This window comes from Salinibacterium sp. NYA9b (assembly GCF_976973725.1).
Genome location: NZ_OZ333476.1, coordinates 797,342 through 1,028,027, shown reverse-complemented (window position 1 = coordinate 1,028,027; position 230,686 = coordinate 797,342). Strand labels below are relative to the sequence as shown.

Annotated in this window: 204 protein-coding genes, 2 tRNA genes, 3 rRNA genes, 1 other RNA gene and 1 riboswitch (2 of these 211 cut by a window edge); of the genes, 106 read left to right on the top strand and 104 right to left on the bottom strand. The window is 61.5% G+C overall.

Annotated features, from left to right (window positions below):
• From ACWFSR_RS04860 to ACWFSR_RS04835, 6 genes are all read left to right on the top strand, one after another.
• A protein-coding gene (locus tag ACWFSR_RS04860) for an acyltransferase family protein (protein WP_197108982.1) crosses the window boundary here: on the top strand, positions 1–502 show its end. 593 nt of this gene lie to the left of the window's left edge; the window shows 502 of its 1,095 coding nt (coding positions 594–1,095); the start codon falls outside the window, past its left edge; it ends in the stop codon at positions 500–502.
• Between the two features lie 100 nt (positions 503–602).
• Positions 603–1,922: a bifunctional o-acetylhomoserine/o-acetylserine sulfhydrylase gene (locus tag ACWFSR_RS04855; RefSeq protein WP_197108983.1), complete on the top strand. Its 1,320-nt coding sequence runs from the start codon at positions 603–605 to the stop codon at positions 1,920–1,922.
• 132 nt (positions 1,923–2,054) lie between these two features.
• Positions 2,055–3,260 carry a homoserine O-acetyltransferase MetX gene (gene metX, locus ACWFSR_RS04850; RefSeq protein ID WP_447523222.1) on the top strand — a complete coding sequence of 402 codons (1,206 nt, stop codon included), beginning with the start codon at positions 2,055–2,057 and terminating at the stop codon, positions 3,258–3,260.
• Positions 3,261–3,376: 116 nt separating this feature from the next.
• Complete coding sequence (locus ACWFSR_RS04845; protein WP_197108985.1) at positions 3,377–4,540, top strand: sensor histidine kinase; 1,164 nt, start codon at positions 3,377–3,379, stop codon at positions 4,538–4,540.
• On the top strand, positions 4,537–5,790 hold the full coding sequence (locus ACWFSR_RS04840) for a hypothetical protein (protein ID WP_447523221.1): 1,254 nt from the start codon (positions 4,537–4,539) through the stop codon (positions 5,788–5,790). The genes ACWFSR_RS04845 and ACWFSR_RS04840 overlap by 4 nt, the downstream gene beginning before the upstream one ends.
• 38 nt (positions 5,791–5,828) lie before the next feature.
• Complete coding sequence (locus tag ACWFSR_RS04835; RefSeq protein WP_197108987.1) at positions 5,829–6,500, top strand: response regulator transcription factor; 672 nt, start codon at positions 5,829–5,831, stop codon at positions 6,498–6,500.
• Between the two features lie 173 nt (positions 6,501–6,673).
• Here ACWFSR_RS04835 and ACWFSR_RS04830 read toward each other — a convergent pair whose 3' ends face one another.
• From ACWFSR_RS04830 to guaB1, 6 genes are all read right to left on the bottom strand, one after another.
• A complete protein-coding gene (locus tag ACWFSR_RS04830; protein ID WP_100389925.1) occupies positions 6,674–6,985 on the bottom strand; it encodes a thiamine-binding protein in 312 nt (103 codons plus the stop codon).
• Complete coding sequence (locus ACWFSR_RS04825; RefSeq protein WP_447523220.1) at positions 6,982–8,280, bottom strand: glycosyltransferase 87 family protein; 1,299 nt, start codon at positions 8,278–8,280, stop codon at positions 6,982–6,984. The genes ACWFSR_RS04830 and ACWFSR_RS04825 overlap by 4 nt, the downstream gene beginning before the upstream one ends.
• Positions 8,274–9,128 carry an ADP-dependent NAD(P)H-hydrate dehydratase gene (locus ACWFSR_RS04820; RefSeq protein WP_447523219.1) on the bottom strand — a complete coding sequence of 285 codons (855 nt, stop codon included), beginning with the start codon at positions 9,126–9,128 and terminating at the stop codon, positions 8,274–8,276. Before ACWFSR_RS04820 ends, ACWFSR_RS04825 begins: the two co-directional genes overlap by 7 nt.
• Positions 9,129–9,155: 27 nt before the next feature.
• Positions 9,156–10,190: a hemolysin family protein gene (locus tag ACWFSR_RS04815; RefSeq protein WP_197108990.1), complete on the bottom strand. Its 1,035-nt coding sequence runs from the start codon at positions 10,188–10,190 to the stop codon at positions 9,156–9,158.
• A complete protein-coding gene (locus ACWFSR_RS04810) occupies positions 10,190–11,512 on the bottom strand; it encodes a hemolysin family protein (RefSeq protein WP_197108991.1) in 1,323 nt (440 codons plus the stop codon). The genes ACWFSR_RS04815 and ACWFSR_RS04810 overlap by 1 nt, the downstream gene beginning before the upstream one ends.
• Before the next feature lie 149 nt (positions 11,513–11,661).
• Complete coding sequence (guaB1, locus tag ACWFSR_RS04805) at positions 11,662–13,098, bottom strand: GMP reductase (protein WP_447523218.1); 1,437 nt, start codon at positions 13,096–13,098, stop codon at positions 11,662–11,664.
• A gap of 180 nt (positions 13,099–13,278) precedes the next feature.
• Here guaB1 and ACWFSR_RS04800 point away from each other — a divergent pair, with 180 nt between their 5' ends.
• Positions 13,279–17,163 (top strand): multifunctional oxoglutarate decarboxylase/oxoglutarate dehydrogenase thiamine pyrophosphate-binding subunit/dihydrolipoyllysine-residue succinyltransferase subunit, encoded by a 3,885-nt coding sequence (locus ACWFSR_RS04800; protein ID WP_447523217.1) that lies wholly within the window; start codon positions 13,279–13,281, stop codon positions 17,161–17,163.
• Positions 17,164–17,262: 99 nt separating this feature from the next.
• On the opposite strand, the gene ACWFSR_RS04795 is transcribed toward ACWFSR_RS04800, so the two are convergent.
• Together ACWFSR_RS04795 and ACWFSR_RS04790 are read right to left on the bottom strand one after the other, a co-directional pair.
• Positions 17,263–17,493: an anti-sigma factor family protein gene (locus ACWFSR_RS04795; RefSeq protein WP_197108994.1), complete on the bottom strand. Its 231-nt coding sequence runs from the start codon at positions 17,491–17,493 to the stop codon at positions 17,263–17,265.
• Positions 17,490–18,116: a sigma-70 family RNA polymerase sigma factor gene (locus ACWFSR_RS04790; RefSeq protein WP_231601028.1), complete on the bottom strand. Its 627-nt coding sequence runs from the start codon at positions 18,114–18,116 to the stop codon at positions 17,490–17,492. The genes ACWFSR_RS04795 and ACWFSR_RS04790 overlap by 4 nt, the downstream gene beginning before the upstream one ends.
• Positions 18,117–18,225: 109 nt before the next feature.
• Here ACWFSR_RS04790 and aroA point away from each other — a divergent pair, with 109 nt between their 5' ends.
• From aroA to ACWFSR_RS04755, 7 genes are all read left to right on the top strand, one after another.
• The gene (gene aroA / locus ACWFSR_RS04785; RefSeq protein ID WP_447523216.1) at positions 18,226–19,632 is read left to right on the top strand and encodes a 3-phosphoshikimate 1-carboxyvinyltransferase; all 1,407 of its coding nucleotides are present in this window, start codon (positions 18,226–18,228) and stop codon (positions 19,630–19,632) included.
• A 2-nt stretch (positions 19,633–19,634) separates the two neighbouring features.
• Positions 19,635–20,696 carry a ribosome small subunit-dependent GTPase A gene (gene rsgA, locus ACWFSR_RS04780; protein ID WP_197108996.1) on the top strand — a complete coding sequence of 354 codons (1,062 nt, stop codon included), beginning with the start codon at positions 19,635–19,637 and terminating at the stop codon, positions 20,694–20,696.
• Between the two features lie 2 nt (positions 20,697–20,698).
• Positions 20,699–21,490: an inositol monophosphatase family protein gene (locus tag ACWFSR_RS04775; RefSeq protein ID WP_447523215.1), complete on the top strand. Its 792-nt coding sequence runs from the start codon at positions 20,699–20,701 to the stop codon at positions 21,488–21,490.
• Between the two features lie 96 nt (positions 21,491–21,586).
• Positions 21,587–22,087: a septum formation family protein gene (locus ACWFSR_RS04770; RefSeq protein ID WP_197108998.1), complete on the top strand. Its 501-nt coding sequence runs from the start codon at positions 21,587–21,589 to the stop codon at positions 22,085–22,087.
• A gap of 144 nt (positions 22,088–22,231) precedes the next feature.
• Positions 22,232–23,503, top strand: a complete 1,272-nt coding sequence (locus ACWFSR_RS04765) for a bifunctional alpha/beta hydrolase/OsmC family protein (RefSeq protein ID WP_447523214.1) — start codon at positions 22,232–22,234, stop codon at positions 23,501–23,503.
• Between the two features lie 80 nt (positions 23,504–23,583).
• A complete protein-coding gene (locus ACWFSR_RS04760) occupies positions 23,584–24,414 on the top strand; it encodes a siderophore-interacting protein (protein WP_447523213.1) in 831 nt (276 codons plus the stop codon).
• Positions 24,415–24,547: 133 nt separating this feature from the next.
• Positions 24,548–24,643, top strand: a riboswitch (glycine riboswitch).
• Between the two features lie 147 nt (positions 24,644–24,790).
• The gene (locus ACWFSR_RS04755) at positions 24,791–26,245 is read left to right on the top strand and encodes an L-serine ammonia-lyase (protein WP_447523212.1); all 1,455 of its coding nucleotides are present in this window, start codon (positions 24,791–24,793) and stop codon (positions 26,243–26,245) included.
• Between the two features lie 30 nt (positions 26,246–26,275).
• Here ACWFSR_RS04755 and ACWFSR_RS04750 read toward each other — a convergent pair whose 3' ends face one another.
• The 3 genes from ACWFSR_RS04750 to ACWFSR_RS04740 all read right to left on the bottom strand — a co-directional run bounded on the left by ACWFSR_RS04750 (position 26,276) and on the right by ACWFSR_RS04740 (position 28,719).
• Positions 26,276–27,025: a pyrimidine reductase family protein gene (locus ACWFSR_RS04750; RefSeq protein WP_447523211.1), complete on the bottom strand. Its 750-nt coding sequence runs from the start codon at positions 27,023–27,025 to the stop codon at positions 26,276–26,278.
• Between the two features lie 5 nt (positions 27,026–27,030).
• Positions 27,031–27,936, bottom strand: a complete 906-nt coding sequence (gene folP / locus ACWFSR_RS04745; RefSeq protein WP_447523210.1) for a dihydropteroate synthase — start codon at positions 27,934–27,936, stop codon at positions 27,031–27,033.
• A gap of 150 nt (positions 27,937–28,086) precedes the next feature.
• A complete protein-coding gene (locus ACWFSR_RS04740; RefSeq protein WP_447523209.1) occupies positions 28,087–28,719 on the bottom strand; it encodes a TetR/AcrR family transcriptional regulator in 633 nt (210 codons plus the stop codon).
• 207 nt (positions 28,720–28,926) lie between these two features.
• Here ACWFSR_RS04740 and ACWFSR_RS04735 point away from each other — a divergent pair, with 207 nt between their 5' ends.
• From ACWFSR_RS04735 to ACWFSR_RS04705, 7 genes are all read left to right on the top strand, one after another.
• Positions 28,927–30,579 carry an ABC transporter substrate-binding protein gene (locus ACWFSR_RS04735; protein ID WP_447523208.1) on the top strand — a complete coding sequence of 551 codons (1,653 nt, stop codon included), beginning with the start codon at positions 28,927–28,929 and terminating at the stop codon, positions 30,577–30,579.
• Positions 30,580–30,730: 151 nt separating this feature from the next.
• Positions 30,731–31,555 (top strand): ABC transporter ATP-binding protein, encoded by an 825-nt coding sequence (locus tag ACWFSR_RS04730; RefSeq protein ID WP_447523207.1) that lies wholly within the window; start codon positions 30,731–30,733, stop codon positions 31,553–31,555.
• Positions 31,552–32,361, top strand: coding sequence for an ABC transporter ATP-binding protein (locus tag ACWFSR_RS04725; protein ID WP_197109006.1), 810 nt, complete (start codon positions 31,552–31,554; stop codon positions 32,359–32,361). Before ACWFSR_RS04730 ends, ACWFSR_RS04725 begins: the two co-directional genes overlap by 4 nt.
• On the top strand, positions 32,358–33,437 hold the full coding sequence (locus tag ACWFSR_RS04720) for an ABC transporter permease (RefSeq protein WP_197109007.1): 1,080 nt from the start codon (positions 32,358–32,360) through the stop codon (positions 33,435–33,437). Before ACWFSR_RS04725 ends, ACWFSR_RS04720 begins: the two co-directional genes overlap by 4 nt.
• Positions 33,438–33,440: 3 nt before the next feature.
• Positions 33,441–34,520: an ABC transporter permease gene (locus tag ACWFSR_RS04715; protein ID WP_374058860.1), complete on the top strand. Its 1,080-nt coding sequence runs from the start codon at positions 33,441–33,443 to the stop codon at positions 34,518–34,520.
• Positions 34,517–36,814, top strand: a complete 2,298-nt coding sequence (locus tag ACWFSR_RS04710) for an exo-beta-d-1,3/1,6-glucosidase (protein WP_307784018.1) — start codon at positions 34,517–34,519, stop codon at positions 36,812–36,814. Before ACWFSR_RS04715 ends, ACWFSR_RS04710 begins: the two co-directional genes overlap by 4 nt.
• Positions 36,815–36,992: 178 nt before the next feature.
• Complete coding sequence (locus tag ACWFSR_RS04705) at positions 36,993–37,346, top strand: DUF488 domain-containing protein (RefSeq protein WP_447523206.1); 354 nt, start codon at positions 36,993–36,995, stop codon at positions 37,344–37,346.
• 186 nt (positions 37,347–37,532) lie between these two features.
• Here the strand turns inward: ACWFSR_RS04705 and ACWFSR_RS04700 are convergent, their stop codons facing one another.
• Entirely contained in the window at positions 37,533–37,748 is a 216-nt protein-coding gene (locus ACWFSR_RS04700; protein ID WP_447523205.1) for an SCO4848 family membrane protein, read from the bottom strand.
• Between the two features lie 74 nt (positions 37,749–37,822).
• Here ACWFSR_RS04700 and ACWFSR_RS04695 point away from each other — a divergent pair, with 74 nt between their 5' ends.
• Positions 37,823–38,485, top strand: coding sequence for an IMPACT family protein (locus ACWFSR_RS04695; protein WP_447523204.1), 663 nt, complete (start codon positions 37,823–37,825; stop codon positions 38,483–38,485).
• A 135-nt stretch (positions 38,486–38,620) separates the two neighbouring features.
• On the opposite strand, the gene rrf is transcribed toward ACWFSR_RS04695, so the two are convergent.
• From rrf to ACWFSR_RS04680, 3 genes are all read right to left on the bottom strand, one after another.
• A 5S ribosomal RNA gene (gene rrf / locus ACWFSR_RS04690) occupies positions 38,621–38,737 on the bottom strand.
• 181 nt (positions 38,738–38,918) lie between these two features.
• Positions 38,919–42,036 (bottom strand): 23S ribosomal RNA (locus ACWFSR_RS04685).
• 512 nt (positions 42,037–42,548) lie between these two features.
• Positions 42,549–44,073 (bottom strand): 16S ribosomal RNA (locus ACWFSR_RS04680).
• The 16S, 23S and 5S rRNA genes sit together here, the layout of an rRNA operon.
• 795 nt (positions 44,074–44,868) lie before the next feature.
• On the opposite strand from ACWFSR_RS04680, the gene ACWFSR_RS04675 reads away from it, so the two are divergent.
• The 4 genes from ACWFSR_RS04675 to galK all read left to right on the top strand — a co-directional run bounded on the left by ACWFSR_RS04675 (position 44,869) and on the right by galK (position 48,754).
• Positions 44,869–45,354 (top strand): GNAT family N-acetyltransferase, encoded by a 486-nt coding sequence (locus tag ACWFSR_RS04675; RefSeq protein WP_197107240.1) that lies wholly within the window; start codon positions 44,869–44,871, stop codon positions 45,352–45,354.
• Positions 45,355–45,480: 126 nt separating this feature from the next.
• The gene (galE, locus tag ACWFSR_RS04670; RefSeq protein WP_447523203.1) at positions 45,481–46,473 is read left to right on the top strand and encodes a UDP-glucose 4-epimerase GalE; all 993 of its coding nucleotides are present in this window, start codon (positions 45,481–45,483) and stop codon (positions 46,471–46,473) included.
• Positions 46,470–47,579 (top strand): galactose-1-phosphate uridylyltransferase, encoded by a 1,110-nt coding sequence (galT, locus tag ACWFSR_RS04665; protein ID WP_447523202.1) that lies wholly within the window; start codon positions 46,470–46,472, stop codon positions 47,577–47,579. Before galE ends, galT begins: the two co-directional genes overlap by 4 nt.
• Positions 47,576–48,754, top strand: a complete 1,179-nt coding sequence (gene galK, locus ACWFSR_RS04660; protein WP_447523201.1) for a galactokinase — start codon at positions 47,576–47,578, stop codon at positions 48,752–48,754. The genes galT and galK overlap by 4 nt, the downstream gene beginning before the upstream one ends.
• A gap of 37 nt (positions 48,755–48,791) precedes the next feature.
• On the opposite strand, the gene ssrA is transcribed toward galK, so the two are convergent.
• Positions 48,792–49,166, bottom strand: a transfer-messenger RNA (tmRNA) gene (gene ssrA, locus ACWFSR_RS04655).
• A gap of 167 nt (positions 49,167–49,333) precedes the next feature.
• On the opposite strand from ssrA, the gene ACWFSR_RS04650 reads away from it, so the two are divergent.
• Together ACWFSR_RS04650 and ACWFSR_RS04645 are read left to right on the top strand one after the other, a co-directional pair.
• Positions 49,334–49,606: a glutaredoxin family protein gene (locus ACWFSR_RS04650; RefSeq protein WP_197107244.1), complete on the top strand. Its 273-nt coding sequence runs from the start codon at positions 49,334–49,336 to the stop codon at positions 49,604–49,606.
• 2 nt (positions 49,607–49,608) lie between these two features.
• On the top strand, positions 49,609–50,280 hold the full coding sequence (locus ACWFSR_RS04645; RefSeq protein ID WP_197107245.1) for an SIMPL domain-containing protein: 672 nt from the start codon (positions 49,609–49,611) through the stop codon (positions 50,278–50,280).
• A gap of 46 nt (positions 50,281–50,326) precedes the next feature.
• Here the strand turns inward: ACWFSR_RS04645 and smpB are convergent, their stop codons facing one another.
• The 4 genes from smpB to prfB all read right to left on the bottom strand — a co-directional run bounded on the left by smpB (position 50,327) and on the right by prfB (position 53,877).
• The gene (smpB, locus tag ACWFSR_RS04640) at positions 50,327–50,806 is read right to left on the bottom strand and encodes an SsrA-binding protein SmpB (RefSeq protein WP_009771737.1); all 480 of its coding nucleotides are present in this window, start codon (positions 50,804–50,806) and stop codon (positions 50,327–50,329) included.
• Between the two features lie 94 nt (positions 50,807–50,900).
• A complete protein-coding gene (gene ftsX, locus ACWFSR_RS04635) occupies positions 50,901–51,818 on the bottom strand; it encodes a permease-like cell division protein FtsX (RefSeq protein WP_197107246.1) in 918 nt (305 codons plus the stop codon).
• Entirely contained in the window at positions 51,815–52,630 is an 816-nt protein-coding gene (gene ftsE, locus ACWFSR_RS04630) for a cell division ATP-binding protein FtsE (protein ID WP_197107247.1), read from the bottom strand. The genes ftsX and ftsE overlap by 4 nt, the downstream gene beginning before the upstream one ends.
• A gap of 140 nt (positions 52,631–52,770) precedes the next feature.
• Positions 52,771–53,877 carry a peptide chain release factor 2 gene (gene prfB, locus ACWFSR_RS04625; RefSeq protein WP_197107248.1) on the bottom strand — a complete coding sequence of 369 codons (1,107 nt, stop codon included), beginning with the start codon at positions 53,875–53,877 and terminating at the stop codon, positions 52,771–52,773.
• 98 nt (positions 53,878–53,975) lie between these two features.
• On the opposite strand from prfB, the gene ACWFSR_RS04620 reads away from it, so the two are divergent.
• Both ACWFSR_RS04620 and ACWFSR_RS04615 read left to right on the top strand, forming a co-directional pair.
• Positions 53,976–55,232: an MFS transporter gene (locus ACWFSR_RS04620; protein WP_447523200.1), complete on the top strand. Its 1,257-nt coding sequence runs from the start codon at positions 53,976–53,978 to the stop codon at positions 55,230–55,232.
• Between the two features lie 64 nt (positions 55,233–55,296).
• Positions 55,297–55,938 carry a LysE family translocator gene (locus tag ACWFSR_RS04615; protein ID WP_447523199.1) on the top strand — a complete coding sequence of 214 codons (642 nt, stop codon included), beginning with the start codon at positions 55,297–55,299 and terminating at the stop codon, positions 55,936–55,938.
• On the opposite strand, the gene ACWFSR_RS04610 is transcribed toward ACWFSR_RS04615, so the two are convergent.
• The 4 genes from ACWFSR_RS04610 to ACWFSR_RS04595 all read right to left on the bottom strand — a co-directional run bounded on the left by ACWFSR_RS04610 (position 55,928) and on the right by ACWFSR_RS04595 (position 58,004).
• Positions 55,928–56,581 carry an SDR family oxidoreductase gene (locus tag ACWFSR_RS04610; RefSeq protein ID WP_197107251.1) on the bottom strand — a complete coding sequence of 218 codons (654 nt, stop codon included), beginning with the start codon at positions 56,579–56,581 and terminating at the stop codon, positions 55,928–55,930. The two genes, ACWFSR_RS04615 and ACWFSR_RS04610, sit on opposite strands and share 11 nt — an antisense overlap.
• Positions 56,582–56,720: 139 nt before the next feature.
• Positions 56,721–57,164 carry a Tad domain-containing protein gene (locus ACWFSR_RS04605; RefSeq protein ID WP_447523198.1) on the bottom strand — a complete coding sequence of 148 codons (444 nt, stop codon included), beginning with the start codon at positions 57,162–57,164 and terminating at the stop codon, positions 56,721–56,723.
• Positions 57,164–57,616 (bottom strand): hypothetical protein, encoded by a 453-nt coding sequence (locus ACWFSR_RS04600; protein ID WP_197107253.1) that lies wholly within the window; start codon positions 57,614–57,616, stop codon positions 57,164–57,166. The genes ACWFSR_RS04605 and ACWFSR_RS04600 overlap by 1 nt, the downstream gene beginning before the upstream one ends.
• The gene (locus ACWFSR_RS04595; RefSeq protein ID WP_447523197.1) at positions 57,591–58,004 is read right to left on the bottom strand and encodes a TadE family protein; all 414 of its coding nucleotides are present in this window, start codon (positions 58,002–58,004) and stop codon (positions 57,591–57,593) included. The genes ACWFSR_RS04600 and ACWFSR_RS04595 overlap by 26 nt, the downstream gene beginning before the upstream one ends.
• Before the next feature lie 117 nt (positions 58,005–58,121).
• Here ACWFSR_RS04595 and ACWFSR_RS04590 point away from each other — a divergent pair, with 117 nt between their 5' ends.
• The 3 genes from ACWFSR_RS04590 (at position 58,122) to ACWFSR_RS04580 (ending at position 61,270) form a co-directional block, all read left to right on the top strand.
• Positions 58,122–59,450 (top strand): recombinase family protein, encoded by a 1,329-nt coding sequence (locus ACWFSR_RS04590; protein WP_447523196.1) that lies wholly within the window; start codon positions 58,122–58,124, stop codon positions 59,448–59,450.
• A 163-nt stretch (positions 59,451–59,613) separates the two neighbouring features.
• Positions 59,614–59,808 (top strand): hypothetical protein, encoded by a 195-nt coding sequence (locus tag ACWFSR_RS04585; RefSeq protein WP_447523195.1) that lies wholly within the window; start codon positions 59,614–59,616, stop codon positions 59,806–59,808.
• Between the two features lie 82 nt (positions 59,809–59,890).
• Entirely contained in the window at positions 59,891–61,270 is a 1,380-nt protein-coding gene (locus ACWFSR_RS04580) for an AAA family ATPase (RefSeq protein WP_447523194.1), read from the top strand.
• A 216-nt stretch (positions 61,271–61,486) separates the two neighbouring features.
• Here ACWFSR_RS04580 and ACWFSR_RS04575 read toward each other — a convergent pair whose 3' ends face one another.
• A complete protein-coding gene (locus ACWFSR_RS04575) occupies positions 61,487–61,879 on the bottom strand; it encodes a hypothetical protein (RefSeq protein WP_447523193.1) in 393 nt (130 codons plus the stop codon).
• Positions 61,880–62,047: 168 nt separating this feature from the next.
• Complete coding sequence (locus ACWFSR_RS04570) at positions 62,048–62,452, bottom strand: hypothetical protein (protein ID WP_447523192.1); 405 nt, start codon at positions 62,450–62,452, stop codon at positions 62,048–62,050.
• Between ACWFSR_RS04570 and ACWFSR_RS04565 the strand changes: the two genes are divergently transcribed.
• The 13 genes from ACWFSR_RS04565 to ACWFSR_RS04505 all read left to right on the top strand — a co-directional run bounded on the left by ACWFSR_RS04565 (position 62,417) and on the right by ACWFSR_RS04505 (position 73,722).
• Positions 62,417–64,018: a hypothetical protein gene (locus ACWFSR_RS04565; protein WP_447523191.1), complete on the top strand. Its 1,602-nt coding sequence runs from the start codon at positions 62,417–62,419 to the stop codon at positions 64,016–64,018. The two genes, ACWFSR_RS04570 and ACWFSR_RS04565, sit on opposite strands and share 36 nt — an antisense overlap.
• A gap of 120 nt (positions 64,019–64,138) precedes the next feature.
• A complete protein-coding gene (locus tag ACWFSR_RS04560) occupies positions 64,139–65,134 on the top strand; it encodes a phage portal protein (protein WP_447523190.1) in 996 nt (331 codons plus the stop codon).
• Positions 65,135–65,137: 3 nt separating this feature from the next.
• Positions 65,138–66,697, top strand: coding sequence for a phage major capsid protein (locus ACWFSR_RS04555; protein WP_447523189.1), 1,560 nt, complete (start codon positions 65,138–65,140; stop codon positions 66,695–66,697).
• 18 nt (positions 66,698–66,715) lie between these two features.
• Positions 66,716–67,051 carry a hypothetical protein gene (locus ACWFSR_RS04550; RefSeq protein WP_447523188.1) on the top strand — a complete coding sequence of 112 codons (336 nt, stop codon included), beginning with the start codon at positions 66,716–66,718 and terminating at the stop codon, positions 67,049–67,051.
• Positions 67,041–67,421 carry a hypothetical protein gene (locus ACWFSR_RS04545; RefSeq protein ID WP_447523187.1) on the top strand — a complete coding sequence of 127 codons (381 nt, stop codon included), beginning with the start codon at positions 67,041–67,043 and terminating at the stop codon, positions 67,419–67,421. Before ACWFSR_RS04550 ends, ACWFSR_RS04545 begins: the two co-directional genes overlap by 11 nt.
• Positions 67,421–67,834 carry a hypothetical protein gene (locus ACWFSR_RS04540; protein WP_447523186.1) on the top strand — a complete coding sequence of 138 codons (414 nt, stop codon included), beginning with the start codon at positions 67,421–67,423 and terminating at the stop codon, positions 67,832–67,834. The genes ACWFSR_RS04545 and ACWFSR_RS04540 overlap by 1 nt, the downstream gene beginning before the upstream one ends.
• A 2-nt stretch (positions 67,835–67,836) precedes the next feature.
• A complete protein-coding gene (locus ACWFSR_RS04535; protein ID WP_447523185.1) occupies positions 67,837–68,346 on the top strand; it encodes a hypothetical protein in 510 nt (169 codons plus the stop codon).
• Positions 68,346–69,788 (top strand): hypothetical protein, encoded by a 1,443-nt coding sequence (locus ACWFSR_RS04530; protein ID WP_447523184.1) that lies wholly within the window; start codon positions 68,346–68,348, stop codon positions 69,786–69,788. Before ACWFSR_RS04535 ends, ACWFSR_RS04530 begins: the two co-directional genes overlap by 1 nt.
• Positions 69,788–70,144, top strand: coding sequence for a hypothetical protein (locus ACWFSR_RS04525; protein ID WP_447523183.1), 357 nt, complete (start codon positions 69,788–69,790; stop codon positions 70,142–70,144). Before ACWFSR_RS04530 ends, ACWFSR_RS04525 begins: the two co-directional genes overlap by 1 nt.
• Positions 70,144–72,333: a hypothetical protein gene (locus ACWFSR_RS04520; RefSeq protein WP_447523182.1), complete on the top strand. Its 2,190-nt coding sequence runs from the start codon at positions 70,144–70,146 to the stop codon at positions 72,331–72,333. The genes ACWFSR_RS04525 and ACWFSR_RS04520 overlap by 1 nt, the downstream gene beginning before the upstream one ends.
• 8 nt (positions 72,334–72,341) lie before the next feature.
• On the top strand, positions 72,342–72,569 hold the full coding sequence (locus ACWFSR_RS04515; RefSeq protein WP_447523181.1) for a hypothetical protein: 228 nt from the start codon (positions 72,342–72,344) through the stop codon (positions 72,567–72,569).
• Complete coding sequence (locus tag ACWFSR_RS04510) at positions 72,569–73,414, top strand: fibronectin type III domain-containing protein (protein WP_447523180.1); 846 nt, start codon at positions 72,569–72,571, stop codon at positions 73,412–73,414. The genes ACWFSR_RS04515 and ACWFSR_RS04510 overlap by 1 nt, the downstream gene beginning before the upstream one ends.
• A complete protein-coding gene (locus ACWFSR_RS04505; RefSeq protein ID WP_447523179.1) occupies positions 73,411–73,722 on the top strand; it encodes a hypothetical protein in 312 nt (103 codons plus the stop codon). The genes ACWFSR_RS04510 and ACWFSR_RS04505 overlap by 4 nt, the downstream gene beginning before the upstream one ends.
• Before the next feature lie 781 nt (positions 73,723–74,503).
• Here ACWFSR_RS04505 and ACWFSR_RS04500 read toward each other — a convergent pair.
• On the bottom strand, positions 74,504–76,366 hold the full coding sequence (locus ACWFSR_RS04500; RefSeq protein ID WP_447523178.1) for a BCCT family transporter: 1,863 nt from the start codon (positions 76,364–76,366) through the stop codon (positions 74,504–74,506).
• Between the two features lie 85 nt (positions 76,367–76,451).
• Positions 76,452–77,498: a Gfo/Idh/MocA family protein gene (locus ACWFSR_RS04495; protein WP_447523177.1), complete on the bottom strand. Its 1,047-nt coding sequence runs from the start codon at positions 77,496–77,498 to the stop codon at positions 76,452–76,454.
• Positions 77,499–77,717: 219 nt separating this feature from the next.
• Between ACWFSR_RS04495 and ACWFSR_RS04490 the strand changes: the two genes are divergently transcribed.
• The 5 genes from ACWFSR_RS04490 to ACWFSR_RS04470 all read left to right on the top strand — a co-directional run bounded on the left by ACWFSR_RS04490 (position 77,718) and on the right by ACWFSR_RS04470 (position 86,252).
• Complete coding sequence (locus ACWFSR_RS04490) at positions 77,718–79,451, top strand: InlB B-repeat-containing protein (RefSeq protein WP_447523176.1); 1,734 nt, start codon at positions 77,718–77,720, stop codon at positions 79,449–79,451.
• A 225-nt stretch (positions 79,452–79,676) separates the two neighbouring features.
• The gene (locus tag ACWFSR_RS04485) at positions 79,677–81,011 is read left to right on the top strand and encodes an extracellular catalytic domain type 1 short-chain-length polyhydroxyalkanoate depolymerase (RefSeq protein WP_447523175.1); all 1,335 of its coding nucleotides are present in this window, start codon (positions 79,677–79,679) and stop codon (positions 81,009–81,011) included.
• 271 nt (positions 81,012–81,282) lie between these two features.
• The gene (locus tag ACWFSR_RS04480) at positions 81,283–82,764 is read left to right on the top strand and encodes an InlB B-repeat-containing protein (protein ID WP_447523174.1); all 1,482 of its coding nucleotides are present in this window, start codon (positions 81,283–81,285) and stop codon (positions 82,762–82,764) included.
• A gap of 126 nt (positions 82,765–82,890) precedes the next feature.
• Complete coding sequence (locus ACWFSR_RS04475) at positions 82,891–84,651, top strand: dynamin family protein (RefSeq protein WP_447523173.1); 1,761 nt, start codon at positions 82,891–82,893, stop codon at positions 84,649–84,651.
• On the top strand, positions 84,648–86,252 hold the full coding sequence (locus ACWFSR_RS04470; protein WP_447523172.1) for a GTPase: 1,605 nt from the start codon (positions 84,648–84,650) through the stop codon (positions 86,250–86,252). Before ACWFSR_RS04475 ends, ACWFSR_RS04470 begins: the two co-directional genes overlap by 4 nt.
• Before the next feature lie 57 nt (positions 86,253–86,309).
• Here the strand turns inward: ACWFSR_RS04470 and ACWFSR_RS04465 are convergent, their stop codons facing one another.
• The 6 genes from ACWFSR_RS04465 to ACWFSR_RS04440 all read right to left on the bottom strand — a co-directional run bounded on the left by ACWFSR_RS04465 (position 86,310) and on the right by ACWFSR_RS04440 (position 92,491).
• Entirely contained in the window at positions 86,310–86,642 is a 333-nt protein-coding gene (locus ACWFSR_RS04465; protein WP_447523171.1) for a hypothetical protein, read from the bottom strand.
• Between the two features lie 19 nt (positions 86,643–86,661).
• Entirely contained in the window at positions 86,662–87,108 is a 447-nt protein-coding gene (locus tag ACWFSR_RS04460) for a hypothetical protein (protein WP_447523170.1), read from the bottom strand.
• A gap of 53 nt (positions 87,109–87,161) precedes the next feature.
• Positions 87,162–88,100 carry a type II secretion system F family protein gene (locus ACWFSR_RS04455; RefSeq protein ID WP_447523169.1) on the bottom strand — a complete coding sequence of 313 codons (939 nt, stop codon included), beginning with the start codon at positions 88,098–88,100 and terminating at the stop codon, positions 87,162–87,164.
• Positions 88,097–88,963: a type II secretion system F family protein gene (locus ACWFSR_RS04450; protein WP_447523168.1), complete on the bottom strand. Its 867-nt coding sequence runs from the start codon at positions 88,961–88,963 to the stop codon at positions 88,097–88,099. Before ACWFSR_RS04450 ends, ACWFSR_RS04455 begins: the two co-directional genes overlap by 4 nt.
• On the bottom strand, positions 88,960–90,192 hold the full coding sequence (locus tag ACWFSR_RS04445) for a CpaF family protein (protein ID WP_447523167.1): 1,233 nt from the start codon (positions 90,190–90,192) through the stop codon (positions 88,960–88,962). The genes ACWFSR_RS04450 and ACWFSR_RS04445 overlap by 4 nt, the downstream gene beginning before the upstream one ends.
• 142 nt (positions 90,193–90,334) lie before the next feature.
• Positions 90,335–92,491, bottom strand: a complete 2,157-nt coding sequence (locus tag ACWFSR_RS04440; RefSeq protein WP_447523166.1) for a DUF11 domain-containing protein — start codon at positions 92,489–92,491, stop codon at positions 90,335–90,337.
• Positions 92,492–93,126: 635 nt separating this feature from the next.
• Here ACWFSR_RS04440 and ACWFSR_RS04435 point away from each other — a divergent pair.
• The 3 genes from ACWFSR_RS04435 (at position 93,127) to ACWFSR_RS04425 (ending at position 97,118) form a co-directional block, all read left to right on the top strand.
• The gene (locus ACWFSR_RS04435) at positions 93,127–94,935 is read left to right on the top strand and encodes a sigma-70 family RNA polymerase sigma factor (RefSeq protein ID WP_447523165.1); all 1,809 of its coding nucleotides are present in this window, start codon (positions 93,127–93,129) and stop codon (positions 94,933–94,935) included.
• 186 nt (positions 94,936–95,121) lie between these two features.
• Complete coding sequence (locus tag ACWFSR_RS04430; RefSeq protein WP_197110212.1) at positions 95,122–95,487, top strand: ArsR/SmtB family transcription factor; 366 nt, start codon at positions 95,122–95,124, stop codon at positions 95,485–95,487.
• On the top strand, positions 95,484–97,118 hold the full coding sequence (locus ACWFSR_RS04425) for a SulP family inorganic anion transporter (RefSeq protein WP_447523164.1): 1,635 nt from the start codon (positions 95,484–95,486) through the stop codon (positions 97,116–97,118). The genes ACWFSR_RS04430 and ACWFSR_RS04425 overlap by 4 nt, the downstream gene beginning before the upstream one ends.
• A gap of 25 nt (positions 97,119–97,143) precedes the next feature.
• Here ACWFSR_RS04425 and ACWFSR_RS04420 read toward each other — a convergent pair whose 3' ends face one another.
• The 5 genes from ACWFSR_RS04420 to chvE all read right to left on the bottom strand — a co-directional run bounded on the left by ACWFSR_RS04420 (position 97,144) and on the right by chvE (position 103,790).
• Positions 97,144–98,553: a GH1 family beta-glucosidase gene (locus ACWFSR_RS04420; protein ID WP_447523163.1), complete on the bottom strand. Its 1,410-nt coding sequence runs from the start codon at positions 98,551–98,553 to the stop codon at positions 97,144–97,146.
• A gap of 66 nt (positions 98,554–98,619) precedes the next feature.
• The gene (locus tag ACWFSR_RS04415) at positions 98,620–99,822 is read right to left on the bottom strand and encodes an ROK family protein (protein ID WP_447523162.1); all 1,203 of its coding nucleotides are present in this window, start codon (positions 99,820–99,822) and stop codon (positions 98,620–98,622) included.
• Between the two features lie 42 nt (positions 99,823–99,864).
• Positions 99,865–101,064: a multiple monosaccharide ABC transporter permease gene (mmsB, locus tag ACWFSR_RS04410; protein ID WP_197107270.1), complete on the bottom strand. Its 1,200-nt coding sequence runs from the start codon at positions 101,062–101,064 to the stop codon at positions 99,865–99,867.
• 4 nt (positions 101,065–101,068) lie between these two features.
• Positions 101,069–102,598 (bottom strand): multiple monosaccharide ABC transporter ATP-binding protein, encoded by a 1,530-nt coding sequence (mmsA, locus tag ACWFSR_RS04405; protein WP_447523161.1) that lies wholly within the window; start codon positions 102,596–102,598, stop codon positions 101,069–101,071.
• An 88-nt stretch (positions 102,599–102,686) separates the two neighbouring features.
• The gene (chvE, locus tag ACWFSR_RS04400; RefSeq protein WP_447523160.1) at positions 102,687–103,790 is read right to left on the bottom strand and encodes a multiple monosaccharide ABC transporter substrate-binding protein; all 1,104 of its coding nucleotides are present in this window, start codon (positions 103,788–103,790) and stop codon (positions 102,687–102,689) included.
• Between the two features lie 360 nt (positions 103,791–104,150).
• Here chvE and xylA point away from each other — a divergent pair, with 360 nt between their 5' ends.
• Both xylA and xylB read left to right on the top strand, forming a co-directional pair.
• Entirely contained in the window at positions 104,151–105,341 is a 1,191-nt protein-coding gene (gene xylA, locus ACWFSR_RS04395; RefSeq protein ID WP_447523159.1) for a xylose isomerase, read from the top strand.
• A complete protein-coding gene (xylB, locus tag ACWFSR_RS04390) occupies positions 105,342–106,736 on the top strand; it encodes a xylulokinase (protein ID WP_447523158.1) in 1,395 nt (464 codons plus the stop codon).
• On the opposite strand, the gene ACWFSR_RS04385 is transcribed toward xylB, so the two are convergent.
• Complete coding sequence (locus ACWFSR_RS04385) at positions 106,724–107,233, bottom strand: MarR family winged helix-turn-helix transcriptional regulator (protein WP_447523157.1); 510 nt, start codon at positions 107,231–107,233, stop codon at positions 106,724–106,726. The two genes, xylB and ACWFSR_RS04385, sit on opposite strands and share 13 nt — an antisense overlap.
• A gap of 97 nt (positions 107,234–107,330) precedes the next feature.
• Between ACWFSR_RS04385 and ACWFSR_RS04380 the strand changes: the two genes are divergently transcribed.
• The 5 genes from ACWFSR_RS04380 to ACWFSR_RS04360 all read left to right on the top strand — a co-directional run bounded on the left by ACWFSR_RS04380 (position 107,331) and on the right by ACWFSR_RS04360 (position 111,573).
• Positions 107,331–108,203: an EamA family transporter gene (locus tag ACWFSR_RS04380; RefSeq protein WP_447523156.1), complete on the top strand. Its 873-nt coding sequence runs from the start codon at positions 107,331–107,333 to the stop codon at positions 108,201–108,203.
• A gap of 218 nt (positions 108,204–108,421) precedes the next feature.
• Positions 108,422–109,012 (top strand): GTP-binding protein, encoded by a 591-nt coding sequence (locus ACWFSR_RS04375; protein WP_197107277.1) that lies wholly within the window; start codon positions 108,422–108,424, stop codon positions 109,010–109,012.
• Positions 109,009–109,410: a roadblock/LC7 domain-containing protein gene (locus tag ACWFSR_RS04370; RefSeq protein ID WP_197107278.1), complete on the top strand. Its 402-nt coding sequence runs from the start codon at positions 109,009–109,011 to the stop codon at positions 109,408–109,410. Before ACWFSR_RS04375 ends, ACWFSR_RS04370 begins: the two co-directional genes overlap by 4 nt.
• 269 nt (positions 109,411–109,679) lie before the next feature.
• Positions 109,680–110,636, top strand: coding sequence for a DUF2510 domain-containing protein (locus tag ACWFSR_RS04365; RefSeq protein WP_447523155.1), 957 nt, complete (start codon positions 109,680–109,682; stop codon positions 110,634–110,636).
• A 91-nt stretch (positions 110,637–110,727) separates the two neighbouring features.
• Positions 110,728–111,573, top strand: coding sequence for a hypothetical protein (locus ACWFSR_RS04360; RefSeq protein ID WP_197107280.1), 846 nt, complete (start codon positions 110,728–110,730; stop codon positions 111,571–111,573).
• A 19-nt stretch (positions 111,574–111,592) separates the two neighbouring features.
• Here ACWFSR_RS04360 and ACWFSR_RS04355 read toward each other — a convergent pair whose 3' ends face one another.
• Entirely contained in the window at positions 111,593–112,432 is an 840-nt protein-coding gene (locus ACWFSR_RS04355) for a TauD/TfdA family dioxygenase (RefSeq protein WP_197107281.1), read from the bottom strand.
• A 369-nt stretch (positions 112,433–112,801) separates the two neighbouring features.
• Between ACWFSR_RS04355 and ACWFSR_RS04350 the strand changes: the two genes are divergently transcribed.
• Positions 112,802–112,883: transfer RNA gene (locus ACWFSR_RS04350), tRNA-Leu, on the top strand.
• Between the two features lie 69 nt (positions 112,884–112,952).
• On the opposite strand, the gene ACWFSR_RS04345 is transcribed toward ACWFSR_RS04350, so the two are convergent.
• The 10 genes from ACWFSR_RS04345 to ACWFSR_RS04300 form a co-directional block, all read right to left on the bottom strand.
• Positions 112,953–114,455, bottom strand: a complete 1,503-nt coding sequence (locus tag ACWFSR_RS04345; protein ID WP_447523154.1) for an FGGY-family carbohydrate kinase — start codon at positions 114,453–114,455, stop codon at positions 112,953–112,955.
• A 15-nt stretch (positions 114,456–114,470) separates the two neighbouring features.
• Positions 114,471–115,553: an aminopeptidase gene (locus tag ACWFSR_RS04340; RefSeq protein ID WP_447523153.1), complete on the bottom strand. Its 1,083-nt coding sequence runs from the start codon at positions 115,551–115,553 to the stop codon at positions 114,471–114,473.
• A gap of 3 nt (positions 115,554–115,556) precedes the next feature.
• Positions 115,557–116,369, bottom strand: coding sequence for a BtpA/SgcQ family protein (locus tag ACWFSR_RS04335; protein ID WP_447523152.1), 813 nt, complete (start codon positions 116,367–116,369; stop codon positions 115,557–115,559).
• A 66-nt stretch (positions 116,370–116,435) separates the two neighbouring features.
• Positions 116,436–117,236, bottom strand: coding sequence for a DeoR/GlpR family DNA-binding transcription regulator (locus tag ACWFSR_RS04330; RefSeq protein ID WP_447523151.1), 801 nt, complete (start codon positions 117,234–117,236; stop codon positions 116,436–116,438).
• Positions 117,233–118,294 carry an ABC transporter permease gene (locus ACWFSR_RS04325; RefSeq protein ID WP_447523150.1) on the bottom strand — a complete coding sequence of 354 codons (1,062 nt, stop codon included), beginning with the start codon at positions 118,292–118,294 and terminating at the stop codon, positions 117,233–117,235. Before ACWFSR_RS04325 ends, ACWFSR_RS04330 begins: the two co-directional genes overlap by 4 nt.
• 1 nt (position 118,295) lies before the next feature.
• Positions 118,296–119,345, bottom strand: a complete 1,050-nt coding sequence (locus tag ACWFSR_RS04320) for an ABC transporter permease (protein WP_447523149.1) — start codon at positions 119,343–119,345, stop codon at positions 118,296–118,298.
• A complete protein-coding gene (locus ACWFSR_RS04315) occupies positions 119,342–120,838 on the bottom strand; it encodes a sugar ABC transporter ATP-binding protein (RefSeq protein WP_447523148.1) in 1,497 nt (498 codons plus the stop codon). The genes ACWFSR_RS04320 and ACWFSR_RS04315 overlap by 4 nt, the downstream gene beginning before the upstream one ends.
• Before the next feature lie 111 nt (positions 120,839–120,949).
• Positions 120,950–121,990 carry a substrate-binding domain-containing protein gene (locus ACWFSR_RS04310; protein WP_447523147.1) on the bottom strand — a complete coding sequence of 347 codons (1,041 nt, stop codon included), beginning with the start codon at positions 121,988–121,990 and terminating at the stop codon, positions 120,950–120,952.
• 338 nt (positions 121,991–122,328) lie between these two features.
• Positions 122,329–123,378: a zinc-binding alcohol dehydrogenase family protein gene (locus ACWFSR_RS04305; RefSeq protein WP_447523146.1), complete on the bottom strand. Its 1,050-nt coding sequence runs from the start codon at positions 123,376–123,378 to the stop codon at positions 122,329–122,331.
• Positions 123,379–123,477: 99 nt separating this feature from the next.
• Positions 123,478–123,867: a winged helix-turn-helix transcriptional regulator gene (locus ACWFSR_RS04300; protein WP_447523145.1), complete on the bottom strand. Its 390-nt coding sequence runs from the start codon at positions 123,865–123,867 to the stop codon at positions 123,478–123,480.
• Positions 123,868–124,034: 167 nt separating this feature from the next.
• Between ACWFSR_RS04300 and ACWFSR_RS04295 the strand changes: the two genes are divergently transcribed.
• Positions 124,035–124,772 (top strand): DedA family protein, encoded by a 738-nt coding sequence (locus ACWFSR_RS04295; RefSeq protein WP_197107284.1) that lies wholly within the window; start codon positions 124,035–124,037, stop codon positions 124,770–124,772.
• Positions 124,773–124,783: 11 nt separating this feature from the next.
• Here the strand turns inward: ACWFSR_RS04295 and ACWFSR_RS04290 are convergent, their stop codons facing one another.
• From ACWFSR_RS04290 to murI, 4 genes are all read right to left on the bottom strand, one after another.
• A complete protein-coding gene (locus ACWFSR_RS04290; RefSeq protein ID WP_197107285.1) occupies positions 124,784–125,329 on the bottom strand; it encodes a HEAT repeat domain-containing protein in 546 nt (181 codons plus the stop codon).
• Positions 125,330–125,403: 74 nt separating this feature from the next.
• Positions 125,404–126,033, bottom strand: coding sequence for an RdgB/HAM1 family non-canonical purine NTP pyrophosphatase (gene rdgB / locus ACWFSR_RS04285; protein WP_447523144.1), 630 nt, complete (start codon positions 126,031–126,033; stop codon positions 125,404–125,406).
• 2 nt (positions 126,034–126,035) lie between these two features.
• On the bottom strand, positions 126,036–126,785 hold the full coding sequence (gene rph / locus ACWFSR_RS04280) for a ribonuclease PH (RefSeq protein WP_447523143.1): 750 nt from the start codon (positions 126,783–126,785) through the stop codon (positions 126,036–126,038).
• Positions 126,786–126,860: 75 nt separating this feature from the next.
• A complete protein-coding gene (gene murI / locus ACWFSR_RS04275; protein WP_197110229.1) occupies positions 126,861–127,697 on the bottom strand; it encodes a glutamate racemase in 837 nt (278 codons plus the stop codon).
• Positions 127,698–127,808: 111 nt separating this feature from the next.
• On the opposite strand from murI, the gene ACWFSR_RS04270 reads away from it, so the two are divergent.
• Positions 127,809–129,062 (top strand): nicotinate phosphoribosyltransferase, encoded by a 1,254-nt coding sequence (locus tag ACWFSR_RS04270; protein ID WP_197110549.1) that lies wholly within the window; start codon positions 127,809–127,811, stop codon positions 129,060–129,062.
• A gap of 30 nt (positions 129,063–129,092) precedes the next feature.
• Here the strand turns inward: ACWFSR_RS04270 and ACWFSR_RS04265 are convergent, their stop codons facing one another.
• The 3 genes from ACWFSR_RS04265 to ACWFSR_RS04255 form a co-directional block, all read right to left on the bottom strand.
• The gene (locus tag ACWFSR_RS04265) at positions 129,093–129,353 is read right to left on the bottom strand and encodes a DUF3039 domain-containing protein (protein WP_197107289.1); all 261 of its coding nucleotides are present in this window, start codon (positions 129,351–129,353) and stop codon (positions 129,093–129,095) included.
• A 71-nt stretch (positions 129,354–129,424) separates the two neighbouring features.
• Positions 129,425–130,918, bottom strand: a complete 1,494-nt coding sequence (locus ACWFSR_RS04260) for a hypothetical protein (protein WP_197107290.1) — start codon at positions 130,916–130,918, stop codon at positions 129,425–129,427.
• Between the two features lie 53 nt (positions 130,919–130,971).
• Positions 130,972–133,302, bottom strand: coding sequence for an ATP-binding cassette domain-containing protein (locus tag ACWFSR_RS04255; RefSeq protein WP_447523142.1), 2,331 nt, complete (start codon positions 133,300–133,302; stop codon positions 130,972–130,974).
• A 201-nt stretch (positions 133,303–133,503) separates the two neighbouring features.
• Between ACWFSR_RS04255 and ACWFSR_RS04250 the strand changes: the two genes are divergently transcribed.
• From ACWFSR_RS04250 to ACWFSR_RS04235, 4 genes are all read left to right on the top strand, one after another.
• The gene (locus tag ACWFSR_RS04250) at positions 133,504–134,196 is read left to right on the top strand and encodes a phosphocholine cytidylyltransferase family protein (protein ID WP_197107291.1); all 693 of its coding nucleotides are present in this window, start codon (positions 133,504–133,506) and stop codon (positions 134,194–134,196) included.
• Positions 134,197–134,342: 146 nt separating this feature from the next.
• On the top strand, positions 134,343–135,143 hold the full coding sequence (locus tag ACWFSR_RS04245; protein WP_307783908.1) for an ABC transporter permease: 801 nt from the start codon (positions 134,343–134,345) through the stop codon (positions 135,141–135,143).
• The gene (locus tag ACWFSR_RS04240; RefSeq protein WP_197107292.1) at positions 135,143–135,883 is read left to right on the top strand and encodes an ABC transporter ATP-binding protein; all 741 of its coding nucleotides are present in this window, start codon (positions 135,143–135,145) and stop codon (positions 135,881–135,883) included. The genes ACWFSR_RS04245 and ACWFSR_RS04240 overlap by 1 nt, the downstream gene beginning before the upstream one ends.
• A gap of 87 nt (positions 135,884–135,970) precedes the next feature.
• Complete coding sequence (locus tag ACWFSR_RS04235) at positions 135,971–136,813, top strand: hypothetical protein (protein ID WP_231600019.1); 843 nt, start codon at positions 135,971–135,973, stop codon at positions 136,811–136,813.
• 5 nt (positions 136,814–136,818) lie between these two features.
• Here the strand turns inward: ACWFSR_RS04235 and ACWFSR_RS04230 are convergent, their stop codons facing one another.
• The gene (locus ACWFSR_RS04230; RefSeq protein WP_197110230.1) at positions 136,819–138,111 is read right to left on the bottom strand and encodes a CDP-glycerol glycerophosphotransferase family protein; all 1,293 of its coding nucleotides are present in this window, start codon (positions 138,109–138,111) and stop codon (positions 136,819–136,821) included.
• Between the two features lie 191 nt (positions 138,112–138,302).
• On the opposite strand from ACWFSR_RS04230, the gene ACWFSR_RS04225 reads away from it, so the two are divergent.
• A complete protein-coding gene (locus ACWFSR_RS04225) occupies positions 138,303–140,237 on the top strand; it encodes a DEAD/DEAH box helicase (RefSeq protein WP_197107294.1) in 1,935 nt (644 codons plus the stop codon).
• A 68-nt stretch (positions 140,238–140,305) separates the two neighbouring features.
• Here ACWFSR_RS04225 and ACWFSR_RS04220 read toward each other — a convergent pair whose 3' ends face one another.
• The 6 genes from ACWFSR_RS04220 to ACWFSR_RS04195 form a co-directional block, all read right to left on the bottom strand.
• The gene (locus ACWFSR_RS04220; RefSeq protein WP_447523141.1) at positions 140,306–141,172 is read right to left on the bottom strand and encodes a glycosyltransferase family 2 protein; all 867 of its coding nucleotides are present in this window, start codon (positions 141,170–141,172) and stop codon (positions 140,306–140,308) included.
• Complete coding sequence (locus tag ACWFSR_RS04215) at positions 141,169–141,987, bottom strand: CDP-alcohol phosphatidyltransferase family protein (protein ID WP_447523140.1); 819 nt, start codon at positions 141,985–141,987, stop codon at positions 141,169–141,171. Before ACWFSR_RS04215 ends, ACWFSR_RS04220 begins: the two co-directional genes overlap by 4 nt.
• Before the next feature lie 4 nt (positions 141,988–141,991).
• Positions 141,992–143,020, bottom strand: a complete 1,029-nt coding sequence (locus tag ACWFSR_RS04210) for a glycosyltransferase family 2 protein (protein WP_447523139.1) — start codon at positions 143,018–143,020, stop codon at positions 141,992–141,994.
• 129 nt (positions 143,021–143,149) lie between these two features.
• Positions 143,150–144,808, bottom strand: a complete 1,659-nt coding sequence (locus tag ACWFSR_RS04205) for a S1C family serine protease (protein ID WP_447523138.1) — start codon at positions 144,806–144,808, stop codon at positions 143,150–143,152.
• Positions 144,809–144,971: 163 nt separating this feature from the next.
• Positions 144,972–145,763, bottom strand: a complete 792-nt coding sequence (locus tag ACWFSR_RS04200; protein ID WP_447523137.1) for a PKD domain-containing protein — start codon at positions 145,761–145,763, stop codon at positions 144,972–144,974.
• Positions 145,757–146,245: a hypothetical protein gene (locus tag ACWFSR_RS04195; RefSeq protein ID WP_447523136.1), complete on the bottom strand. Its 489-nt coding sequence runs from the start codon at positions 146,243–146,245 to the stop codon at positions 145,757–145,759. The genes ACWFSR_RS04200 and ACWFSR_RS04195 overlap by 7 nt, the downstream gene beginning before the upstream one ends.
• Positions 146,246–146,404: 159 nt before the next feature.
• Here ACWFSR_RS04195 and ACWFSR_RS04190 point away from each other — a divergent pair, with 159 nt between their 5' ends.
• Positions 146,405–147,607: an aminotransferase class I/II-fold pyridoxal phosphate-dependent enzyme gene (locus ACWFSR_RS04190; RefSeq protein WP_447523135.1), complete on the top strand. Its 1,203-nt coding sequence runs from the start codon at positions 146,405–146,407 to the stop codon at positions 147,605–147,607.
• Here ACWFSR_RS04190 and map read toward each other — a convergent pair.
• Positions 147,604–148,374: a type I methionyl aminopeptidase gene (map, locus tag ACWFSR_RS04185; protein WP_447523134.1), complete on the bottom strand. Its 771-nt coding sequence runs from the start codon at positions 148,372–148,374 to the stop codon at positions 147,604–147,606. The genes ACWFSR_RS04190 and map overlap by 4 nt on opposite strands.
• Positions 148,375–148,442: 68 nt before the next feature.
• Here map and ACWFSR_RS04180 point away from each other — a divergent pair, with 68 nt between their 5' ends.
• A complete protein-coding gene (locus ACWFSR_RS04180; protein WP_197107302.1) occupies positions 148,443–148,706 on the top strand; it encodes a helix-turn-helix domain-containing protein in 264 nt (87 codons plus the stop codon).
• On the opposite strand, the gene ACWFSR_RS04175 is transcribed toward ACWFSR_RS04180, so the two are convergent.
• From ACWFSR_RS04175 to ACWFSR_RS04145, 7 genes are all read right to left on the bottom strand, one after another.
• Entirely contained in the window at positions 148,703–149,518 is an 816-nt protein-coding gene (locus ACWFSR_RS04175) for a carbon-nitrogen hydrolase family protein (protein WP_447523133.1), read from the bottom strand. The two genes, ACWFSR_RS04180 and ACWFSR_RS04175, sit on opposite strands and share 4 nt — an antisense overlap.
• A 56-nt stretch (positions 149,519–149,574) precedes the next feature.
• Complete coding sequence (locus ACWFSR_RS04170) at positions 149,575–150,795, bottom strand: NAD(P)/FAD-dependent oxidoreductase (RefSeq protein ID WP_447523132.1); 1,221 nt, start codon at positions 150,793–150,795, stop codon at positions 149,575–149,577.
• Positions 150,796–150,800: 5 nt separating this feature from the next.
• Positions 150,801–150,992 (bottom strand): ferredoxin, encoded by a 192-nt coding sequence (locus tag ACWFSR_RS04165; protein WP_009774276.1) that lies wholly within the window; start codon positions 150,990–150,992, stop codon positions 150,801–150,803.
• A complete protein-coding gene (locus ACWFSR_RS04160) occupies positions 150,989–151,867 on the bottom strand; it encodes a fumarylacetoacetate hydrolase family protein (RefSeq protein WP_197107305.1) in 879 nt (292 codons plus the stop codon). Before ACWFSR_RS04160 ends, ACWFSR_RS04165 begins: the two co-directional genes overlap by 4 nt.
• A complete protein-coding gene (locus tag ACWFSR_RS04155) occupies positions 151,860–152,771 on the bottom strand; it encodes a DODA-type extradiol aromatic ring-opening family dioxygenase (protein ID WP_197107306.1) in 912 nt (303 codons plus the stop codon). The genes ACWFSR_RS04160 and ACWFSR_RS04155 overlap by 8 nt, the downstream gene beginning before the upstream one ends.
• A 2-nt stretch (positions 152,772–152,773) precedes the next feature.
• Entirely contained in the window at positions 152,774–154,237 is a 1,464-nt protein-coding gene (locus ACWFSR_RS04150; RefSeq protein WP_197110239.1) for an aldehyde dehydrogenase, read from the bottom strand.
• 120 nt (positions 154,238–154,357) lie between these two features.
• The gene (locus ACWFSR_RS04145) at positions 154,358–154,858 is read right to left on the bottom strand and encodes a MarR family winged helix-turn-helix transcriptional regulator (protein ID WP_197107308.1); all 501 of its coding nucleotides are present in this window, start codon (positions 154,856–154,858) and stop codon (positions 154,358–154,360) included.
• 147 nt (positions 154,859–155,005) lie between these two features.
• Here ACWFSR_RS04145 and ACWFSR_RS04140 point away from each other — a divergent pair, with 147 nt between their 5' ends.
• The 3 genes from ACWFSR_RS04140 to ACWFSR_RS04130 all read left to right on the top strand — a co-directional run bounded on the left by ACWFSR_RS04140 (position 155,006) and on the right by ACWFSR_RS04130 (position 158,043).
• The gene (locus ACWFSR_RS04140; RefSeq protein WP_197107309.1) at positions 155,006–156,250 is read left to right on the top strand and encodes a cytochrome P450; all 1,245 of its coding nucleotides are present in this window, start codon (positions 155,006–155,008) and stop codon (positions 156,248–156,250) included.
• Positions 156,251–156,271: 21 nt separating this feature from the next.
• A complete protein-coding gene (locus ACWFSR_RS04135; RefSeq protein WP_447523131.1) occupies positions 156,272–157,642 on the top strand; it encodes a pyridoxal phosphate-dependent decarboxylase family protein in 1,371 nt (456 codons plus the stop codon).
• 65 nt (positions 157,643–157,707) lie between these two features.
• Positions 157,708–158,043 (top strand): cupin domain-containing protein, encoded by a 336-nt coding sequence (locus ACWFSR_RS04130; RefSeq protein WP_197107310.1) that lies wholly within the window; start codon positions 157,708–157,710, stop codon positions 158,041–158,043.
• A gap of 50 nt (positions 158,044–158,093) precedes the next feature.
• Here the strand turns inward: ACWFSR_RS04130 and ACWFSR_RS04125 are convergent, their stop codons facing one another.
• Positions 158,094–158,801, bottom strand: coding sequence for a type 1 glutamine amidotransferase (locus tag ACWFSR_RS04125; protein ID WP_447523130.1), 708 nt, complete (start codon positions 158,799–158,801; stop codon positions 158,094–158,096).
• 110 nt (positions 158,802–158,911) lie between these two features.
• Between ACWFSR_RS04125 and ACWFSR_RS04120 the strand changes: the two genes are divergently transcribed.
• Positions 158,912–160,258 carry a glutamine synthetase family protein gene (locus ACWFSR_RS04120; protein ID WP_197107312.1) on the top strand — a complete coding sequence of 449 codons (1,347 nt, stop codon included), beginning with the start codon at positions 158,912–158,914 and terminating at the stop codon, positions 160,256–160,258.
• A gap of 70 nt (positions 160,259–160,328) precedes the next feature.
• Here ACWFSR_RS04120 and ACWFSR_RS04115 read toward each other — a convergent pair whose 3' ends face one another.
• Positions 160,329–161,138, bottom strand: a complete 810-nt coding sequence (locus ACWFSR_RS04115) for an acetoacetate decarboxylase family protein (RefSeq protein WP_197110244.1) — start codon at positions 161,136–161,138, stop codon at positions 160,329–160,331.
• 142 nt (positions 161,139–161,280) lie between these two features.
• On the opposite strand from ACWFSR_RS04115, the gene ACWFSR_RS04110 reads away from it, so the two are divergent.
• Complete coding sequence (locus tag ACWFSR_RS04110) at positions 161,281–162,777, top strand: APC family permease (RefSeq protein ID WP_197107315.1); 1,497 nt, start codon at positions 161,281–161,283, stop codon at positions 162,775–162,777.
• 91 nt (positions 162,778–162,868) lie between these two features.
• On the opposite strand, the gene ACWFSR_RS04105 is transcribed toward ACWFSR_RS04110, so the two are convergent.
• On the bottom strand, positions 162,869–163,729 hold the full coding sequence (locus ACWFSR_RS04105) for a sulfurtransferase (RefSeq protein ID WP_447523129.1): 861 nt from the start codon (positions 163,727–163,729) through the stop codon (positions 162,869–162,871).
• A gap of 350 nt (positions 163,730–164,079) precedes the next feature.
• Positions 164,080–165,624 (bottom strand): amino acid permease, encoded by a 1,545-nt coding sequence (locus tag ACWFSR_RS04100; RefSeq protein ID WP_197110246.1) that lies wholly within the window; start codon positions 165,622–165,624, stop codon positions 164,080–164,082.
• A gap of 218 nt (positions 165,625–165,842) precedes the next feature.
• Here ACWFSR_RS04100 and ACWFSR_RS04095 point away from each other — a divergent pair, with 218 nt between their 5' ends.
• From ACWFSR_RS04095 to ACWFSR_RS04070, 6 genes are all read left to right on the top strand, one after another.
• The gene (locus ACWFSR_RS04095) at positions 165,843–167,210 is read left to right on the top strand and encodes a glutamine synthetase family protein (protein ID WP_197107318.1); all 1,368 of its coding nucleotides are present in this window, start codon (positions 165,843–165,845) and stop codon (positions 167,208–167,210) included.
• Positions 167,197–167,940, top strand: a complete 744-nt coding sequence (locus tag ACWFSR_RS04090; protein ID WP_447523128.1) for a gamma-glutamyl-gamma-aminobutyrate hydrolase family protein — start codon at positions 167,197–167,199, stop codon at positions 167,938–167,940. The genes ACWFSR_RS04095 and ACWFSR_RS04090 overlap by 14 nt, the downstream gene beginning before the upstream one ends.
• Positions 167,937–169,298 carry an aldehyde dehydrogenase family protein gene (locus tag ACWFSR_RS04085; RefSeq protein WP_197110247.1) on the top strand — a complete coding sequence of 454 codons (1,362 nt, stop codon included), beginning with the start codon at positions 167,937–167,939 and terminating at the stop codon, positions 169,296–169,298. Before ACWFSR_RS04090 ends, ACWFSR_RS04085 begins: the two co-directional genes overlap by 4 nt.
• A gap of 33 nt (positions 169,299–169,331) precedes the next feature.
• Positions 169,332–170,120, top strand: a complete 789-nt coding sequence (locus ACWFSR_RS04080) for a 3-oxoacyl-ACP reductase (RefSeq protein WP_197107321.1) — start codon at positions 169,332–169,334, stop codon at positions 170,118–170,120.
• Positions 170,120–170,863, top strand: coding sequence for a FadR/GntR family transcriptional regulator (locus tag ACWFSR_RS04075; protein WP_447523127.1), 744 nt, complete (start codon positions 170,120–170,122; stop codon positions 170,861–170,863). Before ACWFSR_RS04080 ends, ACWFSR_RS04075 begins: the two co-directional genes overlap by 1 nt.
• Before the next feature lie 66 nt (positions 170,864–170,929).
• A complete protein-coding gene (locus ACWFSR_RS04070) occupies positions 170,930–173,158 on the top strand; it encodes a S9 family peptidase (RefSeq protein WP_447523126.1) in 2,229 nt (742 codons plus the stop codon).
• A 44-nt stretch (positions 173,159–173,202) separates the two neighbouring features.
• On the opposite strand, the gene ACWFSR_RS04065 is transcribed toward ACWFSR_RS04070, so the two are convergent.
• From ACWFSR_RS04065 to nadE, 3 genes are read right to left on the bottom strand one after another with little or no spacing between them, the layout of a single operon-like run.
• A complete protein-coding gene (locus tag ACWFSR_RS04065) occupies positions 173,203–174,717 on the bottom strand; it encodes a hypothetical protein (protein ID WP_447523125.1) in 1,515 nt (504 codons plus the stop codon).
• Positions 174,717–175,394, bottom strand: a complete 678-nt coding sequence (locus ACWFSR_RS04060; protein WP_447523124.1) for an ABC transporter ATP-binding protein — start codon at positions 175,392–175,394, stop codon at positions 174,717–174,719. Before ACWFSR_RS04060 ends, ACWFSR_RS04065 begins: the two co-directional genes overlap by 1 nt.
• Before the next feature lie 39 nt (positions 175,395–175,433).
• On the bottom strand, positions 175,434–176,258 hold the full coding sequence (gene nadE, locus ACWFSR_RS04055) for an ammonia-dependent NAD(+) synthetase (RefSeq protein ID WP_447523123.1): 825 nt from the start codon (positions 176,256–176,258) through the stop codon (positions 175,434–175,436).
• 112 nt (positions 176,259–176,370) lie between these two features.
• On the opposite strand from nadE, the gene ACWFSR_RS04050 reads away from it, so the two are divergent.
• The gene (locus ACWFSR_RS04050) at positions 176,371–176,643 is read left to right on the top strand and encodes a hypothetical protein (protein ID WP_197107327.1); all 273 of its coding nucleotides are present in this window, start codon (positions 176,371–176,373) and stop codon (positions 176,641–176,643) included.
• On the opposite strand, the gene ACWFSR_RS04045 is transcribed toward ACWFSR_RS04050, so the two are convergent.
• Positions 176,640–177,032 (bottom strand): VOC family protein, encoded by a 393-nt coding sequence (locus ACWFSR_RS04045; RefSeq protein ID WP_447523122.1) that lies wholly within the window; start codon positions 177,030–177,032, stop codon positions 176,640–176,642. The genes ACWFSR_RS04050 and ACWFSR_RS04045 overlap by 4 nt on opposite strands.
• Positions 177,033–177,136: 104 nt before the next feature.
• Here ACWFSR_RS04045 and ACWFSR_RS04040 point away from each other — a divergent pair, with 104 nt between their 5' ends.
• The 3 genes from ACWFSR_RS04040 to ACWFSR_RS04030 all read left to right on the top strand — a co-directional run bounded on the left by ACWFSR_RS04040 (position 177,137) and on the right by ACWFSR_RS04030 (position 181,546).
• Positions 177,137–177,748, top strand: coding sequence for a TetR/AcrR family transcriptional regulator (locus tag ACWFSR_RS04040; protein WP_197110251.1), 612 nt, complete (start codon positions 177,137–177,139; stop codon positions 177,746–177,748).
• A gap of 130 nt (positions 177,749–177,878) precedes the next feature.
• Entirely contained in the window at positions 177,879–179,474 is a 1,596-nt protein-coding gene (locus ACWFSR_RS04035; RefSeq protein WP_447523121.1) for a DUF7507 domain-containing protein, read from the top strand.
• A gap of 152 nt (positions 179,475–179,626) precedes the next feature.
• A complete protein-coding gene (locus ACWFSR_RS04030) occupies positions 179,627–181,546 on the top strand; it encodes a threonine/serine exporter family protein (RefSeq protein ID WP_447523120.1) in 1,920 nt (639 codons plus the stop codon).
• A gap of 10 nt (positions 181,547–181,556) precedes the next feature.
• Here ACWFSR_RS04030 and ACWFSR_RS04025 read toward each other — a convergent pair whose 3' ends face one another.
• The 4 genes from ACWFSR_RS04025 to ACWFSR_RS04010 all read right to left on the bottom strand — a co-directional run bounded on the left by ACWFSR_RS04025 (position 181,557) and on the right by ACWFSR_RS04010 (position 187,010).
• Positions 181,557–182,507 (bottom strand): SDR family NAD(P)-dependent oxidoreductase, encoded by a 951-nt coding sequence (locus ACWFSR_RS04025; RefSeq protein ID WP_447523119.1) that lies wholly within the window; start codon positions 182,505–182,507, stop codon positions 181,557–181,559.
• Between the two features lie 170 nt (positions 182,508–182,677).
• A tRNA-Met gene (locus ACWFSR_RS04020) sits at positions 182,678–182,754 on the bottom strand.
• A gap of 89 nt (positions 182,755–182,843) precedes the next feature.
• Positions 182,844–185,723 (bottom strand): UPF0182 family membrane protein, encoded by a 2,880-nt coding sequence (locus ACWFSR_RS04015; protein WP_197107333.1) that lies wholly within the window; start codon positions 185,721–185,723, stop codon positions 182,844–182,846.
• A gap of 174 nt (positions 185,724–185,897) precedes the next feature.
• Entirely contained in the window at positions 185,898–187,010 is a 1,113-nt protein-coding gene (locus tag ACWFSR_RS04010; RefSeq protein ID WP_197107334.1) for a YlbL family protein, read from the bottom strand.
• A gap of 108 nt (positions 187,011–187,118) precedes the next feature.
• On the opposite strand from ACWFSR_RS04010, the gene ACWFSR_RS04005 reads away from it, so the two are divergent.
• Both ACWFSR_RS04005 and ACWFSR_RS04000 read left to right on the top strand, forming a co-directional pair.
• Positions 187,119–188,462, top strand: coding sequence for a zinc-dependent metalloprotease (locus ACWFSR_RS04005; RefSeq protein ID WP_197107335.1), 1,344 nt, complete (start codon positions 187,119–187,121; stop codon positions 188,460–188,462).
• Between the two features lie 131 nt (positions 188,463–188,593).
• On the top strand, positions 188,594–189,484 hold the full coding sequence (locus ACWFSR_RS04000) for a hypothetical protein (RefSeq protein ID WP_447523118.1): 891 nt from the start codon (positions 188,594–188,596) through the stop codon (positions 189,482–189,484).
• Here ACWFSR_RS04000 and ACWFSR_RS03995 read toward each other — a convergent pair.
• Complete coding sequence (locus tag ACWFSR_RS03995; protein ID WP_197110258.1) at positions 189,402–191,096, bottom strand: ATP-dependent helicase; 1,695 nt, start codon at positions 191,094–191,096, stop codon at positions 189,402–189,404. The genes ACWFSR_RS04000 and ACWFSR_RS03995 overlap by 83 nt on opposite strands.
• Positions 191,093–192,019 carry an NAD(+) diphosphatase gene (gene nudC / locus ACWFSR_RS03990; RefSeq protein ID WP_197107338.1) on the bottom strand — a complete coding sequence of 309 codons (927 nt, stop codon included), beginning with the start codon at positions 192,017–192,019 and terminating at the stop codon, positions 191,093–191,095. Before nudC ends, ACWFSR_RS03995 begins: the two co-directional genes overlap by 4 nt.
• Before the next feature lie 67 nt (positions 192,020–192,086).
• On the opposite strand from nudC, the gene ACWFSR_RS03985 reads away from it, so the two are divergent.
• On the top strand, positions 192,087–193,088 hold the full coding sequence (locus ACWFSR_RS03985) for a phosphotransferase (protein WP_447523117.1): 1,002 nt from the start codon (positions 192,087–192,089) through the stop codon (positions 193,086–193,088).
• A gap of 125 nt (positions 193,089–193,213) precedes the next feature.
• On the opposite strand, the gene ACWFSR_RS03980 is transcribed toward ACWFSR_RS03985, so the two are convergent.
• Positions 193,214–194,665: an MFS transporter gene (locus ACWFSR_RS03980; RefSeq protein ID WP_447523116.1), complete on the bottom strand. Its 1,452-nt coding sequence runs from the start codon at positions 194,663–194,665 to the stop codon at positions 193,214–193,216.
• An 87-nt stretch (positions 194,666–194,752) separates the two neighbouring features.
• On the opposite strand from ACWFSR_RS03980, the gene ACWFSR_RS03975 reads away from it, so the two are divergent.
• Positions 194,753–195,607, top strand: coding sequence for a LysR family transcriptional regulator (locus ACWFSR_RS03975; protein ID WP_447523115.1), 855 nt, complete (start codon positions 194,753–194,755; stop codon positions 195,605–195,607).
• Between the two features lie 12 nt (positions 195,608–195,619).
• On the opposite strand, the gene ACWFSR_RS03970 is transcribed toward ACWFSR_RS03975, so the two are convergent.
• Both ACWFSR_RS03970 and ACWFSR_RS03965 read right to left on the bottom strand, forming a co-directional pair.
• Positions 195,620–198,886 carry an ATP-dependent helicase gene (locus ACWFSR_RS03970; protein ID WP_447523114.1) on the bottom strand — a complete coding sequence of 1,089 codons (3,267 nt, stop codon included), beginning with the start codon at positions 198,884–198,886 and terminating at the stop codon, positions 195,620–195,622.
• Positions 198,883–201,984 carry an ATP-dependent helicase gene (locus ACWFSR_RS03965; RefSeq protein WP_447523113.1) on the bottom strand — a complete coding sequence of 1,034 codons (3,102 nt, stop codon included), beginning with the start codon at positions 201,982–201,984 and terminating at the stop codon, positions 198,883–198,885. The genes ACWFSR_RS03970 and ACWFSR_RS03965 overlap by 4 nt, the downstream gene beginning before the upstream one ends.
• A 74-nt stretch (positions 201,985–202,058) precedes the next feature.
• Here ACWFSR_RS03965 and ACWFSR_RS03960 point away from each other — a divergent pair, with 74 nt between their 5' ends.
• The gene (locus ACWFSR_RS03960; RefSeq protein WP_129073342.1) at positions 202,059–202,283 is read left to right on the top strand and encodes a DUF3107 domain-containing protein; all 225 of its coding nucleotides are present in this window, start codon (positions 202,059–202,061) and stop codon (positions 202,281–202,283) included.
• A gap of 2 nt (positions 202,284–202,285) precedes the next feature.
• Positions 202,286–202,576 (top strand): hypothetical protein, encoded by a 291-nt coding sequence (locus ACWFSR_RS03955; RefSeq protein WP_197107344.1) that lies wholly within the window; start codon positions 202,286–202,288, stop codon positions 202,574–202,576.
• A gap of 14 nt (positions 202,577–202,590) precedes the next feature.
• Here the strand turns inward: ACWFSR_RS03955 and ACWFSR_RS03950 are convergent, their stop codons facing one another.
• On the bottom strand, positions 202,591–203,307 hold the full coding sequence (locus ACWFSR_RS03950; RefSeq protein ID WP_197107345.1) for a ferritin-like fold-containing protein: 717 nt from the start codon (positions 203,305–203,307) through the stop codon (positions 202,591–202,593).
• 175 nt (positions 203,308–203,482) lie between these two features.
• Between ACWFSR_RS03950 and ACWFSR_RS03945 the strand changes: the two genes are divergently transcribed.
• A complete protein-coding gene (locus ACWFSR_RS03945; protein ID WP_197107346.1) occupies positions 203,483–204,982 on the top strand; it encodes a DEAD/DEAH box helicase in 1,500 nt (499 codons plus the stop codon).
• 189 nt (positions 204,983–205,171) lie between these two features.
• Positions 205,172–205,906 carry a hypothetical protein gene (locus ACWFSR_RS03940; protein ID WP_197107354.1) on the top strand — a complete coding sequence of 245 codons (735 nt, stop codon included), beginning with the start codon at positions 205,172–205,174 and terminating at the stop codon, positions 205,904–205,906.
• On the opposite strand, the gene ACWFSR_RS03935 is transcribed toward ACWFSR_RS03940, so the two are convergent.
• Entirely contained in the window at positions 205,895–206,848 is a 954-nt protein-coding gene (locus ACWFSR_RS03935; RefSeq protein ID WP_447523112.1) for an L-lactate dehydrogenase, read from the bottom strand. The genes ACWFSR_RS03940 and ACWFSR_RS03935 overlap by 12 nt on opposite strands.
• Positions 206,849–206,904: 56 nt before the next feature.
• Positions 206,905–207,642, bottom strand: a complete 738-nt coding sequence (locus ACWFSR_RS03930; protein ID WP_447523111.1) for an NAD(P)-dependent oxidoreductase — start codon at positions 207,640–207,642, stop codon at positions 206,905–206,907.
• Positions 207,643–207,726: 84 nt separating this feature from the next.
• Between ACWFSR_RS03930 and ACWFSR_RS03925 the strand changes: the two genes are divergently transcribed.
• The gene (locus tag ACWFSR_RS03925; protein WP_447523110.1) at positions 207,727–208,431 is read left to right on the top strand and encodes a TetR/AcrR family transcriptional regulator C-terminal domain-containing protein; all 705 of its coding nucleotides are present in this window, start codon (positions 207,727–207,729) and stop codon (positions 208,429–208,431) included.
• On the opposite strand, the gene ACWFSR_RS03920 is transcribed toward ACWFSR_RS03925, so the two are convergent.
• Together ACWFSR_RS03920 and ACWFSR_RS03915 are read right to left on the bottom strand one after the other, a co-directional pair.
• Positions 208,428–209,600 (bottom strand): MalY/PatB family protein, encoded by a 1,173-nt coding sequence (locus ACWFSR_RS03920; protein WP_447523109.1) that lies wholly within the window; start codon positions 209,598–209,600, stop codon positions 208,428–208,430. The two genes, ACWFSR_RS03925 and ACWFSR_RS03920, sit on opposite strands and share 4 nt — an antisense overlap.
• A 58-nt stretch (positions 209,601–209,658) precedes the next feature.
• Positions 209,659–210,525: a PHP domain-containing protein gene (locus ACWFSR_RS03915; RefSeq protein WP_197107359.1), complete on the bottom strand. Its 867-nt coding sequence runs from the start codon at positions 210,523–210,525 to the stop codon at positions 209,659–209,661.
• Between the two features lie 33 nt (positions 210,526–210,558).
• Between ACWFSR_RS03915 and ACWFSR_RS03910 the strand changes: the two genes are divergently transcribed.
• Positions 210,559–211,572: an endonuclease/exonuclease/phosphatase family protein gene (locus ACWFSR_RS03910; RefSeq protein WP_197107360.1), complete on the top strand. Its 1,014-nt coding sequence runs from the start codon at positions 210,559–210,561 to the stop codon at positions 211,570–211,572.
• Positions 211,573–211,668: 96 nt separating this feature from the next.
• A complete protein-coding gene (locus ACWFSR_RS03905) occupies positions 211,669–213,147 on the top strand; it encodes an aminopeptidase P family protein (protein WP_197110269.1) in 1,479 nt (492 codons plus the stop codon).
• Positions 213,148–213,233: 86 nt separating this feature from the next.
• Here ACWFSR_RS03905 and ACWFSR_RS03900 read toward each other — a convergent pair whose 3' ends face one another.
• On the bottom strand, positions 213,234–213,848 hold the full coding sequence (locus ACWFSR_RS03900; RefSeq protein ID WP_197110270.1) for a general stress protein: 615 nt from the start codon (positions 213,846–213,848) through the stop codon (positions 213,234–213,236).
• Positions 213,849–213,884: 36 nt separating this feature from the next.
• On the opposite strand from ACWFSR_RS03900, the gene ACWFSR_RS03895 reads away from it, so the two are divergent.
• Genes ACWFSR_RS03895 through ACWFSR_RS03885 form a run of 3 tightly spaced genes read left to right on the top strand, consistent with a single transcriptional unit; the run spans position 213,885 to position 216,853 of the window.
• Positions 213,885–215,216 carry a magnesium transporter MgtE N-terminal domain-containing protein gene (locus tag ACWFSR_RS03895; RefSeq protein WP_197107363.1) on the top strand — a complete coding sequence of 444 codons (1,332 nt, stop codon included), beginning with the start codon at positions 213,885–213,887 and terminating at the stop codon, positions 215,214–215,216.
• Positions 215,203–215,742 carry a DUF1003 domain-containing protein gene (locus ACWFSR_RS03890; RefSeq protein WP_197107364.1) on the top strand — a complete coding sequence of 180 codons (540 nt, stop codon included), beginning with the start codon at positions 215,203–215,205 and terminating at the stop codon, positions 215,740–215,742. The genes ACWFSR_RS03895 and ACWFSR_RS03890 overlap by 14 nt, the downstream gene beginning before the upstream one ends.
• A complete protein-coding gene (locus ACWFSR_RS03885; RefSeq protein WP_447523108.1) occupies positions 215,732–216,853 on the top strand; it encodes a P-loop NTPase in 1,122 nt (373 codons plus the stop codon). The genes ACWFSR_RS03890 and ACWFSR_RS03885 overlap by 11 nt, the downstream gene beginning before the upstream one ends.
• A 94-nt stretch (positions 216,854–216,947) precedes the next feature.
• Here ACWFSR_RS03885 and ACWFSR_RS03880 read toward each other — a convergent pair whose 3' ends face one another.
• On the bottom strand, positions 216,948–217,070 hold the full coding sequence (locus ACWFSR_RS03880; protein WP_255529165.1) for a hypothetical protein: 123 nt from the start codon (positions 217,068–217,070) through the stop codon (positions 216,948–216,950).
• A gap of 72 nt (positions 217,071–217,142) precedes the next feature.
• Between ACWFSR_RS03880 and ACWFSR_RS03875 the strand changes: the two genes are divergently transcribed.
• Together ACWFSR_RS03875 and ACWFSR_RS03870 are read left to right on the top strand one after the other, a co-directional pair.
• Positions 217,143–218,057, top strand: a complete 915-nt coding sequence (locus ACWFSR_RS03875) for a LysR family transcriptional regulator (RefSeq protein WP_197107366.1) — start codon at positions 217,143–217,145, stop codon at positions 218,055–218,057.
• Between the two features lie 34 nt (positions 218,058–218,091).
• Positions 218,092–218,529: a GNAT family N-acetyltransferase gene (locus ACWFSR_RS03870; RefSeq protein ID WP_447523107.1), complete on the top strand. Its 438-nt coding sequence runs from the start codon at positions 218,092–218,094 to the stop codon at positions 218,527–218,529.
• Positions 218,530–218,548: 19 nt separating this feature from the next.
• On the opposite strand, the gene ACWFSR_RS03865 is transcribed toward ACWFSR_RS03870, so the two are convergent.
• Together ACWFSR_RS03865 and ACWFSR_RS03860 are read right to left on the bottom strand one after the other, a co-directional pair.
• Positions 218,549–220,039 carry a pyridoxal phosphate-dependent decarboxylase family protein gene (locus ACWFSR_RS03865; protein ID WP_447523106.1) on the bottom strand — a complete coding sequence of 497 codons (1,491 nt, stop codon included), beginning with the start codon at positions 220,037–220,039 and terminating at the stop codon, positions 218,549–218,551.
• Positions 220,036–221,433, bottom strand: coding sequence for an MFS transporter (locus ACWFSR_RS03860; RefSeq protein ID WP_447523105.1), 1,398 nt, complete (start codon positions 221,431–221,433; stop codon positions 220,036–220,038). The genes ACWFSR_RS03865 and ACWFSR_RS03860 overlap by 4 nt, the downstream gene beginning before the upstream one ends.
• A 60-nt stretch (positions 221,434–221,493) precedes the next feature.
• Here ACWFSR_RS03860 and ACWFSR_RS03855 point away from each other — a divergent pair, with 60 nt between their 5' ends.
• A complete protein-coding gene (locus ACWFSR_RS03855; protein ID WP_197107370.1) occupies positions 221,494–223,056 on the top strand; it encodes a succinic semialdehyde dehydrogenase in 1,563 nt (520 codons plus the stop codon).
• 29 nt (positions 223,057–223,085) lie between these two features.
• On the opposite strand, the gene ACWFSR_RS03850 is transcribed toward ACWFSR_RS03855, so the two are convergent.
• Positions 223,086–223,481, bottom strand: a complete 396-nt coding sequence (locus ACWFSR_RS03850) for a sec-independent translocase (protein WP_197107371.1) — start codon at positions 223,479–223,481, stop codon at positions 223,086–223,088.
• Positions 223,482–223,543: 62 nt separating this feature from the next.
• Between ACWFSR_RS03850 and ACWFSR_RS03845 the strand changes: the two genes are divergently transcribed.
• Together ACWFSR_RS03845 and uvrA are read left to right on the top strand one after the other, a co-directional pair.
• Positions 223,544–224,176, top strand: a complete 633-nt coding sequence (locus ACWFSR_RS03845) for an O-methyltransferase (RefSeq protein WP_197107372.1) — start codon at positions 223,544–223,546, stop codon at positions 224,174–224,176.
• Positions 224,177–224,314: 138 nt separating this feature from the next.
• Positions 224,315–226,783 (top strand): excinuclease ABC subunit UvrA, encoded by a 2,469-nt coding sequence (gene uvrA, locus ACWFSR_RS03840; protein ID WP_447523104.1) that lies wholly within the window; start codon positions 224,315–224,317, stop codon positions 226,781–226,783.
• Between the two features lie 138 nt (positions 226,784–226,921).
• On the opposite strand, the gene ACWFSR_RS03835 is transcribed toward uvrA, so the two are convergent.
• The 3 genes from ACWFSR_RS03835 to dapE form a co-directional block, all read right to left on the bottom strand.
• Positions 226,922–227,095 (bottom strand): DUF3117 domain-containing protein, encoded by a 174-nt coding sequence (locus ACWFSR_RS03835; RefSeq protein WP_197107374.1) that lies wholly within the window; start codon positions 227,093–227,095, stop codon positions 226,922–226,924.
• Between the two features lie 92 nt (positions 227,096–227,187).
• Entirely contained in the window at positions 227,188–228,435 is a 1,248-nt protein-coding gene (locus ACWFSR_RS03830) for a hypothetical protein (RefSeq protein ID WP_447523103.1), read from the bottom strand.
• The gene (dapE, locus tag ACWFSR_RS03825; protein WP_447523102.1) at positions 228,417–229,514 is read right to left on the bottom strand and encodes a succinyl-diaminopimelate desuccinylase; all 1,098 of its coding nucleotides are present in this window, start codon (positions 229,512–229,514) and stop codon (positions 228,417–228,419) included. Before dapE ends, ACWFSR_RS03830 begins: the two co-directional genes overlap by 19 nt.
• 26 nt (positions 229,515–229,540) lie before the next feature.
• Here dapE and dapD point away from each other — a divergent pair, with 26 nt between their 5' ends.
• Entirely contained in the window at positions 229,541–230,482 is a 942-nt protein-coding gene (gene dapD / locus ACWFSR_RS03820; RefSeq protein WP_197125455.1) for a 2,3,4,5-tetrahydropyridine-2,6-dicarboxylate N-succinyltransferase, read from the top strand.
• 104 nt (positions 230,483–230,586) lie between these two features.
• Here the strand turns inward: dapD and ACWFSR_RS03815 are convergent, their stop codons facing one another.
• A protein-coding gene (locus ACWFSR_RS03815) for a citrate synthase (RefSeq protein ID WP_197107378.1) crosses the window boundary here: on the bottom strand, positions 230,587–230,686 show its 3' end. It continues 1,196 nt past the right edge of the window; 100 of the gene's 1,296 nt are visible here — the last part of the coding sequence; its start codon lies off the right edge, out of view; it ends in the stop codon at positions 230,587–230,589.

Sequence of the window (230,686 nt, the reverse complement as noted above, 5' to 3'; positions counted from 1 at the left end):
GGTCTGGCTCATTCGGGCACTCGCCGTCACGATCTTCTTCGGGTGGATCGCCATCATCCTCAGCAACATTGAACTGTGGCGCACCATCAACCTGCGCTTCTGGTTCTTCTACGACGACTCCTACCAGGGCCTCGGTGAAGACCAGTGGTGGGCTGGCGCGGTCCGGCTCGGCCTCATCGCGCTCGCTATCCTGCTGAGCGCAGCGTTCTTCGCTCTCGTGCCTCGCCGCCATACGTGGATAACGGATGCCGGCCAGGCCACCATGTACGTCTACCTCCTGCACAGCTTCGTCCTCTATCCACTGCGCGAAAGCGGACTACTGATGGATGAACGGTCCTCGGCTATGTGGCTCGTGAGCATGGTGCTCGGCTCCATCGGTATCGCGCTCGTGCTGTCGACTCCGCTGATCAAGAAGATTTTCCGGCCCATTATTGAGCCCAAACCCAACTGGGTATTCGCCCCCTTACCGAAAGAGACAGATCTGTCTACTAAAAAACGGTGAGTTACGACATATTTCACGAGTGATTGACCACCCCACGGGGCCTGCTTAGGCTCACAGTGTGGCGGACATCCCGATCCACCAACCGACCTAGGAGGCCGCCGTGAGCGACTGGAACTTTGAAACCAAGCAGATCCACTCGGGCGCGCAGCCTGACCCCACGACCAACTCGCGGGCGACACCGATCTACAAGACGACCGCTTATGTGTTCAACAACGCGGATCACGCGAAGAACCTCTTCGCGCTGGCCGAATTCGGCAACATCTACACCCGCATCCAGAATCCCACCCAGGATGTCGTCGAGCAGCGCGTAGCCGCCCTCGAAGGCGGAACCGCAGCGCTGTTGCTCGCTTCCGGCCAATCGGCAACGACGTTCGCCGTGCTCAACATTGCGCAGGCTGGCGACCACATCGTCTCGTCGTCGTCCGTCTACGGCGGAACCTACAACCTCTTCAAGTACACGCTCGCGAAGCTCGGCATCGAAACCACCTTCGTTGAGAATCAGGATGACGCCGCCGAGTGGGCTGCCGCTATCCGCCCCAACACCAAGCTCCTGTTCGCGGAGACCATCGGCAACCCGCGCATCAACGTGCTCGACATCGAGCTCGTCGCCGACGTCGCCCACGCTGCTGGGGTTCCGCTGATCGTCGACAACACCATCGCTACTCCGTACCTGATTCGTCCGTTCGAGCACGGCGCCGACATCATCGTTCACTCGGCCACCAAGTTCTTGGGCGGCCACGGCACGGTTCTGGGTGGAGTCATCGTCGATGGCGGCAAGTTCGAGTGGTCGAAGAACGTCGACAAGTTCCCCGGTCTCACCGAGCCTGACCCGTCGTACCACGGCGCCAGCTACACCGGCGTTCTTGGCGATGCCATCGCGTACATCATCAAGGCCCGCGTTCAGTTGCTGCGCGACCTTGGCTCGGCCATCTCCCCCGACAGCGCTTTCTCGCTCATCCAGGGAATCGAAACACTCAGCCTGCGCATTGAGCGTCACGTGCAGAACGCTCAAGCAATCGCCGAGTGGCTCGACAGCCACGACGACGTTGACACGGTCTACTACGCCGGACTGCCCTCGAGCCCGTGGTACGCGAACGCCAACAAGTACGCGCCCAAGGGTGTCGGTGGAGTTCTCTCCTTCGAACTCAAGGGTGGAGTGGATGCTGGCCGCTCGTTCGTGAACAGTGTCGAGCTCTTCAGCCACGTCGCCAACATCGGTGACGTGCGCAGCCTCATCATTCACCCCGCATCGACGACCCACTCGCAGCTCTCCCCCGAGCAGCAGTTGACCGCCGGAGTAACACCAGGACTGGTGCGACTCTCGGTGGGCCTCGAGAACATCGAGGACATCAAGGCCGACCTGCAAACCGGTTTTGATGCCGCACGCGCTACCGCCGCAGAGGCGCGCGCCCGCGTCTAAGACTGCTGGCTTCACCAGTGGCGGCAGTGCTCTTCGGAGCGCTGCCGCCACTGCCTCGTTAACGCGGTCGGCAGCCACCGGCTCCGTAATAATTTCGTGCCACACAGAATAGTTCGCGATACTTAAGACGACATGGACTGGCAGACACCTGAAGACACTGTTCCTTCGGCATTCATCACTGACGCAAACGTGCGTTCGCTCCTCGGCAAGCCCCCGGCGACGGGCGCGTGGCGCGAGGGCGATCCGGTAGGTCACCGTCAGTTCGTCACCGTCACCGATCTCGCTTTGGAGTTCAGCCGCCGCCTTCCCTCAGCGCGTATCGCTTACGAAACGCACGGCACTCTCAACGACGACGCGTCAAACGCGATCCTCGTCGCCCACGCCCTCACCGGTGACAGCCACATTGTGGGCAACCCCGGAAACGGACACGCTACCGCCGGATGGTGGAACGATCTTGTGGGTCCAGGCAAAGCCATCGACACGGACCGCTGGTTCGTCGTCTCCCCCAATATCTTGGGCGGCTGTCAAGGCAGCACCGGTCCGGCATCCCATGCCCCCGACGGAGCCGAGTTCGGCGCCCGCTTCCCGTTCATCACGATCCGCGACCAAGTAGCCGCCCAGGTCGCCCTCAGCGATGCCCTCGGCATCGACAAGTGGGCGGCGGTAATCGGTGGCTCGATGGGCGGCATGCACGCGCTGGAATGGGCGGTCGCGCATCCCGATCGCCTCGACAAAGTAGCCATCTTGGCCGCACCGCCGGTCTCCACAGCCGACCAGATCGCTCACAACTCAGTTCAGGTCGAGTCGTTGCGTACTGACCCTGCCTTCGCCGATGGTGCTTACTACGATGCCGCCGATGGCGACGGGCCCCACCGCGGGCTCGCGCTGGCGCGTCGCCTCGCACTGCTCAACTACCGCTCTTCCGACGAGCTCAATGAACGCTTTGCCCGCACGTGGCAAAGCGACGTGAGCCCGTGGGGCAAGGGTGGCCGTTACGCCATCGAAAGCTACCTCGACTTTCACGGAAACAAATTCGCGCGCCGCTTCGATGCCAATAGCTACGTCACCCTCGTCGAAGCAATGAGCTCCCACGACATTGCGCGCGGTCGCGGCACCGTCGCTCAAGCGCTGGCTCGCGCCACGATGCCCGCGCTCGTGCTTGGCATCGACAGCGATCGACTCTTCCCCGTGTCCGGCCAAGAGATCATTGCCGAGCACCTGCCAGGCAATATCGATGGAGCGCTGCCGCATGTCATCCATTCGCCCTTCGGGCACGACGGCTTCCTGATTGAAGATGCGCTCGTGAGCGCCCAGCTAAAACGCCTGCTCGCCCTCTAAATCTCCTGAGAATCACCCCGCATCGAGCGTGTTGGGCGAAAAAATGTCGCTTTCTCATGACAAACGGCGGTGCGTCACCCCCGATGGAGGGGCGGAATGTGCAAACATTGCCACAAATGGACCTCACCACAAAAGAACGAGATCGCCTACTTCAGCGCACTGCGCGAGTAGCGAGTCTCAGTTTTCTGATCGTTTCAGTCGTGTGCCTGAGCATCCCCGACGCAGTGTCGACGACAACACTGCTGCTATGCCTCCCGTTGTACGTGGTGATGGGCGTTGTGCAGTTCCAAACCGGAAACAGCCGGTCGCTCGGCTGGGTCATCCCGTCGTTCGTGGTTGGCATCGTCGCCATCCTGCTTATCGCCGGCACACCGGGTGGACCAAGTCAGGCCGGGCTCTCCGCTGTTGCCCAGCTCTCGTCGGCTTCCCTCGCCTGCCTCGCCATCGTGCTGACAACCACCCTGCTGCGGCGCATCGTGCTGCTCGTCAGCTTTCTCGCCGTCGCGAGCGTCACGATTATTTCGCTCGCGCCGTTCCAACCGCCCGTGCGCACTCTCGCCCTCGTGATCTTCGGCTGGATCCTCGCTGCACTCATCGGCTTCTGGATTAGCTCCGGTGTTCCGCAGGCCGTGCGCCGCATCGCCAGCATCGGTCGCGCCCACCGGGCAGAACGCCAAGCAAGCGAGACTGAAGCCCAGCGCCGCCAGGGTGCTCGACTACTTCACGACACCGTTCTGGCCACCCTCACTCTGCTCGCCCACTCCGGTGTCGGCGTTTCAGCAGAGGCAATGCGTCAGCAAGCGGGCGACGATGCCCGCCTCTTGCGTCAGCTGCGTCTCGGTGCCACTCCCACGCCGCAAGCATCCGGCGACTACAACCTCAGCGCCCCGGTGAGCGAGACGGTGCTCGGCACCACGCTCGAGTCGGTCAAGCAGCGCTTCGGCCGCATGGGCCTCGAAGTGAGCTGGCACGGCACCGGCCAAGTCCTGCTCCCCAGCGACGTCCTCGACGCTTTCCTACTCGCACTCGCTGAGTGTCTCGAAAACGTTCGCCGCCATTCCGGTGTTACAGAAGCTCACGTCACGATCACCGAAGACAACACCACCGTTCGCGCCATGATCACCGACTCCGGTGTCGGCTTCATCCTCGACGATGTAGATTCGGCAAGCCTCGGCTTCAAAGAGTCCGTCGTCGCACGGTTGAAAGAAGTCGGCGGGCAAGCACGACTGTTCTCCACGCCCGGTTCCGGAACGACCGTCGTCTTGGAGGTTCCCCGATGACCTACGCTCCCCCCGAAGAAAACACTCTCGGCGTCATCGTCGGCGGCAAACCACGCCATGCCAAGAGCGCCGCTGTCCGGCGCCTCGCGGGCGACGACACTCCCCGACTCATTGGCCTCGGCACCGGTTTCGTCGGCGTCGGAGCGGCCATTCTGGTGAGCCTTCGCGCGATCTACGGTCTTGTGTGGCTCGTAATCCAATGGGACATCTACCCCAACCCCGTCACCGCAGCTATCGCGTGGGTGCTGCTGATCATCATCATCATCGGCACCATCACGGTGGTGCAGCTCACGAGCGGCCAACTTCCGCTCTGGATGTTCGTGCTCTTCCTTGGGGGTCTCGCCGCCGTCATGGCGCTCGACATCTTCGCCATCTGGGATCTGCACAACATCGGCGGCCACGCGACCTCCGCGGTTGCGGCCGGAATGGCGCTGCTTCTTGTGCTGACGGTTCGCCCCAGTGCCGACATCATCATCGCTGTCTCTGCCGTCGGCGCAGGCTTAGCCGCCGCCATCGTGGTCAATGTGCCCCTGACCAACGACAACATCGCTCCTCAGATCACGACCGTGGCGTTCGCCGTGCTCCCCACCGTGATCGGGCTCACCCTCATCGTCAACTTCCGCCAACTCGTGCAGGTCGAACTCGACCGAGTGCTCGTACAGAGCACCCTCACGGCGCCACGCTTTGCCGTCGGCATGATGGCATCCGAAGAACTTGCCCGCCTCGACCTCGCCGCTGAAAAGCTGCTCGACTCCGTGGCAAACGGTTCAACCAAATTGCCGTTGCAACCCAAAATTGCCTCGACCGCAGCATCCCTCGCCACCGAATTGCGGCTGCACCTCATTGAGGGGCGCCGCGAAACCTGGCTCTATCACGCGATCACCGAGTCTGACCTGCTCGGCAAATCCGTAACACTCACCGACAAGGGAAGCCTTGCCGGTTTGCTCGACCCCACCCAGCGAGATGGCTTGCTGTCCACTGCGTGGCTCTTTGTGACCGACACCACCAAACGCGGAGCCAAGAACTCCGTCCACATCACAATCGCGCCATCAACTACCGTTTTGGCGTCCGGTTTCGAAGACAAAGTGGCGGTCGGAATTTCGATCAGCTCAACCGGAGTGGCACGAAATCGTGTCGACGCCTCCACGTGGGAAGCGGTCGCAAAGGTCGGAACCTATACCGACTCCATCGAGAACTCCAGCGTGCGCCTCGACATTGAATGCCTCGTCGAGAACCCCGCCGACCAATAATTTTCGTAAGATAAGACGAACGACCAGAGGACCTAATCGTGACTGAACCAACAAAGCGCATCCGGCTCGCCATCGTTGACGACCACCGAATGTTGCTCGGTGCGCTCACCGAGTGGATTCGCCAGGCCGCCGCCGACATCGACATGGTTGTTGCCGTGCCGACGTGGCCCGAACTCACGATCCACCCCGAGTTCCCCGTCGACGTTGTGCTCCTCGACCTCGACCTCAAAGACAACATCCCGGTCTCGCTCAAGATCAACACCCTCAAGTCGATGAACGTGCGCGTCGTCCTCATGAGCACCTATTCCGAGCCCAACGTGGTTCGCGAAGCTCTCGCCGCTGGTGCCCTCGGCTACCTCGTCAAGAGCGAAGACGCTGACATGATCGTGGAAGCGATTCGCGCAGCGTCCAAGGGTGAATCGTTCATTTCCGCCGAACTCGACTTGGCGATCAACGCCGACGAAATCGGTGGAGCCCCCAAGCTCAGCGCCCAAGAACGTCGCGTCATGGCGCTCTATGGCGGCGGCGAGCCCGTCAAGTCGGTCGCCTACCAACTCAGCATCTCCGAAGAGACTGCCAAGAGCTACCTCAAGCGCATTCGCGAGAAGTACCGCGTCGCAGGCTTCGATGTTGGCACCAAGGTAGCGCTGCGCAAGCGCGCCCTCGAAGACGGCATCCTCATCGAGACCGACACGATGCACCACCTCTAGGCTGCACCGCCCGGCACCACGCTTAAACGCAATCGCCCTGTCCCACTGCGTGTGGGACAGGGCGATTGCGTTGCGCGGGTTGCGCGGAATGCACGGAATGCACGGAATGCGTGCTCGCACACATGCTAATGCTGGCGCTCAGCGACTAGCTCTCAGCTGCTAGCTCTCAGCTGCTAGCTCTCAGCGCGGATGATCGCTTGCTCGAGGCGCTCAACCTTGCCGGTCATCTCCCCGGTGCGACCGGGGCGGATGTCGGCCTTCAGCACGAGCGAGACACGGGAACCAAATTGCCCGACAGCTTCTGTCGCGGCCTTGACGACGGCAAAGACTTCGTCCCAGTCTCCCTCGATGGTCGTAAACATCGAGTCGGTCTGGTTCGGAAGCCCCGAGTCGCGCACCACTTTTACGGCGGCCGCTACGGCATCGTGGACCGAATCGGTTCCGTCGGAACCACCACTGGGTGCGATTGAGAATGCGACGATCATGCTGACTCCTTTGCCGTGGGGCGTTCGAGGGGCGGGTTGTAGGGGGTTGAGAAGAACGGCTGGGGCGTGTGTTCCCCGCTCGCAGACGAGCGAGAACCGAGCCGTACGAGCTGCACGATTGCCCACACCAGCAGGGCGAGAAGGAGCACGTTTCGCACTGTCAGAATGGCAACCATGATGGGGTCGGCAGCCAAGAGCTGGTCATAAAAGTACGGATACACCAGCTGGGTAAGGGCGGCAATGATGAGGGCGAGCACCGCGGGCATCCGGAACCGAAGCGACCCCTCGGCGCGAGCGGTGAGCAGCCCAAGAACGATCGGTACCGCGAGCCAGCCAACAAACTGAGGCGAACCGACCTTATTGACCACGATGAGCGCGGTCACGAGGGCGAGACTCACCATCGAAAAAACGCCGAGAGTTGAGGAGCCCGCGCGCGTTGCTCTCACGCCCAGCACAGCGATCACGAGAATGACCACTCCCAGCAGCGGTGTCATGAGGGCCGCCGCGAGTTGCACTCCAGCTCCGGTCACTTGAAAAGTGAGAATCGAGGCGTCGTAGTAGATGAAAGTGTTGGGCACGCCGGCGACGGCCTGCCAGAGCCAGAACGCGGCGACGGGAGATTCAATCTGGATGCCGCGGCCCGTCTGCTCGCTGACGAAGCTGAAGATGTTCATCCCGGAGCCTGCCAACAGCGCGAACACCACGACCGTGGCAGTCGTTCCCGCGGCAGCGATCGCAACGGCCCAGCGATGGCGCAGCGTGATGAACGCCGCGAGCAGGAGTGCTGCAGGCCACACCTTGATCCAGGTGGCACACGCCAACACGATTCCTGCCGCTCGCGGGTGCCTGCTCAGCAGCCGCACTCCGACAAGCGCGACAGCTACCGTCACCGCGTCAATGCGACCAAGCGCAATCGGGCCGAGCGCCAGCAAGAAGACCAGCCACCACCATCCGATAATCACTCCCGCGCGCGAGCGACCCCAGCGGGTGAGAAAACCAAGCGCGACGAGGTTGAGGAGCATCACGAGGGCCAGCCAGGTCGCACCAATCTGACCGATGCCGAAGGTGACAGACGCGAGAATCGGCACGATCGCGAGCAGCGGATACACCCACGGCATATCGACGCCCACCACGATGCCCGAGGCGTAGGCCTGCTGCGCCCAGCCGGCGTACACGATAGTGACGTCCCCGAAGGGGTTTCCGGGGCCCTGAAGGTTGAGCAGCCCCAGCACGAGATGCACGGCGATAAAGAGAAGCCAGAGCGCGAAGGCGCTGACGGTGTGGAGGTTCAGCACGCCGCTGCAGAAGCAGGTGCAGTGCCGCCAGCGATCGCCGCAAGTTCCGCGACGATCTGCGGAACGTGAGCACACAGGTCGAGAATGGTGAGCGGGCCGCCAGCGCTGGCGGCCTGCGCGGCGCGGCCGTGAACGTAAGACGCGGTGGCAGCGAGCCCCACGAGCTGTGCCGGATCGGCGAGCACCGCGTCACTGTGAGTTGCGACCAGAGCCCCGAGGATGCCGCCGAGAGCGTCACCGGCGCCAGCAGTAGCCAACCAAGCCGGTGCAGCCGCAACCGCGACTGTCGTTGTTCCGTCGGAGATGTACGTCGTGTGGCCCTTGAGTAGCACGGTGCAGCCGAGTGTGGTCGCGGCGGATTGCGCCCAGTCACGCGGCGCGGCAGCGATATCGTCAACGTCTGCGCCGAGCAACCTCGCGAGCTCACGGTAGTGCGGGGTGATCACCGTCGGGGTGTTCACTCGGTGCACTACGTCAAGGGCTCCCCCGTCGAGCACAATGGGCCCGTTCTGACTGATCGCCGCGGCAATGCGTTTCTCAGCATCCGGCTCACGGTCGGCATGGTCCATGCCCGACCCGATCAGCCAGGCTTGCACCCGGCCGTCAGCCATGACCGCTTCGGGGCGACGCTGCAAAATCAGGTTCTCGGCACGCTCAGCACCGAGGTAGCGGATCATGCCCACCCCGGTTCGAGCGGCAGCTTCGACACCGATAACGGCGGCCCCCGGATACTGCGCAGATCCCGTGATCAAGCCAAGCACCCCGCGGGAGTACTTGTCATCAGAGTCTCGGGGCAGAGCGATGTGACGTGCCGCCTCAGCAGCACCCCACATCGGCTCAGTCTCCATGGATGTCAACGATAGTTGAGAACGCCGCTAGCGACGCCGGGTGGCGTCTTGCACTTCGCCGACGAGCACTTCAATGATGTCTTCGAGGAACAGCACACCCGTTGTCTCGCCTGTGGCATCGAAGCTGCGAGCAACGTGCACTCCCGAACGACGCATTGTCGCCAGCGCATCTTCGAGGTCAGTCTCGCAGTACATCGAAATGAGCTGACGAATCCGCTTCGGCGGCACTGGCTCCGAGAATTCACTCTCGTCGAGGTCAATGACGTCTTTCAAATGCAGGTAGCCCGTGGGCTCCCCCGCATCGTTCAGCAGGATGTAGCGCGAGAATCCACGCTGAGCGACCGCCTTTTCGAGATCGGCAGGTGCGGCAGCTTCGGGCAGCGTGACGAGCCCCGACATCGGGATTGCGACATCCCGAACCTTTTTGGAGGTGAACTCAAACGCACCGGTGAGAGTGCCACCGGCATCCATCAGCACGCCTTCTCGCTTCGACTGGGCAACAATCGTGGCGACCTCGTCGAGAGTAAATACGCTGTTCGCTTCGTTCTTCGGCACAACCTTGAAGAGCCGCAGGATGCCGTTCGCGATCGCGTTGAGGGCAACGATGATGGGGCGGAAGACTGTCGCGATGAACACGAGCGGCGGCGCCAAGATGAGCACCGCACGATCAGGAATCGAGAACGACAAGTTCTTGGGCACCATTTCTCCGAGCACGACGTGCAAGAACGAGACAATGATCAGCGCGAGAATAAACGCCACAGTACTGATCAGTTCTTCGCTTAGCCCGGTCAGCGCCAGTGGCACTTCGAGCAAGTGGTGAATCGCCGGTTCTGACACATTCAGAATCAGCAGCGAACACACGGTGATGCCCAGTTGGCACGCCGCGAGCATGAGCGTTGCGTGTTCCATCGCCCACAGCGCGGTCTTTGCCGAACGTGAACCGGATGCCGCAAGCGGCTCAATCTGTGAGCGTCGCGCCGAAATGACGGCAAACTCTGCCCCCACGAAGAAGGCATTGATGATGAGCAGAACGAAAAGCCAGATGATTCCCCAGACGTCCATTAGCGCACCACCTCGGCATCGCTTGTGGCGTCAATCGGATCGGGGGTAAACCTCACGCGGTCGATGCGTCGACCTTCCAGTCGTTCAATGCGGAACACTCCGCCGGCGGCGGAGATGGTGTCGCCGGTGCGCGGCACACGGCCGAGTTCGCTCATGAGCCACCCCGCAACCGTTTCATATGGTCCCTCTTCGGGAACTTCAACGCCCGTGCGCTCAAGAAGCTCATCGGGGCGCAGAATTGCGGGGAACGTGAACCAGTCACGAGAACGCACCACATCCGCTTTGGAGCGGTCATGCTCGTCGGACACTTCACCGACAAGCTCTTCCACGAGGTCTTCGAGAGTAGCGACTCCGGCAGTCCCGCCGTATTCGTCAACGACTACAGCCATCTGATAGCCGCGTCCGCGCAGTTCTGAGAGCAGAGCATCCAATCGCATCGTCTCTGGCACTTGGAGCGCTTCGGTCTGCAGCGCAGAAACGGGCACGTCGGCTCGCTTCTTGTGGGGCACCGCAACGGCCTGCTTGATGTGCACAAAGCCCACAACATCGTCGATGCTGTCGTCGATCACAGGGAAGCGAGAAAAGCCGGTGCGCTTGGCGAGGTCAATGACGTCTTGCGCACTGTCGGTGCGGTCGATGCTGTCAACCCGCGGCCTCGGCGTCATCACGTCTTGCGCCGTGTGATCGGCAAAGGCGAGCGTGCGCGCGAGCAGTGTGGCAGTGTCCGCTTCCAAGCTGCCTTGGCTAGCCGAGCGGCGAACGAGGGATGTCAGCTCTTCTGCCGTGCGAGCGCCCGACAATTCTTCTTTCGGCTCGATTCCCACGGAACGGAGGATCGCGTTCGCCGTGTTGTTGAGCAGGCTCACGGCCGGCTTGAACACCGTCGTGAAAAGAACTTGGAACGGCACGACAAATTTTGCGGTGGCGCGTGGCAACGCGAGAGCAAAGTTCTTGGGAACCAGCTCGCCCACGATCATAGAGAGCAGCGTGGCAAAGGTGATCGCCAGCACGCTAGCAAGCACGACCACAACGCCCTCGGGGAGCACTTCGCCGAGCGGAACCGATAGCCAAATACTGAAGGCCGGTTCGAGGGTATAGCCAGCGAGAAGAGTCGTGAGAGTGATTCCCAGCTGGGCGCTCGACAGGTGAGTCGACGTGTGCTTGAGCGCCGCGATTACGGGGGAAAGTCGCTTTTCGCCCCGCTCTTGTCGTGACTCAAGATCGGAACGATCGAGGTTGACGAGAGCAAACTCAGAGGCGACGAAGAAGCCAGTGCCGACGGTCAGCACGAGGCCGGCGGCGAGGAGAAGCCATTCATTCATGACAGTTCACCTCCAGCCGCGGAGGTAGGTAGAGAACGGGCGAGAAACAGGTGATGGTCGCACGGAGAAGGGCCCCGGCGACAACTAGAGGGAGGGTCGTCCATTATGGGCCCAATTATAGGACAGATTCCTTAGGAACTGCCGATCTACTACCAGCTGACGGGCAGGGCTTTTCCCTCTTCGTACCCGGCAGCCGACTGGATGCCCACCAACGCCCGCTCGCGGAACTCCGTCAAAGTGGCCGCCCCGGCATAGGTGCACGAGCTGCGCACCCCCGACGTGATCATGTCGACGAGATCGTCGAGAGACGGTCGAGCGGGATCAAGATAGATCTTGGAGCCAGAAATCCCCTCAGCAAAGAGTTCTTTGCGAGCGAGATCGTAAGCATCGAGGCCACCAAAGCGAGCCCGCACTGCCTTGGTCGACGCCATCCCCCAACTGGTTTTGTAGAGCGCACCGGCATAATCGTGACGCAGTTCGCCTGGGGCTTCGATCGTGCCAGCAAACCACGAACCGATCATGACGGATGCTGCGCCAGCGGCGAGCGCGAGTGCAACGTCACGCGGGTAGCGCACCCCGCCGTCAGCCCACACGTGGGCGCCGAGTTCGCGCGCGGTTGCCGCCGTCTCAAGCACTGCGGAGAACTGCGGACGGCCGACCGCGGTCATCATGCGCGTGGTGCACATAGCGCCGGGGCCGACACCGACCTTGATGATGGTTGCTCCTGCTCCAACAAGGTCTCGCACGGCGGCGCTCGTCACCACGTTGCCTGCAACTAGCGGTACGCCGAGGTCGAGGGCGGCGACGGTTTCGATCGCGCGCACCATGCCTTCTTGGTGTCCGTGCGCGGTGTCAAGAACGAGAGCACACGCACCGGCAGCGACGAGAGCGCGCGCACGCGCCCCCACGTCGCCGTTGATGCCGAGTGCTGCAGCGACGGCAAGCTTGCCGTGGCTGTCGAGGGCTGGTGTGTAGAGCGTCGAGCGGAGCGCACTTGTCTTGCTTGTGGTTCCCACCACTGTCGCGCCCACTACGACGGGCGCGAAGGAGATTCCTCGCTCTACGAGGAGGTCGAAAAGTTCACGGGAGCTGCCAAACTCGGCCCGCTCGATCGCCTGCGTGTCAGCGCGAGCGATATCGCCGAGCGCTGCACCGGGCATTGCCGAGGCCAGCTGTTCGGCATCTACGACTCCGGCGAGTTCGCCGTCGTTCAGGAGCACAACCCCGTGCCCTGGCAGCGGAGGCACGAGCAGAAGCGCCTTCTCAACGGTGTCGTGCGGGCTCAAGAAAACTGCCGAGTCGAGGTCGCTTGGCTGATCGCGCACCCACGCGAGGGCGTCGGCCATGTCATCGTCGCTGAGGTCTTGCGGGAGCACGCCGAGTCCGCCGCGGCGTGCGAGGCTAGCGGCCAGCCGTGGCCCTGTCACGGAATTCATGTTGGATGCTACGAGCGGAATGGTCGCGGGCGTTCCGTCACCGGGTGCCAGCGAAACTGCCATCCGACTCCCCACCGCGGAGTGGCTGGGAACCAAAAACACGTCTGAGTAGGTCAAGTCGTGCGTGGGTCTGGTCTCGTAGAAATCCATGGTGACGAGCCTAATTGCCACCAGATGAAAACAATCTGCAGAAAAGTCAGGAAAATAACGGAGATCGCCGCCCCACGACCAGCAGACGCACAACAAAGCGATTAACATTGGGAGGGATGTCTGGCGCGCAGACCGCGCGCCGTTTTTGTGAACACCAGAACTGAAAGTAGGCGGTTTGACGTGTCAGGCCAAGTAACCGGAACCGCAGCGGACGGAGACTCCTCGAGCGACTTCGGGGCCAACGAATGGTTGGTCGACGAGATGTACGAAAAGTACCTCGAAGACAAGAATCTAGTAGCGGAATCCTGGTGGCCCTTTCTCGAGAGCTACCAGCCCTCGGCTGACTTGACTCCGTCAAGCGCCGTTCCCACGTCGACGACTCCGGATGCTCCGGCCGCAGCCCCGGCGACGACGCCCGCTGCACCGCAGCCCGCCGCCGCAACTCCTGAAGCTCCCGCGGCTCCCGCCTCGTCGGCCGCCACCGCAGTAGCTCCCGCCGCCGCTGCTTCTCCCGCAGCTCCCGCAGCCGACGCCAAGTCCTTCGTCGATGAGGCAAACCCCAGCACGGGCAGCCAGCCAATCGCCCGCACCACGTCGATTGAGCCGAAGCCGCAGCCGATCCCGGCCGAGGCCCCTGCAACCACTCCGATCGAGACCCTCAAGGCCGAGGCCGCTGCTAAGCCCAAGACGGTAAACGCGGTTGCTCCCCTGCGAGGCGCTGCGAAAGCCCTCGCCTCGAACATGGACTCGAGCCTCACGGTTCCGACCGCTACGAGCGTTCGCACCATTCCCGCGAAGCTCATGATCGACAACCGCATTGTCATCAACAACCACTTGAAGCGTGCTCGCGGTGGCAAGGTGTCGTTCACCCACCTCATCGCGTGGGCCATCATCGAAACTCTCAAAGAGTTCCCCAGCCAGAACGTCTTCTACGACGAGCCAAACGGCAAGCCGTCTGTTGTCACTCCGGCGCACATCAACCTCGGCATCGCCATCGACATGCCGAAGCCGGACGGCACCCGTGCGCTTGTTGTTCCCGGCATCAAGAACGCCGAGACCATGGGCTTCGGCGAGTTCCTTGCTGCCTACGAAGATGTGGTGTCCCGCGCTCGCGCGAACAAGCTGACCGGCCCCGATTACATGGGCAACACGATTTCGCTGACCAACCCGGGTGGGATCGGCACCGAGCATTCTGTGCCCCGCCTCATGCGCGGTTCGGGAACGATCGTCGGTGCAGGAGCGCTTGAGTACCCGGCCGAGTTCCAGGGTGCAAGCCTTCGTACCCTCACCGAATTGGGTATCGGCAAGACGGTTACCCTCACGAGCACCTACGACCACCGCGTTATTCAGGGTGCTGGTTCGGGTGAGTTCCTCAAGAAGATCCACGAGCGCCTCATCGGTGCCAACAACTTCTACGAAGACATCTTCGCAGCGTTGCGCATCCCCTACGACCCCATTCACTGGGCCAACGACATCAACGTCGACCTCGCCGACAACATCAACAAGACGTCGCGCGTTCAGGAACTGATTAACTCGTTCCGCGTTCGTGGTCATCTCATGGCTGACACTGACCCGCTGGAGTACCGTCAGCGCTCACACCCTGACCTCGACATCTCGAGTCACGGCCTCACTTTCTGGGATCTCGACCGTGAGTTCGTCACTGGCGGTTTCGGTGGCAAGCGCCAAGCACTCCTGCGGGAGATTCTTGGCACCCTGCGTGATGCTTACTGCCGCACCGTTGGCATCGAGTACATGCACATTCAGAACCCGGAACAGCGCCGCTGGATCCAGGATCACGTCGAGAAGCCGTACAGCAAGCCTGGCCACGACGAGCAGATGCGCATCCTGGGCAAGCTCAACGAAGCCGAAGCTTTCGAGACCTTCCTGCAGACCAAGTACGTCGGCCAGAAGCGCTTCAGCCTTGAGGGTGGAGAGTCGACAATTGCGCTGCTGGATGCTGTCATCCAGAAGGCCGCAGAAGCCAACCTTGAAGAGGTTGCCATCGGTATGGCCCACCGCGGCCGCCTGAGCGTTCTCACGAACATCGCCGGAAAAACCTACGGTCAAATCTTCCGTGAGTTCGAGGGAACCCAAGACCCCCGCACCGTTCAGGGTTCGGGTGACGTCAAGTACCACCTCGGCACCGAGGGCACCTTTACGGCAGCTGACGGTCGTCAGATCCCTGTCTATCTTGCCGCTAACCCTTCGCACCTTGAAGCGGTGGATGGCGTTCTCGAGGGAATCGTCCGCGCCAAGCAAGACCGTCGCCCGATTGGCTCCTACGCTGTTCTGCCCGTCATGGTTCACGGAGACGCGGCCATGGCCGGTCAAGGCATCGTCGTTGAGATTTTGCAGATGTCGCAGCTGCGTGCCTACCGCACGGGTGGAACCATCCACGTCAACATCAACAACCAGGTTGGCTTTACGACTCCGCCGAGCGAGGGCCGCACGTCGCAGTACTCGACGGATGTTGCCAAGACTGTTCAGGCACCGATCTTCCATGTGAACGGTGACGACCCTGAAGCTGTTGTTCGCGTTGCTGAGCTCGCCTTCGCCTATCGCCAAAAGTTCCACCGCGATGTTGTTATCGATCTAATTTGCTACCGCCGCCGCGGTCACAACGAGGGCGACGACCCCTCGATGACGCAGCCGCTGATGTACAACCTGATCGAAGCCAAGCGTTCCGTTCGTACTCTCTACACCGAGGGTCTCGTCGGTCGTGGCGACATCACTCAGGAAGAGTACGAAGCCAGCCATCAGGACTTCCAAGACCGCCTTGAGCGCGCCTTTGCCGAAACGCATGCCGCTCAGACCGGTTCGATGCCGATCCTCAGCAAGGATGGCAACGGAGTTTCTGACCTTGAGCGTCCCGGCTCGCAGCGCGACGATGCTATCGGAGAGCCCATCACGACGGGCATCGACGAGAGCGTTGTTCACCTCATTGGTGATGCTCACGCGAACCCGCCGGCGAACTTCACCGTGCACAAGAAGCTGCAGGCTCTGTTGAAGAAGCGCACTGACATGAGCCGCAAGGGCGGAATCGACTGGGCATTTGCCGAGTTGCTCGCTATCGGTTCTGTTCTCCTCGAGGGAACCCCGGTGCGCATGGCCGGTCAGGATGCTCGTCGAGGCACCTTCGTTCAGCGCCACGCTGTGCTCCACGACCGCGAAAACGGTCAAGAGTGGCTGCCGCTGCAGAACCTCTCCGAGAACCAGTCGCGCTTCTGGATCTACGATTCGCTGCTCAGCGAGTACGCCGCTCTCGGCTTCGAGTACGGCTACTCGGTAGAACGCGCCGATGCTCTGGTCATGTGGGAAGCCCAGTTCGGTGACTTCGCCAACGGTGCCCAAATCGTCGTCGATGAGTTCATTTCGAGCGCCGAGCAGAAGTGGGCTCAGCGTTCAAGCGTCGTCATGCTCCTGCCGCACGGCTATGAAGGCCAGGGTCCCGACCACTCCTCCGCCCGCATCGAGCGCTACCTGCAGATGTGTGCCGAGAACAACATGATCGTGGCTCGCCCGTCGACGCCGGCATCGTATTTCCACTTGCTACGTCGCCAGGCCTACTCGCGTCCGCGCCGTCCGCTGATCGTGTTCACCCCCAAGGCGATGCTTCGCCTGCGCGGTGCCACCAGCGACGTTGCTGACTTCACGAGTGGTCGCTTCGAGCCCGTTCTCGACGACGTGCGTCTCGACGACAAGTCAGCCGTCACCCGCGTCATCGTGACGTCAGGCAAGACCTACTACGACATTGCCGCTGAGCTCGACAAGCGCGAGATCAAGCACATTGCTGTAGTGCGCATGGAGCAGTTCTACCCGCTCCCCGTTGCCGACATGACCGAGGTTCTTGACAAGTACCCGAACGCTGACATCGTGTGGACTCAGGATGAGCCTGAGAACCAGGGTGCCTGGCCGTTCATCAGCCTGGAACTCCAGCGCCACATTCAGTCGCGTGAGATCAAGCTCGCATCGCGTCCGGCATCCGCCTCACCGGCGACCGGTTCGTCGAAGCGCAGCGCGCTCGAGCAGGCCGAACTGATCGACCACGCGATTACCCAGCCGTAACCGCAACCGCGTTAACCACGAAAGCGGGCATCCTCCGAGGAGGGTGCCCGCTTTCGTGTTCGCGGTGAGCAACCGTAGGCGCTCAGCGCTAGAGAGTGTTTAGGCGCCCGCCAGCTTCGACAAGATCGCGCTGCGCAGATCATCCGGGGCCGTCTCGCGGCAGGCCTGCTTGACCTTGAGCTTCAACGCGAGCGCCACAAGGTGTTCGCTTGAGCAGGACTCGCAGTTGTCGAGATGGTTTGAGACATCCTGAAAGTCGGCCTCGTTGAGTTCGCGGTCGAGGTATTCCTCGAGTTCGGCTTTTGCTTTTTCGCAACCGCAGTCGGTCATTTCGTGCTCCTTGATGCTGCTGGCGTGCCGGGGGTGCGGTCACGCGCGTAGTCGGCTAGTAGTTCACGCAACATGCGACGGCCACGGTGCAGTCGACTCATTACGGTGCCTACGGGGGTTTTCATGATGTCGGCGATCTCCTGATAGGAGAAGCCTTCGACGTCGGCGAAGTAGACCGCAAGGCGGAAGTCTTCGGGAATAGATTGCAGAGCATCCTTCACCGCACTGTCGGGCAAGTGATCGATAGCTTCTGCTTCAGCCGACCGTGTCGAGACAGACTGAGTGACAGATTCTGCGCCGCCCAATTGCCAGTCTTCAAGATCATCGATCGTGCCCTGATACGGGTTGCGCTGATTCTTGCGGTAAATATTGATGAAGGTGTTGGTCTGGATGCGATACAACCAGGCCTTCAAGTTCGTGCCCTGCTGGAATTGTCCGAACGCCTGGAACGCCTTGATGAAGGTCTCTTGAACGAGATCTGCAGCGTCCGTAGGGTTGCGGGTCATCCGCATTGCAGCGCCAAAAAGCTGGTCCATAAAGGGCAGCGCTTGCTCTTCAAACTGTCGTCGCTTCTCGTCAGCGGCAGCATCGGTGGCGCTGGGCTCAACTCTGTCGGTAGTCATTAGCGACAATTCTAGTTCGCTGATGACGGCATCCTGCTGAGTATTCAGTACTACGGTCATACGGGCGCCTCCTCCGTGGGGTCTTAAACGCCGATACTCTTAGTAACTGATGTTCGTATCTAAGTATTCCAACCCAGAGTTCAGCCCGTATGACGACGAGACGGTGCCAGACACCACGGTGCCCGGAAACTGGCGGGCGCCGACCGTCACTCACGCACTCTCCGCATCGCTGAGTTTGCCGGGAAGCAAGAGCCTCACGAACCGCGAATTGGTCTTGGCTGCTCTCGCCGATGGCCCATCGCGATTGCACTCGCCTCTTCATTCGCGCGATAGCGCTCTCATGATTCAAGCGTTGCGTGCGCTTGGCGTCGGGATCACGGAGATCCCGACCGGCAACGCCTTCGGTCCCGATCTGCACGTCACCCCGGGCGAACTCGAAGGTGGCACCTCAATCGATTGTGGTCTCGCAGGAACGGTCATGCGTTTCCTGCCGCCCGTTGCGGCGCTCGCCCTCGGACCGGTCGCTTTTGATGGCGACGAAGCTGCCCTTCGTCGCCCCATGCGCACCACGATTGACTCGCTGCGAGCGCTCGGCGTGGATGTGTCCGACGACGGTCGCGGAACCCTCCCCTTCAGCCTGTACGGCATGGGCACGGTTGCCGGCGGCGACGTCAGCATCGATGCCTCGGCATCCAGCCAATTCGTTTCTGGTCTTCTTCTTGCGGCAGCACGCTTTGAGAAGGGGCTGACGCTTCGTCACACCGGCGACAAGCTGCCGAGCATGCCGCACATCGAGATGACGGTCGCATGCCTAGCTGCACGTGGGGTCACGGTGGAGAGTCCGGAACCCGGGGTGTGGGTTGTTCCCGCTGGCCCGATCCGTGCGATCGACGTGGCGCTCGAGCCCGACCTCTCTAATGCCGCGCCGTTCTTGGCGGCTGCGATCGTGGCCGGCGGAACCGTCACGATCGAAGGCTGGCCAGAGTCAACCACTCAGGTCGGTGCTGACCTTGAGCAGCTGCTTCCCCTTTTCGGCGCGACGGTCACGCGCAAAGATGGTGCGCTCACTGTCGATGGCGGCGTAGGCGTCGTGGGCGGCCAGCGCTACCCCGGCATTGAGCTCGACCTCTCTACCGGTGGCGAACTCGCTCCCGCAATCGTGGCGATCGCTGCGCTGGCGTCATCCGCGAGCACCATCACAGGAATTGGTCACTTGCGCGGCCACGAAACCGACCGTCTCGCAGCGCTCCGCACCGAGATCAACGCACTCGGCGGATCCGTCACCGAACTCGACGACGGTCTTCACATTGAGCCGGCCGAACTGCACGGTGGCGTATGGCACAGCTACGAAGACCACCGGATGTCGACCGCCGGCGCCATCATCGGTCTCGCCATTGAGGGCGTAGAGATCGAGGGCATCGAGTCGACCGCCAAGACGCTCCCCCAGTTCCCGGAGCTGTGGCGCACGCTCGTCGGCGACGCACCGCTGACCACCGACACTCTCGGATTGCTCTAACGATGAGTTGGCTCACCGGCGACGACGACGATGACGACCGCAAGTACAGCGAATACGACGAGAGCTCGATTCGCATGCGGCCGAACCCCAAAGCCAACAAGCCGCGAAGCAAGATTCGCCCCGACCACGCCGACGCCATTGAGGGGCGCGTCTTCAGCGTCGATCGCGGTCGCTACGGAATTTGGGTAGACGAGGGCACGCCAGACGAACGCCAAATCATTGCCGCTCGGGCCCGCGAACTCGGTCGCAACCAGCAGGGCAAAGTGTCTGTCGTGACGGGTGACTGGGTCGATCTCGTGGGCGATACGAGCGGCACCGATGGCACTCTCGCGCGTATCGTCCGCATCCGCGAGCGCACCACGCTGCTTCGCCGCAGCGCCGACGACACGGATGCCGTTGAACGCATCATCGTCGCCAACGCCGACCAGATGCTGATTGTTGTCGCCGCCGCCGACCCGGAGCCACGGCCGCGCCTAGTTGACCGCTATCTCGTGGCGGCCTTTGATGCGGGGATTGATCCCATCCTGTGCATCACCAAGACTGACTTGCAAGATCCGGCGCCGTTCTTGGAGAACTTTGCGGGTCTCGATCTGACAGTGATCGAGAGCCGTTCAGATGAGGTTCCCCTTGACGAGCTGCGCGCGCTCTTGGAAGGCCACACTACGGTTGCGGTCGGCCACTCGGGAGTGGGCAAATCGACGCTCGTGAATGCTCTTGTACCCGACGCTAATCGCGCGGTCGGCCATGTCAATGCGGTCACCGGGCGTGGGCGTCACACGTCATCGTCGACCATTTCGTATCGCGTGGGCACCGGCTGGGTTGTCGATACTCCCGGAGTTCGATCCTTTGGCCTCGGTCACATCGACCCGAGCAAGATCTTGTCGTCCTTTACTGACTTGGCCGAGCTTGCCGAAGAATGTCCGCGCGGCTGCACTCATTTGCCCGATGCTCCCGACTGCGCGATTGCAGAAGCGGTCGCTGGCGGAGCGCTCGGCGAGGTCGGCAAGTTGCGCCTCGACTCGTTCCAGCGGCTCATCACGACACTCGGTTCCGCTAGCGTGTAGTCGTGACCGAATACACTCTCGCCGACGATCTTTCCCTCGCGCTCGCCCTCGCCGGCGATGCTGACCTCATCTCGCTCGACCGCTTCACCGCGCTGGACCTTGAGATCACGACAAAGCCCGACCGCACGCCTGTGACGGATGCCGACAAAGCTGTTGAGCGCAGCATCCGTGCCGGAATTGCTGCTGCCCGCCCCGGAGACTCGATTCTCGGAGAAGAGTATGGCGAGGCCGGAGACTCGAACCGCCAGTGGATTATCGATCCCATCGATGGCACCTCCAACTTTTTGCGCGGCGTCCCCATCTGGGGAACGCTTATCTCGCTCGTCATCGATGGTGTGCCCCAGGTTGGCGTGGTCAGTTCCCCCGCTCTGGGTAAGCGGTGGTGGGCGGCAACTGGTCACGGCGCTTTCGCTCAGGCCCGCGATGGCGAGCCCGAACAGATCTCAGTGAGCAAGGTGTCTTCGCTTGAGGCAGCATCCATCAGCTACAACAGCCTGCCGGGCTGGGATGAAGCTGGTCGCCTCGATGCGGTCGTTGCGTTGACTCGTGCCACGTGGCGTTCGCGCGCGATCGGCGATATGTGGGCGTACATGCTGCTCGCCGAAGGTGCGCTCGACGTCGTGGGCGAATTCGACTTGAAGCCGTATGACATGGCAGCGTTGATCCCCATTGTGTTGGAGGCGGGTGGTCGTTTCACTTCTGTTGAAGGCGTTCCGGGACCGTGGGAAGGTAACGCTCTGGCAACAAATGGCGTACTTCATGACGAAGTTCTGGGGTTTTTGAGCTCTCACTAGGGTTTCGCCCGCTTCTGTTAGCTGTGAATACGCTGAGTTTCACTAAGCTTGACCAGAACGAAGCGTGACTACCTCAGACGAAAGAGACCCACTTCCATGACGACAGAGAACATCTGGCGCCGGACGCTCGCCATCGCCACCATTGCTGTTGCAGCAGTGGCGCTCAGTGGCTGCAGCATCCTCGATCAAGTTACCAACCAAATTTCGGATGCCGTCGACCCCGGAGCCGGCACCACGCAAGACATCTTCAGCCTCGTTATTGGCGACTGTGAAGTCGGCAACCAAGACGGTGGCGAAGTTTCCAGCACCAAAACCGTCGACTGCGCGGAGCCGCACGATGCTGAGGTCTACGCTGCGTCCTACATGGCCGAGGGTGACTTCCCCGGTGACTCCGCAATCGAAGATCAGGCGACGGCTGACTGCTACGCAGAGTTCGGAACCTTTATCGGCGCGGACTACGAAGACTCGGTCTACGACTTCTCCTGGTACTACCCCACTGAGGGCAGCTGGTCAGAGGGCGACCGCGAAATCTTGTGCCTCGTCTATGACCCCTCAGGCAACCAGATCAGTGGTTCGCTTGCAGGTGCAGCAGAGTAATCTTCTTACCCGTTCGGCCGACCAAGACACCGTCTTTGTCGGCCGTTCTGGCGTTAACGGGAAGAACTGAGAGCATGGGGACGTTGCATCCGGTATCCGGATAAGAAACGCTGGAGCACGTCGATACGAAAGTGGTAACGGATAATGAAGATCGAATTCCCCGGCTCCAACGGTTCCATGCTGGCGGCGCGTCTCGACCTCCCCGATGGCACTCCTTCTGCTTTCGCCCTTTTCGCGCACTGCTTCACGTGCTCGAAAGACTCATTCGCTGCCTCACGCATTTCGAAAGCACTTGTTGACTACGGCATCGCCGTATTGCGTTTTGACTTCACGGGCTTGGGCGGCTCCGACGGTGATTTCTCGAATACCAACTTCAGCTCGAACATCGACGATGTCGTCGCCGCCACCGAATACCTCGGCACCAACTACCGTGCGCCTACGATTCTTATCGGGCACTCACTCGGTGGAGCCGCAGTGCTCGCTGCCGCGCACCGCGTGCCGTCGACTCGTGCTGTCGTCACACTCGGCAGCCCAAGCGATCCGGCGCACATCACGAATCTCTTCGCCCACGCCAGCGCCGAGATTGCGGCTGCGGGAGAAGCAATGGTTCAGCTGGGCGGTCGCGAGTTCCGCATCCGCAAGCAACTCCTCGACGACATCGCCGCCCAACCGCAGTCCGCTCGATTGCGCGATCTTGATGCCGCCCTGTTGGTTATGCACTCCCCCATCGACCAGACGGTGGGGGTCGACAACGCGCGAGAGATTTTCGAAACAGCGAAGCACCCCAAGTCTTTTGTGGCGCTCGATGGCGCGGATCATCTCCTGAGCAATCGGGACGATGCTGCTTTCGCGGCGAGCATGATCGCGGCGTGGTCAGCTCGCTATGCTTTCGACGGCGCGGCGGCTCCTCAGCCGACAAAGAGCGACACTGGCACAAAAACCGCTGCGGTTGTCAACCCGAGCGCGGTTATTACTGCCGACGGCAGCTCGGTGATCGTCACCGAGAGCGGTCCGGCGCGCTACGAACAGCGAGTATTCGCGTCGGGGCACGAACTGATCTCTGATGAGCCTGCACCGCTGAGCGAGAATCATGGCGCTGCACCGTATGACTTCGTCTTGGCTGGTCTCGGAAGCTGCACCTCCATCACGATCAGGATGTACGCCGACCGCAAGAAGATGCCGCTGAAGTCGGTAAGCGTGCGCCTCACTCGCGAGCGGATCGATGCGGCCACGTGCGAGCACTGCACCTCAACCGAGGGCATGGTCGAGCATTTCACTCGTGAGCTCACCTTCGAGGGTGAACTCACCGATGAGCAACGAGCTTCTCTGCTCGTCATTGCCGACAAGTGCCCTGTACACCGCTCTCTCGAGGGCGAGATCTCGATCACGACTACAGAACGCTCCTCAGTTCACTAGCCCTCTCAGCATCCGAGGGTTACAGTAGTTAGGTAAGCCTAACTTTTAGTGAAATGAGCCGGCGCCCGCGCCCATCGCCTATGACAATTGAACGTGACTCCGTCAAGCATCCCCTCGTTATCCGCCACCTGACGGTCAGCGCCTTCAGCCACCCGGCGCCGTCGATTGCGCGCATCACCCTCAGCGGTGATGAACTCGCCGGATTTGTCAGCAGCGGCCCCACCGACCACGTCAAGGTATTCTTTCCCGATCCCGCAACCGGCGTGCTCACTGCACCCACGATGACCGCCGATGGAATCAAGAAGCCCAAGGGCGAGGGCAAGGTTATTTCGCGTGACTACACCCCGCTCGGCTTCCGCAGCGATGCTGGTCGTCACGAGCTCGATATCGACTTCGTCGTCCACGGTGATGAGGGGCCTGCCTCCGCCTGGGCCGGCTCAGCCGCCGCTGGCGACAGCCTCGTCATCGCGGGCCCGCGCGGATCACGACTGCTGCCTGTTGGCGCAACCCACGTCATCCTGATCGCGGACGAGACTGCGTTTCCTGCAGCCTCGCGCTGGATCAACATGCTCCCCACCTCGGTAAACATCACCGCCCTGTTCGATGTCGCCGACGACAGCCTTGAGAGCTACTTCAGTGACGAGCAGAAGGCTCGAATGGATGCCGAGTGGTACTACCGTCGCGACGGCCTCGGCCAGCTGGAGGCTGCCCTCCGAGCGCTCGGCGAAATTGGTGAGTCGACCTTCGTGTTCCTCGCCGGCGAAGCAACCACACTCGTGCCGCTCCGCCGCTACTTGCGTCGCGAGTTGGGATTGCCCAAACAGCAGGTGACGGCCGACGGTTACTGGCGTCGTGGCGTGACGAACGCTGACCACCACGAGCCGATCGACCCCTCAGACCCCGAGGACTAAACGGTCTTTGCGAGCGTGCGTTCCTCGCCGAGATGCCGGGCACGCATGCTCGCCTGAGCACAACCCCGGCGTGAGATTGACGGGTCTGCGAGGCAGGCTCAAGTGTATGCTGATGGCACAAGTGAACAGCCGTCATTCCGCTGCGGGAGAGTCCTTCCGATCGATGGTTGGCGCCGTAGGAGCAAACCCTCTCCGGGAATCTCTCAGGCCCCAGTACCGCAGTGGATAGGCAACTCTGAAAAGTAGTCGGCCCTGCCCGACTCGCCGACGGGGCAACGCAACGCCACAAGCGTGCGGAAACTCTCAGGCCCAATACAGAGCGGAGAGGACTCAACGACGCCCGCACGACGCAGTGTGGTGAAGAAACGGAGTCACCGTGGCCATTCGCAATCTGACCCCCCGAACTGAAGTACCGACGCCCTCGCTCGAAGAAGTGCCCCTGAGCAGCTTCGATCTGTTCACTGTCGGCATCGGCCCTTCCAGCTCGCACACCGTCGGCCCCATGCGCGCCGCTGCGTCCTTCGCCGCTGATCTTTCCGAACACGGGATGCTCGACGCTGTCGCCACTCTCAGCGTTCGCCTCTACGGCTCTCTCGCCGCAACCGGTGCTGGCCACGGCACGATGAGCGCGGTGCTCATTGGCTTGGAGGGAAAGCTCCCCGACCAGGTTCTCCCCGCCGAGATGGACCAGATTCTGGCCCGCATCGAAGAATCCGGGCTGCTGCACGTGAGCGCGAGCCGCGATGTGCCGTTCCGCGAATCCGATATTGCCCTGCACCCGCTCACCGTGCTCGACGGGCATCCCAATGGCATGCGTTTTGCAGCATACGATGCGGATGGCGCCGCAATCCTTGAGGCAACGTACTTCTCGATCGGTGGCGGTTTCATCTATCGTGAGGGCGACAACCGTGATGGCAGCTCCTCTAGCGGCCCAGCCGTCGTCGCGGATCCGCTGCCGTTCCGCACTGCTGCACAATTGCTCGCGCACTGCCGCACCGAGGGGCTCAGCTTCAGCGGTGTGATGTTGCGTAACGAGTTGGCCCGCCGCCCCGAGTCTGAGGTGGTTGCTGGCCTCCTGCACCTCCGCGATGTCATGGATGAGTGCAAGAACAATAGCCTTGAACGCACCGGCAACCTGCCCGGCAATTTGAAGGTGCGTCGCCGGGCTCCCGAGTGGCACCGACGCTTGCGCGAAGAAGACCCCAACCGCGATCCGAACTTCTGGCAGGAATGGGTCAACCTCGTTGCCCTTGCCGTCAACGAAGAAAATGCGTCGGGTGGCCGGGTCGTCACTGCCCCCACTAACGGTGCTGCCGGCATCATCCCGGCTGTGCTGTTTTATGCGACCCACTATGCGCCTGGCATGAAAGATGCCGACCAAGCGACGAAGGATGACGCTACCGTGCGCTTCTTGCTGGCCAGCGCGGCCGTGGGCGTGCTCTACAAGCGCATGGCTTCGATCTCGGGCGCCGAGGTCGGCTGTCAGGGCGAGGTCGGCTCGGCCTCCTCTATGGCTGCTGCGGGGCTCGCGGAAATTCTCGGTGGAACTCCCGCACAGGTCGAGAACGCGGCCGAGATCGCGATGGAACACAACCTCGGCCTCACGTGCGATCCCATTGGCGGTCTCGTACAGATCCCGTGCATTGAACGCAATGCGATTGCTGCCTCGAAGGCGATCAACGCTGCAAAGATGGCGTTGTGGGGCGATGGCGAGCACCGTGTCTCGCTCGATGAGGTCATTATCACCATGGCCGAGACCGGCAAGGATATGAGTTCGCGCTACAAGGAAACGTCGATGGGCGGTCTCGCCGTCAACGTCGTCGAGTGCTAGCGCGCACGAAAATACCGCAGCGACAGCGCGCTAACGCGCGGCGCGGAGGTAGCGCAGCAGCAGTGTTCCGTCGGGCGCGGACAGTGCGTGCGCGAGCGACATATTCTGCGGTGTCGCATCCGCCGCATCCACAATTCGCCGAGCAGACCCGCCTTCGAGCCGCGGGCTCACGGTGAGACAGAGTTCGTCAACAACGCCCTGAGCGATCATGGTCGCGAAGAGTGTCGGACCGCCTTCGCTGTGCTGCTGCACAAGTCCGCGTTCCGCGAGAAGGTGTTTCATCTCGACGGTATCTACGGCAGCGTCTCCCGCAATGATCACGTCAGCGACCTCTTCGATTCGTTTGCGGTTCTCCGCGGGTGCGCTCTCGGTGGTCACCACGAGGGGGCGCGTGGCATAGCTGCCCAGGTCTCCCGGTTCCAGCCGCAGGGATGCCGTCACAATGGCAAACGGTGGCTGAGCAGCGAGTCCTTGCGAAGTCCGCCACCCGGCAGATTCCTCGTCGAGAGCGAGATTGCGGTAACCCTCCTGGCGCACTGTCCCTGCGCCAACGACGATGACATCCGCAAGCCGTCGAAGCAGCCCGAAGACACGACCGTCTGAGTCCGTGCCAAGCCCACCAGACACTCCCTCGTGGGTGGCAGCGCCATCGATGCTCGACACAAAGTTCGCGCGCAACCACGGCACTGATCGATCAGCCACCGCGTAGCTCGCGAGAAGTTGCTCGTCGGTGAGCGGCGCCCCAGCGCTGAGGGAGTGAATTTCGGATGCGTCGGCCACAGTGCCTACCTTTCGTTGATGTCGGACATGTTGTGCTTCAGCAGCGCGGGCTCGCGGAGCCCCAGGATCGCTTCCGTCATGCGCACGGCAGCTACCGTTTCAGCGACCTCGTGTACCCGCACGACCCGCGCGCCATTGAGGATGGATGCCACGGCGGCAGCCAGCGAACCTTCTAACCGTTCACGCTTCGGCTTATCAAGCACTTCGCCGATGAAGTCTTTATTGGAGAGAGCGACGAGGGTCGGCAACCCGAGTTCGGTGATTACATCGAGGCGGCGGGTGAGTTCGAGACTATGCACGGTGTTTTTGTTGAGGTCGTGACCGGGATCGACAAACAATCGCTCGTCGGGAACGCCCGCGGCACGAGCCTGTTCCACTCGGCTCTGAAGAAAGTCACGCACTTCTGTCGCTACATCGTCGTACTGCGGCCGAGCGAACTGGGTGCGTGGCTGCGCCCGCGAATGAACGAGAATGAGTGATGCACCGCTGGCGGCAACAACGCCGGCGAGGTCAGGGTCGCTCAAGCCCGTGGTGTCATTAATCACCGTGGCACCGGCCGCGATACTCCGGCGAGCAACCTCAGCATGGAAGGTGTCGACCGAGATCACGACGTCGGATGCTTCGCGAAGCGCCTGCACAACGGGAACGACGCGCTCGCACTCCTCCTCGACACTCAGCGGGTCGCCCGGAGCGAATGGAACGCCGCCGATGTCGATCCAATCGGCCCCTTGCTCGACAGCCCGCAGCGACGCGGCAACAGCATCCTCGAGCGCGTAGTTGGTTCCCGCATCGTAAAAGGAATCGGGCGTGCGATTCACGATCGCCATCACCGCAACGTTGCGCGAGAAATCAAAGGTTCGATCGCCAATAGTCCGTCGTGGATTCCGCAGCGGCGGGAGGTCAAAACTCATACTCCCCATACTGGGCGACGATGCTGACAAGTGCATCTCAACCTCGCCGGGCCGCGCAGAGCGGAGGGCTAGTCTCGCCGCGATAAATTGCGCGGGCTAGCGCGTGAGCTCACGAGCGCAGTGCATGGCGACGCTCACGTTCGCCGCCCCTCAGGACAGCGCTGACCGCGCCGGAGCAATCACGGAGTCGACGATCGCTTCGATAGCGAATTCCGATGCTCGGCCGAGGTCGACGGCCTTGGGGTCGAGGAGCCACTGCACTTGCAGCCCGTCCATCACCGCTAAAATGCTGGCGGACGCGAGGTCGATCTTTTCTTTCGACGTGATTCCGTGCTCGGCGCACACCATCTTAAAGGCGTCGGAGACCGCACCTCGCAGCACTTCATACCGCTTTTCGAAAAAGTCGCGCCCGGGGTGATCGTCTGTCACTGACTCCGCAGACAGCACAGCATAGGCCTGAACGATACCCGGGCGGCCCTCATTGATAAACGCCGTGCGAACTAGGTGGCGGAAAAGTGCGATCCCGTCCGGGATATGTTGCTCTTCGAGATCAGCAACGTCTGTCTCATCGCGGAGGGCAAGCACTTCGAGAAGAAGTTTGTCCTTTGAACCGAAGTGATGCAGGATTCCGGCGTGAGTCATGCCCACTTCGTCGGCAATCTCTTGCAGCGTTCCGCCGGTAAAGCCCTTGTTGCCAAAGATTTCGACCGCGGCATCGAGGATGTCACGGCGCCGAGCGAGCGTCTCAGGCCGGGAACGGGGTGGCCGCCGATTAACTGCCATGGTTCGCCTCCCCCTTTAGCTGCTTTCCGGATGAAAGTATATCTGCGCACGAGCATCGAGATCGACTAAACGGATGCTTGCTTAACTTACTTACTTGATTGTAAGGTAAAACCGCACTCAGTTCGACGCCGTCGTCGTCCTTCGGACACGCCCGGCGTCACACACTCACACGCACAGGGTCGTGCGCCCACACGAAGGAGAATAGCAATGAGGCTAAGAACATCCATCGGTGCCATCGGCATCGCGGCGGCGCTGGCGCTGACCGGCTGCGCCACGAGCGCCGGCGATAGCGTTAGCGGTAGCGGCGCGGCACTCACAATCGCAAAGCCAGACGGCGCGATCACCACCGAATCCCACAACCCCTATTTGGGCGACTCGTCAGCGTCGAAGTATGGCTACGCCAAAGTCATTTTCGAAACTCTGGCTCTCGTCAACCCGACAGGTGACCTCAGCACTACCCCGTGGCTCGCGGAGTCCGTGGAGTGGAACGACGACTACACCGAGCTGACTGTCGTGCCCCGCAGCGGCGTGACCTGGAGTGATGGCACCGCCTTTACCGGCGACGACATCGTGTTCACGTTTGACCAGTTCCTCAACGGTACGCTCGCCGACACCAGCGGCCTCAAGTACGAGGGTGCGACTGTCGACGGAGACGCCATCACGCTCACGTTCGGCGACTCGAAGTATGTCGCGCAGGCTCGCGTTCTGCACACCCCCATAGTGCCCAAGCACATCTGGGAGAACATCGAAGACCCCAACACTGACCCGCTCACCGAAGAAGGTCTCGCTGTCGGCACCGGTCCCTACGTTCTCGACAACTGGTCGACGGAATCTGTCACCCTCACGGCGAACCCGAATTACTGGGGCGGCGACCTTGCGGTGCCGGAACTGCACTACGTTTCGTACGGCGACAACGCAGCCCTCACCACCGCGCTCGTCTCTGGCGAAGCCGACTGGGCGCAGGCGTTCATCCCACAAATCGAGGCGAGCTACCTAGCCGCGGATGAGGCGAATCATTTCCTCGTGTCGCCCACCGCGGGAGCAGGCACCCTGTTCATGAACCTTCAGACGAAGCCGTTCAATGACCCGGCTCTCCGCGAAGCGTTGGCATGGACTATTGATCGTCAGGCCTACGTCGACATTGCGCGTGAAGGAGCGAGCGAGGCGATTTGGAGCGTGACCGGGCTGAGCGATCTTCTCGAGAATGAAATCCTGCCCGAGTACAGCGGCCAGAATTACAAGGTCGACGTCGATAAAGCGAAGCAAATCCTTACGGATGCCGGCTACACCTGGCAAAACGACAGTCTGATCGACCCTGATGGCGAGGCCGTCTCGTTCTCGATCTCGGTTCCTGCTGGCTGGAGCGACTGGAACACTGAGCAGGCTTTGATCGCTGAAGAACTGAGCGAAGGCCTCGGCATCAATGTCAACGTTGACCAGCCTGACTGGGGCGGCTGGGACGCCGCGCGTCAAGAAGGAACGTTCCAGGCGATCATCCATTGGCTCGAGGACACGGGCAATGCATATGGCCTGTACACCTCGACCATGGACACCAAGTGGATCGTCGATGATCGCGCTCAGTTCAACTTCGGACGATTCGACGACTCCGCGGTCACTGAAGCGTTGAACACCTACGCGAACACCGCTTCCGACGATGAGCGAACGGCTGCTCTCGAGGTTATCCAGAAAGCCTTCGTAGACAACGTTCCCGCGATTCCGCTCGGGGCGCACCCGCTCCTCGGCGAATACAACACCCGGAACTACGTTGGGTTCCCCACCGAGGACGATCAGTACGCGTCAGCGGATCCGACTCAACCGGGAATTGTGCAGATCCTTGCGAAGCTGACACCAACTAGTTAGCTAACGGGCTAACAACTCCACCGCTGGCGGGGCAGTGCGGCTATCGCACTCGCCCCGCCAGCCATTCAGCCAGTCAGCCATCAGCCATCAGGAATAAGTCGTCAGGCGCTAGACACCAAGCGCTAGGCACCAAGAAAGCGAGCATGAACCAATGGGAGAATCCCTGCTTTCCGTCAGAGACTTCTCGGTCGTCTACGACGTCGATCCGCCCGTGGAGGCCGTTACCAACGTCAACATTGACCTTCGTCGCGGCGAGATCCTCGGGCTGGCCGGCGAGAGCGGATGCGGCAAGACCACCCTTGCCTACGGAGTCCAGAGACTACTCAAAGCCCCCGCGGTAATTACCAGCGGTTCCGTCGTCTTCCACGACTCGTCGGGCGAGGACATTGAGATCAACGCGCTAGACCCCGAAGACATGCGCCGGTTTCGTTGGGACAAGATCTCTATGGTGTTCCAGGGCGCCATGAACTCTCTCAACCCCGTAGCGACGATCGGATCACAGCTCGAAGACGTTTTCGAGGTCCACCGGCCGACACACACCAAAGCGGAGCGACGCACCGCGGTTAGTGAACTGCTTGAGATCGTCAAAGTTGGCGTACAGCGGTACCGCTCCTTTCCCCACGAGCTGTCCGGCGGTATGCGCCAGCGCGTAATGATCGCTATGGCACTCGCCCTCCGCCCGCAGCTGATGGTGATGGATGAGCCGACCACAGCACTCGATGTGCTCGTGCAGCGCGAGATTCTGCGTCAAATTTCTGCTTTGCGCCATGAATTCGGCTTCTCTGTCATCTTCATCACACATGACCTCCCCCTTCTCCTCGAAATCAGCGATCGCATCGCGATCATGCGAGACGGCGAGATCGTTGAGCTCGACACGGCAGAGCAAATCTGGACTAATCCGCAAAACGATTACGCAAAGTCACTACTGGCATCCTTCCCGCGCCTCACCGGTGAGAAAGGCCTGGTTTCGCGATGAGCCTTCTCGAATTCGATGCTGTCACCAAGATTTACTCTGTACGGGGCGCCGGCCAGATTAAGGCGCTGGATGATGTGAGCTTTACGCTCCAGTCCGGCCACACAACCGGGCTTGTCGGCCAGTCAGGAAGCGGCAAGTCGACAATCGCGAAGATTCTCACTCAACTCGAAACGCCAACGACCGGCGAGGTGCGTTTGGGGGGAAAGCCGATCCCCCGTCGCGGGAAGGGTCTTCGCTCCTACCGCCAGCAGCTGCGTATGGTCTTCCAAGATCCGTTCGCCTCGCTCAACCCGTACCACTCGATCGGTTACCACATCCAGCGTCCGCTTCAGCTCGACAATGTCGTGCCGAAGGAACAGCTCGACGACGAAGTGCGACGCCTTCTCGGCCGCGTGCACCTTGAGCCAAACACCGTCATCGACCGACGGCCCCACGAACTTTCCGGAGGCCAGCGGCAGCGCGTTGCCATTGCCCGCGCGCTTGCTTCTCGGCCACAGTTCCTCGTCGCCGATGAACCAGTCTCGATGCTCGATGTGTCAATCCGTCTCGGGGTGCTCAACTTGCTCGCCGATCTTCAACGCGAAGAGGGCCTCGGGGTGCTGTACATCACCCACGATCTGGCGACCGCTCGCCACTTCAGCGACGAGATTATCGTGCTCAACCAGGGTCGGGTGGTCGAACGCGGAGCCGCCGATGACGTCATACTTCGCCCGCAAAACCCTTACACACAAAGGCTTCGTGCGGCATCCCCCGATCCCGATAGGCACTTCGGGTCGGCAACCGGCATTCTCGGAGGAACCCAGTGACCGCTATCCAGCCTCAGCCTTTCACCGACGATTCTGACAGCGTCGATGCTGACACCACCCCCACGAACGCCGTCAAGGGACACTCGCGTATCCCCTGGAGGTTCCTCGGCGGCCGCGCGCTGTTCTACCTCTTCACGCTATGGGCCGCGATCACGATCAATTTTTTCCTGCCTCGCATGATGAAGGGCGACGCGGTCACCCAATACCTCGCCCGAAACCGCAACGTCACTCCCGAGGCCGCCGAGGCGCTGCGCTCGCTCCTCGGCCTCGACACCGATAAATCACTTCTGCAACAGTATGTGGAGTACCTAGGTCTTCTGCTTCGCGGCGATCTCGGAGTCTCGCTGCTGCACGGCCTGCGCCCCGTCACTGAAGTCATCAGTCAATCCCTCCCCTGGACTCTGGGTCTCGTAGGCTTCGCGACCCTCATCTCTTTCGCGATCGGAACCATTGGCGGCGCGATTGTCGGATGGCGACGCGGGAGCAAGCTCGATGCCCTCATTCCCATCACCACATTCCTGAGCACCATCCCTTACTTCTGGCTTGGCCTACTCGCAATCGCCCTCTTCTCGGTGAACCTCGGCTGGTTCCCGATCGGCAAGGCATACGGTGTCGGGATCTCGCCGGAGCTCTCGTTCGAGTTCATCGGCCAAGTGATCCATCACGGAACCTTGCCAGCGCTCACCATCGTCATCGCGTCACTGGGCGGATGGATGCTCGGCATGCGCAACATGATGCTCACCGTGCTCGATGAGGACTATGTCATGGTGGCGCAAGCCAAGGGAATGCCGAACAGCCGAGTGCTCTGGGGATATGCGGCACGCAATGCTGTGCTCCCCCAGATTCAGAGCTTTGCCTTATCGATCGGATTCATAGTCGGCGGCACGATCGTGATGGAGGTGGTGTTCAGCTACCCGGGGCTTGGCAAACTGCTCCTCGATGCCACCAATGCGAAGGACTACGCGCTCATGCAGGGTGTCTTCCTCGTGATCACTCTCTCAGTGTTGCTGGCGAATGTGCTCGCAGACATTGCCTACGCATTCCTTGACCCGCGCACGCGTCAGACGGAGGACTGAGCCATGAAAACAAGTGTGAACGATACCTCGACCAGCCGCCCGGCGTGGACTCCAGAAACTGCGCTAATCAATACACTCCACAAGCGCCGCGGTGGCTACGGTCCCGAGAAGCCAACGTTCTGGACGAAGCTGGGTTCAGCCTTTGCGATGTTCCGTAACGGCAAATCGATCGCGGGACTGTCGATCCTCGGCTTTTTCGTACTCGTGGCAATTTTCGCTGATGTGCTGGCGCCATATTCGCCCACAGCCATCGACAACACCGCTCGCTTTCAACCCCCGTCCGCGGCGCACTGGTTGGGCACCACCCACATCGGCGAGGATGTGTTGAGTCAAGTAATCCACGGCACTCGTGGTGTCATCGTTGTGGGCTTTCTTGCTGCAATCATCGCCACCACGATCGCGATTATCGTCGGAGTTATCTCTGGCTACGTACGAGGCTGGCGCAGCGAGGGACTCTCTGCTCTCACGAATGTCTTCCTTGTGATCCCGGGGTTGCCGCTCATCATCATCGTTGCATCGATGTTCGATGATCCACCTTTGATCCTGATCGCTGCGGTACTTGGTGTCATCGGATGGGCGTGGGGCGCGCGGGTGTTGCGCGCCCAGACGATGTCTCTGCGCAATCGCGATTTCATTCAAGCAGCCCGCGCCAACGGCGAGCCGCTCCACCGAATCATCCTGGTCGAAATGCTTCCCAACCTCATGGCGCTTATCGCTGCGAGCTTCGTGGGGACCGTGACCGCGGCGATCCTCGGGCTCACGACTCTGTCGTACATCGGGGTTATCCCTGTCACAACCTACAACTGGGGCACGATTCTCAACTGGGCAGGTGCCCAAGGCGCGTTTCGCCAAGATCAGTGGTGGTGGTACATGCCTCCGGGACTCTGCATCGCGGCCATCGGCGTCGCCCTGTCGCTGATCAATTTCGGTATCGACGAATACGTCAACCCACGATTGAGGTCTGCCGGAGAACGGGCACGGGCAATGAAGAAGAAGGGCCTGAACGTCAACGACACTGTGACAGCCGTTCGGCCAGCGACAACAGCATCACCATCAGCATCACTAACGACGGAGAACTCGTGACCGGCACCAACACCACCGCCCCCCTCTACCGCGACCCGACAAGTACCGTCGACGACAGAGTCCTCGACCTCCTCTCGCGAATGACCGTTGAGGAGAAAGTCGGGCAGATGATGCAGCTCGACGCGCGCGAGGACCTACCGGAACAAGTACTGCGTCAACACGTGGGGTCGATCTTGCACGCGTCGCCTGAACGCCTCGCGATCGCGCACGAGCTTGTCGCCCAGACCCGGCTTCAGATCCCGCTCATCGTCGGCGAGGACTGCATCCATGGCCACTCGTTTTTCGAAGGCGCCACTATTTTCCCAACTCAACTCGGAATGGCGGCGTCGTGGGATCCCGACCTGCTCGAGCGTGTCGCGCGGGCTACCGCTAAAGAGGTCGCTGCCACCGGCGTGCACTGGACCTTTTCGCCTGTGTTGTGTATCGCTCGCGACCTGCGCTGGGGGCGCATCAACGAGACCTTTGGCGAGGACCCCTTCCTCATCGGAGAACTCGCTTCGGCTATGGTGCGGGGATATCAAGGCGATGGCCCCCAAGACAGCACAGCCATCCTCGCGACCGCCAAACACTTTGCCGGATACTCTGAAACTCAAGGTGGGCGCGACGCCAGCGAAGCTGACATTTCCCGGCGCAAGCTCCGCTCCTGGTTCCTTCCGCCATTCGAACGAGTGGCAAAGGAAGGCTGCCGCACTTTCATGCTGGGATATCAGACGACCGACGGCGTGCCAATTACAATCAACGATTGGCTTCTCAACGATGTACTGCGCGGCGAATGGGGCTACACCGGAACCCTCATCACCGACTGGGACAACGTCGGACGCATGGTCTGGGAACAGCAGGTTCAACCGGATTACGCACACGCCGCAGCCGCAGCAGTAAAGGCCGGCAACGACATGGTCATGACAACTCCCGGGTTCTTCCACGGTGCTCTCGAGGCCATCGAACGAGGTCTGCTCGTCGAGGAAGATCTCGACCCTGCGGTCTCGCGCATCTTGCGCCTGAAATTCGAGTTCGGGCTTTTCGAGAATCCCCGACACCCCGATGCCAGCCGGATCGACACGGTTCTCGCAAGCGAACCGCACCGTACCCTCAATCGTGAGACTGCCCGTCGCTCGCTCGTTCTCCTGCGCAACGACGGCACACTCCCCCTCCTCAACGCGACGGATGAGGATGCCCCCGCCCACACGGAGGCAACGCCGCGTCGAGTGGCGGTAGTCGGACCTCTCGCTGATGACGCGCAAACGCAGCTCGGCGACTGGGCTGGCTCATCGGGGCAGGCGGACTGGCTGCCGAACGGACACCCCCGCGACATGATCACGACCACTCTCGATGGTCTACGCCTCGCTTGCCCCGCTGATTGGACCATCGACTACGCAGAGGGGGCCAACATACTGACGCTCGACGATGATCCTGAGGGTGCATTTTTCCCTGATGGTCAGCCACGCCCGCCGTTAGTGGTGCCCTGCCCGCCAGATGAAAAGATGATCGCCGCCGCGGTCTCCGCGGCACGCCAGAGCGACGTCGCCGTAGTGGTCGTCGGGGACAGAATCGAACTAGTCGGCGAAGGCCGCTCGACCGCGACCCTTGAACTCATTGGTGGCCAGAACGCGCTCATCGATGCGATCGCGGAAACAGGGACGCCCTTTGTTCTCGTACTTCTCGCCTCGAAACCCCTCGTGCTACCACCGTCGGCTGATCGCGCGGCTGCTCTGCTGTGGGCCGCAAACCCCGGCATGGAGGGTGGTCAGGCAATCGCCGAAGTGCTCCTCGGGATCGTCGAGCCGAGCGGACGCCTTCCCATTTCTTTCGCGCGTCACGCCGGGCAACAGCCCACCTACTACAACCAGATCCGCGGGCAACATGGAAACCGTTACGCTGACCTCACCCAGAGCCCCGCATATGCATTCGGAGAGGGACTCTCCTATACGACGGTCAAATACGACAACCTTCGGATCATCGGGGACGAATACGGCCTCGACGGCACCGTTCAGGCAGAGGTGACAGTGACAAATACCGGTACCCGACCGACCCGCGAGGTTGTTCAGGTATACATCCGCGACCAAGTCACATCCGTGAGCTGGGCAGACAAGGAGCTCAAGACTTACCGCCTCGTCGACCTCAACCCAGGCGAGTCGCAGGCGGTCTCGATCGAACTCGACGTTGCCGACTGCACCCTTGTAGATGCCAACGCGACGCGTCGCGTCGAACCCGGAACCTTTGAATTGCTCGTCGGGCCCTCGTCGCGCAACGAAGTGCTCCTCGCGGCCCCGTTCTCCGTCCTCGCATCCGTATAGGAACCGGTGACGACCCCCGACTCTGGAGATACGGCGAACCAGAAGGGATTCCTCGACTTCGGCCGCTGATTGCGCGCTCCGTTCCTTCAAGGAAAACTGACCTTGTAGCCCACTATCCCTATACTGGGCGACACAACCGACCTCCCCAGCGGGATCCGCGTAGACAAGGTTCTAACCCGTGACCACATTCACGATTGCTCGAATATATGGCGTACAAGAGAATGCCGACGCCTACAGAATTCTCGTCGACAGACTCTGGCCGCGCTGCATTACACAGACAGACGCTGCGCTCGACGAATGGTGCAAAGACCTGGCGCCTACTTCGGAACTACGAAAGTGGTGGAACCACGATCCGGAATCCCTGAACGAATTCGCCGACCGCTATCGTGCGGAGCTCGACGACAACGTCCTGCTCCCCGACATCCTGAGTCGACTAACCACGCATGCGCACGTCACACTGCTCTATGGGGCTAAAGATCCTCACGTAAACCACGCTGTGATTCTAGGCGACTACCTTGCCGAGCACTCCTGAGCGGATCTGGGCCCGTGCACGGTTCTGCACTCGGCACCCCGAAACGACGGATCTCTGCGACATCATCGCCGGAACCGCACGACAAACTACTGCGGGAGAAGAAACGCCCCGCAACAATGGACGCAGCGGCTAGCGCCACAGCGATCGCCTAGAGAAGCCAGCAGCTAGCGGCTAGCGCGGAATGAGTTAGCCACGCAGCAGCAGCATGCCAGCAAGCACAGATGCTGCGGCGATAAGCAGCGAAATACCGAGCAGCACAGCGTGCACACGGTAGAACGCGGTGGCCTTTCCCGCGGTGTCGCGCGCGCGGGGGTCAGCGCTGACGCGCTTGAAGAACCGCGGCCATGCGATGACATTGAACAACGCGCTAATAAACAGAATGATTGCGGCAAACAGCTCCATGATGTTCTCAGCCTACGCCGCGCTCGAGGGCCGTTGCGCCAACCCTCCGATGAAACCTGCGAGACAATGGGTGGATGCTCGAGTACACGTTACGCGGAGGCCCCGGCGCCAACGCCGAAGCCGAACTCGAAGTCAAACGCTCACGCTTCCTCTGCCACATCGTCCGAGTCGACAACGAAGCGGATGCTCGAGACGTCATCGAACAGGCGCGTAAAACCCATTGGGACGCCCGGCACCACTGCTCGGCGTTTGTGCTCGGCTCTTCGACAGAGGCCGATCAGGTCCGCCGATCAAACGATGATGGTGAGCCGTCCGGAACCGGCGGGCGCCCCATTCTCGACGTGATCACTGGTCGCAACCTCGTTGATTGCGTTGCGGTGGTGACACGCTATTTCGGCGGCACCCTCTTGGGCACCGGTGGTCTTATTCGCGCCTACTCGGATGCCACGGCACTCGCCGTCGATGACTTACGGGCACAGAAGCGCCTTGTGCTTCGAGAACGTCGTGAGCTGTTTCAGCTGGCGCTCCCCCATGCGGATGCCGGCCGGGTTGAGTCTGAGCTGCGCCAACACGGCGTCACGGTAGTCGGCACCGAATACGGCAGCGCAGCGGTGATGACGTTGGCGGCAGACCCTGGCGACGAATCAGCTCTGGCCGAGCGGGTTGCCGGCATCACGTCGGGTGCACGATCGCTAGAGCCTGTCGGCTCCGAGTGGGTCGACGCGGAGCTCCGTTAGCCCAGCGCGGGGTGTCTGTCCGCTCGACGCCGAGCTTCGATCGAACGAAAACTGCACCCGGCGGTGGACGGAGATTGTCCGGTGGTTAACGCAAAATAGCCACACCCCGAAGGGTGTGGCTATTTTACAATTGAAGTCCGGCGGTGTCCTACTCTCCCACAAGGTCCCCCTTGCAGTACCATCGGCGCAGAGAGTCTTAGCTTCCGGGTTCGGAATGTAACCGGGCGTTTCCCTCTCGCTATGGCCGCCGAAACACTATTGATTTATGTATCAGTCTGGGCCAGTTCACATTGAAGAGCATTCCACCGAGGTGGGTGCTCAGCAGTGTGTGCTGGGCGCAGTTCCCGACCGTAAATCGGGAACCACAAAGTGGACGCGAGAATTCTTCTCAGTCACCATTCGACAACCCTAAGGTCGCCCAGTGAGGTGGGGTGTTATCAATTTATCGACTTATTAGTACTGGTCAGCTCCACAGGTCGTTAGTCCCTGCTTCCACATCCAGCCTATCAACGCAGTAGTCTAGCTGCGAGTCTCTCGGCCTAAGCCATGGAAATCTCATCTCGAAGCTGGCTTCCCGCTTAGATGCTTTCAGCGGTTATCCATTCCGAACGTAGCTAATCAGCGGTGCTCCTGGCGGAACAACTGACACACCAGAGGTTCGTCCATCCCGGTCCTCTCGTACTAGGGATAGATCTTCTCAAATTTCCTGCGCGCGCAGAGGATAGGGACCGAACTGTCTCACGACGTTCTAAACCCAGCTCGCGTACCGCTTTAATGGGCGAACAGCCCAACCCTTGGGACCTACTCCAGCCCCAGGATGCGACGAGCCGACATCGAGGTGCCAAACCATGCCGTCGATATGGACTCTTGGGCAAGATCAGCCTGTTATCCCCGAGGTACCTTTTATCCGTTGAGCGACAGCGCTTCCACAAGCCACTGCCGGATCACTAGTCCCGACTTTCGTCCCTGCTCGACTTGTCAGTCTCACAGTCAAGCTCCCTTGTGCACTTACACTCGACACCTGATTACCAACCAGGTTGAGGGAACCTTTGGGCGCCTCCGTTACTTTTTGGGAGGCAACCGCCCCAGTTAAACTACCCACCATGCACTGTCCCTGAACCGGATTACGGTTCGAAGTTAGATATCCAATATGACCAGAGTGGTATTTCAACAATGACTCCACCTGAACTAGCGTCCAAGCTTCACAGTCTCCCACCTATCCTACACAGGCCACACCGAACACCAATACAAAGCTATAGTAAAGGTCACGGGGTCTTTCCGTCCTTCTGCGCGTAACGAGCATCTTTACTCGTAGTGCAATTTCGCCGAGTTCGCGGTTGAGACAGCTGGGAAGTCGTTACGCCATTCGTGCAGGTCGGAACTTACCCGACAAGGAATTTCGCTACCTTAGGATGGTTATAGTTACCACCGCCGTTTACTGGGGCTTAAATTCACAGCTTCGCCTTACGGCTAACCGTTCCTCTTAACCTTCCAGCACCGGGCAGGCGTCAGTCCGTATACATCGTCTTGCGACTTAGCACGGACCTGTGTTTTTAGTAAACAGTCGCTTCCCACTGGTCTCTGCGGCCCTGCAGCGCTCCCGGAGCAAGTCCGTTCACGCCTTAGGCCCCCCTTATCCCGAAGTTACGGGGGCATTTTGCCGAGTTCCTTAACCACGATTCTCTCGATCTCCTTAGTATTCTCTACCTGATCACCTGAGTCGGTTTGGGGTACGGGTAACTTGAACCTCGCGTCGATGCTTTTCTTGGCAGCATAGGATCACTGATTTCGTCCGTGAGGACTACCCATCGAGTCTCAGCCGTAATGAGAGACGGATTTGCCTATCTCTCGGCCTACATTCTTAGACCGGGACAACCATCGCCCGGCTCAGCTACCTTCCTGCGTCACACCTGTTAATACGCTAACCGCACCAGAATAGGGTCGTACGCTAGGCCCCACGCCTCACCCCGAAGGGATTGGTCTAGGGGATTCAGATACTTAGCATTACTGGATTGGTTTGGGCGGTTCTTCGTCAGTACGGGAATATCAACCCGTTGTCCATCGACTACGCCTGTCGGCCTCGCCTTAGGTCCCGACTTACCCAGGGCGGATTAGCCTGGCCCTGGAACCCTTGATCATTCGGAGGACGGGTTTCTCGCCCGTCTTTCGCTACTCATGCCTGCATTCTCACTCGTGTAGCGTCCACGGCTGGTTTACACCGCCGCTTCACTCGCCACACGACGCTCTCCTACCACTCCGTACGGCTGAACCACGAAGGCTTACCTAAAATACGAAATCTACAACTTCGGTGGTGTGCTTGAGCCCCGTTACATTGTCGGCGCGGAATCACTTGACCAGTGAGCTATTACGCACTCTTTCAAGGGTGGCTGCTTCTAAGCCAACCTCCTGGTTGTCTATGCAACTCCACATCCTTTCCCACTTAGCACACGCTTGGGGACCTTAGTTGGTAGTCTGGGCTGTTACCCTCTCGACGATGAAGCTTATCCCCCACCGTCTCACTGCTGCGCTCTCACTTACCGGCATTCGGAGTTTGGCTAACGTCAGTAACCTTTTAGGGCCCATCAGCTATCCAGTAGCTCTACCTCCGGCAAGAAACACGCAACGCTGCACCTAAATGCATTTCGGAGAGAACCAGCTATCACGAAGTTTGATTGGCCTTTCACCCCTATCCACAGCTCATCCCCTCAGTTTTCAACCTAAGTGGGTTCGGTCCTCCACGTGCTCTTACACACGCTTCAACCTGGCCATGGATAGATCACTTCGCTTCGGGTCTAGAACCAGCGACTAAAACGCCCTATTAAGACTCGCTTTCGCTACGGCTGCCCCACACGGGTTAACCTCGCCACTGATCACTAACTCGCAGGCTCATTCTTCAAAAGGCACGCTGTCACAGCTACTAAGGCTGCTCCAACGGTTTGTAAGCAAACGGTTTCAGGTACTATTTCACTCCCCTCCCGGGGTACTTTTCACCTTTCCCTCACGGTACTTGTCCGCTATCGGTCATCTGGAAGTATTTAGGCTTATCAGGTGGTCCTGACAGATTCACACGGGATTTCTCGGGCCCCGTGCTACTTGGGATACTCTTCGGACCATTGCAACATTTCGACTACCGGGCTGGCACCGTCTATGGCTGGGCTTTCAATCCCATTCGTCTATATCACTTTGTAATCCTTGCTGTACGGCAGTAACAGCTGAAAAGTCCCACTACCCCGACCATGCAACGCCTGCCGGCTATCACACATGATCGGTTTGGCCTCTTCCGGTTTCGCTCGCCACTACTAACGGAATCACGGTTGTTTTCTCTTCCTGTGGGTACTGAGATGTTTCACTTCCCCACGTTCCCTCTACCCGCCCTATATATTCAGGCGGGAGTCACTGAGTCGTCTTGCAACGCCCAGCGGGGTTTCCCCATTCGGAAATCCTCGGATCAAAGCTCTATTATCAGCTCCCCGAGGCTTATCGCAGATTTATACGTCCTTCTTCGGCTCCAGATGCCAAGGCATCCACCGTTTGCTCTTAGAAAATTGATATCACATGAGTATAAGAATCGATCGCGACACCTAAGTGCCGAGATTGACCAATGAATTATTCCCCACAACCAAAGCTGTGAGGGTCATCGTTTATTTCTTGTGATCCGACCTTTCGGTCAGATCTAAGATGCTCGCGTCCACTGTGTAGTTCTCAAAATACGGGCGGTATCCTCCACCACAACCCCAAAGGGAAGCAGTACCAGGATCCGTTAGACCCAAACACCCTTGACAGGTGTTCACGGCCCTAAGGTACGAACACGAACCATCACAGTCCGTGGCCGGTCCCTCAGGACCCAACAACGTGCAAAGACCAGCACCCCTGAAACCCCTCGTTCCAACCGGCAAGCCGGCGTACTAAAGAAATAACAGTTCCTCTGATCACAATGTCAATGTTCCACCCATGAGCGCCGTCCAACCCGAACAGGCTGGTACGACTCGGCAACATAAATTCGTTCCCCACTAACTCTGTGTATACCGCAGAGACGAGAAAACGAGTTGCACGTGCTCCTTAGAAAGGAGGTGATCCAGCCGCACCTTCCGGTACGGCTACCTTGTTACGACTTAGTCCTAATTACCAATCCCACCTTCGACAGCTCCTCCCCTTGCGGGTTAGGCCACTGGCTTCGGGTGTTACCGACTTTCATGACTTGACGGGCGGTGTGTACAAGGCCCGGGAACGTATTCACCGCAGCGTTGCTGATCTGCGATTACTAGCGACTCCGACTTCATGAGGTCGAGTTGCAGACCTCAATCCGAACTGAGACCGACTTTTTGGGATTCGCTCCACCTCGCGGTATTGCAGCCCTTTGTATCGGCCATTGTAGCATGCGTGAAGCCCAAGACATAAGGGGCATGATGATTTGACGTCATCCCCACCTTCCTCCGAGTTGACCCCGGCAGTCTCCTTTGAGTTCCCACCATTACGTGCTGGCAACAAAGAACGAGGGTTGCGCTCGTTGCGGGACTTAACCCAACATCTCACGACACGAGCTGACGACAACCATGCACCACCTGTTTACGAGTGTCCAAAGAGTGAACTATTTCTAGCCCGTTCTCGTATATGTCAAGTCTTGGTAAGGTTCTTCGCGTTGCATCGAATTAATCCGCATGCTCCGCCGCTTGTGCGGGCCCCCGTCAATTCCTTTGAGTTTTAGCCTTGCGGCCGTACTCCCCAGGCGGGGAACTTAATGCGTTAGCTGCGACACAGAAACCGTGGAATGGCCCCTACATCTAGTTCCCAACGTTTACGGCATGGACTACCAGGGTATCTAATCCTGTTCGCTCCCCATGCTTTCGCTCCTCAGCGTCAGTAACGGCCCAGAGATCTGCCTTCGCCATTGGTGTTCCTCCTGATATCTGCGCATTCCACCGCTACACCAGGAATTCCAATCTCCCCTACCGCACTCTAGTCTGCCCGTACCCACTGCAGGCTGGGGGTTGAGCCCCCAGTTTTCACAGCAGACGCGACAAACCGCCTACGAGCTCTTTACGCCCAATAATTCCGGATAACGCTTGCACCCTACGTATTACCGCGGCTGCTGGCACGTAGTTAGCCGGTGCTTTTTCTGCAGGTACCGTCACTTTCGCTTCTTCCCTACTAAAAGAGGTTTACAACCCGAAGGCCGTCGTCCCTCACGCGGCGTTGCTGCATCAGGCTTGCGCCCATTGTGCAATATTCCCCACTGCTGCCTCCCGTAGGAGTCTGGACCGTGTCTCAGTTCCAGTGTGGCCGGTCACCCTCTCAGGCCGGCTACCCGTCGTAGGCTTGGTGAGCTATTACCTCACCAACTACCTGATAGGCCGCGAGTCCATCCTTGACCGAAATTCTTTCCAGCTCCTAGCCATGCGGCTGAAGCTCGTATCCGGTATTAGACGTCGTTTCCAACGCTTATTCCAGAGTCAAGGGCAGGTTACTCACGTGTTACTCACCCGTTCGCCACTAATCCACCAGAGCAAGCTCCGGCTTCATCGTTCGACTTGCATGTGTTAAGCACGCCGCCAGCGTTCATCCTGAGCCAGGATCAAACTCTCCATAAATGTTTGATTGCACCAACAAGCCGAAGCCCATCAATGCACATCTTGCGTCACCCGCACCCGGAATAGGGTGTCGAGGCAACAAGTTTGAAACTGACAGAACAAATCAATACTGACTTGCTTTGTTGTTTATATCTTTTTCCAAAGGAATCCGCTGCATAAACGAAACCGTTCTGATTAGAACAATTCCAATAAACACAGTCGGGTTTTTGGCATTTGACATTGTGCACGCTGTTGAGTTCTCAAGGATCGGACGCTCCTGACCTCCACCGCAAAACGGATTCACCCCAGGGCTTTCAAAACCTATGTTGGCAACCTCCGCTGAAAGCGAAAGGCAACCTGTCTAACTTACCAGCAATACCGCGCTTGTCAAACCAGCAGAACTGCACCAGAACGGCACACAACAACTGATCAACACGCGAATAAAGCGGGTTCTCATCCTAAGATCTGACACCGCAACCCACAAGAGGTAAACCGATGTTTGACTCGACCCAAACCTAAAAGATTTCGGAGGATGGTGGCCCCCACTTGAGGCCGGAAACCTAGCAGCAGAACTGCCCGGGACTTCCGCACCTTTGGGGTGACAAGAGGAAACATTACGTGCATTTTGCCCCCCTCGCCAACACCGCGTGCATCCCGGGCGCGTCGCACCGTTGCACCCCCTGAAACATGGGGATGTGCACCACTCACCAACCTCGTTCGCCGCGCCCTGATGCACAGGCCCTCGCCACATCCGACTCTCTCCACCTTTTTCTCGAGCCGCACCCTCGAGACGTGTGCGTACGCAAAGATGGTTTCGTGCCCAGTTTCACCACACGAGCCGCACGGCTCGACGACGCCAAAGAGCTCGCTAGCGTGCATACGCAATCTTGGAAAGAGACCTACACCGGGTTGTTTCCTGAACAAGCCTGGAGCGATGAGGCTCGGCAGCGACGCGAAGCGATGTGGAACGAGCTCCTCACCGACGCGAACACGACAACAGTGGTGGCTGAGGTTCGTTCCCACATCATCGGATTCGCTCAGGCGCACCACAATCGCGATGACCCCGATCTGCCCTCCGAAGAGCTCGCCATGATCTATGTTCTCGCCAGTGCTCATGGCACGGGCGCAGGCCAGTCGTTGATCGACGCAGTGCTGGGAGGCGCAGCCGCAAGCGTCTGGGTGCTTGAACAGAATCCGCGCGCTCGCGCCTTTTATGCCAGAAACCGCTTCATGTACGACGGCACCGTTCGCGAAATGGATTTCAATCCGAACATCCGCGAACTCCGACTCGCTCGTTCATAGCGAAGACACTCCCCCGCGGACCTCGTGGCGACTAGACGCAACACGCCAATAATCATATTATTGGACAATCACAGGGTGTAGAGCTGCATTCGCGGCCCCACCGCTGCTTCAACGCAAGGGACTGCAATGACTTGGATGGTAACGGGCGGCGCCGGCTATATCGGCGCCCACGTAGCTCGCGCGCTACTGAATTCCGGAATGAAAACAGTGATCGTTGATGACCTCTCCAGTGGGTTCACGCGATTCATTCCGCAGGACGCCGTATTCGTGCAGGCCGACATCCGAGACAAAAATGCACTCATTGAAACGATGGCCGCCCACGACGTAACCGGCGTCATCCACGTTGCTGGCTACAAGTACGCCGGCGTCTCCGTGCAGCGGCCGCTCCACACGTACGCACAGAATGTCACCGGCACACTCGCCTTACTCGAAGCAATGCAGGAATCGAAGATCGACCAAATCGTGTTCTCCTCGAGTGCCGCCGTGTACGGGACACCGGATGTCGATCTGGTGACCGAAGACACAGCGAAAGATCCCCTCTCCCCCTACGGAGAATCAAAATTGATCGGCGAATGGCTATTGCGCGACGAAGCCGTTGCCACTGGACTGCGGCACACCTCGCTTCGCTACTTCAACGTCGTCGGTTCCGGCGACCCCGTTGTCTACGACACGAGCCCCCATAATCTGTTCCCCCTTGTCTTCGAAGCACTCGTCGCGGGTAAGACACCGCGGATCAACGGCACCGACTACCCCACACCAGACGGCACCAACGTGCGCGACTACGTACACGTTGCCGACATCGCCGCCGCCCACGTCGCTGCCGCCCGCCGGCTTGACGCTCATGAATCAATCGAGCCTGCCTACAACCTCGGCAGCGGAAACGGACTCTCCGTCGCAGAGATCATGACCGCTATCGCGACCGTCACCGGAATCGACTTCACCCCGGAGATCGCACCGCGTCGGCCCGGCGACCCGCCCCGCATCGTTGCTAATGGTGATCTTGCCGCCCGCGACCTCGACTGGAAAATGCGGCACACCGCAGAAGAAATGGTTCGAAGTGCTTGGGATGCTCGCCTTCGCGCCGACAATGACAGCGCTACCCAGGGAAGTGCAGAATGACTTCGAAGATCACCAAACGACCGACAACTCTTGCCGATGGTCGCGAGCTCATCTACTTCGACGACGCCGACACCACGCTGGGCGAGGAGCGATCGGTCGACAGCCGGGTGCTCGACCCTCGACCGGCTACCGCGACGATGCGACAAGACATCCTCACGGGAGAATGGGTCTCCGTGGCCGCGGCCCGACAGAACCGAGTCTTCCTCCCGCCCGCAGATCAAGACCCGCTGGCGCCACAAACTCCCCAGAATCCGTCAGAGGTTCCCGCACTCTACGACGTGGCGGTCTTTGAAAACCGTTCGCCATCATTCGGGCCAGACCTCGCCGGAAGCGAAAACAGCCCGACCGGGCTCGACGACCTTGCCGACCTCGGCCTCGGCCGCACCCGCAGCTCCATCGGGCGTTGTGAAGTGGTGTGCTTCAGCCCCGACCACGAAGGATCGTTCGGCACTCAAACCCCGAGCCGTGCTCGCACCGTTATTGAAGCGTGGGCGGATCGGACCGAGGCGCTCTCGGCACTCGACGGCGTGCAGCAGGTTTTCCCCTTCGAGAACCGCGGAGAAGCGATCGGCGTGACACTGCTTCACCCACACGGGCAGATCTACTCGTACCCGTACATCACGCCCAAAACACAGCGAACTCTGGATGCGATTGATCGCACCAGCCCCGACATGTTTCAGCGCATCCTCGACTTCGAACGCGCGGGCGACCGCGTCGTGCTGAGCGGAGAACACTGGACTGCCTTCGTGCCGTTTGCGGCACGCTGGCCCATCGAAGTGCACATGCTGCCGCACCGCCAGATTCCTGACTTCGCTGCAACATCCACTGAAGAACGCGACGAACTCTCCACAATGTATCTGAAACTGCTCCGTGGAATCGATGCGATCTATGACACCCCCACGCCCTACATCGCGGCGTGGCATCAGGCACCCGTGAACCGTGCGCGCGACACCTTCCGCCTGCACCTCCAACTGACCTCGCCCCGACGCGCGGCAGACAAACTGAAGTACCTTGCCGGATCCGAATCGGCAATGGGCGCCTGGATCGCTGACGTCACTCCAGAGGCCGCAGCCGAGAACATCCGAAAGGCAATCGAACGAGCATGAGCGACACAGTGCAGCAGCTACGCAAACGATTCAGCGAACTAACCGGACACGAGCCGGACGGCGTCTGGTCAGCACCGGGCCGCGTCAATCTCATCGGTGAACACACCGACTACAACGAAGGCTTTGTGCTGCCGTTCGCTATCGATCGCCGCACTCGCGCCGCCGTTGGGCTGCGCGCCGACGGCGTCATCCGCGTCACCAGCACGTTCGATGACACGTCAATTGAGGTTCCGCTTTCTGGACTCGACGCAGCGCGTTCCGCGGGTGAAATCGTTGGCTGGAGCGCGTACCCGCTCGGCGTTGCCTGGGCCCTCGGCCAACACGGCGCCGACCTGAACGGTGTGCCGGGCGTTGATATCCTCATCGATTCCACCGTGCCCGTCGGCGCAGGCCTGTCGTCGTCGGCCGCAATTGAAAGCTCCGTAGCCTTAGCCCTCGACGACCTGTGGAAGCTCGGATTCTCGCGCGAGCAACTGGCGAAGGTAGGGCAGCTCGCCGAAAACGAAGTCGTCGGCGCCCCCACCGGAATCATGGACCAGTCTGCGTCTCTCTTAGGCGCTACAGATTCAGCAGTGTTTCTCGACTGCCGCTCCCTTGATGTCGAGGTCGTACCGCTCGGGCTTGCACCAGCGGAATTGAGCATTCTCGTGATGGACACACGCGTCTCGCACTCTCACGCCACCGGGGGCTACTCCGAACGCCGTGCATCCTGCGAAGCTGGCGCTGCCGCCCTGGGTGCTTCGTCGTTGCGCGATGTGAGCGTCGCCGATCTGGAACGCGCTCAAGAAATTCTTGACGATGTGACGTTCCGCCGAGTCCGTCACGTGGTCACCGAAAATCAGCGCGTGCTGGACACCGTTCGCGCCCTCAACGAAGAAGGCCCGCTCGCCATTGGTGCGCTGCTTGATGCATCGCACGTGTCGATGCGCGACGACTTCGAAATCTCCATCCCCGAACTCGATCTTGTCGTCGAAACAGCGCGCGAACACGGCGCGATCGGCGCGCGGATGACCGGAGGAGGCTTCGGCGGAGCAGCAATCGCTCTCGTTCCGCACGCCCGAGTGTCAGAAGTCGAAGTCGCGGTGAAGGAAGCCTTTGCAGCCCGCGGATTCACCGAACCCATGACGTTTACCGTGACTCCCTCTCAGGGAGCAGAACGGAACGATGCCAACTAGGCAGAGTTTCTGAAACTCACAACGCGACAACGACCGGTGGTGGAGATGGGGGGAATTGAACCCCCGTCCACTGCTGTAATTCTGTGCCTTCTACGGGTGTATCTTGTGCAGACGTTCTACTCGGCTCTGATCTTTGCCACAAGCACCTAGATCAACAAGCCCAGCCAGAGTGCAAGTCCCACGTAGCCCTCAGGCGTAACTACGCAGCAATCTCTCTAAATTGCGCCAGAATCCGGGTAGAGAGCATTCCCGGCCTGACGGACTTCTTTAGTGCGCTCGCTTAGGCAGCGAGGGCGAAGTCAGTGCGCTTTGAATTGGCACTTATAGTTTGCAGTCATCGTTAACGAGATAAGGCTGCATTCTCGACCCGCTTCTCACAGTTTTGCAGGCAATGTCGAAACCGATCATCCCCCTGTGTGGGTCGTTGTCGCGCTGTGGAGTTATCAATTGCTACCTAATGAACAGGTAGCCCTCTAGTGTAGGTCGGATTCGGCGCAGTAGCCAGCCCTGCACCCAGGCAGCGAACGCTGCCAGCGAACGCAACGCCCGCATCCAGTATCGGCGAAGTAGATTTGGTTCATGACCGATACAACTCAAGCCCTCCCCGCCAAAATCACTATGTTTGGCGCAGACTGGTGCCGCGACTGCGTGCGCTCCGAAGCACTTCTCAACTCGTTGAACATTGACTGGGAAAAAGTCGATGTGGAGAAAGATCCCACGGCAGCAGATCGCGCCCACGCCATCAGCGGCCGCCTCAACATTCCTGTCGTGCACTTCACTGACGGAACCTTCCAAGTGGAGCCCAGCGACAAGGAGCTGAAGGCCAAGCTCGAAGAACTCGGCGCCATCTAACAATGTCCCTCGTCATCACTGTTCGAGGCGAGCATGAATCGTGGCACCCTGCCGAACGCGGCATCGTGCATCTGGCGGTATCGATAGACGGTCCCGACCGGAGTGAGGTCTTCGATGCTGCACTGCAGTCGTCGAGTCGGGTGCATGCCCTCCTCGCCAAGCTCGCCTCGAACGATGGTGCAATTACGCGGTGGTCATCTGACACCGTGCGCGTCACCTCCCAACGGCCGTGGAATAACGCCGGCCAACAATTGCCGCTCGTGCACTCCGCCGCGATCGACTACATCGCGCGGTTCAAGGACTTTGACGCGCTCGCACTCTTCATCGAATACGTCAGTGCGGTCGACAACACTGCGGTGAAGTATGTCGAGTGGGAACTCACCGAAGAATCCACTCGTGCCGCACACGCACACACCCGACGCCTTGCCGTTACGGATGCCCTCACCAAGGCACACGAGTACGCAGCGAGTGTGGGGCTCACCGAGGTAACCGCTCTCGCCATTGCGGATCCAGGGATGCTCGACCACGTCGGTCCCGCAGGCGATCACGATCGCTTTGCCAGCGCTGCAGCCATGCGGATGTCAGGTGCGCCCTCGGATGGTGCCCAGCTGACGCTCAACCCCGAGAAGATCGCGATCTCGGCACGCGTCGAGGCGCGGTTCAGCGCACGCTAACGGGCGTGGAAACGGGTACAGAGACGAGAGCGGAAACGAAGTTCCGCTACTCCCCCATGTTTTTGCGGGCCGAAATCGCCCGGTCTGATTCGCGCTTGTCTTGGCGCTCACGCAGCGTCTGACGCTTGTCATACTCGCGCTTGCCCTTGGCAACAGCGAGCTCAACTTTGGCGCGGCCATCCAAGAAATAGATCGACAAGGGAACGAGCGTGTAGCCGCCCTGCTTGATCTTGTTGTGAATCTTCAGGATCTGCTCTTTGTGCAGCAACATTTTGCGCTTGCGACGCGGAGGATGATTGTTCCACGACCCCTGAAAGAACTCAGGAATATGCACGGCATCCAACCACGCCTCAGCATGGTCGTCGATATAGCCGTAGCCATCGATCAGGCTGGCGCGCCCTAACCGCAGAGACTTGACCTCAGTACCCGACAGCACAAGACCAGCCTCAAAGGTGTCTTCAATGCTGTAGTCGTGGCGCGCCTTACGGTTGCTGGCAACAACCTTTCGGTCACCTTCCTTGGGCATGGTTCACTTCTCTCTTCGATACGTTGGATGCTGCAATGCTATGGCGGATGCCGACAGTGCAGCAGACCAGTTTAGCGCGAGAGTGGCCCGGCGACTACACCTTGAGATAACGACTGATCGCGACGCCGGCGGATACCGCAGCAAGCGCGGCGCCGGAGACGATGAGAATGGGCACGACCAGCAGCGCCTCTTCCATTCCGAGCAGGCTTGTATTGAGGGGAAGCGTTGAGGCCAGATAGCCGCGAACGAAGAACTGCACGATCGCGACAATCGCACCGCCTGCGAGGACTGACCCGATCAACGAGGCGAAAACACCCTCAAGGATGAATGGCGTCTGGATGAATCTGTTGGACGCACCCACGAGTCTCATAATGCCGAGCTCTCGCCGTCGAGAGAAGGCGCTCAGCCGGATGGTCGTGGCAATCAGCAGCACCGCAGCGACCAGCATCAGACCAGCGACCCCAATCGCGGTGTAACTAGCGGCGTTCAGAATGGCAAAAATCGGTTCCAGATAGGCCCGCTGATCTTCGACACTCTCAACTCCCGCAAGCCCAGACAGACTCTCGATGAGCACATCGGCCTGCTCGGGATCGACGAGGTTCACCCGGAAGCTCTCGTTCAACGACTCCGGGGTAATGATGCCCTCGAACGTCGTGTCAGCGAACTGTTCCTTGAAGTTTTCGTAGGCCTGCTCGTGCGTCTCGAACTCGACCTCGTTGATGTACGGCGCGAGAGTCGGCGAATCGAGCTGTTGCTGCACCGACGCGATCTGATCTTCAGTCGCCTCAGCCAGGGTGCAATTGCCGGTCGTATCGATCTCGGTGCACATGTAGACCGCCACTTGCGCACGGTCGTACCAGTAGCCCTTCATCTGCCCGATTTGCATCTGCAGAAGAATGGATGCGCCCACGAACGTGAGCGAGATAAAGGTCACCAGAACGACGGAGACCACCATCGACAGGTTGCGGCGCAGTCCGCTGCCGACCTCTCCTAAGATCAGTCCGAGCCTCATGCGTCGAGCCCCTCACCCTGAGATGACGGCGAGGTCATCGGGCGCGCCGGAGACTGGGTCGCAGTCGGCGCGGCGCTCGTTGGCTTGCTCGCAGCAGGATGCGGAATACGCCCCTGAGTCGGAACAGTCTGGGTTTGATACCCACCCTGAAGTTCGTCGCGCACAATCTGACCGCCGATAAGTTCGATCACTCGGCGCTTCATCTGATCGACGATGCCGGCATCGTGGGTAGCCATCAGCACGGTCGTGCCGCCAAGGTTAATGCGCTCGAGGAGCGTCATGATTCCCGCAGCAGTAGCCGGGTCAAGGTTTCCGGTCGGCTCATCCGCAAGCATGATGGCTGGCTTGTTCACCACAGCGCGAGCGATCGCCACACGCTGCTGCTCACCACCCGAAAGTTCATGAGGAAAACGATTCGATTTACCGGCAAGACCGACCATTTTGAGAGCATCCGGAACAGCCTCTTGGATGAAACCCCGGCTCTTGCCGATGACCTGCAGCGTGAACGCCACATTGTCGAAGACCGTCTTGTTGGGCAGCAGGCGGAAGTCTTGGAAGACCACACCAAGGTTGCGACGGAAATAGGGCACCTTGCGGCTCGACAGCGTATTCAAGTGCTGACCGAGCACGTGGATGGAACCCTTCGTGGGGTTCTCCTCTTTGAGGATTAGCCGCAAAAAGCTCGACTTGCCCGAGCCAGATGCGCCAACCAAGAACACGAACTCGCCCTTAAGGATCTCAAGGTCAACAGAGTTCAGCGCCGGTCGTGTCGTGCCCGGATACGACTTCGAAACAGAATCAAAACGAATCATTTGGAGCCAGCCTAAGGAGCCTTGCCCGAGAACGCGGCAGCGACGCACCGCAGGCACGTACTCACAGGGTGGCCCAGTTCAGGGCACACCGGCACCGAAAGACGGAACAGTGGCGCCCCGGGTAGACCGGGCGGTCGCGGTTATTCGATGGTGCGCTTGCGCCACTTGATTCCGGCCGAGATGAAACCGTCAAGGTCACCGTCGAACACATTCGAAGGATTGTTGACCTCAAACTCCGTGCGGAGGTCTTTCACCATTTGATACGGCGCCAAAACGTAGCTGCGCATCTGATCGCCCCAGCTCGCCGTAATGACACCCGCGATTTCCTTCTTGGTGGCCGCTTCTTGCTCACGCTGCAGCAGCAACAGCCGCGACTGCAAAACCCGCATGGCGGCAGCACGGTTCTGAATCTGGCTCTTCTCGTTCTGACAACTCACCACAATTCCCGTGGGCAAGTGAGTGATGCGCACCGCGGAGTCCGTCGTGTTAACCGACTGGCCACCGGGGCCGGAAGACCGGAAGACATCGACACGGATGTCGTTCTCGGGAACTTCGACAACATCCGTCGTCTCAATAAGAGGAACAACTTCGACCGCGGCAAAGCTCGTCTGGCGCTTGCCTGCCGAGTTGAACGGGCTCATGCGCACCAGACGGTGCGTGCCAGCCTCGACACTGAGCGTTCCGAAAGCGAAGGGAGCGTCGACCTCGAACGTGGCCGACTTGATGCCGGCTTCTTCGGCATAGCTCGTGTCGAGCACGCGTGTGGGATACGAGTGCTGCTCGGCGTACCGCAAGTACATGCGCAACAGCATTTCGGCGAAATCGGCGGCGTCGACGCCACCGGCTCCCGCGCGAATGGTGATGACAGCGGGTCGCTGATCAAACTCACCGTTGAGAAGGGTTTGTACCTCGAGGTCACCCAGAGTCTTCTTGATGCCCCTGAGTTCGGTGCGAGCATCCGCCGCTGCCTGATCGTCACTCTCTTCGTTGGCCAACTCGACCATGATCTCGAGATCGTCAAGGCGACTCGAAATGGAATTGATCTTGGCCAGCTCAGCCTGGCGGTGGCTCAGGTCACTCGTGACCTTCTGCGCCTTATCGGTGTCATCCCACAGATCGGGGGCACCAGCCGCCTCGCTCAATCGTGCGATCTCCGACGTGAGCCGGTCGGTGTCGACCACCTGGCGAATGTCCGCAAAGGTGGAGCGAAGCGCCGCGATGTCGTCAGAAAAGTCCAGTTCATCCATGTCACCAACCAGACTACCCGCGAACCCCACGCGACACCTGTTGGCCGAGTTCCCGTTCGCACGCACCCTCTGGCCCGCACGACATATTATGGACGGCGATGAGCACAACAGGACAACCCTTTAGCTGGCGCTCGATCGGGCTTCCCGTTCTCTTGCCGACACTGCTTTTTTCGATCGGTGAAGGCGCCATCATCCCGCTGATTCCGATCGCTGCCGACAGCCTCGGAGCGACCCTCGCGATAGCTGGCCTTGTTGCTGCCGTGCTGACGATCGGCGAACTGTTCGGCAACATCCCGAGCGGATGGCTCATCTCCCGTGTTGGCGAACGCCCGGCCATGATCGGCGCGAGTGCACTCTCCATCATCGGAGTAGTGATCGCGATTCTCGCCCCCAACCCCGTCGCACTCGGATTCGGTGTGCTGCTGCTCGGCCTTGCCGCCGCCGTGTTTGCTTTGGCACGACATGCTTTTCTCACGAGCTTCGTTCCCGTTGCCTATCGCGCCCGCGCACTCTCGACACTCGGCGGAACCTTCAGGCTCGGCGTCTTCATCGGACCGTTCATCTCGGCCGGGGTCATTCACCTCACCGGTACCGTGACTGCTGCCTTCTGGATTCATGTTGTGGCAGCACTAGCCGCCGCCGCGGTGCTCCTTCTCCTTCCCGACCCAGCAACGACCTTCGGCGCGGTTCACACTTCCCGCGTCAACAACCGCACGCTGCGTGACGGTGAAGCGCTTGTAGAGCAGGAATCACACGGGCTTTTCGCTACCGTGTGCCGCAATCGTGCGCTGCTCTCACGCCTCGGCCTCGGTGCCGCCGTCATCGGAGCAATGCGTGCCAGTCGTCAGGTGATCTTGCCGCTGTGGGCCGTCAGCATTGGGCTCGCCGACACCAACACCGCCATCATCATCGGCATCGCCGGTGCTGTGGACTTCGCCCTCTTCTACACGGGCGGCCAGATCATGGACCGCTTCGGCCGACTCTGGACCGCCGTGCCTTCCCTCGTCGGCCTCGGCATCGGCCACCTTGTGCTCTCCTTCACCCACGACTCAGCGCAGAACGTGGGTTGGTTCATCTTCGCCGCCATGTTCCTGTCGCTCGCGAACGGTTTGGGAAGCGGCATCCTGATGACCCTCGGTGCCGACCTTGCTCCGCAATCCAACCCCGCCCCGTTCCTCGGAGCCTGGCGCTTTACCGGTGGCGTCGGCCAGGCATCCTCTCCCCTGCTCATCGCGGGGATTACGGCTGTGGCCTCCATCTCTTTCGCTGCGGGGGCTGTCGGGATACTCGGTCTCATCGGCGCCGGAATCATGGTGCGGTACGTGCCGCGTTACATCACGAAACCGCAGCGCTAGGCACCGAGATCTAGCCGGTGCCAGCCGGTCTTCTCCGGCGAGCCCGGAGCCCTAGACTGGCGAAATGATCCCGAACAGCAACCTGATTGCCTTCGTGCTCATCGCGCTGCCGATCATCCTGATTCCCGGGCCTAGTGTGCTGTTCTTGATCGGGCGTTCGCTTTCGCTCGGAAAGCTCGGCGGCATCATCAGCTCGCTGGGAAATGCCACCGGCGGCGTCACTCTCGTCTTCGCCGTCGCCTTTGGCGTCGGCACGATCATCGCGCAATCCGTTATTGCGTTCACCGTCGTGAAATACCTCGGTGCCGCCTACCTGATTTACCTCGGTATTCAAGCGATTCGTCACCGCAACGATCACACGACAGCGGATGACGCAGCTCCCCGCCCACAGTCACGCTGGCGCATCTTCGGCCAAGGTTTCATTGTCGGCATCACGAATCCCAAAGCGACCGTGTTTTTCGTCGCTGTTTTGCCGCAGTTCGTGAGCTTCGGAGCCGGGAACGTGCAACTGCAATTGCTCGTTTTGGGGCTGCTGTTTATGGCGATTGCTGTGGTGACAGACACGTCGTGGGCGATCGCTGCCGGTTTTGCGCGCGACTGGTTCGCGCGCTCACCGCAGAGAATCACCACCCTCAGCGCAACCGGTGGGGTGGCGTTGATTGCGCTGGGAGTGGGATCTCTATTTATCCCGCATGCTAAGCAATAGCGGCAATAACATCCGGAATCGGGGTCGACCCATCAGTGAACTCGATGGTCTGACCGATGGTGTTGTCGGCATCAATCACTTCGGCGAGAACCCGGGCCACGTTGTCGCGACTCGTGTGCTCGTCGGTGGCGTCATCGCCGACGCCGATCATGCCCGATGCTGGTTCACTCGAGAGTGAACCCGGGCCGACAATGGTGTACTCAAGGGGGCCCGTGCGGAGGTGTTCATCGGCAGCAGCCTTTGCTTCTGCATACGCGAAGAAAGCGTTGTCTTCGGGAACACCGTGGTCAAAACCGGCACCCTTGTACGAGACCATGACGTAGCGCTTGACGCCCGCGTGGGCAGCAGCATCCATGGTGCGGATGGCCGCGTCACGGTCAACTGAATAGGTGCGTTCGGGGCTTCCCCCACCAGCGCCCGCCGAGAACACGACGACATCGTGTCCCGTAAAGACTTCAGAGAGCTCTTCGGCACTGAGTGCCTCAATGTCTGCAATGACGGGCATGGCGCCCGTGGCGCTGATGTCAGCCTCCTGCTCAGGCTTGCGGACCAACGAGTGCACGTGGTGACCGCGAGAGGTGAGAAGCTCGGCCAGACTCAGGGCAATCTTGCCGTGGCCCCCGACGATAGCGATTCGTTTCATGGCTAACTCCTTTGCTTCGGTGATGCGCCTGCGAGAAGCGCACCATCCACGCTACGGATCGAAACTCCCTGTTCGCTGGGTGGAGTGTGATCGCGGGCTGGAGGATTGCGGTGTGCTCGCGACCGACCTCCAGACAACGCTACGAAAAGACCGAGCGAGCGTTAGCCGTAACTTCGATACGCAGGCCCTCCGGGACCAAGAGCGAGACGAACGGTGGCTTCCAATAGGCAGACAGCGAGACCGTCGCGCTGGAACTGTCGACGCTCGTCGCCTGCTCGATGGCGAGACCGTCGAACTCTGCGGTCGGGGCGGCAGCGACATACTCCCCCACCGCGTCCGCGACCTTGGTGGGCGTCAATTGCGGGCGAAACCCCTGGGGCGTTCGCAGCACATCGTCGAGATCGTAGGATTCTGCTCCGACGAGAGCAGCGCCATCCGCCAGTGTGAAGAGTCGTTTGCGTTCCAGATAGAGCGAGGTTGCCGCGACCACCAGAAAGATGAGCACGAGAGAGAGGAAGCCATAGAAGATGGTGAGCAGGAGTGCAGAACCATCGTCGTCGCGCAGCCCATCGCGCCGGCTCACTAGCGCGACCCCGCAAACTGAGAAACCTGCTGCGTTGCGGCCGCATCGAGCGGCACCTCTAGAGGAAATGACCCAGTCAAGACCGGCGGCGCCAGCGGGAGCGGCACAGCAATTGCCACCTGTACGGTGACGAAGTTGTGGCGGGAAAGACAATCGCTGGGATCGGGCGCGCACGAGATTGTGACCGCCGCGCTTGCGGCATCCACGTTGTGATTGTCGAGGGCGAACTCGACCGCGCGCGACGCCGCCGCGTTTGCCTCGCTGAGAGTGTCAGCCTGAACGAACACACGCGCCGCCTGGCGGGCAGCGCCCTCAGCGGCAAGAGCTGCGGACTGAATCGCGGACATCGTGAGCACCAGATACACGAGCGGGATGAGCATCACCATGCCGACCGTAATGAACTCCAGGGATGACGAACCCCGTTCATCAGCGAACCTGCTCGATTGCCGCATGGGCCGACACCTCCAAGCCATCGCTAATACCGATAAGGCCAAAGAGCGGGAGCGGAGCTCGTACGGTGATGAGCACGGCGGGTTGCCCGAGGTGGGATGTGGTGCTCGCACTCACATCCGAGGCATAGCCGGGCGACAGCGCCGTTGAGATGAGGTCACGAGTGCGAGTGACGCCATCACCCAACGAGGTGTCGGCAAGGGAGGCATAGCGTGCACCCTCGGCCGCGGCATCCAACACCGTATTGCGGATGTGCAGGGCAAGAGCCAGCTGGATGACGCTGAGCGTCAACACCGTCAACAGAGCGGAGACGAGAACGAACTCCACCACGGCGGACCCGGATTCGTCAGCGCGCAGCCGCCTGCCGCGTTCGCGCCAGCGCGCACGCATTAGAAGCCGGTGACGCGATCAATGGCCTGTTCAAAAACCGAGCTGAGTGCTGGACCCGCAAGACCCCAAATAATGACCACAAGGACGGTGTGTACGTCATAGGGGTATTATGTTCCCATGAGATCAGTCATCTATTGCCGCATCAGCCAAGACCGCGACGGGGACTCCCTCGGCGTTGAGCGTCAAGAGGCTGAGTGCCGCGCTCTCGCGGAGCGCCTAGGGCACGAGATCGACCACGTCTACGTCGACAACGACATCAGCGCGACGAACGGCAAGGTGCGACCGGAGTTCGAGGCCATGCTCAACGCTCGCCCGGAGTCGATCATTGCGTGGCATCAAGACCGCTTGCTTCGACTGACCTCTGATCTGGAGAAGGTCATCAGCCTCAACGTGCCGGTCTACACGGTGACCGCTGGCACCCTCGACCTGTCGACTCCTGCCGGTCGTGCCGTCGCGCGTACCGTAGCCGCGTGGTCGACCTACGAAGGAGAGCAGAAGGCAGTCCGTCAGAAGTCGGCCAACGTGCAACGTGCCGCTGCCGGTGTCTGGCAATTCTCGCGACGGCCTTACGGCTACGAGCGGGTGAACGGTGAAGTCGTCATCGTGCCGGACGAGGCCGAGATCGTGCGCGAGGGTTACCGGCGCTACCTCGACGGCGAGACCTACTACGCGCTGGCGAAGGACTGGACAGAGCGCGAGGTTCCCGGTTCATGGTCAATGGCACGAGTGCGCTCGATGCTCCGCAATCCGGCCTACGCGGGAGAGCGCCACTACAAGGGCGAGTATGCCGGTGAGGGCAACTGGGAACCGGTGATCGACAAGGCGACGTGGAGTGCCTACGTTCGGATGCGGTCGCGCCGCAAGCGCGCGGGTGACTGGAGTACCGCGACGAAACACCTCTTGTCTGGGATAGCCAAGTGCGGAGTGTGCGGGAACAATCTCACGGCACGAGCTGACCGCTCCTATATGTCGCTGGCGTGTACGGCGAACTGGTGCACCTCGCGGAAGATGGAACACGTCGAGGACTTCGTGGTCGAGGTTCTGCTGGCGCGCTTAGCTGACCCGCAAGTCGTGGCCGGACTCAGCACCACGCCAGACTCCGCGCCGCTGGAGGAGGAGCTGACCACCTTGCGCGAACGTCGTGACGACCTCGCCGCGTTGCTGGCTGACGGCCTGTTGAGCCGTGACGTGGTGCGCGAGAAAGCGGAAGACATGACGCACCGCATCAAGGTGCTGGAGGCACGGCTCGACTTCATGAGGACGGCCTCGCCGCTGACTGACCTCGTGCTGGCCGAGAGCGTCCCGGCGCGGTGGGAGGCGCTGCCGCTGCCGATGAAGCGCCGAGTGCTGTCGGAGCTAATGGTCGTGACGGTGAACCGTGCCCCTAGTGGTCGACACGCGTTCGACCCGTCGACCGTGAACATCGAGTGGGTTTCCAGAAACTAGCCGTTACTCATTCGTGACCTATTCCATTTTGGTCTCCGCTGGAACTCGCTTAATCTTGGTTACACACCAAGGCGCAACGAACCAGTGAATCAGTAAAACAGACAAAGCCGCGAAACAGTAAAGCAGCGAACACGCCTCCAATTATTCAACTTGGAGACACTTCATGTCACTACTTTCACTCGGAGCCAAGGTTGCTCGGCAACACAAGCTCAAGGGCGCAACGCACCCTGACACCCTCGCCGCTCGCGCTGAGCTAACCGCCGCGCACATCAAGCGCATCATGGATGACGCACCGCCACTGGACGAGGAACAACTCGACCGCATCCTCGGCATCCTCAAGTCGGGAGGCAACCGATGAACCGCTACGAAGCACTCCCCTTCTATGGCATCGGCTTCGGCCTCGTGTTCATCGGCATCGTCTTCACGATTGCAGGTATCTAATGAGCGACCAGCTATTCGCCGCACGAGCGGCGTTCGGTATCAGCCACATCACCATGATGACCGAGGAGCAGATCGCCGCGTACAACGCCGACCGTCCTGTTCCGTGGGGCCACGGTAAGACCGAGACCGAGATTCACGCTGAGGTCGACCGCCGCGTTGCAGTTTGGGAAACTGAACGCGCGAAAGACCGACCAGCACGAGAGGCGAAGTGGGAGGAGTACGTTGACGCGCTCAGCGCCTCCGTGGTTGCTGAGGCCGAACTCGCCAAGACCGAAGACGAGGACGACCCATTCGCGGAGGTGCTTGCTGCGAATATGACGGGACAAGAGATCATGTTCGAGCGTGATGTCGCGAACCGAGTCGCAAGCCTCGAAATCGACCAAGAAGCACGACGACGCGTTGCTGCCAAGAACTACGACGGCCTCGGCGGTCTCCTCTCGTGGGACGACTTGGAGGACGTGGGCGCGCTCAATTGGCTCGTGCCCGGTTGGATTCCGATGGGAGAGACAGCGTTCCTCGTTGCCAAGCGCAACCTCGGCAAGTCGATGTTCTCGTTCGCACTCGGTTTCAGCGTCGCGCTCGGTATGCCGTTCCTCGACGAGCCGACCACGCAAGGCAAGGTGTTGTTCGTTCTCGGTGAAGGTAGCCGTGGCTTCATGAAGCGCCTCAAGGCGTGGGCGCTGGCGAACGGGGTGAACCCGAACGACCTCCGCGATCAGGTGGCGGTCTACAAGGGCGGCAAGATCAACAACGACGAGAGCCTTGCCGACATGCAACGCGCAATCGACGCTCTCGACCCCGCGCTGGTCGTGTTCGACACCTACTCCAGCCTCTCCGGCGTAGTGAACGAGATCGACGCAGCCGAGAACGCCGAAGTGCTGAATCGCATCAAGCGCGCCGCGCCGGATGCCGCCGTGCTTGTCCTCGCACACCCGAACGCCGAGAGCGAGAACACGACCGCACCGCGCCTTCGTGGCTCCTCGGTGCTGTCCTCCAACGTCGACACGGTGATCACCATGTTCAAGGACAAGGGTCGAGTGGTGCCGGGAATGCCGTTCGACGACTGGCTGGCGATCTCGACCGCCGAGCCTCACGCTGGCAAGCAGAAGGACGAGTCGAACAAGACGCTGCATGGTCTGTCGGTGTTGGCGAACGTGGAGGGTGCGTACCTCGACTACGTCAGCGCCACACCGATGTCGGCATCTGACCGGTGGGTTTCTGGAAACCTCACGCTGGGTGCAATGGTCACCGTCAAGGCGCTCCTGGCAGAGTCAGGAGCATCCCCTAACACCGTGCGCAATCACCTGAAAGACTCGACGCTGGTGACCGCATGGCCGTCAACAAGTGGTGGGCCGACGGAGTACCGCCGAGACCGCTGAGGTTACCAAGGTTGCCAAGGTTACCAATTGGTAGGCTCCCCCGAATTGGTAACCTCACCCCTTATATTTACTGGCATCGGAGGGTGGTTACCAATGCGCGCAGGGTGAGTAGAGGTACTCGTAGAGCTACTTTTGCGCTTGGTAACCTCCACAAAAGAACAACGAAAGGAGGGGTCGGAATTAGGCGATTCCGGCTCCTCGTTCGTGACTATGGAGTTACGGCTTGAGTGCGAAGAACGACAACCGCAGCCAGTCGAAGAAAAGCTTGGATCGTCTCTTGAGAGCGAAGACCCCCCGCAATTCGCCCAACTCGCCCGACTTCTGACTTAGTCTGAGCGTTTTGGTTCGCTTTCGGGACAACGTCGGCGCTTCACGCCATGTCAGAACGAAGTCCCACTCAAAGTCCGGGAAGTCTCCGGAAGGAAAGTTCCTACCGTGCTCACGTTCGGAACTTCCCGTCACCCTACTCACGCTGTAGACCGTCGGCTCTGAAGGTTTCAACTCAGTGAGGTAGTCGAGATGCTCAAAATCGGATTGCCCCCGATGCTTGACCGAAAGCAAAACGTCGTGGGCGGAAGCTTTCCCCATGTTCGTCAGCTCAAAGGTCACGGTGGAACTCTGAGACCCGTCTCCTGAGATTCGCCTGATCAGCCTTCCCACGTGGAAAGGCTTCGGGAACTGACGCAACGCTAAGAACGACGCGACGACTGAAAGAGCCGAGAAGGCTAGCGCCACGATTGCAATGATCAACGATGCTGAGATATCCACATCGACAACCTATCGTGAACCCAAACCTCGACTTGATACAATGGCTGGTACAATGAGCGCATGACCGAAGCGCATCGAACGCCAGAGTATTTCAAGAACTCTCGGATAGTTCGGCGCATGGTGTCGGCTCGGCTCAAGCGTGGCGATCAGGTCAACTGCATCGGCTGTGGCTGGCCCATTGCCGCAGACCAACTCTTCGACGTTGGACATCGGCGTGACGCGCATCGAGGTGGAAGCAACAGCCTCGACAACCTCGGCCCACAACACCGCAAAGAGAATCGAGCGGCAGGCGGAAGAGCCGGAGCATTGGCAACCAATCAAGCGTCCCGCCGCGCAAAGAGATTGCCGTCGTGGTGATGAAGACGAAAGATGTTTTTTTTGAGAAACGATGATGCTATCCCCGCCAAGGCTCACAAAGCAGCCTCTCTCCCTAAGTCACTACTCGACAAGCTGCCGGAGGAGGTTCGAGACCACCCGCTTCTGAAAGAGAAGGCGTGGGTGAAGTTCCGCGACGAGGGGCTGTCGGCACTGGTCGAAACCGAGATGGTCACCACGCCACAGTCTCGCGCTGAGTTTCTAATGGGCGCATACCTCCTCGACGCAACGGTGAAAGTCGGCGGTCTCCTGAACAGCGTCAAGCCTCAGATGCTTCGCGTCGTCGACATCCTCGGCGCTGGCAAGTTCAAGAACGCCGTCCTCATGCCGCGTCGATCTTCCAAGACCACGACGCTCTTCTGCATCCTCCTCGGACGGTGTGCGCTCGACGACCTCCACCTCGCTGGCTTCACCCTCGCGACGACGCAGAAGAAGACAGCGGAGCGTTACCGGGTCGACGTGTACGGGCCAATCACCCGCCGCTGGCCTGACCCTGACACTCGACCGGTGAAGCTCTACAAGGGCAACGGCACGGAGCGCGTGGAGTTCCCGAACGGCTCGGTGCTGTCCGTGCTGTCCCCAGACGGTGACGCGTTCCGCTCCGGCGCATACGACACGCTTCTCGTGGACGAGGGCGGCGAGGCTTCGGACGAGATGGGTGACGACATCGTCTCCTCGGTTCTGCCAGCGTTCGACACTCGACCCAATGGACAGTTCGTCGTGGCCGGTACTGCCGCCGACTTCCGCGAGGGCAACATCTTGTGGGACATGCTGCACGACCCTCGCTCCGGCAAGCTGAGCTTCACCGTTGCCGACAGCGTGACCGACGAACAGCTTGCCGCATGGGAACCCTCGGACGATCACCCCGAAGCGTGTGTGCGCGATCTCGTAGTGGCCATGCACCCCGGCGTTGATAGCGGCCTGACGACTCTCGACAAGATTGAGGACAACGCCTCGACGCTCTCGGTTGGTCAGTTCGCGCGGGAATACCTCGGAGTGTTCGGCACCGTCGGCACGAAGAGCGGAATCGTGAACCTCACGAAGTGGACGAACGGAGGCTCTGGTGCCGCTCTGCCGACTCCACCTGAGCGCTTCGGCTTGGCGTACGCTCCGCATCCCGATCAGCGCTGTGGCTCCATCCTCGCCGCGTGGAGGGACGAGAGCGGTCGTACTGTCCTCCTCCAGCTCGAACACAAGACCGGCATCGAGTGGATGGCTACGGCAGCGGCGCGGTTCGCGCGTAAGTACGGCGAGGAGATCACGTTCGACGCTGGTCAGCAAGTGGCCTCCCTCATTCAAGAACGACTCCACCGCTCGAAGCCGCGACCGAAACTGCACCCCCTGGCCTTCGCCGACATCAAGAAGGCAGCGGCGCTGCTGATCGACGAGATCGACCGAGACAACGTGACGCACTTCCGTCAGCCGGAACTCGACAACGCGGCGCTCCTCGCGGTGAAGCGCAAGGCTGGCATCAACGGCTGGGCGCTTGGCCGTGGTGACGCTGAGGACGACATCACTGGACTCGAAGCCGCAAGCCTCGCGCTCTACGCCTACGACCAGCAGAAACCGAAGACTCCCCGACGAAAGCCAACAATCCGAACTTAGTGGTACAAAGAGTAATACAAAGTCCCCTTCACCTGATACAATGGCTAATACAAAGCCACGATCAGGAGGTCTCCATTGGGACTGTTGGACATCTTTAGAAGTCCTGTCACTCTGACCTCCTTGGCTACGCCGGTTGCGTTGTCCCTTGAGTCTCCCAACCAAACCTCCTCCCTCGCCAAGGTCGTCTACGCGGAGTACTTCGCTGGCGAACTTGGCGAGGTTTCCCGGCTCTCAGCTCTCCAGATTCCCGCGCTCAAGAAGGCACGAACACTTCTGATCTCCACCATCGCCAGCCTCCCGCTCCGCGAGTACAAGGACGGCGTGGAGGTCGAGCAGAAATGGCTCCGCAACTCCGCCTCCGGCATCAGCCCTTGGCACCGTGCCGCTGGCATCGTCGACGATCTCCTCTTCTACGACTGGAGTCTCCTCGCTGTCGAGCGTGACAAAGACGGCCAGATCATTGACGCGGTTCGCGTTCCCCAAGAGCGCTGGAGCATCGACTCTAAGGGCACGATCAGCGTCGACGGTCATGGACTCCCGGCCTCTCAGGTCATCCTCATTCCCGGCTCAGGTGATGGCGGGATTCTCGCCGCTGGCGCTTCGACCATCAAGGGCGCTCGCGCCGTGGAGCGCGCGTGGGTAAGCCGCGCACAGGCTCCAATCCCAATGGTCGAGCTTCATCAGATCACCGACGACGAGATGGAAGACGAAGAGATCGACGAACTGGTCGAGTCGTGGAACATCGCTCGCTCCAGCGCCACCGGCGCTACCGGCTTCACCGACAAGCGCATCGAGGTTCGCACTCACGGCGACAAGAGCGGCGGTGAGTCCCACCTCGAAGACCAGCGCAACGCTGTCGTCCTCGACGTAGCTCGCCTCACCGGAGTTCCGGCATCGGTGCTGGACGGCTCTCAGTCGGAGGCATCACTGACCTACTCCACCTCGGAGGGGAACCGCAACGACTTCATCGACTACTCCCTCCAGTACCTCCTCGCGCCGATTGAGGCTCGCCTCTCCCTGGACGACGTGTCCGGCGCTGGCAGTGTCATTCGCTTCGACAAGACGGCACTGGTCACGCGGGAGCAGCCAGCAGTCAACTCACCGACGAAGGACTAATCCATGACCAACGCACTATTCGCAGACATCGAGAACCGGACGCTCCGCGGTCTCTTGCTCCCATACAACGAACTCTCCAGCCCCTCGGTTTCTGAAACCGCGCCGGTGATGTTCGCCAAGGGCACCGTCGAGATTCCGGCTGACGTATCGGCGCTCAACGCCAACCGACTCCACAGCCAGTTCGCGCCGGTCGCTCGCTTCACGAAGGTCGAAGAGACCGAGGCCGGCATCGTCGCTCACTTCGCCGTGGCCAAGACCGAGGACGGCGACAACCTCCTCCTCGAAGCCGCTGACGACGACGTGACGAAGCGACCGCGCCTCAGCGCTGAAATCCGTGGCCTCGTGCGCGACGGTGCCAACGCAGTCAAGGCCGCACTCACCGGTGCCGCGTTCGTACCTCAAGGAGCGTTCGCCTCAGCCGCTCTCTTCTCCATTGCCGACGAACTCGACGACGGCCTCGAAGAGCGCATCAAAGCAGTAGTGAAGGCCGCAATGGCCGAACACTCCCCCAATACCAACGACACCCCGTCCGAGGACTCTCCAATCCAGCAGGAAGAAGAAGCTATGACTGCATCAGCAGCAGCAGCAGTACCGGACGGGCTTACCGCTCCGGCTGAACCCACCTCCACGAGCGTGAACACCCTGTTCTCCGCTCTGATTGCTCCTCGCGACAGCGTCGACACCCTCCAGAAGATTGGCCGCGAGACCGGCGACCTCTTCGCAATCAGCCCTGTTCAGCACTCCGGCCCTTCCACGGTGACCATCGGTGCCGACGTTCAGGTTCCGCAGGTTCTCGGTGAACTCTGGAAGCGTCGTGCGTATCAGCGCAAGTTCACTCCCCTGTTCAACCAGAGCGCACTCACGAGCATGAAGGCTCGCGGCTGGCGCTTCGTCGAGGGCAAGGAACCCGTCGTCGGTGACTACACCGGCAACACCGCCGAGATTCCCTCGAACGCAATCGACACCGAAGAGGTCACGGTCGACGCGCTCCGCATTGCCGGTGGCCACAAGCTCGACCGTCGTTTCGCTGACTTCGGTGACACGTCGATCATTGCGTCGTACTTCGACCACATGACCGACGACTACAGCCGCAAGACCGACGCAAAGGCTCTCGCCGCTGCACTCGCTGGCGCGACCACGATGACCTCCACGGTCGCTGGCACCGGCATTGCGACTGGTCTCTCGGCAATCGTTGACGGCGCTCTTGCCGTGATCGCATCCGAGAACACTCCCTCGTTCGCAATCGTGTCTCCTGAACTCTGGCGCGACATCGTCCTCACCCCGAACGAGTCGGTGCTGGGTTACCTCAGCGCCTCGCTCGGCCTCGAAGAGGGCAGCACCGCTGGCTTCCGCGTCATCCCCGGCAACGTCGGAACCGGCAAGGTTCTCGTCGGTGCCAAGGAGGCCATGACCACGTTCGAGCTTCCCGGTGTCCCGATTCGCGTTGAGGGCATCGACCCTCACCACGGCGCAATCGACCCGGCACTGTTCGGGTACTACGCCAACCTCGTGAACGCGACGAAGGCTCTCCAGCTCGTCACCGCGTACACCGCTGGCGAATAGCGAATAGGGGCATAGGCAATGGCTACATGGCACGACATCGAATCAGTACGAGAGGAGTGGCTTGACGCTCCCGAAAGTGATGACCTCCTCGAAGAACTTGTCGAAGTCGCGCAGCAGAGCGTCGTTGCCTATGCCCCGAAACTCGTCGAGCCGGAGGACGAGGAGACCGAACAGGTCATCCCCACGAACTACCGGTACGCGCAACTCCAGCAGGTCAAGAACTTGTGGAACGCGGGACGAGTTGATTCATCGGGAGGTGTGGGTGACGACGGCTTCGTGTTCCGTCCCCACCCTCTCGACTGGGTAATCAAACAGATTCTTCGACCTCGACGGGCGGTGCCTCGTGTCCGGTAACTCAGTGCGCGATTGGCTCGTCACCGAGCTAACTCCGCTCCTGCCACCTAAGTGGAAGATCAGCGCCAATCAAGTCGGCGTGGAGACCATCAGCAACGTCACCGTCGTCATCAAACATCTGGGAATCCAGAAGCTCGCTGAGGCTCCCGTCCATCACCTCGCGAACGACGTGACCATCACGATCATCGACCCGCACACAGACCAAATACGAGCCGAGAACGCACTCGACGACCTCGTGCTTGAACTCGTCACGGCGCTCGACTCACTGCCCGGTCTCACCCTCGTGAGGGCCAAGAAAGTCTTCGTCTCGGAGACCTACCTCGGCTGGGACATCGAAACATCAATCTTCTCCCGAAAGGAGAAAAAGTAATGGCTGAAATCGCAGTAGTACCAATCGTCATGAAGGACGTGGTTCTCGAAATCGAGGACGACGACTTCGCCGCCGCCGTTAGCTCGGCAATGCTCACCCCGTCGTCTTCGTCGGTCGTGTTCAAGGGTCTCAAGGCCGATGCAGTCTTCACCGACGTAACCGCCGCAACGTGGACTCTCGCGCTCACCTTCGCTCAGGACTGGGCAACGGCTGGCTCGCTCTCGCTCTACCTGTTCAACAACGAAGGCGCTGTCGTGGATGCGGTTCTCAAGCCTCAGTCCGGCATCGGCCCGTCGTTCGCGGTCGAGATCGTGATCACTCCTGGCGCAATCGGTGGAGCAGTCGACACGACCGCAACCGCCACCGTGACGCTTGGCGTTCAGGGCAAGCCGACTCTCGTTCCCGCCGTCTAACAATGGCATCGAACGGACGCATCTCGATTCTGCTGTCGAAAGACTTGCAGACGCTCTTGAGCGCCGTCCGTCAGATTCCGAAGGAGGTGGCGGCTGAGGTTCGCAAGCAGACCAAAGCCGCCGCCTTCCCCATCTGGGGCGAAGAGGTACGAGGCCGCACCGTAAGCCGCCAGCAGGTTTCAGTCCTGTCGGACACGGCGCGCGTTGCGGTCAGTGACTCGAACGTCCTCCTCCGCTCTGCCGCTGTCGGCAAGCTCTCGGACGGAACACCGAAGTCCGTGCTGGCGTTCGGAACCGAGTTCGGCGGAAACCCGAACAAGATCATCCATTCCAAGACGAAGAAGGGCAAGCCGTACACGCGCAAGCAAGGACGGCAGTTCCCGCTTCCACGTCGCGGCGGCTATGTCGTGTATCCAGCGGCGCGTGAGTCCATTCCGCGTCTGGCATCTCTTTGGGTGCAGACCACCATCAGAACAATTCATGAAGCATTCGAGAAAGGCGGGGCGCGCTAATGGCTAAGGGCATTGAAATTGGTATCGGCTCCGAGACCAAAGCTTTCAAGCAAGGCATCGAGTCTGGCGTAATCGAACCGATCGAGGATGCGGTCGACGCACTCGACGACCTCGGACGCAACAAGGGCACCGACAAGCTGGAGGACGGCTTCGAGGATGCGCAGCGCGCTTCCAAGGAACTCAAGAAGGAAGTTTCAGAAACCGCCGACAACATCGAGAAGGACTTCAAGAAGTCCTACGCGAAGATGAAGCAGGACTCCGAGTCCGGCACGACGAAGGCGAAGGCTGACCTCAAAGAGCTAGGCAACGAAGCGCGTCAGAACGCCGCTGAGACCTTCTCCAGCTTCGATGGCTCGGCTGAGTCGTTCGCTGACGGCATCCAAGGAACCCTCGGTGGCATCGTGTCCAGCCTTGGCCCTATCGGTGCCGCCGCTGGTGCCGCTGGCGCTCTCGGCATCGGTCTGATCATCGCTGGCATCGAAGACGCTGAGGACGAGTCTGAGGAGTTCCGCGAGAAGGTCGCTGATCTCACGAAAGACTTCATCGACTTTGGCATCGTAGGCAAGCGCTCCACCGCCTCGATTCTCGACCAGCTCGAAGACATGGCGACCGAGACCGACGACAACAGGGACAGCCTGGACGACCTCCGCAAGATCGCGGAACGCCTCTCAATCCCGTTCGACGACCTGACGAAGATTTACCTCGAAGGCGGTGACGCGCTCGGAGACCAGATCACCGTCACCGAAAAGTTGATCGAAAAAGAGCAGGAGATGGTCGAAGAGCAGGAGCGCTCCATTGCCCTCCAGCAGGGCCGAGGCAACGCGAACCGCGACCACCTGAACGACCTCACCGCACAGCGCGACATGCTCCAAGAGCAGAAGGACGCAATCGACGCAGCGCAGGAAGCGGAACTCACCTACCTCGCTTCGGGTGCTTCCGAGTTCGAGGTCAAGGTTGGACTGATCAAGTCCATCGACGCTGCCTACGACGACGCAGCCGCCAGCGTTCAGGACTTCATCAACGACGAAACCGGGATGCTCGACGTGGCCGCGTATATCGCGGCGATGGAAGCGAAGTCCGGAGCGCTCAAGAACTATCAGGACGACCTCGCGAACTCCGGTCTCTCGGATGACGCGAAGAGCTTCCTGAATGAACAGGGTGCCGAGTCTGCCGCGCTCATGGTGCAGGGCTACAAGGATGCTTCCCCGGCGCAGCAAGCGGAACTCATGCGCATCTGGTCTGAGGCTGGCCGAGAGAACTCCGGCGAGTACGTCAAGACCGGTCAGCAGGGATTCGACGGGGCGAAGCTCAAGGCTCCCGAAGTCCTCATGAAGACACCCGATGTCAGCAGCACCGTGAACGGCATCCAGCGTCAACTCAACAACCGCGCCGTGACCGTGCGCGTCAAGACGGTCGACCAGTACGGACGGGAACTCTTCTAATGGCATCCACGATTTCCGCGTTCGGGTACTCGATTACCCCGGAGCTGGTCGACGGCTACAAGTCGTCGCGCGAGAGCCGCAACGTGATTCACACCATCCTCGGTACGAACACTCCAGCGGTAACTCTTCGCACGGCTGGCCTTCGCACCGGCACACTCACGGCGTTGTTCAAGACGTTGGCTGAGGCACAAGTGCTGGAGAACGCTCTGCTGGCCGGAGCGGTCTTGACGTTCGCTGACACCGACAACGACGGACTCCTCATGGACTTTGTTGTCGACGGTGAGATCAGCGTCGAGTTGGAAGACGACGGCCGCGCACTGTGGCTTGTCGAGTTCGACTATCAGGAGGTCTCGTAGTGAGTGCCATGCCGATCAACACGAGCAGCTACACCGCCAAGGTGATGGGCATCGTCGTCGAGGCCGCACACGACGTTGAGATTCCCGCAGGAGATTCCTACTCGCAGGGTTTCGAGTCGAGCGTCGACGGCTGGACGGCTGATGCTTTTTCGTCAGTCAGCACCAGTACCAGCTACAAGCGAAGCGGCTCTCGCTCGCTAAAAGTTCTGTCTCTCAGCGACAATTTCGCGACAGTTACGCGCACACTTACCGGCCTTGTGGTTGGCGTCGAGTACACGCTCGCTTGTTTAGCGAACGGAGGCGGCTCTGGCCCAGCGCCGGTAGACATTGGCATCACTGGCAAGGGCAACAGCGGCACAAGCAGTTCCGCACCTTCCGGTTTCGAGCTTCGATCTTTCACATTTACAGCATCGGCGACGAGTCACGAAGCGGTTCTCGACATCTCGTTCGGTACTGCATGGTGGACTTCGGGAGATGCGGTGTGGTTCGACGACATCACGCTCTCCCACGGCGGTTACACCGAACACCTCGAAGAGATCACCGAGGACTTCTCGCTCGAAGTGAAGTCGGCTGAGGTCACCCTCGACGAGACTCGCGCGCCTTACGTTCAGGCCGAGATCACTTGTGCGCTGCCTCCGTTCGACGCGCTGGAGTCCATCGACCCGCGACTGAACCTCCGCGTGGAGGTCACCGCGACTCAAGAGTGGATTCAGCCGGTGCGCGACCCGCAGACTCGCACCTTCGATCTCCTCCTCCACGAGCGCACAATCGACCACGACGAGGCCGAACTCACGCTCCGTCTGGTCAGTGACGAAGCGCTCCTTATCGACGCTGGAAACGACAGCACGAGCCCCACGCGCATCTACGGCCTCTCGGTCAAGGACGCGGTCGACTCAACACTCACCGGCCACGGCTTCGCGCTGGAGGCCGGAGCGCTCGACGCCGACCTCGAAGCGCTACCGCCGACGCTGCCGGTCATCACGAACTACGCGACCACACCCATCCCCACACTCTCGAACAACTGGACTGGGCACTCAAGCACGAACAAGACCATCCTCAGTGGCGGATACATGGGACGGGACGTGTTCCGCACCACCCGCACGAGTTCATCAGGCAACTACGCAATCTACCTTGGGGAAGACAACGCAATCCCCCTGACAACAGGAGTCGATTACGTGGTGAGAGTGAAGACCCGCTCAAGCGTAGGAGCCACCCGCACACTCCGGCTCAAGGCCAGCAGTGGGGCGATCCTCAAGACCGTAGACATCGACATGGCGGCTAACGAGTGGACAGACGCTCGGCTGACCTTCACTGTGCAAAGCGGCGATTCCCCATACGGTTTTTCACTGCTGAGCTTGCCTGACCCCAGCGGCACAACGCTGGACATGACCGATCTCACGGTCTTCACTGCCGACGACGACACCGCTCAGGACGGTGTGTACTTCAACGGCTCGACTACAGATGACGAGTTCGACACGTTCGCATGGACAGGCACCACTAACGCTTCGACCTCGACTCGAACGAACCTCCTCAACTCCGACGCGTTCATCCAGACACCCGGCACCCTCGACTGGGACTACGTCGCGCCGCTCGTGCAAGCCGGTGGCCTTCGACTGTTCTGCGACGAGAAGCGAGACTGGCGACTCGTCGACCCGCTCAGCTACTCCGTGCCGGGACAGATCAACGTGGCCGCTGGCACGAACGCCACCTCTGGCCGGGACACGATCTCGCGCCAGCAGGAGGCATGGTTCGACTCAATCGTGATCGAGTACCGCTGGACTGACGCTGAGGGACTTCCGCAGGTCGCTTATGACGCAGCAAGCAACGGCGGAACGAAGATGCTCAAGAAGGTCATCGAGCGTCCGTTCCCCGGTGCCGGTGCTGCCGCTTCCATCCTCGCCTTGTACTCCGGTCGCGGTCGAACGCTTGACGTTGAGGCGCTGACCGACTTGAACGCGACTCCCGGCATGGCGCTCGTTATGACGCTACCGGGAACGCCGGCGCAGGTCGGCGTGGTCTCCAGCGTGACGTGGAAGTGGAGCGCCGAGGGCGACTCCGACGAGATGCGCATCGGCTCACGCGGCCTCCTCGACACACCCTCAACCGCATGGCTTCTCCAGCCGGACGGTTACGCATGGAACGAAGTACCAGTCGGTCAGGACTGGACAGAATACGAAACCCCTAGTTAGGACACATCATGGCAAACGGAGATGCAGCAGGAGCGAAGGGCTGGGACGTAGTTCCCAACACCGACGACGTGAAGGTCGGCTACGACGAGATCAACTACTCACGCGACCTCGTGGCCGCCGAGCAGGACGCTCGCGTGGCCGCTGACGCGCTCAAGCTCAACGCGTCCAGGATCATCATTAGCAGCACCACGCCAGCAGTCGTGAACGGTGCGCTCCTCTTCAAGTACACCGCGTAATGACTGACGTAGGTTTCGGCGGCAACAACGGCTCCGCCAACGATGGTTCAGGTGAGTGGGTTCGCTCGAAGATCAGCCTCCCCTCTGGCCGCGACATGTTCAACGGGTCTAACGCTGTCCTCGTTACCGCAATGGGACTCTACGTCGGCGGCTACTTTAGTTCGCCCTCAATCTCGGTGCAGCTCAACTCTTCACGCTCGTCCGCGTTCACAGTGGCATCAGACAGTCCACCAGTAGCGTTCACCGGGTACAAGTCAATCCCGAACACCCTCGTGAACGGTGGCACCGGATACGTGTACGCGATCACCGGCGGCGGACGTATCTACTTCGGGCGCTCCTCGACCTCCGGCACGAACGCAGTGTTCAACTCGAACGGCTACGGCTGGTCTGGCACCCTCGGCGGCGCGCTTCGCTACGTGGAAGCACCCTCGGCTCCACGTTCGGTGTCAGTCGTGTCGAGCGTTGCCGGTCAAGCGACCGTGTCGTGGAGCGCACCCTCCAGCGACGGCGGAACGAGCGTGACGGGCTACGTCATTCAGTACTCGACCTCGTCGTCGTTCACTGGCGCTTCCAGCACGACCTCGACCAGCACGTCGAAGACGCTGACCGGCCTTCTACCGGGACGCAAATACTACTTCCGAGTCATGGCGACCAACGCCGTGACCTCGGCGGCTGGCACTTGGGGAACTGCCAGTAGCTCGACCAACACTCTCGTCCTCTCCGGCGCAAAGTACGGAGTCGACGGCGAGTGGAAGGACTGCGAGGTCTACTACGGCCTCAACGGGGTATGGGTGCCGGTCTCGGTGGGTTTCGGCGAAGACGATCAATGGAAGTCGATGGAATGAACGACAGCAATATGAACAAGACAGCAATCACACTTGGCTACTTCGGACTGGGAGTCGTGGCGGTGATCGGAGTTATCACGACGGTCATCTTCGCGCCCGATGCCAAGGACGACGTAATCCAGTTTGTCGGCACGATCATGGCCGTGGCCTCGACCGGCGCGGTGACGTTCTACATGCTGGGCAAACAGAACGAGAAGGTCGAGAAGATTCAGCATCAGACCAACGGGACGCTGTCGGCATTGCGCGAAGAGAACACTCGACTCCAGCAGGAGAAGATCGAGTGGCTTCTCAAGGAGAACGAGAAGTAGCGCCATCCATGGTGGACATCTAGAGTAGAAAGTAGGAAAGCCGCCCGTAGCTCCAACTACGGGCGACCGGCCCTACTGGGGTCACCATCTTGCTATCGCCATCTTTCACATGGCATCTATTCGAATAGAGACTCAAGCCTTCGCTTTCGCGGGGGCTTGAGCTGCTTTAACTCTAAGGGCGAATCCGCTACTCACAGGCATAAGGGTTTTACACAAGCGGCTCCGCGAGTGCGAACGAGTAGTAGTGGAACGTCAAAAAATGCCCCTATCGGTCCACATCTGCTCTCATAGACTCATTTATCGGTCACGTCACGATTCAGTAACGGAACTACATGCCTGTAGTTCTCCACAGAAATCGACTCGATTATGCACACGTTGAGTGCGAAACACCGGCCAGATCAGGACTTATCCCCAACTTGCTCACAACCCAATTCGGCACCAAAGCGCCTAAAAACGCTTTTTCAGCATGTTTCATGCTTCGTCAATCGGTGCCACTCGCGTTCGATTGAAACCGAGCGAGGCGCTAAATACCCCTATGACGATATGACCGCTAGACCTGCGGTCATGAGAGTAATCAGCACCCAGCCCGGTACGTCTCCTCGCTCTGAGGTGAGCGCTCGGGTGCCTCGGGTAAGCCCGCTCTTCAGTAGCAATTGAGATGATTTCACTCTGTAATCATTGAGCGAAACACAATTGTGCGTAAAGATTTTCCACAACGAGCGAGAGCGACTAACCAGAGACGACGCGGCGCGACTCCCCGCGCGGGCCACTCCCCCGTTCGCTATTCTTCGGGCGCGTCTCGCTTTGCCTTGTCCTGCAACTCGGCTTGCAGCGCCTGCAACCGCTCGACCTCGTCTTCGACGATGGCGTCTGCCTGCGCGATGTTGTCAGGCGATACCAATCCGGTGTCGGCAAGAATCGCGTCTTCGGTGACCTGCGAGATTCCGCCGCCAGACTGCGCGGCTTTCTTGCGGAGGCGATCGAGTGCCGCGCGAAGGGGGTGCACGGGTTCGCGAAGCAGCGGTTCTTCGACCTCGAGGCCATAGAACGTGCCAATCTGGTCCACGAACTGAGCGCGTTGCGCGCGATCGTAGGCACGCCGCTCTCGGCTGAACGCCGTCACCGTGGCTGCACACATCATGAGCATCACGACACTGAAGGGCAATGCAGACAGAATTGCCGCCGTTTGCAAAGTCTGCAGCCCCCCTGTCACCAGGAGAGCGATTGCCAAGAATGAGGCAAGCAGCGCGAAGAAGATCCGGATGCGCTTGGGTGGTTCTGCCGAGCCACCGGTTGCGATCATCGACATCACGAGGGCACCAGAATCCGCCGAGGTGACAAAGAAGATGCCGATAAGCAGGATCGCTCCGAATGTGAGAGCGGTTCCCGCTGGCAACCCCGCGAGAAGATCGAATAACGCCGAATCGGCATCCACCGATCCATCTGCGGCGACGAGCCCGCCCTGACCGTAGAGCTCACGGTAGATGGCATTTCCGCCGAGAACGCTGAACCAGAGGAAGGTGAGCACGGTCGGGACGAGCATGACGCCGCCCACGAACTCGCGCACGGTGCGACCTTTTGACACCCGCGCAATGAAGACGCCAACGAACGGTGCCCACGACATCCACCAGCCCCAGTAGAAGGTGGTCCAGCCGGCCTGCCACTGTTCGCCAGCATCGCCCTGGTAGGCGCTGACGTTAAAAGCGAGGCCGATGAAGCCTTGGAGATAGTTACCCATGGACTGAACGAACTCGCGGAACAGGAACGCCGTGGGACCGACGATCAGGAGGAATACCAAAAGCACCGCAGCGAGCAGGAGATTAGTAGTGGAGAGCCACTTCATGCCGCGGCCGATACCCGACACCAGCGACAGGATGGTGAACGCGATGATGACGACGATGACGGAGATCTGGGTGGTGAGGTTCGATTCGGCGATGCCAGTCTTTTCGAGACCGGCAGAGATCTGAAGTACGCCGAGACCGAGAGACGTAGCAACACCGAACACGGTGCCGACGAGCGCGATGACGTCGATGAGGTTGCCCCAGCCGCCCCGAACGCGCTTGCCGAGCAGCGGCTCAAGAGTCCAGCGAATCGAGATGGGGCGACCGCGACGATGAATGGCGTACGCGAGCGCGAGGCCGACCACTACGTAAATAGCCCAGGCGTGCACACCCCAGTGCAGGAACGTTTGACTCATGGCTTGCTGGGCGAGCTGAATCTCCGTGCCCGAAACACCAGGACGCGGGTTCGCGAAATGGCTGAGCGGTTCGGCAACACCATAGAAAACGAGGCCGATGCCCATGCCCGCGGCAAACAGGAAGGAGATCCAGGCGATCATCGAGAACTCAGGCTCGTCGTCATCCTTTCCCAATTTAATATCGCCGTAGCGACTAAACCCCAGATACAGCGCGAAGGCCACAAAGAAGGCCGCGATGAGCACGTAATACCAACTGAAAGAGTTGATAACGCTCGACTGCAGGGTGGAAAAAACGGCGTTAGCGAGGTTCGGCGCAATGATCGCGAACGCCGTGATCGCGATGATCAGCCCTGCTGCTGGCCAGAAAACCCAGGGGGCGAGCATCCGCGTCGCTATAGGTCTCTGCGGCAGATCAGTCTCTGTGGGGGTTGTCGATTCTGCGGTCATGAGATCTCCGATCGCGTGGCAATTGCTGCATCAACAGTACAGAGCGATTGCGCGTAAATCACACTGCGACGAGGGTTCTTTCGCGCTACTGCTCCGATTGGAAGCGGTAACCGAGCTGCCAGCGGGCGCTGTCAATAGTGTCGAGAATCGCGACAGTTTCATCAAGGGTGTGCACGGGTGATTCGGTGAGGCCCTGAGCAACAAAACTCGCGAGCGCCGTTGCCTGGTAGCTGAGACCGCGGTGGCCAACTACGCCGGTCTCGTCTTTCCAGTGAATTGATTCGCCGTTGAAGCCCGGCTTTGAGAGCGTCAGCGAAGTGGGCGTGAAGAAGCCGTTGCCGACCTCCAGCAGCGCCTCGGTGCCGGCGACGGATGCCGTGATGGGGGTGCGCGCGAGCAACGTGGTGTTGAGCTGGGCCTGAGCCGCGCTCGCATAGCTGAGGGTAAGGAGAGATTGAGCATCCACCCCACTCTCGATGAGCGACCCCACATTGTGCACGGCAGAAGGTGCGCCCAGAATCTGTGATGCGAAGGCGATCGGGTAAATGCCGAGGTCGAGCAGGGCTCCTCCCCCGCCGTCGAGCGAGCGAACCCGGTGCCCCTCAGGAATGTGCTGGCCGTGGTCGGCGGTGACGAGGTGAATATCGCCCAAGGTTCCGTCAGCAACAAGTTGGTTGATGATTGAGGTTTGGGGCAGGTAGCGAGTCCACATCGCTTCCATCGCGAACACCCCGGCGGCCCGGGCTGCGGCCACAATCTCGCGCGCTTCGGCACCGGTCATGGCGAACGGCTTCTCCACCAGAATGTGCTTGCCCGCGGCGATCGACTGCAGCGCTAGATCGCGGTGAACGTGCTGCTGCGCGGCGATGTAAATCACGTCGACGTCGGGGTTGGCCAACAGCTCGGCATAGTCGCCGTAGGCCTTCTCGATGCCCCAGGTGTTCGCAAAGTCTTGGGCACGATCAAGGCTGCGGGATGCCACGGCCACGAGCTTCTGCTCAGTGTGCGCTTGCACCGCCTCCGCGAACGTCGCGGCGATTCCACCGGGCGCCATGATGCCCCAGCGCAGTGCCGGAACGGAGTCTGCTGCGGGAATGATCGGGGCCGGGAACGTGGTGGGGAACACAAGCATCCTTCTCGTTGGGGAGGACTGCGGCGGCGCAGGCCTCGACCAGTCTAAGTCGCGAACAGGCGTTGGCCTCCGTGCGCAGTTGGCCTCCGAAGTGGGCGCCCAGAAGAGCGATCTCCGCCCGAACGACCCGGGGCTAGGACTGCTTCTGCTAGCGTCAGCCCTTTGTGCTTGGGATTACCTCTCCTGCAGCTCCTCCACCCGACCAACCGGAGAACTATCGTGATTCCTCGCCCTAAAATCTTGCCCAGCATTACCGCTGTCGCCCTTGCGCTTGCCTTGACTTTCGCCGGCGCACTGCCAGCGAACGCCGCCGCAACGTACCTCGTCAACAGTTGGGGCGGCATGCCAGACGCGTTCGCTTACGCGTCCGATGGCGGCACCGTGAAACTCATTGCCGATATCGTTGCTCCGGCAGGCAGGTCAATAACGGTCAAACCGGGCGAATCGATCACGCTTGACCTCAACGGGCATGACCTCACCGTCAACAATGACGTCCCTGACTCTCTGGCGGCGATTGAGGTTCCCAGCACCTCCACGCTCACCATCATTGCCCCCGGCGGCGGAACGCTCACAGTAACCGGAGGCCGGTACAGTGCGGGCATCGGCGGCAATGAAGGCAACGCTGGCGGCTCCGTCATCGTTAACAGTGGCACCATCACCGCACAAGGCGGCCGCTTCGGCGCGGGCATCGGCGGCGGAGACGGCGGTGACGGCGGCACCACCACCGTCAACGGCGGCACCATCACCGCAACCGGCGGCTACCACGGCGCAGGCATCGGCGGCGGCCAGGAAGGCGACGGCGGCTCCGTCATCGTCAACAGCGGCACAATCCTCGCAACCGGCGGCTACCACGGCGCAGGCATCGGCGGCGGCCTTAACGGCAACGGCGGCACCACCACCAACAGCGGCACCATCACCGCAACCGGCGGCAACAGAAGCGCAGGCATCGGCGGCGGCCTTAACGGCAACGGCGGCACCACCTCTCAGAGCGGCGGCACCATCAGCGCGATCGGAGGCTTCGCGGCCGCAGGCATCGGCGGCGGCCAGGAAGGCGACGGCGGCACCACGACCGTTAGCGGTGGCACGCTAGACGCAACCGGAGGCGGCAGTGGCGCGGGCATCGGCGGCGGATATCAGGGCAACGGCGGCACCACCATCCTCACCGGAGGCACCACCACCGCTACCGGCGACAACTCAGGCGCAGGCATCGGCGGCGGCCAGAACAGCTCCTCCTCTGGAGTACTCGACATTCATGGCATCGGCGCACCAGGGGCAGCAACTAATGGTGGAGACCCGAACGGTGCCCTCATCACCAATTCCACGACTCCGGCAGGGATCGGCTATACGGCCGCTACCGCCACTGTTGGCTCCGGCGGTCAGATCAGTGTCGAATTCGTGCGCATCGCGACCTTCGACGCGGCCGGCGGAACGGCAACCGACACCGCATTTGTTGCCATCGGCGACACTCTCACCGAACCCACCGACCCCACCCGCACCGGCTACACCTTCGCCGGCTGGACAGTCAGCGGCGCCGCCTACGACTTCACCACCCCGGTGACCACGCCACTGACGCTAACCGCGACGTGGACAGAGGTTCCCGCCAACTACATCATTAGCTTCGATGCCGCTGACGGAACAACCACAGCAGACGTGTCAGTCTCCGATGGCGACACCCTCAGCGCACCCACCGACCCCACCCGCACCGGCTACACCTTCGCCGGCTGGATGGTCAGCGGCGCCGCCTACGACTTCACCAATCCGGTGACCGCACCGCTGACGCTGACCGCTACGTGGACAGAGGTGCCCGCGACCGGTGGCACCCCCACCGCTGACGTCACGCTCGCTGCTACAGGTTTTGCGTTAGCGCCCCACCTCTCCGTAGGTGCAACATTGCTCGTGGCCGGCTTCGCCCTCCTCGTGCTTCGCCGACGCGTCACCGCCCGGCAGCGATAGCGCAACACGAGTCCCCCGCGAACCCGCGCTGCGTTCCCCATAACGCGACTTGTGGAAAACCTGAGACATGATTCAGGTTTCACTGTACGGTGATTCTGACGGTGCGTCGCTCGACGGCGGCTGCCGTCAGCGTCGCGCTTGTGTCGCGGCGCGCAATGCGGCCGGGACATCCGCGCAATGACGCACGGAGCGAAGACCGCATTGCGACGTGCGGAGGTATTCCGAATGTCCACTGTTAAACGCCGGCTCACCATCCCGGCAGTACTCGCCTCTCTCGCCCTCGTCAGCGCCACGCTGGCCGGAGCGCCACTCGCGGCCCAAGCGATCACGTGTCCACCCGGTTTCGAGATGCTGCCGGGGTGCAGCAACTCGTCCGACCCCGGCGGCTCCGACACCGTTCCGGGCACGTGGAGCACCGAAACGGTTGCCGGGATGAGCACTCGTATCTACGCGCCATCCACCGCAGCCGAACTGCCGGCCGGACGCGCCCTCATGATCAGCCTCCACGGCTGCGCGCAGAAAGCGAGCGACTTCCAAGCGAACGCCAACTGGGTGGCCGCCGCCGAAGACTACGGAATGATCGTCGCCCTCCCCGATGCGCCCAACGGTGGCGTCGTGTTCGGCTGCTGGGATTACTACGACTCCAACCATTCCCGCAGCAACCCCGCGCGGCATGACGACAATCTGTTGAACCTCGCCACAACGTTGAGCGCGCGTGCTTCTCTCGGCATCGATGCCGACCAGGTCTATATTTCTGGGTTGTCATCCGGTGGTGGAGAAACCATGGTGATGGGATGCCTCGCCCCCGACGTTTTTGCGGGAATGGGTATCAATGCCGGCCCCACGGTGGGCACCACGTCGGGCCAGATCTCAAGTGTGGCCGTATCGAAGGCGCAGGGCACGAATACCTGCACCACCTTCGGCAGCGGCAATACCGCGGCTTTCTCCACACAACTCACCTCGGTGATCTACGGCAGCAATGACTCCACCGTCTCGACCGGCTACAACACCTTGAACGGCCAGATCATGGCCGGCATTTATGGGGCATCCAGCACGTCAACGTTTAGTTTGAGCGGCTTCGCTGGCAACAACACTGCTGGCTCGGGCACGCTTTATTCAGATGCCGCGGGGCCACGGGTTTCGGTGATTCAGAACTCGAACCTCGGCCACAACTGGCCAGCGGGCGCAGGCACGGGAGGAACGTACATCAACGCGAACAGCCTTGACTACCCGGCGTATGTGACCGGGTTCTTCTTCGACAACAACCGTCGCGTCGACCGGACTGGGACGCCAGGGCCGACGCCGACGCCCACGCCGACTCCCACCTCGACGCCAACGCCAACGCCAACGCCAACGCCGGATCCTGAACCTGTGACGTGCTTCACTGCGACCAATTTCCAGCATGCGGCGGCGGGGCGAGCCTTCGCCTACGGGGTCAATCCTTACAACCCGTATTACGCGAAGGGATCGCTGAGCTACCTCGGTCAAGGCGATGCAACGATCACGAGTCTCTCGCAGGTCTCAGCGACAAGCTGGGCGAAGGCGGCGAGCTGCGGCTAGCCGTCGGCACGGCCGACTAATGCTCTCGAAGGGCGTCTCCGGGACTCCTACTGCTCCGGAGACGCTCGACAGCGGTACCGCGCAGCGAGAAAGTTGAGCGAACTGGCGCCGCCCCAGCGTGCTCGGTTCGTGAGCACCACCCTGCGCCGACGCGAAACCGCACACCATAAATGGGGTCACTCGCGCGCTCCCAGCCGAGCATCAACCTGCTAACTTCTAGATAACCACTGCGGAATGAATGATGTTCCGAACGATCACCCGGAGATCAGTCATGCTCGCACGCCCTTTCGTTAAGACCGCTGCGCTCGCCACCGCGCTGGCGCTCCCCCTAGCTCTCGCTGTGGCGGATCCCGCAACAGCGGCAACCGTCACCGTCACCGCTTGGGGTGATTTGAAAGCCGCGTTCTTGATCGACGGCGACACCGTCGTCCTCGGCGCCGACATCACCGCCCCCAGCGCAGAATCGCTAGCAATCGACCTAGGTGAAGCCATCACCCTCGATCTGAATGGCCACACCCTCAGCATCACCACTCCGCCCACCACTGCAGCCGCGGTCGGAGTGCCGGACACCTCGACACTCACCATCAACGCCACCGGCGGCGGCACACTCACCGCAACCGGCGGCCAGGCCGGTGCAGGCATCGGCGGCGACTACAACCGCGCCGGCGGCACCACCATCATCAACGGCGGCACCATCACCGCAACCGGCGGCCAGGCCGGTGCAGGCATCGGCGGCGGCTACTACGGCGCCGGGGGAACCACCACCATCAACGGCGGCACCACCACCGCAACCGGCGGCCAGGGAGGTGCAGGCATCGGCGGCGGCTACAACCGCGCCGGCGGCACCACCATCATCAACGGCACCACCATCATCAACGGCGGCACCATCACCGCAACCGGCGGCGAGAACGGTGCAGGTATCGGCGGCGGCCACCTCGGTGTTGGCGGCACAACCACCATCAACGGCGGCACCATCACCGCAAACGGCGGCATCGGCAGCGCCGGCATCGGCGGCGGCAACGGCGATGGTGGCGCTGGTGGCGGCGGCAGCGACGGAGGTGGCGGTGGCAGCGACGGCGGCATCACCACCATTAACGGCGGCACCACCAGCGCAACCGGCGGCGTCAGCGGTGCCGGCATCGGCGGCGGTAATTTGAGCGCCAGCGGCGGTTTCACCGCCCTCACCGGCGGCACTACTACCGCAACCGGAGGCGCCTCCGCCTCCGGTATTGGCAGCGGCGACGGCGGCGGCGGGAACTCCGGTGCCCTAGATATTCACGGCTTCCCGAATACTGGCGCCGCACTCGATGGTGGAGGCCCGCAAGCCTCCCTAATCACCAACACGGTCGCACCGACCGGGATCGGCTACTCGGCCGTCTCTTCCCTAGTTGGCGAAGGCGGAAAGATCATCGTCGGGTTCAATTACCTCGTCACCTTGGATGCGGCCGGCGGCATCAGCGCCCCCGCTGCAGCAATCAACGCTGGCGACACCATCACCGCACCCGCCGACCCTGCCCGTGACGGCTACACCTTCACCGGGTGGACCCTCAACGGCGTTACCTACAACTTCGCCGCCCCTGTCACCGAACCAATCACACTGACTGCAACCTGGGCCATCGTGGTTGCCGCTCCCGGAGAACTCGCGGCCACAGGTATCGATCCGGTGCCGGGTCTGAGCGCGGCGGCGCTTCTGCTGTTGGCTGGCCTCGCTCTCATCGCGCTCCGTCGACGCACCAGCGCCCGCCGAGGTTAACGATGGCGCGGTGGCTCGAACCGTGGGAGCCTCCGCGCGATACCTTCGCGCCACGAAAGCTGAAAACACGGCGGCTGTGCGCAACAAAAGTTAGCGAACTGGCCCGGCACCCGGCATGCTTAAGCGGTGACCGATAACAGTGCGCCCGCGATCCTCTCGCTTGAGCGCCTGCGGGCCTCTCTTGCGGATGCTGGATTGACCCTAGAACTCGACGGTGTTGTGACGCAGCGCGAAGCTGCCGCAGCCGCCGTCCGCCAGATTGACGACTACATTCGCCCCCGCTTGGCCGATCTCGATGCACCGCTGCTGGCGGTGGTGGGTGGCTCCACTGGCTCGGGTAAGTCGACAATCGTGAACGCGCTGCTCGGCGTCGCGACGACTCGGGCCGGCGTCATCCGCCCCACAACGCGTCAACCGATTCTGGTGCACGCTCCCGTGGATGCGGGATGGTTCGCGAGCGACCGCATCCTTCCGGGGCTTGCGCGCGTGCGCGGCCGCATCAGCGCAGCAGGAACGCCTGCCTCTAGTGCGGGAGATGCTCCGGAGGAGTCGCGCATCGGGGAACTCATGCTTCTCGAACACGAAAGTGTTCCGCGGTCGCTCGCGATCATCGACGCTCCGGATATCGACTCTGTCGCGGATGAAAACCGGGCGCTGGCGACTCAGTTGCTCGCGGCCGCCGATCTGTGGCTGTTCGTCACGACCGCCAACCGCTACGCCGACGCCGTGCCGTGGCGGCTGCTCGAGAGCGCTGCCGCCCGCTCAATCACCGTCGGCATCGTGCTCAACCGGGTGCCGCCGGGCGCGCTTGACGAAGTTCTCCCCGACCTGCAAACCATGCTGCGCGAGCGCGGCCTCAGCGACGCCCCCATCTTCTCGATCGACGAACAGCCTCTCGACGAACTGGGAATGTTGCCTGCCAGCGCAGTCGAACGCCCGCGCGAATGGCTGACCTCAATAGCCGGCGACCGCGCCGAGCGATCGCGCATCGCCGCCCGCACCCTCAGCGGAGCCATCGTCGAACTCGACCGCCACGTTGCCGTGATTGCGGATGCCCGCCAGCAGCAACTCGACTGGATCGACGCCGCACGCGCCGCCGCCGCCGCACACTACGAAACTGCGCTCGAAGCCGTAGATGCCGCCACCCAGAACGGCGCCCTCATGCGCGGTGAAGTACTCGCCCGCTGGCAAGATTTTGTGGGAACCTCCGACTTCTTCAGAAAAGTTGACTCGTGGTTCTCGGCAGCCCGCGACCGCGCCACAGCATGGATCACCGGCAAACCCAGCCCCGTCGTGGAAGTCGAAACCCAGATCGAAACCGGACTGCAGACCGTAATCGTTGACCAAGCGGGGCGCGCTGCTGCAGCAGCGTGGGCCGGGCTAGAACGAACCGCAGCGGGCAAGGCCATCGCTGAACGGCATCCGGAACTTGCTCGCGAAAGCGCTGAGCTGCCTCAGGCCGCGACCGCGATGATTCGTGAATGGCAGGGCGCGCTCATGCAGCTCATTCACGACAACGCGGGAGATAAGCGCATCCGGGCTCGCATTCTGTCGCTCGGACTGAACGTTGTGACAGTCGCCCTCATGATCGTGGTGTTCGCCTCGACCGGTGGACTCACCGGGGGCGAGATTGCCATTGCGGGTGGTTCGGCCGTGCTCGGCCAAAAGCTGCTCGAAACGATCTTTGGCGAGGATGCCGTGCGCCGGCTCGCAAGCGAGGCCCGCGACGACCTGCATGCGCGCGTTCGTGTTCTGTTCGATGCGGAGATCGCTCGCTTGAGTGTCGCGTTGGAGCCGCTGCGTTTCGGTGCAACTCCCGATTCGCTGCGACGTGAATCGCAAGCCCTGCTCGACGATGTCGCGCGTGCGGCGGAGGACAACTCGTGAGCGCCGCCAAGCCCAGCCTCGACGAGCGGATTGCCGCGCTGCGCACGGTCACTGAGGCGGGCGGCGGTCGCATCCCGGCCGAGTTGCTCGACAATGCCCGTGCCCTGCTGACACAGACGGAAGCGCGCCGTTCCCGCTCCCCCGAACACACCGTGGTTGGCGTCTTCGGCGCTACCGGATCGGGCAAGTCGAGTCTGGTCAACGCTCTTGTGGGCGACGAGGTTGCGGTGGCGCATGTTCGCCGCCCGACTACTTCGCAGGCTCTCGCGGTGACGTGGGAGGCTGCCGGCGCGAGTGAACTGCTCGACTGGCTTGAGGTTCGTGAGCGGGTCGAGCGGTCGACACCCTTTGATTCTCGCGCCAGCAAGCTCGTGCTTGTCGACCTGCCCGACGTCGATTCTGTGGAGGCCAGCAATCGTGCTGTCGCCGAACGTCTTGCCGGTCAAGTGGATGCTCTGATCTGGGTTGTGGACCCGCAAAAGTATGCCGACGATGTGTTGCACGCGCAGTTCATCGCGCCGCACGCCAAGCACGCCGCCGTGACTCTGGTCGTGCTCAACCAGGTCGACCTGTTGAGCGCGGATGATCGTGCCGCCGTCGTGACGTCGCTGCAGGCCATTGTGGAACGCGACGGTCTTCCGCGCGCCCGCGTGCTGCCTGTGAGCGCCCGCACTGGTGAGGGTGTTGATGCGTTGCGTCAGGCAATTGGCGACCTTGCCGCGTCAAAGACGGTGCGGGATGCGCGGCTCAGCGCTGACGTGCAGACCATCGCTGCGCGCATCGACGATCCGGGTTTCCCGCAGAAGGTCAGCGCGAAGAGCACCGCTCGATTGCGCGATGAGGTGGGCACAGCCGCGGGCGTCGACATCGTGGCATCCGCTGTTGCCCGCTCGTACCGCAAGCGTTCCGGGCAAGCCACCGGCTGGCCGCTCGTCTCCTGGATCGGTCGCTTGCGCGCCGACCCCCTCACCCGCTTGGGCCTCGGGCCGAAGCGTCGTGGCGACGACCCTGACGTGCATCGCACGAGCATGCCACTGCTCAGCGCCGGCGCCCAGGCTCGGATGTCGATGGCCGTGCGCACCTTCACTGACGAAGCCGGCGCGGGAGTTTCTGCCCCGTGGCGGGCTGCCGCGCGCACCACAGCCGAGCAGGCTCTAGACACTCTGCCGGCCACTCTCGATCTCGCCATCGCCCGCACGCCTCTGCCCGCGAAGGGTTCCTGGTGGTGGGTGCTCGTGGGCATCGTGCAGTGGATCGCCACGATCGCCGGCTTGGGCGGAGCGCTCTGGTTAGTGGGCACCGCGCTGCTGCCGACGTTCGGCTTGCCCGCGTTCCCGCTCCCCGCCGTGGAGGAAGGTCCGCTCACTGGATGGGCGATACCGACGCTGCTACTGCTTGCGGCCGTGCTCGTGGGCATCGTGCTCGGTCTGTTATCGGCAGCGCTCAGCGCGTTGACCGCCGTTGGCCGCCGCCGCCGTGCCCGCCGCCGTCTTCTCACCGCGGTGACCGAGGTTGTGCAGCGGGATGTCGTGACTCCCGTCGCGACCGCGCTCGAGCAGGCGCGGGCGGTGTCGGCCGCGCTGCAGGTTGCGCGGCGCTAGAGCGATCCTCGGGTCCCTGCGTCGCTAACGGCGGCTGGGATGCAGGGTCGTCACGCCCTAGTAATCCGGGCAGTGCCAGCCGTAGCCACCGACACCCATCACGACGCCGAAAAGCGCGAGGAAGGGCGAGGAAACTACCGCAACGATTCCCATAGCAATGCCGTGGCTGTTCTTGGCGATCACAGAGACTACGAGTGCCACTAGCGATCCTCCGATGAGAATCGCGTAGGAGATCAGCACCGGAAACGCGAAGGGGTTATCGACGCTTGTCGCGCAAGGATCAACTTCTAAGGCCAGCTGAGTAGCTCTCATCCCGCCTAACGAGAACAGTAGTCCGAGGCACGCAGCAGCGATCGGGATCGCCCAGAGGAGGCTCCAGTTGATCCGCATTCGGCGGCCCGTGGTTTCCCTAGCGCGCACTATCTTCGTTGAGCGCACAGTGCTCCACATCTACGGTGCCAATAAAGATGGCCGTTTGGTTCCACACCCAGTCTCCTGAGGCGAGGTCACCAGCACCAAAATACCCGGCGATGTTTCCCTCGCCAGGAAGACCTTCGCTGCGTACGGAAACGGATTCCCACTCTGCTGTGGGCGTGTGGGCATCGAGGTGGAACACATCGCCGGTCGTGACGTTTCCTACGACAGAGGCGCTCGTGGGGTCTCCGACAGGTTCACCATCTGGGCCGATCCATTCAACGTCGAAGGAGTCGGTGTTGCGGGCATCACAGGTGGCGAAGTCGAGACTGCCCTCGGCATTGAGCCGCGCGGCAACACGATTCACGTAGGAACAGCCCGCAAGCAGCACTGCAATCGCCAACACTGAGACAGCGGCGGCTGATCGTTGAAAACGCCTCATGTCCACACCTTAGGGCAATGCAGGAAGCGATCCGATATCGATCTGATTACTCGCTAGAACCCCACCTGCAGCACGAAGATGCCGGGGAAGATCGCGAAAGCAATCGTGATGGGCAGGATAAGGAACACGAGCGGGAAGAGCATCGCGACCTCCTTCTTGCCGGCGAGCTCGAGCAGTTCACGCTTGGACTCTTCACGAGCATCCTGAGCTTGAGCTTGCAGCACTTCAGACAGCGGACTACCGCGATCGAGGGCTCCCAAGATTTGGTCGACACAGCGCGAGAACGGGGCGAGTTCCAACTCGCGGGCGAGCACTCCCAGAGTCTCGCCAAAAGGAAGGCCCGTATTGACCGATGAGACCACGCGAGCGAGTTCTCGCGACAGCTCACCGCCGCCGACGTGCGAGACGCGACGCACGGCATCCAAGATTCCTTCGCCAGCCGACAGGCTGAGCGCCAAGAACTCGAGCACGACGGGCAACTCTGCAGTGAGACGACGGATGCGGTTCTTGGCTGCGCGTTGCAGCAGATAGTCACGAAGCGTGATGCCCGCAACACCGCCGACGACCACCAGCACTGCTTGGGCCGCGAATGGCACCTGTTGCCGATTGGCGACGGCAATATCGAAAACGACGCCCGCCATCGCACCGCCGAGAACGGCGACGAGTTGTTGCGACCGGTAGGCCTCGAGGGTCAGTTCGGAGCCAGACTGGCGGAGCCGTCGCAGAATCTGGTCGCTGCCGCCCACCACCGACGCGAGCGTCTCGCGCAACCAGCGCGCAACAGGAACGAGCAGTACGCCCAACACCGGCAGCGGCCCGACCGAGCGCGGGGCCAAATGTTCCCGTGCGCCGGCGGAGACGTCAATCACATACGGGGCAACTCTCGTCGCCAAGGTGGGTCGACTCAGCCGCGGGATGAGGCTCAGAATCGACCACAGGCCGAGCCCTCCGGCGATTCCGGCGACAAGTGCCCAGGCCAGCGCGTCACTCATGCGAACCACCGCGGCTGATCGGGAAGGCGACCAATGCCCGCCATGATTCGATACGCAACAACAGAGAGAACCAGCCCGGCGACAATCAGGGCAGCACCGCCCGCTGAGTTGTAAGCGAGTGCGGCTTCAGGCCGTGTGGTGAGCAAGAACAGCACCACCCACGGTGCGGCCAGACCGAGCCGCGCCGCATTCATCACCCATGATTGGCGCGCTTCGATCTCCGAACGAATAGCTGCCTCCTGGCGTAAGTAGACGCTGAGGCTGCGAAGAACGTTCGTGAGTTCGCTTCCGCCCACTTCGCGCGACATCCGCAAGGTTTCAAGGATGCGGTCGGCGACCGGGTCGGCGAGCGCCACCTTAAGTTCGTCGACGGCTACCGAGAAGTTTCCTGTTCCCCGATAACGCACAGCGAAGGCGACGAAGGCGGCGCGCGTTACCGCTGGCCCCGTCTGAGCGAGTGTCATGAGGCTGTCGGGAAGAGCAAGCCCTGACCGCACGGCGGACACCAACTGGTCAACGACATCGGGCCACACCACGCGAGTGGCCCGGCGACGCATGCGAGCGCGCCAGCTGATCCCGAGCGTCGGCAACACAAGGGCGGCCGCGGCAGCACACAGCACGACGGCGATCACCGATGTCAGCACAAAGGTGATGGCTGCTACAGCGAAGCTCAATGCGAGCGACACAATCACCACAACCACCGGACTAGTGGTCGGGAGCCCCGCCTGCACGAGTCGTTCGCTCAGCCGGAGCGAGAACGCGGAACGGCCACGCACCCGGCGTTCGCCCGTAGCCGGCCAGAGAAAGGTAGCCGCGATAAGGACGACACCGACCGCGAGCACGATGCCCAACATCAGGCTCATGCGACAACCTTCAACAAGTGTGAGACCGCGTCGATGCCTGTGGCCTGAAATTTGGAGAGCCGCGCGGGCACGGCACCCGTGTGGGCGAGTGTGCCGTCCACGATGCGGAAGAGCAGACTGCTGTCGATAACCCCGTCACTGACCTCACCGGTGAGCGAGGAGATTTCGACCACGCGTCTCGTGCCGTCGGCGGTCAGTTCGCAATGCACCACGACATCCACTGAACTGGCCACCGTTGGCACCACAAAGCTGGAGTCGATGTTGCGGCCAGCAAGCAGCGGAAGCGTGCACAGCTTCACGAGAGCCTCGCGCGCACTGTTGGCGTGAATGCTCGACATGCCCGGCAAACCGCTATTGAGCGCAATAAGGAGGTCGAGCGATTCGGCATCGCGCACTTCGCCCACGACCAGTCGTTCGGGGCGCATGCGCAACGCTTCTTTGATGAGGCGACGCAGGCTGATCTCGCCCGTGCCTTCGAGGCTGGGTTGGCGACACTGCATGCCGACGTGGTCGTGACTGGCAACGCTCAGCTCGAAGGTTTCCTCGACCGTAACGACTCGCTCGTTCGGTCGGGCCGCCGCCAGCAAGGCGTTGAGCATGGTGGTCTTGCCGCTCTGCGTTGCGCCCGAAACCACAATGTTCTGCCCCGACAGCACGCACAGCCGCAAATAGTCGGCCGCGTGCCGGGTGAGACTGCCGAGTTCGACAAGGCGATCAAGATCGCGGATGCTCCGGCTGAACTTGCGCACGTTCACGGCCCAGTGGCGCCGGGTGACATCCGGAATCACGACGTGCAGTCGCGAACCATCGGGCAGCGAAGCGTCGACGAACGGTGAACTCAAGTCGACGCGGCGGCCCGAGGTTTGCAGCATGCGCTCCACCAGATCACGAACCTGACCATCAGTGAGGCGGATGCCGGTGAACTCGGGAACCCCGTTGCGGGCCACAAATATCTGCTCAGGCCCGTTAATCCACAGCTCCTCAACGGTGTCATCGTCGAAGAACGGCTGGAGCGGACCGTACCCGGTCAGCGCCGCCACCACCTCGCGGGCGGCCTGAGCTTCATCCGCCAGCAACGGCACCGAGCCACCCAGCGCACGCTCGCTGTAGCGACGCACCTCATCACGCACATACCGCGAGGCAAGTTCGCTGTCCCGCGACAGATCAACGCCGTCACGGCGAACCCTCTGGCGAACCTGATCGGCGATGGTCGTCAGAGCGTTAGACATGCTCATATTGTGCGGAGTGAGCGGCCAGCGCTTCGGCCGTTGTCCACAGGAACCACGCTGCGGCAGGTTCGATCCCGGCCCAAAGGCTGAGGGCGGTGCAGCATTACGCCACACCGCCTCGAGCGTCTGTTCTCAATCCTCCCTAGCTGAGGAGCTTCGCGTTCTCACGAATGATGGCGCTTCGACGCTGTGCAAAATGTGCGGTCATCAGTAGCAAACCAGCCAAGAGCAACACAAGCGCAGAAGCAGTAGTGGAGTTCGTTGCACTGCTTCCCGTCCAAGCAAGACGACTCGTGGTCGTGCCCGGTCCGCCTACTGCGGTTGTGCAGAGCGGGTCGCCCTCGACGCATTCCGTCGAAACCGTCTCGGTGGAGACGAAGAGGAAGTTACTCAGCTGACTATCGCCACGATCCGCGGGAGCTCGAACGATAACCGTGTAGGTCACATCCGCACTTTCTCCCGGCGAGAGAACGCCTGTGATTGTGAAGCGGCCGTTCGCAATCGCAGACACGGTAAGGCGCTGCGATGTTGCTGTTGGGCTCTGGCCTAGGTCGGCGTCATCGAGCACGCCGCTCATGTCATCCGTGTAAGCGACGGGCGCATCGAATGCGGAGTTATTAGAGAACGTGAGCGTGTAGCTGATGGTCTCTCCGGGGTTCACCAATGACGCGAATGCACGGTCCGAAGTCTTGACCGCAATGATCGTGCCGACAGGCACTTCTTCGGTCAAGTGCTGAGTACACAACGCATCGCCAGCGTTACATTCCGCAGGAATCGGATCGCCCGTTGCCATCAGGTAGTTGGTGAGGATGCTGTCGTTTCGATCAGCGAAATCGCTGACCGTCACTTGGTAGGTGACCGTTGCTACGCTGTTTGCCGGCAGAAGGCCATTGATAGTGAACTCATCGTTGGTGACCGCCGATGCCACCACTCCGGCAAAGTTCGATACGGGTGCCGAAGTGAGCGTCGCGTCGTCGAGCACTGCGGCCAGGCTGTCGTAGTAATCGACGGTCGACTCGAAGTTGGTGTTGTTTTCAAACGTCAAGGTGTAGTTGATCGTGTCGCCCGGATGCACGACCGAGTTGTAAGCCCGGTCCGACGTTTTCTCGGGGGTCGTTGATCCAACGCACGAAATCGCGTCGTCGGTGTTGTTGTCCGTGACAGGATCCGTTTCGTTGCCGACCACGTTCGCGACATTGGTGATGCAGTCGCCGGACGTACTCGGTACCGCAGCGACAACGGTGTACGTGACAGATTCCCCGGCCAAAAGCTGACCACCGGGGCAGGTCACGGTGTTTCCGGACACAGCACAGCCGTAAGCGGAGACCGCAGTCAACGGCCCGGGCACGACATCAACCACTTGGTGACCCGTCGAAGTTCCCGGACCGTTATTGGTAACGGTCAGGTCGTACTGAATCGTTGATGCCGGGGTGTAAATTGCCGGGCCAGTCTTAACAATGCTCAAGTCTGCAATACCGCCAAGATAGGTTGCATCATTGTCGTAGGAGGACGGCGCCGAACTCGTCGAGACTAGCGTGAAGGTCGGGGCTGTTGCGCCCGGATCTGACACGGCGATCTGGTAGATGATTCCGGAGGCGTTATGAATTATACCGAGGTTGCCGTTGCCGTAAGTCCAAGCGCCACCAAAACCTCCGCCGGCCCCTACTTGCTGCCATAGCGGCGGGAATAAAGACACGGAGCCGTCCAATGCGATACGGACGATTTGGCGTGAAGCATCAACGCCCCACATAAAGCCGTCTGCGTAGGTGATGTCACTCACGCCGGCATTGTCATAGGGAGCACCATTGAGGGTCATCGTAAGGGGCGTCGTCTGGAGCGTCGCAAGATCGACGACTTGCCACTCGCTCGACAGACCGTGGTTTACCCAGAAACGACCAGCCGCATCGATTGCCGCAGAGTTGTAGGCAAAGGGGTCACCGTTCGCGTTAATGCCGGGAATCGCGGGAAGCACCAAGGACGTTGGCGTGACATACCCACCTTCACCGACTCTTACCACTGTATTCGCGACAATTACGGTAACGCCGTCCGATGCGAGACCGCCACGAGTCGCAACTGCGTAAACGAAATTGTCCGCGGTATTGAATGCAATCGCGTTGTAGTTAATTTGAGCGACGCCCACTTGCTGAAATGTGGACCCGGCGGGACCCGCGACTATGGCGTTAAGGGTAGTGACCGCACCACCACCACTAGGGCCTTGCGCAAGGAACACCGTAGACAGGTTCGGGTCGAAAGGATCGCCTGGTGCTGCAGCAGCCGGCGTAGCTACTGCGACAGCCATAGCGAGGCTAAGGGTAAGGGTTGTGATCGTGGAAACCACTCTCGAGAAAGCATTCCGACTTCCTCTTCGCGGTGTGGCACTTGTCGTGTGCATGGTGGCCTTTCTGGGTGCGTTAATCGGGTTCGCGCTAAAACTGGGGACTACAGCGGGGTCAGACTTCGTCGGGATCTTTCTCGGGGCTTCGAGGATGTCGGCTAGGGCGCGGCGACAAACGCCAGGGAAACAGCTGAGCACTCCCCGGCGACGACGTCGGGTCCAACGCTGAATCCTGAACTAGCGGCGAGAGATCCATTGCCTCCGTCACCAGCGTGTGAGAGCCCGTGCCCTGTCTAGGAAGATCACTCGGATCGACGCGAACCACCGCGAGACTGCTACCAACCACAATGTCCTCCATCCGACCGATAACACCAACGCTTGAAACCCGCGCCGACGTAGTCGTTTCGTTAGCCAGCCCGAAGATGGTTATTCTTCGCTGGCTTTTCTTTTGTCGTACGGTGAGAGTCGAAAAGTGGCCGGGGGTAACGAAGAAATGCCAAAATCTGCTAGAAATGGATCAATCCGAACAAGACCGAGGGATTTCCCGACCCTCCTGTTATAGGCATGTGCACCACGGGGACGAGTCTGCGGGGGCAGCATTGTCTGAAGCACCAACCATCGAAACTGACAGCTCTGATGCTGACCTCATCACAAGTGTGCGTCGAGGCGAATTAGAGGCTTTCGGCACTCTTTTCGCCCGCCATCACGAGTGCGCTCTGCACTATGCACGCCGGCTCTCGTCAAGCACGACGCTAGACGCCGACGATCTCGTCGCCGAAGCATTCGAACAAATACTCGGCGTTCTTCAGCGCGGGAAAGGCCCAGAGGAGTTCTTCCGCGCCTACCTCTACACCGTCATCCGCAATAGCTTTCACGCGCATGCGAAGGCTGATGCGAACTCAGTCTTGGTGGATGATTTCGAGCCTGTCGAGCGCGAAGTCATCACACGTCAACACGGCGAGACCGATCCCACGATCGAACATTTCGAGAGCAGAGTCGTAGTCCGCGCTTTCGGCGCCCTTTCAGAGAACTGGCAAGCAGTGCTCTGGTATCTCGACGTCGAAGGGCTTACCCCCACGGCGGTTGCCTCCATCATGGGGATGAAGCCGAAGGCGGTATCGATGCTTCGGCTTCGAGCACGCGAGGGGCTTCGCGAGTTGTATCTGCAATCGCATCTCAACGAACTCGAGCCACTGGTGGCAAGCGGCGCCGCCCGCGACTGCCAAGAGATCGCCAAAAAGTTGGGGTCATTTACCCGCCAGACGCTCCGCCGCAGAGAAAGCGAAGTGGTCCTTGCACACGTTGCGGGCTGCGAGAACTGTGCCGCCATTTGTGCTGAGCTGCGCGACGTCAACCGCGGCCTCTTGGGAGTAATCGCGGTGCTCATTCTGGGTGGCTCCGCCTTCGATTTTGTTCGAGCAGCTCCCGTTCACGCGGTCACCGCAAGCTCCGATTCTGACGTGTTGGCGGGTTCCCAAGCCACTGGCTTTAATGCCGCGGTTGGTGCGCCCGCGGCGGCTGCGACCGCAGCGCGCGCGATTCCTTATATCTCGCGACTAGCGGCGACAGTGGCTGCAGCAAGCGCCGCGGTTCTAGCGACCGCCGTGATCATCTCCGGCGCCGGAGCCGGCTGGACTGAGACAGTGCTAGCGGGCAACTCCGTTGACGACGGAATGACTCAGAGCCAACTCGACGAGGGTAGGCGCGAAGGCCGGGAAACCGGCATCGATCTCGCGGGCGATGCTGCGTCGGGTGATGGGACTAATGCGGTGACTACTCCCGCTCCCTCGACGCCATCGGCCGTGGCCACGAACACCCCCGAACCACAATCAGGAGCAGGTTCTTCCAGCACGCCCCCGTCACAGACCCCCACGGATCCAGCCCCGATAGTGGCTCTGCCCGATCCGGTCAGCAACGGCACTTTCGATTCCAGCGGATACGCCAACGCGGGCGGCCAGTTTCACCCCGGCGACAACTTCGGCGGCTGGCTAGTGATCAGCCGCTTTGGCCCCCCGGGCGACGTTGCGATGCAAATCTGGTCACCGGAGCTCGGGTCGTCATTCGCCGCACCATTCACGAATGGCCCCTGGGCCAGCATCGCTGGGGTGATCCACCAGGAGGTTCCGACCGTGATCGGTCAGAGCTACGTGCTGACGTACGACACACGAGCCTCCGGAGCACCGACGGCGGATGGACAGGCAGGATGGCCTGGCGGCGATGGCGGCCGTTTCTATATCGAAGGGGAGCTAGTCGACACCTTTGTGACCTTGAGCGACTCCGCCATTGACCACCGATCACTCAACTTCACAGCAACCGGCCACACCACCCGAGTGTCAATCGCAAGCTCCAACGCTTCGCCAGTCGGAATCGACAACGTTAGCGTGAGTGCGAGTTCGGCTCAGCCGTAACTCAAGAAGAGTTGAGGCAAGCGCAATCCCTCTGAAGCAGAGGAGGTTGCTTCACGGCGACTCCCCGATAGCCGTTCTCCTGATATGATGATTACATCAATTCAGCAAGTGGGCGATTACTCGCTGTCACAACTACAGCGCAACCACATCGCCCGCACAGCGCACGCACCGATCAGGAGCACATGAATGGCCGTTCTCGATGAGCGCAGGCCGCTCTACGAAATCAAGGCGAACCTCTTCAAGGGGCTCGCGCATCCTCACCGCATCCGGGTGCTCGAAATCTTGTCAGCGGCCGACGAAGCCTCTGTCGCCGAGATGCTGACCGCGACAGGCCTCGAAGCCTCCCACCTCTCGCAACACCTCGCCGTGCTGCGCCGCTACGGGCTCGTCGTCTCCGAACGTCGCGCGAGCGTCGTCTACTACCGCCTCGCTCACCCCCAAATTTCTGAACTCCTCCGTGTCGCGCGCGTGCTGCTCGGCGAAATCCTTGCCGACACCGACAGCCAACGCGATCTCGTTGCCGGACTACCCACGATTCCGGATGCCCGATGAAACGTTCCTGGAAAGAGCTCCTGCCGAGCGCGAAAGACTACCGCCTGCTGCGCACCAGCTGGCGGGGCGATCTGATCGCGGGAATCACCGTCGGAATCGTCGCCCTCCCCCTCGCCCTTGCCTTTGGCGTGAGCTCAGGAGTTGGCGCTGAAGCGGGGCTCATCACCGCCATCGTCGCCGGCATCGTCGCGGCCGTCTTCGGTGGCTCGAACGTGCAGGTCTCGGGCCCCACCGGTGCCATGGTCGTGGTGCTTGCCCCCATCGTGGTTAGTTCTGGCGTTGAAGCGGTGGCGATCGTCACCCTGCTGGCGGGCATCATCGTTGTCATTGCCGGAGTGCTGCGCCTCGGCCGCACCGTCAGCTACATTCCCTGGCCAGTGATCGAAGGCTTCACCGTCGGCATCGGCATCATCATCTTCCTGCAGCAAGTGCCCTCCGCGCTCGGCACCGAAGGCACCGAACACCCCACCAACGCCGTGCTCGCCGCCATCGCCTTCATCACTGCCGCCCAGTGGCCCGCCGCCCTGCTGCCCCTCGCCGTTGTTGCCGCCGTGATTGCCATCATGTTGTTGCTCTCGCGCATCAGCGGGCGCCTTCCGGCATCCTTCATCGCCATTGCGATCGTCACCATCCTTGCCCAGGCGCTGAACCTTCCGCTGGCCACCATCGGCGAGCTTCCCGCATCCTTGCCCTCACCGACCGTGCCGTCATTCGACTTCGATCTGCTCACCCTCATCGGGCCGGCGTTCGCCGTCGCCGCCCTCGCCGCCATCGAATCCCTGCTCTCCGCGCGCGTCGCCGCTGGCATGTCAGACACGGGCCCCTACAACGCCGATCGCGAACTTGTGGGCCAAGGGTTGGCATCCGTCGCCTCCAGCTTCTTTGGCGGGATGCCGGCCACCGGCGCCATCGCCCGCACCGCCGTGAACGTGCGGTCTGGCGGTCGCACTCGCCTCTCGGCAGTCGTGCATGCCCTCGCGCTACTGACCGTCGTCTACCTGGCCGCTCAGGTTGTCGCCGTCATCCCGCTGGCAGCACTCTCGGGCGTTCTCATGGCCACCGCGGCCCGCATGATGTCGCCGACCCTAATCAAGACAATGCTGCGCACCGGCAAATCTGAAGCCGCCGTGTTCGTGATCACGGGCATCATCACCGTGAGTTTCGACCTCATCATTGCGGTCGGCATCGGAATCGCGGCCGCAGCCTTCTTCGCTCTCCGCACGATGAGCAAAGCCAGCGGCGTTCACCGCGAAGAGCTTCCGGGCTCCCCCGAACCCGGCGACGAACGCATCGCGCTGTTCCGTATCGATGGGTCCCTGTTCTTTGGAGCAGCGGAACGCCTCATCGACCGCATCAACGAACACGAAGGCCTCGAAGTCGTGATCGTGCGGCTGTCGCAACTGCACCTCGTTGATGCCACAGGTGCCCACACCCTCACCGAACTCATCACTGCTCTCGAGAAGCGCGGCGTGACCGTGATCATCAAGGGCATCCGCCCCGAACATTTGGATGTGCTGAAACGGCTCGGAGTGATCAGCTCGCTGCGGCACCCCAACCATTTGTTCGCCGACCTCGAGCCCGCGATCGAGCACGCACGTTCGCACATTCGTCGAGCAGAGCTGGCGCGCTAACCCAGCGCGCCGCTCACGAACTCGGCTAGCTCAGAGTGGGCGTCACCTTGTTCTTGGCGACCCCAGAAACCCACAACCCGCTGTCTTTCACGATGCGTTCTTGAGTGTCGTAGTCGACCCGCACGATGCCGAAGCGCTTCGAATAGCCGTAGCCCCACTCGAAGTTGTCGAGCAGTGACCACACGAGATACCCCTGCAGGTTCACCCCGCGCTGCATCGCTCGATGCGCGGCCGTGAAGTGCCGGTTGAGATAGTCGACCCGGTCGACATCGTGCACCCGACCATCCGTCACCTCGTCGTCAAACGCGGCACCGTTTTCAGTGATCATCAACGGCAGGTCGGGGAACCGCTCGCTCAGATCAACGAGCAACTCCTCAAGACCATCGGGGGCAATGTTCCACCCCATCGCCGTGTAAGGGCCGTCCTGCTTGAGAAACTCGACGTTGCGGCTGCCCGGCCACGCGGAGCCACCCATGTCTTTGTGTCCGTCGTTCATCGCCCGCTCGCTCACGCCATCCCACATCTTCACCGTGACCGTGGAGTAATAGTTGACGCCCAAGAAATCGAGCGGCTGATGAATGGTCGCCAGATCGCCCGCGTGCACAAACGACCAATCGGTGACCTCGCTCGTGTCGGCAATGAAGTCATCGTCGTAGCGACCGAGCAGCATCGGGCTCGTGAAGGCGCGGTTCGCGAGCGCATCGATGCGACGCGTGGCCTCGGCATCCTCACCCCGAATGACGTGAAAGTTGAGGGTCGCCGACACCTCCGGCGAATTCGTCGCGGCGGCACGGATGCGGGGCACGGCCATTCCGTGCGCGAGATTGAGGTGGTGCACGGCTGCGAGCGCGTCAGAATCCCGCGCGCGACCGGGGGCATGCGACGCCGAGCCGTAACCCAAGTAGGCGGAACACCATGGCTCGTTGAGGGTCGTCCATGTGTGCACGCGATCGCCAAGGGCAGTGGCGGCGAGCTCAGCGTATTCGGCGAACCACATGGCGGTATCGCGCTCAGGCCAACCGCCCTCATCCTCAAGTTCTTGCGGCAGATCCCAGTGATACAGAGTGGCGATGGGGCGGATGCCGCGGGTCAGCAGACCATCGACGAGCCGCGAGTAAAACGAGACTCCCTTCGGGTTGATCGGGCCCTGCCCGCCCGGCTGAAAGCGCGGCCATGAGATGGAGAAGCGGTAGGCGTCGAGGCCGAGCTCGGCCATGAGATCGAGGTCGGACTCTAAACGGTAATAGTGGTCGTCGGCAACATCGCCGGTATCGCCGTTCCAGGTCTTGCCCGGGGTGTGGCTGAAGGTATCCCAGATGGATTCGGTGCGCCCGCCATCACGCGCAGCGCCCTCTACTTGATACGCCGCCGTCGCGGAGCCGACGATGAAGTTGGGCGGAAACACGAGACCAGAATCACGGTAATCGGAGTTCATCTAGTAACCCTAAGACCGGGAGCTTCGATTTGGCCGAAACTATCCCGAGGTAACGAAGCGGTGAGGCTAGAGCGCCGCCGGGTCTTCGAGAAGCGCAGCGAAAGCAAGCTCAGCGGCACCGATCATGAGCAGATCTGCGCCAAGCTGAGCGGGCACGATCTGCACGCCCTCGAATGATGCTTCGAGCGACTGGCTGCGCACGCGCTCGATCAAGAATTCGGGGTCGAACGCGAAGATGGATGCCAAGAAGCCACCCAAAACAATTACTTCAGGATTCAACACATTCACCGCGTTGCGCAGCGACGTGCCGAGCGCGAGCAGCTGGCGGCGCACCAACTCACTCACCGCAGGATCAGTGGGTTCGCGCAGCGCGGCATCCAACGTTTCGGCATCAACGTTGGTGAGGCCAAGCGCCTGCAGCAGATCAGCGCGGTTCACTTCGGTCTCGAGGCTGCCCTCTTCGCGAGTGCCCTTCTCGGCGACACCATTCTCGACGCGCACGTGGCCGAACTCGCCGGCATAGCCGGCACGACCGGTGAGAGGCCGCCCGCCGCTGATGATGCCGCCACCGATACCGCTGGCACCACCGTTGAGGTAGATGAGGTCATCGATGTCGCGGCCAGCGCCGTAGATGTGCTCGCCGAGCGCACCCACACTCGCGTCGTTGGCGGTGGAGACCGGATAGCCGGTCGCCTCGGCTAGCAGTTCCGTGACGGGTTCATCCCGCCAGTGAAGGTGAGGTGCCCAGCGCACGAGGCCATCTTCGACGCGGACGAGACCGGGCGCCGCAATACCGATACCGACGATGCGGCCCGACGTTTCGTACTCCCCGCGCACGCTCTCGATGATCAGGCTCGAGATCTTCACGAACTCGGAAACAGAAGGGGGCGTTTCTGTCTCGTAGCGGATGCGCTTCAAGAGCGAACCGTCGAGGCCCACGACTCCGACGGTGATGGCGTCGATCTCGGGGTTGACCGCGATGGCAACCGTGCGAGCATCCGCGTTCACCATCGGGGACGGGCGACCTACCTGCCGAGTGGGATCTGGCTCACTTTCGTACGCCAACCCCAGCTCGGTGAGCTCGGCCACGAGCGCCGCAATAGTCGAGCGGTTGAGCCCCGTCTGCGAAGTCAACTGTGAGCGGCGCTGAGCCCCGCGATGAAGCAGGGTCAGCACGCGCGACAGGTTGTGCCGCCGAGTGCGATCGCCGCGCCCACCAGTACCGGTCGACGACGGCAGCGACGACGAGGGCGGGGTGTTCTGGTTCACGGGCGGTTCCACTCGATTGGCAATAAAACGTTGATGCTAAGACTAGCGACGTCCGGCGCGGCGCTTGCTCATGACATCGAACGCCACGGCAAGCAACAGCACAAGTCCCTTGATCGTTTGCTGCCAGGCGGCATCCACCGAGAGGATCGACAGGCCCATGTTGAGCACACCCATAATGAGCGCACCGATTACGGCACCGATGACCGTACCGACACCACCGGTGACCGCCGCGCCACCGATGAAGACGGCAGCGATGGCATCCAGTTCGAAGCTTTGACCAGCGGATGCCACAGCACCACCAGCACGCGCCGTCGTGACGACACCCGCGAGACCCGCCAGCACGCCCATGTTCACGAAGACGAAGAAGTTGATCCACGACGTCTTCACACCACTCATCTGCGCGGCGAAGAGGTTGCCACCGATCGCGTAGACGTGACGGCCAAAGACGGTCTGGTTCAACACGAACGTGAAGAGCAGAATCAGCACGGCCAAGATGATCAGGATGATCGGGGTTCCGCGGTAGGCAGAGAGCTGGAAGGTGAGCGCCAAGATTACGACCGCAGCGACACCGTTCTTGATCCAGAACGAAACGCTGCGCTCCACGGGAAGTTCAAGACTGCGTTGCTTGGCGCGACTGCGCACTTGCTGAGTGATCAGCATTGCTACCGCAAGAACGCCCAAGACAATTGTGAGGATGTCGCGACTGCCGCGACCTTCACCAATCGTGCCAAACAACTCGGGCAGCCAGCCGCCGCCGATCGCGTTGAACTCGCCGGGAAGCGCGTTGATCGTGCCGCCCGTGAGGAACACGAGCGTGAGACCGCGGAACAACAGCATGCCCGCGAGCGTGACGATGAAGGCCGGGATACCTACGAAGGCCACCCAGAATCCCTGCCACGCTCCGACCGCTGCGCCGAGCAGAAGCGAGATGATGACGGCCGCCCACCAGGGCATCCCCCACTGGCTCATTGAGATCGCGGCAACCGCACCGACCATCGCCACGACGGAGCCCACCGAGAGGTCGATGTGTCCCGCGATAATCACGATGACCATGCCCACGGCGAGAATCAGCACATAGGCGTTCTGCTGGATGAGGTTGTTGAGGTTTCCGGGCAGCAGAAGCCGGCCATCCGTCAACACCTGGAACAGGATGACGATGACGGCGAGCGCGGCGAGGATGCCGTACTGACGCAGGTCGACCCGCATCTTGGGCAGTTTACGAGTGGGGGTTGTGGTGCTCATCGGGTTAGTCCTTTCCCGCGGTCATCAAGTGCATGAGTCGTTCTTGGGTAGCGTCGGCGCGATCGATCTCGCCGGTGATGGTGCCTTCGGAGATCGCATAGATGCGGTCGCAGAGTCCGAGAAGCTCCGGTAGTTCTGAGGAGATCACGACGACCGCTTTGCCCTGACGGGCGAGATCGTTGATGATTCCGTAGATTTCGTACTTGGCACCGACATCGATGCCGCGGGTGGGTTCGTCGAGAATCAGGATGTCGGGGCCGGAGAACATCCATTTGCTCAAGACAACCTTTTGCTGGTTGCCTCCCGAGAGGTTGCCGGCGAGCACCGACACGTTCGGAGTCTTGATGTTCATTTGGCCGCGGTAGTCCTCGGCGACCTTGTTCTCCGCAAAGCGGTCAACGATGCCGAAGCGTGAGAGCTTCGAGAGCGCTGCCGCTGAGATATTGACCGCGATGCTGCCAATCAGGTTGAGGCCGAAGTGTTTACGGTCTTCGGTGGCGTACGCGATGCCGTGGCCGATCGCCTCGCTGACGGTCTTGACCGAGATCTCTTTGCCCTCTTTGAACGCGGTGCCGCTGATGTGGCTGCCATAGGAGCGACCGAAGATGCTCATCGCGAGTTCGGTGCGCCCTGCGCCCATGAGCCCAGCGAAGCCGACGATTTCGCCCGCCCGCACCGAGAACGAGGCGTCATCGACAACCTTGCGCGTGGTGTCGACCGGATGATGCACCGTCCAGTTCTCCACCCGGAATAGCTCATCGCCAATCTCTGGGGTGTGCGGCGGGAACATGCTGTCGAGGTCACGGCCGACCATCGCGCGAATGATGCGCGCTTCCGTGGCATCCGCTTCCTTCATCTCGAAGGTTTCGATGGTCTGGCCATCGCGGATGATCGTGACGGTATCCGCAATACGGCGAATCTCTTTGAGCTTGTGCGAAATGATGATGCACGTAATGCCCTGGCCGCGAAGGCTGTTGATGAGGTCGAGCAAGTGTGCCGAGTCTTCATCGTTGAGGGCCGCCGTTGGCTCATCCAGAATCAGCAGCTTCACTTGCTTGGAGAGGGCCTTAGCGATCTCCACAAGCTGTTGCTTGCCGACACCGAGTTCGAGCACGGGCGTGCTGGGTAGTTCGTCGAGGCCGACGCGCGCGAGCAACATGGTTGCTTCGCGGTTGGTCTTGGGCCAGTCGACAACACCGCGCGTGGCGATCTCGTTACCGAGGAAGATGTTCTCTGCAATAGAGAGGTAGGGACTCAACGCGAGCTCCTGGTGAATGATGACGATGCCGTCGGCCTCGGAATCGTTGATCGACCGGTACGCGGTCTCGTGGTTCTCAAAGGTGATGCTGCCGCCATAGCTGCCGACGGGATAGACCCCGCTCAGCACCTTCATGAGGGTTGATTTACCGGCGCCGTTTTCACCGCAAATAGCGTGAACGTGTCCGCGTTCGACCTCGAGGCTCACGCCGTCGAGGGCGCGAACGCCGCCGCTGAAGTCTTTTGTGATCTGGTTCATGCTGAGGATGGCAGTCATGAGTGTGCTCCGCTCGCAGTGACTTTCGGGGGACGGCTGCTGTGCCGTCCCCCGATCGTCGAATCGTATTACTGGGATCTAGCCGGGGCTAGAGTCCTACGTCTGAGGCCTTCAGGAATTCGGAGTCGATGAGCTTCGACTGCACGTCATCCTTCACAACAACCTCGGGCGCAATGAGGAACGCGGGAACAACCTTTTCACCGTTGTCGTACGTTTCGGTGTCGTTGATCTCCGGCTCGTCGCCGGCCATGATCGCCTCGATGAAACCGAAGACGACGTTGCCCAGTTCGCGGGTATCCTTCCAGACCGTCATCGACTGCTCGCCAGCGAGGATGTTGACGACGCTAGCCTTGTCGGCATCCTGACCGGTCAAGAGCGGCCAGTCGGTGCCTGCGGTGTAACCAGCGCTGCGAAGCGAAGCGGCAATACCCTGAGCGAGGCTGTCGTTGGGAGAAAGAACGACGTCGATCTTCTCGCCACCGGTGTAGAACGAACCCAGACGGTTGTCGAGTTCGGACTGAGCCGAGTCAGACTTCCAGCCGAGGATTCCGATGCTTGCCCAGTCATCGTTGCTCGCCGGAGCCTTGCCCGAAGGAACAACCAGCTGGCCGTTCTCTACATAAGGAAGCAAGACATCCCACGCGCCAGAGAAGAAGAACTTGGCGTTGTTGTCGTCGGGGCTACCGGCGAAAGGCTCAAGGTTGAACGGGCCGGCGCCATCAGCAAGTCCGAGCTGTTCTTCGATGAACTCACCCTGAAGCTGGCCAACCTTGTAGTTGTCGAACGTCGCGTAGTAGTCGACGTCGGGAGTGCCGTTGATCAGACGGTCGTAAGAAATGACGGCGATGTCCTGTGCTGCCGCATCGGCGAGCACCGGGGCCAGAAGCTCTCCGTCGATTGCCGCGATGACGAGGACGTCAACGCCCGAAGCGATCTGGTTCTGAATCTGGCTGATCTGAGTATCGGCCTTGTCGTCCGCGTACTGCAGGTCTGCCGAGTAGCCAGCATCTTCGAGCTGGGCCTTGAGGCCTTCGCCGTCGTTGATCCAGCGTTCGAGGCTGCGGGTAGGCATCGAGATACCGACGCTACCTTCACTGCCGCCGCCAGTTCCTGCTTCGTCGCTGCTGCAGGCGGCGAGTCCGAATGCCATTACAGTCGCTGCTGCGACCGCAATTATCTTCTTCATTGACATCGTGTTGTCCCTTTCAAATGTGATTGCCGGGCAACAAGCCAGCCACACGGGGGTATGACCGGCCGGGGCTTGGCTGCGGTCCTCACGAGAGACGAAGAGCACGGGCCGGATTACCAGCGCCGTGGAGCGCTACTTCGTTGTATCGCGAGGGGCAGCGGTAAGCGCCCCGTTTTGTTGATAGAGCGAACTTATATTGCTTCATACGTTGAATGCAACAACTTTCGAAAACTTTCGCCAAATTGATGCCTCAAGTCAGTAAATACATGGATCTTCTTTTGCGTTCCGAGATTGACGTGACTGCTTTACCGAAGTATGTTGTTCTCAATAACTTATTGCCAACGCTGTCAACGGAGAGCCTCAATGCCTACACAACCCACCCCCGCCGACAAGTTCTCCTTCGGGCTCTGGACTATCGGTTACAACGGAGCCGACCCCTTCGGTGGCCCCACTCGCGCCCCGCTCGATGTCGTTCACGGCGTCGAGAAGCTCGCCGAGCTCGGCGCCTACGGTCTTACCTTCCACGACGATGACCTCTTCGCCTTCGGATCGACGGATGCCGAACGCCAGAAGCAGATCGACCGCCTGAAGCAAGTACTCAGCGACACCGGCCTCATCGTGCCGATGGTCACCACCAACCTCTTTAGCGCTCCCGTCTTCAAAGACGGCGGATTCACCTCCAACGACCGCGGTGTTCGCCGCTTCGCTATGCGCAAAGCAATGCGTCAGCTCGAACTCGGCGTAGAGCTCGGCGCCAAGACCTTCGTCATGTGGGGCGGCCGCGAGGGAGCAGAGTACGACTCCGCGAAAGACGTTCGCTCCGCCCTGGAGCGCTACCGCGAAGCTCTCAACCTGTTTGGTGACCATGTCACCGAAAAGGGCTACGACATCCGCTTCGCGATTGAGCCCAAGCCCAACGAGCCCCGCGGCGACATCTTGCTGCCGACCGTCGGCCACGCGATTGCGTTCATCGAAACTCTTGAGCGCCCTGAACTGTTCGGCGTGAACCCCGAAGTTGGCCACGAGCAGATGGCTGGCTTGAACTTCACTTCGGGCATCGCTCAGGCGCTGTACCAAGACAAACTGTTCCACATTGACCTCAACGGCCAGCGTGGAATCAAGTACGACCAAGACCTCGTCTTCGGTCACGGCGACCTGCACAACGCGTTCTCGCTCGTCGACCTGCTCGAAAACGGTGGCCCCGACGGAGGTCAGAGCTACACCGGCCCGCGTCACTTCGACTACAAGCCGAGCCGCACCGAAGACTCGACCGGCGTCTGGGATTCCGCGGCCGCCAACATGCGCACCTACCTGCTCCTCAAGGAGCGCGCAGCCGCATTCCGTGCCGACCCCGATGTGCAAGAAGCTCTTGAAGCTGCGCGCGTCTTCGAACTGGCCGAGAACACTCTCGGCGAGAATGAAAGCTATGACGACCTGCTGGCAGACCGCGCCTCGTACGAAGACTTCGACTACGAGGCGTATTTCAATGGCAAGGGCTTCGGCTTCGTTCGCCTGCAGCAGCTCGCAACCGAGCACCTCATGGGCGCCCGCTAAATGACCCTCGTCGCGGGGATCGACTCCTCAACCCAGTCCTGCAAGATCGTGATCGTGGATGCCGCGACCGGCGCACTCGTGCGCACCGGCCGCGCTTCCCATCCGGCCGGCACCGAGGTTGATCCGAATGCCTGGTGGGTGGCTCTCAACGACGCCATCACCGAGGCGGGCGGGCTGGATGACGTCTCCGCGATTTCGGTCGGCGGCCAACAACACGGAATGGTCGTGTTGGATGCCGCTGGCCGGGTCATCCGCCCAGCCCTGCTGTGGAATGACACCCGGTCTGCTGCCGCAGCCGACACCCTCAGCGCCGAGTTTCCCGACCTCGCCAAGCGCACCGGCTCGAAGCCGGTTGCGTCGTTCACGTCAACGAAGCTGCGCTGGCTGCGCGATGCCGAGCCCGAGAACGCCGCCCTTGTTGCCGCCGTGTGCCTGCCGCACGACTGGTTGACCTGGCGTTTGCGCGGCTTCGGCCCCGAGAATCCTGAACTGACTGAGTTGGTGACCGACCGCTCTGACGCGAGCGGCACCGGCTACTTCAACTCCGTCACCAATACCTACGACGACGAGGTTTTCACGGCAGCACTCGGGCGCAGTTCCGTGACCGATGGTGTGGTGTTGCCCCGCATCGTCGCGCCAGGTGAATCCGCAGGCACTGTCGCGGGAACCGCCATCGAGATTGGCTGCGGCGCTGGCGACAACGCCGGAGCAGCACTCGGCTTGGGCGCACGAGCAGGCGATGTCGTCGTCTCGATCGGCACCAGCGGAACCGTCTTCGCTGTTACCGAAACTCAGGTTCCTGACTCCACCGGCACCGTGGCAGGCTTCGCCGATGCCAGCGGCATCTTCCTGCCCCTCGTCGCCACCATGAACGCCGCCCGCGTGCTCGACAGCACCGCAACACTTCTGGGCGTCACCCACGATGAGCTCGGCATTCTCGCGCTCGAAGCGACCCCCGGCGCTAGCGGACTCGTGCTGCAGCCCTACTTCGAAGGCGAACGAACCCCCAACCTTCCGGATGCCACAGCAACCCTCTTCGGCATGACGCTTGCCTCCACGACCCGCCCGTCACTCGCGCGTGCCGCCGTCGAGGGACTGCTGTGTGGACTCGCGGATGGCCTCGACGCTCTCGGTCGCCAAGGAGTTTCCGCCGAGCGCATCCTCCTCATCGGTGGCGCCGCCCAAAACCCCGCAGTGTCGACCATCGCGTCCCAGGTGTTTGCGGTGCCGGTCGTGGTTCCCGAGCCCGCAGAGTATGTCGCGCTGGGCGCCGCAGCCCAGGCGGCGTGGGTGCTCGACGGCACACGCCCCGACTGGGCTATCGCCACTGTGGCGGAGCCGGCATCCGACTTCCACCCGATTATTCGGGAGCAGTACGCGCGTTACGCGGTGTGATTCGGCTCACTTTCGTGCACGGTCAACAGGCCACGTAACAGGCTTTCGAACTGGGCTCGCTCGCTTGCGCTGAGTGATTCCAGTAGGCGTTCCTCGTTCTCAAGGTGGTCGGCGAGCGCCGCTTCGATGGTGCGCGTTCCTTGCTCGGTGAGCGCTACACGGATGGTGCGCCGGTTCTCGGGATCGACGTCGCGCGAGATGAGCCCTTTCGTGACGAGTCGATCAAGCCGATTGGTGATCGCTCCCGAGGTGACCATGGCGCTGGCCGAAAGCGCGCCCGCGGTGAGGCCGCGTGGTCCGGCATCCGTTCGCAGCAGGGTCGCGAGAATGTCGAACTCCCCCGGTTGCAGACCGTGCGTCTCGAAAACGTCGCTTTGCGCGCGCTCGAGGAGTCGGGTGAGGCGGGACAGTCTCCCGAGCACGCCCATGGCCGAGACGTTGAGGTCGGGGCGCACCGCGGCCCATTGGGCGAGGATGCGATCGACGCTGTCTGTCATGATGCCTCAGAATCTCTCAACGTTGAATTGTTTGACGAATCCAGCATAACCCCGCTAGATTGTTTAACGTTCAACTATTCAATGCTAAGGAGTTCTCATGCGGCTGCGCGACACTCTCATCACCGCCATTGCGCCCATCGCGTGGGGCACCACCTACATCGTCACCACCGAGCTGCTGCCGACCGGGCACCCCCTCTTCGCCTCCCTCGTGCGCGCGCTGCCCGCCGGCCTGATCGCCCTCGCCATCGCCCGTCAGCTGCCCCACGGCGCCTGGTGGTGGAAATCCCTCGTGCTCGGCGTGCTCAACATCGGCGCCTTCTTTCCCCTGCTTTTCATCGCTGCTTACCGCCTCCCCGGCGGAGTCGCCGCCACCCTTGGCGCCGCCCAGCCCCTCATCGTTGCCGTGCTCATCGTCGTAGTCTTTCGCCAAAGCGCTCCCTGGCGACTCGTGATCTGGGGCATCATCGGCGCACTCGGCGTTGCCCTCGTTGTGTTGCGGGCGAGTGCTCAACTCGACACCCTCGGCCTCATCGCCGGGCTCGCCGGCACGGCATCCATGGCGCTCGGAGTGCTTCTCTCAAAGCACTGGGGAAAACCGCCCGAGGTATCGGCACTCAGCTATGCCGGCTGGCTTCTCACCGCCGGCGGGCTCTTCCTCCTCCCCATCACACTGCTCGCAGAGGGCATTCCGGCAACGCTCAGCGGGCCCGCTATCGCCGGCTATGCGTGGCTAGGGATCGTCGGCGGCATCGTTGCCTACACACTCTGGTTTCGAGGCGTTCGAATCGTGCCGATTTCATCACTCGCCGTGCTCGGTTTACTCTCCCCCCTCACTGCAGCCACGCTCGGCGCACTCCTCCTTGGCGAACGTTTTAGCGCACTCCAACTACTCGGGTTTGGGCTGGCTCTTGCGGCAATAGTCGGGGCACAAATTCCCGCTCGCACACCCACCCCAATCCCCTCTCGATGACCCCTGCCGCGGTCGAGACCAGCGCCGAATTGGTCTAGAAAATCGTCCGACTTCCCCGAGAACACGGCACGTCTTGAGGGGACAGACAGAACGTTCTGGTCAGCATTTATGGGGGCAATTGTTAACGACACCCAAACGGGGGTCTACTACCCCGCTTCGGGGGCTTGCATGCTTCAGTGAGAAAGAACCGTAGAACGAACTCCTGGGGGAGGGATCAGATGGCAGAGCACGTAATCCTGTTTGCCGGGCCAATGGGCGCCGGCAAGACCTCCGCTATTCGCGCCCTCAGCGAGATCGATGTCGTCAGCACGGAGGCCGCAAATAGCGACCGAAGCGTCGCCGACAAACCCACCACCACGGTGGCTCTCGACTACGGCGAAATCGGCATCAACGAGGCCGAGAAAGTTCGCCTGTATGGCGTTCCCGGTCAACGTCGATTCGACTTCATGTGGACGATTCTCGCCGAACGAGCCGAGGGCGTACTGCTGCTGGTGAATGCGGATGCCGACAACCCTGTCGAGACCGCCATCGAATACGTCAAAGAATTTTTCGCTCTCTACGAGCGCGGCGGAATCGTCATCGGCCTCACACGGGCCGACCTCGTGCCCCGCGCGCTGATCGAGGAATACGCCAACGCTCTTGCCGATGAAATGCCTGACGTGATGATCCCGGTGCTTACCGTGGATGCTCGTTCCCAGGAAGAGATGATGACGCTCCTCATGACCCTCATCGCCAACATCGAGCTCAAGCAAGCCGTCGCCGACAGTATCGGTGTCGGCGTCGGTTCCGGTGGACGGAGGGCACGATGACTCTCGCGCCCCACCTCGACTCCAAGTACATCGTCCGAGGCGAACTCGCCTTGGGCGGACTTCGCGACCTAGCACCGTCGCTTCGCTACGCATCCCTTCTGACAGAAGACGGATTCAGCGTCGTTTCGGTAGCCGGTAAAGAATTTGACAGCAATCGATTCGCGAGCATGGCCAGTTCCACTCAGGCCCTCGCCGACGCTGTCGCTAGAGAATTGCAGCTCGGAGACAACGAGTTTGTGATCGTCGCGGCTGAACAAGGCCACGTCGTACAAGTACGAGTCCAAGGCCACCCGCTGGTACTCGCCGCACTTTTCACCGATCGAGAAACCATTGGCGGGTCGTTGACCGCTGCGCGCCGAACCGCGCGAAGGCTCACAACCCTCCTGATGGCGAAGTAGTACAAACCGAAAACCCGCTGGCCCCGAACTACCCGCGTAACCCGCACTAACCCGCACTAACCCGCACTAACCCGCACTAACCCGCAAGCAACACAAGCAGTACCTGAGCATGCACGACCCGAAACACCCGCAGTAGGACCAGGAACTACGAACAGAACGCGATCACTTGTCTAACCCGCAGATCACATTCTGACTCGAGGATTTTTACCCGAAGAACCACCGCGATGCACCCTCGGCACCGCACACCAATTCACGCAGGAGGCGTGAAGATGACTACATACGCAACCAACATCCCCGCCGGCTGGTACCCCGACCCGCTTGGCCTCCCCCAGCTGCGCTGGTGGGATAACCACACCTGGACTGACCAGATCTCTGGAGCACGCGCACCGCTCGTGCACCAGCTGGTCGATGTCGACTTCGCCGACCCCACCGACGACGAGCTCGACGATCACGTCCAGCCCGCCACCGCGACGACGCCGATCGGCCGCGAAACGACACCGGAGCCGACCTTGGCGAGCACGCTCCGCCAGCTCGAAGCCCCCATGCCCGAACAGGCCGTTGACTCGGCTACCGCCGGCGACCCGACTGTCGGCTTCATGGGCGAGCCCTCCAGCGACGACTTCGATCCATCGATTCTCGTTTCAGAGTGGGCGCAGGTTGCTGAAGCAATCAAGATCGCCTCGAGCAGCGCGCAACCAACCGTTTTGGCGATCACCTCATCCAGCTTCCCAATGCTCGTCATCGATGTGAACGAGCGCGCCTACTGGTGGAAAGCTGAAATCACCGACTTCCCGACGCACCCGGTCAGCATCAACGTGCGTAGCCACATCCGCGAAGAAGTGATTATGCCCACGGGTGCCGGTTTTGACCTCAACCCGCTGCTGTGGATGATCGGCAACACCGGTTACGCTCACACTCCCGCACCGTGGCTCGTCGATGGTGCCCGCTACCGTCTGCGTCGCTGGCCGAATATCACCAACCTTCCGCACGATGCTGACCAGCTGCGCATGACCTCGATCCTGAGCCATGCACCGCTGTCGGCGAAGGAACTTTCGGCGATTGCCGAGACGTTGCCCACTGCAGCACACGCACTCCTTGCGGCGCTGAGCCTCATGAACATCCTGCGCATCCTTCCCGGTGCCAGCGAAGACGAAACTGACACTCCGGCACCAGCGCCGGCACCTCAGGGCCTCTTCGCACGACTCCGCGGACGCCACAAGCGCTAACGATCTCAGCCGAGAGGGTGGGCATATTGCCCGGCTCACCCCTCGACTGAATAATCCTTGATTTCGGATGCCGCTGGCTTAGAGTGTCGGCATGACTCCGTTTTCGTCGCCCGCGTCCCATTTCGCGCGGTGGGCTACCGCCGCCTATCTCAGCGCTGGACTTCTGGGCGCTAATCAGTTCTTCTTCGGCGCCTACGGCGCAGTCGGCACAGCTCCGGCAGAGTTTCCCGTCTTAGTCACCGTCGTTGGCGCCGCGGTCGGAGTTTTTGCGATCGTGCTGCTCGCATTCGCCGTGGTCATGACGGGGTTCGCGATCAAAGCCGGATGGAGCGCTCGTTCACAGCCTGCGCGAGAGACCACCGCGGAGACGGCCGGCGACCGCCGCTACACTCTCGATCCGCCGGCGACCGCGCCGCTCTCACGTCGAACGCGATTGTCGATCAGCACCGGTACCGTCGTGGCGATGATGGCCGTAGTCACGATCGGAATACTGAATATCTTTATCTGGAATCCGCTGACCAAAGCTCCCGGGCTCACGCTTGACGAGATCTACGCAGCCATGACTGCGGCGGGAGAACTCGGGCCCGACCCGTTCCCTTGGATTTGGGCCATTTTCTGGCCCCTCGTCGCACTCGCTTTCGCGGGCCTCACGGCGTTGCCCACTTTCGCGAATATCATCACCGTGCGCGGGATGCTCATCCTTAGTTGCGTAATTCTGAGCGTGGCGATCTTCTTCCACTGGTTCGCCGGCTTCTCGATGGGCATGGGGCTGGCCGATACCTTCTTCGTCAGTGGCGGTGATGCCGCGAGCCCCGGCATGCTGCTCAGCATTCTCGGGCAGCTGCTCGCCGTTGCCGCGCTCTTCCTCGCCATCACCCCCAAACGCACAAACGCGGGCCGCCTGCCGGAGCAGACGACCCGCGTCGTTACGAACTAGCTAGCTTGCGCTGAGCCTCTTAGCTGTGAACCGCAGCGAGGGTGCGGCGGTCTTCGAGCAGCTGAGGCCAGAGCTTGCGACGGTCGCGCACGACGAAGCCACGCGCAATGAAGCGGTCTTTGCCATCGAAGCGAGGGGCGTACATCGAACGACCATGCATGGCGCGCAGGTTGTCGAGCATCAGCAGGTCGCCCGGCTGCAGCACGTGCGCGTCGCGGTGCTCAATGTAGGTCTCGACGACCTTGCCGAGCAGACGCTGAGCTTCAGCGGTGATGCCGTGCATGAGGTCTTGGTCAACGAGGATGTACGGGTCGTCCTCTGGACCGGTGATGATCGGGAACGGACCACGAACGGCATCCGGGCGAGGAATGTATGGCTGGAACGACTCGTCGATCGTGGTTGCCCACAGCGGCTGGCGCAGCTTGGCAACCTCTTCAGGAGTCATCTGGGCAACAAGCTTGCGACCCGAGAATGCATACGTCTTGGCGTTCTCGTCACCGCGAAGGGCACCGAGGATCACATAGTCAGGCTTGAAGTCAGAGAAGCACTGCTCGGTGTGAGCTTCGAGCTCGACCTTCGAGCCCTGCGACTGCTGAGTTACAGCAAGCTTCGGGTTGGGGACCATGTCTTGAATGAGGTGGCCGTTGCCCTCAGCCTCGTAGGCAACCATGCTGCCGAGGAGGTGAGCAAGCATGCCCATTTCTTTCGCGAAGATGGTGGCGGCGCCCAGACCGCTCTTGTTGTCGAGCGGAGTATCTGTAAGGTCTTCGTCGACATACAGGCCACGCACAACCATGATGCCGGCTTCGGAGCCGACCTCAGCAAAATTCAAAACAGCCGCACGGACCTCTTCAGGCAAACTGAACGCTGCAGCGAGAGCTTGGCGACCGAAGTCATCCGGGTTCTCATTAGGGTGCGCAGTAATGCGCTCGGCAGCGGTACGGATCGCTTCGGCAGTGGCCGAGTCGAGGGTGAACAGGCTCGATTGGAGCTCGTGAACGGTAATGTCGCTCTCCTTGCTTCGTGCGATGCGCTAGCTGTGGCTCACAGGGCTCTTGGAAGGCGCAATCGCGGACATCGTCTCCATAGGGAAGACACTTCATAAATTACACCCTCCACCTCCAAAAACACGAGGATGGCGGGGCCGACGGGGCCGTGCACAGCAAAGTTGAAGCAATCCCATAGGCGCAAACACAACCGCTCCAGTCGCGATAAGATAATCCGGCCAGCGGGAGTGGTGAAATTGGTATACACGCAGGATTTAGGTTCCTGTGCTTTCGAGCGTGCGGGTTCAAGTCCCGCCTTCCGCACAACGTGATTTTGGGAATTTTTCCGATGCGCTGCAACCAGTTACGGCTCGATGAGCTGTGATAACTAGCTCACCGGCCACCAGCGAGGTCATGAGCGAGATTGCGGGTTGTCACATAAAGGCGTCGATATCGCTCATAGGCTGCGTCATAGGTTTCCGCGAGTGAATGGTTGGGCGCAACAGTGTGGCTGTACCTCACGGTCTCCGCAGCGTCCGCCAGTGAAGCGAAGACTCCGACTCCAACACCGGCGCGAAGCGCATCGCCGAGGGAAGCACCGATTGTTTCGTCTGGCACGCTTTGGGCGCGCCCCGTGACATCTGAGACGATCTGAAGCAATAGCTCGTTTTGTGCTCCGCCACCGACCGCAAGCACGCGGGAGGCCGTATACCCTTCCGCAGCCATCTTGTCAAGGTTCTCGCGAATACTAAACGCGATTCCCTCTAGCAGCGCACGGTAAATATCGCCACGCGTGTGCTGAAGGGTGAGCCCAAAAATGACGCCGCGTGCTAGCGGATCGTCGATCGGGGTGCGCTCCCCCGAAAGGTAGGGCAACGCAATTATTCCGTGCGCTCCCGGGGTTGAGCCTGCGGCCAGTTCCGCCAAAGCCGCGAAGGAAGGTATGCCAGCATTCTGCTCTTCCGCGACTTCCGCAGACCCGAACTCGTCACGGAACCAGGCTGTAACGTTACCGAGATTGTTCGTTCCGCCTGCTAGTGAGAATGTGCCCTCCTCCAGGAAATGGCCCGGCCAGAAACTCGTCGTGCTGGGAACTGATTCGCATTGCAAGATGAAGAATCCTGTCGACCCGTACATCAGCATGAGATCGCCGGGGGCCGCGAGTCCAGCGCTTGTTGCTTCAGCCGCGGCATCCGCTGTGCCGGCGACCACCGGCGTTCCCACAGCCAACCCCGTGCGCAGCGCTGCATCCGCAGTTATTGATCCGACTACATCGGTGCTCCACACCAATCGCGGTAAGAGATCGGCAGGGCAGATGCTCTCGAACCCCGGAAGCCACGATCTACCGTCTGCAGAAACCAGCGGCGAATAGTTTGTGGACAGATAGCTGTCTAGGGTGCGCTGACCTGTCAGACGGAGCACAAGATACGCTTCCGCACCAACGATTGATCGTGTAGCGGCCCACACCTCTGGCTCGTTCTTCTGCAGCCACAGTAGCTTCGGCACAACGGACTGCGACGTGAGCGAGACGTCGAGACCTTGCACTGAGAGAGAAGCTTCCAACTCCCGGCATTCGACAACCGCCCGCGAGTCGATTCCATAGAGAATTCCGGGACGAAGCGGTTGGTCATCAGCGTCAAGCGGCAGCACACACGGCCCTATCGCGCTCACCGCCATCCCCACGATGTCGCCGGGATCGATTCCGACGATGAGTTCCTGACACAGCGCTACGAGGTCGCCCCACCACACCGCATCCGCGTCCTGTTCGAAGTGACCGGGTCGAGGCGTATCGACGCCATGCGGCACACTCGCTGTTGCCACAATTCGGCCAGATTCGTCCGTCAGAACGCCCTTTGAGGAGGCCGTTCCGACATCGATGCCCAGCAACATTCGCATCAGTTGTCCACCGAATTAGAAGCTGTAGGTGCCATGCTCAACAACCGTTCGGCCGTCGACCCGCACCGATCCGGTTGCGCGGATGTCCTTGACGATGTCCCAATGGATCGATGACTCATTCGTGCCGCCGCATTCGGGATAAGCGCGACCGAGTGCGATGTGGCAGGTTCCGCCAATTTTCTCGTCGAGCAGGATGTCGTTGCTGAAGCGATCGATCCACTGATTCGTTCCGATCGCGAATTCACCAATCGCCGTTGCCCCAGCGTCCGACGCGAGGATTGTGGAAAGGAACTCCTGTTCCGTTGACGACGTTGCAGAGACGAGGGTTCCGTGTTCCCAAGTGAGTCGGAGGTCGCGAACGAGTCGCCCACCGAGCACTGCGGGATTTTCAAACCAAATGGTGCCGTGCTCGGTTCCGGTGACAGGAGCGGTCATGATCTCACCATCTGGCATGTTGATGAAGCCAGGAGACGCGATCCACTTTCGACCCTCGACCGAAAAACTGAGGTCGGTTCCGGTGCCGAGAATTCGCACTGTCTTCGCACCGTCAAGAGTGTCAGCCCAGCTCTGCCATACCGACACCTCTGCTGCCCAGTCGAGCAGGCTGGAACGAAAAAACATTTCGGTGAGCTCTTCAAGGGAACACCCGGCTTGGGCCGCAAAATGCTCATCCGGTATTCTCACGAGAGACCAACGGGTATTTTGCCACCGAAGAGCCGAGACTTTGCCCTGCGCTGCTTGATTGACGGCGAGTCGGCTCGCGGGAATCGAATCGTGGATCGAGATATCGAAACCGCCACGAAGGGCGATGTAGACATCCGCCCAGTCCATTCCGTATGCCTCAATCTCGGGGACCCACGCTAGTTGCTCGTCGGAGCCGTGTTCGAGAACGGAGTGGCGAGTCTGCTCGGACAGGAATTGCACCTGTGGTAATCCTCCCGCCTTGATCACCGCGTCGAACACACCACGGGCGAGAGGAAATGAGCCGATCTCGCCCATGGCAATCATGACCCGCTCGCCCGGCTGCACCTTGGTCGAGTAATTCACGAGGATCGCACCAAGCTCGGCCCAGCGAGGGTCGCCCTCCAAACCAGCCATGCGCTACTTCTCTCCGCGGAACTCGCGGGCTGCGGTCATTAGGGCAACGACTCGCTCCTCACTGGCCTCGTTCCAAATGTAGCCGTCACGCTTGAACGCAGTCCCGATAACGGCACCGTCGGCGATCGCGAGTTGACTGGCAACAGTCGAGACGTTGACACCGGTGTTGGCGAAAACTGGCGTCTCTGGCACGGCGTCCTTTACGGTCTTCAGGATCGCGGAATCAGTTGTCGCACCTGCGGTGAGGCCCGAAACGCACAGCACGTCAGGACCGCAGTTGAAGACTGTCGAGCGTGCGACCGAGGCGATATCACGATCGGCGAGGTACACAGCAGACTCCGGAACAATGTTGTACATCAGACGAACGCCCATGCCGTCAACCTCGCGGCGATGGCGAGCGACTTCACCGCTGTTGGTGTTCCACATTCCGTAGTCGCTCGCATAGACACCACTGAATATTTCGCGAACAAATTGGCCACCGGTTGCGACGGCAAGGTCAATGCTCGCGGTCGGATCCCACAGCACGTTGACCCCATAGGGCACGGTGATCTCGCTCTTCAGCTCGCCAATGACGCGAGCCATTGTTGCTGTGGTAATCGGATGGGCCTTCAGAAGGTACGGAAGGCTCGCTTCATTGGAGAACATAATCGCATCGACCCCACCATTCTGCAGCGCGTGGAGGTCGCGGCGAGCCGCTTCGAGAACTTTCTCTACACCGCCGTCAGCGTCGTAGCCGGGGTCACCGGGCATCGCGAGCAGGTGGCACATTGCAACCACGGGCTTGTGCGTCCCGTAAACGTCCTGGATCCAGTTCATGTTGTACTTCCTCTTTCTGGTGCTAATTGAGCGAATTATTGGCGCGGCGATACCGGCCGGAAAGTGTTACGTGGCTGATCCAGCCTCAGTGGCGAGGACGGCTGCCTCCGCGATGATGACTTTGACACCGGAGAGTCTCAGTTGCTCGGCAAGTTCCCCCGTAGGGGCTACATCCGTGACGAGCTTGTCGATGATGTCGAGTCCCGCGATCCGCGCGAAGGCGACCCTGCCAAATTTGCTCGAATCTGCGACGACGATCACCTCCTTAGCCGAACCAACCATCGATTGTTTGACGAGCACGTCGTCCCAGTTGTAGTCGGAGAGACCGAAGCTCGCATCGATACCGGCGGCCGCGAGAATGAGGCGATCGACCGAGAGATCTTGGAAGGCGCGGGTCGCGAAATCGCCGGTGAGAGAGCCCTCCCCTGTGCGCAGCATGCCTCCTGTAAGCACTACCCGCAGTTCCGGGTTCTCAGACAGCGCCTGCGCTGCGCGCATCGACGGAGTGACAACCGTAATATTTCGGCGACCGGTGAGCATTCGCGCCACCCCAAGAGCCGTGGATCCCGTGTCGATGGCGATCGAGTCGCTCTCGGCGATGAGAGCGGCAGCGGTGCGCGCGATACGCGACTTTGCCTCAGATGCCTCGTTGGCGCGCACGAGGTATGGCGGCTCGAAGCTCCGTCCTCTCCCGATGACGGCACCTCCGTGCACACGACGAGCAAGTCCCGCTTTCTCAAGTTCGAGAAGGTCCCGACGCACGGTCATGGGCGACACGTGGAACCTTTCAGCGGCGTCCACCACCGATACGGAACCGCGCTCCTCAAGCGCTTGGAGCAATTCAGACCTTCTGCGATTCAACTTCACGAGACAGCCCTCATTGGGCGCGTGGTGAGTGATTCAGGAGTCGGCGTTTGCTTCTTCTTGCCTCGCCGCGACATCGTCTGAATTGTGACTACAACGAGCAGCAATGCTCCCCAAGCAAAGTCTCGGAAGAAGTTGCTGTCGCCAAGCCCGACCAGCAACATGTTGAGACCGGTCGAGAGCATTTGAAGCGCGATGAGAGCCAGAACCACACCGCTGACTCTGCCTGAACCACCGGTCACTGCGACGCCGCCGAGTACCACGATCAGGATCGTGACGAGGACGTAGCTCGATCCGTAATTGGGGTTCGCCGCGTCAGTCCGGGCCATTACGACGATGCCAGCGAGTGCGGCGAGCATGCTGCAGATGATGTGCGTGATGAGAACGACACGACCGTTTCGTACACCCGAGAACAGCGATGCCCGCGGGTTGGCACCGAGCAAGTACATAGTGGTGCCCATCGGTGTGCGATTAAGAAGAACCCAGACAGCGACAATGACAGCGGCAAGGATGAGCGCCGGCACGGGGATATAGGCGATCGATGCGCTGCCGATTCCGGACAGCTCGGTCGGGAACCCATACAGCGAGACTCCGTTACTCAACACCGTCGCAATTCCGCCGAAAAGGGTGAGCGTCGCCAGCGTTGCCAGAATCGCCGGAACACCGAGATATCCGATTAGTACACCGTTGACGATGCCGCACAGGAGTCCCACCAGCAGCGCGACGGTGATGCCGACAGCAAGCGCACCGGGGCCAGACGTCGCCTGGATTGGCGCCATCGCAATCGCGGCTGCGATAGCCGAGAGGTTCGCGACCGCACTTACCGATAGGTCAATGCCTCCGATCACCATCGCGAGCATCATGGCGAGTGCCAGAATGCCGAGATCTGAGATCTGCAGCGCCATCGACGTGAAATTACGGGAGCTCAGGAAGGTGTCCGCTTTGAGCGCGGAGAGCAACACAAGAATTCCGAGGACAAACCCGATCAGGAGCCGAATGTGACGGTCTGCCGGCCAGATGGTCGAAATCGCGCGCGTTCCAAAAGTAGCGAATGTGGACATGTCAGGAACCTCCAGTTGCGGCGCGACGCTGACGGAGAGCCCGCAACGCCGGCACCCCGGTGCCGATGATGAGAACGACCCCCACGGCGACCTGCTGCCACGTCGCGGGGAGACCGACGAGAACGAGTGAGTTCTGCACGATTCCAATAAGCAGGACTCCAAGCAGGGCCCCGACGACGGTGCCGCGGCCACCAGTAATGAGCGCGCCACCAAGCACGACCGCAGCGATGACAGCAAGCTCCGATCCTTGTAGCCCGACCGGATTCGCGTTGCGATATAGAGTCGCAAACGTGACACCAGCGATGGAAGCAAGTCCACCGACGGTCGCGTAGATGAAGTAGTGAACCCTGCGCACATCGACCCCCGAGCGTTCCGCGACCGTCGCGTTACCGCCAAGCGCGTAGATCTGACGACCGAGCGTCGTGTGGTTGAGGAGGAGCCAAACCAGCACGGCGAGAACCACCAAGATCACTACCGCCGGATGCAGGCTCGTGGTTCCTGCGCCGTTGGGGTTCGGCACAGTGAGCAGGCTCGCCTGCGAAAACTCGATGGTTCCCGCCGGGAGGGCAAAAATCGACTGACCTCCGAGAAAGAAGAGGGCACCACCGTAGAACAGGCTCGAGGTTCCCAATGTCACGATGAGCGTTGGCACCTGGAATCTTGCGACAAAGAAACCGTTGAATAACCCAAAGGCAATGCCGATCGGGGCGGCGACCAAGTAGAAAATAATGCCGCTCCCGTCGAACTGGGCGGCGACAAGAATGGTAGCCGCGGCGAAACTCGATACGTTTGCAATGGCCGGGAACGAAACATCCACACCACCGGAAATCATGACAAGTAAGACGCCAAGAGACAGGATTCCGGTGACAGTGAGCAATCGGAGCAGATCGAAAATGTTCGACACCGACAAGAAGGCCGGGTTGATTGCTGTGATGATGACGCTCACCGCGATAATCGCCGCAGCAATAGTGAATTCGTTGGAGCGGAGAAGTCGTTTCGCGACGCTGCGAGAGCGAACGACGGGCGTTGTCTTCTCGGCTACGGCGCTCACGATGCCACCAGCAAAGTGTTGAGTTCCTGTTCGGTGATGTCTTTTCGAGCGAAAGTGTCGGTCACTTGTCCTCCACGCATGAGCAAGATGCGGTGACACACATCGAGCAGTTCAGGAATGTCATCCGAAATAACGACGATGCCCATCCCGTTGCCCGCTAGGTCACGTAGCAAGTCGAGAATTTGAGCCTTCGAGCCAATGTCTACGCCGACTGTTGGTCCGTTAAGGACCAGAATTTGTGGCTTGGCCGACAACCACTTAGCGAGAACAACCCGCTGCTGATTCCCACCAGACAGTGTGGACACCGCCTGGGTCACCGTTGGTGCCTTGATGGCGAGGTTTGCCACCCAATCGACGGCGAGTTTCAGCGCCGCTTTCACATCGAGCAGACCAAATCTGTTGCCTAAATCGCCTACCGTCCGAATGACGATGTTGTCTTTTATCGAGTGCTCAAGAAACAACCCCTCGGTCAAACGATCCTCCGGGACGAAACCGATGCCGTGGGCGATGGCGTCCTGAACTGAGTTCAGTTCCACTGGCTTGTCGTTAATGAGGACGACGCCGCTTGTTGGCGGAAGCATTCCAAAGAGCGAGAGCGCGAGGGTATCGCGTCCAGAACCAAGAAGACCGGTGACACCGACGATCTCCCCAGCCTTGAGCGATAGATTTACGTCGCTGTAGCAGCCAGAGCGCGAAGCTGAATCGAGCTGAAGCAGCATGGGGCTGTCATCCGCAACCGGTGCAGCAATGTTGTGACCGTATTCGATCGCGCGCCCCGTCATCGCGGTGACCAGCGCCGATCGGTCGAACGAATCTGCTGCGGCATCCGCAACCTTCGTACCATTTCGAAGGACAACGGTGTGATCAGAAATCTCGGCGACTTCGTCAAGTTTGTGGCTAACGAAGAGGGTCGAGATGCCTTCTGCCTTGAGCCCCTTGACAACGTCAAGGAGCGCCACCACCTCTCGCTGCGACAAGGCAGTGGTCGGTTCATCCATCACGATGAGCTTGGCATCGGTGACGAGAGCTGCGGCGATTGCGACAAGCTGCCGGTCGACCATCGGCAGGTCGCCGGCTAAAGCTTCGAGATCGAGGTCGATCCTGATCCGACGAAGCACTGCGCTCGCGATGGCATTCACGCGCTTGCGATCGAAGCGACCGATCCGACCTGCGACTTGGGAAGCGAAGGCGATGTTCTCCGCAACGCTGAGATTTGGGTAGAGAGAAAAGTCTTGATAGATCACTTGGATGCCTGCCTTGAGAGCATCTGTCGGGCGATAAGAGGTACGGTTCACCCCACCAATGACGAACTCGCCAGCACTGGGTGCGTGCACCCCAGCGAGGATCTTAATAAGAGTGGACTTTCCTGATCCGTTTTCGCCAACGAGACAGCAGATTTCTCCTGCGCCTATCTCCAAGTCGACATCGTGGAGAGCGGTGACCCCGGCAAAATCCTTACCAATCCCGGTCATGCTCACGATCGTCTCGTTCACGGTGTGTCCTTTCGATGGTGGGCCCTGCCCGCTGGAGATGGGCCAGCGGGCAGGGCTGCACTTGGTTGCGAGCAACTTCTCGCGGCGCTTGAGTGTGTGCCGCGCTGCAGACTAGAAGTTGTAGTCAGCCATGTTCTCCGCAGTGATATTGACCCAGGCGCTGCCCGTGATGACCTTGCCGTCAAGCGTGATCGATTCAAAGCCAGCAACACCGAGGTCGGTGCCTTCGGCGATTTCCTCGCCCTGCAGCACCATGAGTGCGACCTTGTTTGCGGCGTAGCCAGCGTCTGCAGGATCCCAGGTGGTCACGAGGTCGATCGCCCCGGTCTTCAGGAGGTCACCAGCGTACGAAACGATGCTGGTTCCGAGCACTGATACCGCGTCCTGCAAGCCTGCTTCTTCAACCGCTTGCCCAGCACCGACGACATCAAGCGCGTCGCCGCCAATAATGCCCTTGAGGTTCGGGTACGTCGCGATGAGCTGCTTCATCTGCGCGTACGACGTGTTCTGATCCGATCCAGTCACCTGGCGGTCACCAACAAGTTTCATGTCGGGGTAATTAGCCTCGCCGTGCGCGATAGCGGCATCCATCCATTCGTTTTGTGCGGTCGAATCGAGGCTCCCGACGAAGACGGCAAAGTCCCCGGTCTCGCCAGAGAGTGCCGCGAGCTCGTCCATGAGGTGCTCGCCATAGGCGGTGTTGTCAAAAGCTTCGACGTTGTAGACAGCATTTTCTACGTTGGATGCTTCGTGAGTCACGACAACGACACCTTCAGCCATCGCCTGTTTCATAACAGGTTCCATCGAGGCGACCTCAGTGGGGACAACGATGAGTGCGTCGATTCCCTGTGCGAGCTGATCCTGAGCGACCTGCACCTGTAACGCAGGATCTGCCGTCGATGGCCCTTGTTCAAAAGCGGTCACGCCAGTGTCAGTGCCGAACTGCAACACACCAATCTCCATGCGCTTGAACCAGTCAAATCCCATCGATTTAACATTCGTGGCGAAGACCAGTTCTGAGACTTCCTTGCCTGCTCCAACCCATTCGATGTCGGTTCCGTCTGCCTCAGGAACCGTGGTTGTTGTGCAGGCGGCGAGGGAGATAGTGACGGCTAGGGCAGCAAATGCTGCCGTTACTCGTGTGGTGCGCATAGGTGACACTCCTTGATTTCGATGGCTGGTGGGAGAAACCTTTCGAAACTGAGCGAATGTTCGTTCGTACATCCTGCGTGTCGCTCCAGCTCGAATTCGCACAACCGTAGCAGCGGATTTCACCGGTCGACGAACCACGAAATTGACTGCAGATCCCCGATTTCTGGCCTATATTTCGGCGACGTTACGGTGGAATGACCCCGACGTATCAGAACTCGTCGAATCGAACAGTTCGCACACAAACGCACAAGAATGAGGTGGGTCAGGACGTGGCGAGTTTCTGTGAAAAAAGTTTCTTCGAACTCGCATCCAGAATCGTTGAGCGGCGTGTCGCAGGATCACGCCGACACGGCAGATGAACCTTCTGATGTCACGACGGTCTTGCCGATGGCTCCGCCGGTTTCCACGAGTGCGTGCGCGGCCCGCAGCTGTTCTGCGTTGAGCGGGCTGAACGTGTGCGTGAGCGTCGTGCGGATCCGTCCGGCATCCACCAGATCGGCGACTTCGCCCAGCAGTTCGTGCTGCAGCACCATGTCGGCGGTGTGCTGGGCTGATCGAGTGAACATGAGTTCCCAGTGCCAGCTGAGCGCCTTTGCCTTGAGCGACAGCAGGTCGAGCCCGGCCTCGTCGTCGATGGCCACGATCTCGCCGAACGGCTTGAGCAGTTCCACGATCGCGGGCAGGTTCTTTCCGGTCTGCGACGTGAAGACCCAGTCCACGCCCTCTGGTGCAACGTCGGCGACGTTGGCCGCGAGGTCGCCACAGTGGTTGACCACAGCATCCGCCCCCATTTCGGTGACCCAGGCTCGGGTTTCGTCGCGCGACGCCGTGGCGATCACGCGCACGCCGGTCAGTTCCTTGGCGAGTTGAATGAGGATCGACCCCACTCCCCCAGCGGCTCCCAGAACGAGCAGAGTGCCCGTGCTGGCGCTCGTGAGCTTGAGCTTGTGAAAGAGCGCCTCGTAGGCGGTGATGGTCGTCAGCGGCATTGCTGCCGCTTCAGCGTGGCTCAGGCTCGACGGCTTGCGTCCGACGATGCGCTCATCGACCAGGTGCATCCGCGAATAGGTTCCGGGGCGAGTGATGTCGCCGGCGTACCAAACCTCATCGCCCGGCTGGAAGAGTGTCACGTCGGGGCCGACGGCGGCAACAACACCGGAGGCATCCCAGCCGAGAACACGATCGGCTACTTCTCCGCCAGCCCGCACTTTCACATCAACGGGGTTGACCGAAACTGCAGCAACTTCCACGAGGATGTCGTGGCCGGTTGGTGCGTCAACGGTCAGTTCTGCGTCGATCAGGCTTCCCTCGCTCTCAATCGGTCCGCCAGTGCGGGTGATGACGGCGGGGGCTGCTGAGCCGATGCTGAAAGGGGAGGGAGCTGACATGTTCATGGGGTCCTTTGCGTGATCGCTGGCGTGTGCCACCACGCTAAACCGCTCATAGTGGTGACCCGCAAGGGAGGCAAGTTACCCCGAGGTAAGTGTCTAGACGAGTGCGCGCGCTGCCTCAGTGCGCTGCGCGTGCTCGAGTTGTGACTCGGCCCAGACACGCAATGCCTCGAGAGGAACACCGGCTTCGTGGCCGAGTGGGGTCAGGGTGTATTCCACGCGAAGAGGAACCTCGGCAAAGACTTCGCGATCGACGATTCCGTAGTCTTCGAGCTTGCGCAGCGTGCTCGTGAGCACCTTCGGCGAAATTCCATCGAGGTGACGCTGAAGCTCACCGAAGCGCATCCGACCGCCTAACAGGGCACCGATCGCGAGGGCTGACCACTTGCTGGCGACGACATCCAGCAAATCGCGGCACGGACACGTGGCCGAGAAAACGTTACCCAGGTGCACATGGTCATGATTGGTGCTGGGTTCGAGACTCATTCCCACTCCTTGATAGTTACTTTCTTTAGGAAAGCAAGAATACGCAGTTTTACGCAGAACCGGGGGTATCCCCCACAGCGAGGCCCCTCCAGCACGCGTTACTCTGTGACGTACATAGCTAACGTCGCCGACTACGCGCACCTAGCCGACGATTCTGGAGAACCCCCTTGGTAGGCACCGCCCTTATCCCTTGGCTCGATCCCCAAAACCTGATCACCGGTTTTGGGGCCTTCGCGCTGCTGGGCGTTGCCTTCATCGTCTTTGCCGAGACCGGGCTCCTCGTCGGATTCTTTCTTCCTGGCGATACTCTGCTTCTCATCACCGGCGTTCTCACCTTTGCCGGCGTCATCGAATATGACATTTGGTGGGTCTGTTTAGCTATAAGCCTTGCCGCCTTCCTCGGCGGTGAGGTCGGTTATCTCATTGGGCACAAAGTGGGCCCCAAGATCTTTGAACGCAAAGAGACAGGTCTCTTTAGCGTCGAAAATGTCAAACGCACCAATGCCTTCTTCACCCGCTTCGGCGGTCTCGCCGTCATCATGGCGCGCTTCGTGCCGATCGTGCGCACTTTCGCACCGGTCGCGGCGGGCGTTGGCCACATGGACTACCGCAAGTACTCGCTCTACAACGCGATCGGCGCTCTCATCTGGGGCTCTGGGCTCACCTTCGGCGGCTACTTGCTCGGCTACATTCCCTGGCTTAGCGATTTCATCGTCGAGTACATCGACCTGATACTGCTCGCCGCTGTGACCCTCACCGTGCTACCGACGGCGTACCACTACTTCCGCTCGTCCTACAAAGCGAAGAAGGCGCGCGAAACTGGCCGCGCCGAGGCTCTCGACGATGCCGAAGCAGAAAAGCTAGCCCTGCACCCGAAAGACTTCAACCAAGACTTCGACGACTAGGCCAGAAGCCGCTATTCCTGAGGCGAACGCTTACGGATGGCGGTCACGGCCTGCTGAGCAGCGCGACGGACCTCAATGTCTTCGTCTTTTACGAGCTCGGAGATCGTCTCAACGACATCGAGCGAACCGACCGTCCCGAGGGCGCGAGCTGCCGACGCGCGAACGCGGGCAGTGTCGTCCGTCAGGAGCGCCACAAGCTGCTCGCGAGCGTCGAGTCGACGAGTAGCAACAACACGCGTCGCCATCTCGCGCACACGCCACGCTTGGTTACTGAGAGCGGCGCGTACGGCATCCGCAGCACTGTCGTTCCAGGCGTGCAGTAGCGCGCGCGTTCCCCACAGCTCAGGCCAGTAGAGCACCGGAGCGCCGTCGAGGATGCCCTGAGCATGTTCGCCACCGACAATCAGCAGGAACTCTTTGCCCTCGTTGTTGCCCTCGATAAGAGAGACGGCACGTTCGACAATGACGGCTTCGCCATGGCGTTCGCTCGCGGCCGTAATGCGGGCTGCGATGGGGAGTTCAAGATCTACTGCGTGGGGATCATCATGTTCAGACACGCCTCAACCCTACGTTGTTGCGCCCGACGCCGAGACCGCAGCGCACATACTCGCCGACGATCGGCAGGCGACGACTAGTTGCCAAGCAGCTGAGTGCGCACGATCGGCATGATCGCGGCGAATGCCTGAGCACGGTGACTGAGCGCATCCTTCTGGTCAGAGGTGAGGTCGGCGGATGTTCCCGGCTGGCCATCCGGACAGAAAATCGGGTCGTAGCCGAACCCTTCAGTTCCGCTCCGCTCGGTTGCGACAGTGCCCGGCCAGAGTGCGAGCTCCACGAACTCGTGAACCTCTGCTGTGGAGGCACCAGAAGCGTCGGCTGTGCCAGCAACACCGGCCGGCACCACGAACGCTGCCGCACACGCGAACTGGGCGGCGCGGTCATCCCTGCCAACCATGTTGGCCAGCAGAAGTTCAAGGTTGTCGACGTCGTTGCGGGTTCCCGCATACCGAGCCGAGTGGATGCCGGGGGCACCGCCCAGCGCATCAACACAGATTCCGGAATCGTCTGCGAGCGCCGGCAGCCCGGTGTGGGCAGCGGCGGCCCGCGCTTTGATCAGCGCGTTGGCTTGGAACGTGTCGCCGTCTTCAACCGGCTCAGGGCCGTCGTAGGCGACGAGCTCGAGGCCGTCGAGCGCTGGGCCAAGGATGCGGCGCAGCTCAGCAACTTTGTGAGCGTTGTGGGTGGCGAGAACGATGCGCACGACTACGCGCCAGTGAGGGTGGTGCTGCTCTGGCCGAGAGTGGCAGCTTGAATCGCGGTGAGCTGCGTGCCGCCCGCGAGAGCGAGGTCGAGCAGCGAGTCGAGTTCGTTACGGTCGAAGGGTGCGCCTTCGGCGGTGCCCTGAACTTCAACGAAGAGACCGCGACCGGTGACAACAACGTTCATGTCGGTCTCGGCACGGACGTCTTCGACGTAGGCGAGGTCGAGCATCGGCTCACCGTCGATGATTCCGACGCTCACTGCGGCGAGCGAATCGAAGAGAGCCTTCGAGTTCTTGCCGATGAACTTCTTCTCACGGCCCCACTCGATGGCGTCAGCGAGCGCGATGTACGCACCCGTGATCGCTGCCGTGCGGGTTCCGCCGTCGGCCTGAAGAACGTCGCAGTCGATCACGATTGTGTTTTCGCCGAGCGCCTTCATGTCAACGACAGCGCGAAGGCTGCGGCCAATGAGGCGCGAGATTTCGTGGGTGCGTCCGCCGACCTTGCCCTTGACGGCTTCGCGGTCCATGCGGCTGTTCGTGCTGCGGGGAAGCATCGAGTACTCGGCCGTAACCCAGCCTTTGCCCTTGCCTGCCATCCAGCGCGGAACACCATTGGTGAAGGATGCCGTGCACAGCACCTTGGTCTTACCGAACGAGATTAGTGCTGAACCCTCAGCCTGGTCGCTCCATCCACGCTCAATTGTTACTTCGCGCAGTTCGTTGTTTTCGCGGCCATCGTGACGGGTCATGTTTCTACTCTCTATCGGTCTATCGGTCTATCGGTCTATCGGTGAAGTCTGGTGGTCGTAAGCGGTGGGTGCTCGCTAGGAAAGCGGTGGCAGGCTGATCGCGCCGGTCTCAAAAGTTTCGACGCTCACAATGTTTGGTCCCATGAAACGGGAGGCCAGACTGGTGAAGCCCTGTTTGTCTGGGCCTGTCGCTTCGAAGGCATGACGAGCGGGTGCCGTGGATTCGCGCAGCAAGTTGTGAGCGACGAGAGTGCTGTATACGTCGTAGGCGGTTTCTTCCGCACTCGAGACGAGTGTGACATCCCGCCCCATCACATACTGAATCGCCGCCGAAATGTGTGGGTAGTGCGTGCAGCCGAGCACGAGAGTGTCGATCTCGGCAGCCTTGAGCGGCGCCAAATACTCTTCGGCAACAGCAAGAACTTCTGGCCCGGTTGTGATGCCGGCTTCTACGAACTCGACGAAACGGGGGCAGGCCTGCGTGAACAATTCGATGCCGGATGCCGCAGCAAAGGCATCCTCGTAGGCCCGCGACTTGATCGTGCCCTCGGTGCCAATCACTCCGACGCGACCATTGCGGGTCTGACGCACTGCCGCCCTCGTAGCGGGCTGGATCACTTCGACCACTTCGATGCCGTACGCCTCGGTGTACCGCTCGCGGGCATCCCGCAGCATTGCAGCGGAGGCCGTGTTGCAGGCAATCACGAGCAACTTCACGCCGTCGTCAACGAGGCGGTCCATTACTTCGAGCGAATAGCGACGCACATCGGCAATCGGCTTGGGGCCGTACGGCGAGTGCAGAGTGTCGCCCACATACAGAATCGATTCGTGCGGCAACTGGTCAATGATCGCTCGGGCTACGGTGAGGCCACCGACTCCAGAGTCGAAAACGCCAATAGGTGCATCAGTCACGTCTTCAATCGTAGTGGTGGATGCCCGCACACTCCCCGACAGCGTTGAAGGACTGTCGCGTACTCTGGTCGGGTGAGTACCGCTCTGCTAACAGACCAATACGAGCTGACCATGCTCGACGCCGCTATCGGCAGTGGCCGCCACGAACGCCAGTGTGTGTTCGAAGTGTTTGCCCGCCGCCTTCCCGACAGCCGCCGCTACGGCGTTGTTGCCGGAACCGGACGCCTTCTCGAACTCATCGAACAGTTCCGCTTCGGCGACGACGAGCTTGGGTTCCTTTCGCGCAACGCGATCGTGAGCCCCACCACGATCGATTGGCTCGCCAACTATCGTTTCACCGGCGATATCAGTGGTTACCGGGAGGGTGACGCCTACTTCCCGGGCTCCCCCGTGCTCACCGTTGAGGGCTCCTTCGCCGAAGCTGTGCTGCTGGAGACACTCGCGTTAAGCGTGCTGAACTACGATTCCGCTGTCGCCTCCGCTGCTGCGCGCATGGTGTCTGCCGCCGACGGGCGACCCATCGCAGAGATGGGATCACGCCGCACTGGAGAACGCTCTGCCGTGGCATCCGCTCGCGCCGCCTACATCGCCGGCTTCAGCGCAACGAGCAACCTTGAGGCAGGGCGCAGTTGGGGCGTGCCCACGATGGGAACCGCAGCGCACTCGTTCACGCTGCTGCACGACTCCGAAGAAGAAGCATTCCAAGCGCAGGTCGACGCCCTCGGGCCTTCGACAACCCTCCTGGTCGACACGTACGACGTCGAGACTGCGGTCGAGCTGGCCGTGAAGGTCGCCGGAACCGGATTGGGCGCTGTGCGCATCGACTCTGGTGACCTTGCCGTTCAAGTCGCTGCCGTTCGAGCCCAACTGGACTCGCTGGGAGCAACGAAAACACGCATCACCGTGACGAACGACCTCGACGAACACGCGATCGCAGCGTTGCGCGCCGCCCCTGTCGACTCATTCGGCGTGGGCACTTCCGTGGTCACCGGTTCAGGTTTTCCCGCCGCCGGCATGGTCTACAAACTTGTCGCACACCACAACGATGCGGGCGAATGGGTATCCGTCGCCAAGAAGTCGACGGCGAAGGCCACCATTGGCGGTCACAAGGCGGCGGTGCGCGCTCTCGACAATGGCGTCGCATCCATGGAACTTATCTATCAAGAGTCCGAAGGACGCCCGGATGTCGAGGGCCGAGACCTCAACGTTCCGCTCATGACCGCGGGCATTGCCGATCACCAGTGGGTCGGTGATGGCGGCACGCTTGCTGCCCGCGATCACTGCGAAACGGCCATGTCAGAACTGCCGCAAACCGCGTTCCGGTTGTCGCGCGGAGAACCTGTACTGCCCACGGTCTACCGCTAGGGCTGTGTGCCGAGCGAAAAAGCTTGAGCGTTAGCCCTTCATCTTTTCGTAGACCTCTTTGCAGGTCGGGCAGATGGGAAACTTTTCGGGGTCGCGGCCTGGGGTCCAGAGTTTTCCGCACAGGGCACGAATCGGCTTGCCCGAGAGCGCCGATTCCATGATCTTGTTTTTGGGTGCGTAGTGCGAGAAGCGCTCGTGGTCGCCCTCTTCAACCTGCTCTTGGTTGAGCAGTTCTTCGAGTTCGCGGTCGAGCGTGTCGGTTCCGCCGCCAGTGCTATCGGTGTCAGCCATGGATCGATTCTACTTCCGTCGCCGTAAGCCATTGTCTTTGCTTCCGCAAAGGTGGCTTGGGATGTGCTGGATCAGTTCTGTGAGGAGAGCGCGAGCAGTTCGGGGCCGCGGCGGACCATGATTCGCCCGCCCCCGTACACGCCGATGAGGAGCACGACAAGACCGAGGGCTACACCCACGATGAATGCTGCCCACTGTGGTTGCAGGTCGGTGAAGGGGTTGAAGAAGACAACGCCCAACACGGGCAATCCGAACAGCACGGTGATCGCGAAGGTAAACGATTGCACCGTAGCCGCATTCGATACGAGCGCTTGGGGCTGAATGAACGCACCGTGGCCGGGCAGCGGTGCCGCGTAGGGGAATGCTGCGGAGCTGATGCTGGAAACGCCGAGTCCTGCGAAGAGCAAGCAGAGGCTGAGGCCGATGAGCCCAGGCAGCGCTTCTCCATTGCCGACAATGACAACAGTGAGGATGCTGCCGACGACGGCGAGCGGGATGCCCACGAGCAAGTTGGGCACGATGCGCCCCCACCGGTCATCGGAGCCACGGGTGTGGGCCGAGACGTGGGTCCAGAGTGCGGTGTTGTCGTGAGCAACATCGTTGTGGGCACTCCAGCCGAGGAAGAGGCACATGACGGGCACGGGGATCCACGCGATCACGTCGGCTCCGATGCCGCCGACGAGAAGAGCGGCAACCATTCCGATGGGGATGATGGGGATGGCGGCGAGTGCGACAAAATATCGTGCATCCCGAGCCCAGTAGCTGAGGCTTCGTGCCGCGATGGCGCCCAGTGGCGTTGACGGCATGAGGCGGAACCAGCCGAGGCCCGAACGGTACGTTTCGACGGCGCTGCGCTCAGGGCGAGAGAGCACGTAGCCCAAGAGGAAGTACCAGCAGGCTGCGAGAACAGCCAAAAAGCCGACCGCGATCGCGAGCTTGCCCACAACGTCGCTGCTGTCTCCGGCTGCTGCGGAGGCCGGCGCGCTAAATGCGACGCCGAGGGGCGTCCATTCCATCACCGCGGCAACCCGGCGAATCACGGGCAACACTTGGGATTGGTAGTCGGCGAGAGCGAGCATGACGGCGATGGGCAGTGAGGCAACCACGAGAGCAATCGCGACAATGCCGAAGCCTTCCCGCAAACGCCGGGTGCTCAAGTAGCGGGCCGCGATGAGGCTGGCGAGTCGAGCTCCGACAATGGCCGTGACGAATACGACGATTCCCGACAGCACGGCGATAAGGGCGGATGCGAGGCTTGCCGACCACGCGATGACTTGCGCCACGGCGAGCCCGGCCAGCATCACCGTGGGGATACTGACGGCACCGGCGAGCAGCAGAAGCAGCGCGAGGCGGATGCGGGTGACGGGGAGGTAGGAGAATCTGCGCGGGTCGAGTGCGTCATCCGCGTTCCACCCGAGGGGCATCACGAGAAAGCCGAGCAGAACGGCGGAGCCGAAGACGACGAGTGTGGCTCCCGCAACTTCGGGGGTGGTGTTGCGCAGGTCGGCAACGGCGAGGATGGCCATCACGAATAGGACGGCGCTGTAGATCAGCACCAGTCCCATGGCGGATGCTACGAGCGGTCCTCGGCGAAACGCGTTCGCCAGGATGGTTAGTCTCAGTCGGAGAAACTGCTCAACCACTCGAGCCCTCCCCCACTGGAATTTTTGCCGGTCAACTGCACGAAGCGGTCTTCGAGCGACATTCCATTGCGCACTTCGTCGATGGTGCCGTCGGCGAGCAGTCGTCCTTCGACGATGACGGCAACGTGGCTGCAGACGCGTTGAACGAGTTCCATGCGGTGGCTGGAGAGCAGCACGGTGCCGCCGGCATCGACATACTGCTTGAGGATGCGGGTGACGGTTGCCGCCGAAACGGGGTCAACCGATTCGAAGGGTTCGTCGAGCACGAGTAGGCGCGGCGAGTGGATCATGGCTGCGGCGAGCGCGACCTTCTTGAGCATCCCGGACGAGTAGTCGCTTACGAGGCGGCCCATGACGTCGTCGAGGCCGAAGGCGGTGGCGAGGTCAGCGGAGCGCTTGCGCACTTCGGTGGCGTCGAGTCCGCGCAGCACTCCCGAGTAGTAGAGCAGTTGCGAACCCGTGAGGCGGTCGAAAATGCGCAGGCGGTCGGGCAGTACGCCGATGGAGCGCTTGGCGACTTCTGGTGACGCCCACACGTCGACTCCGTTGACGGTGGCACTTCCCGAGTCGGGGCGCAGCAGACCGGTGATCATGGAGAGCGTTGTGGTTTTACCGGCGCCGTTGGGGCCAACAATTCCGTAGAACACTCCCGCGCGCACGCTCAAACGAATGTCATCAACCGCGACAGTGTCGCCGAAGCCCTTCGACAATCCGCTGACTTCCAATACGACGTCGCTGGATGTCGCTTCAAGTCCGTGGCCCACAGTGGCGTCGACCGCAACCAGGGCGTCGCTCGCGGCCGCAGGTTCTAGCTCAGGTTCTGTTGTGGTTTCGTCGGTGGGTTCCGCCTCGGCTGCTGCCGCGCGTTCCGGCGCGGGAGCCGTCGTTGCCGCCACCGCGGTTTCGGACTCAGGTTCTGCGTCGTCGCCAGCGGCGCTCGTGGTCGCTGCCTCAGCTGTGTCGGCGACGAAGTCGGATTCGGACTCGGCAGCGCGATCAGCGTCAGCGTCAGCGTCAGCGTCAGCGTCAGCGAGCTTCTGGTCTTCAGTAGTTTCAGCGTCAGCGTTCTCGCCATCAGCCTTCAGCGCTTCGGCTTCCGCAGCAGCTTCCTCAGCCTCAGCCTTGTCAGCGGCGACCCGCTCTGCCTCGACACGTTCGGCTTCAGCCTTCTCGGCTTCGGCACGCTCTGCTTCGACCCGCTCGGCTTCACGCTTGTCGTCTTCTGCCTTCTCAGCTGCGGCCTTGTCAGCGGCAGCCTTCTCGGCGAGCGCCTTTTTCTCGGCCGCTTCCGCTGCGGGCGCAGCGAACTGCGATGCAAGAGCACGCAGGCGTGCGAGTCCAGCGAGTACGGCATCCGGCTTCTCTGCGGGTTCTACGGCCGCGGGCTCCGCGTCGTCCTCCGCGTCAGAGTCGCTCTCAGCGTCAGAATCGTCCTCCGCGTCAGAGTCGCTCTCAGCGTCAGAATCGTCCTTCGCGTCGGCGTCGCTCTTCGCGTCACTAGTGGTGTCATCCGCAGCTGCCGGTTCTGCAGCAACGTCAGCGGTGGCGCCCGGGGCGCGCGAATCGGCAACGACACTCGCGTCGGCCTTGTCAGCATCCGTCGTGACCTCGGTGCTCTCAGCGATTACAAGATCGTCAACGAGCGCCTCAACGTCGACCGCTCCAACAGCATCCGAGTCGGGGGCAGCCGTCTCCGACGCAGCAGGCTTCGGCACGGTCGGCTTGGGTGCGGTGGGTTTCGGTGCGGTCGGCTTAGGCGCCGTCGAGCCCCGGGCCGCTTGGCTCGTCGTTGCGGCAGCGCTAGCGGCACCAGTCTTGGCGACACCACTCTTGGCGGCACTGGGCTTGGCGGCACTGGGCTTGGCGGCACTGGGCTTGGCGGCACTTGGCTTCGCTGCACCACTCTTTGCGGCACTCGACTTGGCTGCGCCGGGTTTCGCAGCAGCACGCTTCGTTGCGGTTGGAGTCGGCTTCGCGGCAGTCGACTTGCTCGCGGCGCTCTTCACCGTCGTCGGCGACGGTTTCGGAGCGGTCGGCGACTCACCGGCAGACGCATCAACATTTGACGCATCTACGTTTGACGCATCAACGTTTGCGGCAGCACTACTTGTAGTGCTGGCCGGCGTCTTGCGAGCGGCGGGCTTCTTGGCGGCGGGCTTACGAGTAGCAGGAGTTGTTGGCTTAGCGATAGACGATTTTGCTTGAGAACCACGGGCCGTAGCCGGCTTCCGGGTGCTGCTCGCGGGCTTCGTTACCGGCGTTTCAACAGACTTCGTGCCCTCGTCGGGTGTTTGGGCGTTTTCCACTGTCCAAACCTACCAATCAGATGCGCAGAGAATGAGCCTGCATCACAAATAGGCAACAACCCTCCAAAATCTATGGAGTTCTCGGCCGACACAGTTAGCCTGACTATCGCACAAAGGTGTGTCGTTTTTTCCAATCTCGGGTTAACAGTAGGTAAATCATGAACCTTGAACCCGAGCCCCAGAACTACTGAGGAGACCACCATGACTACACAGGTCGTAATTTTAGCTGCCGGAATGGGCAGCCGTTTGGGCCGCTCGTTGCCGAAGCCGCTTACTGAGCTCAGCGATGGCCGCACCATCATGCAGCAGCAGTTCGACAACATCCGTCACGCTTTCGGCAACAATGCCAAGGTCACGATCGTTGTCGGCTACAAGCTTGAGCACATCATCGAAGCATTCCCTGAGGCATCGTTCGTCTACAACGAGCAGTATGACCAGACCAACACCTCCAAGAGCCTCATGCGTGCACTGCAGGCATCCGCTCCTGGTGGAGTTCTCTGGATGAACGGCGACGTTGTCTTCGACCCGACCGCTCTTGAGCGTGCCGCGGCCATGGTTGCTCGCGACCAGTCCTTCGTCAGCGTCAACACCGCGAAGGTCTCTGACGAAGAAGTCAAGTACACGACCGACGCTGAGGGCTACATCAAGGAACTCTCCAAGACCGTCAAGGGCGGACTGGGCGAGGCCGTTGGCATCAACTACATTTCGCGTGACGCCAAAGCAACTCTCGTGCGTCACCTCAAGAAGGTCGGCGACCAGGACTACTTCGAACGCGGCATTGAGCTCGCCATCGAAGAAGACCGCCTGCTCATCGAGCCCGTCGACATTTCTGACCTGTACGCCATCGAGGTGGACTTCGCTGAAGACCTCGAGCGTGCCAACCTCTTCGTCTAACGAGACATCTGGCTCAAGTGAGCCTCCCAGCTTTTGCCCGTTTCGCACTCAGTGCGAGGCGGGCATTGCTGCTTAAAGTGAAGAATCGCTCACACAACTGCGAATGAGTGCGGCTGATTGTCGAATTGCCCGTTTACTATAGGGGCGTGGCGAACACAGCACTGGAGCGACCTGCATGGTCTCCCCTCACCCGATACCGCCGCACTCTCTGGTTGCTCACCATGCGCGACCTCCGCGTGCGGTATTCCACCTCAGCCCTCGGCTACGTGTGGTCCGTTCTCGACCCTCTGGTCATGGCGGGCATTTACTGGTTCGTTTTCACTCAGGTCTTCGACAAGGCTGTGGGCGAGCAGCCCTACATCGTGTTCCTGCTCAGCGCTCTGCTGCCCTGGATGTGGTTCAACGGTGCAGTATCGGATGCCACGCGTGCCTACCTGCGTGAGGCCAAGCTCATCCGGTCCACCAAAATCCCTCGCACGATCTGGGTTGCCCGGCTCGTGCTCTCTAAGGGGATCGAGTTCATCGCGAGCCTGCCAGTGCTCGCCTTCTTCGCTATCGCGAGCGGTGCCGTGCTGCACTGGGAGGCAATCTACTTCGTGCTTGGCGTGCTGCTGCAGGCGGTACTCACGATCGGCGTTGGCCTGATTGTGGCGCCACTGGTGGTGTTCTTCCGCGACCTTGAGCGAGCAACCAAGCTCGCGCTGCGCTTTCTGTTTTATGCCTCGCCCATCATTTACGGCATCCCCGATTTGGAGAAGCTTGGCCTCGACGGTCTCGCCGCGTTCAATCCGCTCGCCGGAATTTTTTCGCTGTATCGTGCCGCGTTCTTCCCTGAGCAACTCGATTGGTATGCCGTGATCATTGGAGCTCTCATGAGCCTGATCCTCGTCGCTGTCGGAATCCTTGTCTTCACGCGCACCGAGCGTGCCGTGCTGAAAGAGATCTAATGGGCGACAACTACGTCATTCGGGTTGACGACGCCGGCATCCGGTTCCGCCTCAACCGCCGCTCACGCCGCAGCTTCAAAGACCTCTTTGCTGGCCGCAAGCGCCGCGCACGCTCTGACGAGTTCTGGGCGCTGCGCAACGTCAGTTTCGATGTCACCGCTGGTGAAGCAATTGGTGTTGTTGGCCGCAACGGTCAGGGCAAGTCCACGCTACTCAAGCTCGTGGCCGAAGTCATGCTCGCCGACGAAGGCACCGTGCACGTTGGTGAGGGCGTCGCCCCGCTCATCGAAATCACGGGTGGATTCGTTGACGACTTGAGCGTGCGCGACAACGTGTACCTCACGGCAGGCCTGCACGGCATGACCAAGCGCGAGATCAACGAACGCTTCGACGAGATCATCGAGTTCGCCGAAATCGAACGTTTTATCGATACGCCCTACAAGCATCTTTCGAGCGGGATGCGCGTGCGCATTGCTTTCGCCGTGATCTCGCGCCTCGAGGAACCCATCATTTTGGTGGATGAAGTTCTCGCCGTTGGCGACAAGGCATTCCGCGAGAAGTGTTACCGCCGCATCGAGGAACTCTTGAAGGGCGGCCGCACGCTCTTCTTCGTCTCCCACAACGAACGAGACCTACGCCGCTTCTGCACGCGAGGCCTCTACCTCGACAAGGGTGAGCTCGTGCTCGACGGGCCGATCAACGATGTGCTCGCGCGCTATAACGAGGACTACGGCGCCTAACCGTCCAACGACGCACCAACGTCACGGTTGCTCAACGGCTGCCCAACTCTCGGAGTGCCGTCAGAGTCCTCCGGTACGGTTAAAACTATGGCTAAGAGCGAAGTGAGCACCTCACACCCCATGGTGGTGCGCGGAATCGACCGAGTACTCACCGTGCAGCGTCCCGTCGTGTTGGCCCATATCCGCAGCATCCGTCGCAGCAAGCCGCACGCGACTCCGGATGAGATTATTGCCGTTCTGGAGCGCCGCTATCTGGCCGCCGTCACCACCGGTGGCGCCCTCGTAGGCGCAAGTGCCGCCATCCCCGCCGTCGGCACGGGAACCTCGCTCGCGCTCTCGAGCGTTGAGACGGCCGGGTTCCTTGAGGCCAGCGCGCTCTTTGCTCAATCGGTCACTGAAGTGCACGGCATCGTCGTTGATGACCCCGACCGCGCACGCGCGCTCGTTATGACGATGGTGCTCGGCACCGCCGGCAGCGACCTCGTAAAACAACTGGCCGCTCAAGCAAGCGGCACGGGCGCCGCGCGCTCGGCGTACTGGGGCGAAACCCTCGCCAAGGGCCTGCCAACCACGCTCATGGGTCCGATTGCTGACCGCATCAAGCACACCTTCCTCAAACGGTATGCTGCAGCCCAAGGTACCAACATCGTGGGTCGCCTGATGCCCTTCGGTATCGGCGCCGTGATCGGCGGTGGCGGAAACAACATTCTGGGCCGTCAGATTATCCGCACAGCCCGCCAAGGCTTCGGGCCAGCACCGGCAACCCTGCCATCCTGGCTTGAGCCCGTAATTGCGCTGCCGAAAGCGCCCAAGACGCCCAAAGTGCGCGGCGAGCGCAAGAAGCTACCGGCGCTGCCCAAATTGCCGCAATTGCCGCAGCGACGCAAGCGCCAAGGATGGGTCGAGCTCGAGAGCGACGACCAGCCCTAGATCAGCTACTCGTTAGACGTCGGCTCATCATCGTCATCCTCGAAAGGATCCGCTTCGCTCGACGGTCGATCGCCAATGTGCAACTGGGCGTGGCGATGCCACAGGGCGATCAACGTTTCAATGGCTGCGTGGAAGCGAGCAGTCGCAGCGCCAGGAGTCGTGTCACCGAAGTGACGCTCAGCCCAATAACCAAGGCGTTCCTTCGCCTCAGTGTCGAACTGCACGCGCTGGGCGATCGAAAGGATGTCGCCAGCCTGGTCGGCGCGTAACCACTCGCACGCTCCAAGGTAGCCACCCTCATCGATGTCAGCGTGCTCCGAGAGCGGACGCGTGACGATGAGCGGTTTGCCGGTGGCGAGCCGGTCATAGACCATCGCCGAAACGTCAGTGATGGCGACATCCGCTGCAACAAGCTGCCAGCCCATCTCTTTGCCGTCGTCGTAGATGTGCTGCACTGATGGGTCAGTTTCGTTCGCTTCAGCAATCGCAGCAATGATCGCGATGTTGGCTCGCTTGTATTCAGGGTCGACAACACCACTGCGGGGGTGCGGGCGATAAATCAGGCGGTGCTTGTCGCTCGCGAGAACCGCGTTCGTCAAAGCAACGCCGTGACTGGCGATGGAACCGTAGGCGGCAGCATCGCGGTCGCCCTCCCAAGTGGGGGCGTAGAGCACAACGGTGCGGTCGTCGGGAGCGTAGGGCAATTCTCCGGCGAAATGGTCGGCCTGCGGACGCCCGATCGGGATTGCCTTCTTGGCGACATCGAAATCCCAGAGCTTGTAGCTCAAACGATCGAGCGCGGCATCCCCGGCCACAAGACTGAAGTCGTAAGCCTTGAACTGGTTCGTCGTCATGTACATCTTGTCGCTCTCACCATGGTTGATGAAAACGTGCCACATGTGGCCGTACCGGAACATCTGGAAGTTTTTGGCGTTCTGGTTGACGTAGAAGATGATCTTCAACGGCTGCTCGGCCACAAACTGCTCAAGCTCAGATACTCGACGCAAATAGACGGTTGGTACCGGCGCTTCATCCCACAACGCCAGCACTGAACTCGGTGACCGCGAAATGATCGCTACCGGAAAGCTCTTCGAGAGTTCGGCTAGCGGGGCATACCACTGGCGCATTTGGTAAAGATTGACCTTGGTATCAGCGAAGTAAACCGCGATGCTCACCGAACCAGGAACGGGTAGCGGATGCTCGGCTATGAGGTTCGCTACTCGACGCCGATTGCGGCGCGAACGCAACATAGAGCGCACCACCTTGCGTGCGGTTATGAAGTCTTTCAGTAGCGCCATGATCACAATCAAATCATCGGAGGGTCAATAGAACACCTCACCCGCCGCTCCGTTATCGAGCCGATGCTGATCCAGCGGCAGGTAGTTGGACCGCGCTTTCGATAGTACCTGCCCTCCCCTCGGAGGCCCCTACCCGGCGAGACCGCTGGGAACCGCAGGATTTTGGGGATTATAGAGGTACGATTGATAGAATGACCGATTCTGATTCAACCGCACCGTCTGATACCACCGAGACCGCGATCACTTTCTCCGACCTCGCTCTCAGCGATGCGGTACTGAAAGCGGTTCGCGACATTGGCTACGAGACGCCTTCGGCTATCCAAGCAGCCACTATTCCTACTCTTCTGGAGGGGCGCGACGTAGTCGGCCTCGCCCAGACCGGCACGGGAAAAACTGCAGCGTTCGCGCTGCCGATTCTCTCGCGCCTCGACGTTTCCCAGAGCAAGCCTCAGGCACTCGTGCTCTCCCCCACCCGCGAACTCGCGTTGCAGGTGTGTGAGGCATTCGAGAAGTACGCCACTCACATGCGCGGCGTGCACGTGCTCCCCGTTTACGGTGGGCAGGCCTACGGCGTTCAGCTGTCGGCACTGCGCCGCGGTGTTCACGTTGTTGTCGGTACTCCCGGCCGCATCATGGACCACCTCGCCAAGGGCACGCTCGACCTTTCCGAGCTCAAGTACCTCGTTCTCGATGAGGCCGACGAAATGCTCAAGATGGGTTTCGCCGAAGATGTTGAGACGATCCTCGCTGACACCCCTGACGACAAACAGGTTGCACTCTTCTCGGCCACGATGCCGGCGCAAATCCGCCGCATCTCCAAGAAGTACCTGAACAACGCCGAAGAAATCACGGTCAAGTCGCAGACCACCACCTCGGCAAACACGAGCCAGCGTTACCTCGTTGTCTCGTACCCGCAGAAGGTCGATGCGCTCACCCGCATCCTCGAGGTCGAAAACTTCGAAGGAATGATCGTCTTCGTTCGCACGAAGAGCGAAACCGAAAACTTGGCTGAGAAGCTGCGCGCCCGTGGTTACTCGGCCGCCGCCATCAGCGGTGACGTGGCTCAGGCCCAGCGTGAGCGCACCGTCAACCAGCTCAAGTCGGGCAAGCTCGACATCCTCGTAGCAACAGACGTTGCAGCTCGTGGACTCGACGTTGACCGCATCAGCCACGTCGTGAACTTCGACATCCCCGTTGACACCGAGTCGTACGTGCACCGCATTGGTCGCACAGGTCGCGCCGGTCGCAGTGGTTCGGCGATCAGCTTCGTCACTCCTCGCGAGCGTCGACTGCTGACTGCCATCGAGAAGGCAACACGCCAGCCGCTCACTCAGATGCAGCTTCCTTCGGTTGAAGACGTCAACTCCACGCGACTCACTCGCTTCGATGACGCCATCACTGAAGCACTCAACCAGCAGCCTCGCATTTCGGCCTTCCGCGACATCATTGCTCACTACGTTGAGCACCACGATATTCCTGAGGCGGATGTTGCTGCCGCTCTTGCCGTTGTAGCCCAGGGCGAGACTCCCCTGTTGCTGTCGGCAGAAGAGGAACGCGCCCAGCGCTTCATCGAGCGCGACGACCGCAAGGCACGCACCGATCGCCCCGAGCGTGGCGGAGAACGCGGCGGAGATCGTGGCGACCGCCCCGAGCGTCGCCCCCGTTCGACCAAGCCGATGGCTGCCTACCGCATAGAGGTCGGCAAGCGTCACCGCGTTGAACCCCGCCAGATCGTTGGCGCTCTCGCCAACGAGGGTGGCCTCAGCCGCGACGACTTCGGTCACATTCAGATTCGTCCGGACTTCTCGCTCGTCGAGTTGCCCGCCGACATGTCGAAAGATGTGTTGGAGCGACTGCGCGACACTCGCATCAGCGGCAAGCTGATCGAGATCGCTCCCGACCGCAAGGCAAACGGCGGCGGAGCGCGAGGCGGAGACGGCAAGTACCCCAGCCGCGATCGCTCATTCGAGGGTGGCGCTCGCGCTAACCGCGAACGTGAAGAATCACGTGGCTACAACAACCGCGATTCTGCGCCCCGGAACGATGCCGGTCGCGACAACACATCGCGTGACAGTGGCAACCGTTACGAAGATCGTCCGACGCGCAAGCCTCGTACCAAGTACTAAATTCACACCGACGAACGGCGTTCTGCGAAAGCGGGGCGCCGTTCGTTCGTTAACGCGAGAGGGTCGCTCTAGATCACTGGAGGGCGCCCGGCACGCGCCATCCGCACCACGGTCGCCCAGCCCATGCTTCGGCGACCACCCGGGTTCTCTCGCCAGCCCGCAAACCAGCCGCCCCACCAGGCACGCATGCCCACCGGGTTGCGGGCTGAGCGCAGAACTTGGATAGCCGTCCAGCTGGCAACATAGATCGGCACCAACAGCACCGGCAGGTTGCGCTTGGCCAACCACACGCGGTTGCGGGCATTGAGGCGGTAGTAGTAGCTGTGACGAGCCGGATCGATTGCCGGATGATTCGCCACCAAGTTGCCGGCGTACCAAGCGCGTTTGCCGGCACCCCACACTCGCCACGCGAGCTCTATGCCTTCGTGGGCATAGAAGTAGGGGTCGCCCCACCCACCGATCTCGTCGAAGAGCGGACGCGGCATCAATACAGCGCCCTCCCACACGGAAAACACATCACTCGGATGCCGTGGGTCGCCCTTGCGAATGCGCGGAATCCAGCGGCGTGGGTTCTCTTTGCCCTCGGCATCCTCTACGCGCGGCTGCAGCAGTCCAATGCTCGGATCAGCCTGCATGAGCGCCACAGCGTCGCTGAGGAACGTCGGAGATGGGATGCTGGCGTCGTCGTCGAGAAAGAAGATCCAGTCACCCTGCACGTGCTCGACACCGCGATTGCGGCCCGCGGGGATGCCCAGGTTGGCCTCGAGGTGAAGACCGCGGACGGCATCCGGAAGCCCGGTGGGGTTCCAGCCATTGCCGACCACGATGATGTCGAGTTCAACGCTTTGCTGCGCCTGCAGCGAGGCAAGGCCGCGCGCGAGGTCGTCGGGGCGCTTTCCCTGACTGAGGGAAACAACGCCGATGCGGTGGGTCATGAGCGAACGCGCTTGGACGCCATGATGGCCACAAAGTGACCGGCGAGTGCGAGAAGTGCGAGCGGCAGCAGAATGAGCAGCACAGTGCGCTCTGCGGCGAGTGCGGGCACGAAGAGTGCGACGATCGCCGTTGCGAACGCGATCATCGTGAGCTCAACCGAGTGGTACAGGCGATGGAAAGGTACGAAGCGAGCAAGGCGACGGAGTTTCGCCACGACGCTATGGCTCGGCACCGCCTCACCCTTGCGGTCGCTGAGTTTGTCGAGGCCGGCATTGGCTCGAGCAACGTGCACCATGTCATTGAGAGCCTTGTTCAGCACGATGATGAGGGCAAGAGCGAAACCGGCAGTGGTCCACGCGAAGTCGGCGGGGAAGTCGAGCGGCCAGCCCGCAGCGCGGAGGCCGAGGGCAATCGGGATGAGCGCTTCTGTGCTGTAGTGCCCGACCTTGTCGAGGAATACCCCTGCTGGCGAACGCGTGTTGCGCCAGCGAGCAACTTCACCATCGCTGCAGTCAACGAGCATCTGCAGTTGGCCGAGGAAGAGGGCGAGAGCAGCACCGGTCATGCCGGGGATGAGCAACGCGGCGGCCGTGAGCCAGCCGGTGAGGATCATGAGCCCGGTGACACCGTTAGCGCTGATGGACGTCTTGAGGAGCATCCACGTCAGGTAGGGGGAAATGTCGCGCAGGTAGAGCGATGCCGTCCAGTGTTCAGCATTGGCTCGCAGGCGCACCTCTGGCGGTTGCGTTACTTCGCGCAGTTGGGCGATGCTTTCGGGGCGCGTAGCGGGCTGCGGTGGTGTGTGAGGAGACACGGTATTACCTTCCCGTATGCGCTGTGATGTTCTTGGTGAGTTTCAGGAATCCGAGAATGAACCCGCTGCCCCAGCCAAAGTGGATACAGGGAAGCACGATCAGATACCAAAGACCTGATCGTAGCCCGTCTTTCGCCGCGGCAACAGCAGCCGCAGCAATGACGAAGAGTGCGTAGATCGCGGGCGCAGCGTAGGCGACGGCCAGCCAGCCGGTGCCGGTGCTGCTCGCAACAATTCCGAGGATGAGCCCGACTACGGTGCCGACAACAGCCAACGGTGGCACGAAATAGCGCAGCGAATTTGCCGTTCCAAAGCGGCGAGCGAGCTCACCGCGCCAAATGCCGGTGGCAACGAACTGTCGAATAAGGGTGCGCAGGTTGGACCGCGGCCGGTAGACGACTTCAAGTTCGGGCGTGAACCAGACGGTGCCGCCGGTAGCGCGCAAACGGCGGTTCAGCTCCCAGTCTTGGCCGCGCTTAATGTCTTCGTCAAAGAGTCCGACCTCAACGAGACGTTCACGCTGGAAGACGCCAAGGTAAGCGGTATCAGCTGGGCCCTCTTTGCCGCCCGTGTGATGCTGGGTGCCACCGAGACCTTCAGGCGACCCGTAGGCGTGAGCGACAGCCCGTTCGAAAGGCGTGCGGCCTTGAGCTTTCATGATGCCGCCAACGTTGTCGGCACCGGTGCGTTCAAGAGTGTCAACCGCGACGCGGGTGTAGTTGGCCGGCAACACGGAGTGCGCATCGACACGAACCACGATCGGATACGTGGAAGCGCGGATAGCAGCGTTGAGCCCGCCGGGAGTGGAACCAAGTTCGTTGGTGATGTGACGGATGCGCGGATCAACCCGCGCCATTTCGTCGATGACGGCATTGGTGCCATCGATGCTCGGACCCAGCGCGAGCACGATCTCGAAGGGACCCTCATAGTCTTGGGCTGTGAGGCTGTCGACGGCTGCCTCAATGTGTTCAACTTCGTTGAGTACGGGCATCACGTACGACACACCAGTGAGGGCTTGAGCCTTCTTTGCCATGGGTTCCAATACGTCGGGCCGGGTTGTCGGTCGAGCTTATCGCGTAGGGCGCGAATTGCAGCGGTTACACACGTGTGCGGCGTGCGCAGGCTTAGGGCCCGCACACGCCGCACACGTGGTCATTCGGTGTTACTGGAGAGCACCGAGAGTGACGTCGACGGTGTATCCCTTGCCGTCACGCACGTAGGTGAGAGGCGTGGTTTCGCCTGCCGATTGAGCACGCACCTGAGCGGTGAGGTCTGTCTTGTTGGTGATGGGGAGTCCATCGAATCCGGTGACGATGTCGCCTACCTTGAGTCCGGCATCCTCAGCTGCTCCACCGGCGACGATGTCGACGATGCTGGCACCAACTACTTCTGCATCGCTCTGGATGGGGTCGTCGGTCACATCGGCGACTGCAGCTCCGAGGAGACCGTGGGTGGCCGTTCCGCTTTCGAGGATCTCGTTGGCGACACGGCTGGCAACGTTCGAGGGGATCGCGAAGCCAACACCGATGCTGCCTGCGGTTCCACCGGAGGAGGCGATGGCGACGTTGATTCCGATGAGTTCACCGTCGGAGTTCAGCAGGGCGCCACCGGAGTTGCCGGGGTTGATCGCGGCATCCGTCTGGATCACGGCGAGGGCTACTGAGGCCTGAGCAGACGAGTTTTGTCCGTTTTCTTGGCCGTTTTCGCCGAAGAGGTCGAAGTTCCAGAGGTCTTGATCGCCGCTGTCGTCGGGGGCTTCAGTGCTTGCCTCGGGGTCTTCGGATAGAGCCGATGAAGCGATCGTGATGCTGCGGTTGAGTGCGCTCACAATTCCGCTCGTGACGGTTCCCGAGAGTCCCAGGGGCGCACCGATCGCGACGGTGCTGTCTCCTACGTTGAGCTCACTGGAGTCGGCAATGCTGATGAAGGGCATGTCGCTGACGTCATCAATGTGAATGACGGCGATATCGGAGATGGCGTCGAAGCCGATGACGGTCGCCGAAAGCAAGCGTCCGTCGCTGGTGGTGACGGTGACGGCGGGGTCTGCGACTTCACCATCGAGGGTAACTACGTGAGCGTTGGTGATGACGTTGCCGTCTTCACTAATGATCACGCCGGATCCGCTTCCGCCTGCGTTCTGGCCCGTCACGTTGATGGTGACGATCGCGGGAGCAGCCTTAGCGACAACCGAGGTGACGAGAGTTGCGTTCCCCGGGTCGTTGACGGTGATGGATGCGGGGCTCGCGGTGCCGCTGACAGCTGACGTCGCTTGGTTTCCGAGCGCCCAGAGCGTGACGCCTGCACCGGATGCACCGCCGAGGAGCGCGACGATGGCAAATCCGGCTACGAGGCCGAGTGTCATGCGGGGCTTTTTCTTGGGTGCGGCAGGATCGGCAGCTGCTGCTGGAACTGCAGCCGGGCCGAAGCTTGCGCCGGGGTGTGCCCCTGTTTCAGCAGAGGCTGAGTCCGTCTGCACGGTGGGTGCAGCGGGGGCCATGGCGGCCGAAGATGTGACGAGCTCAGCAGGTGCGCTTGGAGTCGCAGCGTTCGCGGCAATCGCTGTACCTGCAGCGGGCGGGGCTTCCACCGGGGCGGCACTGGGTGCGGCTTCGGTGGAGGAAGTCTGTGTGGGCGCGCTGTCGACGCCGGCGGGTGTTTCCGCGGTATTGCCTGCTGCGGGAGTTTCCGCAGTGTTGGCTGCGACGGGAGTCGCTGAAACCTGGGGTGCTGTTTCGGGGGTGCTGGTTGGGGTGCTGTTCTCTTCGGGTGTTGCATCTTCGGGTGTTTCTTCGGGGGTGGGTTCTTCGGGGACCTGAGTCATGGTGTGCTCCTTTCAGCGATGCAAGCTTCCATCGCTAACCTGTGCATTCTATTTAGGTCTGCTGTGGGTGGGCTGCGCGGTTGAAAGGAGTTGACCTCGACACCGAGCTGGTAGCCCGGTTTCGCGGGGTTTTTGTTCTGTGTTCGGTTTGTGGTCGAGAGGATTAGCAGCCGATTCCGGTGGGGTTGGCGATGCAGTCTTGGTCGACGAGCACTGTGGTGGCGTGCCCGGCGGTCGCGGTGAGGGGCGGCGCGACGATGGTGAGGGTGCCGACGACGTTCTGCCAACTGCTGCCGGCGACACGGTATTCAGCGGCATAGGTGACGGCGAGACTGATCGTGTAGTTGCCAGGCTCCTCAAACACGTGACTGGTGGGTGTCGGATCGAATTCGGCGATCTTGCTCTTCGCCCAGGTGGTTCCTGCAGTGCCGAGGGTGGAGGTGGTGCCGTCGCCGTAGTCCCAGTTGTAGGAGGTGGGCGTGAATCTGACTTGGGCGGTGCCGCCGAAGAGGGTGCCGTCTACGACGTGGGCGGATGTCGTGGCGTAGAAGTTGGTGTCGAGGCCGACGATCATCCACTGGTTGGGTTGCATCCCCGCAGTGGGAGGTCGAGGGCGGAAGGTCGCGATATCGGTAATGCTGAGCGGCCCGGTGGCGTCCGTGGCTTTCGGAGGTGGATTTCCGATGACTTTGCAGCCCAAGGGAACGCCCTCACCGCAACGGAGGTTCACGATGGGCTCAGTCGCCACCGAGTTTGCTGAACTACCAGCGACGTCGTCTCCCCCACTGCCGGACGAGCCACCGGTTTCCCTGGTGGATTCAACATCCACTCCGCCTGAAGAGTACGAACCAGTGAGTACATCCCCGTCGCTCGGAGTGTCGGAGACATCGGCACCCGACGGAGCTGCGGAGACAAAAACTGCTGTCAGCAGAAGAGCGGCGAGCGTTTTTAACATTCCGGATCTGCCCAGACTGCACGTTGAGAAATCGAGAGGCGCTCGCTAGCGGGATCAAAGTCAAAGCTGGCTTCGAACTGCACACGATCACGTCGATCAGAAGGGACCAAGGACTTTCCGTTTTTGTCCAGAAGATCTACATCGCTAACGTCGTGGCAGAGATAAACCGAAATGATCTCCTTGTTCCCACCTGTTGCTGAGTAGCGCTGCAACGTCATCGAATCGAAAGTTGTAGCACCTGTGCTGTGACTACCGTCGGCTGCAATCGCCTCGTAGCCATCGATAGAGATTTGGGCGAATTCACCCGTAGCTACTGCAGCTATCCGTTCAGCATCCGCCCCGGCTTCCTGCAATATGAGATCTGAAATATGCAAATACTCCGCATACGCCTCCTCGGCTGCCGCGAGCGCTTCTTCGTCGGTCGCGTAGGGCGCAACGAACGTGGCTGCGGGCTCGGGTGGGGTCGTCGCATCGGAAGGCACGCATCCACTCAGCAGCGCTAAGAGGAGCACGCCAACCGACGCACGTACGAGGTTCGGTAGCCGCATATATCGACGCTAGGCATCCGCCACGATCGGGGCGCTCGACTTTCACAGCCAGACGCCGCATCCAGCACCGCAAGTGGTTAGGCTTGCGGAACAATGACAGTCACCGGATCTTGGGAACGCGCCGCCAATGGCGCCATGCTGCTCGGCGCCGACGGGCAGCTGAGCCAAACAATTTTTGCCGAAATGTCGGCCCTTGCCGTTACCAGCGGCGCCATCAACTTGGGTCAAGGTTTTCCTGACGAAGACGGACCAGCCGAAGTGTTGGATGCCGCCCGCAAAGCAATCAGTGACGGTGCCAACCAGTACCCGCCAGGCAACGGTTTCCCGGTGCTGCGCAACGCGATCGCCGAACACCAAGAACGTTTCTACGGAATCGAACTCGACCCCGACACCGAAGTTCTCGCGACAGCGGGTGCCACCGAGGCGCTAGCCGCCACGATCCTTGCACTCACCAACGAAGGCGACGAGGTCATCACCCTCGAACCGTTCTACGACGCCTACGGCGCCATGATCAACTACGCGCGCGCCACCCACGTGACGGTGCCGCTGCGCTCCCCCGACTTTCAGCCCAACCACGACGACATCCGCGCCGCCTTCAGCGGGCGCACTCGCCTCATTATCCTGAACAGCCCACACAACCCCACCGGTGCTGTACTCGACCGCGAAACCCTCGAACTGATCGTGGAGCTCGCCCACAAATATGACGCTCTTATCGTCACCGACGAAGTGTACGAACACATCACCTTCGGCTTCGAACACATCCCGGTCGCCAGCCTTCCGGGTGCGTTCGACCGCACGATCAGCATCTCGAGTGGCGGCAAAACGTTCAACACCACGGGCTGGAAAATCGGGTGGATCACCGCACCCCAGCCCATCCTGCAGGCCATCATGGCGGTGAAGCAATACCTCACCTATGTCAACGGTGCACCACTCCAGCACGGCATCGCCGCAGGCCTTGGTCTCCCCGACAGCTACTTCGACGAACTCGCCAGCGGCCTCGCCCGCAAACGCGACACCCTCAGCGCTGGTCTCCGCAACGCAGGCTTCGACGTGAGCACACCCCAAGCCGGCTACTTCATCATTGCGGATGCCGCACCCCTCGGAGTGACGGACGCTGCAGAATTCTGCCGCCAGCTGCCGGAGCTCGCCGGAGTCGTCGGAATCCCTGTCACCGCGTTCGTGCACCCCGCGAACCACGGCGACTACAACACGCTCATCCGCTTCGCCTACTGCAAAAAGCCCGACGTGCTCGAGCGGGCTGCGGCTCAACTCTCAGGGATGAAGCTGCGTCACTAACGCACCAGCGTAAGAATTTCCGCGCCATCATCGGTAATGGCAATCGTGTGCTCGCTGTGGGCTGTACGGCAACCGGTCACGCTGCGCAAAGTCCAGCCATCGGCATCCGTCACCAGCTCAGCAGTATCAGCCATCACCCACGGCTCCAAAGCCAGCAGCATCCCCGCGCGAAGCGGATAACCCCGGCCTGGCCGCCCGTCGTTGGCCACGTGAGGGTCCTGGTGCATTGTGGAGCCAATACCGTGACCGCCAAACTCCATATTGATGGGATACCCCGCCTCGCTGAGCACGGTACCGATCGCATGTGAAATGTCGCCAATCCGGTTGCCGGGTCGCGCCGCCGCAATGCCCTCAGCGAGCGCCCGCTGCGTGACGTCGATCAGCGCGAGGCTCTCTGCCGGCTGCGACGCCCCCACGACAAAACTGATCGCCGAATCTGCTGCGACACCGTCGAGAATCACCGCGAGGTCGAGAGTAAGAAGGTCGCCCTCGGCGAGCGAGTAGTCGCGCGGTAGGCCATGAAGCACCGCGTCATTCACCGCCGTGCAAATGTAGTGACCGAATGCGCCGCGACCGAACGAAGGCGCATAGTCGACGTAGCAGGAGGTAGCACCAGCTTCCAGAATCATCGACTGAGCCCAACGGTCAATTTCGAGCAGGTTAGTACCGACCTTCGCTCGACCTTTCAACGTCTGCAAAATGTGGGCGACCAGAGCCCCTGTCTCCCGTGCACGAAGCAACTCTCCTGGGCTAAGAATTTCGATCATTGACGCCTCCACACCAGAACATTTCGAATAACTATACCGGCCATATTATCCCGGTATAGAATCGACGCATGGTCCGATTGCCGCTCTCCCCCTCTGAAGTCGACCGCGGAAAACGCCTCGGCATGGCGCTGCGGCGCGGGCGCGGCACACGGTCGATCCTCGACACCGCTCTTGCCGCGGGCATCTCTCCTGAGACCCTTCGCAAGATCGAGACGGGACGCATCGCTACCCCGGCATTCCCCACCATCGCGGCCGTCGCCGACGCTATTGGGCTTTCTCTGGATGAGGTCTGGGCCGAAGTTCGGGAGCCGGAACAGCGGCGCTCGGCCTAACGCTCCTCGAGCGGGTGCACGCCATAGCGACGCAACGATAGCGCCGGATTGGTCGCCCGCACCTCGTCGAGGCGAGCGTACTCAATGTGGGCGACAGCGACATCCGTGCGCTCACCGATCGTCACAAGCTCAACACCCATGGGGTCGACGACCATGCTGTTGCCGACGCCAATCGGCGGGGCGTGATCGGCAGCGGCGACAAAGACGGTGTTCTCGATCGCCCGCGCCGTGAGCAGCGTGCGCCAGTGGTATTCCTTGAGCGGACCGCGCACCCACTCGGCGGGCACGACGATGAGGTTGGCTCCGGCATCCACCAAACGGCGTGACACCTCCGGAAAACGGATGTCGTAGCAAGTCTGCAAACCGACCGTGAAGCCCTCCCAGGCGAAGGTCTGCGGCGCGGCAATCGACCCGGGGATGACCCAGTCGGATTCGCGCTGCCCGAAGGCGTCGTAGAGGTGCTGCTTGCTGTAGGTCGCGACGATGGAGCCTGTCGGCGCAATCGCGACGAGGGTGTTCCAGAAGCGGTTTTCTTCATCGCTCGACTGCAACATGCCCGCAGCGACATGAATCCGCAACCGCTGCGCGAGCGAGGTCAACGCCTGCACGAAAGGACCATCGAGAGGCTCGGCGGCGGTGACCCAGTCCTCGCCCATCGTTGCGGTGAAGTACGACGAGTACTCCGGAAAGATCACAAAACTCGCGCCACGTTCGACGGCACGCTCAGCGAGCTCGGTGATCTGCGCGATGTTCTCATCGCGATCGTGGCCGGGAACGAACTGGGCAACGGCGATAGTCGAAGCGGGAGTCATAAGCCCAGCCTACGACCCCGCTTCTCCAGCGCCCAGAGGTAGCGGTGCGAAAACGGCTACGCGCCGCCCTCCGCAATCTGCTTGCGATACGGCAGCAGCGCGGCTTTCATGCCAATTCCGAGCACGCCTACGAGACGACCGTCGCGATAGTAACCAACGGCAGCCTGGTCGCCGAGGTCTCCCTCAAGCACGCGGATGTCGTCATCCGACACCAGCCCCAACAGACCGTAGGCCTGCAGTTTGATCTCGAACTGGTTAGACCAGAACGACGGCACCGGAGCGAAGGGTTTCGCCACCACATCAGCAAAGGAACCGTCGTCGGCAAGGTGTGCCGCCAGCACGGCACCAGCACGCTTGCCGGTGTCGGTCGGGATGTTCCAGTGCTCGACGCGACGCGGAACGTCATCGAACATGGGGTTCGGGAAGCGAGCAATATCGCCCACCACGTAGACGTCATCGAGAGCGATTCCATCGGTCGTGACCGCGCGCATCGCGTTGTCGGCGAGCACCCCATCCGAGACATCAAGGTTCGTGCCCTCAAGCCACTCGATGTTGCAGTGCGAACCAACAGACTCAATCACAACATCGGCCTCAATAACGCGGCCATCGCTCAGCTCAACAGACTCGACCGCAGCCTCGCCGTTGATCGCCGCAACAGTCACACCGGAGAAAATCTCTACGCCCTCTTCGGTGAGACGGCGACGCATTTCCTTCGCGACGAGGTCACCCAAAGGACGCATCATGGGCTCAGCACTCGGCGTCACAATAGTGACCGCGCAGCCCAACTTGCGAGCGGTGGCGCTCAGTTCGCAACCCAAGAAACCCGAGCCGACAACGACGACGCGGGCACCCGGTGTGAGTTCCGCACGCAGAGCCATCGCGTCATCCAGCGAACGAACAACGTGACGGCCAGCGATCGGGGCAAAATCCAAGCGGCGAGCGCGAAGACCCGTCGCAATAACCAAGGCACGCCACTCCTGCACAGACCCGTCATCGGTGGTGAGAGTGTGCGCATCGAGGTCGACTGCGGTTGCCCGCACCCCGAGCATCCACTCAACATCGCCCATTTCGGCGCGCGACGGAAACGCCACAGCCTCATGGGTCACGTCAGTGGCCAAGACCTCTTTGGAGAGCGGCGGACGGTTATAGGGGGCGTGAAGTTCTTCGCCAACCACGCGGATAGCACCGGTGTAGCCCGAACGGCGAAGAGACTCCGCCGCGCGCAGCCCACCCATCGCCGCACCGACAATAACGACCGGTGCGGCGGGGTTAGCCACAGTCACTATTCGACGATTCGAATGGCCTGCATCGGGCACACATCAACAGCGGCTTCAATGTTGTCGCGCTCCGAGTCGGGCGCTTCAGCCACATACTCGAGCTTGTCGTCGTCGTTGAGCTTGAAGTTGTCGGGTGCCTCGAACACACACTGGCCGTAGTGCTGGCACTGGTTCATGTCGACTTCGATTTTGATCATCGCTTTTCCTCAACTTTCGACGGGTAGAGATCTTTCGACGGAGTTCGAATGCCTCGGAACTCCCAGTCGCCACCCATTGCTGTCGACATTACCTCTTCACTCTCGGTGGGTTGTGCCCCCACGTCGGTGCGGATGGCAGTCGGGCCCGTAACGATGCGGTTCGTGAGCTTGCCCAGACCTTCGACTTCGACCTCAACAACGTCGCCAGGCTGAACCGGACGCGAGAACGCGGGCGTTCCCGAGAACAGCATGTCACCGGGGCTCAACGTGATCGTGCGTGCGATGTCGGCCACGAGGTAGTTCATGTCCCACTCCATATTGTCGGTGTTGTCGTCTTGCTTGACCTCACCGTTCACGATGGTGCGCAACTGCTTGCCGCGGAAATCCCAGTCCGTGACGAGACCGGGGCCAACCGGGGCGAGAGTGTCGCTGCCCTTCACACGAAGCATGGAACCGGCATCCGTGTCTCGGAAATCGTGCAGACCGTAGTCGTTGCCGATCGAGTAACCGGCGATATAGTCGCTGGCTTGCTCGGGCGACACGTTGCGGCACGTGCGACCGATGACGATGACAATCTCACCCTCAAAGTTCAACCACTTGCAGCCTTCAGGGCGCACAACATCACCCTTGTGGGTGTTGAGTGCGGTGACCGGCTTCTGAAAGTAGGTCGGTGCAGCGGGCAGCTTGGTCATGAATTCTTCGGTGCGGCTTGCGTAGTTCAAGTGCACGGCAATGATCTTGCTCGGCTCGGTCGGAGGCAAATGGATCGCCTCGTCGACTCCCACCTCGCGGCCATCGCCGGAGACGAGAACGTCACCGTGACGCGTTACCTGCGTCGGGTATCCATCAAGAAGTATTCTGCGGAGTTCAGTCACGAGAGAGAACCACATCCTTTGCTGCTGGGAAGCCACCTTCTGGCTTCGGGAACCACACGTGAACCTGACCGGTACCGATGGAGTTTTCGTAGTCGCTGTACATTACGCCGGGAGCGGTGCAGGCTTCTTCACCGATGGCACCCGCCGTCATGAGCCAATGACCAAACATGGCCTCGGGGCGAACCTTCTGGAACGCGGGCATGGTTTCCAACACCTGCGCGTGGTCGCCAGCCTTGAACCAGTCGAGACGTTCGTAGTCTGCCTCGCGGGCAGCATCCGAGAAAATGTGGGCCGGATCGGCCATCTCGTGCTTGCGCAGATCGCGCAGCTTGTAGAACGTGTGCGAGAGGGCACCGGAGGCGAGCAGGATGACGCGGCGGTCGCTCTTGGCAATCGCTTCACCAATCGCACGCCCCGCGCGCAAGAAGTCTTCATCGGTGGCGGTCTGACAAATAGAGACGCTCACCCACTTCTTATCGGGCAAGCCCTTGCCGAGGTACTCCCACAGGTTGATCGTGGCGTACATGATCGGCAGGTACTCGTCGTCGATCGGAGTGATCCACGTGCCGTTCTTTTCAGCCTGCTCCCCCATGAGCTTCGCGAGCTCGGGGTCGCCGATGAAGTCGTACGGCACACCGCTCATTCCACGAGGAAGCTCCTCCGACGTGAACTTGCCGTGGCGACGCTCGTGCGCCGTAACGACGAATTCAACCGTGGTCGCCCAGTGGCTGTCGAGCACGACAACAGTGTCGTAATCGTCATTCTCGAAGTAGTCCTTGCGGAGTCGTTCGAGGCCTTCAACGAGCGTTGAATCTTTGCCCTCATTGAGTTCCATGCGGATCTCTTGAGGCAACATGATCGTAGGTACGTGGGCGATCAGCCCAGCGCCAACAACTTCTCCCATGACTATTCCTTCCATCCGTTCGGTGAAACCACCGTGTTCTTTACATCTGCGTAGAAATCAAATGACCAGGTACCGCCCTCGCGGCCAACACCCGACTTCTTGGAGCCACCGAACGGTGCGCGCAAGTCGCGCACAAAGAAGCAGTTGACCCAGATCGTGCCGGCAACCAGCTGCTTGGCGATGACGTCGGCGTGCTCACGATTGCCCGCAACGAGGATGGCGGCGAGCCCGAATTCGGTTCCGTTGGCCATCGCGACGAGTTCTTCGTCGGTCGTGAATGTCTGCATTGTCAGCACCGGCCCGAAGACCTCCTGCGTGACGATCTCGCTTCCGAGCGCAGGGTTCTTGACGAGCGTTGGCGTGAAGTAGAGACCGCCGAGTTCAGCGTTCGGCCCACCACCGAAGAGGATGTCTGCTCCGCCTTCCTTGGCGCGATCGACGAATCCCTTGATGCGCTCGAAGTGCACGCGGTGAACCTGCGGGCCGATGTCGGTCTCGATGTCGCGAGGGTCGCCCTGACGCAGGGACTCGACCTTCGCTTGGAATGCTGCAGCAAAGTCATCCGCGATATTTTCGTGAACGAGGATGCGGGTGCCGGAGAGGCACACCTGGCCGGCGTTGTCGTACTGCTCAACGGCAAGGGTTGCTGCGAGCTCGAGGTCGGCGTCTTCCATGACGATGCACGGGCTCTTGCCGCCCAGCTCAAAGCTGCACGGGGTGAGGTTGTCGGCTGCGGCGCGAGCGATGGACTTTGCGGTCGGCACTGAACCGGTGAATGAGATGCGGCTGAGGTCGGGGTGTTCCACGAGCGAGGCACCCGCCTCTTTTCCATACCCCTGTACGACGTTGAAGACTCCAGCGGGAAGACCCGCTTCAGCGGTGATGTCGGCGAAGAGGGATGCCGTGAGCGGCGTCCACTCGGCCGGCTTCAGCACTACCGTGTCGCCCGCGGCGAGCGCCGGAGCGATCTTCCAGGTGGCGAGCATGAGCGGCGCGTTCCACGGCGTGATGAGAGCGGCGACTCCCGAGGGATCCCACGAGACGTGGTTGTTGTGACCACGAGTTTCGAAGTCGGGATGCCCGAGGTCGTTCACGAGGTAGTCAGCGAAGAAACGGAAGTTGTGGGCCACTCGCGGCATGACACCGCGTAGGTGGCTGCGCAGGAGCGCGCCGTTGTCCATCGTTTCGACGTTGGCGAGGTCGCTGATGCGCTCTTCGACGAGGTCGGCGATCTTGTGCATGATTGCTGCACGGTCTTTCGGGCTGGTGGCAGCCCATCCGGGGAATGCTGCACGGGCTGCGGCGACAGCCATGTCGACTTCGCGTTGGCCTCCGCGGGAGATTTCTCCGAGGGCGCTGGCATCGATCGGTGACACATTGGTGAAGGTGTCGGCGGAGGCGACGCGCTCTCCGTTGATGAAGTGCCGCGTATCGACGGTCACTCCTGCTACTTGAACGTTGGTCATAGTGTTCCCGTCTCGAATCGCTCGCCGTTAAGTCATTCGGATGCTAATGACTTACCTTAGCGAGTGATTCGACCCCAAACAAGCATTAGGGGGAACCGACCACCAAAAATTCTGGGCTGACTAGTTTTTGGGCTCCACGCCAGCAGTGATCACGCGCAGCATCTCGGCCAGCTCTTCGCGCTTGCTGGGATCAACCGGGCCAGTGACAGCCTGTTCTTGAAGGTTGAAGGCAGGAAAGAGCTCGACCATGAGCTCGCGACCGCGGTCGGTGAGGTTCACCACAACGAGGCGGCCGTCGCTCGCACTCCGCTCACGAATGAGCCAGCCGCGGCGCTCAAGGGTTGTGAGAACCCCCGTGAGCGTGGCCTTAGAGAATCCACCCTCGAGAGCGATTTGGCGAGTCTCGATCGGCTCCCAAATCCAAGTAACCCACAGCACAACAAAGGCCGTCCACGAGAGGTTGTGCTCCGAAAGCACTGTGCGCTCAAAGTGATTGCGCACGGCGTTTGCGGCGCGAAAGAGGTTCGAGGCAACAGCCATAGCGGAGTAATCGAGCGGCAAGCCGCCGACCTTCGCCTGCACTTGGCGTTCAGTCTCAGTCAGTGTGTGTGGTCCGGCCACGGAGGGTCCCCTCGCTCGCGTTTAGCTCCGGTTACTCTATCCAACCCCCGGCGTTCAGAAAGTTTTTGCGCGCATCGCTCACAGAATCGTGCCGGTGTGGCATATTGTTTGTATCCAAACAACCCACGGAGGATTGAGTTGACTTCAATGGCGAACGTCACCCTGGCAGACCTAGATCTGTTCGAGAACGGCACACCCTGGAACGTGTTCGACAAGCTTCGCGCTGACGCACCCGTGCACTGGTCAGAAGAACCAGCGCCCAACCACGGCTTCTGGTCGCTCACCCGCTACCACGACATCGTTTCGGTGTTGCGAGACACCGAGACGTTCTCCAGCGAACGCGGCACCGTCAATCTCGAAGAACTCGACGCTGACCAAATTGAGGCTCGCAAGTCGATGCTCGAGACCGACGGCGTTCGTCATCGCGCACTTCGCCGTCTCATGCAGGGCGAGTTCACCCCTCGGGCTGTCGCCGGCTACGAGACCTTCCTCCGTGGTCTCACCGCAAGCACTCTCGATGCAGCGTTCGCCAACAAGGAATTCGAATTCGTCGACCAGGTCGCGGCCGACTTCCCCATCCGCGTGCTCGCCAAAATGCTTGACGTGCCCGACACCGACATCTACAAGCTCATTGACTGGGGCAACCGGATGATCGGAAACGACGATCCGGAACACGCTGATGTTCTGGCCAGCTCCGCCGAGAGTGAAGAGTTCCGCCTGTTACCGTTCCGCTCCCCCGCTGCCCGCGAGGTGTTCGAGTACGGCAATGACCTCGCCAATCAACGTCGCGGCAAAGACGGCACCGACCTCGTATCGCGCCTCGTCAACCAGACGCCGATGGACGGCGTAGAGCTCAGCGAGCGTGACTTCAACAGCTATTTCTTGCTGCTCGTTGTTGCGGGAAACGAAACCACGCGTCACACCATTACTCACTCCATGAACTACCTCATGGACAACCCTGACCAGCTTGAGCTGTTGCAAGAAAAACCTGAGCTGATCCCGTGGGCGGTCGAAGAGTTCTTGCGTATGGCGAGCCCGGTCTACCACTTCCGTCGCACCGCGACGAAGGACACCGAGATCAACGGCCAAGCCATCAAGGAGGGCCAGAAGGTCGTCACCTGGTTTGCTGCAGGCAACCGCGACCCCGAAGTCTTCGAAAACCCCTACAAGATGGATGTCACCCGCAACCCCAACGAACATATGGCGTTCGGTCGTGGCGGCCCGCACATGTGTCTCGGAAACTCTCTGGCACGCCTAGAGATCCGTATCATGTTCGAGAACCTGTTGCCCCGGATCTCCGGAATGACGAAGCTCAGTGAACCTGACCGTCTGCGCAGCAATTTCGTCAACGGAATCAAGCGACTCCCGGTACGCGTTGAATTAGCAAAGTAGGCACATGAGCGAGGTAGTTGCATGAGCGAAGTTCGGCCACAAGGCAGACCCCACGCAGTATGGGGCGACGAGACTGAAGTAGTGCAGCTCGCCCTCGACTGGACCGCCAAAAGAATGGTCCGTAAAACCGACCCCCTGTCAACTGCTCGGCCCGCGGCCGATCTGGCGGCAGAGGTTGGTGAAGCGATCCGTCCCGAAGGCATTGGCGGCGCGGAAGCCCTGCGTATTTTTGACGAGATTCTTGAGCCGGCAACTCGTGCTCAAGATGACCCGTTGAACCTCGCTTACATCGCGGCCGCGCCCACTCGCGCAGCAGTCGCGTTTGACCTCGTCACCAGTTCTGCCAACATTTTTGGTGGCCTCTGGGAGTCGGGTGCTGGCGCGATCTTTGCCGAGAACCAAGCCCTGCAGTGGATCATCGGGCTGCTCGGTTGGCCAGAGACCGCTGGCGGCACTTTTGTTTCCGGCGGCACCTCGGGCAACCTTTCGGCGCTCATGACCGCGCGAGAAACAGCCAAGACTCGTCGCGGTGGCCGCCCGGCTGGGGGTTGGCAACTCGCGTGCACCACCAACGCGCATTCGTCGATCCAGTCGGCGGCGAAAGCACTCGACGTTGACGTCGTCGATGTCCCCATTGACGAACGAGGGCACATGACCGGAGCTGCCCTGCGGGCCGTTCTCGAACAGTCACCGAACGTGTTTGCTGTTGTGGCATCCGCTGGCACCACCAACGAAGGCCTCGTCGACGACCTTTCTGACATCGCCGATGTCTGCGAAGAATTCGGGGTCTGGATGCACGTCGACGGCGCCTACGGTGGTGCGGGGCTCGCCGCCCCGAGCATCCGCCACCTCTTCGACGGTGTTGAACGGGCTGACAGCTTTATCGTCGACCCGCACAAGTGGCTCTTCGCACCCTATGACTGCTGTGCGCTGGTGTATCGCGAGCCCGAGCTGGCTCGCGCCGTGCACTCCCAGCACGCCAGCTATCTGGATGCCATCGACCGCGACGAGTGGAACCCCAGCGAGCTCGCACTGCACCTTTCACGGCGCGTGCGCGGACTGCCCCTCTGGTTCAGTCTCGCTACCCACGGCACCGATAAGTATCGGGATGCGATCGAGGCCTCAGTGACGACCGCCCGCGAAGTCGCTCGGGCGATTGAGGCGACCGACTATCTCGAACTCGTGCGCGAGCCAGAGCTCTCGGTGCTGCTGTTTGTGCGCACCGGCTGGACGGCCGAGCAGTATTCAGCGTGGTCGAAGCAAGCGGCTCATGACGGCGTCATTCTGTGCGTGCCGACATCCTGGCGCGGTCAGAGCGTGCTGCGACTCGCCTTCGTGAACCCCGATACCGAGGTTGCCAAGGTGATGGCGGCGCTTGAAACGCTGCGATAACGTGCGCCTGGGGTAGTTTTAGGCCACGGCGATGAAGCCGACCGGTGCACGAAAGGGGTGACGAGATGAACACAGCTGTTTCTTTGACCGAATTGGCGGCAACAGAATTAGCGAGTGCTGTCGCGTCGAATAACGGGCGAAGCGCGCTGACGATCTGTGGCGGCCGGGACGCGAAACTGCGACAGACGTTGATGGCACTGCGCGCCGGCGAAGGCCTCTCCGAGCATTCCAGCCCCGGTGAGGCGACCCTGCAGGTGATCGTCGGCCATATCGCTTTGCGATCCTCCGACGAATCGTGGGAGGGCAAGCCAGGCGATCTGCTCCCCATTCCCATCGAGGTTCATGCCGTGGATGCGCTCGAAGACTCCGTGATTTTACTCACGGTCGTGAAAGCGCAGTAGGCCCGCTCGCTAGCCATGCTCGGCGAGCGAACCCAGCCAGCGAGCACTGGCTAGCCGAGCTTCGCCACGCGGTCGAGGAATGCATCCACGAGTGCGGCCGTGCGCTGACCGGCGACGGCCTCTTCCGCACGGGTCTGCGCGAGCATCACCGCGGCGTTTTGACCATCGGCGGTCACTTCATCGATGCCGCCCTGGTCGAGCCACCCCTCAAGAATTGCTTCGTTGAGCTCAGGATGAAATTGCACGGCGAGACTGCGGCCATACGTGAAGGCTTGAGGTGCCACGGGGTTGCGGGCGATCTCGACGGCGCCTTCGGGCATCGTCCACTGGTCATAGTGGAACTGGAACCACGGGCCGTTGGAGACTAACGAGGTGTCATCGCTATAAATGGCGGTCCAGCCGATTTCGGCTTTCTGACCCCGCGCTACCGTGCCGCCGAGAGCGCGAGCAATCAGTTGGCCTCCGAAACAAATGCCGAGCACCGGGATGTCCGCCTCGATGATGGTGCGCACCCACGCGAGCTCTGGCTGCAACCAGCGGCCGATGCACGCGTCATCCCACGCACCCCACGGCGCTCCCATGGGGATCACGAGGTCGTACTGCGACGCATCCGGAAATTCGAAGTCAACGTTCGGGTTGTCGAAATTCTCCTCGGTGACGACCATGATCTCGTCGATCTCAAAGCCGCGTTCCCGCAGGCGATCCCCCACTGGGCCGCTCGCGGTGACGTGATCGTGTTGCACCAGGAGAGCTCTCATCTGTGTACCTTTCAGGTAAATTTCTGGCGATGAGTGGACAGCCACACCGCTGTGTGCCTTAGTATCGCACTAATCGTTCAGTGCCGAACGATTTATTTTTCGGAGGAAGAATGACTCTCGACATAGCAGCACTTCAAGCAGACTTGCAGGCAAAAGGGATCGATGTTCTGCGCCTGATTTTCCCGGATGTGCTGGGAATCACCCGCTCAAAAGATCTTCTCGTCAGCCAATTGCATCGCACGAAGTCTCCGCTGTTCTGCCAAGGCGTGTGGGTAACAACCACCGGCGGGGGCGTGCTCGACGGAAACGACATCATGTCATCCGGCCTTCCCGACCTCCTCACCCAGATCGACCCCGAGACCCTCACGATGATGCCGTGGGAGCCCGGCGTTGCCCTCGTCATCGGCGATGCATTCAACCCCGACCACAGCCCCAGCGACGTCGCACCACGTTCGGTGCTGCAGAACGTGATCGCAGAATATGCCGCCCTCGGCCTCACCCCGACCGTCGGCCCCGAACTTGAGTTCTATATCGCCAACTACGACGAAGACAACGGGTGGAGCCGCAGCCTCAGCCGCACCGGCCGTGTCTACACGACCGGCGAGCACGTCGACCCCGGTGGGCAATTCCTCAACCTCATGCGCATGCTCGACGGCATGGACATCGGCGTCTTCGCCGGCAACCACGAATTCAGCCCCTCGCAATACGAAATCAATCTCTGGCACAGCGAGGCACTGGATGCCGCCGACCGCACTTTCCTCTTCAAGACCGCCGTGCGCGACATCGTCGCCCGCACCGGCAAGCACGCCCTCTTCGTGGGCAAGCCCTGGGACGACGAAGGCGGCAGCGGATTCCACCTGCACTTCTCCGTCGTCGACAGCGACGGCAACAACATCATGTCGGATGGCGGCGCTGGGCTCTCAGAGACCGCCAACCACATGATCGGTGGAATCCTCGCCCACGCCGGATCACTCGCCGCACTCTCGAACCCCACCGTCAACGCCTACAAGCGCCTCGGCCCGGACACTCTGGCCCCCTACCGCGCCAACTGGGGCCACGACAACCGCAGCGCAATGCTGAGGGTGCCGCCTGAGCGCGGCGCGGGAACGCGACTGGAAGTGCGCCTCGGGGACCCGGCAGCGAACCCGTATCTGCTGATCGCATCCACTCTGGCTGCTGGCCTTGATGGCATCAAGCGCAAGCTCACGGCACCCGCAGCAGTCGCGGGCTGGGCCTACGAAGACGAGTCGGCACCGATCTTGCCGATGACTCTCAGCGCCGCCCTAGACGCTCTCGACGCCGACACGGTGATGCGCGAGACCATGGGCAGCACTGTGATTGATGTCTTCAGCGTGCTCAAGCGCGATGAAGTGATGCGCTACGAAGACTCTGTCGCCGACAAGACGACGCGCGACATCAGCCAGTGGGAGATCGACGAATACTTCGCCGACTACTAAACCGGTGAACCGCTAGACACACGAAAAGCCCCGCCGAAGTTCTCGGCGGGGCTTTTTGCGGTGAAAGAGGTTAGATAGCGTTCGAGCGGTCCTCTACGAGCTCGCCACCGTTGAAGGTGACGCCGATCTCGCGGTAGTAGCCGCCGAGAATCTCTTGCACGGGCAGGATCGAGTGCAGCTCATCCCATTGCGAATCGCCGAGGTGAAGCTCGGCGTCACCCTTCCAGGTCTCGCCAATCTCGACGTCGGTGCCGCCCATCGTGATGAGTTGGTCGAGGGACATGCCGGCATCCTTGCTGATGGAGGGCATGAACCGGCTGTGCAGCATTTTGTGGCCGTTGACGAAGCCGTTGCTTTCAGCAGGCTCACGCAGCGTGACGACGGCCGAAGCGAGGCGGTGATCGTACGCCGCGATGGAGGCGCCGAACTGGCCACCGTTCTCGAGCTTGGGAGTGGCCTTGCCCGCGTTGAAGACGCGAGTAACAGCGATGTTGCCGAGCTTCTTGGGGTAGCCCTGAAACCAACCGCGGCCGATGGCGAAGTCTTTGTTGACCCAGATGGCGACGCAGCGGCTGTACACGATGCCCTTGTGCGAGCACCGCACCACCATGAAGGCTTCGAGGTATTGAGCGCGCACAGGGTCGAGCAGTTCGAGGCCGCCAGTGCTGCAGGACTGCCAGTCGGCCCACACGATGGCAACAGCGCCAGGCTGTTCAGGGGCGAGGTCAATATCGTCAGGGAGGATCGCACGTACGTTGGCTGGATCGGTCAGATACTCGACAGTGAGCAGCGTTCCCGAGTAGTACCAGGGCATCTTCGGCACGAGCGAACTTGACCCTTGAGGGGTGAGTGGAGGAAGAAATCCGTTGAGTTCGGTCATGCGCCAGAGTGTAGCCCAAAACGGTTCGTATCCGAATGAATTTCCAGAAACCCTTGACTAAGTCACCCTGTCTTCGCCATTGTTGAACCCAACTCGTTCGGATACGGACGACTTGATTTAGAACTCAACGAGGAGTTTCACTATGGCGCTTGACCAAAAATCCCAGGAAAGCCCCGATCGGACCCTGCGCAAAGGGCGACTCGGCGTAATCGGAATCGTCTTCTTTGTCGTGGCTGCCGCCGCACCACTCGTCGGAATGACCGGCGCCGTGCCCGTCGCCATCGTTCTCGGCAACGGTGCAGCAGCCCCCGGCGCTTACCTCTTCGCCGGCATCGTGCTTCTCCTGTTCAGCGTCGGCTACGCCGCGATGAGCCAACGCGTCACCAACACCGGTGCGTTCTTCGCCTACGTCGGTCGCGGACTCGGGCGCAACGCCGGAATCGCATCCTCCTTCGTTTCTGTACTCGCCTACCTCACCATCCAGCTCGCCATTTATGGCTTCTTTGGTGGAGTGATGGCCGGACAGGTTGGGCTTCTCCCCTGGTGGGCCTGGACACTTCTCGCGTGGATCGTCGTTACTGGCCTCTCGCTTGCTCGCGTTGACGTCGGCGCCAAGCTGCTCGGCGTACTGATGCTCGCCGAGCTCATCGTTCTCGTGATCGCTGCCGTCGCGATCCTCGCCGATGGCGGCCCCGAGGGCCTCAACTGGGCCGCATCGTTCTCGCCTGACCTGATCATGGCTGGCGGCCTCGCTGGCTCAGCCGGAATCGCCTTCGCGTTCGCGTTCGCTTCCTTCATCGGCTTCGAAGCCACCGCCATCTACGGCGAAGAAAGCAAGGACCCGAAACGCGCCGTACCCCGTGCGACCTACCTCGCGGTCGGCCTCATCACCGTGCTGTTCGCGTTCACCGCTTTCGCCCTCGTCACCGGCATGGGCGCCTCGAACGTGATCGACCAGACGCTCGAACGTTCAGCCGGTCTCGAAGACCCGGCCGCCGTGCTCTTCACTCTCGCGAGCGAATACGTCGGACCGTGGCTTGCCACGCTCATGAGCATCCTCGTGCTCTCGAGCCTGTTTGCCGGACTGCTCGCGTTCCAGAACGCCGCAAGCCGCTACCTGTTCGCGCTCGGCCGCGGTGGCGTGCTGGCGCGTTCAGTGGGAACCGTAAACGGTCGCGGAGCCCCCGGCCGCGCATCCATCATCGTGTCGATCATTAGCGGTGTGGTGATCGTTCTGTTCGCCGCCTTCCAGCTCGACCCCGTCGGCAACATGTTCTTCTGGTTCAGTGGCCTCGCCGTGGTGGCGATCGTGCTCATCGAAGCGCTCGTCTGCGTGGCGATCATCCGCTTCTTCTTGATGAACAAGGGCACCGAGAACATCTTCGTCACCATGATCGCGCCGATCCTGGCATTCATTGGTCTCGTTCTCGCCGAGTACCTGCTGATGTCACGCTTCGGCCTCCTCGCCGGTGATCTCACGCTTGCCGCCGGAGTCGACCCGACCGTCACCGCATTCGGACTCAACGCCTTCGGCTGGTTCCTCGTGCTGTCACCATTCATCGCTCTTGTGATCGGCTACATCGTGTCGATGGTTCGCAAGGACCTCAACGAAGAACTGCTGCAGGATGTGATTTCCTAAATCCCGCACACGAATGGCCCCGACACTTCGGTGTCGGGGCCATTCGGTAGTCAAAGGGAGCGCGGTGAAACGCCGTTAGATCGCCGCGCCGTTAGGGCGTAGCCCCAGTCGCGACGGGTCGCTCTGGCTGATTGGCCCAAGCAGACCACGATCCGGGAAAGAGGGCCGGGCGGAAGCCCGCAACCGTCAGCGCCAGAGCATCGTGCGCCGCCGTCACCCCGGAACCGCAATACACCCCCACCGCACGATCGACACTGACGCCGAGGGCTTCGTAGCGTTCGCGCAATGTGTCGGGGTCGAGGAAGTGACCAGCGTCATCCAAGTTTGCTGATGTCGGAGCGCTGATCGCCCCGGGGATGTGGCCGGCACGAGGATCGATCGGCTCGGTCTCGCCCCGGTAGCGTTCACCGGCGCGAGCATCGAGCAGCACGCCATTCGCCGGAAGCGACGCAGCGTCGTCGGCACTCAACACGGGCTCGTGACCAGCGCTCAGCGTGATCGCGCCCGGCACGACACTCGTCATATCGTCAGCGCCGACAGCGAGTGGATGCCCGGCCGTCGTCCACGCGGACAGCGCGCCATCGAGTACCCGCACGTCGGAAGCGCCCATGTAACGCAGCAACCACCACGCGCGGCCCGCAGCAAGACTGTTCCAGTCGTCATAGACAACAACTGTGTCGCCATCGTTGAGACCCCAGCCGCGCGCGGCAGCCTGAAAATCTGCGGCATCAGGCAACGGATGCCGCCCCTCCTGCGGTTCCCCATGGCGGGCGAGCTCGGTGTCGAGGTCGACGTACACCGCACCAGGGATGTGCCCTTCCCTATAGAGAGGTAGCCCAGCGGGCCCGCCCAAGCTCCAGCGCACATCGAGAACCCGTACCGGCGCTCCCCCGGAGGACGCATCGTTGAGCAGTGCGGCAAGTTCGTTCGCGGTGACGAGGGGGTGTGGCATCCGAGGCTCCGATCGTGGGGATAGTTCCATGATGACATTCGCCGCGGCGATGCCGTGACTGGCCATAACACTGGCGCCCATCTCCACGCGCCCAGATGAGGGGGATGCTTAATTCCGAAATTATCTCAATAATGGTGTGTAGCGTCGCGGCAACTCGAAGTACCGCGAGATCTTGCGAACAGGGAGCCAGATTCAACGATGTCGAACACCATGGCCGAATGCCCCCTGTGCGAAAACTATGGTGCCCACGAACGCTCTGACAGCAATTGGTTCCGCTGTGCGCACTGCACCACGTCGTGGGGGTGCCCCGCCGACATCCCTAACGATGCCGACGGGGCCGTACAACTCAATTAGCTCCGAGGTTCGTCCCGACCGTCAGCAGCGAGAAGCTCCTCCTCGACGGCGCCGCCATACCCCTCCTTTTGAGGATCCCCGTGGAGCCCGCCAGAGATCGCGTATTCCTCTTCAGGCGAGAGCACGAGGCGCTTGCGACCGTAGAGCCCGAAGATCGCAAGCATCACGATGTAGACCACAGCGATGGCGCCGATCGCCGGACGAGCGGGCTCGTTGATGAAGAAGCCGAAGAAGATCGCCAACGAAAGAACGCCGCCGATAATAGCTCCGGGAACACCCCAGGGGCTGCGGTAGGGGCGGTTTGCGTTCGGGTATTTCTTGCGCAAAATCAGGAACGACACCATCTGCAGCACGTAAGCAATAACAGCGCCCCACACCGCGATGTTCAAGACGATTGCACCCGCGACACCATCTGCGCCGCCGAGGCTGTCAACGAGAACCAGAGCGACGTAGCCGATAATTGCGCCCACTAAGAGCGCAACAGCGGGAGTCTGACGCTTGCCGGTGAGCGACAAGAATTTCGGGTAATAACCGGCGCGTGACAGTGAATACATGTTGCGTCCGTAAGCAAACATGATTCCCTGCAACGACGCGAAGAGCCCGATGAGCGCAAACAACGCGAGGGCCGCCGCTGCTTGGTCTCCGACGATCGCACGGAATCCATCGAGTAGGGGTTCTCCCGACGTAGAAATCTCAGAAGCACCAACGATTCCCGTGTTGAGGAAGAGCACCAGAAGACCCGTGATGATCAGCGTCGTGCGAGCGATCAACCCGGCCTTCGGGATGTCACGCACAGGGTTGTGAGCCTCTTCCGCAGCGAGCGGCAACTCTTCGATTCCCAAGAAGAACCACATGGCATAGGGAAGCGCGAAGAGAATCGGCACTATGCCATGAGGCAGGAAGGATGATTGCCCCGGGTCGGCGGCGATGTTGAACAAGTTGTCCCAGCTGAAAAGACCGGAGAATGCTGCCATGACGGAGAAGACGAGCAGGATGGTGATCGAAACAATCGCCACGATGATCGCAAATTTGAATGAAATCGCTGCGCCGGCCGAGTTTAGCCCGATGAACACGATGTACAGAATCAGCCACCACACTGGCGCCGGCAGCGAGAAGCCCAAGAGCTCGCTCGTAATGAAGTCGGCATATCCCGCTGAGAAGTAAACGATGACCGCCGTAGTAGCAACGTATTCAATCGTCTCAGCGAGCCCCGTGACGAAGCCGCCCCACGGGCCCATTGCGGCACGAGCGAAGGAGTAAGCTCCGCCGGTGTGTGGCATGGCGGATGCCATTTCACCGATGCTGAAGATCATTCCGTAATACATAAAGATGAGCAGGGCGAAGGCGATCAGCATTCCGCCGAAGCCAGCGAACCCGATTCCGAAGTTCCAGCCGGAGAAGTCGCCCGAGATAACGGCTGCAACCGCGAGCCCCCACAGCCCCCAGATTCCCGCCGTGCGTTTGAGTGTGCGTTTCTCGAAATACCCGGCCGCAGCCGTCGTGTATTTCACCCCGGAGACGTTCAGTGTGTCTTTGGACATCCTGTTTCCTTTGCAGTCTGGTTGCGTGCACCGACGGGTCGATCACACAATGCTGGGAGAATCCTTGCGATGACTATACGGTTATCAATGGTTGTTGACTACCCATAATCCACAGAAATTTCCCGCGATGTTGGGGAAGATTTATGAGCAACACAGTCATCGATGTGTTCTAATGGTCGGAAAGCGCACCATTTGACTTGCTTAATGAGGAGAAGTTAATGTCCCCCAGCTCCGGTAACCTCACGCTCGCAGAACTCAAAGACGATGTTGCCAGTGGCGCAGTCGACACGGTTCTCGTAGCTTTCACCGACATGCAGGGACGACTGGTGGGCAAGCGCCTCTCAGCGAGACTCTTTCTTGAGGATGCCGCGGATCACGGTGCCGAATGCTGCAACTATCTCTTGGCCGTTGACGTCGACATGAACACTGTCGAGGGCTACGCCATGTCGAGCTGGTCGCGCGGTTATGGCGACATGGTCATGGTGCCCGACATCGGCACCCTCCGTCGCGCGCCCTGGCTCACGGCAACCGCCCTAGTAACTGCCGACCTGCGCTGGCATGACGAAACGCCCGTGGCGCCCTCTCCCCGTCAGATTCTCAAAGCCCAACTCGCCCGCCTCGCAGAACGTGGCCTCGATACGTTCGTCGCCACTGAGCTCGAATTCATTGTCTTCGACGACAGTTACCGCGACGCCTGGAAGAAGGGATATCGCGAGCTGACTGCCGCCACCGACTACAACATCGACTACAACGTGCTGGCGTCCACACGAATGGAACCGCTGCTGCGCGACATCCGCAACGGTATGGATGGCGCCGGCATGTATTGCGAGGGCGTCAAAGGCGAGTGCAACCCTGGCCAGCAAGAGATCGGCTTCCGCTACGCCTCAGCCCTCGACACGTGCGACAACCACTCGATCTACAAGAACGGCGCGAAAGAAATCGCCGATGCGCACGGCAAGAGCCTCACCTTCATGGCGAAGTACAACGAGAAGGAAGGCAATAGCTGCCACATCCACATCAGTCTGCGAGGAACCGACGGCACCGCCGTCTTTGCCGACAAGGATGCCGAACACGGCATGTCAAAAATGTTCCGTCACTTTATTGCGGGCCAGCTCGCGGTGATGCGCGAACTCACGCTCTTCTCCGCCCCCAACATTAACTCGTACAAGCGCTACGTTCCGGGAAGCTTTGCTCCCACCGCACTCGCCTGGGGTCTCGATAACCGCACGTGTGCGCTGCGCGTCGTTGGTCAAGGCCACGGAATGCGCGTCGAAAACCGCGTGCCCGGCGGAGACGTGAATCAGTACCTTGCCGTCAGCGCCCTCATCGCGGCCGGGCTCTACGGAATCGACAACGAGCTTGAACTCGACGATGCCTTTGAAGGCAACGCCTACACGAGCGATGTTCCGCGGGTTCCGGCAACGCTGCGTGAAGCGGCCGATCTGTTCGCGTCATCCACCTTTGCCCGTGACGCTTTCGGCGATGAAGTAGTTGACCATTACCTCAACTACGCCGCGATTGAACTGGCTGCCTTTGATTCTGCAGTAACCGATTGGGAAAAGGTGCGCGGCTTTGAACGACTCTGATCGGCCCATTATCGGCCTGACCACCTACCTCGAACAGTCGCAGACTGGTGTGTGGGATGTTCCCGCATCCTTCTTGCCGAAGGCCTACTTTGAAGCGGTCACTCGCGCCGGTGGCATCGTCGTGCTGCTGCCGCCACAACCGGTCAGCCCCGAGATTGCTCGCCGGGTGCTACACGGTCTCGACGGCCTCATCATCACCGGTGGCAAAGACATCAATCCGGCGCGCTACGGCCACGAGCCGCATCCCACCACCGATGATCCTCGACTCGATCGTGATGCGTGGGAAGACGAACTGATGCGTCAGGCCCTCGATGCCGACCTCCCTTTTCTCGGCATCTGTCGCGGGGCTCAAATTCTCAATGTCGCGTTGGGAGGCACCCTGCACCAACACCTCCCTGAAGTGGTCGGCCACAGTGACTATCAACTCGGCGGCGGCAACTTCAGCCACACCCCCGTAGAGATCGAGCCCAACACCCGAATCGATAAGGTTCTCGGCGGACAAACCGAACCACTCGTCGTTCCCCTCTATCACCACCAAGCGATTGATCAACTGGCCGAGGGGCTCGTCGTCACGGCCCGCACGAGCGACGGCGTGATCGAAGCTGTCGAACTGCCTACCGCGACTTTTGCGGTTGCAGTGCAGTGGCATCCCGAGGCAGCGCCAGAAGACATCCGACTATTCGCGGGCTTGGTCGACGCAGCCCGAATCAACCGAAAGGCTCTCGCGTGAGCACCTATACCGTCATCAATCCCGCAACCGAGGCCGAGATTGGCTCGGTCGATCTCCTCGACATCGAAGCGACGGATGCCGCAATCGCCCGCGCCGCAGTCGCCCAGAAAGCATGGGCTCGCGTCTCCCCCGCCGACAAGGCGCTCATGCTGCGTCGCTTCGCGCAGACTGTCGACGGCGACGTCGAGAACCTTGCAGCGCTGGAGGTTAGCAACTCCGGGCATCCGATCTCGCAGGCTCGCTGGGAAGCCGGTCACGTCCGTGACGTTCTCAACTACTACGCTGCAGCTCCCGAGCGGATGTTCGGCCAGCAGATTCCCGTAGCTGGCGGACTCAACGTCACCTTCCACGAGCCGCTCGGCGTTGTGGGCGTCATCACCCCGTGGAACTTCCCGATGACGATCGCGGCATGGGGATTCGCTCCGGCACTCGCCGCCGGTAACGCCGTCGTGCTGAAGCCTGCCGAGTGGACGCCGCTCACGAGCATCCGTCTCGGTGAACTTGCTCTCGAAGCGGGCCTCCCCGAAGGGCTATTTCAGGTTCTTCCCGGCAAGGGTTCGGTAGTCGGCGAGCGCTTCGTGACGAACCCCACCGTACGCAAAGTGGTGTTCACAGGATCGACTGCCGTCGGCAAAAAGATCATGGCCGGCTGCGCGGATCAAGTGAAGCGCGTCACGCTCGAACTGGGCGGCAAGAGCGCCAACATCGTGTTCGCGGATGCCGATCTAGAGAAAGCTGCGGCGTCGGCACCCTACGGCGTCTTTGAGAACGCAGGCCAGGACTGCTGTGCCCGCAGCCGCATTCTGGTGGAGCGCAGCGCCTACGACCGCTTCATGGAACTTCTTGAACCCGCCGTTGCTGGCGTGAAGGTGGGAGATCCGACGGATGAAGCGACAGAAATGGGGCCGTTGGTGTCAGCAAAGCACCTCGCTTCTGTGCAGTCCTACGTGCCGGCCGATGCGCCTGTTGCTTTCCGCGGCAGCGCTCCCGACGGAGCAGGATACTGGTTCGCCCCGACGGTGTTGACGCCAGCATCGCGCAATGATCGCTGCGTGACCGATGAGATCTTCGGGCCCGTGGTCACGGTGCTTCCCTTCGACGACGAGAACGATGCTCTGCAGTTGGCCAACGACTCCGACTATGGGCTTTCGGGTTCGATTTGGACTCGGGATGTCAGCCGGGCAATTCGGGTTTCCCGAGGTGTCGAGGCCGGCAACCTCTCCGTGAACTCGCACTCCTCGGTGCGGTACTCCACGCCCTTCGGTGGCTTCAAGCAGTCCGGCCTCGGCCGCGAGCTTGGCCCCGATGCACCGCTGAATTTCACGGAAACCAAGAACGTTTTCATCGCTGTTGATTAACCCTCTCGACACCTTTTATCCAAGGAGCATCACATGACCATTACCCCTCTTGACCTCACGCAGCGCCTCGCAGGCAAAGTGGCCGTCATTACCGGCGGAGCGAGCGGCATCGGCCTGGCCACCGCGCGCCGCTTCGCCGCCGAGGGCGCCACCGTCGTCATCGGCGACATGGACGAGACGACGGGTCTCGCGGCCGCTGAACTTGTTGGCGGCCACTTCATCAAAGTCAACGTGACGGATGAGGCGCAGGTGAACGCCCTCTTCGACACCACCGCCAGCACCTACGGCTCAGTCGACATCGCCTTCAACAACGCCGGGATTTCCCCGCCAGAGGATGACTCGATCGTGACGACCGAACTGCCGGCGTGGGAAAAGGTTCAAGACGTCAATCTCAAGTCTGTGTACCTGTGCTGCCGCGCGGCTCTGCGGCACATGGTCAAGCAGGGCAAGGGCTCGATCATTAACACGGCATCCTTCGTCGCTATTATGGGATCAGCGACCAGCCAGATTTCGTACACCGCTTCCAAAGGTGGCGTGCTGGCGATGAGTCGTGAGTTGGGCGTGCAGTTCGCCCGGGAGGGAATTCGAGTCAATGCACTCTGCCCTGGCCCCACGAGCACTCCCCTGCTTCAAGAACTTTTCGCAAAAGACCCGGAACGTGCCGCTCGTCGTCTCGTCCACATCCCCATGGGCCGTTTCGCCGAAGCAGACGAACTCGCAGCCGCGGTTGCGTTCCTTGCCAGCGATGACTCTTCATTCATCACCGCGTCGACGTTCATCGTCGATGGTGGCATCAGCTCTGCCTACACGACACCGCTGTAATGGATGAGCCGACCGGTCTCCACGGAGAGTTGCTGCTGCGCCCGGTGCGCGGGGGCAACTCTTTCGAGGAGACCGTTCAGCGCCTCCTTCAGACAGTTCGTCTTGGGCTGGTCGCTCCCGGCGAACGTTTGCCCGCTGAACGAGAACTCGCCACGATGCTCTCGGTTAGTCGAGACACCGTGCGTGACGCTATCGCCTCGCTCAGCGACGCTGGCTATCTCGTGTCGCGACGCGGTCGCTATGGGGGAACATTTGTCAGCGACGTGCTGCCGACACATATTCCGGGCTCACCCTCAGACGACTCGGTGGGGCCAGCACGCCCGCTCACCCCCGAAGTGATCGAAGACACGCTCACCCTGCGGGAGATCCTCGAAGTCGGCGGAGCGCGCGCGGCTGCAGGTCGCGCCCTCACTCCCACTGAGCGAGAACTTCTCTGGCAGAGCCTGAGCAACGCGAATGCCGCAAGCGACGAAGAATACCGCCGGCTCGATTCGCGCTTTCACCTCATGGTGGGCGAGCTCGCCGGTTCTGCTTCCCTCACTCCGTTGATTGCCGATGTACGGATGCGCGTCAATGAGTTGCTCGACAGCATCCCCTCGCTCGGCCCCAACATCGCGCACTCCAACACTCAGCACGAACAAATAGCCATTGCGATTCTGACCGGACGTCCGGATGCTGCCGCCCAAGCAATGAGTGAACACCTCGCGGGCACGGCGCTCTTGCTGCGCGGCTTCCTCGAGTAGCGGCCGAAGCTCCGATTCACGTTGCGGGCACTCCCGCTACTCAGAAATCCGGCATACGCTGAAGGCATGCTCACCCCACCTGAAGCCGCGAAGGTTCCCACCGAACGCATCCAGCATGGCGACCACTACGTCGACAATTACGAGTGGATGCGCGACAAAGAGAGCCCCGACACCCTCGCGCATCTCCACGCCGAGAACGCGTTCACCGCTGCGCGCACGAGTCACCTGAGCGTGTTGCAGGAGCAGATCTTTGAAGAGATCAAGGCCCGCACGCAGGAGACCGATCTGAGCGTTCCGGTTCGCCGTGGGCAGTGGTGGTATTTCAGCCGCACCGAAGAGGGCAAGCAGTACGCGATCCATTGCCGCGCGCCGATTGCGGCCGACGACGACTGGACTCCGCCGACGATTGCCGAGCCTGTGGCTGGTGACGCTGAGGGTGCTGCCACGGATGCCGCTGCCGCCGCTCCCACGACGCTCCCCGGTGAGCAGATCCTTCTCGACAACAACGTCGAAGCAGAGGGGCACGACTTCTTCAGCCTCGGCTCGTTCTCGCTCAGCGACGACGGAACCCTGTTGCTCTACGGTGTCGACATCGAAGGCGACGAGCGGTACACGTTGCGCGTGCGCCAGCTCGGTGATGCCGCTGCAGCGAGCGCTGACACGAGCGGCCCCTCCGACGCTGGGACCGTCATCCGCTTCAGCTCCGCCGATGACCTTCCGGACGAGATTCCGGGCACCGCGGGTGGCGCGCTCTTGGATGCCACGGGCAAGTACGTCTTCTATACGACGGTTGATGATGCGTGGCGCCCCGATACCGTCTGGCGCTACGAACTGGGCACTGCTGCGGCATCCGCGGTGCAGGTGTTTCATGAGCCCGACGAGAGTTTCTGGGTGGGCGTTGGGCGTTCGCGCAGTGGCAAGTATCTGGCGATCGAGGCCGGTTCACGCCTGACGAGCGAGACGCGACTGCTCGACACGAGCGACCCGACCGGTGAGTTCGAGGTCGTCTGGCCGCGCGAAGTCGGCGTCGAGTACGACGTCGAGCACGTGGTGGTTGGCACGCAAGATCGTCTGCTGATTGTGCACAACAAGGATGCAATCAACTTCGAGCTCGTGAGTGTTGCGGCGGCGGATCCCCTCGGCGAGCGCCGCGTGATCCTCCCCCACAATGAAGCCGTGCGCCTCGAGGGCGTGGATGCCTTCAAGGACTTTGTGGCCATCGAGTACCGCCGCGAGGGTCTCACCCGCGTGGCGATTGCGATCGTTCCGAAGCATGGCGGACGCTACGAAGACATTCCGCATGAACTGAAGTTCGACGACGAACTTTTCACCGTTGGCCTCAGCTCCAACCCCGAATGGAATCAGCCGAGCATCCGTCTCAGCTATGGCAGTTTCGTGACCCCGACGATCGTCTACGACTACCTCGTGGATGACAACGAACTCGTCGTGCGCAAACAGCAGCCGGTGCTTGGCCGCTTTGATCCCGCGCTATACACCCAGCGTCGCGAGTGGGCCACGGCCTCCGACGGCACTCGCGTGCCGATCTCCCTCGTGTACCGCAACGACCTCGTGGTGCCCGGCACCCCGGCCCCGACCGTGCTCTACGGCTACGGCTCGTACGAGATCAGCATTGACCCGGGCTTTACCGCTGCCCGCCTGAGCCTGCTCGACCGCGGCATGGTGTTCGCGGTCGCCCACGTGCGCGGCGGTGGCGAACTGGGCCGCACCTGGTACGAGGGCGGCAAGAAGCTGCACAAGCGCAACACGTTCACCGACTTTGTCGCGTGCGCCCATCACCTCATCGACACCGATGTCACGTCAAGCGATCGACTCGTTGCTGAGGGCGGAAGCGCCGGCGGTCTGCTCATGGGTGCCGTCGCGAACCTGGCCCCGCAACTGTTCTCGGGCATCCTCGCGGTCGTCCCCTTCGTCGACCCGCTCACCTCGATCCTTGACCCCTCGCTGCCGCTGACCGTCATCGAGTGGGACGAGTGGGGTGACCCCCTGCACAACGAGGAGGTTTACTACTACATGAAGTCGTATTCCCCCATCGAGAATGTGCACGACACTCACTACCCGCGCATCCTCGCCGTGACCTCGCTCAATGACACGCGCGTGCTCTACGTCGAGCCGGCCAAATGGGTTGCCCGACTGCGCGAGGTGGGAGCGGATGCTCTGCTCAAGACCGAGATGGCGGCAGGCCACGGCGGCGTCTCCGGTCGCTACGACGCGTGGCGCGAGCGTGCCTTCAACTACGCGTGGATGGTGGATGTGACGCGCGACTCAGTGGGCTGATCGGGAAGTCTCCTCGTCAGCGAGCTGATCGGGAGCGCTCCGCGTCAGCGAGCAGCAGCGATGTTTCGACTCGCCAGCCAGAGCACGATTGTGCTGGCAATCGGAAGCATTGCAAAGAGCAGCGGTGCGCTGAGCCAACTTGACGCCAACACGATGCTCGCGACGCTGACGAGCAGCACCGCGTCAGCCTGCCAGAGCACGATCAGCACGCCAGAAAGGTCTCCTGCCGCGGTAGGGATAGGTGCGAGGAGTTCGATCGGCATTTGCCCCTTAGTGGCGTTCATCATTCGAACGGTGATGACAAACAGCGCGAATACGACCGCCATAGCAACGCTCAGGAGCGACGCACCGGTAGCAGTCGCGGCCAGAGCTCCCGAGCCCACGAAAACGAACACCCCGGCCACCGGAAGCAGCGCGTGCAGCGCGAACTCTTTCGCTACACCGAAACCGTAAAGCGGCACTGCGACAGCGGTATCGGCGGCGTGGCGAAAGCCATCGCTCCACACGCCGAGCGCGAGAAACGCAATGATTCCGCCGAGTAGGGCCGGTGCCCACGCAACCGTCGCGGGCACAGCACTCATGCTCGCGAGCACGAACCCTGAGACGAGCAGCGACAGCGCCGCAACGATGGGTCGTTCGGGAGAACGCAGCGAGCCAACAAGATCACGCACGAACATCAGTACGGGCATTGGCACATTCCGCACTGCTCTCCAACGACGACCCGCGGTCGGAAGGCTCCGAAACTCTGCGAATGCTCCCGCAAGGTCGGCTGTCGCACTGAACGTGGCGGCGCTGCTCCAGCGCTGCGCCTGAGCTCTCAATTCAGGACCGCGGATGCTGTCCAAGAGTCGCGGAATAGCGAGGGCGGCGATGATCGCCATCACCACCAACGCCACAAACGCTGGCCACGCCGGAAGCGCGGCGCCAGGGTAGAGCAGTGCAAACCAGCCCCACGGCGTTGCGGCCAGTCCGCCCGGAATCGCTGCCATGCCGAGTGACGCCACTGCGAGCGCCGCCGCTACTTGTTGTGAGGTGGGCGTCGACACGCTCTGGCCGAGCAACCACGCAATTGAGGCAAGGATGCCGATCAGTACTGTCGCCGCTACGAACGCGATGACGGAGAGCGCTGTCGCCGCGCCCGCCACTGCGAGCGCAGAAGCGAGGACCAGCGCGACCGCGGTGAGCGCCACCACGAGTTGTGAGGCCGAGATAAGAAACGGGCGCCGCAGTGTGTGACGGCGAGGCAGATGATTGCTCGCGACGACGTTGCTGCGGAACAGATCCATGACCGCTGGTCCGCGAGCGCGTCCGACCACGACAAGTCCGGCAAAGAGCAACCCGGTGATCGCGGAGAGCACCGCCGGCGCGGTTGGGCTCGCCACTAGGGCCATCACGTCGGGAGTGGCAAGGCCAAGCACCGCCATCCGAATAATGGGTACGCCAACAATGAGCAGAAGCAACACGCTCATATAGATCACGTACGTGAGTTCGCTCTCACTCTGTGCCTGCCGGTCGCGGCGCAGTTGCTGCAGACGCCGAAGCGTCGGATCGGATGCCATTACGAGCGTGTCAATGCAACAGTGCTGCCGCTCACAGCGTCGATCAGTTTCGCGTTGTGCGAGGCAAAGAGCAGTGTCGTGCCCTCAGCGACGAGACCTCTCAGGATGCGGGCGACCTGGCTTCGGCGTTCCTTGTCGAGTCGCTGTTCTGGCTCGTCGAGCAGCAGCACGTCGAAGGGCCGTGCGATTGCGAGAGCCAAGGAGAACATCTGGGTTTGGCCCGACGAGAGTTCGTGGGCGAAGCGCGTTCGCAGGCGAGTAAGGCCGAAGTCATCGAGCAGCACTGCGGCCCGCTCGCGAGCGACAGGAACCTCCGCACCCCACGAGACGCCGACCATGGTCAGTTGCTCGTCGAGGGTGAGATCGCGGGCGAACGAGGTGTGGCCGATATGACCCGCCACCATTCGTCGAAAAGCCGGGCTTCGCTCATCCGCTGGCAGCTCACCGACGTGCGCGCTTCCCGTTGTTGGCGCAATCAGGCCAGCGAGCACTCGCAGCAACGTGGTTTTCCCGGCACCATTGGCGCCGATGATGGCCGCTGCAGTGCCTGGCGAGATGTCGAACGACACCGACTCCAAGAGCGGCACGTCATCGATGCGAACAGCAAGGGAGTCGACTCGGATGCCGAAACTCCCGTCAGCTCCCGCAACTGCTGCCGTGTCCTGAGATTTCCCCATGAAATCCAGTGTAGCTAGAGGGTGCGAAAAATGCTCCTGCTAGTCAGTCCACCACTCGTCGTACATCGACACCGGCACCGCACGCTTGTGGCGAGTGTTGAGGAACTTCTTCTCGATATCGGCGGCGGCCTCGGCGGGCACTTCGAGGCCCTCAAGGTAGTCGTCGATGTGCTCGTAGGTGACGCCCAGGTTGGCTTCGTCGGCCTGGCCGGGCGTGTGGTCGAGCAGGTCGGCGGTCGGCACCTTTTCATAGAGGCGCTCGGGAGCATTGAGGTGCTTGAGCAGCTGCTTGCCCTGGCGCTTCGTGAGGCCCGTGAGCGGCAACACATCAGCACCACCATCACCGAACTTGGTGAAGAAGCCTGTGACGGCTTCGGCCGCATGGTCTGTTCCGACCACGAGGTAGCCGAGCTGCCCCGCAATCGCGTACTGCGCCACCATGCGCTCGCGTGCCTTCACGTTGCCCTTGTTGAAGTCTGTAATCGGCTCGCCCATCGCATCCGCGAATTCGGCGGCGATGCCGTCAACAGCCCGCTGGATGTTGAAGGTCACTTCGCGGTCAGCCTCAATAAAGTCGAGCGCCAGTTGCGCATCGTCTTCGTCGTGCTGCACACCGTGCGGCAGCCGCACGGCCACGAACTGTGCTTCGATACCCTCCGCTCGCAGTTCAGTGACGGCAAGCTGACAGATTCGCCCGGCAAGCGACGAATCCTGACCACCGCTGATGCCCAAGACGAGGCCCTTGGCGTGCGAAGCCGTGAGATATTCCTTGAGAAACTCAATGCGCCGGCGAATCTGTCCAGCAGGGTCGATCGTGGCTTGGGTGTTCAACTCGGAAATGATGCGCGCCTGCAACGAAGTCATGCGTTAAATCTAACCCGGAGCGGTGTCATTAGGATTGTTCATTTTTACTGCGCCGCAGACTCTCGGCGGGTTAGCCTGAAACTGTTACGCCCACGAAACACAGGAGCTCCGGATGATCGACCAACTACTTCGCCCCAAGATTGCGTTTTGGACAGGGCTCGGCCTGCTCATCGTGGGATTCGTTCTGGGCAACTTCGTGATTCCCAACCTTTATTGGGCCGCGCAATCGATCGGCTTCCCGCTCGCTTCGCAGTTCGCAAGCGGCCTTGCCGGTGGGGTCGAGTTTCTCACTCAGATCGCACGCCTCGTCGGCCCGGTATTGATCGTCGGCGCACTCGTCATGCTGAAGATCGAGCGCACTTCTGGGGGAACGCGCGCGAGCTAAGCCAGCTCCTGCGCGATCTCCCACGGCAGCCCAGACGGGTCGAGAAACACGGCAGTACGACGACCCCACGGCCGATCAATGGGGCCGTTGACGAGCTCGACGCCATGCTCGCGCACAGCAGCACACGCGGCATCCACATCGGGTACATTCACTGTCAGCATTACGGATGCTGCTGCTCTCGCTTCTGCGATCGGCTCGGGCGCTATCAACGCGGGGGCTTCGGTTCGCGCTAAGACGTTGATCACGATGGCACCAACGCGCAGCGCGACCGAGACGTCGTCTTCAAAGAGGATGGGCGCGGCAAAGACGGTGGTGTAGAACTCTCGGGATGCAGGAATGTCATCCGCAAACACCGTGATCGCTTCTACGTTGTCTAACGAACTGGTCATCGGTCTTTCCCTCCGTTTTTCACCAACGACACGTCCTGAACGGCACACGATTGTTTTGATACCGGTGGGTTCTAAATATCCACGAATGGACGTAGAGTGGATGAATGAGCACCACATTAACACCAACCGCTGGCCGCCCTCGAGCGTTCGACGAAGAAGCTGTGCTCAACCAGCTCACCGCGCTGTTCTGGCAGCAGGGTTACGGCAATACCTCCATGACAGACATTGTTGAAGCCAGCGGGGTTCACAAACCCAGCCTGTACCGCACCTTCGGAAGCAAAGAGGAACTCTTCGCGACCGTGCTTCGGCGCTACCTCGGCGAGCGCATGGCGATGCTCGCGCAGCTGCGCGCTGAATCCGGGACCGGCATTGCCGGCATCCACACTTTCTTCGACAAGTTTGAAGAATTCGCGGGCACCGACGAGGGCAGTTGGGGCTGCCTCATGGTGATGAGTGCGAACGAATTGCGGGGCAGCACGCCAGGCTACGAAGACTTCTCCGTCGAGAACAGCCGTGCTCTTCACGCGCAGATGACGGCTCTCGCAGCCCTCGCGTTCCCCGGTTCGACCGAGAATGACGAGCTGACCGCGCAACGAGCCGACATGCTCTCGCTGTTGTTCTTCGGGCTTCAAGTCACCATCCGCTCCCAAGCTGGTGCCGAGCACGTGCATTCTGCGTTTGCCTCCATCCACGCGCTCGTCGACACCTGGCGCTAGGCCTCCCCGCCTGCTAGCTCGCCAGATAATCGCGGACACCCGAATTGGGCGGTGGTCTGGTCGCTTCGTGATCGCTAGAGTTGTGGGGTGATCGTCGCACCCGAAGCGACTTCACGCTAAAGGATTCACTGTGAAGTACCCGATTAAAACTGCACTCGTCGCTGCCCTCGCGACCTCGCTCGTTGCGCTCGTCGCTACGCCGGCATCCGCTGCCACCTATGCGAACGTCTCGGCCGAAGCATCCGGAAACAACATTGCCGGTCGTGCTGCCGCCACCACCCTTCGCGATGCCTGGGGCGCCGCCATCACCGCGCGTGGCGGAACCGTTCCCGCGCCTCTCGTCATCAACGGAACCCACAACGACCCGCTGTCAGGAGTAATTGCAACTACCGCCGGGGGCACGACCGTCTCCGTTGAACGCACCATGTACACGCCCGGCGCCACAACAACGTATGTCGGCATCAGTCCGAACTCGGGGATCGCACAATGCACGGGCAGCGGCAACACGCTTCAGAGCAGCTCACCCCGGCCGTCACTTCTCGATGGCAATAGCGGCTGCACAAACGGCGCTGGCTTCAGCTACGGGGCATCCGGCGGCAATTCGCAAGAAGCAAACACCCGTGATGCTTTCGAATTCACCTTCTCCACGGGCGTACTCGCCTTCGGCGGTTGGTTCGGTGACCTTGAGACGCGCACCGACGGGTCGGGCGTGCCAGCGCTCGTGCGCCTCTACGACACCGATGACCTTCTCCTTTCTGAAGAAGAAGTCGTTCCCAGCGGCGACCAAAGCCTCTGCGGCACTGACCCTGACGGCTGTGGCAACCGCAGCACACGCTGGATCGGATTCACCGCTGACCTCACGACTCCGGTCGCACGCATGGTGGTCATTGTCGGAGACGAACACGAGACAGGAACCGCCGTCGCGGAAGGGATGAGCTTCATCGGTCCCTCGGTCGTTGATGGCACTGCGGAACTCACCATCGCGAAGACAGCGACCCCGTTGCCCGCGGGCGCGACCGCCGTGGGCGACGACATCGACTACAGCTTCCTCGTCACCAACTCAGGAACGCTCGCACTCGGCAACGTCGCCGTCACCGACGCGGGAGCGCACAACCTGTCCTGCCCCGCGAATGCCCTCGCGGCGACCGAGACGATGATCTGCACCGCCGAGCATGCCGTAACCCAAGACGACATTGACGCGGGCAGCTACACCAACTCAGCTACCGCATCCGGCAAGGTCTGGAATGAGACGGTCACCTCGGCCGCAGATACCGCCACAACCACGATCAATCAGGCACCCGCGCTCGACCTCGCTCAGAGCGCAAACACCACGACTTATACTGCCGCCGGCGATACCGTGGCGTTCACCGTTTCGGCAACCAACACCGGCAATACGACGCTCGAGAACATCGTCGTCACCAGCACTTTGCCGACTCTGTCGTTCGACTGTTCGGCAATGCCCGCTGACCTTCTCCCTGGCGCTACGGCGATCTGCACAGCAACCTTGATAGTCACGGATGTCGGAGCCGACTTCTCGAGCGTCGCAATGGTGGCATCCGATCAGCTTTCACTCGCATCAGATGCCACCACCATCCGTTTCGCTGGAGCTTTACTGCCGGCAACCGGCTCGGACGCCACACACACGACTCTCGCGGCAGCCTTCCTGCTCATCGCGGGGTCGACGCTGCTCGCCGTCCGCCGAAACCCAGCACGGCGACGTCAGTAAGTTCAGCGGAGACAACTCCCGTCTCGCCCGACCTCCACGGCTCGGAAACACAAGCACCATGAGGCGTACTAGGCGATCCACATTCGCTGTTGTCGACGATTCCGCGTACGTTTCATACACACCGGTTTGTCTACAACGGAGGACACTGGAGCATGAGACACGCGCTGCGCCGACTGACTCTTCGAGTGCTCGTCGTCGCTGCCTGCTCTGCCGCAGCACTCGCGTTAGCCGCACCGGCGGCGGCCGCACCCGCCTCCCCTGCGTCTGCGTCTGCGTCTGCGTTCGCGTCAGCGTTCTCGCCGGCCTTCTCGATCAACGCCACAGCGAGCGGCACCGCCGTGGCCGCTGTCGACGACCCCGATGCGCTTGACCCCGGAGCGCCAGAGACTCCCCCAGCGACGATCACTCCGAGCCCGACTTCTACGCTCGATCCACTCCCAACACCGACTGCCCCTTCCACTTCGATTCCCACCCCCACTCCGGTCCCCTCCGAGACCGCTACTCCGACCCCCAGCGTCACGCCCACGCCGGTCGAGACTCCGGTCGATGAGGTCGAGGTTGTTCCCCTGCCGGCAACACCGCCAAGCGTTGCGACCTCCACCGTTTCGCTCACGTCACTACTGATCGCAATCGCTGTGCTGGCCGCGAGCCTCTTTGTGCTCTGGCTCGCCCTTCGCCGGCGCTCCCTCCCAGAGCACACTGCCGCACCGGCAGCACCGTTGCGCGACAGAAATACCTCCGCTGGTGTGGTGCTCGATTCATTGGCGGATGTCGGTGAAGCGATGATCGACAGCGGCTATCCCGTCAGCATGGTTCGTTCTGCGGTGCAGGATGTGGCCACCGCAAACGGGTATCCCTCCGCTGAAGTCATCGTGTTTCCGACGGCGATATTGGTGTCGTTGGATGCCGACGGCTCTGCCCAGACCCGCGCCGTCTCGGCTGGCCGACGTTCCTATTTACTTCACCATGTTGACGTGATTGACCGCGTCGTCAAAGTGGGGCGGGTTCGGGCTGGCTCTAGCGCGTGGGTAACTCGCCAGCTCGCCAAGGTACGAGAGCTTTCTGCACCGTTTTCTCCTGTTCAACGAGTCTTCGCCTATGCCCTCACGTCAGCAGCAATCTCGGTTCTTTTGGGATCGTCATGGCTGGGAGTGCTGTTAGCTGCGGTTCTTGGCCTCGGCGTCGGCACGCTGCTCTTGCTTGGCGAACGACTCCCCTCCGCCTACACGGCTCTCGTCATTGTGGGGGCAGCGCTCGGCTCGTCACTGATTGTGCTGCTTGTAGCCCGCATCTCCGCGGACTCCGGAGTGCTGCCGTCGCTCGTGGCCCCTCTCGTCATCCTGTTGCCGGGTGGGCTGCTCACGACAGCTGTGATCGAGCTTGCGACCGGCCACATCATGTCGGGTTCCGCCCGCGCCGCAGCCGGAGCCATGCGGCTACTGCTGCTCGCCGTCGGCATAGTGTCCGCCGGCGCCCTCGTGGGAGTTCCTACGATCAATCTCGATGTGTCGAGCGAGCCACTCGGCCCGATCGCCCCGTGGGTCGCGGTCGCCGTGTTTGGACTAGGCATCACGGTTTATCAGTGCGCTCGGCCCACATCCATTCCGTGGATCATGCTCGTGCTCTACGTTGCCTACGGCGCCCAAGTAATTGGTGACGTGCTGTTCGGCGGCGTGCTCTCGGCTCTCATCGGTGCCATTGCCATGACTCCCGTCGCGGTTCTCGTCGCCCGACACCGCAGCGGGCCTCCCGCCATCGTCAGCTTCCTCCCTGCGTTCTGGTTGCTCGTACCGGGGGCGCTGGGCCTCGTGGGCGTCACAGAGGTCTTAGGCGGCAACACAGGAGCGTTCAGCAGCCTCGTCACGACCGTCGGAACGATGATCGCAATCGCCTTGGGCGTGCTCATCGGCCTTGCCGCTTCAAGCTCGCTACGAGACCAACGCATCCCGCAGCTCTTCGACTTCCTTGAGCCCGCTCCCGCGACCGAGCCAGTGACGGTGTCGGCACCAACCCATCAGCACGACGGTGAACAGGACGCTGAACCCGCGGTTGAACCCGCGGCCGACAAATAGCCGCCGAACCTTACTGAGTCGTCACCTTTTCCAACACGTTCCACAGCGCGCGCTGCCCGTCCGGGTTCGTGAAATGACTCTGGGTCGCGGCGGTGAGCGGTCCCGTCATTTTCTTCGGCGGTGACGCGAAGAAGGCGCCGGTCACCTCATCCGAGAATTCGATCGCGCGGAGGTAGCGAGCAGCCGCCGTCGGAACGCTGTGTGAGACACCAGGAATGAGTTTCATGAGCGGCAGCAGCACTCTGCGCATGATCGCGGGCATCCCCCGCGACGCTTTCGTATCCGGAGTGTTGCCTGGCGACACCGCGTTCACCGTAATGCCTGCGGGAAGTTGGGTGGCGAGCTCTTTCGCCCACCAGACAGCAAACGTCTTGGCCGTCGCATACTGACTGTTGTTGCTGTATTTCAGGGGTGGCTCTGCGCGAAGAACGGCCTCGATCGCGCATTCCAGATCACCATCGAAGGATGCCGCAGCCAACTCAGCAACGTCAACGACCGTGAACGAGGGAACATCTCCGCGCGCGGCCTCCGACCCGGCAATGATGATGCGCGCGTGGGCGCTCAGCATCCCGCCCCGGAGCAGGTGCATAGTAAACGCGTGGTGGCCGGTGAGCGTGGCTGACATGATCTGTTCGATGCCCGCCGATGTTCGGCGCAATTGCGTCGTGGAGGCGACGCCCGCGTTGAGGATGAGAGCGTCGATAGCAGTGCCGTCGGCGATGACGGTTTCGGCAGCCAGAGAGACGGAGCTGAAGTCGTCAAGGTCGAGAGTCACGGGCACAAACTGAGCGCCGGGAACTCGTGCACTGAGTGAAACCCCAGCCTCCGCGACTTTCTCGTCCGTGCGCGCCGTGATGATGATGCGGCCGTAGCCTGCCTCGGCGAGTTGCGCTGCGGCTTCCCAGCCCACACCGGAGCTTGCACCTGTGACGAGGGCGGTCATGCGTGCGTGGGGATTCATCGTGAGTCTCTCTCTGGTCACACACCGTCGAAAAGCGTCGCAGAACCGGCGACCAGCGAGAACAGTGCAGCCAAGAATCTCACACCCGCGGGCGGATCCCGCATCCGAATGCGCTGCCTGAGCTCGTTAACGCAAAAATCCCGGTCTCAATGAGACCGGGATTCTTTACGTGGTTGCGGGGACAGGATTTGAACCTGCGACCTCTGGGTTATGAGCCCAGCGAGCTACCGAACTGCTCCACCCCGCGGCGTATATAAAGCGTAACACAGGGTGAACGGCACGAAAACCGAACTCAGCGGGCTCACAGTGTGCTGCGGCCCGCTGAGACAGAATTTGCTATTCGGTGGCGGCGATTGCGCGCTCGATTGCGTCGACCATTTTCTGGTCAGCTTCTGCAGCAGCGACGAGGTCGTTGTCTGCATAGGCGGCGTTACGGTCGGCAAGCGCTGACTTGTAGTCGGCGAGTGCACTGTCGAGTGCCGCATTGTCACCGGGAGTGACAACCGGTGCATCCGGGTCTACTGGCGCATCCGGGTCAACGGGAACATCCGGCGTTACCGGAACTTCACCGTCGCCGGCTTCGGCGCCAGAGTCTCCGCCAAACAGTGTGTCGAGTGCTTCGTCGAGAGTGTCTTCGAAGGCAATCTCGTCACCGAACGACACCAGCACCTTGCGCAGCAGTGGGTACTGAGTTCCGCTGGTCGACTGAACGTAGACCGGCTGCACGTACAGCAGCCCGCCGCCGACGGGGAGCGTCAGCAAGTTACCAAGCTTCACCTCGGTGTCGCCCTGCTGGAGAAGTGCCAGCTGGTTGGCCACGATCGTGTCGGTATTAAAGCTGTTCTGCACCTGTCCGGGACCAGGAATCGTGTCCTGCTTCGGCAGCGTCAGCAACGTGAGCTTGCCATAATCAGGTCCCGCATCCGAGTTCGCCGTCAAATAACCGGTGAGAACACTTCGACTGGCGTCTGCTGTTCCCTTAGGAATGAAGGTCGAGTAGAGAGTGAACGCGGGGTCTTCTGTTCCCGGAACCTGCATAGTGAGGTAGTACGGGGGCTGAAGCGAACCGGTTCCAGAAACCGGATCCTCCGGGCTAACCCACTGGTCATCACTCGAGTAGAACGAGCCAGCATCCGTCACGTGGAAGGATCCCAGAATTTCGCGCTGAACCTTGAACAGGTCGGCGGGGTACCGCACGTGATCGAGCAACTCAACGCTCATGTCGCTTTGCGGCAACAGGGTGTTCGGGAAGATCTTGTTCCACGTTTGCAGAACTGGTTCCTCGTCATCCCAGGCGTAGAGCTTCACCGAACCGTCATACGCATCAACAGTCGCCTTGACCGAGTTGCGGATGTAGTTGATGTCGTCGAGCGCGAACTGCGGCGCCGGCGTGTAGCTGTCGGCAATCGCGCTAGAAAGCTGCTCAACCTGCGAGTACGGGTAGTTAGCACCCGTGGTGTAGCCGTCGACGATCCACACAATCCGGTCGTCCACAATGGCCGGGTACACGTCACTGTCAAGGGTGAGGTACGGAGCAACCTTCGCTACACGCTCGAGAGGCTCGCGATCGTAGAGAATCTGCGACTCGTCAGTTACGTCTGAGGCGAGGAAGATCTGCTCAGACTGGAACTTCACCGCGTAGACAAGCTTCTTGAAGATGTTGTCGAGCACAGGCCCGCCGTCGCCCTCAAACGTCGTCGTGGCGTTCTGTTCGCTGTCTTCTCCACCCGAGGGGTAGTCGAGTTCGATGTCGTCAGAGCCTTCAGGGGCACCAACAATCGAGTACTCGGGTGAATTTTCACCGAAGTACACGCGAGGGTTGTAATCGCCGAGATCTCCAGTGCTCGGGATGCCCGACTCGAGGAACACCGGCTGACCGTCGGCAGCACGCTGGTTACCGAAAGCCGCAACGACGCCATAACCGTGGGTGTAGACGACTGCGTTGTTGTACCACGACTGTGACTCGCCAAGACCGGACTGGTTGAGCTCACGAACCGCAATCACGGTGTCTTGAGTTTCGCCATCAATCTCATAGCGGTCAACGTCGAGGTGGCTACCGAACTGGTAGTACTGCTTGAACTGCTCGAGCTGCGCAAATGCTGCTGGGGCGATCGCGGGGTCGAGAATTCGGATGTTGGCCGTCGTGGCTGCGTCTGCACGAAGCGCACCGGGCTCAGCATCCGTTGTCGCGCTGTAAGGAACTTCGTCTACATCAGCGACACCGTACGCATCCCTCGTCGCTTGAATACTTCGATCAATATATTCGGACTCGTAGGTACGCGCGTTGGGGTCTACCTGGAAGCGCTGAACGATCCACGGGTAGAGGTTTCCAACGACCAGACCACTAATGAGCAGCAAGGCGGTACCGATCATCGGAAGACGCCAGCGGCCAATGATCGCCGTGACGATGAAGAGGATGGCCACGATCGCCGCGATGCCGGCGAGAATCGCACGGCCCGGGATGGTGGCGTTTGCCTCGGTGTAGCTTGCACCGGTCTGCAGGAAGCCCTGGCTGGTGGAATACAACGTCGTGTACTGGTCAAGCCAGATGCTGACGGCCTGCAGTGCGAAGAAAATGCTTGCGGTGATCGCAAGCTGCACTCGAGCGGAACGCGAAATGCGCACCTCACGACCGTGAACGCTCAGAGCACCGTAAAGGTAGCTTGTGGCGAGCGCGCCGATGAACGAGATGATCAACACGGCGGACGCGAAGCCAACGATGGAGTGGTACATCGGGAGCTCGTAGAAGTAGAACGAGATGTCCAAGCCGAACTGCGGGTCGGTCTCACCGAACGAGCTGCGGTTCAGCCATTGCAAAGCAACGGGCCAGGCGCTCGCTGAGGAGACACCACCGAAGATGCCGAGCAGAACCGGGATGCCGACCATGGCGAGCTTGCGCAGCGGTTCGACAACCTGCTGGTAGCCCTCAAGCTGTGCATTGAGTTTGGCGTAGATGGGGCGTGCGCGGAAGGCGACCAGCAGGCTGACGCCTACGGGAACGGCCATCGCGACGAAGCCGATGATGAACATCACGGCTGTAGCGATCCACTGGGTAGTGAGAACCTCCAAATACCCGGCCTGGCTAAACCAGAGCACATCGGCGTAGAGGTTCGAGAACAAGAAGAACGCGATAACAATGACAGCGAGAATTATCGCCGTAATCGTAAACGCAGACCTCGTCTTGCTCGTCGGGGCTGATTGGGTTTGGCTCGACACAGTACTTTGCTCCTGAAATTGGGGGCTTAGAGCTATCTTAAAGGTCTTTCATGGGCGCGGGGCTGGTGATCGCTCTCAGCGTTACACAAGCTCCGTGCAATGTTCTACACAGGGCTGTGTGCTGGAGGCAGCACACAGGAAGGTTCGTAGCAAAGTTGACGGATCAGGCAGCGCTCAATTGGCGCTGCATGAAGGCAGTCCCGCGCCGCTCAAGCCGCCGCGAATGCTGGCAAGCGCGACGAGCGCATCGTTGAGGTCGTCGACCGCATAGACGGTGAGTCCCTTGGGAGTGTTTTCTGCGACCTCGTCACAGTTTTCGACGGGCGCAAGGAAGAAGTCGGCACCGGCAGCCTGGGCGCCATACATCTTCTGCTGGATGCCACCGATCGGGCCGACATCGCCTGTTGCGGTGATCGTTCCTGTGCCAGCAACTTCGGTGCCGCCGTTGATTGCGCCAGGCGTGAGCTTGTCGATGATTCCGAGCGCAAACATCATTCCCGCGCTCGGTCCGCCAACGTTCTCCAACTGGATCTTCACGTCGACCGGGAAGTTGTACGCGCTACCCACCACAACACCAATGACCGGGATGGCGTCGTCGCCTTCGCTCATTGTGGGGGTGATCTCGACGGTCAATTCTTCGTCTTCGCGCTCGAATACAACCTCGGCGGGAGTTGTGGTTCCGTTTGCTGCGATCTCGTCGCGCAGTCCCGCAACGTCGGCAAAAGTCTCACCGTTCACGCTGCGGATGATGTCGCCTGCTTCGAGCACGCCTTCTGATGGCCCGCCAGCGGAGGTTTCCGCAACGGTCAGCGTGGCATCAAATTCGTAGCCCAGGTCAGAGAGCGCTGCGGCAATTGCTTCCTGCTGCGAGGTCTCCATCTGGATGCGACCGGCTTCGGTGGAATCCTCGACCGTTACGCCAACGGGATAAACAGCTTCGACCGGAACAATTGCTTTGCTGCGATCGAAGTAGGCGGCGCCAACCTCAAACCAGCTGAGCGGTGAATCGGGGTTTCCCAACACGTTGACTGTCAGCATGTCGAGCGCACCCTCTGTGGGGTAGGTCGTCTCGACCGGAATCTGAATGAGCGGCACGAGGGCGCCTTCAATTTCCACGTCGCCCAAAGTGTCGTACACCGGGCCAGGTTGCTCGATGATGTACGGCGAAGGTACGAGGGTTGCCAGCAGGGTTCCTACAAGCGCGACGCTCAGAACCAGCCATCCCAGCCAGCCACTTCGGGCGCGGCTCGATGAAGGTTCGGGTCGATTATCAGTAAACAGGGCCACCTAGGTCCTTACGGGGTGGGAGCGGTGTTCGCCACAGGCGCACGGTAAGAGTCACTAGCCTAGGTCAAAACTCAGCCGCGCACGGCATCGAGCGGCTAGCGTTAAAGCATGGCTGACGATGCTGAGAACAATTCCGAAGACGAGTTCCGCGACATGATGCGCGACTTTCTGTCGGGCGAGGGCGAAATCGATCCGGCGAAATTGGCTGGTGCGGCAGGGTTGCCCAACGATCCTGCGATGATTCAGCAACTGCTGAGCCAGCTCCAGAACGCGCTCGGCAAGAGCGGCGATGGAATCAACTGGGACATTGCTCTTGAGCAGGCCAAGAACCTCGCGTCGCAAAGCACCGTGGTGTCATTGCCTGCCGAACGCACCAAACTCGAGCAGGCCCTCCATGTGGCTGCGCTCTGGCTCGACGAGGTCACCGACATCTCCGAGCTCACCGTGGAACCCAAGCTGCTCAGCCGCAGCGAATGGGTCACCATCACGATGCCCATCTGGACCCAGCTTGCTGAACCAGTGGCCAACTCGATCGCCAATTCCCTCACGGACGTTCTCAAGCAGAACGCGCCAGAAGAGATGGATGAGATGCTCAGCGGTGCCAGCAAAGTCATGCGCAACATCGGCGGCACCCTCTTCGCCATGCAGCTCGGCCAGGTCGTTGGTCAGTTGTCGAGCGAAGTGGTGTCGGGCGGCGACATCGGCATCCCCCTCTTCGACGAGCAACAGGCGGTGCTCGTTCCGCAGAGTGTCTTCGCGTTCGGCAACGGTCTCGACCTGCCCGACAGCGAGATTCACCTCTACTTGGCGGTGCGCGAGCTCGCGCACGCCCGACTCTTCCGCCACGCAAAGTGGCTGCGTCTGCAGTTCATGACCTCCGTCACGGCCTATGCGCACGACATCCACATTGATTCGGATGCCATTGCTGAGCTGGCCAGCGGCTTCGACCCCAACAACCCTGAAGAGCTTCGCGACGCAATGACCAACGGTTCGCTGATTCCACCGAAGAGCGAAGAACAGCGCGAGGCCCTAGAGCGCCTCGAGACCGTGCTGGCCCTTGTCGAAGGCTGGGTGGATGTTGTGACGGCGGCCGCTACTTCGCGACTTCCTGCGCGCAGTGCGATCGCGGAGACAGTACGACGCCGTCGTGCTTCTGGCGGCCCCGCCGAGTCTGCTTTTGCCACTCTCGTGGGTCTCGAATTGCGCCCGCGCCGCCTGCGTGAAGCGGCAGCGATGTGGCAACACGTCACCGACGAACTTGGCGCCGACCAACGCGATGCACTGTGGTCACACCCCGACTTGATGCCGACGGCAGCCGATATCGACGATCCCGCGGCCTTGGTTGCGCGACTGCGTGATGGCGGCAGCACTCTGGACGACGTTGATCAAGCCATCAATGACCTTCTCAACGATGAGTCGGGAGATCGCCCTCACGAGGGCGAAAGCTCCTAGCCCTCAGCGAGCAGACTGCGGGCCTCCCACTACGACGGGCGCGCGTGTAGCAAGTTTTTGTCGTCCATAGTTCATCTTCGGGCTGTGGAATCTTCACACTGACCAATCGGACAGTTGTGCACAATGGGCACATGATGCTGCGTGTAGACCCCCGACTACCGCTCGTGTGGCGATCCCCTACGAGTGCTCAGTTCGGCATTGACCCACCCGTCGTTGTATTGCCCCGCGTCACCGAGACTCAAGAGAAGATCCTCTCTGCTCTCGTGGCCGGCATCAGCCGGAGTGGCATCGGCATGCTGGCGAAGTCGCACCCCGACGAATGCAACGATCTGCTTGATGCGCTTTCGCGGGTGCTGGTCGCTACTCCCCCGCAGCCGCCGAGCGCTCACGTCGCGGTTCTAGGTTCAGGCGTTCTCGTCGAGTCCATTGCGCGCATTCTCGCCGCCAGCGGGGTGAGCGTTGATGTCGCTTCCACTCCTGATGAACTCACTAACCCCGATCCAGATCTTGCGATCGTCGTCGGTCACTTCGTGATTCCGCCATCGGTGCACTCACACTGGCTTCGCCGCGATGTGCCCCACATGCCCGTCGTCATCACCGACTCTGCTGCCGAAGTTGGCCCGGTCGTTACTCCTGGAATCACCGGATGCCTGTTATGCATCGATCTTCATCGCCGAGATGCCGACCCGTCCTGGCCTGCCATCGCCACCCAACTCATGGGTCGCACCTCACTCGCGCACACCCCCACGCTCGTTGCTGAAGCCGCCGGGGAGGCGAGCCGCATGGCCCTGCATCGTCTCGGTCGCAGCGGGTACACCGTCTTCGACCAGACACCGGCCGACGCTACGTCATCGGTGCGCATCGATCACGCCACGGGCCGCCGCGATGAAAGCTTGCGCTTTCGGCATCCAGAATGTGGTTGCCAACAGGTGACGAACGTTACAAGCGTTGAGTCCGGTCCCGAACGTCGTCGAGGAAGCGGCTGGGGGCACGACGCGCAGCCCGGCCTGTTTGTGCGCTAGCCGACCACGACATCCCGAGTGATCGTCGCGCACGGGTAATACCGACGTACAGCAGACGACGTTCTTCGTCGATCGCTTCTGGGGTGCGGGCGTAGCTGATGGGCAAAAGGCCCTCATTGAGGCCGATGAGGTGCACGCACTCCCACTCCAGGCCCTTGGCCGAGTGCAGGGTTGCGAGGTTTACAGCGGAACGCAGAGGTTCGTTGTTGCTGCTCTGGCGATCGACAAGGTCGGCCACGAACTCCCGCAGCGTCATCTCGGCAGCGGCATCCTCGGCGAGACGCATGATCACGTTGAGCGATTCCCACCGCTCGCGAACGGCGCCGGCGGTCTCGGGTGGTTCTTGCGACCATCCAATGGAGCGCAGGATGTCGCTGACTGACTTGAACAGTGGCTCGGTAGCGGTCGTGATTGAGGCACCACGCAACAGCATGATGGCCTCTTTAACTTCGCGCTGGTCAAAGAAGCGAGTCGCTCCGCGCACGAGGAAAGGCACGCCGGCCGCGGTGAGCGCGGCCTCAATGGGCTGCGACTGAGCGTTGATGCGATAGAGCACGGCGATGTCTTCCGGGCTGGTTCCCGCGGCAATTTGGGCCGCGACTGCGGCGGCAATGGCGGCGGCCTCGGCGTTGTCATCGTCGTAGCCAGTGACCTGCGGGGTCGGCGAGTGCTCGGTTGTTGCCGCCTGCAGGGTGAGCGCACCCTTCTGGTTCGCCATCAACTTGTTCGCGGTGTGCACAATCTCGGGAGTCGAACGGTAGTTGCGTTCGAGTCGAAGTACCGCAGCGTTGTCATGTTGCGAAGCGAAGCGCAGCAAGAAGTCAGGGCTCGCTCCGGCAAAGGAGTAAATAGTCTGGCTCACATCGCCGACGACACAAAGATCATCGCGGTCGCCCACCCACAGCCGCAGCAGTTCGTGTTGCAGCGGGGAAACGTCCTGATATTCATCCACGACAAAGAAACGGTATTGCTCGCGCACCTGCTGAGCGATGCGGGGCTCAGCCTCGATCATGCCTGCTGCAGCCAAGAGCACGTCTTCGAAATCGATCTGGCGCCGGGCATCCTTGATCGACTCGTAGGCGGACTGGAGTTCGACCATCTTGTCGATAGTCAGGGCCGCGGGTACCGTACGGCCGGCATTGCCGTATTGCTCCACCGACATCCGCGACGTCTTTCGCCACTCGATTTCGGCCGCGACATCCCGCAACGTTGCGGTATCGAGCTTGAGTTTGATCGAGTCGGCAGCGTGCGCAATCATGCGCGCTTTGCCCTCGAGGAGACGCGGCATCGTGCCACCGATGGTCTGCGGCCAAAAAGCGTTGAGTTGGGAGAGAGCCGAGGCGTGGAAGGTGCGCGCGGCGACGCCTTCTGCCCCGAGGCCACGCAGGCGCCCGCGCAGTTCCCCCGCGGCGCGATTCGTAAAGGTCAGAGCCATCACTCGGCCAGGAGGGTACACACCGGTCGCGACGCCGTACGCAATGCGGTGAGTGATTGCGCGAGTCTTTCCCGTGCCGGCACCCGCGAGAAGGCATACCGGTCCAAGGAGCGTTTCGGCGGCCTGACGCTGGCCCTCGTCTAGTGCGTCGAGTAATTCGTTAGCGTCAAGCGTCACGGTTGTTCGTCAATCGGTTGGCCGTACCAGTGCTCGATGATGGCGCGAGCGATCGAAGCATGGCCCGGCAGGCGGATGTCATTGAGAGAGTTCGCAAGCTCGTCGCGGCTGAACCAACGCAGGTCAAGAATCTCGGTGCCATCCGGGGTACCGGGGCCCTTGAAACCGGGAGCAACGGATGCCGTGAAGCCGAGCATGAGCGAGGCCGGAAACGGCCAGGGCTGGCTGCCCAAATAGACGGGATCAACCACGGGAACGCCGGATTCCTCAAAGATCTCGCGCTGCACGGCAGACTCCAACGACTCCCCCGGCTCCACAAAGCCGGCAAGCAACGAGTACCGGTTCGATTCCCAGAGTGCGTTCGACCCGAGCAGCAAGCGGTCGTCGTTGTCGGTGACGCCCACAATGATCGCGGGATCAGTGCGCGGAAAGACTTCAAGCTTGGAGGCGACATCGCGGCGCACCCAACCGGCCTTCTCCACGACGGTCGGCTCTCCCGTGCGAGGTGAGAACAAGTGCGAGGAATGCCAATTCAAGATCGCGAGCGCTTCAGTGAAGAGCCCCGCATCGCGATCGCTCAGCTGTGGAGCAATACTGCGCAGGTTGCCCCACTCGGCCTCGGCAAAGTGTCCGGCATCCTCAAGTTCGACCGTCACGATGGGGGTGCCCACTGGTTCCGGACTCGTGGTCGACATCGAGCGCCCCAGATAGACGCTCGTGTGGCCGCGCTCGATCGCATCCGGGTGCAAGAGCGCTAACGAACCGTCGGCAGACAGCAGCGCCGAGCCATTGAAAATGGGCAGCACGCGGGTGCCCGATTCGCGCCACAAGCGGTCAAGAAGACGCGGGTCTTCCCGAGCTAGGTGGTCACGATCGATCTCATATCGCGACAGTGGCAGTCGCGAAAGAAAAGCCTGTGACATGTATCGACCCCGTCCCAAGTGCGTGGCGTGCGGCAAATGCACGTCAGAGCAACCTACCCTGAGTGTTATGGCCAGATCACATCTCACTCTAGCCGCGCTGGCGACCTCTGCTGTCGAGGGACTCGAAGTTGCCGCAGCCGCCCCGTTCGGCACCGGCAACGGAAACGACTTCGATTCGGCGCTCATCACTGACCGCGCCGGCAAACACTGGATTATTCGTGTGCCGCGAAACGCTGCGGCCGAGAACGTACAGTCCGCCGACCTCGTCGCTTTGCGCGCATTAAGCGCTGGCGTACGCACTCGACTCCCGTTCAATGTCACGAGCTATGCGGGCCAGGTTCCCGTCGGACAAACGCGCGGCATCGTCTACGAATTTGTGTACGGCAGCAAAGTTCCGATGCGCTCGTACACGACCGGTCCTGGGTCGCTTGCGGCATCCATCGGTTCCGCGATCGCCGCGATTCACGCTCTTCCGACAAGCTTCGTTGCGGATGCCGGACTCCCCGTGCAGACCGCCGGCGAGTGCCTCCGTTCCTGCATTTCAATCATCGATCGCGCCGCCGCCACTAAGTTGGTGCCCGCAGCACTGCTCGAACGCTGGCGCAAAGCGGCCGAAGATTCCAAGCTCTGGCAGTTCCAGCCCAGCGTCGTCAATGGTTCCCTCGTCTCCGATTCGTTCCTGAGCGCCGACAACGCTGTGACCGGCGTGCTCGGCTGGCAAGACATCAAGGTCGGCGATCCGGCAACAGACCTACAGTGGCTGCTTGGTCCGCGCAATGACGCGATCATCGACACCGCCTTCGGTGCCTATGCGGATGCTCGCGGAGCCGGCGACCGCCAGCTCAAGCAACGCGCCACCTTCTATGCCGAACTCTCGGTCGCGAAGTGGTTGCTGCACGGCACCGAAGTGCGCAGTACCGAAATCGTTGACGACGCCGGTGAGATGCTCACGACACTGCTCGATGACATTCGTGACGACGTCATGAACCCCATCAGCGCCAACACGATGCCGACCATGGCAGTGGACGAAGTTGAGGCAATGCTGCGCAAGGACAACCGCGCAGTTTAGTTTCACCGGCGTTAGCGCCGTGGCTCGTTGGTCCGTTGACGCGGTGACGCGTTGGCACGCGCCGTGCCGCACTGCGCGTGCCGCACACGCCGTTCCGCATGCGCCATTCTCACCGCGCCTGCTCGCTACTTGCGTTCGCGGCGCCTCCGCGACGATGAACGTAGGAGCGTCGAGCGCAACTTTCGCAACTTCATGCCGCGAGGTTCCGACGGCACTGCTGCGGCATCCACGATGGTGATGGGCTCGGTGATCGCGCGCGACTGATGCTTCGGCACGATGGCCACCCAACGACCGGCTCGGCGCGGCGCCACTTTTACTGTGAGGCGACCGGAGCGGGCGAGCACGATAGCGATGCCGATCGCGACCGCGGCGGGCACACCACCGGCGATGACGAAGGCAAGCTTGGCGCCCCAGAGTTCGGCGATGGTTCCCATGAGCGGACCACCGACGGCCTGGCCGCCAAGAATCACCATGACCCAGAAGGCCATAACGCGACCACGAATGACGAGGTTCGACGAGAGTTGAACCATCGTTTCAGCGGCAGTCATGAGGAGCAGTCGGCTGAGGCCGATACCGATCAGCACACCCAAGAACATGCCGTAGATGGGCACGATGCCCGCGAGCATCATCATGGCACCGTAGAGCACCGCTCCAAAGATGATCGTGCGCAGGCGGAGACTCGCTCGGCGGGCTGAAGCAAGCGCTCCGAGCAGGGCACCGATCGCAGCGAGTGAGTTGTACAGGCCGTAACCGCTGGCGCCGGTGTCGTAGACGGTGTTGGCCATGGCAGCGAGAAGCGTGGGCATCGGCATCCCGAACACAGCGACAACGAAAACCATCACCATTGTCCAGAACAGTGTGGGTTTGGCACGAATGTAGCGAATCGCTTCGCGAATTTGGCCCTTTGATTCCGGAGCCCGCGGGGCGATCAGCAGTTCGTTCTTGCGCATGGACGCCAGGATGATCACTCCGATGACCACCGCGACAGCGTTGATGCCGATTGCCCAGCCGGAGCCAGCGGCAACGATGAGTGCTCCACTCAGGGCAGGCCCGAGGAAGGCGCCCGAGTGGAAAATCGACGCGTTGAGGCTGATGGCATTGCGCAGATGGCGAGGTCCAACGAGCTCGTTGACGAACACCGCACGAGCAGGGTTGTCGAAGACCTGGATGATACCCATCAGGAGCACGAGCAGATAGACGAGCCAGAGCTGGGCGACCCCCATGATGGTGATGATTGCGAGCGCAAGACTGAGCATGCCGATGATGGACTGCGCGACCATCAGAGTCGCCCGCTTGTCGAAACGGTCGGCGATCACTCCGGCATACGCGCCAAGGATGATCGTCGGCGTGAACTGAATGGCGATCGTCAGGCCGACGAGCGCTACGTTTCCCGTGAGTTCGAGAACGAGCCAGTCGACGGCGATGCGCTGCACCCACGCCGCCGTGTACGCGATGAATTGCGCGATGACGTAGAGGCGGTAGTTGTGGAGCCGCAGGGAGCTGAAGGTATCGCGCCAGAGCGGCCGTTGCATGACCGCCGAAATTGGCACGGTCGCCGGCGACGTCTCAGATGGCATGCTCACACGCTCAAGCGTATTGTCTGCTCACTCATTTCACGGCATAATCAACGCTATAAATTCGATTACGTTTCGTAATGGGGCATTGTGTTTGATCCTGTCTTGCTGAAATCGTTCGTCGCCGTCGCCGACACCCTCAGCTTCACCGACGCCGCTCGCACCCTTGAACTCAGCCAGCCCACGATTAGCCAACACATCCGCAAGCTCGAAGCTGCTGCAGGCCGGATACTCGTGCTTCGCGACACTCGCACCGTCTCCCTCACTGACAACGGTGAGGCCATGCTCGGCTTTGCGCGCGCAATTCTGGCTGCCGAAGACCAGGCGGTGAAGTACTTCACTGGCTCTGCGATGCGCGGCCGGCTTCGGTTCGGATCAGCCGATGACCTTGCCCTTACCCAGTTGCCGCGCATCCTGCGTGACTTTCGCCAGCTCTATCCACACATCAATCTCGAGCTCACCGTGAGTCAGAGCGGCAATCTCGTACGCCGCCTGCAGGCCGGTCAGCTCGACCTCGTTTTCGTCAAGCAAGACGCTGGAGCGGAGGGCGGACGCTTGGTGCGCCGCGACCGGATGGTGTGGCTTGGCCACAAGAGCATGACCGCGGAATCGGGGACACCGGTTCCGCTGATCGCCTATCAGGCGCCCAGTCTGGGGCGTGCGTACGCGATGCGCGCGCTTGAGGCTGTCGGACGCACCTGGCGCATCACCTGCAATGTGAAGGAAGTGAATGGGGCTCTCGCCGCTGTGCGGGCAGGCATCGGAATCGCAGTATTTCCGCAGTCGCTCATCCCGCCCGACTTGGCCCAGGTGCCAGCATCATTCAATCTGCCAGAGCTCGGCGACGTCGACTTTGTGTTGCTCGACAACCCCATGGCAGCCCGAGAACCAATCGAAGCGCTCAGCACCGCCATTCTGAGCCGCCCGGTGCAGCGGCGCTCCTAGCCGCCGACAGGCTCAACCACCGAAACTGGGTGCGGCGCCGACAGACTTCGCCCAGGCGTCACGCAGTTCGGCCTCGTCGGAGATGTGTTCAGGCCGAATCACGATGTCATCAGCGACGAAGTAGAACGCCGCATCGATCTTCTCGGGCGGCACGCCCTTCCACTGCGCGTAGGCCAGGCGGTAGAGCGCAAGCTGCAGTTGCTTCGCTTCGAGGTCGGCCGCATCCTGCGGGGCCCGACCGGTCTTCCAATCGACGATTTCGAAACGGTCACCGTCGGCATACACGGCATCGATCTTGCAAATGACGACGCGGTCACCGAAGGGGACGTGAATCTCGATCTCAACATCGACCGGTTTGCGCGTGGCCCACGCCGAACGCTCGAAGGTGGCTTGCAATTCGGCGAGCTTTTCGACATCCGCCGCGTTCTCGCCTTCGAACCCATCAAAATCAGTGCCATCAATTTCGAGAACAAAAGCATCAAGCGTTTCGGTGGATGCTGTAGAACCGAATCGCGATTCGACCCACTCGTGAAATTGGGTTCCGAGGCGCGTGGCCCGGTAGGGCCTTTCGGGCATGGGACGACGGAGCGAGAGAGCGACGGCTTCGGGATCGGCGATGTAGTCCTTGAAGCGCGAGGCCGGGATGCGCTGCGGCAGTGGAGTGCGGCGGGCTTCGCTCGCGGCACGACTGCGTTCGGCAAGCAGCAGGTCGATCTCGTGCGACCAGAGGCCGTCGGCGCCGGGGTCGGCTGTGGCGACGAGGTGCGCGGCGGTTTCAACGCTCGTACGACGGTTGCCGAGCGGATCGAAGGGCCAGAGCGGGTCGACGACATCGTTGAGGGTGGGGTTCTCATCGTTGACCGGGTCGGCGGGAAGCTCTTCGATCAGCCCGCGCTCTTCGAGCTCTTGCAGGAAGATACTCGGTGCTTGTGGTTTGCTGCGGCTCGACCAGAACGAACCGGTCAGCAGCAGATTGTCGCGGGCACGCGTGATCGCAACGTAGCCGAGGCGTCGTTCTTCTGCCTGGTGGCGGTCAGCCAGTGCCGATTTGAATTCTTTGAGAGAGCCATCGAACTCGGATTGGTAGTGCGCACTCTCCCACTCGAGTTCGGGTAGTTCGCCGGCGTCGCCACGAAACGCGAAGGGCAGCTTGCCAAAACTTACCCACCCTTTGCCCTCGCGGGAGGTGGCTGGCACTTCGCCCTCCACTAAGCGGGGCACGGCCACGAGATCCCATTCCAACCCTTTGGAGGCGTGAATCGTGAGCAATTGCACCGTGCCGGCTTCGGCATCGTCACTGCGCGGGCCCATCATGTCTTGCTGCGTTGCTCGTCGTAGCCACGACAAGAAGCTGCCCAAGTTTGCCTGATCATCACTGGCCAAGAAGCCTGCAAGCTCATCGTGGAAGGCATACAGATTCGCCATTCCGTAGGCCTGTGGGCGGCTCGCCACCACCTCGATGTCGAGGAGCAGCTCTTGCTCAAGCAAGCGCACGAGATCGCCGAGTTCGAGCCCTGCACGCGAACGGAAGAATGCCAATTGCTTGGCGGCATCCTTAAGTCGAGACAGGCCTTCTTCGCTGAAACCCTTGAGCTGCGAGTGACTTGCGGGAGCCTCCCCCACGAAGTCGAGAGCATCGACAATGGATGCCGAATCATCGACGGCGACGGAGTCCCGCATCCGCTGGCGCACTTCGGCGCTCAGCTCCTGCTGCGTGACTGAGCGGCTCAGCAACCAGCGCGAGAGTGACGCGAGCTCTTGGAGATCGCGCGGGCCGATGGACCAGCGCGCGCCCGACAGCAGCCGAATGAGTTCAGAGCCAGCGGTGGGGTCGTGGATCACGGTGAGCGCGCTCACAAGATCAACGATTTCGGGGGTCGAGAGCAGGCCACCGATGCCGAGCACATGGTACGGAACGTCTTCTGCGCCGAGGGCAGTTGCGAAACGCTCCATGTCGCTGCGACGCCGGAACAGGATGGCGGCGGTCGGCGGGGTGGGAGCCTCAGCGTCAGGATCGGGGTTGTAGTGGTTCCACGCCTGCGGCGCTAGGGCACGAGCAAACCACTTCGCGACGCCGTGGGCTTCTTCATCAATGTGTTCGAAATAAAACGTGTCGACCGATCCAGCGGGGGCGGCGGGCCGAGCACCGAGCGATTCGACGCGCACTGGTGAGCGTGCGCTGAGCGGTTCGACGATGACGTTGGCGGCGTCGAGCACGGTGGTGGCATTGCGCCAACTCGTAGAGAGAGCGAAATATTGCGCATCAGCGTTCTCGGTGAAGTCACGGCTGAAGCGCGCGAGGTTAGCGGCGCTGGCTCCACGCCAGCCATAAATGGACTGGTGCGGGTCGCCGACGGCCATGACCGAATGGTTGCCGAAGAGGCGTGCGAGCAGTCGGGTTTGCACGACGCTCGTGTCTTGGTATTCGTCGAGAAGAACGACCCGATAGCGGTCTTGGTAGTGCGCAACAACGTCGTCGGAGCGCTCAGCCACCTCAAGCGCGAGCGCAACCTGGTCGCTAAATTCGAGGAGACCCTGCGCCCGCTTCTGCTGGGCATACTGAACAGCCAACGTCAGCAGCGGCGCGAGCGAACCAACCTCTTTCACGGCGTCAATAACCGAGGCGTAGGGGGTTTTCTTGCGGGCAGTCTCGGCGTAGGGAAGCCCGGAAATCTGGGTGAAGCGCTCCGCGTAGACGGCAACGTCAGCGGCATTGGCGACGTTGTCACTGAGCGCATGGCTGAGGTCGAGAACGGCCTCGGTGAGCGCGCTGATCGACTTTTCGAGGCCGATGAGCCGTTCATCCGTGCTCGACACCACAAGTTTGCGCGCGAGTTGCCAGGAGGACGGATCGTTGAGGAGAGTCGATTCGGGTTCGCGACCGATCAGGAGCGCATTTTCGGTGAAGAGTGCGCTGGCAAAGGAGTTGTAGGTCGAGATAGTGGGTTGATCGAACTCGATCGATGCCGTCTCGGGGGTCGCCACAAATCGTTCGGGATGCGCGCTTTGCACGTCGCGCAGGATCGCGATGCGTTCGCTCACGCGCTTGCTGAGCGAACCCGCGGCTTTTCGTGTGAAGGTGAGGCCGAGAATCTGGTCGGGGCTCACTAAGTTGTTGGCGACGAGCCACACGACGCGGCTGGCCATCGTGTCGGTCTTGCCGCTGCCCGCGCCGGCGACGACGAGGGCGGGGCTCAAGGGCGCCTCGATCACCACACGCTGTTGTTCGGTGGGAGCGTGGATGCCCATGAGACCGGCGAGGTCGACAGAAGAGATCATCGGGCACTCACCGCCGGCACGACGTGGATGCGGCAGTTGCCGAAGCTCCACGGATCGGTGCAGTGGCTGCTGACCCTGGCTACGAATACGCTGCCGGCCATTCCGCGGGCATCCACGATCACGCGCTGTCGAAACAGTTCGAGCTCCTCGTCGTTCATCGGTTGCTGCTTGGGGGCGTCATAGTCGCGCGTCTTGGCCGACGGCGAGAGCACAACAAGCTTCGCTCCCCCGTTGTCGAGCCCCTTAGGCACACCCTCGATCGCGCCGGACACGAAAGCGAGTTGGTAAGCGGCGAGCTGCGGATGATCGGCAACGGCCTTATCGCTCGATGGCTCGTTCTTGCCTGTCTTGAGGTCGACGATCACGGCAGTGGTACCGCCGTACATCTCGACGCGGTCTATTTTTCCGCTCAGCAGGGCTTGTTCGAGCGGCAATTCAAACTTCATCTCATTGCTGATGAGTTCTCCACCATCGGCAGTGAAATCACGGAGGTAGGTAGCGAGATGCTGCGTGAGTTTCTTGGCCCGCAGCTTTTCGGCGTCCGACTGCCAACTCGCTTCGAAGCTCATCTGGCTCCAGCGCTCTTCGACGGCCTTGAAAAGAGCGTCAGCGCTGAAGTCGGTGGCCTTCTCCGCAACATCATGGATGAGCGTACCGAGGTTCGAGGCGGTGTTTGTCGTCGAGCCACCCAGCTGGTCGATCGCCCAGTGCAGCGGGCACGTTTCGAACGATTCCATGCGCGAGGGAGACACCCGCACTTCCGCATCCGGTTCGGTCAGGTCGACAAGCGGCGCGGTGGTGCTTGGCGCGCGAAGCCCGTACCAGGAGCGCGGATCGGCACCGGGAACACTCTCGCCGGCGAGGCGTGCCAGCGACGCCGCAGCAGCCTCCGGCTGAGAGCCCGTGGTCAGCTCGCGGCGCAGCACGCCCACGAGCCCACGCAGGCTGAGCGGCGGGCGCGAACGCACGGGCTCATCCGGTTCGGGAATGAGCGTCAAGAATGGGGACGGCATGTTGTCGTCACCGGCCACGGCAGTGACGATCACCTCGCTCGTGGCCCGCGACACGGCCTGGGCGAACATCCGTAACTCGTCGTGGAGCACTTCGCGGCGACGGTCGGCGACCGCGAGCTTCTCCCCCGCCAGCACACGCGGCAGATCGTGGGCTCCGAGCAACGAGCCACGCACGCGCAGGTTGGGCCACACGTTCTCTTGCATGCCGGCAACCACCACGACATCGAACTCTTGGCCGATGACGGATGCCGGCGTTCCGACCGTGACCGAGTCAACGATCGACCGCGCGGCGAGGGTGTCTTCCGCGACATCGGCCGAGAGCCATTCGTTGAGAAAAACGTTGGCGGGGGCATCCGGTCGACGCTCCACAAAGCGCTTGGCCGAGGAGAACAGGGCAACCACGGCATCGAGGTGACGGTTGGCTTCTTCGGCGACAACGCCCGCGCCCAGTGCTTGCTCGAACCAGCGATCGGCGAGCCCGCTGCGCTGCCATGCGCCCCACAGGAGTTCTTCGATGGTGTCGCCTGCGGCCCCCGCAGCGGCGGTTTCGCGAAGGTTCTTGGCGACCGCTGCAGCCTGCCGGGCGACGCGATTGTCGATCGTGACGAACCCGGCCGGAGCCGCAAGCGCCTGCGCGATCAACTCGTCGGCCGAGTCGTAAATTTCGGCACCGAGCGCTTCGTGACGCAGCGCAGCCTTGAGGCGCCGCAGCGAGACGGTGTCGAAACCGCCAACGGAACTGCACAGCAGCTCGACGGCTGCTGCGGCATCCAGCGGGCGACGTGTCAATGCCAGCTCAAGCAGAACGATTAAGCCGTTGACGCTGAATTCGTCACGCACGGCACTGCGCGCACTCGACACGCTGGTCACCACTTCGAGGGTGCGCAACTGCCGGGCCAGCGATGGAATCAGCGAACCGGTGCGCACGATGACGGCCATTCGCGACCACGGCACCGACTCGAGCACATGCTTCTCGCGCAGGTGGCGCGCGATGAACGCAACCTCTTCGGCCGGTGTCGTCAGCTGAAAACTGTGGATGCTCGACGGCGCTGTGGCGACCGCCGGCGACTTGCGCTGCTCAATGAGCCCCGCAACACCGATGCGCTGGGTGAGATTGGTAACCGTCTGACGCAGCTCAGCACTGTGCCGATGCACCGATGACAAAAACAACGATTCACAGTGCTCAAGGTGAAGGCGTGTCGCCCACTGCGACAGCACGGCAGGCTGCGCGCCCCGGAACGACCCCGTGGTGAGGTCAGGATCGCCGAAACCGATGATCGTAATGCCGCGACTGGCGAGTGCCCGCACGAGAGAAATGGTGGCCTCGGTGAGTTCGTGGGCATCGTCGAGCACCACCAACCGCAGCCGGTCGATAGCTGCATATTGGCCGCCCTCAATCAGCCCAGCGGCCTCAGCCAGCAGCTCGCTCGCGTCGAAATGCCGATCGCGATAGCTGGCCTTCACCTGGTCGTACACAGAAATAAACGCGGATGCCGCCACCCATTCCGGTCGATCGGTGCGTTCCCCGAGCGCCGCCAAGTCAGCGGGAGTGACCCCAAACTCGACACAGCGCATCATGAGATCTCGCAACTCGGTGCGGAACCCCCGCAGGCGGCGAACCTCTGGATCGAGGTGGGCCGGCCACGGCGCTCCCGTGCCGTCAGCGATTTCGCCCGCCAGCAGGTCAGAAATAATTTGGTCTTGCTCAGCGCCTGTGAGCAGTGTTGGCGGGCCTTCTCCGGCAACAGCAGCAGCCTCGCGAATCACTTCGAACGCGAGCGAGTTCGCGGTTCGTGCCATTGGCCCCAAGGTGGGCGCATCAATGCGCGCCGCCAAACGATCACGCAGCGCCGTCGCACTCTGACGGGTGGCCGACAGCACCACAATCTGCTCGGGCGACCAGCCGCGGGCGTGCACACGCTGCGCCACCAGCTCAACAAGAGTCTCGGTTTTACCCGTGCCCGGCGCTCCAACAACGATCGCGCTCATATCGTCGGCGAGGTCGACAACAGCGCGCTGAGAATCGTCGAGCGTATGCGGTGCGTTAGCCGCGGCATCCGCACGCTCAGAGGGCAAGGTGACCATGCGTCAACGCTATCGGGATGCGCTGACAGTGAACGTGATATTCATCGCGCCCCGTTGTGTCGTAATCTTGGGTCGTGGACATTAGCATCGGTATCAACAACAGCCCCCGTGAGATCAACTTCGAGTCGGCACAGTCGTCGAGCGAGGTCGAGACCATCATCGCCGAGGCATTGAACTCGGATGCCAAGTACGTGAGCCTGCGTGACGCCAAGGGCAAGCTTTACATCGTTCCTACCGCGTCAGTCTCCTACGTCGAACTCGGCGAAGAAGAGTCGCGCCGCATCGGATTCGTGGCCTAACAGTGGAACTGCTGTTCGTCACCGTCATCGGAGCGTCGCTCGCGACCATCATTCGTTACCTGCTGCCGTCGCGCGGCATGTACGGTGCGGCGCTGTTGCCCGCTATCGGTGCTGCCGTTACCGCAACCGTGTGGGTTGCTCTGGTCTGGGTCGGCCTCACATTTGACGGCACCTGGATCTGGGTTGCGAGCCTGCTCGCCGGCATTGCCGTGGCTCTGGTCGTCGCTATCCGCCTACCGCGTCACCGCGAAGTCGCCGATGTGCGTTCCTTCGAAGCGCTCTCGCGCAGCTAACTGAACGCAGTTCGCTAGGCGGTCAGGCCGAGCGCATCCATTCGACGGGTGTGCGCGGCAATGAGCTCGGTAAACACCGGCTCAACCTGCGCCTCCGTGGTGCGAGTGTGGTCAGGGAACACGAGCGCGGAACGCGCCAACAGCATCATGTCGCCCATGAGCCGACGGCCCCACATCGCCAGTCGCGAATCAAGGCGGGGATTGGCATCGATCGCTGCCTGCAGATATTCAGCGAGAACCTTCTCGCCTGACTCTCCGCGGAAAATTTCGACGAGTCGAGTGTGTGATTCCGTGGGAAGCCCGGCAGCAAGTCGCGCGTAAAAGTCGTCAAAGAATCCGGCGCTCAGGTAGGCGGTGATGAGCGATTCGTACCAGTCAGCGCCACGAGCGATGCGTTCGAAGTTGTCGACGGCTTCAGTGAATTGGTCCATCACTTCGGCAGGCGAGCCGCCAGCCTTCGTGATTTCTTCCACCAACCGGCGGTGCTTCGACAGCGACAACTCCGCCGCTTTGCCGATCGAGGTCTTCGCAGCGGTAGTGGGAGCGTTAGAAATGACGCGCGAGAGGTTCTCAAAGATCTTGAGCTGCACATACGCTGCGCGCCCCAAGAAGGCGAGAATGTCGGGAGTGAACTCCGCGAGGGCTACTTTTTCGGTCGCTGCAACATCAGATCGTGACCGAAGGCGAGGCACTTCGATGCGACCTGGCTTGCGCGAAAACCACTTAACCACGGAGCCAGCTTAGAGCGTGCGAGAGCCCTGCGCAGTTGCAACAACCCGCCTCGCCGCCTCAATTCACGGCCTCGACCCAGCAGAACCCGCTAAACTACGGGCATCCCCCCGACTCAGGAGGGGGTCCGGCGCCCCAGGTCAAAAAGGGCGCATCGCACCTAGACGGGCTTCATACGTGACTTTTTCAGAACTCAATATCGATCAGGACATGGTCGATGCTCTTGCCACCAAGGGCATCATCGAACCGTTCCCGATCCAAACTCAAACCATTCCTATGGGCCTCGCAGGCCAGGACATCATCGGTCAGGCCAAGACCGGTACCGGTAAGACACTCGGCTTCGGGCTTCCCGTGCTGCAGTCGCTCGGCAAAGATCCCGAGCCCGGAGTAAAGGCACTCATTGTGGTGCCGACTCGCGAACTCTGTGTTCAGGTAGCTGAAGACCTCGTGCTCGCGGCATCCAACCGCTCAACCAAGGTCGCTGCCATTTATGGTGGCAAAGCTTACGAAGGTCAGGTCGAACAGATCAAGGCCGGCGCCCAAGTGATCGTCGGCACGCCTGGTCGATTGCTCGACCTCGCCAGCCAGCGCATGCTCTCGCTCAAAGACATCAAAGTGATGGTCTTGGATGAGGCAGACAAGATGCTCGACCTCGGCTTCCTTGCCGACATCGAGAAGCTGTTCGCGCAGACGCCTCCTACTCGTCACACGATGCTGTTCTCGGCAACGATGCCCGGCCCGATTGTGGCTCTCGCTCGTCGCTTCATGAACAAGCCCATCCACATCCGCGCCACTGACCCCGACGAGGGCCTGACGCAGAAGAACATCAAGCACGTCGTTTACCGCGCGCACAACCTCGACAAAGACGAGGTCATCGCGCGCATCCTGCAGGCGGAGGGTCGCGGCAAGACTGTTGTCTTCACGCGCACCAAGCGTGCTGCTGCCAAGCTTGTTGAAGAGCTGAACGACCGCGGCTTCAACGCTGCTGCCGTGCACGGCGACCTCAACCAAGAGCAGCGTGAGCGCGCCATGGCTGCGTTCAAGGCTGGCAAGAAAGACATTCTTATCGCGACGGATGTTGCGGCACGAGGCATCGACGTCAACGACGTCACCCACGTGATCAACCACACCATCCCCGACGACCACGACACCTACCTGCACCGCGCTGGCCGTACCGGTCGCGCCGGCAAGACCGGTGTTGCTGTCACGTTCGTGGACTGGGCAGACATGCTCAAGTGGACGCACATCAACAAGGCGCTCGAAATGGGCATACCCGAGCCGACCGAGACCTACTCGTCGAGCCCGCACCTCTTCTCCGACCTCGACATTCCTGAGGGAACTAAGGGCCGCCTTCCTGGTTCGCACGCTCCGGCTGTGCGCACCAGTGGAGCTGCTTCGGGCTCGGGATCAGGATCAGGCGGTGGCCGCGGATCACAGCGTTCAACCGACTCTTCGCGTCCTCCCCGCAACCGCACGCGCTCTGGATCGGGTTCCGACTCCAATGCGCGTTCACGCTCGAGCGAGGGCGATTCTGTTTCCAGCGCACGCGCGGCTGACGACAACGTCCGCCCCGAAGGCGGCGGCACCCACGATGGTGGAGCCCCCGCCCGTCGCAAGCGCACGCGTCGCCGTCGCGGCGGAAACGAAGGCGCACCCACTGCGCCTCCGACCGCGTAGCGCACGCCGCCCGTCAGATTCATAAGAAAGCCCCACCTCGAGTGGGGCTTTCTTCGTGAGGGCCCGGCGCACGCTGCAGCCGCCAATAACTGCTCTCAGCGCGGTTAGCACAAGCACTGGTTTTATCGCCAGAACAGGCGCACAATAGAAAAAATGTTCCTCAGCGCACGGTAGCGAAGGAGGAGAACAATGCCGGTGCAACAGAAGAACTCTTCACCAGATTTCATGCCCGTTCTCTCTGCCGGGCGCCATCGCACTCCCCGCCGGGGCGGCTGCTTCATGGAGTTCGCCTCCTATCTTGCCGGCGAAAAATGGAGCGATCATCCTTCGTGCACTCATCCGGCGCTGGCCCTTCTGGCGCGTCTCGTGAACGACTGCACCGCCGACCACGATCGCTCGGAGCTCGTCGAGCTCATTCCATCGGTGATTGGCGTCACAAGCGACGATCCACGCCTGGCGCTTCGTATCGCGCTGCGTGCAGCAACGACCGCTCTGCCGATCGCCAGTGAAGGACGTCAGCGTGCTCTTGCCGTTGGCATCCTCTCGACACAGTCGCAACTGGCTGCATTCGAGCCCCTCCCCCACGACGATCTGAAAGATGCGGTTGCCTTCGCGTTCGCGCAAGCCCCAGCGGCTGAGTTCTGGGCGCGCACGTTCAGTGCGGAGTGCCCCAGCGATCATCGCGCGCGCCATAGTCGTGAGGTGACGCGAATGGCCCAGTCGATCATCCGCACGTCCGTCATTGGCATCGCCTACGCGTGCTCCCCCAGCGCTGACGCGCGGCTCAAAGCGCTGCTTCAGGGTGCCATCGATGATTGCCGGATGCTCGTCGCCAACACTGCCGCAGAGGCCACCGCCACTACGGCATCGCCGAAGCCTCGGACACGGTCGCGCTCGCGGGCGAGGTCGCTTCTACGGTCGTAGCGAGTCAGCGACACCACGAAGCGTGTTCGCCGACTCGGTGAGCAGGCGCAACTCAGTCTCGCTAAAGGTGGTTTCTTTGATCGGTGCCGCCCCGGCTGCGCTCACGATGCAGGGCACTGACAGTGCGACACCGCTGAGTCCATGGAAGTCAGTGAGCACGGGAGCAACCGGCATGACGGAGTGTTTGTCACCAAGGATCGCTTCCACGATGTGGGCGGTCGATAACCCGATCGCATAGTTCGTCGCGCCTTTGCCCTCGATGACTTTGTAGGCGGCGTTACGGACACCGTCGGCGATCTCGTCGAGCTCGGCTTCTGTCATGCGGGGGTGGCCGTCGCGTTGCCATTCCAGAATCGGCACGCCACCGATGGTGGCGCGCGACCACAGCGGAAACTCTGAGTCACCGTGTTCGCCAATAATCGACGCGTGAACGCTAGAAGGTGAGACGCCAGCGCGCTCGGCAAGCTTCCAGCGCAGTCGCGAGGTATCGAGCACAGTGCCAGACGCAAAAATACGCTCCGGCGCCAGGCCCGACTGCTCTTGCGCGAGCACCGTGAGCACGTCACAGGGGTTGGTCACGATGACATAAATCGCGTCGGGGGCGACCTCCATCAGCTGCGGCATCATCGAACCGATAATGCGCGCGTTGACATCAGCAAGTTCGATGCGGGACTGGCCGGGATTCTGCTTCGCGCCAGCGGTGATCACCACAACGTGCGAGCCCTTCACGACCGAGATGTCGCTCCCGCCCATAATCTGACTCGACCCGGTGAACTGAGTGCCGTGGGCAAGGTCAAGCACTTCGGCATCCACCTTTTTAGTGGCAATGTCGTACAGCGCAATCTGGCGGGCAGAGCCTCTGATCAGCGCAGCGTAGGCGGCACTAGCCCCCACGCTTCCGGCTCCAACAATGGTCAGCTTTGAGTTCTCGACAAGGCTCATGCGATTAGTGTCCCACGACTGCCCTGCGCCGGTCGCGGCCGTAGCCGTGGTACGAGCTAGGCGTGCGCGGCCGACGCGTATGCGAGGGCAGATTCGCTGCGGCATCCGACAATCGCTGGCGCTTGCCCAATGAGGGCGTCATTGGTGATTGCCTCCACCATGAAGAGGGCGAAATCGGTGCGGCGCGTGAGGTTACTCTCCAAGATCGGCGAACCGACGGCGGAGCTCCAGACGGGCAGGCCCTCGCTCTCGCCCTCTTCAAGATCGCTGCCTCGCACGAGCGTCCACTGCGTGTTGCTCGCGAAGATCTGTTCTGCGGCGCGGGTCTGATCAGCGATGTCGACGGCGCGCACCGCCTTCGCGAGCCAGGATGCGATGGCCACCGTCGCGAGGAAGCGTCGCGAATAAACGTCGGCTGCACTCGCTCTCACATGCCAGCCGCACGAGAAGATCAGTCGTGCCCCAGCCGGAGCGAAATCCATGACGGCTTGCGCTGTGCGTGACGAGTAATCCCGCACGCCCCACGGCGCAAGAACCGTCAATACGGCGGTGCAGCCCGCGACCGCTCGCTCAATGACGCTGCGATCAGAGGTCTCCCCCGGTATTACCGTGATGCGGTCGCCGAAGTGTTCAAGCTTCGTCACGCTCTTCGGGCGGCACACTCCCACGACTTCATAACCGCGTTCAAGTGCGTGAACTGCTAAATACTGGCCGAGCTTGCCGGAGATGCCAACGATGCACACGCGCTGGCGTGCGGCCGGGGTTGCTGGACGACTGTTTTCGGAGCTGGTCATGGTTTCCTCTCGAATGAACCTTACGCCGTAAGATTACCTTACGAAGTAAGATAGTCAATGCCCCCTACGACAAGGAGCAGCCGAGTGCCAGACAAGAGCCGAACGCGCACCGCCAAGAAGCGCCCCCCGATCACGCGCGAAGCCGTGCTCGCCGCCGCCCTCGAGCTTGCCGATGCAGAGGGCTCCGCTGCTCTCACGATGCGCAAACTCGCCGATCGCATCGGCGTAGAAGCGATGTCGATTTACTACCACGTGCCCAACAAGGATGCGATCCTCACGGGCCTTGTCGATCTGGTCTTCGGAGAAATCGAACTCCCCACCACCGAACACGGTTGGCGGCGGGCCATGCACGACCGCGCCGTCTCCACCCGCAACGTGCTCGTGCGCCATCGCTGGGCCATCGGGCTCATGGATTCACGCCGAGACCCCGGTCTTTCGACGCTTCGTCACCACGATGCCGTCATCGGCGCCCTGCGCGCCGGCGGTTTTTCCATTGCCGGTGCTGCCCATGCCTTTTCCGCGCTCGACAGCTATATCTACGGTTTCGTGCTGCAAGAACTCAGCCTGCCGTTCGACACCTCAGAAGAACTCACCGAGGTCGCCGAGGGAATCGTCACCGAGATGCCGGTCGGCGAATTTCCGCACCTCACCGAAATGGCCGTTGGCCACGCGATGCTGCCCGGCTACAGCTACGCCAACGAATTTGAGATCGGCCTCGAGCTCATCCTCGATTCACTCGAACAGCGCCTGCCCCTCCCCGGCTGGGGCGAGGCGGTCGCTACGCGCTAGGCCGTCATCGCCGCAGCGAGCTGCGCAATGATGCGTTCCAGAATGGGGCGCGACGTCGCTAGGTTCACCCGGATGTGACCGGCGCCCACCGCACCGTAGCCGACACCACCATTGACCCGGATGCCCGCCTTCTCCGCCAACATCTCGGAGAGCTCTGGCTCGTCCGAGTAGGCGCGCAAGTCGAGCCAGGCCAGATAAGTGCCCTGCATCGGAGCCATGCGTGCCTCCGGCAGCAGTTCTGCGAGCGCCGCCCGCGCATACTCGATGTTGCCTTCTATGTACTCGCGCACTTCGCCGAGCCACGGCTCGCCACCGAGGTACGCGGCGGTGTTGAGGCGCATTCCGGGGGTGCTGGCACCGTGTGACGCCATCCAGCCGATCGTTTCCCACAGCGCGCGGTCGGCGTCGTTGCTCAGGATGATTTGGGCACACTTGAGCCCGGGCAGGTTGAAGGCCTTCGACGTGCTGGTCGCTGTGATCGCAACGCGTGCTCCGGCATCCGAGACGCTCGCCAACGGCACGTGCTTCGTGCCGAACAGCGTGAGCGGCGAGTGGATCTCGTCACTGAAGACACGAGCCCCATGAGCATCGGCGACATCGGCGAGCGCCGACAACTCATCAGCCGTGAAAACCTTGCCGGTGGGGTTGCCGGGGTTAGCGAGAACGAAAAGGTTCGCGCCCGCAGCGAAGTGACGAGCTACGTCGTCGAGGTCAATTGAGAAACTGCCGTCGTCGCCGCGCAGCATGGGCGACTCAATGACCTCACGGCCGAAAGTCTTCGGCAACAGGAGGAAGGGCATGTAGGCAGGAGTCGGCACGATTACCGGCGCACCAGGCTTGCTGAACTCGAGGATGGCAAGCTCTAGCCCTTTAAGGACGTCAGCGAGCGGGTGAACATCTGCGGCATCCACTTTCCAGCCGTATTGCTCGTGGTGCCATTTCGCGGTCGCCGAGTTCATCTCGAGGGCGACGGATTCTGCGGGATACCCGAACTCGAGGCGCTCGGCGATCGAGGCCCATTCGTCGAGCACAGCAGGTGCCGTGCCAAAGTCCATCTCAGCGACGCCGGCGCACAGCAGTTCACCTTCGGGTGCAGTCCATTTGTTGCTGCCTCGGCTGCGGAGCAATTCGGGGGTGAGGGCGTTCCACTGTTCGGCGTTGCTGGTCATGCTGTCTCCTACTCGGCGGGGTGATGCGTGTGCGCTGGCCTGTGGGGCCACGCAGTCGTTAGGGAGTGGTGTCCGCGATGAACGGCTTCGAACCGGTCGCACGGGCAATAAGTTTGTCGAGCACTTCGGGGTCAGTCGTGTTCTCGGCCAGACGGTTGGGCTTGCCTTCTCCGTGGTAGTCGCTGGAGCCGGTGATTTCGAGACCGAATTTCTTGACGACGGTGAGCAACCACTCTTTGCCATCGTCGGTATTGTCGCGGTGATAAACCTCGAGCCCGAAGAGCCCGTTGTCGACGAGTTCGCGGATCACCGCGTCATCCATTGAGCGGTATTTTCCGTGGGCGGCTGGATGCGCGAGCACGGGCACTCCCCCGGCAGCGACGATCATCTTGACGCCCTCGAGCGGAGTCGGCGCGTAGTACTTCTCGTAATACCCGCCCTGCCAGTGCAGGATGCTCTCGAACGCAGCGCTGCGGTTGGCAACGTGCCCCTTGCGCACGAGTGCGTCAGCGATGTGCGGGCGCCCCAGCGTTGTGCCGTCCGACGATTCGGCGAGCACGTCATCCCACGTCAGGTCGTAGTCGAGAGAGATCTTCTCGACAATGCGCTCGGCACGACGAAGCCGACCATCACGAATGCGTGCCGTTTCGGTCACGATGGTGCGATCGAGCGGATTGAACAGATAGGCGAGCACGTGAACGCTGGCTGGCCCAAAGTTGGTACTCAACTCCATGCCCGGAATCACGTTGATTCCCGACACGGATGCCGCAGAGATCGCCTCCTGCCAGCCAGCGGTGGAGTCGTGGTCGGTGAGCGCTACCGTTCCGAGCCCAGCGCGAGCGGCGGACCGCACGAGCTGGGTTGGCGTTTCGGTACCGTCGGACACGGCACTGTGAGTGTGCAGGTCGATCGGTGTGTTGAGCATTATGCAAGCCTATTGCTCTAGGCTCAGGTCGCTATGATTCAACGCTTTCTTGCGGCGATCTTTATACTCGCCACCGCAGCCGCCCTTATTGTCGCGGCCTGGCCACAACTGTTCTCTCTTGAGCAGACGGTTGGCATTGCCCAGGTGGTTTCGCTGCGCGGACTCAGCGCTGCCGCAGCCTTCATTGCTGTGCTGGCCTTGACGCTCATTGCACTCTTGTCGGCGCGGATGCACCGCTTCGCGGCATCCCTCGCTGTGGTCACTCTCGCTTTTAGCGCGCTCACTCTTGTGGTGTTGGCGACTCGCGGGTTCGGCAGCCCGGGCTTCGAGACGAAAGCAGAAGGCGACGTGACCGTGTTGTCGTGGAACACTCTCGGCGACGCTCCCGGGGCCGAAGCGATTGCAGACCTCGCGTTAGAAAATGACGCCGACATCGTGGCATTGCCCGAAACCACCCGAGAGTTGGGCTTTGAGATTGCCCAACTGATGGCAGCAGCCGACCGACCGATGTGGGTTCACACGGTTGCCTACGACCAGATCTCGAAGTCGCGATCAACAACCGTGCTCATCAGCGTTGCTCTGGGCGAATACGACGTAGACCTGCAGGCGCGCACCACGTCAACGCTGCCGAGTGTCGTAGCGATTCCTCAAGACCCCGCCAATCCCACGATTGTGGCCGTGCACGCCGTCGCCCCCGTGCGAGGCGAGATGACGAACTGGCGCACCGACCTCGACTGGCTGGCCGAACAGTGCCGCGCAACCAATGTCATCCTCGCTGGGGATTTCAATTCGACCCTCGACCACTACGCGTCGCTCACCGATGGCGCAGACTTTGCGCTCGGTAGTTGCACGGATGCCGCGTCCACGACCGATAACGCCGCCATCGGCACCTGGCCGACCCAGTTGCCGTCGCTCCTGGGTGCTCCCATCGATCATGTGATGTCCACCAGCGAGTGGACCACGACGGGGATGCGCGTAGTCGAGTCTCATGATGGGTTCGGCAGTGACCACCGCCCTATTCTCGCGACACTCTCTCGCACTCAGTAGCCGCCCAGCCTGAGCGCCGACTACCCCGCAATCAGGCGAACACTGAGGGACCCTCTCGATAGTGCGTTTTACCGTGCAACGAGAGACACTAGAGGTATGGCAGATACTTCGACACCCAGCCCCCGCGCGACCTCTAACCGTTCTACAACTCCGCAGTCTTCGGGCTTCGCTGAGTACATCTCTTCGGGGTGGGCTGAGCGCGTTGACGCCGAGGTCACTCCCCGCGAGCAGTCTGCTTTTGCTGCTGCCCGCCGCGAGCGCCTCTCGCAGCTTCATGTCGGCCAGCGCCTCATCATTCCGGCAGGTGCCGCCAAGGTGCGTTCCAACGACACCGACTACCCGTTCCGCGCCCACTCCACCTTTGCGCACGTCACCGGGTGGGGTTCGGATGTTGTTGCCGGCAGTGTGCTCGTGATGGAACCAACCGCTGATGGTCATTCGGCCACCCTGTACTTCCGTCCGACTGCAGGCCGTGACACGAGTGAGTTCTACGCGAACCCGGATGTCGGAGAGTTCTGGACCGGACCGCGCCCCTCTCTCGACAACGTAGCCACCGATCTCGGCCTTGCGACTCTCCCGTTGGTGGAGTTTGAGGCAGTGCTCGACAGCGTCGACGCCTCGACTGTGATCGTGCGCGACGCCGACCGCGACGTCACCGACCAGGTTGATGGCCGCCGTCTGCTCGCCGCCGATTCTGAAGCTCTCGAGCATGACGGTGACGACGAATTGAGCCGCGACCTCAGCGAGCTACGCCTCGTCAAGGACTCCTACGAGGTCACCGAAATGCGCGCAGCCGTTGATGCCACGCAGATGGGCTTCAACGACGTCATCGCTGACCTGCCCGCCATCGTGGAGCACACCCGCGGCGAGCGCCTCGTAGAGGGCACCTTCAACCGTCGCGCCCGCGCCGAGGGCAACACGGTCGGCTACGACACCATTGCCGCTTCTGGCCCGCACGCGTGCGTCTTGCACTGGACCCGCAACGATGGTCCGGTCAATGCCGGCGACCTCATCCTGATCGACGCCGGTATTGAGCTCGACAGCTACTACACGGCCGACATCACGCGCACCCTGCCCATCAGCGGCACCTTCACCGAGGTGCAGCGTCGCGTATACAACGCGGTGTTGGAAGCGGCAGATGCGGCGTTCGCTATCGTGCGCCCCGGAATCAAGTTCCGCGACATCCACGCCGAAGCAATGCGGGTCATCGCTGAGAAGACTGCCGAGTGGGGCTTCCTGCCTGTCTCCGCCGAAGAGTCGCTGCAGGCTGACAAGCAGTTCCACCGCCGCTACATGGTGCACGGCACAAGCCACCACCTCGGCATTGACGTGCACGACTGCGCTGCAGCCCGTCGCGACATGTACCTTGATGGCGTGCTGGAGCCCGGCATGGTCTTCACGATCGAGCCCGGCCTCTACTTCCAGCCCGACGATCTCACCGTTCCCGAGGAATACCGCGGCATCGGCGTGCGCATCGAAGACGACATCGTCGTTACCGAAGACGGTGCCGAGAACCTGTCGGTGAACATCCCACGAACAGCGGATGCCGTAGAAGCGTGGATCGCCCGCTCCTAGTTGTGTAGGCGCGCGTCAGCCAATCGCGGCGCGCGCCACCTCAGCACTGCAAGACCGCAGCACTGCGAGTAAGCGGCGCCTGCCCGCTATTTGGCGGCTTTGTCTGAGCGTTCGGTATCGGAGCCTTCGGCATCCGACTCAGTGCTCTCGTTGCTCTCGACCGTTCCTGAGGGAGTCGGCACGTGCGGTGCTGCGTGTACGCCGTGCGCGCTGGCAGCCGTTCCCAGAATTGTGTGAGCCTTGGCGGTGAGGCCGGGAGCGATGATGATGTCGTAGTGCTCGGCAAGCAGTTGAGAGCTCGCCGCGTAGTCGCGACGCTTGCGCATGATCGAGTAGTTGACGACACCGAAGATCATGCCGATTCCAGCACCGGCCACGATAGCGGCAAAGAAGATGCCGATCTGCTGCGTGCTGAACGGCGAAATGATCGTGGAGATCAGTCCGAAGAAGAGTCCGAGCCAGGCACCGCTCGTGGCACCGGAGAGTGCGGCACGACCATAACTGAGGCGTGCAGTGACCACTTCGACGGTCGTGAGCTCACGACCGACGATCGCGACGCCTTTGATATCGAACTCTGCTTTGGCTAGTTGGTTGATTACGGCTTGGGCGTCGGTGTAGCTGGCATACCGGCCAAGTACGTCTCCGCGGGGCACGCTCGTCTGAAGAGGTGCGCGGCGGGAAAATCCACTGAAGTTACTCATCGGTTCATTCTCCCATGCAGGGGTAGGGTTTTACTTGTGAGCACCTCAAGAGTATTCGTCGCCCGATTGGTGGGCTGCTCAATTTTCGACCCCAATGGCGACCGCGTGGGCAAGGTCCGCGACGTGCTGGTCGTTGAGCGCGGCGATGCGAGCCCTCGCGTAGTCGGAATGATCGCTGAAGTTCCCGGTAAACGCCATGTTTTCTTGTCGATTGGTCGCGTCACGAGCATTGGCTCCGGCCAGATCATCACCACGGGTCTTCTGAACTTGCGCCGCTTCGAGCAGCGCGGTGGCGAAATCCGTGTCATGGCTGAGCTATTGGGCCGGCGCGTGTCGATGCGCGATGGCTCTGGCGAAGCTCAAATCGAAGATGTGTCGATCGAAGAGGTCGACATTGGCGAGTGGGAAATCAGCCAGCTATTCTTGCGTCGCCCCAAGGCCAGCGGTTCACCGCTCTTCGCGAAGGGCCCCACCGATTTCGCGGCCTGGGATGAGCTGAAGCACAACACGCACGAGGGCGAAGCACAGTCGGCCACTCAACTGGTTGCGAGCTTCTCTGACCTGCTGCCTGCCGACCTCGCGAATGCCATGCTCGAACTTCCCATGCAGCGCATGATGGAAGTGGCTGAAGAACTTTCTGACGACCGCCTCGCTGACGTGCTCGAAGAGATGCCCGAGAACGAGCAGGTTGCTCTTCTCAATAAGCTCGACGACGATCGTGCGGCTGATGTGCTCGACGAGATGCAGCCGGATGACGCGGCCGACCTCATCGCTCATCTCAGCGATGAGCGCGGCGAGACACTCCTCGATCTCATGGAGCCCGAAGAAGCCGAAGATGTGCGCTTCTTGCTCAGCTACGCCCCCGATACGGCAGGTGGACTCATGACCACCGAGCCCATCATTGTTTCTGCTGACGCCACTGTTGCTGAGGGTCTCGCCCTCATCCGTCGTCACGACCTTGCCCCGGCGCTCGGTGCCGCCATTTGTGTCACGCTGCCGCCCTATGAGCCGCCGACAGGTCGCCTGCTCGGCATGGTGCACTTTCAGCGGATGCTGCGCTACCCGCCCAATGAACGCTTGGGTGCCCTGATCGACCAATCGCTTGAACCGGTACGCTCGTCCACGACTGCCGCAGAAGTGTCGCGCATTCTCGCGAGTTATGACCTCGTCTCAGTGCCCGTGGTCGATGACAACCATCGCTTGCTCGGGGTGGTGACCATTGACGACGTGCTTGACCATCTGCTTCCCGATGACTGGCGAAGTACCACCGACGAGTCGGCGAGCTTCGACGACACCTCAACTAGACCTCTAACCATCGTTCAGCAGAAAGAAATTCGCGCAGGGAGGGCACCCCGTGGCACTAGCTAAGCGGTCATCTCGATCACAGCGCAATGAACAGCGCCTCGATACCCCTAAGGGTTTGCGCAGCGGTTTTGGCATGTTCCAGAGTCGCGACCGCATGGGCCGCTACTCCGAGGCTTTTGCCCGCGGTATGGGAACCCCGTGGTTCCTCGTCGGCCTTTCCGCCTTCGTGGGCGTCTGGTTGATCTACAACACAAGTGCGCCGCTGGATGCGCAGTTTGACCCGCGTTCCACCAACTTCACCCTGCTCACGCTCATCCTGTCGCTGCAGGCCTCCTACGCTGCGCCCATGATTCTGCTCGCCCAGAACCGTCAAGATGACCGCGACCGCGTGCAGATTGAACAAGACCGTCAGCGTGCAGAACGCAACCTCAACGACACCGAATACTTGGCACGCGAGGTTGTTGCGCTGCGCCTGGCCATGACTGACCTTGCCAGCAAGGACTTCATTCGCGCTGAACTTCGCGGTCTGCTCGAAGAACTCGAGAAAGACGACGACGCCGAAGCCGACACGGAGAACCGTGAACGCTGAGCTCGAAGCCGCGGTACTTACCTCCCTCGCCTCGGTGATCGACCCCGAGATTCGGCGACCCGTGACAGAGCTCGACATGATCTCTGGGGTTTCTGTCGACGACGCTGGTGCGGCATCCGTTGGCCTGACGTTGACGATTGTCGGATGCCCGGCCGCAACCTCTATCGAACGTGACGTGCGCGAGGCTACCGAGCGTGTGCCCGGCATCACGGCGGTGACCGTTGACGTGTCGATCATGTCGCCGGCGCAGCGAACTGCCCTCACCGAGAAGCTGCGCAAGGGCAAGCCCAAGACGATGCAGTTCGGGCCAGATTCGCTCACCCAGATTGTGGCCGTGACGAGCGGCAAGGGTGGCGTCGGCAAGTCGACGCTCACCGCGAACCTTGCGGTCTCGATGGCCCAGAGCGGCCTGCGCGTCGGAGTGATCGACGCCGATGTGTTCGGCTTCTCGATCCCGGGACTCCTCGGTCTGCACGGCGCCAAGCCCACTCAGGTGGGCGAGATGATTTTGCCGCCTGTCGCCTATGACGTGAAGGTCATCTCGATCGGCATGTTCGTCGAAGAGAACACGGCAGTTTCGTGGCGTGGGCCCATGTTGCACCGCACGATTCAGCAATTCTTGACCGATGTGTTCTTTGGCGATCTCGATGTGTTGCTGCTCGATCTGCCTCCCGGCACCGGCGATGTCGCTATCTCGCTCGGGCAATTGCTGCCGCACTCCGATGTGGTTGTCGTGACGACTCCGCAATCGGCCGCCGCCGATGTTGCTGAACGCAGCGGCCTTGTCGCTCGGCAAACCGGTCAACGAGTGATCGGTGTCATCGAAAATATGGCAGGTCTCCCCCAGCCCGACGGCAGCGTGCTCGAACTTTTCGGTTCTGGTGGTGGGGCGGATGCCGCAGCCAAGCTCTCCACGCCAGACGAGCCGGTCTCGGTGCTGGCCTCGATCCCCCTTAGCATCGCCCTGCGCGAGGGTGGCGATTCCGGGGTGCCCGTGGTGATCGCGGCTCCCGAGGATCCGGCGGCTCAGGCCATCACGGGTCTCGCCACGACTCTCCGTTCGCTCAAGCGCAGCGTTGCCGGCCGCAAGTTGGGGCTCAGCCCCCGCTAACGCTGCGCCCCGATTGCGCGCTAATCCGCCCCGTTAACGCAAAAACACCACAGCAATAGTTGCTGTGGTGTTGCGTAAACCGGCTGGCGGTTGGCTACGGCATGGTGTTGTAGCGACGGGTGGGCACGCGACGGTATCCGTCGGTTGCAACGGCACGCAGGGTTGCGGCGATACCGGTTGCAGCTAGTGCCGCGATGATGATTAGTTCGAAGTTCATGTCTATAGTCTGGCCGCGACCAACCTTTTAGAACAAGATGATCTTCCTTATCTAACCTTGTAGAGTAACTACATGGATATTCGGCGCTTGGAGTTGCTTCGCGAGCTAGCCGACCGCGGCAGCATTACCGCGGTCGCCAAGGCGACGATGCGCACGCCATCCGCTGTGTCTCAGCAGCTCAAAATTCTGGAACGCGAGGCCGGAATCCCTCTCACCGAGCGCGTAGGTCGCGGCATCGTGTTGACGTCGGCCGGCCGGGCGCTCGCCCACACGGCGGCCGATGTGGCCACCGCAATTGAGAAAGCCGAAGCGCTGTGGAACGACTTTCGAGAGTCCCCACGCGGTGACGTCACCATGACCATCTTCCCTACCGGCGGCGAGATGCTACTACCGGGGCTTTTCCACGCCGTGAATCGGCAGCCGGGGCTCACCCTGAGCTGCAACGACCAAGACTCTGTGCTCGAAGATGTCGCCAACCTCACTGCCGACTACGACGTTGTCGTTTCCGACTCGCCTCACGTGCTCCCCGCCTGGACCGAACGGGGGCTCGCTGTCGTTCCGCTCATGCGTGAGTCTCTGGATGTCGCTCTGCCCGAAGATCATCCGCTCGGCCGCAAGGCGGCGCTCACTCCCGCCGACCTTCTCGACGAAACGTGGATCGGGGTTCCTTCCGGTCTGCCGTTCGACCGCATCCTCCGGCGAATCGAAGCGGCAAACGGTGCCCCCGCGAAGGTTGCCCAGCGCCTGACGGACAACAGCATTGTGGAAGCTGTCGTGGCGGCAGGGCACGGCATCGCCATCCTGCCGCGCTTCACGACCCGAGACCGCGAGAACGGCCTCATCACCCGCCCCCTCAAGGGTGTTCCCTCGTCGCGCCTCATCTCAGCTCTGCTGCGCCCCGACCGCGCAGAACGTCCCTCCGTGCGCGCGATCGTCAAGGCCCTCGTCGATGAGGCGACGCGCTTCGAACGTGAGCACACGGTCTAGCGCCGCCGCGCATCCGCCCGCTTAGAATCACGGAGTGGAATACTCGCTACGCCCCAGCACCGCGCACGACCTCGACTGGTTGCTTGACCTTCGCACAGTCGAACTTCGGGCCGACCTCGAACGCCACGGCATCTTCGACCCCGTGCGGGTGCGCACCTGGATGAGCGATGCTTTCGCACCGGAGAACACCCAGATCATTCAGGTTGCTGGCGAAGACGTTGGCTCGATTAGCGTGCGCCCCGAAGCGGATGCCCTCTGGATCGAGCACTTCTACCTGCCCGCGCGTCTGCAGGGGCAGGGCATCGGAAGTCAGGTTCTCACCGAGGTGCTCGCCCGGCCAGACCTTCGACCGTTTCGCCTCATGGTGCTTCAGGGCAGCGCCGCGCTGCGGCTCTACGAACGACACGGCTTCACGCCCTACGACCAGGACGACCACGACGTGTGGCTGACGCGACCCGCCTCAACCTCGTAACGCTCGAAGCGACGGCGCTCTACTCAGTCGGCTCGATCAGTCGCGCGAGCAACTCGATAAGCAGGCGTTCGGTGAGCGGTGCCGGCATCGCGGCGATGAGAGCCAACAGTGGCGCCATCCGGTCGGGAAGTCCTTGGTCGCCAGCACCGATGCCCAACGCGCCGAGGAGACCCGCTGCGGTCGCCGAATCGAGGGGTGCGGCATCCGGGTCACCCAACGCTGCGAGCGCCTCAGCGGGCAACGTGGCCAGCACAGCTTCGACAGAGACGGCGGGCACACCGCGCACTTCGTCAGCCGCCACCCGCAGCGCCGCGCTCAAGTCGTCGAGCACGTTCGCAGTCACGGGAGTCACCGTGAGGTGGGTCGTGGCGGGCAGCATCGTGCCGTCACTCTGCACGAGTGAGGGCTGCAGTTGCAGCAAGAAGCCGTGCTCGCGCGTCTGGTCGGCCCAGTGGTGCGGGTCAACGCGACGATCCGCAGCAACGGAATCATCGGATGCGATAGCCAACAGCGGTCCGACCGGGTTGCCCACAACGCGGAGGCCTTCAATCTTGCCAATCACGTCGCGCAGGGCCTGAGTGGACCGCGCACACGACTCGGAGAGCTCGGCGAGCCCACTCGTGCCGAGTGCCTGAATAATCGCCCACGCAGCCGCGAGCGGCCCCGCCGACTTCGAGCCCAAGATGGTGGGGTTGACGATCGGGTAACCAGGCCACTGCGTTGTCGCAAAGTATTGCGTGCGTTGGCGGTCACGACCGCGCTGCAGGATCACCGAGGCGCCCTTGGGCGAGTAGCCAAACTTGTGCAGGTCGGCGCTGATGCTCGTGACGCCCGGTACTTCAAAGTTCCAGGGCTCAACACCCTCCCAGAACGGCAGAACCCAGCCGCCGATGCAGGCATCAACGTGACAGGCGATTCCGTGCTCGGATGCCGCAGCAGCGACCTCAACGACAGGGTCCATCGCGGCGTGCGCATAGCTCGGAGCTGAGACCACTACGAGCGCAACATCGTCGCCCATGCGTGCAATGAGATCGTCCGCGGCAACGTCGCCGCCCGGCCCGACCGGCACGAGGTCGAGTTCAAGGCCAAAGTAGTGTGCTGCTTTCTGGAACGCCGCATGCACCGTCACGGGAGCCAACAACCGGGGCATTCCCGTGCGCGCCGAAGCGCCTGTTCCCCGCCACACATCGCGCGCCGTCTTGACGGCCAGCAGACAACTTTCGGTACCGCCAGTAGTGACAGTGCCGACGACATCCTCATCGCCACCAAGCAGGTCGCAAGCAAAGCCGAGCACTTCGCGTTCCATGACGGCAACCGAGGTGAAGGTGGTCGGGTCGAGGCCGTTGACGGGCTGCACGGCACGAATGGCGTGCGCCGCCAGTTCGTCGAGCTCCGCGAGGCCAGAGTCGTAGACATACGACAGCACATGCCCACCGTGGGTGGGAGCATCCGCTTCGCGTAGCGCGTTAAGGCGCTCAAGAATATCGGCGGGCTGGTGGTCGAACTTCATCGGGTCTCCTGATCGTTCGAAGTGGTGGTTGGGCCACTTGTGGGGTGTGGTTCGGCATCGGCATGGTCAATGTCGCTGCGGCGCAACGGGTAGCGCCTAAAGGTCAGCAGCGAGAGGCCGATGATCACGGCGGGCACGATGCTGAAGCTGATGATGATTCCAGCGATGGCCGAATCGGGCTGGGCGACCGTCTGGTTGGCGACCGATTCGAGGTAGCCGGATGCCGCGAGCACGGTCGTGAGCACGGTGGCACCGAGTGCCATGCCCGTGGTTTCGCCCGCAGTCCACACGCCGCCAAAGGTGCCGGCCGAGGCCAGCTTGTGGCGACGGGAGTCGTGGGAGATCACGTCGGGCAGCATCGACATCGGCAGTGCTTGCATTCCCGCGTAGCCTGCTCCGGCGAGCGCGACGGGGGCGTAAATCCACGCACCGGGCGCCCACAGTTGCGGCACGATTAGTAGGGCGCCGAGACCGTAGCAGGCGGAGGCCCAGACGAACGCGCGCTCCTTGCCGATGCGGCGGGAGATGGCAGCCCACACCGGCGCGAACAGAAGCGCTGGCCCGATCAGCGAGACGAACAGGATCGCAACACCGGTGCCGAGCACCCAGGTAGCAACGTATTGGGCACCGGCCAGCATGACTCCGGTCGCGAGCCCCTGCAGCAGAAACGTCAGCAGCAGGGCGCGGAACGGTTGGCTGCGTTTGAGCGCGGCAACTCCGGCGCGATACGTCTCCACGATCGATACGGTCGGCGTCACCGACATCGTGCCGGTGGGCGCCGAGAACGAGGAGATGACGAGCGAGACGCCCATGAGGGCGGCCGCAGAAAGTGCCATGACGAGATAGCCGAGCCGTTCATCCGCAAAGGCATCACGAATCTCGGGCGCCCCCGCACCGAATAGCAAGATCGCCACTGTGAGCACGACGACGCGCACCGCGAGCAACCGCGTGCGTTCGTCATAGCTGCGGGTGAGTTCGGCGGGCAGGGCGATATACGGCACCTGAAACAGGCTGAAGGCCGTTGCCGTAGCGACAAAGGCAATGAACACCCAGATGCCCGACGCAAGCGGGCCAATGCCGGCAGGCACCGCAAACGTCACAACGAACAGAATCGGCAAGAGGATGGCGCCCACGAGCATGGCCGGTCGCCGAGTGCCGCGGTGAGCCAGACTGCGGTCGCTGCGGGCACCGATCACGGGATCGATGATCACATCCCACACTTTGGCTGTGGTGACGAGGATGCCGGCGGCGAGCGCGGCGATCCCCAGAGTGTCGGTCAGGTAGTACACGAGCACAAGCCCGGGCAAGGCACCAAAACCCCCAGTGCCGAGAGAACCAATGGCATAGGTGGCGATGGAGCTTCGGGTAAGAGCTCGCGGCGCTGCGGTCGTCATCTTCGTGAGCCTAGCGCTTTGCTCAGCCGAAATTGTGGCGCACGGTCGTAGTGTTGAGTTATGTCGCCACACACAGTCACTTCGCTCATCGGGTCACGTCGCCGCGACACTCTCGTCGCCCAATTGCGGTGCACCACCTCCGACACGGCCACCGTGATTGCGCCCTTCACGGGCAAGGCCCTGCATGAGCTGCCGCAGAGTTCGACCCGCGATGTTCGGGATGCCGCGACATCCGCCCGCCGAGCGCAACGCGCCTGGCAGTCCGCTGGCTTTGCCTACCGTCGCCGCGTGCTGCTGCGCGCCCACGATCTGCTGCTAGAACGCAAGGATGAGCTTCTCGACCTGCTGCAAACCGAGTCGGGCAAGACGCGTGGTCAAGCGTTCGAAGAGATCTTTCAGGCCGCGACAATCACGCGCTACTACGCCGTTTCTGCCGAGCGGGTGTTGGCAACGAAGCGTCGCCGAGCGGGTATTCCGCTGCTGATGTCGACGCGCGTCAGCTACTCCCCCAAGCAACTCATCGGTGTCGTCACGCCGTGGAACTACCCGATCGCCCTCGGGGCAATGGATATCGTTCCCGCCCTCGCTGCCGGCAGTGCCGTCATCCAGAAGATCGACAATCAGGGTGCGCTCTCGATGCTCGCGACCCGCGAGGCCTACATTGACGCGGGCGTCCCCGCCGCCGTCTGGCCGATTGTGGCGGGCCCCGGCGATCAGGTCGGCAACGCTGTCGTCGATAACAGCGACTACATCTGCTTCACGGGCTCAACGCCCACCGGCACCAAGGTCGGCAAGCGCGCCGCCGGACGTCTCATCGGCGCCTCCCTTGAGTTGGGTGGCAAGAACCCGCTGCTCGTGCTCGGTGACGCCGACCCGGTGCAGGCCGCTGAGGATGCCGTCTATGCCTGCTTCGCCTCCATGGGCCAGCTGTGCGTCTCCATCGAACGCATCTACGTGCACAAGTCGATCGCTGCGGAGTTCAGTCGCGAGTTCGCCACGCGTGTGAAGGCGCTCACTCAAACCTCTGCTCTCGACTATTCGGGAGACGTGGGCTCACTCACGTCGCAGGCTCAGCTCGAGCGCGTCCAGGCGCACGTGGAGGATGCCATCACAAAGGGTGCCACCGTGCTCGCTGGTGGTGTTCCCCGCCCCGATCTCGGCCCCTACTTCTACGCTCCGACCGTGCTGACGGATGTCACCGCCGAGATGGAGTGCTTTGCGAACGAAACTTTCGGCCCGGTCGTTGCTATCACGGCTGTCGAGAGCGATACCGAAGCAATTGACCGTGCCAACGACACTGAGTTCGGGCTCAACGCCTCGATCTTCAGTGGCTCCATCGCCCATGCGCGCCGCCTTGCCGATCGCTTGGATGCGGGCAGCGTCAACATCAACGAGGGCTACCGCGGTAGCTTCTCGAGCGTCGATGCGCCGATGGGTGGCATGAAGCACTCCGGGCTAGGGCGCCGCAATGGGCCCGAGGGCATCCTGCGCTTCGTACAATCGCGCACGGTCTCGCAGTCGAACGGCATTCTGCAGTTGCCGCGCTCTGGTGCTGAGTTCGCCGCGATGGCCGGGCTCATGGTGACGCTGTTGGGCGTGCTGAAGTTGCTGCGCCGCCGCTAACCGCGGCTGGTCGCGAGGGAGATGGGGAGCTACGTCGCTTCGTTATCGAAGGGCGCGACTTCGCCGGCCTTCAGTTCAGCTTTGAGTTGCGATTGGCGTTCAGCGAGCGCTGCTTGCCGTTCGGCATAGGCGGCTGAGCGCGGGGGCCGCACTTTAACGGGCGGCGTCTCATCTTCAAGCAGGGCATCGCGGATGATGCGACGCGGGTCGTACTGGCGCGGGTCAAGCTGCTTCCAGTCGATGTCGTCGAAGTCGGGGCCCATCTCTTCACGCATGCGATCTTTAGCGCCATTGGCCATGTCACGCAGCGAGCGGACGAGGCGTGCGAGTTGCGACGCGTAGTAGGGCAAACGGTCGGGGCCAAGCAAAAAGACAGCGATGATCCCAATGATCAGCAGTTTGTCGAATGTGAGACCGAAGGACACCCGTTTAGCTTACCGGTGCCTTCGCTCGCTGCGTCTACAGTTGACACAGCGATAGGAGCAATGTGTCAGACAAGCAGTTGAGTTGGAAGTACGCCGAGGAGTTCGTCGTCGAACCCCCAGAGATCGCTGCGGCGCGCGTGCATTCCAGTGAGCTGGGAATCGAAGCGGTGAGCCCCGCCGTCGGCGCCCAGTTGGCGTTGCTTGCTGCCGCTACCGGCGCCAAGAGCATCATCGAAGTGGGCACCGGTGTCGGCATTAGTGGACTCTGGATGCTCGCCGGCAGTCCCGGCGCTTTGCTCACCACTATCGACTCCGAGATCGACCACCAGCAGGTTGCTCGCTCAGTCTTTGCTGAGGCAGGCATTCAGGCGAACCGAGTGCGCCAAATCGGCGGCAGGGCATCCGAGGTTCTTCCTCGCATGAACGAGTCAAGCTACGACCTCGTGTTTATCGATGCCGACCCACAGTCAGTGATCGAGTATGTCGAGCACGGCCTCCGCTTGGTACGTCCCGGTGGCGTTGTGGCTGTCGCGCATGCCCTCTGGCGCGATCGTGTTCCGGATCCCGCGCAGCGCGATGCCACGGTTTCGAACTTCCGTTCGCTGCTCAAAGAGATTTCTCAGTCGACCGCCGTGATCAGTTCGTTGATCCCCGTCGGCGACGGGCTTTTGCAGCTCACCAAGCTCAGCGACTAACGCGCTCAGCGAACGCTCACTCGGCGTTCAGCATTGTGTCCGTACTGTGGATGAACAATCGCCACCCTGTACGTACACGACAGAGCGCGCGCTGCCGAGGAACTTGGGGTCTCCGCACGCCGTGAGAACGGAGCATCCATGAACAGCAATGATCGTGACGGCTGGGTTCGCGTTCGAGGGGCCCGCGAAAACAACCTCGCCAACATCGACCTCGATGTGCCCCGGGATTGCATGGTCGCCTTTACCGGCATCTCCGGCTCGGGAAAGTCCTCCCTTGCGTTCGGAACGCTCTACGCCGAGGCTCAGCGCCGCTACTTCGAGTCGGTCGCGCCCTATGCACGCCGGCTGCTCAACCAGGTCGGCGCTCCGGACGTCACCGACATCACTGGTTTGCCCCCTGCGGTTGCGCTTCAACAGCGCCGCGGAGCGCCCAGCTCGCGCTCAAGCGTCGGCACAATCACCACACTCTCCAACCTGTTGCGCATGTTGTATTCCCGCGCCGGCACGTATCCCGCTGGTGTCTCGCACTTGTCTGCCGAAGCGTTCTCGCCCAACACGGTGGCCGGCGCCTGCCCGCGCTGTCACGGTCTTGGCGTGGTGCATGACGTCGCTGAGGACCTCCTCGTTCCCGATGACTCTCTCTCGATTCGCGACGGTGCAATCGCTGCCTGGCCCGGCGCCTGGCAGGGCGCGAACCTCAAGAGCATCGTCAACGGCCTCGGCATCGATACCCGCGCGCCGTGGAACTCGCTCAGCCGCAAGGATCGCGACTGGCTGCTGTACACCGAAGAACAGCCCTCCGTCTTTATCCAGCGCGAAGAGGGTCGCATCGATCACGGTTACAACGGCAAGTTCTGGAGCGCCCGCAAGCACATCATGAACGTGCTCTCGCAGTCCCAGAGCGAGCGGATGCGCGAGCGCGCGCTCCGCTTTGTGCAGAGCATGACGTGCCCCGAGTGTGGCGGCAGCGGTCTGCAGGCGAACGCCCTCTCCGTTACCTTCGCGGGGCTCAGCATCGCCGAACTGAACCAGGTGCCGCTCACCGCTCTCGCGGACCGATTGCGAGAAGGCATGGGTCGGGCTGATTCCGAAAGCGAATCGTCCGAAGGCAACGAGGTTGCACATCGCATCGGCGATGACGTGATCGCCCGCGTGGATGTTCTTCTCGACCTTGGCTTGGGGTACCTCAGTCTGGGGCGCAACTCCACCACCCTCTCCCCCGGCGAAGCCCAGCGCTTGCGCATCGCTACTCAACTGCGCTCGGGCCTCTTCGGGGTCGTCTATGTGCTCGACGAGCCCTCAGCGGGACTGCACCCGGCGGATGCCGCACCGCTATTGAAAGTGCTCGACCGTTTGACGGAATCCGGCAACTCTCTCTTCGTCGTGGAGCACGACCTTGACGTCATTCGGCGTGCCGACTGGATCGTCGACATCGGTCCCGGTGCTGGTGAAGGCGGCGGGCAGCTCGTGTACTCCGGCCCCGTTGACGGCCTCAAGGATGTGCCCGAATCGGTCACCGGCCGCTATCTCTTTCCGCAGCAAGCGCAGCCGCTGCGCGAGGTGCGCACCCCGGAGTCCTGGGTGCGCCTCGACAAGGCGTCGCTGCACAACATCCGCGATCTCACCGTCGACTTCCCGCTTGGAGTGATGACCGCCGTCACGGGTGTGTCAGGTTCGGGCAAGTCAACGCTCGTGACCCAGGTACTCGCGCAGGCGGTGCGCTCTCATCTCGGTACTGCTCCGGATGACGCCACCGAAGCGGATGACCAGCCGCACGACCTGACGCTCGAAGACACCACCGGGCTCGACTCTTTCGATCGCCTCGTGCTCGTCGACCAGCGCCCCATCGGACGCACCCCGCGCTCGAACCTCGCGACCTACACCGGAATGTTCGATGTCGTTCGCAAGCTCTTCGCGGCAACCGACGAAGCTCAGAAGCGCGGGTATACCGCGAGCCGGTTCTCCTTCAACGTGGCCGGCGGACGTTGCGAGACTTGCCAGGGCGAGGGCTTTGTCTCGGTCGAACTGCTGTTCTTGCCCGGAACGTACGCTCCCTGCCACACCTGCCACGGGGCGCGCTACAACGACGAAACGCTCGAAGTCACCTACCTTGGCAAGAACATCGCCGAAGTACTGGGCATGACCGTCAACACCGCCGCAGACTTCTTTGCCGGATCCACCTCGGCGCTGCGCAGCCTCGACACCCTGCGCGATGTTGGCCTCGGCTACCTGCGTCTCGGCCAGCCAGCCACAGAACTCAGCGGTGGAGAAGCGCAGCGCATCAAGCTCGCGACCGAGCTGCAGCGCGCCCGTCGCGGCCACGCGCTCTACCTGCTCGACGAACCGACGTCGGGGCTGCATCCTTCCGACACCGAGCTTTTGCTCGCCCAGCTTCAACAACTCGTGGATGCCGGCAACACTGTCGTGCTTGTCGAGCACGACCTCGCCACCATTGCTGCCAGCGACTGGGTGATCGACTTGGGCCCCAGCGGCGGAGACAAGGGCGGCACGATCGTCGCCACAGGAACCCCCCGCGAGGTTGCCGCGGGCGACGGCGCGACAGCGAAGTACCTCAGCGAGTGGATCGGTACCCGAGCAGCGGGCTGACCGCACGCGCCGCGGGCTAACCACAACCATCGCGCGTTAACCACAAAACACCGAACACGAAGTGATCGTGTTCGGTGCTGTGTGTCGACTAGCTTCACGCTGTGAGCGTGGGCCGCCGATTAAGGCTGAGAAGGAAAGCTAGGCGGGAGTAACAACACCCGCGAGTGCGTCATGCAATTCTTTTGCTTCATCGTCGTTTACAGAAACAACGAGACGACCGCCGCCTTCGAGAGGTACACGCACGACAATAAGTCGGCCCTCTTTGACAGCCTCCATCGGCCCGTCACCGGTCCTCGGCTTCATGGCTGCCATAGATAGTCCCCTTTCATCGGTACTACGTTCTATTATCCAGCAAAGACCGCCGATACTGAAACTCTGTCGAGTCATTAACCCCAGGGGTACCCCTAGGGCGGGGTCCAGTCATAGCCATCCACCCACCACGCGAGGTGGATCCAGGCCCACTGTCCTGCAATGCACGCCGCGAGGAGCAGTCCGCGATACACCCGCGACTGCGGCAACGCGAGGGCGCCCGCCAGCGGGAACATGGGCATCAGGAGACGGAATGTGCTCGATTGTGGAAAGAATACGGCCAACAAATACAGCGCATAACTGGCAACCCACAAGCGCAGATCTACCCCGAGGCGTCGCGCAGGATTCGTGAAAAGAAAAACAAAGAAAGCGAGAACACCAGCGACGAGCATCACCAGCAAGAGCCACAGCGGCATCCGCCACCACTGAGCCCAAAATTCGGCCCCTTGGATCCAGGCCGCGAACGGTACCAACTCGCCGTACCCGACGTAGGGCGCCCGCCACGCGAGCTCGGTGTCGGTGTAGGCCGTGAGCGACCCCGTGGTCACCGCTGCGATGAGCAGCCAGGCAAAGCCCATCACGAGGCTGAAGGCAGTTGCCGAGAGTGCAGCAACGCGCTCGCGCAGCGAAAAGTCTTCACTGCGGCGAACCCACCAGCGATAAACCACGTGTAGTCCGAGCGCGAGCGCAAAGGCCAATCCGCTCGGGCGGGTGAGGGACATGACCGCGATCACCGGCAACAGCATCCAGTATTGGCGCTTCATCAACCAGTAGAGCGCCAAGGTGAGCAAGAAGAGATGCATCGACTCGGCGTAGGAGACCTGCAGGATGGCCGAGAGTGGCGCGAAGCAGAAGATGGCGACCGCGAACAGGGCGGTGCCGGCGGGCAACACAAGGTGCATCACGCGGTAGAACAGCAGTGCGGCCCCCAGCGAGAACGCGACCGAGACGATGACGCCCGCCACGGCGAAGTCGAGCGTTGTCAGCGTCATGACGAACCGCACAACGGCGGGATAACCGGGCATGAAAGCCCACGCATTCTCGGCGACGTGACCGGCGTCGGTCAGCGGCAACTCCGAGGGATACCCGGTCAGCGCAATGATGTAATACCAGTGGCCGTCCCAGATTTTCGCGAACGAGAAATAGTCGGGGGCAGGGCCCGTCCACGGGTTTTGCCCTTGGATGGATGCGAACCACAGCAGCAGCGAAGTCGTCACGACCCGCGAGGCAGCAAAGATCGCGATAACGGCGATCCACCAGCGCTCGGGAGCAAGTATCGCGGTTGTTGCGCAGCGCACCGTGGAGGTGAGCGAGCTGGTAGAGGCTAGCGAGCCGTCAGCCACGCCCGCAGTCCCTGCTCGCACGCCACGATCTCACTGGTGGCGACGCGCTCGTCGTCGGCGTGGGCGCGCAACGGGTTACCGGGGCCGTAGTTCACGGCGGGAACGCCGAGTTCAGCGAAGCGTGCCACATCAGTCCAGCCATACTTCGGGGCTGCTGTGCCACCGACCGCGGCGAGGAAGTCACGGGCGAGCGGAGCATCCAGTCCGGGGCGTGCGCCGCCAGCAAGGTCGGTGACTTCGAACTCGAAGCCGGCAAAGACCTCACGCAAGTGCTGGATCGCTTGCTCGGTACTGCGGTCGGGGGCGAACCGAAAGTTCACGGTCACCGTCGCGGCATCCGGAATCACATTGCCGGCAACACCACCGGTGATGCCGACGGCGTTGAGGCCCTCACGATAGACCAGGCCATCAACTTCGTGCTGTTCGGGCTCATAGGCGGCCAGAATGGCCAGCACCGGTGCTGCGGCGTGGATGGCGTTCTCGCCCATCCAGGCACGCGCAGAGTGTGCGCGCAGCCCCGTGAGCGAAATGTCGATGCGAGCGGTGCCGTTGCAGCCGCCCTCCACTGTCGCGTTCGACGGTTCGCCAATGATCGCAAAGTCGCCCGCCATCAGGTCGGGGCGGTTGCGCGCAATGCGGCCGAGCCCGTTAAGGTCAGCGGCGACTTCTTCGTGGTCGTAGAAAATCCAGGTCACGTCAACCGCGGGGTCGGTGAGCTCTGCCGCGAGCTTGAGCGCGATAGCCACGCCGCCCTTCATATCAACGGTGCCGCGGCCTACGAGGTTTTCCTCACCGTCGATCATCTCGAGGGTTGTCGGCAGGTTCTCGTTCACGGGAACCGTATCGAGGTGCCCGGCGATCACGACGCGCTGCGCCTTGCCGCCGTTCGTGCGGGCAACGACGGCATCCGCATCCCGAATCACTTCAAGGTGGCTGAACGCCTTGAGGGCCGTCTCTACGGCATCCGCGATGCGCTGTTCGTTGCCAGAAACCGACTCGATATCGCAAATCTGGCGGGTCAGGTCGGGGCTTGACGCACCCAAATCGAGCACGGGAACGGTGAGATCGGTCGCAGGCATGCACCCAGTGTAAGTAACCTTGATGCATGACTTCGCGCACAGCATGGGGATACGGACTCGCAACAATCGCCAGCGACGGAACAACACTTGACGTGTGGTTCCCCGCTCCGCACCTGGGATCCATCCCTGAGGGCACTGACCCGCACTACACCCCCGCCGATCTTGAAGAGCACTTGGGGGCCGACGAGCGCCGCCGCGTGCGCACCGAATTCGTGACCGTTGAGATCGATTTGGATGCCGCACCGCAGAACGTTGCCGACGCCTACCTGCGTCTGCACCTGCTCAGCCACCTGCTCGTGCAGCCCAACAGCATCAACCTCGACGGTCTCTTCGGCGCCCTGCCGATCGTCGTCTGGACCAACGCCGGCGCGGTGCACCCCGACGACTTCCGCGAACTGCGCGTCTCGCTCAAGCGCCACGGCATCGTCGTGACCGGCATCGACAAGTTCCCACGGATGCTCGACTACGTCCTGCCCGAGCGCGTGCGTATCGCCGATGCCTCGCGCGTGCGCCTCGGCGCCTACCTCTCTCCCGGCACCACCGTCATGCACGAGGGCTTCGTCAACTTCAACGCCGGCACGCTCGGCAGCTCGATGGTCGAGGGCCGCATCTCTCAAGGTGTCGTTGTGGGTGACGGTGCCGACATCGGCGGTGGAGCATCCATCATGGGAACCCTCAGTGGCGGTGGAACCGAGCGTGTCTCGATCGGTGAGCGCGCGCTCTTGGGCGCCAACTCGGGAATCGGAATCGCGATCGGTGACGACACTGTCGTCGAGGCTGGGCTCTACGTCACGGCCGGCACCAAAGTCACCATCATTGATGGTTCGGCGACGCCGCGCCGCGTCAAGGCCGTCGAACTGAGCGGAGTCAACGGACTGCTATTCCGCCGTAACTCTGTGACCGGCGCCGTCGAGGTGCTGCCTCGCAGCGGCAGCGGTGTCGAGCTGAACACCGCACTGCACGCCTAACGATCCGCGCTGTGCGGTCCGCTCATCCGAACCGCACGCCCCCCAAACACGAACGGCCGGTTCCCCGAGGGGAACCGGCCGTTCGTCGTAAAGCTGCTGGTGCGCTAGCGCTGCGGCCAGTCGCGGGCTGCAGGGCCCGTGTAGAGCTGCTGCGGGCGACCGATTTTGGTCTTGGGGTCCTGGTTCATCTCGCGCCAGTTGGCG

What these genes read in the sequence shown, in the direction of transcription:
- ACWFSR_RS04380 (WP_447523156.1), top strand. Translation starts at nt 107,331, where the DNA reads ATGCGGCTGCGCGACACTCTCATCACCGCCATTGCGCCCATCGCGTGG.
- ACWFSR_RS03965 (WP_447523113.1), bottom strand. Translation starts at nt 201,984, where the DNA reads ATGGTCACCTTGCCCTCTGAGCGTGCGGATGCCGCGGCTAACGCACCG.
- ACWFSR_RS04175 (WP_447523133.1), bottom strand. Translation starts at nt 149,518, where the DNA reads ATGACTCCCGCTTCGACTATCGCCGTTGCCCAGTTCGTTCCCGGCCAC.
- ACWFSR_RS04465 (WP_447523171.1), bottom strand. Translation starts at nt 86,642, where the DNA reads ATGCGGATCAACTGGAGCCTCCTCTGGGCGATCCCGATCGCTGCTGCG.
- ACWFSR_RS04080 (WP_197107321.1), top strand. Translation starts at nt 169,332, where the DNA reads ATGACCATTACCCCTCTTGACCTCACGCAGCGCCTCGCAGGCAAAGTG.
- ACWFSR_RS04695 (WP_447523204.1), top strand. Translation starts at nt 37,823, where the DNA reads ATGCTCGAGTACACGTTACGCGGAGGCCCCGGCGCCAACGCCGAAGCC.
- ACWFSR_RS04735 (WP_447523208.1), top strand. Translation starts at nt 28,927, where the DNA reads ATGAGGCTAAGAACATCCATCGGTGCCATCGGCATCGCGGCGGCGCTG.
- ACWFSR_RS03985 (WP_447523117.1), top strand. Translation starts at nt 192,087, where the DNA reads ATGGCCAGATCACATCTCACTCTAGCCGCGCTGGCGACCTCTGCTGTC.
- ACWFSR_RS04580 (WP_447523194.1), top strand. Translation starts at nt 59,891, where the DNA reads ATGAGCGACCAGCTATTCGCCGCACGAGCGGCGTTCGGTATCAGCCAC.
- smpB (WP_009771737.1), bottom strand. Translation starts at nt 50,806, where the DNA reads ATGCCCAAGGAAGGTGACCGAAAGGTTGTTGCCAGCAACCGTAAGGCG.
- ACWFSR_RS04505 (WP_447523179.1), top strand. Translation starts at nt 73,411, where the DNA reads ATGAACGACAGCAATATGAACAAGACAGCAATCACACTTGGCTACTTC.
- ACWFSR_RS04495 (WP_447523177.1), bottom strand. Translation starts at nt 77,498, where the DNA reads ATGCTTGTGTTCCCCACCACGTTCCCGGCCCCGATCATTCCCGCAGCA.
- ACWFSR_RS04555 (WP_447523189.1), top strand. Translation starts at nt 65,138, where the DNA reads ATGACCAACGCACTATTCGCAGACATCGAGAACCGGACGCTCCGCGGT.
- ACWFSR_RS04480 (WP_447523174.1), top strand. Translation starts at nt 81,283, where the DNA reads ATGCTCGCACGCCCTTTCGTTAAGACCGCTGCGCTCGCCACCGCGCTG.
- ACWFSR_RS04155 (WP_197107306.1), bottom strand. Translation starts at nt 152,771, where the DNA reads ATGGGAGAAGTTGTTGGCGCTGGGCTGATCGCCCACGTACCTACGATC.
- ACWFSR_RS04210 (WP_447523139.1), bottom strand. Translation starts at nt 143,020, where the DNA reads ATGGCAAAGAAGGCTCAAGCCCTCACTGGTGTGTCGTACGTGATGCCC.
- ACWFSR_RS04740 (WP_447523209.1), bottom strand. Translation starts at nt 28,719, where the DNA reads ATGGCAGTTAATCGGCGGCCACCCCGTTCCCGGCCTGAGACGCTCGCT.
- ACWFSR_RS04110 (WP_197107315.1), top strand. Translation starts at nt 161,281, where the DNA reads ATGGCGCTTGACCAAAAATCCCAGGAAAGCCCCGATCGGACCCTGCGC.
- ACWFSR_RS03905 (WP_197110269.1), top strand. Translation starts at nt 211,669, where the DNA reads ATGGCAGATACTTCGACACCCAGCCCCCGCGCGACCTCTAACCGTTCT.
- ACWFSR_RS04370 (WP_197107278.1), top strand. Translation starts at nt 109,009, where the DNA reads ATGACTCTCGCGCCCCACCTCGACTCCAAGTACATCGTCCGAGGCGAA.
- ACWFSR_RS04715 (WP_374058860.1), top strand. Translation starts at nt 33,441, where the DNA reads ATGAAAACAAGTGTGAACGATACCTCGACCAGCCGCCCGGCGTGGACT.
- ACWFSR_RS04030 (WP_447523120.1), top strand. Translation starts at nt 179,627, where the DNA reads ATGAGACACGCGCTGCGCCGACTGACTCTTCGAGTGCTCGTCGTCGCT.
- ACWFSR_RS03910 (WP_197107360.1), top strand. Translation starts at nt 210,559, where the DNA reads ATGATTCAACGCTTTCTTGCGGCGATCTTTATACTCGCCACCGCAGCC.
- map (WP_447523134.1), bottom strand. Translation starts at nt 148,374, where the DNA reads ATGATCGAAATTCTTAGCCCAGGAGAGTTGCTTCGTGCACGGGAGACA.
- ACWFSR_RS04125 (WP_447523130.1), bottom strand. Translation starts at nt 158,801, where the DNA reads ATGAGAGCTCTCCTGGTGCAACACGATCACGTCACCGCGAGCGGCCCA.
- uvrA (WP_447523104.1), top strand. Translation starts at nt 224,315, where the DNA reads ATGAACAGCAATGATCGTGACGGCTGGGTTCGCGTTCGAGGGGCCCGC.
- ACWFSR_RS04220 (WP_447523141.1), bottom strand. Translation starts at nt 141,172, where the DNA reads ATGACCCACCGCATCGGCGTTGTTTCCCTCAGTCAGGGAAAGCGCCCC.
- ACWFSR_RS03880 (WP_255529165.1), bottom strand. Translation starts at nt 217,070, where the DNA reads ATGAACTTCGAACTAATCATCATCGCGGCACTAGCTGCAACCGGTATC.
- ACWFSR_RS04060 (WP_447523124.1), bottom strand. Translation starts at nt 175,394, where the DNA reads ATGGGGAAATCTCAGGACACGGCAGCAGTTGCGGGAGCTGACGGGAGT.
- ACWFSR_RS04700 (WP_447523205.1), bottom strand. Translation starts at nt 37,748, where the DNA reads ATGGAGCTGTTTGCCGCAATCATTCTGTTTATTAGCGCGTTGTTCAAT.
- ACWFSR_RS04050 (WP_197107327.1), top strand. Translation starts at nt 176,371, where the DNA reads ATGATCGACCAACTACTTCGCCCCAAGATTGCGTTTTGGACAGGGCTC.
- ACWFSR_RS04585 (WP_447523195.1), top strand. Translation starts at nt 59,614, where the DNA reads ATGTCACTACTTTCACTCGGAGCCAAGGTTGCTCGGCAACACAAGCTC.
- chvE (WP_447523160.1), bottom strand. Translation starts at nt 103,790, where the DNA reads ATGTCAATGAAGAAGATAATTGCGGTCGCAGCAGCGACTGTAATGGCA.
- ACWFSR_RS04430 (WP_197110212.1), top strand. Translation starts at nt 95,122, where the DNA reads ATGGCCGTTCTCGATGAGCGCAGGCCGCTCTACGAAATCAAGGCGAAC.
- ACWFSR_RS04790 (WP_231601028.1), bottom strand. Translation starts at nt 18,116, where the DNA reads ATGACTACCGACAGAGTTGAGCCCAGCGCCACCGATGCTGCCGCTGAC.
- ACWFSR_RS04230 (WP_197110230.1), bottom strand. Translation starts at nt 138,111, where the DNA reads ATGGCGCTACTGAAAGACTTCATAACCGCACGCAAGGTGGTGCGCTCT.
- ACWFSR_RS04510 (WP_447523180.1), top strand. Translation starts at nt 72,569, where the DNA reads ATGACTGACGTAGGTTTCGGCGGCAACAACGGCTCCGCCAACGATGGT.
- ACWFSR_RS04040 (WP_197110251.1), top strand. Translation starts at nt 177,137, where the DNA reads ATGAGCACCACATTAACACCAACCGCTGGCCGCCCTCGAGCGTTCGAC.
- ACWFSR_RS04450 (WP_447523168.1), bottom strand. Translation starts at nt 88,963, where the DNA reads ATGAGCCTGATGTTGGGCATCGTGCTCGCGGTCGGTGTCGTCCTTATC.
- ACWFSR_RS04270 (WP_197110549.1), top strand. Translation starts at nt 127,809, where the DNA reads ATGCTCGACGCCGCTATCGGCAGTGGCCGCCACGAACGCCAGTGTGTG.
- ACWFSR_RS04535 (WP_447523185.1), top strand. Translation starts at nt 67,837, where the DNA reads ATGGCATCGAACGGACGCATCTCGATTCTGCTGTCGAAAGACTTGCAG.
- ACWFSR_RS04425 (WP_447523164.1), top strand. Translation starts at nt 95,484, where the DNA reads ATGAAACGTTCCTGGAAAGAGCTCCTGCCGAGCGCGAAAGACTACCGC.
- ACWFSR_RS04725 (WP_197109006.1), top strand. Translation starts at nt 31,552, where the DNA reads ATGAGCCTTCTCGAATTCGATGCTGTCACCAAGATTTACTCTGTACGG.
- ACWFSR_RS04325 (WP_447523150.1), bottom strand. Translation starts at nt 118,294, where the DNA reads ATGTCCACATTCGCTACTTTTGGAACGCGCGCGATTTCGACCATCTGG.
- ACWFSR_RS04000 (WP_447523118.1), top strand. Translation starts at nt 188,594, where the DNA reads ATGATGCTGCGTGTAGACCCCCGACTACCGCTCGTGTGGCGATCCCCT.
- ACWFSR_RS03930 (WP_447523111.1), bottom strand. Translation starts at nt 207,642, where the DNA reads ATGACCAGCTCCGAAAACAGTCGTCCAGCAACCCCGGCCGCACGCCAG.
- ACWFSR_RS04310 (WP_447523147.1), bottom strand. Translation starts at nt 121,990, where the DNA reads ATGCGCACCACACGAGTAACGGCAGCATTTGCTGCCCTAGCCGTCACT.
- galT (WP_447523202.1), top strand. Translation starts at nt 46,470, where the DNA reads ATGACTTCGAAGATCACCAAACGACCGACAACTCTTGCCGATGGTCGC.
- ACWFSR_RS04140 (WP_197107309.1), top strand. Translation starts at nt 155,006, where the DNA reads ATGGCGAACGTCACCCTGGCAGACCTAGATCTGTTCGAGAACGGCACA.
- ACWFSR_RS03860 (WP_447523105.1), bottom strand. Translation starts at nt 221,433, where the DNA reads ATGACGACCGCAGCGCCGCGAGCTCTTACCCGAAGCTCCATCGCCACC.
- ACWFSR_RS04135 (WP_447523131.1), top strand. Translation starts at nt 156,272, where the DNA reads ATGAGCGAAGTTCGGCCACAAGGCAGACCCCACGCAGTATGGGGCGAC.
- ACWFSR_RS04810 (WP_197108991.1), bottom strand. Translation starts at nt 11,512, where the DNA reads ATGAATGAATGGCTTCTCCTCGCCGCCGGCCTCGTGCTGACCGTCGGC.
- ACWFSR_RS04830 (WP_100389925.1), bottom strand. Translation starts at nt 6,985, where the DNA reads ATGATCGTCGCATTCTCAATCGCACCCAGTGGTGGTTCCGACGGAACC.
- ACWFSR_RS03875 (WP_197107366.1), top strand. Translation starts at nt 217,143, where the DNA reads ATGGATATTCGGCGCTTGGAGTTGCTTCGCGAGCTAGCCGACCGCGGC.
- ACWFSR_RS04650 (WP_197107244.1), top strand. Translation starts at nt 49,334, where the DNA reads ATGACCGATACAACTCAAGCCCTCCCCGCCAAAATCACTATGTTTGGC.
- ACWFSR_RS03970 (WP_447523114.1), bottom strand. Translation starts at nt 198,886, where the DNA reads ATGATCTCTTCTGTCGACCTCGCCGGTCTCATGGGCATCCACGCTCCC.
- ACWFSR_RS04500 (WP_447523178.1), bottom strand. Translation starts at nt 76,366, where the DNA reads ATGACCGCAGAATCGACAACCCCCACAGAGACTGATCTGCCGCAGAGA.
- aroA (WP_447523216.1), top strand. Translation starts at nt 18,226, where the DNA reads ATGTTCGTATCTAAGTATTCCAACCCAGAGTTCAGCCCGTATGACGAC.
- mmsA (WP_447523161.1), bottom strand. Translation starts at nt 102,598, where the DNA reads ATGACTGCCATCCTCAGCATGAACCAGATCACAAAAGACTTCAGCGGC.
- ACWFSR_RS04075 (WP_447523127.1), top strand. Translation starts at nt 170,120, where the DNA reads ATGGATGAGCCGACCGGTCTCCACGGAGAGTTGCTGCTGCGCCCGGTG.
- ACWFSR_RS04180 (WP_197107302.1), top strand. Translation starts at nt 148,443, where the DNA reads ATGGTCCGATTGCCGCTCTCCCCCTCTGAAGTCGACCGCGGAAAACGC.
- ACWFSR_RS04070 (WP_447523126.1), top strand. Translation starts at nt 170,930, where the DNA reads ATGCTCACCCCACCTGAAGCCGCGAAGGTTCCCACCGAACGCATCCAG.
- dapD (WP_197125455.1), top strand. Translation starts at nt 229,541, where the DNA reads ATGACTTCGCGCACAGCATGGGGATACGGACTCGCAACAATCGCCAGC.
- ACWFSR_RS04065 (WP_447523125.1), bottom strand. Translation starts at nt 174,717, where the DNA reads ATGGCATCCGATCCGACGCTTCGGCGTCTGCAGCAACTGCGCCGCGAC.
- rph (WP_447523143.1), bottom strand. Translation starts at nt 126,785, where the DNA reads ATGACCCGTCACGATGGCCGCGAAAACAACGAACTGCGCGAAGTAACA.
- mmsB (WP_197107270.1), bottom strand. Translation starts at nt 101,064, where the DNA reads ATGAGCACCACAACCCCCACTCGTAAACTGCCCAAGATGCGGGTCGAC.
- ACWFSR_RS04840 (WP_447523221.1), top strand. Translation starts at nt 4,537, where the DNA reads ATGACCTACGCTCCCCCCGAAGAAAACACTCTCGGCGTCATCGTCGGC.
- folP (WP_447523210.1), bottom strand. Translation starts at nt 27,936, where the DNA reads ATGAGTTTTGACCTCCCGCCGCTGCGGAATCCACGACGGACTATTGGC.
- ACWFSR_RS04100 (WP_197110246.1), bottom strand. Translation starts at nt 165,624, where the DNA reads ATGTCCAAAGACACACTGAACGTCTCCGGGGTGAAATACACGACGGCT.
- ACWFSR_RS03920 (WP_447523109.1), bottom strand. Translation starts at nt 209,600, where the DNA reads ATGACCAGCAACGCCGAACAGTGGAACGCCCTCACCCCCGAATTGCTC.
- ACWFSR_RS03900 (WP_197110270.1), bottom strand. Translation starts at nt 213,848, where the DNA reads ATGAGTAACTTCAGTGGATTTTCCCGCCGCGCACCTCTTCAGACGAGC.
- ACWFSR_RS03865 (WP_447523106.1), bottom strand. Translation starts at nt 220,039, where the DNA reads ATGAAGTTCGACCACCAGCCCGCCGATATTCTTGAGCGCCTTAACGCG.
- ACWFSR_RS04385 (WP_447523157.1), bottom strand. Translation starts at nt 107,233, where the DNA reads ATGACAGACAGCGTCGATCGCATCCTCGCCCAATGGGCCGCGGTGCGC.
- ACWFSR_RS04610 (WP_197107251.1), bottom strand. Translation starts at nt 56,581, where the DNA reads ATGAAACGAATCGCTATCGTCGGGGGCCACGGCAAGATTGCCCTGAGT.
- ftsE (WP_197107247.1), bottom strand. Translation starts at nt 52,630, where the DNA reads ATGATTCGTTTTGATTCTGTTTCGAAGTCGTATCCGGGCACGACACGA.
- ACWFSR_RS04820 (WP_447523219.1), bottom strand. Translation starts at nt 9,128, where the DNA reads ATGGAGACTGAGCCGATGTGGGGTGCTGCTGAGGCGGCACGTCACATC.
- ACWFSR_RS04590 (WP_447523196.1), top strand. Translation starts at nt 58,122, where the DNA reads ATGAGATCAGTCATCTATTGCCGCATCAGCCAAGACCGCGACGGGGAC.
- ACWFSR_RS04460 (WP_447523170.1), bottom strand. Translation starts at nt 87,108, where the DNA reads ATGAGGCGTTTTCAACGATCAGCCGCCGCTGTCTCAGTGTTGGCGATT.
- xylB (WP_447523158.1), top strand. Translation starts at nt 105,342, where the DNA reads ATGACCCTCGTCGCGGGGATCGACTCCTCAACCCAGTCCTGCAAGATC.
- ACWFSR_RS04265 (WP_197107289.1), bottom strand. Translation starts at nt 129,353, where the DNA reads ATGGCTGACACCGATAGCACTGGCGGCGGAACCGACACGCTCGACCGC.
- ACWFSR_RS04130 (WP_197107310.1), top strand. Translation starts at nt 157,708, where the DNA reads ATGAACACAGCTGTTTCTTTGACCGAATTGGCGGCAACAGAATTAGCG.
- ACWFSR_RS04600 (WP_197107253.1), bottom strand. Translation starts at nt 57,616, where the DNA reads ATGCGGCAATCGAGCAGGTTCGCTGATGAACGGGGTTCGTCATCCCTG.
- ACWFSR_RS04445 (WP_447523167.1), bottom strand. Translation starts at nt 90,192, where the DNA reads ATGTCTAACGCTCTGACGACCATCGCCGATCAGGTTCGCCAGAGGGTT.
- ACWFSR_RS04240 (WP_197107292.1), top strand. Translation starts at nt 135,143, where the DNA reads ATGGGCGACAACTACGTCATTCGGGTTGACGACGCCGGCATCCGGTTC.
- ACWFSR_RS04200 (WP_447523137.1), bottom strand. Translation starts at nt 145,763, where the DNA reads ATGTTAAAAACGCTCGCCGCTCTTCTGCTGACAGCAGTTTTTGTCTCC.
- ACWFSR_RS04620 (WP_447523200.1), top strand. Translation starts at nt 53,976, where the DNA reads ATGAGCACAACAGGACAACCCTTTAGCTGGCGCTCGATCGGGCTTCCC.
- ACWFSR_RS04615 (WP_447523199.1), top strand. Translation starts at nt 55,297, where the DNA reads ATGATCCCGAACAGCAACCTGATTGCCTTCGTGCTCATCGCGCTGCCG.
- ACWFSR_RS04190 (WP_447523135.1), top strand. Translation starts at nt 146,405, where the DNA reads ATGACAGTCACCGGATCTTGGGAACGCGCCGCCAATGGCGCCATGCTG.
- ACWFSR_RS04150 (WP_197110239.1), bottom strand. Translation starts at nt 154,237, where the DNA reads ATGACCAACGTTCAAGTAGCAGGAGTGACCGTCGATACGCGGCACTTC.
- nudC (WP_197107338.1), bottom strand. Translation starts at nt 192,019, where the DNA reads ATGTCACAGGCTTTTCTTTCGCGACTGCCACTGTCGCGATATGAGATC.
- ACWFSR_RS04305 (WP_447523146.1), bottom strand. Translation starts at nt 123,378, where the DNA reads ATGTCAGCTCCCTCCCCTTTCAGCATCGGCTCAGCAGCCCCCGCCGTC.
- ACWFSR_RS04165 (WP_009774276.1), bottom strand. Translation starts at nt 150,992, where the DNA reads ATGATCAAAATCGAAGTCGACATGAACCAGTGCCAGCACTACGGCCAG.
- ACWFSR_RS04595 (WP_447523197.1), bottom strand. Translation starts at nt 58,004, where the DNA reads ATGCGTGCGCGCTGGCGCGAACGCGGCAGGCGGCTGCGCGCTGACGAA.
- ACWFSR_RS04420 (WP_447523163.1), bottom strand. Translation starts at nt 98,553, where the DNA reads ATGAACTCCGATTACCGTGATTCTGGTCTCGTGTTTCCGCCCAACTTC.
- ACWFSR_RS04375 (WP_197107277.1), top strand. Translation starts at nt 108,422, where the DNA reads ATGGCAGAGCACGTAATCCTGTTTGCCGGGCCAATGGGCGCCGGCAAG.
- ACWFSR_RS04095 (WP_197107318.1), top strand. Translation starts at nt 165,843, where the DNA reads ATGTCCCCCAGCTCCGGTAACCTCACGCTCGCAGAACTCAAAGACGAT.
- ACWFSR_RS04205 (WP_447523138.1), bottom strand. Translation starts at nt 144,808, where the DNA reads ATGACTCAGGTCCCCGAAGAACCCACCCCCGAAGAAACACCCGAAGAT.
- ACWFSR_RS04235 (WP_231600019.1), top strand. Translation starts at nt 135,971, where the DNA reads ATGGCTAAGAGCGAAGTGAGCACCTCACACCCCATGGTGGTGCGCGGA.
- ACWFSR_RS04300 (WP_447523145.1), bottom strand. Translation starts at nt 123,867, where the DNA reads ATGAGTCTCGAACCCAGCACCAATCATGACCATGTGCACCTGGGTAAC.
- ACWFSR_RS04250 (WP_197107291.1), top strand. Translation starts at nt 133,504, where the DNA reads ATGACTACACAGGTCGTAATTTTAGCTGCCGGAATGGGCAGCCGTTTG.
- ACWFSR_RS04005 (WP_197107335.1), top strand. Translation starts at nt 187,119, where the DNA reads ATGGCTGACGATGCTGAGAACAATTCCGAAGACGAGTTCCGCGACATG.
- rsgA (WP_197108996.1), top strand. Translation starts at nt 19,635, where the DNA reads ATGAGTTGGCTCACCGGCGACGACGACGATGACGACCGCAAGTACAGC.
- ACWFSR_RS04025 (WP_447523119.1), bottom strand. Translation starts at nt 182,507, where the DNA reads ATGAATCCCCACGCACGCATGACCGCCCTCGTCACAGGTGCAAGCTCC.
- ACWFSR_RS04770 (WP_197108998.1), top strand. Translation starts at nt 21,587, where the DNA reads ATGACGACAGAGAACATCTGGCGCCGGACGCTCGCCATCGCCACCATT.
- ACWFSR_RS03835 (WP_197107374.1), bottom strand. Translation starts at nt 227,095, where the DNA reads ATGGCAGCCATGAAGCCGAGGACCGGTGACGGGCCGATGGAGGCTGTC.
- ACWFSR_RS04120 (WP_197107312.1), top strand. Translation starts at nt 158,912, where the DNA reads ATGACTCTCGACATAGCAGCACTTCAAGCAGACTTGCAGGCAAAAGGG.
- ACWFSR_RS04260 (WP_197107290.1), bottom strand. Translation starts at nt 130,918, where the DNA reads ATGGGACTGGTGCTGATCTACAGCGCCGTCCTATTCGTGATGGCCATC.
- ACWFSR_RS04455 (WP_447523169.1), bottom strand. Translation starts at nt 88,100, where the DNA reads ATGAGTGACGCGCTGGCCTGGGCACTTGTCGCCGGAATCGCCGGAGGG.
- ACWFSR_RS03980 (WP_447523116.1), bottom strand. Translation starts at nt 194,665, where the DNA reads ATGCCATCTGAGACGTCGCCGGCGACCGTGCCAATTTCGGCGGTCATG.
- ACWFSR_RS03935 (WP_447523112.1), bottom strand. Translation starts at nt 206,848, where the DNA reads ATGAGCCTTGTCGAGAACTCAAAGCTGACCATTGTTGGAGCCGGAAGC.
- ACWFSR_RS04440 (WP_447523166.1), bottom strand. Translation starts at nt 92,491, where the DNA reads ATGGCTGTCGCAGTAGCTACGCCGGCTGCTGCAGCACCAGGCGATCCT.
- ACWFSR_RS04365 (WP_447523155.1), top strand. Translation starts at nt 109,680, where the DNA reads ATGACTACATACGCAACCAACATCCCCGCCGGCTGGTACCCCGACCCG.
- ACWFSR_RS04340 (WP_447523153.1), bottom strand. Translation starts at nt 115,553, where the DNA reads ATGGCTGGTTTGGAGGGCGACCCTCGCTGGGCCGAGCTTGGTGCGATC.
- ACWFSR_RS04530 (WP_447523184.1), top strand. Translation starts at nt 68,346, where the DNA reads ATGGCTAAGGGCATTGAAATTGGTATCGGCTCCGAGACCAAAGCTTTC.
- ACWFSR_RS03915 (WP_197107359.1), bottom strand. Translation starts at nt 210,525, where the DNA reads ATGCTCAACACACCGATCGACCTGCACACTCACAGTGCCGTGTCCGAC.
- dapE (WP_447523102.1), bottom strand. Translation starts at nt 229,514, where the DNA reads ATGCCTGCGACCGATCTCACCGTTCCCGTGCTCGATTTGGGTGCGTCA.
- ACWFSR_RS04345 (WP_447523154.1), bottom strand. Translation starts at nt 114,455, where the DNA reads ATGCGAATGTTGCTGGGCATCGATGTCGGAACGGCCTCCTCAAAGGGC.
- ACWFSR_RS04795 (WP_197108994.1), bottom strand. Translation starts at nt 17,493, where the DNA reads ATGACCGACTGCGGTTGCGAAAAAGCAAAAGCCGAACTCGAGGAATAC.
- ACWFSR_RS04360 (WP_197107280.1), top strand. Translation starts at nt 110,728, where the DNA reads ATGACTCCGTTTTCGTCGCCCGCGTCCCATTTCGCGCGGTGGGCTACC.
- ACWFSR_RS04525 (WP_447523183.1), top strand. Translation starts at nt 69,788, where the DNA reads ATGGCATCCACGATTTCCGCGTTCGGGTACTCGATTACCCCGGAGCTG.
- nadE (WP_447523123.1), bottom strand. Translation starts at nt 176,258, where the DNA reads ATGACTTCGTTGCAGGCGCGCATCATTTCCGAGTTGAACACCCAAGCC.
- ACWFSR_RS04815 (WP_197108990.1), bottom strand. Translation starts at nt 10,190, where the DNA reads ATGGACGTCTGGGGAATCATCTGGCTTTTCGTTCTGCTCATCATCAAT.
- ACWFSR_RS03940 (WP_197107354.1), top strand. Translation starts at nt 205,172, where the DNA reads ATGCCGGTGCAACAGAAGAACTCTTCACCAGATTTCATGCCCGTTCTC.
- metX (WP_447523222.1), top strand. Translation starts at nt 2,055, where the DNA reads ATGGACTGGCAGACACCTGAAGACACTGTTCCTTCGGCATTCATCACT.
- galE (WP_447523203.1), top strand. Translation starts at nt 45,481, where the DNA reads ATGACTTGGATGGTAACGGGCGGCGCCGGCTATATCGGCGCCCACGTA.
- ACWFSR_RS04645 (WP_197107245.1), top strand. Translation starts at nt 49,609, where the DNA reads ATGTCCCTCGTCATCACTGTTCGAGGCGAGCATGAATCGTGGCACCCT.
- ACWFSR_RS04515 (WP_447523181.1), top strand. Translation starts at nt 72,342, where the DNA reads ATGGCAAACGGAGATGCAGCAGGAGCGAAGGGCTGGGACGTAGTTCCC.
- ACWFSR_RS04845 (WP_197108985.1), top strand. Translation starts at nt 3,377, where the DNA reads ATGGACCTCACCACAAAAGAACGAGATCGCCTACTTCAGCGCACTGCG.
- ACWFSR_RS04045 (WP_447523122.1), bottom strand. Translation starts at nt 177,032, where the DNA reads ATGACCAGTTCGTTAGACAACGTAGAAGCGATCACGGTGTTTGCGGAT.
- ACWFSR_RS04540 (WP_447523186.1), top strand. Translation starts at nt 67,421, where the DNA reads ATGGCTGAAATCGCAGTAGTACCAATCGTCATGAAGGACGTGGTTCTC.
- guaB1 (WP_447523218.1), bottom strand. Translation starts at nt 13,098, where the DNA reads ATGGATTTCTACGAGACCAGACCCACGCACGACTTGACCTACTCAGAC.
- ACWFSR_RS04115 (WP_197110244.1), bottom strand. Translation starts at nt 161,138, where the DNA reads ATGACCGAACTCAACGGATTTCTTCCTCCACTCACCCCTCAAGGGTCA.
- ACWFSR_RS04105 (WP_447523129.1), bottom strand. Translation starts at nt 163,729, where the DNA reads ATGCCACACCCCCTCGTCACCGCGAACGAACTTGCCGCACTGCTCAAC.
- prfB (WP_197107248.1), bottom strand. Translation starts at nt 53,877, where the DNA reads ATGGATGAACTGGACTTTTCTGACGACATCGCGGCGCTTCGCTCCACC.
- ACWFSR_RS04335 (WP_447523152.1), bottom strand. Translation starts at nt 116,369, where the DNA reads ATGAACTGGATCCAGGACGTTTACGGGACGCACAAGCCCGTGGTTGCA.
- ACWFSR_RS04730 (WP_447523207.1), top strand. Translation starts at nt 30,731, where the DNA reads ATGGGAGAATCCCTGCTTTCCGTCAGAGACTTCTCGGTCGTCTACGAC.
- ACWFSR_RS04485 (WP_447523175.1), top strand. Translation starts at nt 79,677, where the DNA reads ATGTCCACTGTTAAACGCCGGCTCACCATCCCGGCAGTACTCGCCTCT.
- ACWFSR_RS04225 (WP_197107294.1), top strand. Translation starts at nt 138,303, where the DNA reads ATGACCGATTCTGATTCAACCGCACCGTCTGATACCACCGAGACCGCG.
- xylA (WP_447523159.1), top strand. Translation starts at nt 104,151, where the DNA reads ATGCCTACACAACCCACCCCCGCCGACAAGTTCTCCTTCGGGCTCTGG.
- ftsX (WP_197107246.1), bottom strand. Translation starts at nt 51,818, where the DNA reads ATGAGGCTCGGACTGATCTTAGGAGAGGTCGGCAGCGGACTGCGCCGC.
- ACWFSR_RS04550 (WP_447523188.1), top strand. Translation starts at nt 66,716, where the DNA reads ATGGCTACATGGCACGACATCGAATCAGTACGAGAGGAGTGGCTTGAC.
- ACWFSR_RS04760 (WP_447523213.1), top strand. Translation starts at nt 23,584, where the DNA reads ATGACAATTGAACGTGACTCCGTCAAGCATCCCCTCGTTATCCGCCAC.
- galK (WP_447523201.1), top strand. Translation starts at nt 47,576, where the DNA reads ATGAGCGACACAGTGCAGCAGCTACGCAAACGATTCAGCGAACTAACC.
- ACWFSR_RS04765 (WP_447523214.1), top strand. Translation starts at nt 22,232, where the DNA reads ATGAAGATCGAATTCCCCGGCTCCAACGGTTCCATGCTGGCGGCGCGT.
- ACWFSR_RS03855 (WP_197107370.1), top strand. Translation starts at nt 221,494, where the DNA reads ATGTCGCCACACACAGTCACTTCGCTCATCGGGTCACGTCGCCGCGAC.